Origin of the sequence: Nocardia sp. NPDC003269, assembly GCF_042888005.1 — a bacterium.
Classification (GTDB): Bacteria; Actinomycetota; Actinomycetes; order Mycobacteriales; family Mycobacteriaceae; genus Nocardia.
In genome coordinates this window covers 1,333,302-1,557,063 of the sequence record NZ_JBIAPA010000003.1, presented here as the reverse complement: position 1 = coordinate 1,557,063, position 223,762 = coordinate 1,333,302, and the positions used below count along the sequence as shown (strand labels likewise).

General features: G+C 68.8%; 210 protein-coding genes, 1 tRNA gene and 1 pseudogene (1 of these 212 running past the window's edge). 119 read left to right on the top strand and 93 right to left on the bottom strand.

The features are described 5' to 3' along the window. Positions 1 to 94: 94 nt before the first annotated feature. Both ACFYWJ_RS27215 and ACFYWJ_RS27210 read left to right on the top strand, forming a co-directional pair. Positions 95 to 991, top strand: a complete 897-nt coding sequence (locus ACFYWJ_RS27215; RefSeq protein WP_355282483.1) for a D-alanyl-D-alanine carboxypeptidase — start codon at positions 95 to 97, stop codon at positions 989 to 991. 44 nt (positions 992 to 1,035) lie between these two features. After that, on the top strand, positions 1,036 to 1,602 hold the full coding sequence (locus ACFYWJ_RS27210) for a hypothetical protein (RefSeq protein ID WP_355282486.1): 567 nt from the start codon (positions 1,036 to 1,038) through the stop codon (positions 1,600 to 1,602). Between the two features lie 13 nt (positions 1,603 to 1,615). On the opposite strand, the gene ACFYWJ_RS27205 is transcribed toward ACFYWJ_RS27210, so the two are convergent. After that, the gene (locus ACFYWJ_RS27205) at positions 1,616 to 2,380 is read right to left on the bottom strand and encodes a GTP pyrophosphokinase family protein (protein ID WP_355282489.1); all 765 of its coding nucleotides are present in this window, start codon (positions 2,378 to 2,380) and stop codon (positions 1,616 to 1,618) included. 63 nt (positions 2,381 to 2,443) lie between these two features. Here ACFYWJ_RS27205 and ACFYWJ_RS27200 point away from each other — a divergent pair, with 63 nt between their 5' ends. Together ACFYWJ_RS27200 and ACFYWJ_RS27195 are read left to right on the top strand one after the other, a co-directional pair. Continuing rightward, positions 2,444 to 3,025, top strand: a complete 582-nt coding sequence (locus ACFYWJ_RS27200; RefSeq protein ID WP_355282492.1) for a hypothetical protein — start codon at positions 2,444 to 2,446, stop codon at positions 3,023 to 3,025. A 15-nt stretch (positions 3,026 to 3,040) separates the two neighbouring features. Continuing rightward, positions 3,041 to 4,156: a metallophosphoesterase gene (locus ACFYWJ_RS27195; RefSeq protein WP_355282495.1), complete on the top strand. Its 1,116-nt coding sequence runs from the start codon at positions 3,041 to 3,043 to the stop codon at positions 4,154 to 4,156. A 7-nt stretch (positions 4,157 to 4,163) separates the two neighbouring features. Here the strand turns inward: ACFYWJ_RS27195 and ACFYWJ_RS27190 are convergent, their stop codons facing one another. After that, positions 4,164 to 5,549: a DUF1254 domain-containing protein gene (locus ACFYWJ_RS27190; RefSeq protein WP_355282497.1), complete on the bottom strand. Its 1,386-nt coding sequence runs from the start codon at positions 5,547 to 5,549 to the stop codon at positions 4,164 to 4,166. A gap of 118 nt (positions 5,550 to 5,667) precedes the next feature. Next, the gene (locus ACFYWJ_RS27185) at positions 5,668 to 6,669 is read right to left on the bottom strand and encodes a WYL domain-containing protein (RefSeq protein ID WP_355282500.1); all 1,002 of its coding nucleotides are present in this window, start codon (positions 6,667 to 6,669) and stop codon (positions 5,668 to 5,670) included. Between the two features lie 110 nt (positions 6,670 to 6,779). Here ACFYWJ_RS27185 and ACFYWJ_RS27180 point away from each other — a divergent pair, with 110 nt between their 5' ends. After that, complete coding sequence (locus ACFYWJ_RS27180; protein ID WP_355282674.1) at positions 6,780 to 7,175, top strand: RidA family protein; 396 nt, start codon at positions 6,780 to 6,782, stop codon at positions 7,173 to 7,175. Positions 7,176 to 7,250: 75 nt separating this feature from the next. On the opposite strand, the gene ACFYWJ_RS27175 is transcribed toward ACFYWJ_RS27180, so the two are convergent. From ACFYWJ_RS27175 to ACFYWJ_RS27165, 3 genes are all read right to left on the bottom strand, one after another. Further along, positions 7,251 to 8,237: an Acg family FMN-binding oxidoreductase gene (locus ACFYWJ_RS27175; RefSeq protein WP_355282502.1), complete on the bottom strand. Its 987-nt coding sequence runs from the start codon at positions 8,235 to 8,237 to the stop codon at positions 7,251 to 7,253. A gap of 243 nt (positions 8,238 to 8,480) precedes the next feature. After that, positions 8,481 to 9,176: a DUF2993 domain-containing protein gene (locus tag ACFYWJ_RS27170; RefSeq protein ID WP_355282505.1), complete on the bottom strand. Its 696-nt coding sequence runs from the start codon at positions 9,174 to 9,176 to the stop codon at positions 8,481 to 8,483. 83 nt (positions 9,177 to 9,259) lie between these two features. Then, positions 9,260 to 9,520, bottom strand: coding sequence for a hypothetical protein (locus ACFYWJ_RS27165; protein WP_355282507.1), 261 nt, complete (start codon positions 9,518 to 9,520; stop codon positions 9,260 to 9,262). A gap of 184 nt (positions 9,521 to 9,704) precedes the next feature. On the opposite strand from ACFYWJ_RS27165, the gene ACFYWJ_RS27160 reads away from it, so the two are divergent. Then, on the top strand, positions 9,705 to 10,595 hold the full coding sequence (locus ACFYWJ_RS27160) for an SDR family NAD(P)-dependent oxidoreductase (protein ID WP_355282510.1): 891 nt from the start codon (positions 9,705 to 9,707) through the stop codon (positions 10,593 to 10,595). Then, positions 10,595 to 11,356: a glucose 1-dehydrogenase gene (locus tag ACFYWJ_RS27155; protein ID WP_355282512.1), complete on the top strand. Its 762-nt coding sequence runs from the start codon at positions 10,595 to 10,597 to the stop codon at positions 11,354 to 11,356. The genes ACFYWJ_RS27160 and ACFYWJ_RS27155 overlap by 1 nt, the downstream gene beginning before the upstream one ends. A gap of 6 nt (positions 11,357 to 11,362) precedes the next feature. On the opposite strand, the gene ACFYWJ_RS27150 is transcribed toward ACFYWJ_RS27155, so the two are convergent. From ACFYWJ_RS27150 to ACFYWJ_RS27135, 4 genes are all read right to left on the bottom strand, one after another. Beyond that, positions 11,363 to 12,073, bottom strand: coding sequence for a hypothetical protein (locus ACFYWJ_RS27150; protein ID WP_355282515.1), 711 nt, complete (start codon positions 12,071 to 12,073; stop codon positions 11,363 to 11,365). A 191-nt stretch (positions 12,074 to 12,264) separates the two neighbouring features. Beyond that, positions 12,265 to 13,920, bottom strand: coding sequence for an AMP-binding protein (locus ACFYWJ_RS27145; protein ID WP_355282517.1), 1,656 nt, complete (start codon positions 13,918 to 13,920; stop codon positions 12,265 to 12,267). Then, positions 13,917 to 14,471 carry a nuclear transport factor 2 family protein gene (locus tag ACFYWJ_RS27140; protein ID WP_355282520.1) on the bottom strand — a complete coding sequence of 185 codons (555 nt, stop codon included), beginning with the start codon at positions 14,469 to 14,471 and terminating at the stop codon, positions 13,917 to 13,919. Before ACFYWJ_RS27140 ends, ACFYWJ_RS27145 begins: the two co-directional genes overlap by 4 nt. A gap of 82 nt (positions 14,472 to 14,553) precedes the next feature. Further along, complete coding sequence (locus ACFYWJ_RS27135) at positions 14,554 to 15,720, bottom strand: helix-turn-helix domain-containing protein (RefSeq protein WP_355282522.1); 1,167 nt, start codon at positions 15,718 to 15,720, stop codon at positions 14,554 to 14,556. A gap of 158 nt (positions 15,721 to 15,878) precedes the next feature. Between ACFYWJ_RS27135 and ACFYWJ_RS27130 the strand changes: the two genes are divergently transcribed. Together ACFYWJ_RS27130 and ACFYWJ_RS27125 are read left to right on the top strand one after the other, a co-directional pair. After that, positions 15,879 to 16,640 carry a class I SAM-dependent methyltransferase gene (locus ACFYWJ_RS27130; protein WP_355282525.1) on the top strand — a complete coding sequence of 254 codons (762 nt, stop codon included), beginning with the start codon at positions 15,879 to 15,881 and terminating at the stop codon, positions 16,638 to 16,640. Between the two features lie 218 nt (positions 16,641 to 16,858). After that, a complete protein-coding gene (locus tag ACFYWJ_RS27125; protein WP_355282528.1) occupies positions 16,859 to 18,919 on the top strand; it encodes an AMP-binding protein in 2,061 nt (686 codons plus the stop codon). A gap of 25 nt (positions 18,920 to 18,944) precedes the next feature. On the opposite strand, the gene ACFYWJ_RS27120 is transcribed toward ACFYWJ_RS27125, so the two are convergent. Next, positions 18,945 to 19,601 (bottom strand): TetR/AcrR family transcriptional regulator, encoded by a 657-nt coding sequence (locus ACFYWJ_RS27120; RefSeq protein ID WP_355282530.1) that lies wholly within the window; start codon positions 19,599 to 19,601, stop codon positions 18,945 to 18,947. 101 nt (positions 19,602 to 19,702) lie between these two features. On the opposite strand from ACFYWJ_RS27120, the gene ACFYWJ_RS27115 reads away from it, so the two are divergent. Next, positions 19,703 to 21,499 (top strand): FAD-dependent oxidoreductase, encoded by a 1,797-nt coding sequence (locus ACFYWJ_RS27115; protein ID WP_355282532.1) that lies wholly within the window; start codon positions 19,703 to 19,705, stop codon positions 21,497 to 21,499. A 24-nt stretch (positions 21,500 to 21,523) separates the two neighbouring features. Here the strand turns inward: ACFYWJ_RS27115 and ACFYWJ_RS27110 are convergent, their stop codons facing one another. Further along, positions 21,524 to 21,874 (bottom strand): Lsr2 family protein, encoded by a 351-nt coding sequence (locus tag ACFYWJ_RS27110; protein ID WP_355282535.1) that lies wholly within the window; start codon positions 21,872 to 21,874, stop codon positions 21,524 to 21,526. Between the two features lie 129 nt (positions 21,875 to 22,003). Continuing rightward, positions 22,004 to 23,185: an MFS transporter gene (locus ACFYWJ_RS27105; protein ID WP_355282538.1), complete on the bottom strand. Its 1,182-nt coding sequence runs from the start codon at positions 23,183 to 23,185 to the stop codon at positions 22,004 to 22,006. A gap of 167 nt (positions 23,186 to 23,352) precedes the next feature. On the opposite strand from ACFYWJ_RS27105, the gene ACFYWJ_RS27100 reads away from it, so the two are divergent. Both ACFYWJ_RS27100 and ACFYWJ_RS27095 read left to right on the top strand, forming a co-directional pair. Then, complete coding sequence (locus ACFYWJ_RS27100; RefSeq protein ID WP_355282541.1) at positions 23,353 to 23,694, top strand: hypothetical protein; 342 nt, start codon at positions 23,353 to 23,355, stop codon at positions 23,692 to 23,694. Between the two features lie 198 nt (positions 23,695 to 23,892). Continuing rightward, complete coding sequence (locus tag ACFYWJ_RS27095; protein WP_355282544.1) at positions 23,893 to 24,960, top strand: cytochrome P450; 1,068 nt, start codon at positions 23,893 to 23,895, stop codon at positions 24,958 to 24,960. A gap of 39 nt (positions 24,961 to 24,999) precedes the next feature. Here the strand turns inward: ACFYWJ_RS27095 and ACFYWJ_RS27090 are convergent, their stop codons facing one another. The 5 genes from ACFYWJ_RS27090 to ACFYWJ_RS27070 form a co-directional block, all read right to left on the bottom strand. Continuing rightward, positions 25,000 to 26,277, bottom strand: a complete 1,278-nt coding sequence (locus ACFYWJ_RS27090; RefSeq protein WP_355282546.1) for a hypothetical protein — start codon at positions 26,275 to 26,277, stop codon at positions 25,000 to 25,002. After that, positions 26,277 to 26,792 carry an AAA family ATPase gene (locus ACFYWJ_RS27085; RefSeq protein WP_355282549.1) on the bottom strand — a complete coding sequence of 172 codons (516 nt, stop codon included), beginning with the start codon at positions 26,790 to 26,792 and terminating at the stop codon, positions 26,277 to 26,279. Before ACFYWJ_RS27085 ends, ACFYWJ_RS27090 begins: the two co-directional genes overlap by 1 nt. Positions 26,793 to 26,821: 29 nt before the next feature. Next, positions 26,822 to 27,367 (bottom strand): dihydrofolate reductase family protein, encoded by a 546-nt coding sequence (locus tag ACFYWJ_RS27080; RefSeq protein WP_355282552.1) that lies wholly within the window; start codon positions 27,365 to 27,367, stop codon positions 26,822 to 26,824. A gap of 93 nt (positions 27,368 to 27,460) precedes the next feature. Beyond that, positions 27,461 to 28,138 carry a response regulator transcription factor gene (locus ACFYWJ_RS27075; protein ID WP_355282555.1) on the bottom strand — a complete coding sequence of 226 codons (678 nt, stop codon included), beginning with the start codon at positions 28,136 to 28,138 and terminating at the stop codon, positions 27,461 to 27,463. After that, on the bottom strand, positions 28,135 to 29,358 hold the full coding sequence (locus ACFYWJ_RS27070) for a histidine kinase (protein WP_355282558.1): 1,224 nt from the start codon (positions 29,356 to 29,358) through the stop codon (positions 28,135 to 28,137). Before ACFYWJ_RS27070 ends, ACFYWJ_RS27075 begins: the two co-directional genes overlap by 4 nt. 163 nt (positions 29,359 to 29,521) lie before the next feature. On the opposite strand from ACFYWJ_RS27070, the gene ACFYWJ_RS27065 reads away from it, so the two are divergent. Beyond that, complete coding sequence (locus ACFYWJ_RS27065) at positions 29,522 to 30,667, top strand: lipase family protein (RefSeq protein ID WP_355282561.1); 1,146 nt, start codon at positions 29,522 to 29,524, stop codon at positions 30,665 to 30,667. Positions 30,668 to 30,685: 18 nt separating this feature from the next. Here the strand turns inward: ACFYWJ_RS27065 and ACFYWJ_RS27060 are convergent, their stop codons facing one another. The 4 genes from ACFYWJ_RS27060 to ACFYWJ_RS27045 form a co-directional block, all read right to left on the bottom strand. Then, a complete protein-coding gene (locus ACFYWJ_RS27060; protein ID WP_355282564.1) occupies positions 30,686 to 31,726 on the bottom strand; it encodes an oxygenase MpaB family protein in 1,041 nt (346 codons plus the stop codon). 111 nt (positions 31,727 to 31,837) lie between these two features. Next, the gene (locus ACFYWJ_RS27055; RefSeq protein WP_355282567.1) at positions 31,838 to 32,377 is read right to left on the bottom strand and encodes a nitroreductase family protein; all 540 of its coding nucleotides are present in this window, start codon (positions 32,375 to 32,377) and stop codon (positions 31,838 to 31,840) included. Positions 32,378 to 32,418: 41 nt separating this feature from the next. Next, positions 32,419 to 32,850, bottom strand: a complete 432-nt coding sequence (locus tag ACFYWJ_RS27050; RefSeq protein WP_355282570.1) for a MarR family transcriptional regulator — start codon at positions 32,848 to 32,850, stop codon at positions 32,419 to 32,421. Positions 32,851 to 32,984: 134 nt separating this feature from the next. Continuing rightward, positions 32,985 to 33,590: a helix-turn-helix domain-containing protein gene (locus tag ACFYWJ_RS27045; RefSeq protein WP_355282573.1), complete on the bottom strand. Its 606-nt coding sequence runs from the start codon at positions 33,588 to 33,590 to the stop codon at positions 32,985 to 32,987. A 106-nt stretch (positions 33,591 to 33,696) separates the two neighbouring features. Here ACFYWJ_RS27045 and ACFYWJ_RS27040 point away from each other — a divergent pair, with 106 nt between their 5' ends. After that, complete coding sequence (locus ACFYWJ_RS27040) at positions 33,697 to 34,548, top strand: SDR family NAD(P)-dependent oxidoreductase (RefSeq protein WP_355282576.1); 852 nt, start codon at positions 33,697 to 33,699, stop codon at positions 34,546 to 34,548. Positions 34,549 to 34,747: 199 nt separating this feature from the next. Here the strand turns inward: ACFYWJ_RS27040 and ACFYWJ_RS27035 are convergent, their stop codons facing one another. The 3 genes from ACFYWJ_RS27035 to ACFYWJ_RS27025 are packed head-to-tail and all read right to left on the bottom strand — an operon-like array spanning position 34,748 to position 38,045. Further along, positions 34,748 to 35,596, bottom strand: coding sequence for an SDR family oxidoreductase (locus tag ACFYWJ_RS27035; protein WP_355282579.1), 849 nt, complete (start codon positions 35,594 to 35,596; stop codon positions 34,748 to 34,750). Continuing rightward, positions 35,593 to 36,522 (bottom strand): alpha/beta fold hydrolase, encoded by a 930-nt coding sequence (locus ACFYWJ_RS27030; RefSeq protein WP_355282582.1) that lies wholly within the window; start codon positions 36,520 to 36,522, stop codon positions 35,593 to 35,595. Before ACFYWJ_RS27030 ends, ACFYWJ_RS27035 begins: the two co-directional genes overlap by 4 nt. Beyond that, on the bottom strand, positions 36,519 to 38,045 hold the full coding sequence (locus ACFYWJ_RS27025) for an NAD(P)/FAD-dependent oxidoreductase (RefSeq protein WP_355282585.1): 1,527 nt from the start codon (positions 38,043 to 38,045) through the stop codon (positions 36,519 to 36,521). Before ACFYWJ_RS27025 ends, ACFYWJ_RS27030 begins: the two co-directional genes overlap by 4 nt. Before the next feature lie 160 nt (positions 38,046 to 38,205). On the opposite strand from ACFYWJ_RS27025, the gene ACFYWJ_RS27020 reads away from it, so the two are divergent. Beyond that, a complete protein-coding gene (locus tag ACFYWJ_RS27020) occupies positions 38,206 to 39,444 on the top strand; it encodes a helix-turn-helix domain-containing protein (protein WP_355282588.1) in 1,239 nt (412 codons plus the stop codon). Positions 39,445 to 39,667: 223 nt separating this feature from the next. Beyond that, positions 39,668 to 39,741: transfer RNA gene (locus ACFYWJ_RS27015), tRNA-Pro, on the top strand. 94 nt (positions 39,742 to 39,835) lie between these two features. On the opposite strand, the gene ACFYWJ_RS27010 is transcribed toward ACFYWJ_RS27015, so the two are convergent. The 5 genes from ACFYWJ_RS27010 to ACFYWJ_RS26990 all read right to left on the bottom strand — a co-directional run bounded on the left by ACFYWJ_RS27010 (position 39,836) and on the right by ACFYWJ_RS26990 (position 41,552). Next, positions 39,836 to 40,333, bottom strand: a complete 498-nt coding sequence (locus tag ACFYWJ_RS27010) for a tyrosine-type recombinase/integrase (RefSeq protein WP_355282591.1) — start codon at positions 40,331 to 40,333, stop codon at positions 39,836 to 39,838. 11 nt (positions 40,334 to 40,344) lie between these two features. Further along, on the bottom strand, positions 40,345 to 40,551 hold the full coding sequence (locus ACFYWJ_RS27005) for a hypothetical protein (RefSeq protein ID WP_355282594.1): 207 nt from the start codon (positions 40,549 to 40,551) through the stop codon (positions 40,345 to 40,347). 116 nt (positions 40,552 to 40,667) lie between these two features. Beyond that, positions 40,668 to 41,096, bottom strand: a complete 429-nt coding sequence (locus tag ACFYWJ_RS27000) for a hypothetical protein (protein WP_355282597.1) — start codon at positions 41,094 to 41,096, stop codon at positions 40,668 to 40,670. A 67-nt stretch (positions 41,097 to 41,163) separates the two neighbouring features. Then, a complete protein-coding gene (locus ACFYWJ_RS26995; protein WP_355282598.1) occupies positions 41,164 to 41,334 on the bottom strand; it encodes a hypothetical protein in 171 nt (56 codons plus the stop codon). Beyond that, positions 41,331 to 41,552 (bottom strand): hypothetical protein, encoded by a 222-nt coding sequence (locus ACFYWJ_RS26990; RefSeq protein WP_355282601.1) that lies wholly within the window; start codon positions 41,550 to 41,552, stop codon positions 41,331 to 41,333. The genes ACFYWJ_RS26995 and ACFYWJ_RS26990 overlap by 4 nt, the downstream gene beginning before the upstream one ends. Positions 41,553 to 41,855: 303 nt before the next feature. Between ACFYWJ_RS26990 and ACFYWJ_RS26985 the strand changes: the two genes are divergently transcribed. Genes ACFYWJ_RS26985 through ACFYWJ_RS26975 form a run of 3 tightly spaced genes read left to right on the top strand, consistent with a single transcriptional unit; the run spans position 41,856 to position 43,562 of the window. Beyond that, positions 41,856 to 42,236, top strand: a complete 381-nt coding sequence (locus ACFYWJ_RS26985) for a hypothetical protein (RefSeq protein ID WP_355282603.1) — start codon at positions 41,856 to 41,858, stop codon at positions 42,234 to 42,236. After that, positions 42,208 to 42,723, top strand: coding sequence for a DUF6879 family protein (locus ACFYWJ_RS26980; RefSeq protein ID WP_355282606.1), 516 nt, complete (start codon positions 42,208 to 42,210; stop codon positions 42,721 to 42,723). The genes ACFYWJ_RS26985 and ACFYWJ_RS26980 overlap by 29 nt, the downstream gene beginning before the upstream one ends. Further along, positions 42,720 to 43,562, top strand: a complete 843-nt coding sequence (locus ACFYWJ_RS26975) for a helix-turn-helix transcriptional regulator (RefSeq protein ID WP_355282609.1) — start codon at positions 42,720 to 42,722, stop codon at positions 43,560 to 43,562. The genes ACFYWJ_RS26980 and ACFYWJ_RS26975 overlap by 4 nt, the downstream gene beginning before the upstream one ends. Before the next feature lie 311 nt (positions 43,563 to 43,873). On the opposite strand, the gene ACFYWJ_RS26970 is transcribed toward ACFYWJ_RS26975, so the two are convergent. Continuing rightward, entirely contained in the window at positions 43,874 to 44,743 is an 870-nt protein-coding gene (locus ACFYWJ_RS26970) for a hypothetical protein (protein ID WP_355282611.1), read from the bottom strand. Between the two features lie 62 nt (positions 44,744 to 44,805). On the opposite strand from ACFYWJ_RS26970, the gene ACFYWJ_RS26965 reads away from it, so the two are divergent. The 3 genes from ACFYWJ_RS26965 (at position 44,806) to ACFYWJ_RS26955 (ending at position 47,039) form a co-directional block, all read left to right on the top strand. Next, the gene (locus ACFYWJ_RS26965) at positions 44,806 to 45,639 is read left to right on the top strand and encodes a hypothetical protein (RefSeq protein WP_355282614.1); all 834 of its coding nucleotides are present in this window, start codon (positions 44,806 to 44,808) and stop codon (positions 45,637 to 45,639) included. Positions 45,640 to 45,683: 44 nt separating this feature from the next. Further along, positions 45,684 to 45,914 (top strand): hypothetical protein, encoded by a 231-nt coding sequence (locus ACFYWJ_RS26960; RefSeq protein WP_355282617.1) that lies wholly within the window; start codon positions 45,684 to 45,686, stop codon positions 45,912 to 45,914. Between the two features lie 96 nt (positions 45,915 to 46,010). Further along, on the top strand, positions 46,011 to 47,039 hold the full coding sequence (locus ACFYWJ_RS26955; RefSeq protein ID WP_355282620.1) for a hypothetical protein: 1,029 nt from the start codon (positions 46,011 to 46,013) through the stop codon (positions 47,037 to 47,039). Between the two features lie 143 nt (positions 47,040 to 47,182). Here the strand turns inward: ACFYWJ_RS26955 and ACFYWJ_RS26950 are convergent, their stop codons facing one another. From ACFYWJ_RS26950 to ACFYWJ_RS26940, 3 genes are all read right to left on the bottom strand, one after another. Then, positions 47,183 to 48,013: a hypothetical protein gene (locus ACFYWJ_RS26950; RefSeq protein ID WP_355282623.1), complete on the bottom strand. Its 831-nt coding sequence runs from the start codon at positions 48,011 to 48,013 to the stop codon at positions 47,183 to 47,185. Positions 48,014 to 48,090: 77 nt separating this feature from the next. Continuing rightward, a complete protein-coding gene (locus tag ACFYWJ_RS26945) occupies positions 48,091 to 50,556 on the bottom strand; it encodes a hypothetical protein (protein ID WP_355282626.1) in 2,466 nt (821 codons plus the stop codon). Positions 50,557 to 50,614: 58 nt separating this feature from the next. Next, entirely contained in the window at positions 50,615 to 50,992 is a 378-nt protein-coding gene (locus ACFYWJ_RS26940) for a helix-turn-helix domain-containing protein (protein WP_355282629.1), read from the bottom strand. A 320-nt stretch (positions 50,993 to 51,312) separates the two neighbouring features. Here ACFYWJ_RS26940 and ACFYWJ_RS26935 point away from each other — a divergent pair, with 320 nt between their 5' ends. The 3 genes from ACFYWJ_RS26935 (at position 51,313) to ACFYWJ_RS26925 (ending at position 54,668) form a co-directional block, all read left to right on the top strand. Further along, positions 51,313 to 53,010: an aldehyde dehydrogenase family protein gene (locus ACFYWJ_RS26935; protein WP_355282632.1), complete on the top strand. Its 1,698-nt coding sequence runs from the start codon at positions 51,313 to 51,315 to the stop codon at positions 53,008 to 53,010. Between the two features lie 315 nt (positions 53,011 to 53,325). Beyond that, positions 53,326 to 54,087 carry an iron-containing redox enzyme family protein gene (locus ACFYWJ_RS26930; RefSeq protein ID WP_355282635.1) on the top strand — a complete coding sequence of 254 codons (762 nt, stop codon included), beginning with the start codon at positions 53,326 to 53,328 and terminating at the stop codon, positions 54,085 to 54,087. Beyond that, complete coding sequence (locus ACFYWJ_RS26925) at positions 54,084 to 54,668, top strand: hypothetical protein (RefSeq protein ID WP_355282637.1); 585 nt, start codon at positions 54,084 to 54,086, stop codon at positions 54,666 to 54,668. Before ACFYWJ_RS26930 ends, ACFYWJ_RS26925 begins: the two co-directional genes overlap by 4 nt. On the opposite strand, the gene ACFYWJ_RS26920 is transcribed toward ACFYWJ_RS26925, so the two are convergent. Further along, entirely contained in the window at positions 54,641 to 55,162 is a 522-nt protein-coding gene (locus tag ACFYWJ_RS26920) for a hypothetical protein (RefSeq protein ID WP_355282639.1), read from the bottom strand. The two genes, ACFYWJ_RS26925 and ACFYWJ_RS26920, sit on opposite strands and share 28 nt — an antisense overlap. Before the next feature lie 99 nt (positions 55,163 to 55,261). On the opposite strand from ACFYWJ_RS26920, the gene ACFYWJ_RS26915 reads away from it, so the two are divergent. Then, a complete protein-coding gene (locus tag ACFYWJ_RS26915) occupies positions 55,262 to 57,175 on the top strand; it encodes an MMPL family transporter (RefSeq protein ID WP_355282642.1) in 1,914 nt (637 codons plus the stop codon). After that, complete coding sequence (locus ACFYWJ_RS26910; protein WP_355282645.1) at positions 57,172 to 58,932, top strand: AMP-binding protein; 1,761 nt, start codon at positions 57,172 to 57,174, stop codon at positions 58,930 to 58,932. The genes ACFYWJ_RS26915 and ACFYWJ_RS26910 overlap by 4 nt, the downstream gene beginning before the upstream one ends. A gap of 25 nt (positions 58,933 to 58,957) precedes the next feature. Here the strand turns inward: ACFYWJ_RS26910 and ACFYWJ_RS26905 are convergent, their stop codons facing one another. Further along, complete coding sequence (locus ACFYWJ_RS26905; RefSeq protein WP_355282647.1) at positions 58,958 to 59,593, bottom strand: TetR/AcrR family transcriptional regulator; 636 nt, start codon at positions 59,591 to 59,593, stop codon at positions 58,958 to 58,960. A 115-nt stretch (positions 59,594 to 59,708) separates the two neighbouring features. Between ACFYWJ_RS26905 and ACFYWJ_RS26900 the strand changes: the two genes are divergently transcribed. Further along, on the top strand, positions 59,709 to 60,422 hold the full coding sequence (locus ACFYWJ_RS26900; RefSeq protein ID WP_387161595.1) for an alpha/beta fold hydrolase: 714 nt from the start codon (positions 59,709 to 59,711) through the stop codon (positions 60,420 to 60,422). Positions 60,423 to 60,479: 57 nt separating this feature from the next. Here the strand turns inward: ACFYWJ_RS26900 and ACFYWJ_RS26895 are convergent, their stop codons facing one another. Genes ACFYWJ_RS26895 through ACFYWJ_RS26865 form a run of 7 tightly spaced genes read right to left on the bottom strand, consistent with a single transcriptional unit; the run spans position 60,480 to position 66,904 of the window. Continuing rightward, entirely contained in the window at positions 60,480 to 62,564 is a 2,085-nt protein-coding gene (locus ACFYWJ_RS26895) for an MMPL family transporter (RefSeq protein ID WP_355282651.1), read from the bottom strand. Then, positions 62,561 to 63,484, bottom strand: a complete 924-nt coding sequence (locus ACFYWJ_RS26890; RefSeq protein WP_355282653.1) for a hypothetical protein — start codon at positions 63,482 to 63,484, stop codon at positions 62,561 to 62,563. Before ACFYWJ_RS26890 ends, ACFYWJ_RS26895 begins: the two co-directional genes overlap by 4 nt. Then, positions 63,481 to 63,963: an SRPBCC family protein gene (locus ACFYWJ_RS26885; RefSeq protein WP_355282656.1), complete on the bottom strand. Its 483-nt coding sequence runs from the start codon at positions 63,961 to 63,963 to the stop codon at positions 63,481 to 63,483. Before ACFYWJ_RS26885 ends, ACFYWJ_RS26890 begins: the two co-directional genes overlap by 4 nt. Beyond that, the gene (locus ACFYWJ_RS26880; RefSeq protein WP_355282658.1) at positions 63,956 to 64,990 is read right to left on the bottom strand and encodes an SDR family oxidoreductase; all 1,035 of its coding nucleotides are present in this window, start codon (positions 64,988 to 64,990) and stop codon (positions 63,956 to 63,958) included. Before ACFYWJ_RS26880 ends, ACFYWJ_RS26885 begins: the two co-directional genes overlap by 8 nt. Then, on the bottom strand, positions 64,987 to 65,802 hold the full coding sequence (locus tag ACFYWJ_RS26875) for a hypothetical protein (protein ID WP_355282661.1): 816 nt from the start codon (positions 65,800 to 65,802) through the stop codon (positions 64,987 to 64,989). The genes ACFYWJ_RS26880 and ACFYWJ_RS26875 overlap by 4 nt, the downstream gene beginning before the upstream one ends. After that, complete coding sequence (locus ACFYWJ_RS26870; RefSeq protein ID WP_355282664.1) at positions 65,799 to 66,044, bottom strand: acyl carrier protein; 246 nt, start codon at positions 66,042 to 66,044, stop codon at positions 65,799 to 65,801. The genes ACFYWJ_RS26875 and ACFYWJ_RS26870 overlap by 4 nt, the downstream gene beginning before the upstream one ends. Continuing rightward, positions 66,041 to 66,904: a diiron oxygenase gene (locus ACFYWJ_RS26865; protein ID WP_355282666.1), complete on the bottom strand. Its 864-nt coding sequence runs from the start codon at positions 66,902 to 66,904 to the stop codon at positions 66,041 to 66,043. Before ACFYWJ_RS26865 ends, ACFYWJ_RS26870 begins: the two co-directional genes overlap by 4 nt. Before the next feature lie 373 nt (positions 66,905 to 67,277). On the opposite strand from ACFYWJ_RS26865, the gene ACFYWJ_RS26860 reads away from it, so the two are divergent. Next, on the top strand, positions 67,278 to 67,847 hold the full coding sequence (locus tag ACFYWJ_RS26860; protein ID WP_355282669.1) for a TetR/AcrR family transcriptional regulator: 570 nt from the start codon (positions 67,278 to 67,280) through the stop codon (positions 67,845 to 67,847). A 77-nt stretch (positions 67,848 to 67,924) separates the two neighbouring features. Here ACFYWJ_RS26860 and ACFYWJ_RS26855 read toward each other — a convergent pair whose 3' ends face one another. The 5 genes from ACFYWJ_RS26855 to ACFYWJ_RS26835 form a co-directional block, all read right to left on the bottom strand. Then, positions 67,925 to 68,332, bottom strand: a complete 408-nt coding sequence (locus ACFYWJ_RS26855; RefSeq protein ID WP_355279773.1) for a hypothetical protein — start codon at positions 68,330 to 68,332, stop codon at positions 67,925 to 67,927. A gap of 6 nt (positions 68,333 to 68,338) precedes the next feature. Further along, positions 68,339 to 69,604 carry an aspartate kinase gene (locus tag ACFYWJ_RS26850; protein ID WP_355279771.1) on the bottom strand — a complete coding sequence of 422 codons (1,266 nt, stop codon included), beginning with the start codon at positions 69,602 to 69,604 and terminating at the stop codon, positions 68,339 to 68,341. After that, positions 69,601 to 72,387 (bottom strand): beta-ketoacyl synthase N-terminal-like domain-containing protein, encoded by a 2,787-nt coding sequence (locus ACFYWJ_RS26845; protein ID WP_355279769.1) that lies wholly within the window; start codon positions 72,385 to 72,387, stop codon positions 69,601 to 69,603. Before ACFYWJ_RS26845 ends, ACFYWJ_RS26850 begins: the two co-directional genes overlap by 4 nt. A 226-nt stretch (positions 72,388 to 72,613) precedes the next feature. Then, the gene (locus ACFYWJ_RS26840) at positions 72,614 to 72,811 is read right to left on the bottom strand and encodes a hypothetical protein (RefSeq protein ID WP_355279767.1); all 198 of its coding nucleotides are present in this window, start codon (positions 72,809 to 72,811) and stop codon (positions 72,614 to 72,616) included. 306 nt (positions 72,812 to 73,117) lie between these two features. Further along, positions 73,118 to 76,225 carry an amino acid adenylation domain-containing protein gene (locus ACFYWJ_RS26835; RefSeq protein WP_355279765.1) on the bottom strand — a complete coding sequence of 1,036 codons (3,108 nt, stop codon included), beginning with the start codon at positions 76,223 to 76,225 and terminating at the stop codon, positions 73,118 to 73,120. A 315-nt stretch (positions 76,226 to 76,540) separates the two neighbouring features. Here ACFYWJ_RS26835 and ACFYWJ_RS26830 point away from each other — a divergent pair, with 315 nt between their 5' ends. Genes ACFYWJ_RS26830 through thrB form a run of 4 tightly spaced genes read left to right on the top strand, consistent with a single transcriptional unit; the run spans position 76,541 to position 81,654 of the window. Further along, on the top strand, positions 76,541 to 78,250 hold the full coding sequence (locus tag ACFYWJ_RS26830; protein WP_355279762.1) for an MFS transporter: 1,710 nt from the start codon (positions 76,541 to 76,543) through the stop codon (positions 78,248 to 78,250). Beyond that, positions 78,250 to 79,593 carry a homoserine dehydrogenase gene (locus ACFYWJ_RS26825; RefSeq protein ID WP_355279759.1) on the top strand — a complete coding sequence of 448 codons (1,344 nt, stop codon included), beginning with the start codon at positions 78,250 to 78,252 and terminating at the stop codon, positions 79,591 to 79,593. The genes ACFYWJ_RS26830 and ACFYWJ_RS26825 overlap by 1 nt, the downstream gene beginning before the upstream one ends. After that, positions 79,593 to 80,663 (top strand): threonine synthase, encoded by a 1,071-nt coding sequence (thrC, locus tag ACFYWJ_RS26820; protein ID WP_355279756.1) that lies wholly within the window; start codon positions 79,593 to 79,595, stop codon positions 80,661 to 80,663. Before ACFYWJ_RS26825 ends, thrC begins: the two co-directional genes overlap by 1 nt. A 25-nt stretch (positions 80,664 to 80,688) precedes the next feature. Further along, positions 80,689 to 81,654, top strand: coding sequence for a homoserine kinase (thrB, locus tag ACFYWJ_RS26815; protein ID WP_355279754.1), 966 nt, complete (start codon positions 80,689 to 80,691; stop codon positions 81,652 to 81,654). Here the strand turns inward: thrB and ACFYWJ_RS26810 are convergent. Further along, complete coding sequence (locus tag ACFYWJ_RS26810; protein ID WP_355279752.1) at positions 81,641 to 82,096, bottom strand: hypothetical protein; 456 nt, start codon at positions 82,094 to 82,096, stop codon at positions 81,641 to 81,643. The genes thrB and ACFYWJ_RS26810 overlap by 14 nt on opposite strands. Before the next feature lie 248 nt (positions 82,097 to 82,344). Between ACFYWJ_RS26810 and ACFYWJ_RS26805 the strand changes: the two genes are divergently transcribed. Then, entirely contained in the window at positions 82,345 to 82,908 is a 564-nt protein-coding gene (locus tag ACFYWJ_RS26805) for a TetR/AcrR family transcriptional regulator (RefSeq protein ID WP_355279749.1), read from the top strand. Between the two features lie 305 nt (positions 82,909 to 83,213). Here ACFYWJ_RS26805 and ACFYWJ_RS26800 read toward each other — a convergent pair whose 3' ends face one another. Next, entirely contained in the window at positions 83,214 to 84,152 is a 939-nt protein-coding gene (locus ACFYWJ_RS26800) for an NAD-dependent epimerase/dehydratase family protein (RefSeq protein WP_355279748.1), read from the bottom strand. A gap of 132 nt (positions 84,153 to 84,284) precedes the next feature. Between ACFYWJ_RS26800 and ACFYWJ_RS26795 the strand changes: the two genes are divergently transcribed. Further along, positions 84,285 to 84,968: a TetR/AcrR family transcriptional regulator gene (locus ACFYWJ_RS26795; protein ID WP_355279745.1), complete on the top strand. Its 684-nt coding sequence runs from the start codon at positions 84,285 to 84,287 to the stop codon at positions 84,966 to 84,968. 66 nt (positions 84,969 to 85,034) lie between these two features. Continuing rightward, positions 85,035 to 85,487, top strand: a complete 453-nt coding sequence (locus tag ACFYWJ_RS26790; protein WP_355279743.1) for a flavodoxin domain-containing protein — start codon at positions 85,035 to 85,037, stop codon at positions 85,485 to 85,487. 104 nt (positions 85,488 to 85,591) lie between these two features. Here ACFYWJ_RS26790 and ACFYWJ_RS26785 read toward each other — a convergent pair whose 3' ends face one another. Then, positions 85,592 to 86,185: a TetR family transcriptional regulator gene (locus ACFYWJ_RS26785; protein WP_355279740.1), complete on the bottom strand. Its 594-nt coding sequence runs from the start codon at positions 86,183 to 86,185 to the stop codon at positions 85,592 to 85,594. Positions 86,186 to 86,338: 153 nt separating this feature from the next. Here ACFYWJ_RS26785 and ACFYWJ_RS26780 point away from each other — a divergent pair, with 153 nt between their 5' ends. Genes ACFYWJ_RS26780 through pntB form a run of 9 tightly spaced genes read left to right on the top strand, consistent with a single transcriptional unit; the run spans position 86,339 to position 95,812 of the window. Beyond that, positions 86,339 to 87,556 carry an acetyl-CoA C-acetyltransferase gene (locus ACFYWJ_RS26780; protein WP_355279738.1) on the top strand — a complete coding sequence of 406 codons (1,218 nt, stop codon included), beginning with the start codon at positions 86,339 to 86,341 and terminating at the stop codon, positions 87,554 to 87,556. Next, positions 87,553 to 88,308 carry an SDR family oxidoreductase gene (locus ACFYWJ_RS26775; protein ID WP_355279736.1) on the top strand — a complete coding sequence of 252 codons (756 nt, stop codon included), beginning with the start codon at positions 87,553 to 87,555 and terminating at the stop codon, positions 88,306 to 88,308. The genes ACFYWJ_RS26780 and ACFYWJ_RS26775 overlap by 4 nt, the downstream gene beginning before the upstream one ends. A 30-nt stretch (positions 88,309 to 88,338) precedes the next feature. Then, positions 88,339 to 89,097, top strand: coding sequence for an SDR family oxidoreductase (locus ACFYWJ_RS26770; RefSeq protein WP_355279733.1), 759 nt, complete (start codon positions 88,339 to 88,341; stop codon positions 89,095 to 89,097). Then, positions 89,094 to 89,546, top strand: a complete 453-nt coding sequence (locus tag ACFYWJ_RS26765) for a MaoC family dehydratase (protein WP_355279731.1) — start codon at positions 89,094 to 89,096, stop codon at positions 89,544 to 89,546. Before ACFYWJ_RS26770 ends, ACFYWJ_RS26765 begins: the two co-directional genes overlap by 4 nt. Next, complete coding sequence (locus tag ACFYWJ_RS26760; RefSeq protein WP_355279728.1) at positions 89,546 to 90,580, top strand: phosphotransferase family protein; 1,035 nt, start codon at positions 89,546 to 89,548, stop codon at positions 90,578 to 90,580. Before ACFYWJ_RS26765 ends, ACFYWJ_RS26760 begins: the two co-directional genes overlap by 1 nt. Next, positions 90,577 to 91,755, top strand: coding sequence for an acyl-CoA dehydrogenase family protein (locus ACFYWJ_RS26755; protein WP_355279725.1), 1,179 nt, complete (start codon positions 90,577 to 90,579; stop codon positions 91,753 to 91,755). The genes ACFYWJ_RS26760 and ACFYWJ_RS26755 overlap by 4 nt, the downstream gene beginning before the upstream one ends. Continuing rightward, entirely contained in the window at positions 91,752 to 92,843 is a 1,092-nt protein-coding gene (locus ACFYWJ_RS26750) for an acyl-CoA dehydrogenase family protein (protein ID WP_355279723.1), read from the top strand. The genes ACFYWJ_RS26755 and ACFYWJ_RS26750 overlap by 4 nt, the downstream gene beginning before the upstream one ends. Continuing rightward, positions 92,840 to 94,363, top strand: coding sequence for a Re/Si-specific NAD(P)(+) transhydrogenase subunit alpha (locus tag ACFYWJ_RS26745; protein WP_355279720.1), 1,524 nt, complete (start codon positions 92,840 to 92,842; stop codon positions 94,361 to 94,363). The genes ACFYWJ_RS26750 and ACFYWJ_RS26745 overlap by 4 nt, the downstream gene beginning before the upstream one ends. Before the next feature lie 27 nt (positions 94,364 to 94,390). After that, positions 94,391 to 95,812: a Re/Si-specific NAD(P)(+) transhydrogenase subunit beta gene (pntB, locus tag ACFYWJ_RS26740; RefSeq protein WP_355279718.1), complete on the top strand. Its 1,422-nt coding sequence runs from the start codon at positions 94,391 to 94,393 to the stop codon at positions 95,810 to 95,812. 63 nt (positions 95,813 to 95,875) lie between these two features. Here the strand turns inward: pntB and ACFYWJ_RS26735 are convergent, their stop codons facing one another. Next, complete coding sequence (locus ACFYWJ_RS26735; protein WP_355279716.1) at positions 95,876 to 96,835, bottom strand: alpha/beta hydrolase; 960 nt, start codon at positions 96,833 to 96,835, stop codon at positions 95,876 to 95,878. A gap of 154 nt (positions 96,836 to 96,989) precedes the next feature. Here ACFYWJ_RS26735 and ACFYWJ_RS26730 point away from each other — a divergent pair, with 154 nt between their 5' ends. Genes ACFYWJ_RS26730 through ACFYWJ_RS26720 form a run of 3 tightly spaced genes read left to right on the top strand, consistent with a single transcriptional unit; the run spans position 96,990 to position 99,755 of the window. Further along, positions 96,990 to 97,652 (top strand): hypothetical protein, encoded by a 663-nt coding sequence (locus tag ACFYWJ_RS26730; protein ID WP_355279715.1) that lies wholly within the window; start codon positions 96,990 to 96,992, stop codon positions 97,650 to 97,652. Next, positions 97,645 to 98,994, top strand: coding sequence for a glutamine synthetase family protein (locus ACFYWJ_RS26725; protein ID WP_355279712.1), 1,350 nt, complete (start codon positions 97,645 to 97,647; stop codon positions 98,992 to 98,994). The genes ACFYWJ_RS26730 and ACFYWJ_RS26725 overlap by 8 nt, the downstream gene beginning before the upstream one ends. Beyond that, entirely contained in the window at positions 98,991 to 99,755 is a 765-nt protein-coding gene (locus ACFYWJ_RS26720; protein WP_355279710.1) for a gamma-glutamyl-gamma-aminobutyrate hydrolase family protein, read from the top strand. Before ACFYWJ_RS26725 ends, ACFYWJ_RS26720 begins: the two co-directional genes overlap by 4 nt. Positions 99,756 to 99,824: 69 nt before the next feature. Here ACFYWJ_RS26720 and ACFYWJ_RS26715 read toward each other — a convergent pair whose 3' ends face one another. Then, positions 99,825 to 100,502, bottom strand: a complete 678-nt coding sequence (locus ACFYWJ_RS26715) for a TetR/AcrR family transcriptional regulator (protein WP_355279709.1) — start codon at positions 100,500 to 100,502, stop codon at positions 99,825 to 99,827. Between the two features lie 283 nt (positions 100,503 to 100,785). On the opposite strand from ACFYWJ_RS26715, the gene ACFYWJ_RS26710 reads away from it, so the two are divergent. From ACFYWJ_RS26710 to ACFYWJ_RS26640, 15 genes are all read left to right on the top strand, one after another. Beyond that, complete coding sequence (locus ACFYWJ_RS26710; protein ID WP_355279707.1) at positions 100,786 to 102,393, top strand: AMP-binding protein; 1,608 nt, start codon at positions 100,786 to 100,788, stop codon at positions 102,391 to 102,393. 10 nt (positions 102,394 to 102,403) lie between these two features. Continuing rightward, positions 102,404 to 103,168 (top strand): enoyl-CoA hydratase/isomerase family protein, encoded by a 765-nt coding sequence (locus ACFYWJ_RS26705; RefSeq protein ID WP_355279704.1) that lies wholly within the window; start codon positions 102,404 to 102,406, stop codon positions 103,166 to 103,168. After that, complete coding sequence (locus ACFYWJ_RS26700) at positions 103,165 to 104,259, top strand: Zn-dependent alcohol dehydrogenase (RefSeq protein WP_355279702.1); 1,095 nt, start codon at positions 103,165 to 103,167, stop codon at positions 104,257 to 104,259. Before ACFYWJ_RS26705 ends, ACFYWJ_RS26700 begins: the two co-directional genes overlap by 4 nt. Positions 104,260 to 104,291: 32 nt before the next feature. Next, positions 104,292 to 105,749 (top strand): aldehyde dehydrogenase family protein, encoded by a 1,458-nt coding sequence (locus ACFYWJ_RS26695; RefSeq protein ID WP_355279700.1) that lies wholly within the window; start codon positions 104,292 to 104,294, stop codon positions 105,747 to 105,749. 114 nt (positions 105,750 to 105,863) lie between these two features. Further along, positions 105,864 to 107,522, top strand: a complete 1,659-nt coding sequence (locus ACFYWJ_RS26690) for an NAD(P)/FAD-dependent oxidoreductase (protein ID WP_355279698.1) — start codon at positions 105,864 to 105,866, stop codon at positions 107,520 to 107,522. Then, complete coding sequence (locus ACFYWJ_RS26685; protein WP_355279696.1) at positions 107,519 to 107,893, top strand: hotdog domain-containing protein; 375 nt, start codon at positions 107,519 to 107,521, stop codon at positions 107,891 to 107,893. Before ACFYWJ_RS26690 ends, ACFYWJ_RS26685 begins: the two co-directional genes overlap by 4 nt. Positions 107,894 to 107,898: 5 nt before the next feature. Next, on the top strand, positions 107,899 to 109,197 hold the full coding sequence (locus ACFYWJ_RS26680) for an FAD-binding oxidoreductase (RefSeq protein WP_355279693.1): 1,299 nt from the start codon (positions 107,899 to 107,901) through the stop codon (positions 109,195 to 109,197). Positions 109,198 to 109,343: 146 nt separating this feature from the next. Then, positions 109,344 to 110,324, top strand: coding sequence for a nitronate monooxygenase (locus tag ACFYWJ_RS26675; protein ID WP_355279691.1), 981 nt, complete (start codon positions 109,344 to 109,346; stop codon positions 110,322 to 110,324). A gap of 215 nt (positions 110,325 to 110,539) precedes the next feature. Further along, positions 110,540 to 111,235, top strand: coding sequence for a transporter (locus tag ACFYWJ_RS26670; protein WP_355279785.1), 696 nt, complete (start codon positions 110,540 to 110,542; stop codon positions 111,233 to 111,235). 46 nt (positions 111,236 to 111,281) lie between these two features. Next, a complete protein-coding gene (locus tag ACFYWJ_RS26665) occupies positions 111,282 to 112,640 on the top strand; it encodes an NAD(P)/FAD-dependent oxidoreductase (RefSeq protein ID WP_355279690.1) in 1,359 nt (452 codons plus the stop codon). A gap of 136 nt (positions 112,641 to 112,776) precedes the next feature. Beyond that, positions 112,777 to 113,595 (top strand): SDR family oxidoreductase, encoded by an 819-nt coding sequence (locus tag ACFYWJ_RS26660; RefSeq protein ID WP_355279688.1) that lies wholly within the window; start codon positions 112,777 to 112,779, stop codon positions 113,593 to 113,595. Between the two features lie 209 nt (positions 113,596 to 113,804). Continuing rightward, the gene (locus ACFYWJ_RS26655; protein ID WP_355279685.1) at positions 113,805 to 114,560 is read left to right on the top strand and encodes a tyrosine-protein phosphatase; all 756 of its coding nucleotides are present in this window, start codon (positions 113,805 to 113,807) and stop codon (positions 114,558 to 114,560) included. 117 nt (positions 114,561 to 114,677) lie between these two features. Continuing rightward, positions 114,678 to 115,544 (top strand): alpha/beta hydrolase, encoded by an 867-nt coding sequence (locus ACFYWJ_RS26650; protein ID WP_355279682.1) that lies wholly within the window; start codon positions 114,678 to 114,680, stop codon positions 115,542 to 115,544. Positions 115,545 to 115,641: 97 nt separating this feature from the next. Next, positions 115,642 to 117,012, top strand: a complete 1,371-nt coding sequence (locus ACFYWJ_RS26645) for a 2-polyprenyl-6-methoxyphenol hydroxylase-like oxidoreductase (protein WP_355279680.1) — start codon at positions 115,642 to 115,644, stop codon at positions 117,010 to 117,012. Between the two features lie 55 nt (positions 117,013 to 117,067). Further along, the gene (locus tag ACFYWJ_RS26640; protein ID WP_355279678.1) at positions 117,068 to 119,137 is read left to right on the top strand and encodes an AAA family ATPase; all 2,070 of its coding nucleotides are present in this window, start codon (positions 117,068 to 117,070) and stop codon (positions 119,135 to 119,137) included. Here ACFYWJ_RS26640 and ACFYWJ_RS26635 read toward each other — a convergent pair. From ACFYWJ_RS26635 to ACFYWJ_RS26620, 4 genes are all read right to left on the bottom strand, one after another. Then, a complete protein-coding gene (locus tag ACFYWJ_RS26635; protein ID WP_355279675.1) occupies positions 119,110 to 119,508 on the bottom strand; it encodes an HNH endonuclease in 399 nt (132 codons plus the stop codon). The two genes, ACFYWJ_RS26640 and ACFYWJ_RS26635, sit on opposite strands and share 28 nt — an antisense overlap. Positions 119,509 to 119,557: 49 nt before the next feature. Continuing rightward, on the bottom strand, positions 119,558 to 120,931 hold the full coding sequence (locus ACFYWJ_RS26630) for a cutinase family protein (protein ID WP_355279672.1): 1,374 nt from the start codon (positions 120,929 to 120,931) through the stop codon (positions 119,558 to 119,560). Positions 120,932 to 121,144: 213 nt separating this feature from the next. Beyond that, positions 121,145 to 121,513: a VOC family protein gene (locus tag ACFYWJ_RS26625; RefSeq protein WP_355279670.1), complete on the bottom strand. Its 369-nt coding sequence runs from the start codon at positions 121,511 to 121,513 to the stop codon at positions 121,145 to 121,147. A gap of 10 nt (positions 121,514 to 121,523) precedes the next feature. Next, positions 121,524 to 122,573 (bottom strand): WYL domain-containing protein, encoded by a 1,050-nt coding sequence (locus ACFYWJ_RS26620; RefSeq protein ID WP_355279667.1) that lies wholly within the window; start codon positions 122,571 to 122,573, stop codon positions 121,524 to 121,526. A 93-nt stretch (positions 122,574 to 122,666) separates the two neighbouring features. Here ACFYWJ_RS26620 and ACFYWJ_RS26615 point away from each other — a divergent pair, with 93 nt between their 5' ends. The 3 genes from ACFYWJ_RS26615 to ACFYWJ_RS26605 all read left to right on the top strand — a co-directional run bounded on the left by ACFYWJ_RS26615 (position 122,667) and on the right by ACFYWJ_RS26605 (position 126,499). Beyond that, positions 122,667 to 123,911, top strand: a complete 1,245-nt coding sequence (locus ACFYWJ_RS26615; protein WP_355279665.1) for an FAD-dependent monooxygenase — start codon at positions 122,667 to 122,669, stop codon at positions 123,909 to 123,911. Between the two features lie 245 nt (positions 123,912 to 124,156). Then, entirely contained in the window at positions 124,157 to 124,990 is an 834-nt protein-coding gene (locus ACFYWJ_RS26610; RefSeq protein ID WP_355279662.1) for an ABC transporter substrate-binding protein, read from the top strand. A 297-nt stretch (positions 124,991 to 125,287) separates the two neighbouring features. Further along, the gene (locus ACFYWJ_RS26605; RefSeq protein WP_355279660.1) at positions 125,288 to 126,499 is read left to right on the top strand and encodes a competence protein CoiA family protein; all 1,212 of its coding nucleotides are present in this window, start codon (positions 125,288 to 125,290) and stop codon (positions 126,497 to 126,499) included. Between the two features lie 167 nt (positions 126,500 to 126,666). Here ACFYWJ_RS26605 and ACFYWJ_RS26600 read toward each other — a convergent pair whose 3' ends face one another. Further along, positions 126,667 to 127,317: a TetR/AcrR family transcriptional regulator gene (locus tag ACFYWJ_RS26600; RefSeq protein WP_355279657.1), complete on the bottom strand. Its 651-nt coding sequence runs from the start codon at positions 127,315 to 127,317 to the stop codon at positions 126,667 to 126,669. A gap of 81 nt (positions 127,318 to 127,398) precedes the next feature. On the opposite strand from ACFYWJ_RS26600, the gene ACFYWJ_RS26595 reads away from it, so the two are divergent. After that, on the top strand, positions 127,399 to 127,938 hold the full coding sequence (locus ACFYWJ_RS26595; protein ID WP_355279654.1) for an ester cyclase: 540 nt from the start codon (positions 127,399 to 127,401) through the stop codon (positions 127,936 to 127,938). Positions 127,939 to 128,195: 257 nt separating this feature from the next. After that, on the top strand, positions 128,196 to 128,507 hold the full coding sequence (locus ACFYWJ_RS26590; RefSeq protein WP_355279653.1) for a hypothetical protein: 312 nt from the start codon (positions 128,196 to 128,198) through the stop codon (positions 128,505 to 128,507). Between the two features lie 5 nt (positions 128,508 to 128,512). On the opposite strand, the gene ACFYWJ_RS26585 is transcribed toward ACFYWJ_RS26590, so the two are convergent. Beyond that, positions 128,513 to 128,983 (bottom strand): NUDIX domain-containing protein, encoded by a 471-nt coding sequence (locus ACFYWJ_RS26585; protein WP_355279651.1) that lies wholly within the window; start codon positions 128,981 to 128,983, stop codon positions 128,513 to 128,515. Positions 128,984 to 129,371: 388 nt separating this feature from the next. Then, on the bottom strand, positions 129,372 to 131,054 hold the full coding sequence (gene ilvD / locus ACFYWJ_RS26580; protein ID WP_355279649.1) for a dihydroxy-acid dehydratase: 1,683 nt from the start codon (positions 131,052 to 131,054) through the stop codon (positions 129,372 to 129,374). Between the two features lie 217 nt (positions 131,055 to 131,271). Between ilvD and ACFYWJ_RS26575 the strand changes: the two genes are divergently transcribed. From ACFYWJ_RS26575 to ACFYWJ_RS26565, 3 genes are all read left to right on the top strand, one after another. Continuing rightward, entirely contained in the window at positions 131,272 to 132,213 is a 942-nt protein-coding gene (locus ACFYWJ_RS26575; protein ID WP_355279646.1) for a methionyl-tRNA formyltransferase, read from the top strand. A 73-nt stretch (positions 132,214 to 132,286) separates the two neighbouring features. Continuing rightward, positions 132,287 to 138,214: an amino acid adenylation domain-containing protein gene (locus tag ACFYWJ_RS26570; RefSeq protein ID WP_355279644.1), complete on the top strand. Its 5,928-nt coding sequence runs from the start codon at positions 132,287 to 132,289 to the stop codon at positions 138,212 to 138,214. 139 nt (positions 138,215 to 138,353) lie between these two features. Further along, complete coding sequence (locus tag ACFYWJ_RS26565) at positions 138,354 to 138,755, top strand: hypothetical protein (RefSeq protein ID WP_355279641.1); 402 nt, start codon at positions 138,354 to 138,356, stop codon at positions 138,753 to 138,755. Between the two features lie 56 nt (positions 138,756 to 138,811). Here ACFYWJ_RS26565 and ACFYWJ_RS26560 read toward each other — a convergent pair whose 3' ends face one another. Further along, complete coding sequence (locus tag ACFYWJ_RS26560) at positions 138,812 to 139,435, bottom strand: hypothetical protein (RefSeq protein ID WP_355279639.1); 624 nt, start codon at positions 139,433 to 139,435, stop codon at positions 138,812 to 138,814. Continuing rightward, on the bottom strand, positions 139,425 to 139,994 hold the full coding sequence (locus tag ACFYWJ_RS26555) for a TetR/AcrR family transcriptional regulator (RefSeq protein WP_355279636.1): 570 nt from the start codon (positions 139,992 to 139,994) through the stop codon (positions 139,425 to 139,427). Before ACFYWJ_RS26555 ends, ACFYWJ_RS26560 begins: the two co-directional genes overlap by 11 nt. 116 nt (positions 139,995 to 140,110) lie before the next feature. On the opposite strand from ACFYWJ_RS26555, the gene ACFYWJ_RS26550 reads away from it, so the two are divergent. Then, complete coding sequence (locus ACFYWJ_RS26550; protein ID WP_355279634.1) at positions 140,111 to 141,553, top strand: MFS transporter; 1,443 nt, start codon at positions 140,111 to 140,113, stop codon at positions 141,551 to 141,553. A 49-nt stretch (positions 141,554 to 141,602) separates the two neighbouring features. Here ACFYWJ_RS26550 and ACFYWJ_RS26545 read toward each other — a convergent pair whose 3' ends face one another. Continuing rightward, entirely contained in the window at positions 141,603 to 143,408 is a 1,806-nt protein-coding gene (locus ACFYWJ_RS26545; RefSeq protein WP_355279782.1) for an ABC transporter ATP-binding protein, read from the bottom strand. Between the two features lie 95 nt (positions 143,409 to 143,503). Here ACFYWJ_RS26545 and ACFYWJ_RS26540 point away from each other — a divergent pair, with 95 nt between their 5' ends. Further along, entirely contained in the window at positions 143,504 to 143,953 is a 450-nt protein-coding gene (locus ACFYWJ_RS26540; protein ID WP_355279631.1) for a MarR family transcriptional regulator, read from the top strand. Here ACFYWJ_RS26540 and ACFYWJ_RS26535 read toward each other — a convergent pair. Continuing rightward, the gene (locus ACFYWJ_RS26535; protein WP_355279628.1) at positions 143,947 to 144,720 is read right to left on the bottom strand and encodes a GTP-binding protein; all 774 of its coding nucleotides are present in this window, start codon (positions 144,718 to 144,720) and stop codon (positions 143,947 to 143,949) included. The two genes, ACFYWJ_RS26540 and ACFYWJ_RS26535, sit on opposite strands and share 7 nt — an antisense overlap. Before the next feature lie 126 nt (positions 144,721 to 144,846). Between ACFYWJ_RS26535 and ACFYWJ_RS26530 the strand changes: the two genes are divergently transcribed. After that, positions 144,847 to 145,278: a Zn-ribbon domain-containing OB-fold protein gene (locus ACFYWJ_RS26530; RefSeq protein WP_378832081.1), complete on the top strand. Its 432-nt coding sequence runs from the start codon at positions 144,847 to 144,849 to the stop codon at positions 145,276 to 145,278. Continuing rightward, a complete protein-coding gene (locus tag ACFYWJ_RS26525) occupies positions 145,262 to 146,464 on the top strand; it encodes a lipid-transfer protein (protein WP_355279623.1) in 1,203 nt (400 codons plus the stop codon). Before ACFYWJ_RS26530 ends, ACFYWJ_RS26525 begins: the two co-directional genes overlap by 17 nt. 64 nt (positions 146,465 to 146,528) lie before the next feature. Here ACFYWJ_RS26525 and ACFYWJ_RS26520 read toward each other — a convergent pair whose 3' ends face one another. Together ACFYWJ_RS26520 and ACFYWJ_RS26515 are read right to left on the bottom strand one after the other, a co-directional pair. Continuing rightward, positions 146,529 to 148,040, bottom strand: coding sequence for an aldehyde dehydrogenase family protein (locus tag ACFYWJ_RS26520; RefSeq protein WP_355279622.1), 1,512 nt, complete (start codon positions 148,038 to 148,040; stop codon positions 146,529 to 146,531). 15 nt (positions 148,041 to 148,055) lie between these two features. Then, positions 148,056 to 149,171 carry an NDMA-dependent alcohol dehydrogenase gene (locus ACFYWJ_RS26515; RefSeq protein ID WP_355279619.1) on the bottom strand — a complete coding sequence of 372 codons (1,116 nt, stop codon included), beginning with the start codon at positions 149,169 to 149,171 and terminating at the stop codon, positions 148,056 to 148,058. Positions 149,172 to 149,302: 131 nt separating this feature from the next. Between ACFYWJ_RS26515 and ACFYWJ_RS26510 the strand changes: the two genes are divergently transcribed. Beyond that, complete coding sequence (locus tag ACFYWJ_RS26510) at positions 149,303 to 150,904, top strand: helix-turn-helix domain-containing protein (protein ID WP_355279616.1); 1,602 nt, start codon at positions 149,303 to 149,305, stop codon at positions 150,902 to 150,904. On the opposite strand, the gene ACFYWJ_RS26505 is transcribed toward ACFYWJ_RS26510, so the two are convergent. The 3 genes from ACFYWJ_RS26505 to ACFYWJ_RS26495 are packed head-to-tail and all read right to left on the bottom strand — an operon-like array spanning position 150,898 to position 153,958. Next, the gene (locus tag ACFYWJ_RS26505; RefSeq protein ID WP_355279613.1) at positions 150,898 to 152,463 is read right to left on the bottom strand and encodes a multicopper oxidase family protein; all 1,566 of its coding nucleotides are present in this window, start codon (positions 152,461 to 152,463) and stop codon (positions 150,898 to 150,900) included. The two genes, ACFYWJ_RS26510 and ACFYWJ_RS26505, sit on opposite strands and share 7 nt — an antisense overlap. Further along, positions 152,460 to 152,840: a hypothetical protein gene (locus ACFYWJ_RS26500; RefSeq protein ID WP_355279611.1), complete on the bottom strand. Its 381-nt coding sequence runs from the start codon at positions 152,838 to 152,840 to the stop codon at positions 152,460 to 152,462. Before ACFYWJ_RS26500 ends, ACFYWJ_RS26505 begins: the two co-directional genes overlap by 4 nt. Further along, entirely contained in the window at positions 152,837 to 153,958 is a 1,122-nt protein-coding gene (locus ACFYWJ_RS26495) for an amidohydrolase family protein (protein WP_355279608.1), read from the bottom strand. The genes ACFYWJ_RS26500 and ACFYWJ_RS26495 overlap by 4 nt, the downstream gene beginning before the upstream one ends. A gap of 183 nt (positions 153,959 to 154,141) precedes the next feature. On the opposite strand from ACFYWJ_RS26495, the gene ACFYWJ_RS26490 reads away from it, so the two are divergent. Then, on the top strand, positions 154,142 to 155,047 hold the full coding sequence (locus tag ACFYWJ_RS26490; RefSeq protein WP_355279605.1) for a sigma-70 family RNA polymerase sigma factor: 906 nt from the start codon (positions 154,142 to 154,144) through the stop codon (positions 155,045 to 155,047). 12 nt (positions 155,048 to 155,059) lie between these two features. Here the strand turns inward: ACFYWJ_RS26490 and ACFYWJ_RS26485 are convergent, their stop codons facing one another. From ACFYWJ_RS26485 to ACFYWJ_RS26470, 4 genes are all read right to left on the bottom strand, one after another. Beyond that, positions 155,060 to 156,490 carry an aldehyde dehydrogenase gene (locus ACFYWJ_RS26485; protein ID WP_355279602.1) on the bottom strand — a complete coding sequence of 477 codons (1,431 nt, stop codon included), beginning with the start codon at positions 156,488 to 156,490 and terminating at the stop codon, positions 155,060 to 155,062. Positions 156,491 to 156,560: 70 nt separating this feature from the next. Further along, the gene (locus ACFYWJ_RS26480) at positions 156,561 to 157,361 is read right to left on the bottom strand and encodes an SDR family NAD(P)-dependent oxidoreductase (RefSeq protein ID WP_355279599.1); all 801 of its coding nucleotides are present in this window, start codon (positions 157,359 to 157,361) and stop codon (positions 156,561 to 156,563) included. After that, positions 157,358 to 158,572 carry a CoA transferase gene (locus ACFYWJ_RS26475; protein ID WP_355279596.1) on the bottom strand — a complete coding sequence of 405 codons (1,215 nt, stop codon included), beginning with the start codon at positions 158,570 to 158,572 and terminating at the stop codon, positions 157,358 to 157,360. Before ACFYWJ_RS26475 ends, ACFYWJ_RS26480 begins: the two co-directional genes overlap by 4 nt. Positions 158,573 to 158,809: 237 nt before the next feature. Next, on the bottom strand, positions 158,810 to 159,709 hold the full coding sequence (locus ACFYWJ_RS26470) for a helix-turn-helix domain-containing protein (protein ID WP_355279593.1): 900 nt from the start codon (positions 159,707 to 159,709) through the stop codon (positions 158,810 to 158,812). Positions 159,710 to 159,872: 163 nt separating this feature from the next. On the opposite strand from ACFYWJ_RS26470, the gene ACFYWJ_RS26465 reads away from it, so the two are divergent. The 3 genes from ACFYWJ_RS26465 to ACFYWJ_RS26455 all read left to right on the top strand — a co-directional run bounded on the left by ACFYWJ_RS26465 (position 159,873) and on the right by ACFYWJ_RS26455 (position 161,844). After that, positions 159,873 to 160,805: an alpha/beta hydrolase gene (locus ACFYWJ_RS26465; RefSeq protein WP_355279590.1), complete on the top strand. Its 933-nt coding sequence runs from the start codon at positions 159,873 to 159,875 to the stop codon at positions 160,803 to 160,805. Positions 160,806 to 160,832: 27 nt separating this feature from the next. Continuing rightward, a complete protein-coding gene (locus ACFYWJ_RS26460) occupies positions 160,833 to 161,210 on the top strand; it encodes a DUF2255 family protein (RefSeq protein WP_355279588.1) in 378 nt (125 codons plus the stop codon). Positions 161,211 to 161,307: 97 nt separating this feature from the next. Then, positions 161,308 to 161,844, top strand: a complete 537-nt coding sequence (locus tag ACFYWJ_RS26455) for a DUF732 domain-containing protein (RefSeq protein ID WP_355279585.1) — start codon at positions 161,308 to 161,310, stop codon at positions 161,842 to 161,844. A 43-nt stretch (positions 161,845 to 161,887) separates the two neighbouring features. On the opposite strand, the gene ACFYWJ_RS26450 is transcribed toward ACFYWJ_RS26455, so the two are convergent. After that, the gene (locus ACFYWJ_RS26450) at positions 161,888 to 162,511 is read right to left on the bottom strand and encodes a carbonic anhydrase (protein WP_355279583.1); all 624 of its coding nucleotides are present in this window, start codon (positions 162,509 to 162,511) and stop codon (positions 161,888 to 161,890) included. A 179-nt stretch (positions 162,512 to 162,690) separates the two neighbouring features. Between ACFYWJ_RS26450 and ACFYWJ_RS26445 the strand changes: the two genes are divergently transcribed. The 5 genes from ACFYWJ_RS26445 to ACFYWJ_RS26425 all read left to right on the top strand — a co-directional run bounded on the left by ACFYWJ_RS26445 (position 162,691) and on the right by ACFYWJ_RS26425 (position 167,122). Next, a complete protein-coding gene (locus ACFYWJ_RS26445) occupies positions 162,691 to 163,335 on the top strand; it encodes a fasciclin domain-containing protein (RefSeq protein ID WP_355279580.1) in 645 nt (214 codons plus the stop codon). 122 nt (positions 163,336 to 163,457) lie between these two features. After that, positions 163,458 to 164,105 carry an ECF RNA polymerase sigma factor SigK gene (sigK, locus tag ACFYWJ_RS26440; RefSeq protein ID WP_355279578.1) on the top strand — a complete coding sequence of 216 codons (648 nt, stop codon included), beginning with the start codon at positions 163,458 to 163,460 and terminating at the stop codon, positions 164,103 to 164,105. Then, entirely contained in the window at positions 164,102 to 164,836 is a 735-nt protein-coding gene (locus tag ACFYWJ_RS26435; protein WP_355279576.1) for an anti-sigma factor, read from the top strand. The genes sigK and ACFYWJ_RS26435 overlap by 4 nt, the downstream gene beginning before the upstream one ends. 49 nt (positions 164,837 to 164,885) lie before the next feature. Further along, on the top strand, positions 164,886 to 166,427 hold the full coding sequence (locus ACFYWJ_RS26430) for a molybdopterin-dependent oxidoreductase (protein ID WP_355279574.1): 1,542 nt from the start codon (positions 164,886 to 164,888) through the stop codon (positions 166,425 to 166,427). A 119-nt stretch (positions 166,428 to 166,546) separates the two neighbouring features. Beyond that, positions 166,547 to 167,122: a hypothetical protein gene (locus ACFYWJ_RS26425; protein ID WP_355279572.1), complete on the top strand. Its 576-nt coding sequence runs from the start codon at positions 166,547 to 166,549 to the stop codon at positions 167,120 to 167,122. A 22-nt stretch (positions 167,123 to 167,144) separates the two neighbouring features. On the opposite strand, the gene ACFYWJ_RS26420 is transcribed toward ACFYWJ_RS26425, so the two are convergent. The 6 genes from ACFYWJ_RS26420 to ACFYWJ_RS26395 form a co-directional block, all read right to left on the bottom strand. After that, complete coding sequence (locus ACFYWJ_RS26420; RefSeq protein WP_355279569.1) at positions 167,145 to 168,440, bottom strand: cyclopropane-fatty-acyl-phospholipid synthase family protein; 1,296 nt, start codon at positions 168,438 to 168,440, stop codon at positions 167,145 to 167,147. Between the two features lie 54 nt (positions 168,441 to 168,494). Next, positions 168,495 to 169,808, bottom strand: coding sequence for a DUF1254 domain-containing protein (locus tag ACFYWJ_RS26415; RefSeq protein ID WP_355279566.1), 1,314 nt, complete (start codon positions 169,806 to 169,808; stop codon positions 168,495 to 168,497). A gap of 105 nt (positions 169,809 to 169,913) precedes the next feature. Beyond that, positions 169,914 to 170,651, bottom strand: a complete 738-nt coding sequence (locus tag ACFYWJ_RS26410) for a VOC family protein (protein WP_355279564.1) — start codon at positions 170,649 to 170,651, stop codon at positions 169,914 to 169,916. A gap of 34 nt (positions 170,652 to 170,685) precedes the next feature. Then, complete coding sequence (locus ACFYWJ_RS26405) at positions 170,686 to 173,730, bottom strand: protein kinase (RefSeq protein WP_355279561.1); 3,045 nt, start codon at positions 173,728 to 173,730, stop codon at positions 170,686 to 170,688. A 108-nt stretch (positions 173,731 to 173,838) separates the two neighbouring features. After that, positions 173,839 to 174,828 carry an alpha/beta hydrolase gene (locus ACFYWJ_RS26400; RefSeq protein ID WP_355279559.1) on the bottom strand — a complete coding sequence of 330 codons (990 nt, stop codon included), beginning with the start codon at positions 174,826 to 174,828 and terminating at the stop codon, positions 173,839 to 173,841. Between the two features lie 109 nt (positions 174,829 to 174,937). Then, the gene (locus ACFYWJ_RS26395; protein WP_355279558.1) at positions 174,938 to 175,525 is read right to left on the bottom strand and encodes a TetR-like C-terminal domain-containing protein; all 588 of its coding nucleotides are present in this window, start codon (positions 175,523 to 175,525) and stop codon (positions 174,938 to 174,940) included. Between the two features lie 73 nt (positions 175,526 to 175,598). Between ACFYWJ_RS26395 and ACFYWJ_RS26390 the strand changes: the two genes are divergently transcribed. Next, the gene (locus ACFYWJ_RS26390; RefSeq protein ID WP_355279553.1) at positions 175,599 to 176,135 is read left to right on the top strand and encodes a glutathione peroxidase; all 537 of its coding nucleotides are present in this window, start codon (positions 175,599 to 175,601) and stop codon (positions 176,133 to 176,135) included. A 52-nt stretch (positions 176,136 to 176,187) separates the two neighbouring features. On the opposite strand, the gene ACFYWJ_RS26385 is transcribed toward ACFYWJ_RS26390, so the two are convergent. After that, positions 176,188 to 177,093, bottom strand: a complete 906-nt coding sequence (locus ACFYWJ_RS26385) for an SDR family oxidoreductase (RefSeq protein ID WP_355279550.1) — start codon at positions 177,091 to 177,093, stop codon at positions 176,188 to 176,190. A 137-nt stretch (positions 177,094 to 177,230) separates the two neighbouring features. After that, positions 177,231 to 177,737, bottom strand: coding sequence for a hypothetical protein (locus ACFYWJ_RS26380; RefSeq protein WP_355279547.1), 507 nt, complete (start codon positions 177,735 to 177,737; stop codon positions 177,231 to 177,233). A 431-nt stretch (positions 177,738 to 178,168) separates the two neighbouring features. On the opposite strand from ACFYWJ_RS26380, the gene ACFYWJ_RS26375 reads away from it, so the two are divergent. The 6 genes from ACFYWJ_RS26375 (at position 178,169) to ACFYWJ_RS26350 (ending at position 184,522) form a co-directional block, all read left to right on the top strand. Next, on the top strand, positions 178,169 to 179,158 hold the full coding sequence (locus tag ACFYWJ_RS26375; RefSeq protein ID WP_355279545.1) for an alpha/beta hydrolase: 990 nt from the start codon (positions 178,169 to 178,171) through the stop codon (positions 179,156 to 179,158). Positions 179,159 to 179,188: 30 nt separating this feature from the next. Next, on the top strand, positions 179,189 to 181,156 hold the full coding sequence (gene acs, locus ACFYWJ_RS26370) for an acetate--CoA ligase (RefSeq protein ID WP_355279542.1): 1,968 nt from the start codon (positions 179,189 to 179,191) through the stop codon (positions 181,154 to 181,156). Between the two features lie 35 nt (positions 181,157 to 181,191). After that, complete coding sequence (locus tag ACFYWJ_RS26365) at positions 181,192 to 182,022, top strand: SDR family oxidoreductase (protein ID WP_355279539.1); 831 nt, start codon at positions 181,192 to 181,194, stop codon at positions 182,020 to 182,022. A gap of 102 nt (positions 182,023 to 182,124) precedes the next feature. Further along, on the top strand, positions 182,125 to 182,805 hold the full coding sequence (locus tag ACFYWJ_RS26360; protein ID WP_355279537.1) for a TetR family transcriptional regulator: 681 nt from the start codon (positions 182,125 to 182,127) through the stop codon (positions 182,803 to 182,805). Further along, positions 182,790 to 183,842, top strand: a complete 1,053-nt coding sequence (locus ACFYWJ_RS26355; RefSeq protein WP_355279535.1) for a helix-turn-helix domain-containing protein — start codon at positions 182,790 to 182,792, stop codon at positions 183,840 to 183,842. Before ACFYWJ_RS26360 ends, ACFYWJ_RS26355 begins: the two co-directional genes overlap by 16 nt. Continuing rightward, positions 183,839 to 184,522 (top strand): helix-turn-helix domain-containing protein, encoded by a 684-nt coding sequence (locus ACFYWJ_RS26350; protein ID WP_355279533.1) that lies wholly within the window; start codon positions 183,839 to 183,841, stop codon positions 184,520 to 184,522. The genes ACFYWJ_RS26355 and ACFYWJ_RS26350 overlap by 4 nt, the downstream gene beginning before the upstream one ends. A 136-nt stretch (positions 184,523 to 184,658) precedes the next feature. Here ACFYWJ_RS26350 and ACFYWJ_RS26345 read toward each other — a convergent pair whose 3' ends face one another. After that, complete coding sequence (locus ACFYWJ_RS26345) at positions 184,659 to 185,648, bottom strand: acryloyl-CoA reductase (protein ID WP_355279531.1); 990 nt, start codon at positions 185,646 to 185,648, stop codon at positions 184,659 to 184,661. Between the two features lie 132 nt (positions 185,649 to 185,780). Next, positions 185,781 to 186,128: an antibiotic biosynthesis monooxygenase gene (locus ACFYWJ_RS26340; protein WP_355279529.1), complete on the bottom strand. Its 348-nt coding sequence runs from the start codon at positions 186,126 to 186,128 to the stop codon at positions 185,781 to 185,783. A gap of 436 nt (positions 186,129 to 186,564) precedes the next feature. Here ACFYWJ_RS26340 and ACFYWJ_RS26335 point away from each other — a divergent pair, with 436 nt between their 5' ends. From ACFYWJ_RS26335 to ACFYWJ_RS26260, 16 genes and pseudogenes are all read left to right on the top strand, one after another. Next, positions 186,565 to 187,014: a VOC family protein gene (locus ACFYWJ_RS26335; RefSeq protein ID WP_355279526.1), complete on the top strand. Its 450-nt coding sequence runs from the start codon at positions 186,565 to 186,567 to the stop codon at positions 187,012 to 187,014. Positions 187,015 to 187,042: 28 nt separating this feature from the next. Next, positions 187,043 to 188,239, top strand: coding sequence for an amidohydrolase family protein (locus ACFYWJ_RS26330; RefSeq protein ID WP_355279524.1), 1,197 nt, complete (start codon positions 187,043 to 187,045; stop codon positions 188,237 to 188,239). Positions 188,240 to 188,344: 105 nt separating this feature from the next. Further along, the gene (locus ACFYWJ_RS26325; RefSeq protein WP_355279521.1) at positions 188,345 to 189,280 is read left to right on the top strand and encodes a TIGR03620 family F420-dependent LLM class oxidoreductase; all 936 of its coding nucleotides are present in this window, start codon (positions 188,345 to 188,347) and stop codon (positions 189,278 to 189,280) included. Between the two features lie 32 nt (positions 189,281 to 189,312). After that, a complete protein-coding gene (locus ACFYWJ_RS26320; protein WP_355279519.1) occupies positions 189,313 to 191,007 on the top strand; it encodes a thiamine pyrophosphate-requiring protein in 1,695 nt (564 codons plus the stop codon). A 36-nt stretch (positions 191,008 to 191,043) separates the two neighbouring features. Further along, on the top strand, positions 191,044 to 192,714 hold the full coding sequence (locus tag ACFYWJ_RS26315; protein ID WP_355279516.1) for an AMP-binding protein: 1,671 nt from the start codon (positions 191,044 to 191,046) through the stop codon (positions 192,712 to 192,714). Further along, positions 192,711 to 194,207, top strand: a complete 1,497-nt coding sequence (locus tag ACFYWJ_RS26310) for an aldehyde dehydrogenase family protein (RefSeq protein ID WP_355279514.1) — start codon at positions 192,711 to 192,713, stop codon at positions 194,205 to 194,207. The genes ACFYWJ_RS26315 and ACFYWJ_RS26310 overlap by 4 nt, the downstream gene beginning before the upstream one ends. 2 nt (positions 194,208 to 194,209) lie before the next feature. Then, positions 194,210 to 195,085, top strand: coding sequence for an enoyl-CoA hydratase (locus ACFYWJ_RS26305; RefSeq protein WP_355279511.1), 876 nt, complete (start codon positions 194,210 to 194,212; stop codon positions 195,083 to 195,085). Continuing rightward, complete coding sequence (locus tag ACFYWJ_RS26300; protein WP_355279508.1) at positions 195,085 to 196,176, top strand: hypothetical protein; 1,092 nt, start codon at positions 195,085 to 195,087, stop codon at positions 196,174 to 196,176. The genes ACFYWJ_RS26305 and ACFYWJ_RS26300 overlap by 1 nt, the downstream gene beginning before the upstream one ends. A gap of 55 nt (positions 196,177 to 196,231) precedes the next feature. Beyond that, a complete protein-coding gene (locus ACFYWJ_RS26295; protein WP_355279506.1) occupies positions 196,232 to 197,284 on the top strand; it encodes an alcohol dehydrogenase catalytic domain-containing protein in 1,053 nt (350 codons plus the stop codon). Between the two features lie 37 nt (positions 197,285 to 197,321). Next, complete coding sequence (locus tag ACFYWJ_RS26290) at positions 197,322 to 197,846, top strand: hypothetical protein (protein ID WP_355279504.1); 525 nt, start codon at positions 197,322 to 197,324, stop codon at positions 197,844 to 197,846. Between the two features lie 8 nt (positions 197,847 to 197,854). Further along, on the top strand, positions 197,855 to 199,672 hold the full coding sequence (locus tag ACFYWJ_RS26285; RefSeq protein WP_355279503.1) for an acyl-CoA dehydrogenase: 1,818 nt from the start codon (positions 197,855 to 197,857) through the stop codon (positions 199,670 to 199,672). A 233-nt stretch (positions 199,673 to 199,905) separates the two neighbouring features. Beyond that, positions 199,906 to 201,102, top strand: a complete 1,197-nt coding sequence (locus ACFYWJ_RS26280) for an amidohydrolase family protein (protein WP_355279501.1) — start codon at positions 199,906 to 199,908, stop codon at positions 201,100 to 201,102. A gap of 44 nt (positions 201,103 to 201,146) precedes the next feature. After that, positions 201,147 to 202,199 carry an alcohol dehydrogenase catalytic domain-containing protein gene (locus tag ACFYWJ_RS26275; RefSeq protein ID WP_355279498.1) on the top strand — a complete coding sequence of 351 codons (1,053 nt, stop codon included), beginning with the start codon at positions 201,147 to 201,149 and terminating at the stop codon, positions 202,197 to 202,199. 57 nt (positions 202,200 to 202,256) lie between these two features. Further along, positions 202,257 to 203,468, top strand: coding sequence for an acetyl-CoA C-acetyltransferase (locus ACFYWJ_RS26270; RefSeq protein ID WP_355279495.1), 1,212 nt, complete (start codon positions 202,257 to 202,259; stop codon positions 203,466 to 203,468). Positions 203,469 to 203,472: 4 nt separating this feature from the next. Next, positions 203,473 to 205,631, top strand: a pseudogene (locus ACFYWJ_RS26265) (3-hydroxyacyl-CoA dehydrogenase NAD-binding domain-containing protein). A gap of 91 nt (positions 205,632 to 205,722) precedes the next feature. After that, positions 205,723 to 205,977, top strand: a complete 255-nt coding sequence (locus ACFYWJ_RS26260; protein WP_355279493.1) for a hypothetical protein — start codon at positions 205,723 to 205,725, stop codon at positions 205,975 to 205,977. Between the two features lie 77 nt (positions 205,978 to 206,054). On the opposite strand, the gene ACFYWJ_RS26255 is transcribed toward ACFYWJ_RS26260, so the two are convergent. Together ACFYWJ_RS26255 and ACFYWJ_RS26250 are read right to left on the bottom strand one after the other, a co-directional pair. Continuing rightward, the gene (locus tag ACFYWJ_RS26255) at positions 206,055 to 207,236 is read right to left on the bottom strand and encodes an acyl-CoA dehydrogenase family protein (protein ID WP_355279491.1); all 1,182 of its coding nucleotides are present in this window, start codon (positions 207,234 to 207,236) and stop codon (positions 206,055 to 206,057) included. After that, a complete protein-coding gene (locus ACFYWJ_RS26250) occupies positions 207,229 to 208,422 on the bottom strand; it encodes an acyl-CoA dehydrogenase family protein (RefSeq protein WP_355279488.1) in 1,194 nt (397 codons plus the stop codon). Before ACFYWJ_RS26250 ends, ACFYWJ_RS26255 begins: the two co-directional genes overlap by 8 nt. A gap of 262 nt (positions 208,423 to 208,684) precedes the next feature. On the opposite strand from ACFYWJ_RS26250, the gene ACFYWJ_RS26245 reads away from it, so the two are divergent. Beyond that, positions 208,685 to 209,728, top strand: a complete 1,044-nt coding sequence (locus tag ACFYWJ_RS26245) for an NADP-dependent oxidoreductase (RefSeq protein WP_355279486.1) — start codon at positions 208,685 to 208,687, stop codon at positions 209,726 to 209,728. Positions 209,729 to 209,779: 51 nt separating this feature from the next. Here ACFYWJ_RS26245 and ACFYWJ_RS26240 read toward each other — a convergent pair whose 3' ends face one another. Continuing rightward, a complete protein-coding gene (locus ACFYWJ_RS26240) occupies positions 209,780 to 210,655 on the bottom strand; it encodes an SDR family oxidoreductase (RefSeq protein ID WP_355279484.1) in 876 nt (291 codons plus the stop codon). A 313-nt stretch (positions 210,656 to 210,968) separates the two neighbouring features. On the opposite strand from ACFYWJ_RS26240, the gene ACFYWJ_RS26235 reads away from it, so the two are divergent. Continuing rightward, complete coding sequence (locus tag ACFYWJ_RS26235) at positions 210,969 to 211,463, top strand: flavin reductase family protein (RefSeq protein ID WP_355279781.1); 495 nt, start codon at positions 210,969 to 210,971, stop codon at positions 211,461 to 211,463. Between the two features lie 95 nt (positions 211,464 to 211,558). Here the strand turns inward: ACFYWJ_RS26235 and ACFYWJ_RS26230 are convergent, their stop codons facing one another. Then, positions 211,559 to 212,326, bottom strand: a complete 768-nt coding sequence (locus ACFYWJ_RS26230; protein WP_355279481.1) for an SDR family NAD(P)-dependent oxidoreductase — start codon at positions 212,324 to 212,326, stop codon at positions 211,559 to 211,561. 1 nt (position 212,327) lies between these two features. After that, positions 212,328 to 212,666, bottom strand: coding sequence for an NIPSNAP family protein (locus ACFYWJ_RS26225; RefSeq protein ID WP_355279478.1), 339 nt, complete (start codon positions 212,664 to 212,666; stop codon positions 212,328 to 212,330). Between the two features lie 281 nt (positions 212,667 to 212,947). Between ACFYWJ_RS26225 and ACFYWJ_RS26220 the strand changes: the two genes are divergently transcribed. Continuing rightward, positions 212,948 to 213,535 (top strand): TetR/AcrR family transcriptional regulator, encoded by a 588-nt coding sequence (locus ACFYWJ_RS26220; protein WP_355279475.1) that lies wholly within the window; start codon positions 212,948 to 212,950, stop codon positions 213,533 to 213,535. Between the two features lie 154 nt (positions 213,536 to 213,689). Here the strand turns inward: ACFYWJ_RS26220 and ACFYWJ_RS26215 are convergent, their stop codons facing one another. Next, positions 213,690 to 214,298, bottom strand: coding sequence for a hypothetical protein (locus ACFYWJ_RS26215; RefSeq protein WP_355279472.1), 609 nt, complete (start codon positions 214,296 to 214,298; stop codon positions 213,690 to 213,692). 269 nt (positions 214,299 to 214,567) lie between these two features. Here ACFYWJ_RS26215 and ACFYWJ_RS26210 point away from each other — a divergent pair, with 269 nt between their 5' ends. Next, positions 214,568 to 215,206: a hypothetical protein gene (locus ACFYWJ_RS26210; RefSeq protein WP_355279469.1), complete on the top strand. Its 639-nt coding sequence runs from the start codon at positions 214,568 to 214,570 to the stop codon at positions 215,204 to 215,206. Here ACFYWJ_RS26210 and ACFYWJ_RS26205 read toward each other — a convergent pair. Continuing rightward, entirely contained in the window at positions 215,193 to 215,735 is a 543-nt protein-coding gene (locus ACFYWJ_RS26205; protein WP_355279468.1) for a GNAT family N-acetyltransferase, read from the bottom strand. The two genes, ACFYWJ_RS26210 and ACFYWJ_RS26205, sit on opposite strands and share 14 nt — an antisense overlap. A gap of 321 nt (positions 215,736 to 216,056) precedes the next feature. On the opposite strand from ACFYWJ_RS26205, the gene ACFYWJ_RS26200 reads away from it, so the two are divergent. The 6 genes from ACFYWJ_RS26200 to ACFYWJ_RS26175 all read left to right on the top strand — a co-directional run bounded on the left by ACFYWJ_RS26200 (position 216,057) and on the right by ACFYWJ_RS26175 (position 221,031). After that, on the top strand, positions 216,057 to 218,315 hold the full coding sequence (locus ACFYWJ_RS26200) for an ATP-binding protein (protein WP_355279465.1): 2,259 nt from the start codon (positions 216,057 to 216,059) through the stop codon (positions 218,313 to 218,315). An 18-nt stretch (positions 218,316 to 218,333) separates the two neighbouring features. Next, positions 218,334 to 218,771, top strand: coding sequence for a roadblock/LC7 domain-containing protein (locus ACFYWJ_RS26195; protein WP_355279462.1), 438 nt, complete (start codon positions 218,334 to 218,336; stop codon positions 218,769 to 218,771). Next, the gene (locus ACFYWJ_RS26190; RefSeq protein ID WP_355279459.1) at positions 218,768 to 219,148 is read left to right on the top strand and encodes a DUF742 domain-containing protein; all 381 of its coding nucleotides are present in this window, start codon (positions 218,768 to 218,770) and stop codon (positions 219,146 to 219,148) included. The genes ACFYWJ_RS26195 and ACFYWJ_RS26190 overlap by 4 nt, the downstream gene beginning before the upstream one ends. Further along, positions 219,129 to 219,710 (top strand): ATP/GTP-binding protein, encoded by a 582-nt coding sequence (locus ACFYWJ_RS26185; protein WP_355279457.1) that lies wholly within the window; start codon positions 219,129 to 219,131, stop codon positions 219,708 to 219,710. Before ACFYWJ_RS26190 ends, ACFYWJ_RS26185 begins: the two co-directional genes overlap by 20 nt. A gap of 143 nt (positions 219,711 to 219,853) precedes the next feature. Continuing rightward, positions 219,854 to 220,408, top strand: a complete 555-nt coding sequence (locus tag ACFYWJ_RS26180; RefSeq protein ID WP_355279454.1) for a hypothetical protein — start codon at positions 219,854 to 219,856, stop codon at positions 220,406 to 220,408. 110 nt (positions 220,409 to 220,518) lie between these two features. Next, complete coding sequence (locus ACFYWJ_RS26175; RefSeq protein ID WP_355279451.1) at positions 220,519 to 221,031, top strand: hypothetical protein; 513 nt, start codon at positions 220,519 to 220,521, stop codon at positions 221,029 to 221,031. 20 nt (positions 221,032 to 221,051) lie between these two features. Here ACFYWJ_RS26175 and ACFYWJ_RS26170 read toward each other — a convergent pair whose 3' ends face one another. Continuing rightward, positions 221,052 to 221,705 carry a TetR/AcrR family transcriptional regulator gene (locus tag ACFYWJ_RS26170; protein WP_355279448.1) on the bottom strand — a complete coding sequence of 218 codons (654 nt, stop codon included), beginning with the start codon at positions 221,703 to 221,705 and terminating at the stop codon, positions 221,052 to 221,054. Positions 221,706 to 221,811: 106 nt separating this feature from the next. Here ACFYWJ_RS26170 and ACFYWJ_RS26165 point away from each other — a divergent pair, with 106 nt between their 5' ends. Next, the gene (locus ACFYWJ_RS26165) at positions 221,812 to 223,260 is read left to right on the top strand and encodes a carboxylesterase family protein (protein ID WP_355279445.1); all 1,449 of its coding nucleotides are present in this window, start codon (positions 221,812 to 221,814) and stop codon (positions 223,258 to 223,260) included. A gap of 232 nt (positions 223,261 to 223,492) precedes the next feature. On the opposite strand, the gene ACFYWJ_RS26160 is transcribed toward ACFYWJ_RS26165, so the two are convergent. Further along, positions 223,493 to 223,762, bottom strand: partial view of an MFS transporter gene (locus ACFYWJ_RS26160; protein ID WP_355279442.1) — the 3' portion only. Its footprint extends 1,062 nt past the window's final position; the window shows 270 of its 1,332 coding nt (coding positions 1,063–1,332); its start codon lies beyond the right edge, outside the window — the gene reads right to left on this strand; its stop codon occupies positions 223,493 to 223,495.

Sequence of the window (223,762 nt, the reverse complement as noted above, 5' to 3'; positions counted from 1 at the left end):
CCGGTGGATCCGGCGGCCGCGGAAAAGTGGTGGTCAAATCCCACGACTCGGCACGGTTGTGGGACAGAATGTCGCCATGCGGACATTTGCCGGGATGTTGCACGCTGTTGTCGCCGGAGTTCTGGTCGTCGCCGCTGGTCACGGGGTCGCGGGCGCCGCGCCGTCGGGCAGCGCCGCGCTCGACCAGCTGCCCTGGACCGTCGGTCCGGAGGGAGTGCAGGCCACCGGGGCCGCGCTGGCCGACGGGCTCACCGGAACCGTGGTGTGGTCGCGCAACGCGCACACCCCGGTCCCGATCGCCAGCATCACCAAGGTGATGACGGCCATCGTCGTGATCGCGGGCAACGATCTCGAACGGCCCGTGACGGTGCCGAACGAGGCGTTCGCCTACTGTGCCAGGCACAACGGGAGCACCGCGGGCCTGGCACCCGGCGAGGTGCTCACCGCCCGCCAGCTCCTGTACGGGCTGATGCTGCCGTCGGGCTGCGACGCCGCGTACGCGGTCGCCGAGTCCTTCGGGCCGGGGCAGGACGCTTTCATCGCCAAGATGAACGACACCGCGCGCCTGTTGGGCTTGGCGGGAACACAATTCACCGATCCCAGCGGCCTGCCGAACCCCACCGACGACTCCACGCATTCGACCCCGGTGGACCTCGTCGCGATGGGCGTGCGCGCGATGAGCCTGCCGGTGTTCCGCGAGATCGTCGCCGCGCGAGACTATTTCGTGCCGGCCGGACCGGGGAACCGCGAGCATCGCTGGGAGACGACCAACCGGCTGCTGCGGGAATACCCCGGCACCATCGGCATCAAGACCGGCAACACCGACGCGGCGGGCCACTGCCTGCTGTTCGAGACGGTCCGGGCGGGCATCCCGGTGATCGGCGTGGTGCTGCACAGCTCGCCGCACAGCAGCGTCGCCGCGAAGGAAGACGCCGAGCGCCTGCTGAACTGGGCCTACGACCCGATCATGCGCGTGCTGCAACCGGCCTGACGACCAGCGCGCCGATGTCGGACGGTGTTCCTACACTGTCCGGCGTGACGCTCTCTCCCGCCGACCTCGTCGGCTACACCGAACGCGACCTCGACGCCGATCTCGCCCGCTGGTTCCCGGACGCCGAACCCGTCGTCGTCCCCGGCGGAACCCGTTCGGTCGCACCGTTTCTCGACCGGCTTGCGCCCGCCGACGCGGCTGCGCTGGCCGCCTTCGACCGCCGCGTCCGCTCCGGGCGGCTCCCGCAGTTCCTCGACATCTTCGACTGGTCCTACGCCTTCGATTTCGCCGCCAACGACTGCGCCATCCTCGACGCCGACTACACCACCGCGCTCACCGACGACGACGTGTTCTCCGTCGGCGCCGACGGCGGCGGCAATCTCTATGTCGTGCTCACCACCGGCCAGATCGCGGTGTGGTTCCACGAGGAGGAGGTGCTCGAGGGCGGCACCCGCTTCGACAACCTCGACGTGTTCCTCTGGTCGTACGTGCGCTACCGGGCGGTGCGCGCGGGCCGGCTCGCGCCCGCCGACGTCGAGGCCGACTTCACCGCGCTCGGCCAGGACGGCGCGCTCGCGCGGGATCTGGGTCTGCTGGCGATGATGTCCTAGCCATCCGGCTCGCTCAGGCGCGCGGTGCCCCCGCGGTGAAGGCGTTGTAGAGGACGCTGAGATCGAGGGACTCGATCGGGCTGGTCGGCGGGCGCGGCGTGCGGTCGATCTGCCGGTGCAGGGCCTCCATCTTCTCGTCCAGCTGGGTCGCCACCTCGGCGGCCTGCGCGAGGTCGCTGCGCAGGTTCGGCGGCACCTCGCCCCGGTACTTGTAGTAGATCTTGTGCTCGAGGCTGGCCCAGAAGTCCATCGCGATGGTGCGGATCTGGATCTCCACCGGCACCCGCTGGGTGCGGTCGGAGCGGAACACCGGGATCGAGACGATCAGGTGCAGGCTCTGGTAGCCGTTCGGCTTGCGGTTCGTGATGTAGTCGCGCTCCTCGAGGACGGTGATGTCCTCCTGACCGGCCAGCATGTCCCGGATCGTGCCGATATCGGAGATGAAGCTGCACACCACCCGCACCCCGGCGATATCGAGCACGTTCTCCCTGATCGCGGCCAGGTTCATCGCGTAGTTCTTGCGCTGCACCTTCTCCAGCACGCTCTCCGGTGACTTGAGCCGGGAGCCGACGTGCTCGATCGGGTTGTACTCGTGGGTGTTGTTGAAGTCCTCGCGCAGGATGTTGATCTTGGTGGTGATCTCGTCGATCGCGAACTTGTAGCCGAGCATGAAGTCGACGAACTGTTCGCGCAGATCGCGGATGTCCTCGACGGTGGCGTGCGCTCCGTTCCCGGGCGGGCCGTCGTCGGCGTTGGGGTCGAGCTGCCAGGTTTTCATCGCCCTCCATTGTGCCCGCATCGCCGGGGTGCTCCGGCGGGCGCGGGTAGGGTCGGTGCCACCATGATGCTCACCGATCGCGTCGCGCGCGGGATCGCGTCCGGCGACGTGACCCAGGTGTTCCGCCGCTGGGCCCGTCCCCGGGTTCGCGCCGGTGGCACGCTGCGCACCTCGGCGGGCACCGTCGAGATCACCGGGGTGGACCAGGTCGAAGCCGGTGCCATCACCGACGCGGACGCGCGGGCGGCGGGCGAGACGGACGCCGACGCCGTGCTGGCGGCCTTTCGCGGCGCGGCGCACTATCCCGTCTTCCGGATCGCGGTCCGCTTTCTCGGTCCCGACGACCGGATCGCGCTGAGCGGCCGTACCGATCCGGACGCGCACGAGGTGGCCGAGATCACGGCGGCACTGGCGCGGTTGGACCGGGCCAGTCGACGGGGGCCGTGGACGGCCGCGGTCCTCGACGTCATCGTGGCCCATCCGGGTCGGCGGGCCGGTGACCTCGCGGATCTGCTCGGCCGGGACCGGGAATCGCTGAAGCTCGATGTCCGCAAGCTGAAGAATCTCGGTCTCACCCGCAGCCTGGAGGTCGGCTACGAGATCTCGCCGCGGGGGCAGGCGTATCTCCGCGCGACCGGGCGGTGATGGGAAGATACGCCGATGTTCCAGATATTGCTGGTCGGTGCGCTCCTCGGGCTCGTGCACTGGCTGCTGTACCGGCGATTCGGCGTCGCCACCGGACTCGGGCGCGCCGCGCGCCGGGCGCTCGCGGTCCTGCTGGTGATCCTGTGGATTCCGCCGGTCGTCGCGGTCGGCGCGGGCAACGTCTACTCGCCGGAGCCGGTGCGGCCGATCGTGTGGTGGGGTGAGGTCTGGTTCGCGGTGATCTTCTACCTGCTGATCGGGCTGCTGGTGCTCGGCGTGGTGCTCGTGGTGGCCCGGCTGCTGAAGTTCCAGCACCGTCGTGGGCTGACCCAGGTGGCCTCGGCGGTGCTTGTCGTCGCTTCGCTCGGGACGGTCGCCTACGGCGTCACCGAGGCGAACGACCTGCGGGTGGTCGAGACCGAGCTGTCCTTCGCCGACCTGCCCCGCTCGGTCGACGGGCTGCGGGTGGCGGTCGTCGCCGACATCCACGTCGGCGCGGCCCGTGGCGCCGGCTTCACCCAGCGGGTGGTCGACCTGGTCAATGCCCAGCAGCCCGATGTGATCGTGCTGCCCGGCGACCTGCTCGACGGTTCGGTCGCGTATGTCGGCCCCGATATCGACCCGCTCGCGGGGCTGCGCGCGAAGTACGGGAAGTTCGTCGTCGCGGGCAATCACGAAGGGTACGTGGACCGTCCGGACAACTGGCTCGACTACTACGACACCCTCGGACTCACCACCCTGCGCAACAGCCACGTCCCGCTGACCGTCGGTGACGGCGCCATCGACATCGCCGGGGTCTACGACTTCGACGCCACCGATCCGGCGCCCGATGTCGACGCCGCCCTGGCCGGACAGCAGCCGGGCCGGTTCACGGTGCTGATCGCCCACCAGCCCCTGCAGGGCACCGGGGCGAGCGAACGCGGCGTCGACCTGCAGCTGTCGGGGCACACGCACGGCGGTCAGATGTGGCCGCTGAGGTTCCCGGTCGGCTGGATCAACGGCACCGTCGCCGGCGTGAGCCGCATCGGCGACATGCAGATGTACACCACCCGCGGTGTCGGCGCGTGGGGTCCGCCGGTGCGCGTCGGCGCGCCGCCGGACATCACCGTGGTGACGCTGCGGGCCCGCTGACGATCGGTCAGCCGTGGCGCCGGAAATCCGGCAGCTGCCAGGTGCCGTCGAATGCCGGGCCGTCGGGGCCGTAGATGCGGAAATAGGTGAACCAGCCGGTGCCCGGGGTGGTTTGGATCCACCGGTCGATCGGGGTGTTCGGCGGCGGCGTCGGCCCGAAGTACAGGGTCAGCGGCTCGGTGGTGTCGACGTCGGCCAGCTCGTACAGGGAGCGCAGCGCGGGCCGGTTCAGCGGCGAGCGCAGTTCGCTGCGGGTGCGCGCGTCGTAGGCGGTGATCGACCAGAACAGTGTCGCCGGAACCGGTTGCCCGACGGTGAGGCTGTAGTAGCCCGCGCCCTCGAGATAGGCCCCGGCGGAGTCGCGCAGCCCGAGCCAGTACAGCGAACCCGCGCCGGGCGTGCGCGCGAACATCGCCGGTGACTCGATCTGGGCCTGGTAGAACCACTTCTCGCGCGCGTACAGATCGGTGTAGCCCACGGCGTCGAAGGTGCCGTTCTCCGGGCGCAGCACGGCCCACTCCCAGCGGCTGTCCGGCCACACCTGCCGATCCGGCCTGCGATCGGCGAACGATTGCACGCACAGGTGCAGGTGTCCGCGCCGGGCCGCGTCGGTGAGAATGGCCGTCATCCGCCGATCGGGCACGAACGGGAGGTCGCGCGCGATCCCGAGCGTCGCGAGTTCGCCGTACTGGTAGCGATAGTCGGGGTTGGGCGGCTCGGAGTTCAGGATCTCGTGCAGGATTCGCCAGTAGTCGAGCGTCTCCTCCCACCGCACCGGGGTGAAGTCCAGCCCCTTCTGTTCCGAAAGATCCACCCACTCCAGCGGATTCGACTCGGCGTCGGCGCCCAGCGGATACACCCGCACCTGCTGGATGAGCGCGATCGCGGGGTCGACCTCGGCGCCGTGCGGCAGCGCGCGGACGAGGACGAGCACCCGGTTCGTCGTCGCGGTGCCGGTGAAATAGCCCTCCGGCACCGGCTCGTCGTAGCCGGGCGGCAGCAGCAGGTGCTTGCCGCCCTCGGCCCCCGCCGGTCCGGGCAGCCCCAGGTCGAGCACCCAGAGCTGGTTGAGGTCGTTCGCCGTGCCCATGAGCGTGCCGGGCGGCACCTCGATGACCATCGGCCCGGCCGACAGATCGATGGTGAGCCCGGCGTAGGGCGTGTCGGAATTGGCGGTGAAGACGTACTGATCGGGGCTGCCGACCAGCAGCACCATCACCCGATTCGGCACCGCTCCCGCCGCGAGATTCTCCCGCCACGTCGCCTCGAGCGAGACGGTGGGGAAGAAGAACCGGTACATCGCCAGCGCCCGCTGGTAATCGAGTTCGTCATAGGCGCGGCGGACAGCGTCCGGGCTGGGAAAACCGCCACGAATGTACTGCGGTGCAGTCATGCCCGACCTCTTCCGTCGACAGCATCGGCCCCTCGCCGCCGACGTTAGGCAGACGTGTACCGCCTCGCTTCACCCGAAACGGATGAACCACGCACCGTGTGCCGGGCTGCTATCGCCGTCACCCGGCATCCTTGTCGTCGGGTTCCGGAACCGGCGTCGGCGCGTATCGGGCGGCGACGGCGATCGCGCGATCCCGCAGGGACGCGCGCAGCGACGACGGAGCCAGCGCTTCCGCGTCGACGCCGAGCTGCCACAGCGCCCATTCGGCGTGCCGGGAATCCTGGAAGGTCACCGCCAGCCGGAGCCACTCGTCGTCGGGTTCCTCGGAATGGACGGCCAGTGCGGTGCGGACCAGCTCCTCACGCCGCGCCGGCCGGACCCGGACCAGCACGGCGAGCTGGTCACCGCCGGTGCGAAAGCGGGCACTGCGTTCCTGCCAGGCCCGGTCCAGATCGACCCGGTCGGGCCGCTGTGCCGGTTCGGGCAACTCCTCGGCCGCCAGCACCCGGGACAGCCGATAGGTGCGGTCCGCCCCGGATCTCGTGGCCAGCAGATAGCCGTGGTCGCGCACCATGACGATCCCGATCGGGTCCACCGTTCGCCAGCTCGGCGCCTGGCCGACCGCGGCGTAGTGGATGCGCAGCTTGTGCCCGGCGAACACCGCGCGGCGGATCGCGGCCGCGATGTCGCCGGGGACCTCGTCGTCGACCGCCGGACGCGAGAGCAGATCCGTCGCCGGGTCGATGAGCAGCCGTTCGGCGACATCGGCCGCGGTGGTGCGGTGGGTGTCGGGCAGCGCGTCGACCACCTTGAGCATGGCCGAGGACAGCGCCGAACCGAGACCGAAAGCCTGTGCGCCACGGCGTGATCCGGCGATCAGCAGGGCCAGCGCCTCGTCGTGGTTCACCCCGGTGAGCTCGGTCCGGAACCCGGGGAGCAGCGCGAAGCCGCCGTGTCTGCCGCGTTCGGCGTAGACCGGCACACCGGCCGCCGAGAGCGCCTCGATATCGCGCAGGACCGTGCGGGTGGACACCTCCAGCTCGGTGGCGAGCTCGGTCGCGGTCAGCCTGCCGCGCTGGCGCAGCAGCAACACCAGCGACACCAACCGGTCTGCGCGCATTCGAAAACTCTACCGAATACACGACAGAGGATGTCGTGATTGCTTGCGAGGGTTGTCCCACGGCGTCGCGGACGCCGGACTACGACGAATCGAATGGAGCTGAAGTGGGACTGGAACGAACCGCGGTCAACCCGGTGACCTGGTCGGTGGCGATGGGATTCAACCAGGGCGAACTCGTCACCGGGCACACGCGCACCCTGTACTGCTCCGGGCAGACCGCGATGAGCGGCGACGGGACGCCCCGGCACGAGGGGGACCTGGCCGCGCAGCTGGCCCTGAGCCTGGACAACCTGGAGGCCGTGCTCGCCGAGGCGGACATGTCGCTGGCCAATCTCGTCCGGCTCAACGTCTACACCACCGACGTGGACCTGCTGTTCCAGCACTACGGCGTGCTGGCGGCCCGGCTGGGCGCGGCGGCGGTGGCACCGGCGACCACCATGCTCGGCGTGAGCCGGCTGGCGATTCCCGGGCAGCTGGTCGAGCTCGAGGGGACCGCCGTCGACTGAGGCGTTCCGGCGCACCCGCGCGGCACGGTGGCGCGGGTGCGCCGCGGAAGATGAACCGGGAGTGGAACTTTCGCGTCAGGCGACGCGGCGCGTCGGGGGTTCGAGCACATCGGCGAGCGGACGGCGCGGGCTCGCGGAGACCGGGGGAGCGGTGTGGTGCAGGCGGCCGACGCGGACCACCACCTGGGGGTGCGCGCAGTCGTGCAGCAAGGAGTGCCGGATCGCGTCGCGGAGTTCGGGGATGCCCAGCGGTTCGGATTGGATGCAGGTCGCCAAGCCCAGGCTGGTGGCCCCGAGCAGCAAGGCGCTGGTCGCCTCGCCCGCGCGCAGGCGGGCGCGGCGGTCGTCGGCCGTGGTGCAGATCACGACCCAGCTGGCGTGGTCGGCGCCGTCGCCGGGATCGTCGAGACCGGGGTCGCGGAAGGCGCGGAGCGGGAGGGGGTCGTCGTGCCTCGGCAGCACCGTCGTGTGCGACGGCACGCCGTCCCCGTGATCGGCGCGCCCGCTCCAGGTCGCGAGTTCGCGCAGATACGCGGCGTCGGAGCGGTGCCGCGCCGCCGCGGCCCGCATCGGCTCGGCCAGCAGGGGCAACAGCTGTTCCGGGATATTCCGGGCGACCGCGCCGAATTCGACAACGGTCGAGGACAGGGCGCGCAAGGCGCCCGCGGGCAACGGCAACGGCGCGAATCGGCGCCGCTCGGATTTCCGGAGCAGAATCGCGGCGGCGAGCTGGATATCGGTATCCGACGGCGGCCTCGGCGAGACGGTGACGGTGGCCAGATGATTCGGGTCGTCCGGGTCGGGCAGGAATTCGGGAATCGCCGACCAACCGGTGACCGCGAGTGCCACGCGCAAATGATGGAGGGCGGCGCCGCAACTGACGACCATGGCCTGTCCATCGGGGTCTTCCACCGGCAATTGCCGCGTGGGATCGCTGTACAGCTCGACCCGTCCGTCGCCCACCTGCCAGCGCCACGGCTGCGTGTTGTGCACCGACGGCGCCTTCACCGCGAGTTCCAGCGCGGCGGTCATCGTATCCACGTCGAATAGCAACGGTGTCATTTCACGATCCCTCCTGACGGGATTGCGGCACGCGCTTCTCTTCCGGTCTTCCCACTGTGGAAGACGCGCCGCAATCGACCATAAGTCGGTCTCCCGAATTAAGCGAATTCATATCGTTTCAAATACCCCGGATATCGGTCCGGCGCGCCCGGCCGTCGATCGAGCTGACCGGGGGGACAGGGGCGCGAGCTATCGGTTCCGTAACGAAAACAATGCGCGGGGCTTTTTCGCCGATCGCATCGATCAGGGGAGGTCGGTGAAATGGACGTCGTGGGCGACGGCGGTGGCATGCAGGCCGTCGGGGGCGGGGCGGATGGCGGTGAGGCGAGCGCCGAGGGGTAGTTCCTGGAGGGGAACGACGAAGGTGAGGGGGCCGCGGAGCAGCGACAGCGGGACGGTAGGGCCGCCGAGGGCGGACTGGACCGAGACGGGGGTGACCTCGATGCCCGCGTCGGTGGGGGCGACGGTCACGAAGACGGTCGCGGGGACCGAGAGGCCGGCGACCGGGAAGGTGCCGGTGACGCGCAGTCCCTCGGGACTGTCGGAGATCGACTCCACGCCCGAGGGTGCGAAGGTCCGCACGACGTCGTAGGGGACGACGGCCGTCGCGGTCGCCGTGGCGGCGACGAGGTTCGCGGTGCGGTTACCGACGATGTCGGTGAGCGGCGCGGAGACGTCGGTGAGCACGACATCGAGATCGCGGACGGAGATGTTCTCGCCACTCCAGTCGCCGACCCGGATGTCGATGTCGCGGTAGATGCCGTCGATGGCCTGGGTCAGGAACGGGACGCCGCCGATCTCGACGTCCGGTGGCTGCGCGAGGTCGTATTCGGCGGCGATGGCCCGGCCGATCTCGTTCTGCGCCAACACGACTGCGACGCGATCGCCGACGACGAGTCCGATCACCCCGACGACGATCAGTATCAGCACTGCGCGCATACGCTCACCCTCTCGGCCATCCCACCATCATGCTGTGGATCGTGGCCGCGTGCGGGCAGGGCGACACCGAAAGGCGGGAACCGCTACGTCGCGCGGACGGTCACCACGGTCTCGGCGCTGGGGAATTCGATCACCCGGAGCCGCCCGTTGACGAGATCGATCGTGTCGGCGATCACCCGTCCGGCGTGCTGGGCGCCACCGGCGAAGCTCGTGCTGATCACCCGGAAGCTGCGTCGCGGGGTGAGGACCACATCGCCGGATTGCAGCAGTCCGGCCGAGGTGGCGGCACCCGGGCACCGCTCGATCGTGGTCCTGCGGCCCCGGCCGCCGAGCAAACCAAACACTGTGTTTCTCCCGTGGTGTCCGTCGCGGAAGCCGCGTCCCGTCGCGGGAATCGCGAGCGGGTATCGGAGACTTCTTACCCACCGGCCGCACCCAGGAAACCCCAGGCAATCGGACCCGACGCCGTTCCCGATGAGCGGGAAGGGACGCAGGCAGCCGCGCGGACCCGGTCCTACGGTGTGCGACATGACCGCGACACCCCACCCCGACGACCCGGCGAACACGCCGGGCGTGCCCGCGATCGCCCTGGTGACCGGCGCCAGCCGGGGCGTCGGCAAAGGAATCGCGCTGGCACTCGGTGCCGCGGGGTGGACCGTGTATCTGACCGGCCGGGGCAGCGCCGGTGACGGCGGGCCGCTGGAGGTGGCCGCCGCCGAGGTGAGCGCCCGCGGAGGCACCGGCATCGCCGTGCACTGCGATCACCGCGACGACGCGCAGATCGCCGCCGTCTTCGCCCGGATCGCGTCCGAACAGGACGGGCTCGACCTGCTGGTCAACAACGTCTGGGCCAATCCCGACGGCTTCGCCGGTTTCAGCGACCCGTTCTGGCGGCGACCGGTCGGCGACTGGGACTCGCTGATCGGCGTCGGCCTGCGCGCGCACTACGTCGCCTCGGTCGAGGCGGCGCGGCTCATGGTCGCGCGCGGACGCGGCGTCATCGCCAACATCTCCTCCTTCGGTACCCGCGGCTACCTGCACTCGGTGCTGTACGGGATGTCGAAGGCAGGACTGGACAAGATGGCCGCCGATATGGCGGTGGAACTGCGCGGTACCGGTGTCAGCACGCTGTCGCTGTGGCCGGGGATCGTGCGCACCGAGCAGGTACTGGCCCTGGGTGTCGAGGACATCGAGGGCTTCCCGATCGCGGGCGCGGAGACGCCCGAATTCGTCGGGCGGGTCGTGCTGGCGCTGGCCACCGACCCCGCGATCGGCGACCGCAGCGGCGCCACGGTGATCACCGCCGAGGCGGCGCTCGACTACGGCATCACCGACATCGATGGTGGACAGCCGGTCTCGCATCGCGCGGCCTTCGGCGGCGGCGCGGTCTTCGGCATCCGAGAAGAAAAGGAACTGTGATGGATCTTTCGGGCAAGGTAGTGCTGGTCACCGGTGGTGCGCGCGGTCTGGGCGCGGCCTTCGCACAGGGCATCGTCGCCGCGGGCGGCAGTGTCGTGATCGGCGACCTGCTGGACGACGACGGTGCCGCCGTCGCGGCGGAGCTGGGCGAGCGCGCCCGCTTCGTGCACCTCGACGTCACCGACCCGGCCGCGTGGCAGACCGCGGTCGACACCGCGATCGAGGCGTTCGGCTCGCTGACCGGCCTGGTCAACAACGCCGGGGTGACCGCCACGGGCGTCCCGCTGGTCGAGGAGCCGCTGGAGACCTTCCAGCGGGTGATCCAGGTGAACCTGGTGTCGGTCAACATGGGCATCCACGCGGTCGTGCCCGCACTGCGGGCGGCAGGCGGCGGTTCCATCGTCAACATCTCCTCGGCCGCCGGACTCGTCGGCCTGGCGCACACGGGCGCCTACGGCGCGGCCAAGTGGGGCGTGCGCGGGCTGACCAAGGTGGCCGCGATCGAGCTCGCGAGCGACCGGATCCGGGTGAACTCGGTGCACCCCGGCATGGTGCTCACCCCGATGACCGCGCCGACCGGCATCGTCCTCGCCGACGGCGCCTTCCCGAACGCGCCGCTGGGCCGGGTCGGTCGCCCCGAGGAACTGGCCGGTGCTGTCACCTACCTGCTCAGCGACGCCGCCTCGTACACGACCGGCGCCGAGCTGGCCGTCGACGGCGGCTGGACCGCCGGTCCGCCGGTCGTGCGTGTCGAGGCCTGAGCCGACTCAGGGCCGAGCAGGCTTGCGGCACACCAGCATCTGGTGGGCGCCCGCCTGGAACTCGTAGTCGACATCGACGATCCGCCCCTCGATCCCGTGCTCGCGCAGATCCGCGAGCAGCCGGTCGAGGTCGCGGTAGCGTTCGTCCGCTCCGATCGGGACCAGCGGGAAGATCCGCGCCTCGGTGCCCACCCGGAGCAGTTCGCGGACCGCGGCGAGATGGAACGCGTAGTCGAGGTCGGCGGCGTAGCTGAACAGCAGGTGCGAGCTGAGCACGAGGTCGAAGGCGTTGTCGCCGAACGGCAGACCGGGCAGCGTGCCCGCGACGTAGCGGTCCGGTTCGGTCCGGCTGTGCGCGGCGAACAGCTCGGCCGCGCGCTGCCGGACCGTCAGGTGTTCGCCCGGGTCGGCGAAGTACGTGAACCGGAACTGCTCCGGATGCGCGCGGACGTAGTCGTTGCCGCGCACGACCTCGCCCGCCGCGGTGGCGGCGACGTCGGCGGTGCCGCCGTTCGCGTAGGCGAGGTCGCAGGCCGTCACGTCGCCGCCGAGGCCCCGGACCGCGGCGGTGAACCCGGCCGCGCCGCCGGGACAGTCCAGCAGGCGGCGGCGCAGGTCCGCGTCGGTGAGGGCGAACATCGCCCGGTACTCACCCAGTGCGCGGGAGCTGACCAGGAAGCCGCCGAACGGCTGGTTGCTGGTGTGGTCGGAAGTCATTGCCGGTACCCCGTTCTCGTCGGGGCCGCCGACCGGCGCGGACCGCGAGTCCGACGCGAGGACGGGATGCGGCCGCTCCGGGGGCGGCCGCACGCACAGTCGATGATGGCCGCTACCGCGGCCACCACCCCTGCGCTGTCATCGTCACCTGGCCATTGAATCACAGCGGGCCAGTGAATTTACGCGGGCGATCACAGCATGCGCTGCCTGCCGTGGGCGGCGAATTCCGATTCCAGGTCACGTCGGTCCGCGTCGGTCATGCGGCGGTACCGCGGTCGGCCGCGGCCCGCCCACCGGTGCACCGGCTCCTCCGTCCGCCAGGCCTGCTCCTGGAGTTCGCGCTTGAGGACCTTGTTCGACCCGGTCACCGGTAGATTCGCCGAGACCCGCACGAATCGGGGCATGCCCTTGCTGCCGAGATCGTCCTGGGCGCAGAGGAACTCGGTGAACTCGTCGAGATCGAAGCCGTCCGGATCGGCGACTTCGACGGCGGCCATGACCTGATCGCCCGAGCGGGGATCGGGCACCCCGAACACCGCGGCGGCGATGACGGCGGGGTGCCTGCGCAGCACCTGCTCGATCAGCAGGGTCGAGGTGTTCTCGCCGTCGACCCGCAACCAATCACCCTTGCGGCCCGCGAAATACAGGAATCCGTCGGTGTCGAGGTAGCCGAGGTCGCCGGTCCAGTACCAGCCGTTGCGGATCCGGTCGGCGTCGGCGACCTCGTTCTTGTAGTAACCCTCGAAGACGAGCGCGCCCGCCTTGTCGATCATCTCCCCGATCGCCTCGTCGGGATTGCGGACCCGGCCGTACTCGTCGAGCTCGGCCCGCGCGCACTCGCGCAGGGTTTCCGGATCCACCACCGCGACACCGGGATGCGCGGGCCTGCCGAGCGCGGCGGGCGGTGCGGCCGGATCCAGTGCGGCCAGGCTCGGCCCCTCGCTGGAGCCGTAGCCCTCGTGCAGTGCCGCGCCGAAGCGGCGCCGGAACTCGTCCTGGTCGGCGACCGACGCCTCGGTCCCGAAACCGCGGACCAGCGGATTGTCCGCATCCTGCGCGGTTTCGGGGGTGGCGAGCAGGTAGCCGAGCGCCTTGCCGACATAGGTGAAGAAGGTCGCGCCGAAGTACCGCACGTCCGGAAGGAACTGCGAGGCTGAGAATTTCGGCGTCAGGCACACCGTCGCGCCGACCGACAGCGCGGGCGCCCACAGCGCCATGATGGCATTGCCGTGGAACAGCGGCATGCAGCAGTAGTCCACGTCGTCGCGGACGTGCCCGAACTTCGCCGCCGCCGCGGCGGCGATCACCGCGAGGCGGCGCTGGGTGCACCGCACCGCCTTGGAGGTCCCGGTGGTGCCGGAGGTGAACAGCAACAGCAGCAGATCCGCGGGCCCACCCACCGCTGTCGGCTCGACCCGGTGGGCATCGACGCGGGCGGCGTAGTCGGGGCTGTCGACCAGCAGGAATCGGTCCTCGGTCAGGTCCAGATCCAGCCGCCGCAGCCGCGCCATCCCCGCCGCGTCGGTGACGATCAGCTGGCAGTCGACATACCGGATGTCCTCGGCCAGTTGCGCGTCGCCGCGGGTCGGATTGAGCCCGGCCACCGTCGCGCCCGCCAGCGCCGCCGCGCCCAGCCAGAAGACGAAATCGGGCACATTGTCGAGCAGCACGCCGAGGTGGAACGGGCCGTCGCGACGCAGGCTCCGGGCCAGTTCCGCGCGGGCGGCCGACTCGTGGACGACCGCGTCCCAGGTCCAGTCGGTCTCGCGGGTGCGCAGCCCGAGGCGCTGATCGCCGAGCCGGTCGAGCAGCATGGTCGCGATGTCCGCGTGGTTCCCGTCCGTCATCGCACGCCCGGGTGGACGAGGTCGATGTACTCCTGCGGCAATTCGTCGAAGGTCAGTTTGCGGATCTCGGACGGGCCGGAGTGGTACGAGTCCTCGCCCTCGATGCGGCCCTCGGCATCGATCGGCCACAGCAGCAGCTGGCGGAACACGATCAGATAGTCGGCGTCGGGATCGTCGACAGGGATGCCGATCTGGAGGGCGTAGGAGCCCGGGTAGATCTGCTTCAGGAAGCCCTCGGTCACCACGCAGTCGTCGTCGACGACGAGCCGGTCCAGCTCGTACTCGAGGACATTGCTGCGGCTGGCGACGAAGTCGGAGTAGTAGGTGTGCACGGTCTCGCGCCCCTTCGGGCCGATATCGCGGCCCGCGTTCCAGAAGTGGTAGGCGGGTTCGGGCACCAGGGTCCGCATGAGCCCGTCCAGGTCGGGGGCGGCCTCGGCCTTCATGTGCTCGATGACGATGCCGAGCACCTGGCGATGCCGTTCGTTCGTGGTGACGGCCAGGCGCTGCTCCAGCGGCGCCCAGGTGCTGGTCGGATCGATGACCGCCATGGCGGGACTCCTTCTCGTTCACCGGGTTTCCCCGGTTGCCTCATCGGTGCCCGCCGATCATCGCTCGCCGGAGTGATCCAGATCACCCGACACCTGTCGCGGGATGGTCCGTCTCGGCCCGACGCGCGTCGGATCCGTCGGGCGACAGCTCGGCCGCGGACAGGGCGATCCGCCGCATCATCAGTGCCAGCGTGGCCATGAACCGGTCGAGCGATTCGCCGACGTCCCAGCCCATCGCCGCCTCGACCTGCGCGATCCGCGCGGCGACCGTGCTGTGGTGCAGATGCAGTTCGTCCGCGGTGCGCCGCAGCGAACCGAACAGGCAGAACGCCTCGAGCGTGTCGACGGCCAGCGCCCCGGCCTCGGTCGCGGCGAATTCGTCGAGCCGCATCACATCCGGTGCGCCGAGCAGCTTCGGCACCGGAAGTTCGCCGAGCAGGGCGAGTGAACCGAGCCGTTCGAAGGCGATCACCCGGCGGCCGTGCCACGTCGAGGACGCGAATCGCAGCGCCCGGCGCGCCTGCTCCCACGAGGTGGCCGCCGCCAGCGCGGGCAGCCGTTCGCCCATCCCCACCCAGGGCCCGTCGGCGCCCCGGCGCGAGGCTGGAAATGCTTGGACGACAGCGGCATTCAGCACATCGGACAGTTCCCGACAGCTGCTGCCGTCCTGGAGGAGGACGGCGGTGACGGTGCCGAGGATCGTCGAGCGGACCACCGGGACGCGCGCGCCGATGATGCGCACCGCGTCGGCCGCGCCCGGACCGGAGATCGCGAGCAGGCACAGTGGCCGCGCCGGGTCGACGCCGAGCAACCGCATCGCGCGCACCCGATCGGCCCGCCGCTGCTCCTCCGAGAGCACCACCTCGAGCAGGGCCGGATCGGCGAGCCCGGTCGGCCCGGCGGCGCCCCGGCGCGAGGTCACTCGCAGGCAGTGCCGCATCCGGGCCACCAGCACCGCGTCGAGCGGGCGGGCGTCCCCGGCCCGCTCCAGCCACACCACCGGATCGACACCGAACGCCGTAGGCGGCGGTGCGGCGGCGGCCAGCAGCCGCCCCGCCGCGTCGTACCGGATCGTGGTCCCCGACGGCCACCGCGCACCCGCCGGACACTCGGCCAGCACCGCGGCCGCCCGGATCACGGTGTCGGCATTGGCATCGGACTCGGCGAACCCGTCGAAGTACTCGACCACCCGCAGCAGATCGTCGGCGAACTCCGCCGCACCCGGCGGCGCGGGATCGGTCGCACCCATTCGGCACCTCCACTGGCGGGGACGTCTCGACCACAGTGTCAGCAGCATGCCGCCGCGCCGCGGAGTTTCCCCCGCGCCGTCCCGCTGGATGGCACGATCCGACCCTCCGCGGTTCGCCGCACCAATCGATCCACCGGCCGGTGGGGCAAGATCATGGTGTGCACCCGACCTTCGACGACTTGGTGACGGAGGCCGCGGCCGTGTCGGTGGACGGCTGGGACTTCACCTGGCTGGACGGGCGTGCCACCGAGGAGCGGCCGCCGTGGGGATACCAGCGGTTGATCGGGGAGCGGCTCGGGGCCGCCGCGGCGGGGCTGGACCTGCAGACCGGCGGCGGGGAGGTGCTGGCCGGAGTGCCGCGACTGCCTCCGGTCATGGCGGCGACGGAGGCGTGGCCACCGAATGTCGCCGTCGCGACCGCGTTGCTGCGTCCTCGGGGCGTGGTGGTCGTCGCCGACGACGGCGAGCCGCCGCTGCCGTTCGCGGACGGGGCCTTCGATCTGGTGGTCAGCCGTCATCCCGTCACCGTGCACTGGGCCGAGATCGCCCGGGTCCTCGAACCCGGCGGTGCCTATCTCGCTCAGCATGTCGGACCGGCCAGTGTGTTCGAGCTCTGCGAGTTCTTCCTCGGCCCGCAACCTCGGGACGTGCGCGAGCGCCGGCACCCGGACACCGCCCGCGCGCAGGCCGAAGCCGCGGGTCTGGAGGTGACCGACCTGCGGTCGGCGCGACTGCGGATGGAGTTCGGTGACATCGGCGCGGTGATCTACTTCCTGCGCAAGGTCATCTGGATCGTTCCCGGGTTCACCGTGGAGCGCTACCTGGATCGGCTGCGGGAACTCCACGAACAGATCCGCGCCGACGGCCCGTTCGTCGCCCATTCGACGCGCTTTCTCATCGAGGCCCGCAAGCCGCGCTGACCGGTCGGTCCGGCCGGAAAGTTTGGTTCGTTTCACGATGGCGACCGGTCTCGTTTCGTTCGGTCGCCAGAATCCGGAGATCTTTCGTTCGCCCACGGCGGGCCGCGCCACCATGGGTTCTGGTGCAGTGCCTGCCGACCGGGCACCGCCGTGGCACGGGGGCCGCGGTGACGAGGCACTTCCCGGCAGTGTGGCCGGGCCTGCGGAAGCGCGAACGAATGCCGAGTGACGTCGTCGATGTGGCCGTGGACTTCGCCGTCCCGCGCCGGCCGCTGTGGGATGTGCTGCTGGAACCGCAGAGCTACCCGCGCCTGTGGACCGGGATCGGCGGGTGCGAGCGGATACTGCACCCCGACGGCGGCACCGTCTGGCAGGTCCGGGTCGGCGACGCCGCCCTCGGTGTCCGGACGGTGGGCCTGGCGCTGACGATCGGGCGCTGGTACGAGAGCTTCGAACTGCACAATCCGGAGACCGGCAGCTTCGCCATGGTCCGGCTCACCGGCGCCGACGACCGCACCTCGGTGAGTGTCACCGTCTTCGCGGCGCCCCGCCTGCATCCGGCGCTGCGCGGCGCGACCAACGCCACGATCGTCAACTGGGTCAAGGACGGCCTGCGCCGGGCGGTCGACCTGGTCCGCGGGGCACGGACGTCGGTGGTGGCCAACGGTGACCGGGCCCCGATCCGGCGCCGCTCCGAAATCGCGCGGTGGTGGGTGAACTCGGGCCTGGTCGCACCGCCGCTGACCTCGGCCCGGCAGCTGCGCTCGCTGTACCGGTGGGGATTCAATCTGGCGGGCGGGTATGCCGCGGGCGCCGCGCACAGCCCCGACCAGCTCGCCCTGCTCGACGACGGCAGTACCGCGACGTTCGCCGAGACCGACAAGCGCACCACCGCGCTGGCCGGCGCGATGTACGAGGTCGGCCTGCGGGCGGGCGATGCGGTCGGCCTGCTGGCCGGAAACCATTGCGGCATGGTCGAAACCATGGTCGCCGCGGGCAAGCTCGGCGTCGACGTGGCACTGCTCAATGCCGGCCTGTCCGGCCGGCGCATCGAGGAGATCGTGCAGCGGCACCGCCTCTCGGCGCTGTTCGTCGACACCGACCTGGCGCACCTCGTGCAGTACCTGCACCGCGATCTGCCCCGCTTCTGCACCGACGACCGGCCGGTGCGCCCGGATCAGACCACCATCGAGGACCTGATCGCGTTGCGCCGCACCAAGTTCCCGGTGCCGACCGTGCCCGGCAGGCAGATCGTGCTCACCTCGGGCACCAGCGGCACCCCCAAGGGCGCCCGCCGGCCGCACGCGAAGGGCTTCGACACCCTCGTCGCGCTGCTGTCCCGGATTCCGATCCACGTCGGCAGCACGATGATGATCCCCGCGCCGCTGTTCCACACCTGGGGACTGTCCGCGCTGCAACTGAGCACCGCCGTGCGCGCCACCGTCGTGCTGTCCCAGGGTTTCGACGCCGAGGACTGCCTGCGCCGCATCGCCGAACACCGGGTCCAGACCCTCATCGCGGTGCCGACCATGGTGCAGCGCCTGGTCGACCTTCCCGAGACGGTGCGCACCCGCTACGACCTGAGCAGCCTGCGGCACGTGATCAGCTGCGGCGCTCCGCTGGCGGCGATCACGGTGGACCGCTTCCTGACCGACTACGGCGACGTGCTCTACAACCTCTACGGGTCGACCGAGGTCTCCTGGGCCAGCGTGGCCGGACCCGAGGAACTGCGGGCCGCCCCCACCACCGCGGGCCGCCCGCCGCTGGGCACCCGCATCGCCGTCCTCGACCCCGAGCGCGTGCCGGTGCCGGTCGGCATGATCGGGCGGATCTTCGTCGGCAACCACATGCTGTTCGACGGCTACGTCAGCGATGCGCCGCCGGAGGAGTCCGACGGCATGCTGGACACCGGTGACCTGGGCTATCTCGACGCCGAGGGCAGATTGTTCGTGGCCGGGCGCGACGACGAGATGATCATCTCCGGTGGCGAGAACGTCTTCCCCCGCCCGGTCGAGGAGGCGCTGTCGTATCTGCCGCAGGTCACCGATGTCGCGGTGGTGGGGGTGCCGGATCGCGAGTTCGGTCAGCGGCTGGCCGCCTTCCTGGTCAAACATGAGGGCTCGGGACTCGACTCGGACATGGTCCGCACCTATGTGCGCAATCGGCTGAGCCGCTTCTCCGTACCGCGCGATGTCACCTTCCTCAGCGCGCTGCCACGGGGCGAGACCGGCAAGGTGCTCAAGCGGCTGCTGGTCGATCCGGAGGGGCTGGCGGGCTGATCCCGGTCGCCGGAGCCGACCGCGCTCAGCCCGCGGTGCCGGGCACGGAGATCCGTCCGCTGTAGATCGCCCGCAGGGACGTGGCGGCGAACGCGGCGCAATAGTCGATCAGGTCGGCGATCGGCACATCCAGCCGTCCGCTGTGCTTCTCGACGATGACGCGCTCCAGCGTCCCGACCACCGAGAGCGCGAAGATGTCCATCACCTCCGCGGGCGGGTGTTCCTCGGGCCTGGCGCTGGTGCCGGTGGCCGCGACCAGCCGGGCGAATCGCCAGAGTGCCTCGCGCATGAGGTCTTCGGCGCCCGCGCCCGCCGGTTCGACGAAGACGATCCGGAGCTTGCGCGGATCGCGATCGAGGGCGGTGAGGTAGGTGCCGATGCCCGCGCGCAGCTTGTCGGTGCCCCGGGCAGGCGTCGCCTCGACGGCCGCCGCCACCGACCGGTACAGCTCGTCGATGACGCCGTCGAAGACCGCGGCGAACAATTCCCTGGTGCCGGTGAAGGATTCGTAGAAGTAGCGGTCGGTGAGCCCGGCCTCGCGGCAGAGGTCTTTGACGCCCGTGGCGGCGTAGCCGTCGGTGCCGAACAGCGTGAGCCCGGCATCGAGCAGCTTCGCCCGCCGGGCGGCGGCCCGTTCCTCGGCACCAAGGCCGCCGTAGGTGCGGCCGGGCCGGGTGCTCACCGCGTCACCGTGATCGTCATGTCGGCATTGTCTCCCATCCGCGCCGACTCTGTGTCAGCATGTGACGATCGCGATCGTCAGATTGAGAACGGGGTCGATCAATGGCAGCTCGACAGCAGGACCACCTGGTCAGCCGACGGACCGTGCTGCGCGGTGCGGCCGCGGTGGCCGCGAGCGCGGGGCTGGCCGCCGGGCCCGCACAGGGGAGTCCACGGAGGCGAAACAGTCCGGCGGGCACGACCGTCGCGATCTTCGGCGCGGGTATCGGCGGTTTGACCGCCGCCCACGAACTGGCCGAACGCGGCTTCGCGGTGACGGTCTTCGATCGCAAGGAACTCGGCGGGAAGTCGCGCACGATCCCGATGGCGGGCACCGGGGCGGGGGGACGGGCGGCACTGCCGGGCGAACACGGCGCGCGCGGGTTCACCTCGTTCTACCACCACGTGCACGACACCATGCGCCGGATCCCGGTGCCCGGCACGCGGAAGACCGTGTACGACAACCTGATCCCGTTCTCGGTCACCGACCCGCGCTACCCACGCGCCGGCAACCTGCCCGACGGCTTCCCGCTGATGTTCGGCTTCTACTTCGATCCGGCCGAAGCGCTCACCCCGATGGGGCTGCAACGGATCCTGACCGAGGTGTTCATGAAGAACAACCTCGTCCCGCTGCCCGAGGCCATCCACATGGCCGGTCGGGTGGTCACCTATCTGACCTCGAGCGAGGAACGGCGCTTCGGGCAGTGGGAGCACGTCAGCTGGTGGGACTTCATCGGCGCGGGCAGCCGATCCCCGCAATTCCAGGCGCTCGCCGCGACCGGCCTGACCCGGGCGCTGGTGGCGGCCAAGGAATACGTGGCCAGCACCCGCACGATGGGCAACATGATGGAGGGCTTCTTCCTCGCGCTGCTGCGGGAGCTCACCGGCGGGCCGAAGGTCTACGAGGTGCTCAACGGCCCGACCAACGAGGCCTGGCTGGACCCGTGGATCACGCTGCTCGAGGGCATGGGTGTGCGATTCCGGCCGGGGGAGGCGCTCGAGGAATTCGTGGTCGCGGACGGGCGAATCGAGGGTGCCCGGATCCGGGGTGCGCACGGCGGCGCCGCGCGGGTCGAGGCCGACTGGTACGTGTGCGCCGTGCCGACCGACCGGGCGCGCGCGCTCTGGACACCGGAACTGCGGGAGCTGGATCCGGCGCTGGGCCGGATGGACGCGCTGAATCTCGACTGGATGAACGGCCTGCAGATGTTCGTCAGCGAGCAGCTCGATCTCGGCCGGGGCTACAACATCTACCTCGACGCGCCGTGGCGGCTGACCTCCTACACCCAGCGCGCGTTCTGGGACGTCGACTATCCCGCCGTCTACGGTGACGGCTCCGTCGCCGACGGTCTCACCATCGACATCGCCGACTGGGACACCCCGGGCATCCTGTTCGGCAAGCCCGCGAAATACTGCACCCACCAGGAGATCTACCAGGAGACCTGGGCCCAGCTGACCGCCGCGCTCAACGACGACGGCCGGATCCAGCTGCCCGACGGCATCGTCCGCGAATGGATGATCGACCCCGGCATCGTCTGGAACGGCAGCGAGAACACCAACGACGAACCGCTGCTGGTGAACACGATCGGCTCCTGGGACAACCGGCCGACCGCGCGGACCCGCGTCCCCAACCTGTTCCTGGCCGCCGACTACGTGCAGACCAACTTCGACCTGGCCACCATGGAGGGTGCCAACGAAGCGGGTCGCACCGCCGCGAACGCCCTGCTCGCCGCCGCGGGCTCGGCGGCGACACCGGCGCAGCTGTTCACCCGGGAGTCGATTCCGGCGTTCGAGCCGTTGCGGGCGGCCGACGCCGCCCGTTTCCGCGCGGGTCAGCCGAACCTGTTCGACCTCGGGTGACCCGCGCGGCCGCGGGTCGTGTCGCTAGGCGGTCGCCTCTTCATACGCGGCGATGATGTCGGCCGCGATCCGGCCGCGCGCCGAGACCGGGTGACCGTTGTTGCTGGCCCAGGTCCTGATCGCGGTCAGATCGTTGCGTCGCGCCGGAGCGGCGGCCGAGGTGGTCGATTCGGACCGGCGACCGCTCGCCTTGATCCGTCCGGTGCGGCGAGCCGCCGGGATCCACTGTTCGAAGACATCGCGGAGTTTGGCCGCGTTCGTTTCCGACAGGTCGATCTCGTAGCTCGCACCGTCGATGCCGAACGATACGGTCTCGTCGGCGGCGGAGGCGCCGTCGAAATCGTCGACGAGGGTGACAACGACTTTGCGCGCCATGAGGATCCTGTTCGATGAGGGGCTGTTTCCTCAGTGATCGTAATGCGAGCCCGGTGATCGCTTCCGCCGCCCCACTCCCGGGGATATTTCGGGGTTACCCGTCGTTCGGTGGGAGCGCGGTGCGGTGGTCTACCGGCCGACGTCCTCGGGGCGAACCGCCAGCGCGACGGTGACGGCGAGCAGCCCGAGCACGGCCGCGGTCGGCGCCAGCGCGACCGCGCCGGCCAGGGCCAGCGCCCCGCCGCCGAGACCGGCGCCGAGCGCGACCGCGAGGTAGACCGCTGACCCGTTGAGGCCCATCGCGATCGGCGCGATCGCGGGGACGAGCGCGAAGAACCGGTGCTGCTGCGGCACGATCGAGATGCCGACACTGATGCCGAGGCCGATCATGGCGACGACCGCGCCCAGAGTGGTCGTACGGGCCGCCGTGAGCAGGACCGCGGCGACGGCGACCCCGGCCGCGCCGAGGGTGAGCGTGCACGGCGCGCCCCGCCGATGGATGAGTCGCGCGACGATCGTGGTGCCGATGACCTGCCCGCACCCGAAAGCCAGCATCGCCGCCACGATCAGCGTGCCGGAGACATCCAGGACCGTGGGCAGGTAGGCGATGAGGAGGAACGCGGGCACGATCACGGTCACGGTGCCGAGCAGGATGGCCCGCACCCGCGCGTCGGTCAGGATGCGCAGCCGGTCACCCAGCGACAGCCTCGGCGCGTGCGCGGGCGGGAGGAACGCCACCGCGCACCCCGCGATCACCGCGGGCACTACCAGGATCCACACCGCGGCGCGCCATCCCCAGGCGTGCCCGGCCAGGATGCCGAACGGGAGTCCCGCGACCAGCGCGAGGGACCCGCCACCCGCGACGACGGCCAGTGCGCGGGCCCGATGCGCGTCATCGCTCAGCAACCCCGCCGTGCTGAACGCGTTCGCCTGATACGCCGCCGCTCCGAGCGCCGCGACGACCCGCCCGGCCGCCACCGTCGCGAAGTTCGGCCCCGCGGCCTGCAACACCAGCCCGCCGACGAACACGACCATCCCGCCGGCCAGCAGCACCCGGCGATCCCAGCTCCCGGTCAGCGCGGCGATCACCGGCGACCCGACCGCGTAGACGATCGCGAACAGCGCGGTCAGCTGCCCCGCCGTACTGATCGAGACACGCAGATCGGCCGCGACCTCCGGAATCAGCCCGGCCAGCACATAGCCGTCCACTCCGAGGGTGAAGGTGCCGATGGCGAGGACGAGCAGGTGGACGACGGTCAGATTTCGCGGCCCCGCCACGAACGGCGCGTCGAGCTCGGCCCTCGTACTCATCGCGGTCCCCACGGCATGGTCCTCAGTCTCGGCGGTCGGCCCCGCGGCGGCGCCCCGACCCCACAGCTCCTATCGCTGCCAAGCTTTCGCCGATCCTCGTTCCGCACCGAGCGGCGCTCCCGATCCGTACCCGGTCGCCGCCCAGGCGGTTGGGGCATGATCGGCGGATGGAGTTCCAGCTCGCGATATCGGCCCGGCCCGACAGTCACCAGTTCGCCGTCTCGATCGAGCCGGAAGGGATGTACTACGAGTTCCCGAAGGAAGGCAAAGTCGTGCTGACGTTCCGCGGGCCCGACGCGATGCTGGCCGAACTGACCCACTACCCCGATGCCGTGGTCGTCTGGCGCCCGCCGGATACCGAGGTCTGGGCCACCACCACGGACGGAACCCACGAACTGATCGGCGGGTTCAGCGGCAACCCCGCACCCGGTTTCGACACGGGGGGAAAGCCGTTGGACCAACCCCTGCGCGGCCTGATCGAACGCGTCTTCCACCACCGGGAGCCATGACAGGAATTCCGCCGCGCCGAGGGTTGACTCGGCACGGTGGCGGGCGCACCATCGGTGGGGTCGATGCTCCGGGGTGGGAAGAGGTTTGCCGTGAATGCAAGCGGGCAAGGGTTTTTCGATCAGCTCGACTGGTTCGACGAAGGTCATTGCGCGCGGTTGGACGGGGAGCTCGCGTGGGCGCGCGAGCACTGTCCGGTCGTGCACACGGGGTTCGGTGGTGGCATGCATGTGGTGACGCGGTACGAGGATCTCGTGACCGTGGCCGCGCATCCGAAGATCTTCAGCTCGGCCATGCCCGGCTTGACGACGGTGCCGGTCGCGTTGCCGCCGATCGACGTGGATCCGCCACTGCACCACGACTTCCGGGCGTTCCTGAACGGACCGTTCGCCAAGCCCGCGCTGCAACGGTACGAGCCGGTGGTGCGGCAGCTCGCCGACGATCTGATCGATCGGTTCGCCGAGCGTGGCGAGGTCGAGTTCGTGAGCGAGTTCGCGATCCCGTTCACCGCGGGCGCGCTGGCCAAGATCGTGCTCGACGACGACAACGAGGAGCGCCTGGCCCGCGCGGTCGACGCCGTCACCCAGGTGTCGGTGCAGAACACCCCCGAAAGTTTCGCCGCGGTGGCGGGATTGGCCGCCGAGCTCATGGCAGAGCGGGCAGCGGCGCCGCGCGAGGACCTGCTCCAGTCCATCGTCGACGCCACCGTGGAGGGCGGCCGTCCGCTCACCATGGAGGAACGACTCGGGGTCGTCACCGTACTGCTGCTCGGCGGTCTCGACACCACCCGCGGCGCCCTGGCCTATATCGCCGAATACCTCACCGCGGTCCCCGGCCTGGAGGAGCGCCTGCGTGAACCCGACTGGGCGACCCGCGATCTCGACGAGATCCTGCGCTACACCTCGACCGTCAGCGTCATGGGACGGGTCGTCGCCGAGGACAACAACCTGCTCGGCGTCCCCCTGGTCAAAGGCGACCGGATCGCCGTGCACTGGCGCTCCGCCAACCGCGACACCGTCCGCTTCGACAACCCCGAACACCTCGACTTCGACCGTAACCACAACCCCCACTTGGCCTTCGGCATCGGCATCCACCGCTGCGTCGGCCGCCACTTCGCCCGCATGCAACTCGACATCGGTATCACCCGCCTCCTCGACCGCCTCACCGGCTTCCGCCTGGCCCCCGGCACCGAGATCGAGCGCTCGGTCGGCATCAGCGTCGGCGCACCCCGCGAACTCCACCTGACCTTCGACAGCGTGACGCGCTGACACCCGCGCTCCGCATCGAGACCGGAGGGCGTGCGGTCGCTAGCCCGGCGTTGTCAGGCAGAGGAGCAGCGCCTCGAACTCGGCGGCGTACCGGTCGGCGCGTTCCTCCGACAGCGAGGTCGAGAAGTCGACGCCGAGCCTGCCCGCCCGGGTGTGGATCATGTGCACCGAGGTGCGCAGTAGTGGATGGTCGGTGTGCCCGGCGGCTGTCATCATGGCGACGAGCGGTGCCCAGTCGAACCGCAACGCGTAACGCAGGTCGGTGATCGTCGTGTCCGGTGGCGTCGGAGTCGGTGCGAGGACACCCAGGTTCGTCGTGATCGTGCGCGGCACCAGGGGCCGCGGCCGGTCGACGGTATCGGCCATGTGCAGAAACGATTGGTGCACAACACCCGCCGCCAAGTCCGCGGCCAACTGTCCCGTCACGACGGCGCCCACGTCGGCGGGATCCGAACCGGGGTCTACCGCGACGACGGCGTTCGCCATCCCGAGGATGTTCGTGCCCGCCCAGACCGGCACCGGCGGGTCTAGCCTCGGCCGAATGTCCACGGGCGAAACGACATTGATGTCGATCGGCCGATCATCCTCGATCGGCAGGAACCGCCGGGTCATGACGCCCGCCACACCGGCGACCAAGCTGTGCACCGTCTGCCCTCGATGTCTGGCGGTGGCGAGCAGAGCCGTGGTGTCGGCCGCGCGCAGCCGGACCTGGCGCCAGCGCACGGGAGGTGCCGCCCGGCCACTCGGCAGATTCGTAGGAGTGGCGTGGCCCAACCGGTTCGGCGGGCCCGCGGCCCTGACGATGCCGCGTTCGCCGAGTAGTGCCTCGGGGGACCGGGGCACCGGATGCGGTCGGATCGCCGGTGTCCGCCCGGCGGCGAGTTCGGTGTAATACGACCACAACTCGTCGTGCCAGAACTGCACGAGCCTGCCGTCGGCGATCGCGTGATGGCACGCGAGAGCGACCCGAGCCGGGTCCGTGCCGACGGAGAGCCGCGCGACCGGACCGCCTGCGCCGAGCTTCGGGGACTCGTCATCGATCCGCCCGATCGGCGCAGCCGCCGGCCCGGCCGGGACCACAATCTCGAGACCGCGCAGTCCGGCGACGGATTCGTCGTCCCCGGCGGTGGGCACGAGCCGGGCGGTGAGCACGGGATGCGCCAGGCACACCAGGTCCCACGCCGCCCGCAACACGTCGAGATCGAGCGGCCCGACCACCTCATCGGTGACCCAGATCGTCGCCGAGGTGACGGCGAAATACGACTCGAACGACGACAGCGGGCGGGCGAAGGCACGGGTCGGGGACGTTTCCGGCATCACGACCCGAGACCACGCAACCAGCGACGGACGTCGCCGGCCGACGTCAGATGCACCACGGTCAGTTCGGGAAATCGGCCGATCAGTTCTTCGGTGCGGACCCGACGGTCCTCGTAGCGGCTCCAGGCCCATCGAATGGGGTGGTCGTGATCTGGCCAGTGCCGGAACGATTCCCGATTGCCGTTCCACAATTCCCGGCCGGTGACGGCCCGGGTGAACGAGCGCCGCACGACCCGCGTCATCACCGTCCGCTTCGGCAGGTCCAGCCAGACGACGGTGTCGGCCCGCGTCCACAGCAGATCGCCCAGCCACCGCCGATACTGGTCTTCGGTCACCCAGCGCGGCCCCGCCGTGAACTGCTCGACCTCGGCCTCGAATTCCGGCCGCTTCACCCATCCTGGCCCGTGATGCAGCGCATCCAATTCCCGCCTGGGCAGGGCGAGCCGGTCGGCCAGCGCGCCCGCCAATGTCGTTTTCCCCGCCCCCGAGATTCCGGAGATCAGAATCCTCTGCACCGACTCACTTTATCGGTGCCGCGGCCTCGTCAGCGGGGAGCCAGCCGGTGCACAACGATGCCCGAGTCGAACCGGGTGGTGCCGAGCAGCTTCAGGTGTGTGGTGTCGGCCTTGCCGTCGAAGAGACGGGTGCCCGCACCGGCGATGACGGGAAACACCCAGAAGTGGTACTCGTCGACGAGCGCGTTGTCGAGCAGGAGCTGGGAGAACGCGCCGGTGCCGAACTTCAGGAGCGCACCGTCGGTCCGGGCCTTCACCTCGCGAACGGATTCGACGGTGTCGCCGGCGAGCAACTCGGCGTTCCAGGTCAGCTCCGACGGCCGCAGGGTGGTCGAGGCGACGTACTTGGGCAGGGCGTTGATGCGGTCGGTGTAGGGGTCGCCTGCCGGGCGCGTCGGCCACACCTGGGCGAAACCCGCGTAGGTCTCGCGGCCGAGCAGCAGCCCGTCGGCGGCGGACAGCAACTCCGAGGCATAGGCGGCGTGCTCGTCGTCCCAGTACGGCGCGCTCCATTCGTGCGGTGCGTCGACGCTGCCGTCGAGAGTGACGAAGGTGGATTCGATCAGCTTGCCCATTGTCTTCTCCTACATAGTGGTTCGTGCGATGTGAACACTGTGCCCGTGCGGGTTTACGGTTTTCTTACGCACGCGACGACGACGTCTCGTCGTTCACTCGTCGGGGGTCGTCAGGCCGGTCCGGAAGGCGATCACGACGAGCTGGGCGCGGTCGCGGGCACCCAGCTTGGACATCGCGCGGCCGACATGGGTGCGGGCGGTCGCGGGACTGAGGAACAGCGCCGCGCCGATCTCGTCGTTGCTCATTCCCCGGCCGACCAGGGCGAGGACCTCGCGTTCCCGGTCGGTGAGCACCGACAGCCGGTCCGCGGCCGACGCGGCCAGCCGGCGTTGTGCGGCGAACTGCCCGATCAGGCGGCGGGTGACCCGCGGCGCCAGCAGGGCGTCCCCGGCCGCGATCACCCGGATGGCATGCAGCAGTTCGGCCGGGCCCGCGTCTTTGAGCAGGAACCCGCTGGCCCCGGCCTGCAGGGCATCGAAGACGTTCTCGTCGGTGTCGTAGGTCGTGAGGATCAGGACCTTGACGTGCTCGAGCCCGGGGGTGCCCGCGATGCGCGCAGTGGCCCGGATCCCGTCGAGAGTGGGCATGCGAATGTCCATCAGCACCACGTGGGGGTGGGCGGTCCTGGCGAGATCGCACGCTTCGATGCCGGTGGTGGCCTCGCCGACCACGTTGATGTCGTCCTCCAGGTCCAGCAGCACCTTGAACCCCGATCGGACGAGATGCTCGTCGTCGGCGAGGACGACCCTGATCGCGGGCGCCGGGCTCACCGGAGCGCTCCGACCCGAGCCAGCGGGAACTGGGCGAGGACCTCGAATCCGCCGTGCGGCAACGGATTCGCGGTGAGATCTCCGCCGAGCAGGCGGCAACGTTCCCGCATGCCGGTGATGCCGCGACCGTCGCCACCGCCGTCGGCGAGGTCCGGAGCGCGCGCCGCCTCGGCTGGTCCGGTGTCGGCCACCCGGACCCGGAGCCGGTCGGCGCTCGACTCCAGGACCACGGTCACCGAGGTGCGGCCGACGTGGCGGATCACATTGGTGATCGACTCCTGCACGATCCGGTAGGCCGCGCTCTCGACCGCGCTCGGCAGCGGCGTCCGGGCGTCGGACCGTTCGACGGTGAGTTCGAGTCCGGCCTCACGGGCCATGTCGAGAATGTCGTCGAGCTGCCCGAGCCCGGGGCTCGGTGCGCGGCGGTCGTCGCCGCGCAGCACGCCGAGGATCGCCCGCATCTCCCGCAGTGCTCGCGCGCTGGTCTGCTCGATGATCCGCAGCGTCTCGCGTGCCTGCTCCGGGCGCTTGTCGAGAATGTGCGCGGTGACACCGGACTGCACGTTGATGATCGCGATGGCGTGCGCGACGGTGTCGTGGACTTCCCGCGCGATCCGGAGCCGTTCGGCGTCGACTCGCGCTCTGGCCTCCTCCTCGCGATGTCGCTCGGCCAGCTCGGCGCGCTGCTGAGCGTCGGCGGCGATGATCCGGCGGGAGCGCACCGACATCCCCAGCGTCATGCTGATCACCGTCGCGCCGATCCGGAAGAACACCCAGCCGATGGCCACGCTCGGCTCGGTGTCGGCGGCCGCCGCCAGCCAGCCCAGCGACAGCACCGCGATGCCCGCGCCGGCGATCACCACCGAGTGGCGACGGTCGCTGTGTGCGGTGAGGGTATAGGTGGCGACGAACAGTGCGAGGCAGGACAGGCGGTCGGGAAAACCGAGACCGAAGTACACCAGGCTGAGCACGCCGGTGATGCCGAAGACCAGCACCGGATAGCGGCGCCGGACGACGAGCACGCCGCCGCCGAGGATCAGCAGCGCGTAAGCGGCATACCCGAAATCGGTGACGGGCCTGGCCACCGGCTCCGCCCCGAGCGCCGTCCCCGCGCTCTCCACCTGCATCCCGATGACGAACAACGCCAGCAGCAGATCCGTCAGCCACGGTGGCCTGCGGGCCGCCCACGCCCTCGCTCGCGGTACATCCCACCGTCGCATGCCGTGATCGTAGGGGACCGGTCGCCGCGTCCGCATGGGTGCGAGGGTGCGCTCGGCTACGCGGCTCGGCGTAGCCGACCGGGCCGGGGCTACGTCGATCGGCGTAGCGGCTCGATGCCGGCGTCGGACGCGAAAAGCCCAGGCCGGGAGTGGAATCGGAGGCATGAAACGTATCGTCTCCGTCGGGGCGGCAGTGCTCGCTCTCACCTCCATGACCGCCGCCGGTCGCGCGTCGGCCCAGCCACCGGAACCCGGCAGTGTCGTCACCGCACGCGAACTGACCGGCGGCGAACTGATTCCCGGCGCGGCGCGCGGCTACCGCCTGCTCTACCGGACGACCGGACAGCACGGCGAACCCCAGGTCAGCGGCGCCACCGTCCTGGTGCCCGCGGGCGACCCGCCCGCGGGCGGATGGCCCATGGTGTCCTGGGCGCACGGGACCAGCGGCATGACCTACGGGTGCGCCCCCAATCTCGACGGCGGGCAGGCCGACACGTTCGACGAGACACCGCAGATGTCCACCTACCTGGACCAGGGCTACGCCGTCGCGGCGACGGACTACATCGGGCTGGGCGGACCGGGGACCTACGAGTACCTCGCGTGGCGCGCGGCAGGCCACGCCGTCCTCGACGCCGTGCGCGCCGGCCACACCGTGGACCCGCGGCTGTCGCGGTCGTTCGTGGCTGCCGGACATTCCATCGGCGGCCAGGCCGCGCTCGCCGCGTCGCGGCTGTGGCCGGACTATGCCGTCGACCTGGACCTGCGTGGCACCGTCGCCTACGCGCCGACCAGCAATATCGGCGAGGCGATCGCGGCGCTCGCCCGTCCCGGCACACCGGCCCTGCCCGGCCTGGACGGGCTCCATGCCCGGCTGGTCATGATCCTGGCCGGGCTCGATCACGCCCGCCCGGACATCGGGGTGGCCGACTATCTGACTCCGCACGGCAGGCACCTGCTCGATGTCGCCCGGGCCGGCGAGGACTGCCTGGGCGTGCTGGAGGCCGCGGTCGCGGGCCGACCGGTCGGCGCGTTGTTCGCCGCGCCGCTGGCCGATCCGCCGCTCATGACGGCGTTGGCGGACTATCTCGACCCGCCCACCGACGGCTTCCGGCGGCCGGTGCTGCTCCTGCAAGGTGACGCGGACCGGGTTCAGCCGATGCCGACCACGGTGCTGCTGCAGGAGCAGCTCCGGTTCGCCGGGGCCGACAGCAGGCTCGTGCGCCATCCCTCGGCCGACCACTTCGCCATCCTGGTGGCCACGGCGGGCGACACGCGATCGTTCGTCGCCGGAGTGCTTCCGGCGAGCTGACCGCGAGATCGAAGACCGTTACGCCGCAGCCGATTCCGCCGTCTCGGTGGTCGGCTGCCGTCGGCAGCGGCGGCGGGCACGCAGGACGTGTTCGGGGTCGCCCGCCGCCCGGTCGTAGACGAAGAACACCACCCTGGTGATCAGCCGTGCCGGTGCGTCCAGCCATCGGCGCGGCGTGATGCCGAGCTCGGTCGCCGCCCAGCAGGGCAGCATCCCCACGATCACCCGCAGCAGGATATTGGCGCAGTACCAGATCGGAAACCGGGACAGGGCCGCCACCGTCGCGCCGACCGGCCTGCCGAAGCGGGCGAACAGCTCGCCCACCCGGCGGGCGCCGTCCCGGGCGACGGTGCCGTGCCACGACCCGACCTCGTGCAGGATCCACGCCGCTTCCGCCCGCGCGGCGGCGCGGTCGGCGGCGGACTCGGCGAGCTCTCCGCGCACGGTGTGCCAGTACGCGTCGACGGCCGCGCGATCGCGGGGAACGGCTGTGCCGCCGAGCTTCTCACCGATCGGGGCGATGTCGGCCCAGTACCGGTCGACGTCGTCGGGTGCCAGCGCCCGCCCACTGAGCTGCTGATAGCCGTCGAGGAACCCACCCCAGATGGTGACGTGCACCCAGGTGATCAGGTCCGGGTCGGCGGCGTTGTAGTCGCGTCCGTTGATCGTCCCCGAGACCGGCACGTGCATTCGGTTGACGACCTCGATCACCTGATCGGACACCGTACCGGCCGCATACGTGGTCGCGCGGACGAAGCCCGCGGTCCGGGCCAGGCGGCCGAGCGGATCGCGCTCCAGATCGGTGTGCTCGAGCGTGCCGCGCAGGACCACCGGATGCAGGGTGCCGATCAGCAGCCCGACCACCCCGCCCAGCAGCGCGGCGGGCTGGTGACCGAGCACCCGCCACGCCGGACTGTCCGGGCCGGTGTATCCCTGATCGCCCGCCGGTTCGTCGTAGGACTCCCACGGGAGATAGCCGGCGTCGAGAATGAGGACGGGCAATCCGTGGATCAGGGGGCGCGGGCTGTAGCGGCCCCAGACCGGCTCGATCGAACTCATCGTTCCCCCTTCCCGCGCCGACCCCGGGAGCGCTGAAGGGTCTGCGGGACAAGCTGTTCGGCAGTAGGGGACACCCTAGCGGCGGAAGCGATGCGCGACAACGCGAACGATTCACCGCCAGGGCGCCGCCCGCAGGTGGGCGATCTCGTGCCGGGTGCGCGCGGTCGCGGTGTCGGCGGCCCGGCCGACCGCGATCATCGACAGCACGGCCCAGCCCGGATTGGGGGCGAGATCGGCGGTGACCCCGTCCCGGTCGAAGGCGCGGAATTGGTGGCACGCCAGGCCGAGGGCTTGGGCTTGCACAGTGAGGTGGGCGACGGCCTGGCCCAGGTCGTAGTCCGCGAATTCCGAGTAGGGCAGGTCGGAGTCGTCGACGAAGCGCCGGGCCAGCGTGACGATCAACAGCCCCGCGTCGGGCGCCCAGCGCGCCGAACTCGGTGCCAGATACCGGAGGAGCCGCTTGTGCTCGACCTCGCCCGGCCGGGCCGGATAGAAGCTCCACGGCTGCGAGTTGCCCGCCGAGGGCGCCCACCGCGCCGCCTCGAGCAGCACGTCGAGGGTCTCGTCGTCGACGGTTCCCACCGGGTCGAACGCGCGCGGGCTGTAGCGGCCGGCCAGGAGCGGATGCAGGCGGATCGGTTCGGAAGACACGCTCACTGCCAACCCGGGTCCGCCCGTTCCTATGCCCGTCGTCACCGCGCGGCGATGCGGCCGATGATCTCGACGGCCCTGGCGAGCTGCGCGATCTCCTCGCCGGACAGCTCGGACAGCCGTTCGGTCATCCAGGATTCGGAGGCCCGGGATTCCTCGGCCAGCAGCGCCTGCCCGGTGGGGGACACCGACAGCAGCGTCTGCCTGCGATCGGTCGGGTGCGGTCGCCGATCGATCAGGTTGAGCTCGGTGAGCGACGCGATGGTCCGCGTCATCGAGGGATGGCGCACCTGTTCCCGGTCGGCCAGCGCACCGGCCGCCATCGCCCCTTCCCGGCCCAGGGTGGTCAGGGCCGAGAGCTGGGACAGCGAAATCTGCGGATCGGCGCGGTGGCCGCGCAGGCGGCGGGCGAGCCGCACGGTGGCCAGGGACAGGGCGCCGGCCAGATCAGGGGTTGTCGACAACGTGGACACGGATCCGAAACTACGAACCGGGCCCGGTGGTCAGCTGTCAGTGAGCTGAGAATTTCCCATGAACTCCCGAGCATGGGTCGGGTCGGTGCCGTCGAGATCGGTTGTCGCCCAGACCGGTCGATGGTGGCACCGGTTCAGGGGAGGAGGGTGTCGAGCATCCGCATGAGCAGTTCCCGTACCTGCGGCCAGGGCGGATGGACGTCACCGAGGCCGGGAATCGAGGCGAGGGTCGAGGAACCGCGCACGGTGGACACGGCCACCGAGATGGCATCGGGAAAACCCGCCGCCCGCGCGTAGGTGGGCAGCGCCGCGGCCGCGATCGCGTGGATGGCCGCGAGTCCGGCCCGCGTCGAGGGCACCACCTGGTCCGCGATCTCGGGATCGGTCCTGGCCGCGTTGAGCAATTCGAGCACCGCCGGGCCGATCGGCAGGTTGTGCAGGTCCCACAGCCGGTCGAGCAGTTCCTCGGCGCGGTCGCGTTCGGTCTCGGCGCGTAGCGGCGTGGCCACGGCCTCGGCGGCCAGTTCGTCGACCATCCGCTGCAACGCGGCGTCGACCAGGGCGTTCTTGGTCGGGAAGTAGTGCTGCTGGGCGCCCTGGCTCACGCCCGCCCGCTCGGCCACCCGGCGAGTGGTCAGCGCCGCGTACCCGCCGTCGGTCAGCACCTGGATCGTGGCGTCGAGCAGGGCGTCGACCGTCGCGGCCCGCCGCTGCGACTGGGTACGGGTCGGGTTCGGCACAGGCCGATCCTACCGATGCCGAGATTTGCCAGTCGAATGACTTGTAATGCAACTGACTGGTAACTACGGTTGCCGGGGACCGCACACCGCAATCGGGAGAGACACGATGAAGGATTTCAACGGCAAGGTCGCCGTGGTCACCGGCGCCGCCTCGGGTATCGGGCGCGCGCTGGCCGTCGAGCTGACCGCGCGCGGCGCCCGCCTGGCGATCAGCGACGTCGACGCCGCGGGCCTGGCCCGCACCGCCGAACTCTGCGGCGGCGCACCGCATCAGCAGATCCTCGACGTCGCCGATCGTGCGGCCGTGCACGCCTACGCCGACGCCGTGGCCGCCACCTTCGGCACGGTGAACCTGGTGATCAACAACGCGGGCATCACCAAGTTCGGCACCGTCGACGAGACGCCCTACGCCGATCTGGAAGCCGTCATGGACGTCGACTTCTGGGGCGTCGTGCACGGGACCAAAGCGTTCCTGCCACACCTGATCGCCTCCGGCGACGGGCACGTGGTCAATATCTCCAGCGTCTTCGGCCTGTTCGGCGTGCCCACCCAGAGTTCGTACAACGCTGCCAAGTTCGCGGTCCGTGGCTACACCGAGGCCCTGAGCCAGGAGATGCTGATCTCCGGCCACCCGGTGGCGGTGACCTGCGTGCACCCGGGTGGCGTGCGGACCGGCATCGTGGCGAGCGCGACCTCGAGCGTCGGCACCGACATGACCGCCCTGCGCACCCTGTTCACCGAGAAGCTCACCCCGACCAGCCCCGAGTCCGCCGCGCAGACCATCCTGCGCGGCGTCCTCGCGCGCAAGCCGCGCGTGCTGATCGGCTACGACGCCGTCGCCATGGACACCGCGGTGCGCCTGCTCGGACCGACCTACCAGCGGCTGTTCGCCTCCGTCGCGACACGGGTGCTCGGCGCGCTCGCGCCGCGGCCGGTCCGGGCGGGAGCGGGTCGATGACCGAAGCGATCGCGCAGCGCACCCTGTCCGACCACCTCGGATCCTCTGTGGCGCAACATCGTCCATCCGGCTGGTGAATCGGCGCTGAGCGAGACGCTGGCCGGGGTCGAATCCGCCGCGTCGGCGGACCGGGCCACCGCGTGACCGAAACCCGGCGGCTCAGGCGCGGGAGTTCGCCGGTGCCGCCGGGGGAACGGATTCACGCGCCGAGGACGCGGCGCTCGAACTGGGCGACGACCCTCGGATACAGCCGCGGGAACAGGCGAACGACGCGGTCGAGGAACGCGGCGTCACGCCCGACCCGGATCCGGGGCGAGCCGGCCGCGACACCGTCGAGGACGATGGCCGCCGCCTCGTCGGCCGGCATCCGCAGGAGCTTGTCGTTGTAGATGGCGGCCCGTTTACGCTGTGCGGCAGTCACTTCGGCACCGTCGGCAAGCGCCTGCGCCACACCGTTGGACGCGATGTCGGTCTTCACCCCGCCGGGGTGGACAGCGGTGACCCGCACCGGGTGCCCGGCCGCCAGCATCTCGGCGCGCAGCGCCTCGGTGAAGCCGCGGACGCCGAACTTGCTGGCGCAGTAGGCCGACAGTGACGGCTGGGCGAGATAGCCGTTGAGACTGGAGATGTTGACGACATGGCCGTCACCGGAGGCGATGAGGTGCGGGAGAAACGCCTTCGTGCCATGGATGACCCCGAAGAGATTGACCGCGATGACCCTGTCGTAGTTCGCCCAGTCGCTGTCGAGCACGGTCGCCGAGCGACCGGCGATCCCGGCGTTGTTGTACACTTGGTGGACGGCCCCGAAGTGCGCGATCACCTCCTCGGCATAGTCGATCACCGCCTCGCGATGAGCCATATCGACTGTCGCGGAGTGGATGTCGGCGCCGAGCGCGGCCACCCGCGCGCTGGTTTCGGCGAGGCCGTCGCGGTCGATGTCCGAGGCGGCGATCAGCGCGCCGCGGCGCGCGAGCCCGAGTGCCAGCGCACGGCCGATGCCCGAACCCGCGCCGGTGACGACGGCTACTCTGCCCTGGAAGGTGGTCATCCGAGCTCTCCTGCGGACTGCGTCGTGCGGGCGTGGTCGGTGATGACGCGGGCGAGCCGGTCGAGCACGCCGGGCGCGAGATGGTGCCGCATCCCGGGGATTTCGAGATAGCGGGCGCCGGGGACGGCGACCGCGGTGGCGCGACCACCGCTGGGATGCACCATCAGGTCGGTGTCGCCGTGGATCACCAGGGTCGGCGCGGCGATGGTGCGCAACTCCACGGTCCGGTCGCCGGACGCCTGGATCGCCCCGATCTGGCGGGCGATGCCTTCGTGCGCCCGCGGACCGGCGCCGCGGATCCACGCCCCGGCGGCCCATCGGCACTCGAGCGCCGGATCGGGCGGGAAGGTCGTCGACCCGATGTGGCGCAGCATGGCCAGATGGCGATCGACCGCCTGGTCCGTCGTGCGCGGCGGGCGCGCACCCAGCCGGGCCTTCGTCGACCACGCGGGCTGACCCACCTTCGGATTCCCCGTCGTCGAGAAGATCGACGTGAGCGTGACGACGCGTTCGGGATGCCGGGCGGCGAGGGTCTGGGCGATCATCCCGCCCATGGACATGCCGACCACATGCGCGGCCCCGATGTCGAGGTGGTCGAGCAGCCAATAGACGTCGTCGGCCATATCGGCGAGCGTGTACGCGTCGCGACGCGGACGCGAGAACAGCATCCGCGCGGTGCCGGGCGGTCGACCATGCCCGGCACTGGACCGGCCGACATCCCGGTTGTCGAACCGCACCACCCGGAACCCGGCCGCGGCGAGCTGGTCGACCAGGCGCGGCGGCCAGACCGTCAGATCGAGGCCGAGCCCGGCGACGAGCACCAGCGGGACACCGCCCGTCGGCCCGTCGATCCGGTAGCAGATGCGCGAGCCGGTCGGCAGCGGTGTCACCCGTTCCCGTGCCGCCCCACCGTCGGGAGCCGTCACGCGGGGACCGTCGCCGTGCGTCGGGCCGGCTGGTGCGCGGTCTCGAAGTGCAGCTCCGGGTCGAGGACGTCGGCCTGGCGCAACAGCTTCACATCGTCCTGGTAGTTCATCGAGGTCCGCCACGGCATCCGGTCGCCCTGACTGGGCAGCTGATCGACGACCCGCTGGATGTAGCCCGCGGCGAAGTCGAGGAACGGCCGGGTCGACATGGCGGTGTCGGCGATCTCGGCGCGGGCGATCCGGTAGCCGTTGTCGTCCATGTGGGCCAGCACGCGGCAGAAGTGCTCACACAGCAGGCCGATCTTCAACGTCCACGAGGAGTTCGTGTAGCCGATGGCATAGGCGAGATTCGGTACGCCCGAGAGCATCAGGCCCTTGTAGGCCACCGTGTCCGCCGTCGCGACCGTGCGGCCATCGATCGTCACCGGGACGCCGCCGAACGCCTGCACGTTCAGCCCGGTCGCGGTGACGATGATGTCCGCCTCGAGTTCGCGGCCGGAGGACAGCAGGATCCCGTTCTCGGTGAAGGTGTCGATGCGATCGGTGACCACCGAGGCCGTGCCGTTGCGGATGGACCTGAACAGGTCACCGTCGGGCACGGTGCACAGCCGCTGCTCCCACGGGTTGTACGGCGGATTGAAGTGCTCGTCGACCGGATAGCCCGCGGGCAGCTGCTTCGCGTTGGTCCACCGGATGATCCGGCGCATCCGGTCCGGGTACTTCTGCGACAGACTCCAGACCAGCTTCTGCTGGGCGATGTTCTTGCGGCGGGTCAAGGCGTAGCCGCGCTCGTCGCCGAACAGGCGCTTGAGCGCGTTCGCGATCGGGTCCTTCCTCGGCACCGGCAGGATGTAGGTCGGAGTGCGCTGCAGCATCGTCACGTGCGCTGCCGTCTCGGCCATCGCGGGAATCAGCGTGACCGCGGTCGCGCCGCTGCCGATCACCACGACGCGTTTGCCCGCGTAGTCGAGGTCCTCGGGCCAGTGCTGCGGGTGCACGACGGTGCCCTGGAACCGGTCGCGGCCGGGGAATTCGGGGGTGAACCCTTCGTCGTAGCGGTAGTAGCCCGCGGCGGAGAAGATCCAGTCGGCGGTGAGTTCGAGGTGTTCGCCGGTGTCGGTGCGTTCGACCTGCACGGTCCAGCGTGCTTCCGCCGACGACCACGAGCCGCCGACGACCCTGTGGTGGTAGCGGATGGTGTCGTCGAGGCCGTTCTCGGTGGCCGTTTCGCGCAGGTAGTCCAGGATGCGGGCGCCGTCGGCGATGGACTGCTCGTCGCGCCACGGTTTGAACTCGTAGCCGAAGGTGTGCAGGTCGGAATCGGAGCGGATGCCGGGGTAGCGGAACAGGTCCCAGGTCCCGCCGAGGCTGCCGCGGGCCTCGAGGATGGTGAAGCTCTTGTGCGGCAGCAGGGTTCGCAGGTAGCGCCCCGCGCCGATGCCGGAGATCCCGGCACCGATGATCAGGACGTCGACGTGGTCGGTGCCCGTCTGCGCCGGTTCGGCGGTCGGGGTGGATGTCATGGCGGCTCCTTGATCCGGCTCCGCGGTGCGTGTGCCGGTGCGGAGGCTGAGGGCGACGTGTTCGGCCCGGGCGGGACGGCGCCGGGGCGGGGTGTGCCTTCCAGAGTCCGCCGGATCGACGGCCTTGCGCTACGACATAAAGACGCATCATGATCGGCAGATGCGGCAAAATGATGCACGCGATCTGCACTGGCCCCAGCCCGGGCCGGAGATCGTCGCCCTGATCCGGACGGCGGCCGAATCGGCGCTCACCCCGTCGGGGGAATGGCTGGAAGACCTGCACGCGGCCTCGCTGGCGGGGGAGCGGATGCGCCGCATCGCCGAGGACCCGGTGCTCGCGGCGGCGGTGCGGCGCGCCAACCTCGCCAACATCACCCACTGGGCCTGGTCGAACGTGCAGCATCCCGGCCGCCGGGTCCCACCGCACCTCGGCCCCGAAGCCCTGACCGCGGCGCGGGACCTGGTCCGGCGCGGCCTGGACGAGTCCTCCCTCGACGCCTATCGCACCAGCTACAGCGTCGTCTGGAACCGCTGTATGGAGATCTGCTTCGGGCTGACCGACGACCCCGCGCAGCTCCGCGAGCTGCTGGAACTGGCGTCGCTGTCGATCTCGACCTATGTCGAGGACACCGTCGCCGCCATCACGGCCCAGATGAAAGCCGAACGCGAGGACCTGACCCGCGGCACCAACGCCGAACGGCGCGCGACCGTCTCGCTGCTGCTCGAGGGCGCGCCGATCCGCCGCGGCGAGGCCGAACGCCAGCTCGGCTACCGGCTGACCGGCCCGCACACCGCGGCCGCCCTCTGGGCGAGCTCGCCCGGCGCGAGCGACCAGCTCGAAATGGCCGCCGAACTGCTGCTGCGCGTCGGCGGCGCCGGGCACCGGCTCACCATCGTGGCCGGCGCCGCCGCGCTGTGGCTGTGGTTGCCGATCGACGCCGCGCCGGACCTGGACCCGGTGACCATCGGGCTCGCCGACGCCCCGGACGTGCGCGTCGCCATCGGCAGACCCGGCCTCGGCATCCCCGGCTTCCGCCGCAGCCACCTCGACGCCCTCGAAACCCAGCGCATGCTGACCCGCCTCACCTCCCACCGCCGCGTAGCCCGCCACGAGGACGTCCAACTGGTCGCCGTCCTGACCGCCGACCCACTCCGCGCCGACGAATTCGTCGCCGACACCCTCGGCGACCTCGCCACCGCCGACCCCGACGTCCTCGAAGCGATCACCACCTACCTCGAACACCAATGCAGCATCACCCGCACCGCCGACCACCTCTACACCCACCGCAGCACCATCGTCCGCCGCCTCTCCCGCGCCGACGAACTCCTACCCCGCCCCTTGTCGAGCAACACCATCGCGGTAGGCGCTGCCCTGGAAGTCCTCCGCTGGACCCGCTGACCCGAACCCACCCTCGCGGTCACGTCACCGTCGACGCGGTTGTCCGCAGAACGCAACCGAATTCACCTGCCATGGACAGCCTTTGCCACCACGACGCAAAGGCGGCTCCACGCGGGGCCTCCACCCACGCGCGAACGCCCAAAAACAGCCATCTACCAGCCGATTAGTTCCTACGCAGAGTAGTGCGGTAATCTTTTCGAGCACCCGGAGACGGGGGCAAGAACGGGCTGTGGCGCAGCTTGGTAGCGCACCTGACTGGGGGTCAGGTGGTCGCAGGTTCAAATCCTGTCAGCCCGACAGAGGTCAGCGGTGGTTTTCCACCGCTGGCCATTTTCTTTTTCAGGCCCCAGTGTGCCAACTGTGTGCCAAGCCGTGGGAAACCGGTCGATCCTCAACCGAACAACCTCGCCCCGGCGGCCCGCAGATCCTCGGGCTGAGCGTCGGAGTAGATCGAAAGCGAGACCGCCGGGTCGTGGCCGTGCCAGGCAGCGACGATGTGCACCGGGATGCCGAGCGCGAGCATGAGCGACACCGACGTGTTCCGAAGGCCCTTGAGCTGAATCCGCCGCAGTCCCGCGCGCTTGCTGATGCGCTGGAACTCATCCGAGTACCACTCGGGCCGAACAGGTGTCCCGTCCGCGTGCACGGCGATCAGTCGATCGTCCGACCACGGGATGCCCAACGCGAGACATTCGGCCTTCTGGGCGGTCTTGAGCGCCCTCAGAGCGTCGGCCAGATCGGCAGGGGGAGGAAGATCGCGGCGGCTGCGGCCCGACTTCGGGTTTCCCTCTTCGACTTCACGTCCGACAGCGACGCGGCCACGTCGGACCCGCAGTGCTTCGTCATCGAACCGCGTCCACCTCATCGCGAGCACCTCACTGCGGCGCATCCCATAGCAGCTCAGTCGCCGGGATCAGGCAGTTCTTCGAACTGCATGCTCCGCGCCGATCGGCCGCACAGTGTCGGCACGTCTCGCCAGTCGTCCTCACCCTTCGGGCCAGGCCATTCGATGGCGTGCGAATGGGCGACTTCGACCACGTTGTTGCCACCGCCGAAGTCACGTTTGGTCGGTGGTCTGGTTTCCAGAACCACGGCATAGGTCGTCATCCGTTGACGGTAGCCACCTGCGCGCCGAGCACAGGGAATGCTCATCAAAACGTGATCTGAGCTGCACGTATTGTGAAGATCGAACGGTTGGCGGTTCCGGTCGTCAGGCAGCCGCGTCACTCCTCGCGCAGGGCGGTGCGGGCCGCCTCCTGGAACCGACGATTCACCGGCAGAAGTTCGCCGGAGAAGCGCTCGTTCGACCACGGTTCCGAAGACCAGAACATCTCGTTGAGTCGGTCGGCAAGCTCGGTGGTCGCGGCCTGCAACTCGTCACCGGCGACGAAGGCCAACCGGCTGTGCGCGACCCACATCCGGCGAATCAGGGACCGGTCACGCTCGTCCTCGGACGCAAGATGCTCCTCAAGCTCTTGATAGATCTCGGCAAAGGCGTCCGCTGCCTCGCGCCGTTCTTTGCGTAGCTCCGCCTTTTGCGCCCGCAGGTCCTTACGTTCGGCGGCCTTGATTGTCGATCGAGACGTGAGGTTCGTACCCACTACGCCGAGCAGGGTTCCGAGAAGTGTTGCAAGCACCGGGTCTATCGTCACCGCGCGAGTTTCCCAGATCCCAAGTGCGCGTGTGACGTTGTTGCCCGCACTGGACCGGGCAACAGAGCTACCAGGGCGGCCGGGCAGTTCGGCGGCCGTTCGGGTGCTGTGCCTCCTGCTCGATCCGTGCCCGGATGGCGTCGACCGTCCGGTCTTTCGGAATCGGCTCGGGCCAGAGAACCACGCCGACCAAGACCGCGAGCGGGATCGCGACCGCGAGCACCAGGCCGCCGGTCATGAGTCCGCCTTGCATCCGGTCGGGAAGAACTGCCGGGGGCGGTGGTCGTAGCTTTCTGCCGCGCTCAGCCATGCGCCGATCGCATCCAGATCACCCAGAACGACCACGCGCCAAGGTGAGGCCAGTTGCCAGCCTTCAGGGGCGGGTGTGATGGACATCGACCGACGTGCAGCGCGTTCACGCAGGGCGTCCACCTGCTTCTGAAGCTCGCCGATCATGACGCCTGCTGTTTCGGTTCCGGTTCCCAGCGCTCGAGCGCTTCCAACAGTCGCCTGATTACGGTCGGTGGTGCGACCTCGATCGGGTACGGGCGTTTGGTCTTGGGTGTCCGCTGCGGGAGCATCGCGGCCTCCTGGGTGCTTGGGTTCCGCTCCCGGCGGGGACTCCGAGTTCAAACCCGCCGGGAGCGTTGAAGCTGACGGTATGAGGTTGTGCAACCGCTGGACCAGGAACTTGCTCGAACTTGCTCGAACTGGACTGAACAGGCAGCAACCTGTGTGGGACGGTGGGACCATGTGGGAGTGCGGGAAAACTCGCGCAAGTTCTCACCAGGGGGTAGCGACATGCGCCTAACGTTCCTTGGCAACGGCGGCAGCGATTCGGGCGGATGCCCGACACTGTTCGCCACCGACTCCGGTACCTACGCGGTGCAGGGATGGACCACGGACTCACCCGAGACCGTCGAAATCCCGCACCTGCTCCTAGGGTTCGCCGAAGCGGATACCTACGTCGGGGCACCGATGACCGACACCGGCCGGGGAACGTTCACCCTGACCGGCCGCCCTATCACCGACCCTGGAACGCTCGCACAGATGAACCTCGCCGCCGACGAATCGGCTGTCGAGGTCCCCAAGTTCGAAAGGACCTTCTACGGTGCGCTATCGGCCCAACGACGAGCCTGACCTGTGGCCCGGACTGTTCCGGGAAGCCCAGCGGTCAGCGTTCCATTTCGAGTGCCGAGACGCCTATTTCGTCGCCGACGAGGACGAACGTCTCCGGGCGTTCCTTGCTGGCGAGCCAGCGCCCTACACCGCGACGCCGTGGCAGGCGCTCATGCGTGAAACCACCGAACGCGGTGTGAGCGTCAGCCGGGTTCGGGTCGTCACGGTCCCGTTGAGCGACTATCAGCGCTGGTTGCTCTCGGTCACTGGCTACAACGTCGACGCGGGCGAAGACATCCGGTACGTGCCGCGCGGCAAGGCCGGAGAGATCCCGCCGGACGATGCTTGGCTGTTCGATGACGAACGGGTGGTCTACAACCTGACCGACGAACGCGGAGCCCCGGCCGGTCTGGCAGTCACCACCGATCCGGCCGTAGTCGATCATTTCGTCGCGACCCGTGACCGGCTGTGGAAGGTGGCCGTTCCGTTCGGAGAGTTTGCCGGGTGACCAATCCGGCAGACGCACGGGAAGCTCTCGGGGCCAGGCTCCGGGAGCTTCGCCGTACAGCAGGGATCACCGGCCGCGCTCTGGCAGACCAGGCCGGTTGGGGCGAATCGAAGGTCTCCAAGATCGAGAACGGTCGACAGACACCATCGTCTGATGACCTCCGCGCCTACTGCGCCCACACCGGCACCCCCGACCAGCTCGCCGACCTGCTGGCCACCCTGCACAACGTCGAAACCGCCGTCACCGAATGGCGCAAGGTGCTCGGCACCGGCACACAGCGCCAGCAGAAGGCGAACGTTCGCCTTGCCGAAGAGTCCGAGATGATCCGGATCTATCAACCGCAGATCATCCCGGGCATCCTGCAAACAGCGGAGTACGCGGCGGCGGTGCTGCGCCGCTACGTCGAGTTCTATCGGGCTCCCGACGACGTAGACCAGGGCGTTGCCGCCCGTATCGAACGCCAACAGCTCTTGTACTCAGGTCGGCGGAAGTTCCATATCCTCGTCGCCGAGCAGGCGCTACACACCACGGTCGGTGACGACGCGGTCATGGTCGGACAGTTGGATCGCCTGCTTGCCGTCGCGGGCCTGTCCCGGGTGCTGCTGGGCATCATCCCCGCGAAAGCCGAGATGCCGATCCAGGCCACGAACTTCGTCGTGTTCGATCAGCGGCTCGTCACGGTCGAAGCGATCACAGCCGAGCTGCGGGTGACCCAACCCCGCGAGATCGCGGTCTACCTCCGCGCGTTCGACGGGCTCGTCCGTCAGGCAGTCACCGGCGAGCGTGCACGGACATTGATCCGCCGGGCGATGGAAACGCGCCCGCCGGGCACGGCGTAGCTGCCACCTCCCGACCGACCGACCAGACGCAACGGCCCCGGAACCATGCGATTCCGGGGCCGTTCTGTGTCGGCAGGTGGGCTGCACGCTGCCCGAACCGCTGGCGCGAGTGTGCCGAGCAGGTTGCAAATAGGCAGGTCAACTGATGTTTCTAGTGTGCCTAGAGTGTGCCAAGACGACCCCATCTGGGTGTCTGCCGGTTGGATCGGCTGGACGCAACCCCCGCTCGACCTGGGGCGGAGCGCTCACCCGACCCCCGAAACCGGGATTCCAGTTCACTGGGGGTCAGGTGGTCGCAGGTTCAAATCCTGTCAGCCCGACCATAGCGCCCTTACTCGAACCAGTGACCGAAAAACACTGGCGAGAGTAAGGGTGTTCGCACCACCAGAAGCCTCCGCAGCGCGGGGGCTTTTCTGCTGTTTGGGCGGGGTGTGCCCACATCCAGCGCTCCGAACCTGTCGCCTTCGATGTGCCTGTTTGGCCTCGTGCAGCTCGGTGAAGATCGGGGTTTTGGTGTCATCAGCGACTTCGAGGTCATCGAGGTAGAAGCGGTCGTAGAAGGCTTGGTTGAGATGCCGCCGGACGTTGTCCGGTGCCAACCGGTAGAGGGTTTGCGGGTCTTCCAGCAGGTGGAGGGCATCTTTTAGCACTGCGGCCCCGACCGCCAGCTGATCGCTCACACTGCCCAGGCTGGCTTCGGCGCGTTCACGCTCGATCCGCAGCTCGTGCAGTCTGGCTCGGATCTTGGCCTGTGGCAGGGTGCCATCGGCGGCGAGGTCGACCAGGCGGGATTCGCGTTCGTCGATGGCTTGCAGGCGTCGGCTCAGGTTGGCGTGGTGCTCCCTTGTGCTGGCTTGTTCGTCGTGGAGCGTTTCCTTCATCAGGGTGCGAAGCTCGGCGGCGAAGTCGGCGGGCAGTTGCAGCGTGGCGTAGTGGTCGATGATCGCTTCCTCGACCAGTTCGGCGCGCAGGTGTGGCAGATCGCAGAGGCCATCCTGACGGCCACGGCACAGGAAGTAGGCGTAGCGGGTGCCGTTACATCCCACCGGTTCGGTGTAGATCAGGCGGGCGGTTCGTCCAGCGAGGTGGCAGCGCTGGCAGAACAGCGCGCCCTTGAGGTAGCACTGAAGAACTCGATCGCGTTGGCCGCGGGCACTGCGCGCGTTCAGGACGTCTTGCACCTGATCGAACAGTTCCTGGCGGCTGAACGATCCATCCTGTCCGCCCTTTCCGCAGAGAGGCCGTGATCAAGGGCTTCGCCTTCGAGAACGAGGATCTTCGGCGGGTGGCGACGCCGGAACTGCTGGACAACATCATCGGCAGCAGCCTGGCGATGCGGCTCGGCGACGACGAGTTTGCCCGCGAGCTGTATGCAGACATTCGCGACCAGGCAGTTCAGTCTGTCGAACGGTGGGACGACGCCACGATCTCGATTCGCTTAAGCATGCTTAAGCGGAACACCCGAGGTGTTCCGCTGTCGCCGTTACAGGAAGGCGGGTATGGCATCACCGTCACGCAGGAGTACACGACGGTGCCGGCGAGCACTGTTCGACACTTCGCTTCGGTCTCGGACATCGAGGACTACAGAACGCTGTCTCACGATCCGGCCACGACGTTCGTCTGGTACTACAGCCCAACCAGCGGCATCGACGCCAGCGCCAAGGACGCCTTCGAGTTGGTGCAGTTCACCGTCGATGGCGAGGAACGCCCGATCCGCCGCAGCAGCCGGAAGGATTCCCAAACCTACAGCGTGAACCTCGGCGTGGACGGAGATCCGAAGCGCCCGCGGACGATTGCCTTCACCTACCGCTTGCAGCAGGCACCGCAGAGTCGATGGATGCAGTTCTACGTCGACCAGCCGACGCGGGGCGTCGACATCGAGCTGGACTACAGCGACACCGACATCGCCTCCGTGAACATGATCGACTTCATCGCCAGTTCGCGCAGGAGCATCCGAAGCAAGACGCCCGATAGCCTGCCGGACAAGAAGGTTGGTCTTCGCTTCGACGGGTGGGTGATGCCGCATGGTGGGGTGGCTTTCGTTTGGGTGCCGGAGGGGGATGTGGCTAAAAGGTAGGTTGCTATTGTTCAACAATCGCAATAGCAATATACTATTTATATATGACAGAAGAAGAATTTAATAAGCAGTTTGCCAGATTATATGCCTATATGGACAAGCGATTTGATGCGGTCGACGCAGAACTAGCCAAGAAGGCCGACGAAGAAGAAATCGACGCCATCTACACTGAGCTGGATGGCATTGCTGAATCGATTGACGATATTCGTACTGACCAGGCAGCTATGAACGATCCAGCTCGATCGACGCGAACGATAGCATCGCAAGGTGACTGATCATGTTGTGTTGAGGTTGCAGCATGATGCGTGATGGCGAGTGCTCTTTACGGATCGCCAATCGCGGTCTGATGTCTTTGCATTAAGCTGCGGGCCATGAGTGATCAACAACATGGTAGCCGCGATACTGACTGGCTGCCAACGGAACTCGACCCTGTAGCGTTCCGCCTCGCCCGAGCCGACCAGGCTATCGAGCAGATCGCAGTGCTCTGTGCGGCTTGGTCAGAACACGGGATCACTCCAGTTCAGATTGAACGCAGTCGCGGAATCGTCGATGTTGAGATCGAGGCGATTCGCCCCATACCGCCGGCGATTGCAATGCTCTTCAGTGAGGCCATTAACCATATTCGATCCGCAATTGAGAACGTGCTGTTTTTTATGGTTGATAGTACCCACGAAGGTGCGCTCACCGAGAAGCAGGCCAAGTGTATACAGATGCCGATCAAGGACGATCAGGAGGCTATGGACAAATGGCATCAAGCGAACGGCAAGATTGTTGCCGCGTTCGCGGCAGGGGCGGTGATTGGCAAGCGAGTCGCCAGCTTGCAGCCGTTTAATGATCAAGCTCGAATTCCTTCGATCGAAGAAGGCCTTGCTGAACTCATGGGGGTAACGCCCCACTTTGAGCATCCACTCAAGCTGCTGCAAGAATACTCAAATACCGACAAACACCGAGGTATTCGGCTGTGTGCGACAGGATTGATGGTAGATCGCGAGGACAAGCCGTTCATAGGTCAGGATCATTCGATGCGACCGATCAGCGCGGGAGATCTTGTGATGACGATTCCGGTTGGAACACCGATTGTCGTCTCATTTACTGCAAGCGTCATCGTTGAACGTCCGAACGGCGCTGCATTTGTTTCACCAGCAGCTGAGTTGAACCGCCTGCTGCGGCATGTGTGCGACGTGGTAATTCCCATACTGGTCAAGGGCGTTGCTTTGACAAGATCGCTCCCGCCGCATATCGACCTCGGTGATACAGGCCAATCCAGTCGGGAGCGGCTCCAATCTGGCGGCTGGGAATATGCGCACGCACGCGAAGGCGCACGGATGTTGGAGAAATTTGTCGAGACGATGAGTGCGCCTCCGAAGTTTACGAAAATACTCGCCAAAGATGCGGAATAGCTGTTTGTGCGCAGATTCGCGCAGGCGAAGCTATTTTCGCACTTGATGAGTTTTCACGAACGATCAACAATAGAACTATATGCCGGACGTGAAGGCGGCCACACAGGCGGTACCCGCCTGATGGCCTGGCTTCACTTGGGAAATCAGCTGTCCCCAAAGGGGAAAGGGTGATCCGGCGAAGCCTCAAGAAATTGTCCGTAGCTCGCCCCTTGCTCAACTAGCGCCTCAATCGTTGAAGCCTCTACCGATATTGGATCCCACGGTTGTCTGTGGCGAAAAATGATTTGATTCTGGCACCCGTCTACGAAACATCCGAAAGCACCTGGGGTTTCACCGACTCCAACCGCGTAGCGAAGTTTGAAAAACATTCGACTGTCGAGCGGTGAATTCAGTGTAGCGGTCGGGTCAGGCACATAGCAGAATCCCTGAGGCCCAGTCGCGACGCGGATTGTGTGGCCTCCAACGGTGGCATGCTGCGCAAAGAATGGAGTCGTCAGTCGCTGCATGGACGACATCAAGCGAAAGTCGACGTCATCTTTGACTTCCTCGACTCCTTTCCAGTCGTCATACAGCTCCTGAAACTCTTCGTAGGCTGCTGGTTCCCCTTCCCATGCATCTCCCCGCGCAGTCCTCTGAAATGTGGTGCCATCAGCGATACGCCAGAGTCTCGCGGGATTTAGTGCGGCGATTACAAATCCAATATCTCGACCGGCTGTATACTTTCGTAGGGCATCGCACAATGTTTCGAGTGGGCCATCCCAGTGTTCAGCCGCGGTTCGCAGGGCTCCGACTGGATCCACTCCGGCAACTCCGATCGCCAGATCCCTACGGACAATAGCGAGCTTCAAGAGGGGGAATTCATACACTCGCAGCGTGCGGTGGTGCGCATCTTTCTTATCCTCGTGAATTGTAATCTTGGTATCGGATACGAGACTGATGCGCTCGCCATGCAGTTTGGCAACGACTAAGCTCAAGAGAATCTCCTTCTATCAGTCACGTAGTATGTGCTGGTGCTAACCTCGACGTTTGTCGCTTTGTTGGTAGTCAATGGTTACAATTCCTGCGATGAACTATTTTTTCGTGAACCATCGAGACCGGCGATCAGCCGAACGACTGGTCGACCTGTTGCTGGCCACTTGAAATCGCTGACCGCTTGCCGAATATCATCCACGGCGCGGGGCTTCCATGACGGTTCAGACGTGCCAAATACCAGCTCATCAGCTTCAAGCCAAATGGCTGCGAGGCACTTCTTTTGCACGTCCCGAACGCGTGCTTCCTTGTTCATTCTCCCCAGTTCGGCGGCACTTTTTGCTTCCCCAACGATCAGTGTGTTTGCATGGTAGGCAACTAGATCGAGTTCCACTTGCGATTTCGCATCACTAATAAGTTCAATCTCGGCTAAATCCTGGTATCTATTGTCAGCCGCAGTCCCGACTGTTGACAAGTATGCGGATAGGGCGGCAGGAACATCGCCGTTGCCCTCAAGTAGATTGCGACCAACCCTGTGGAGGTCGTATGTCCACAGTGGTTCGCGCTCGGGCCATTTCCATGCGGACATGCTGAGATCATTTATTGCATCGCATCGATCACAAGTCCAGGTTTTACCCAGTCGATCGATCGCTTGGAACTGTCTTTCGGTGCACACTGCGCAAATTAGACTTAGTCCGCAGCGAACAATCCCTGCGCGTATTGCCACGTCCAGTCGTTTCCGTATTTCTATTTCATCGTCGATATCATTGACAAGATCGCATATGCCCTGAAAATACAGGACGCCGTAGTTTGCCCTTATATGGACGCCTTCCCCGTTCCGGTACGAGCTCTTAGTGTCCCGTCCTGTCGCTCGCATTGCACGGAGCGCCGGCAACAAGGGGCCAGCGAACAGGTCAACAAATTCCTGCCTTCCACCTAGCATTCTTTCGAGTTGCGCCGTTTGGTTGCCCGCCCCGCTCAACCGCGTAGTCAAATCACGTTGGGCTAGCTTTGCATCAACCCAGTCCCTAAGGCTGAGGTCTCGAACTTTTGGCCGAGGCATTCTATTAACCGCCGGAATGCCCGCCATCACGAAATCAAATCTGCGCGACGGGTATGAAATGCCATGACGGCCACTGCGGATCAGAGTTGTCGGAAATCCTCCAGAGGGGACAAGAATTTCCCTTCCGGTCATTCGTCTTCCAATGATTGAATGTCTTTCGACCCATTCTATGTCGGCATGCCACGAAAGTCCGTCGATCGCGCTCAACTTCGGATCGTTGACTAGGGGCGGCGGCAACGGCGCTAACATGGTTGCGGTTCCGGTGGAATTGATTTCAGTTGGCATGCTCAAAATTTCGTCAAACTGCTCGCCGATACCTAGGTGGACAGTGTTGCTACGTGGCCATTTAAGTTCTTCTGCGTGCAAAGATTGAAGAATTTTTTCAAGGTCTTCGACATTGCTGAAAAGCCAGGGACGTACTGCCTCGCGAAATTGTTCCAGCGCGTCATTGATTGCGTCTACTGACTGAGTTATAGATGTCAGCGCTACTGTACAGGCACGACGACGACACTCTGTTACGAGTCCAGCGAGCGAAGTGCCAAACCAGGACTGTAGCGGGTTTTCGTCTATGCCGAATATCTTTGGAAGCCAAATCCCCCGACCGTAGGTGAGCTGCCAAAGTCGAGCGAGCGCGAAGTCCTCGGCGCTCTCTCCGATCACGACAAGTGCTGAACTGTCCGTGAATGAGCCACGTCGGACCTCGACTAAGCCCTCCATTGTGCGATCCCAGCCTCGTCTAAGTTCGCCAGAAGCTGCCCCATCGGTCGGCGGACGAAGGAGCCTGTCAGGGAGAGATCCCTGCGAATCGACTAGCCAGCGCACCAGGCGACGCAAGTTCTGCTCGTCAAGCTCAGGCTCCGCAGCATCGGGATCTGGCGGATCCATGATACCTGCTTGGGAGGCGACTGCGACCCCCAACAGCCCACCCCAATCCGAAGGACACTGAATGAAATTGCCGTCGGTTGTAGATGCTAGAACGGGTGCCGCAGGGAGATGATCTGACGGCCCGTCGAACCGCACAACCTGCTCATGCTTGGTTGTTGCGCTGACCACGTGATATGTGGAACAGACGGAAGAAATCTGTTCGCGCGCTTGGCGATCAGATTTGCCGATTCCTTCGGGAAGCATCATTCTGGCCTCTGTCAATGCGGCCAGTCGTTCCTGCCCTTGAAGCGGTTGTCCGTCGGTGCCGTTAACTTGAAGGAAGCCTGGTGCCAAGTGCTCGAAGTCCTCAAGTGTCCAAGGCACGGTCACTACATAGTCAGGATCGTACGTTTGACATGCCCGTAGTAGCGCCGGATCAACCTGACCGTCACGATGCGGAATTAGTGCGAATCCTGCACCACCCCAGGCTTGGTTCGCTAAGTGAAGCGCCCGACGTGCCCAGTATTGCCAATGCTCACCACCATCAATAACGATTGCCACGCGGGCAGGGCGGAGGCCCCTGCTGATCGTCGAATAGGTGGTAGTCGCTCCAATCGTCATCGCGATACCCAATCACACTACGCACTGGTGGCGGAAGGTATTCGAGCTGGCTATTTCGTCAGCGCGTTGCAGGTCTCAGCTGTACCCCTCGCTCGCGCAACGCCTTCCATACGCTGCCCTTCGACTTCCCAGTGGCACGAGCGATGGCGTTGAGCGACTTCCCCTCACCGTAAAGCCGCACAGCCCAGTTGATCTCGTCCTTGGTCATCGGCTGGCACCGCATCTCGACGCCATGTTCGGCCAGGATCTTCAGCAGGCCGCCCTTGGATAGGTGGTGGATCTTGCACAGCTTGCCGGTCGATGTGCCGCTGCGGTAGGCACGAACCAACTCGGCGACGGTGTTGGCGGACAGCCGCCGATCCAGCCGACGTGGTTGAACCACGCTGCTGGCTTTGGCCGGCTGCCGCGGCGGCGTGGCAGCCAGCAGCCTGAGCACTCGCCGAAGCTGCTCTGCCTGTCGGTATTTTGAGTAGCGTCCCAGTAGGTCGACAGCGAAAACCCTTCTGACCTCGGTCGGAGGGGTTTTCTTGTGTCTCGGCACTTGACGTGGTTTGGCCAGATCGCACAGAAACCCCACACTTTTGAATCTGATCGGTTGTCCAGCATGCGCATGATGCCCGCGCGAACCCACCGGCTTCGACAGACTGTGTCGGTGGATCGGAGAGGCGTCGACGGCTCGTCGCGATCAAAACGGCTGACGCGCGATCGTGTTACGTAACTCCTTGTAACCGAGTAAATCCCGGGGACAGTGAAGGAATGAAAAAGACAGTCGATAGCGCCGTGCTCGACCGGGCGCTGGCGGATCTGGGCAGCGGCGAGAAGGTCTGGTCGAAGACGACGCTGGCCGAGCGTCGAGTACTGCTGAGTCGTGTCCATGCCTTGACCGGTCGGTACGCGGCGGACTGGGTGCGCGCGGCTACCGAGATCAAGAGCCTGGACGAGGATTCGCCCCTGTTGGGCGAGGAGTGGATGTCGGGGCCGCTCGCTCTCCTGCAGGGGCTCGAGGCTCTGGGGGACACCCTGGCAGCGCTCGCCGATGGTCGCAGCCCGCTGGACGGTGTGAAGATCGACGCTGCGCCCGGCGGGCGCGTCGCGGTGCCGGTGCTGCCGTTCGACACGCTGGACAAGCTCATCCTCAACGGGTTTCGGGCCGATGTCTGGTTGCGCCCTGGTATCGACGCGGGAACCGCCCGGCGTCGCGCCGGCCTGGCGCAACTCGACCCGACCGCCACCGGGGGGATCGGCGTAGTCCTGGGTGCGGGCAACATCATGTCGATTCCGCCGCTGGACGTTCTGTACGAGTTGTTCGCGCACAACCGGGTGGTCGCGCTGAAACTGAACCCGATCACCGATCCGCTGTTGCCGGTATTCGAGAAGATCTTCGCGCCCTTCATCGACCTCGGGGCTTTGCGCATTCTGCGTGGTGGTGCCGCTGAAGGCGGCTACCTCGTCGAGCACCCCGCTGTCGCCCACGTTCACATGACCGGCGGTACGCAGACGCACGATGCGATCGTGTGGGGCCCGGGTGCCGAGGGGGACAAGCGACGGCGGTCCGGTAGGCCGCTGTTGGACAAGCCGATCACCAGCGAGCTCGGTGGCGTCTCGCCGACCATCGTGGTTCCCGGGCCGTGGAATGACGACGATGTGAAGTTCCAGGCCGAACACGTAGCCACCTCGCGGCTGCACAACGGCGGCTACAACTGCATCGCCGTACAGGTTGTCGTCGTGAGCCGGGACTGGGAGCACAAGGCGAAGTTCCTCGACGAACTGCGCGCGGCTCTGCGGCGGGCGCCCCAGCGCGACGCCTACTACCCGGGAAGCGCGGGACGGGTCGACGCGGCGTTGAAGTCCTATCCCGGCGCGACCGAGTTCGGAGGGCGGGTGTTGGTCGAGAATCTGCCGACCTCCGACAGTCCGTTGCTGCGCACCGAGTACTTCTCCCCGGTGCTCGGCGTCGTCGAACTCCCCGGCGACGGTGCGCGATTCCTCGCCGGCGCGGTGGAGTTCGCCAACAACGAATTGATGGGCACGCTCGGAGCCAACCTCCTGGCGCATCCGGATACGCTCGCGGAACTGGGACCGGCGTTCGATGACGCGATCGAGAATCTGCGGTACGGCACCATCGCGGTGAACGCATGGACCGGGCTCGCGTTCGGCATCGCGCGCGCGGCCTGGGGCGCCTACCCCGGCCACACCCTCGCCGATATCCAGAGCGGCACAGGCGTCGTCCACAACGCGCTGCTGCTCGACGATGTCGAACGGACTGTGGTGCGGGGACCGTTCCGGCCCGCACCGCGAGCACTGCTGTCGGGAATGTTCACGCTCAGCCCGAAACCACCGTGGTTCGTCACCAACCGAACCGCGGTGGCGACCGGACGTGACCTCGTCGAATTCTACGCGCGGCGCCGATACGCGAAGCTTCTCAAGATCTTCTACTCGGCGCTGTCGGGCTGACCGCCGCTATCGGAACACAGCTCGGGACGGTAATCGTGGAACGGTTGCCGTCCCGAGCTGTTCGTGTTGCTCCGAGGTGGTCGGACTTTCGTAACGAGAGCACTGTCGAATAGGTTGTTGCCGTTTCCGTAGGGTCGTAATCTTTTGTCTGGGAGTCGTCGACAACGTAGTCGGAAAATCCTGGAAGTTTCATGCTCGAGTATCCGGACAGTATTTGCGACTTTTGTCGAGATCGACGGAAATGCCGGGTGTCTATTCTCGTGGCCGACCGTCGAGAACGGTGTCGGTACACAGTTGTCTGGAGTGGAGTTCTCAATGACCACACACACGCAAACGGTCGAAGATTTCGTCGAAAGCGAACTCGCCGAACAGGCCGGGAAGCCTTCGAGTGCGCTGCACGAAGATCTGTTCGCCCAGCTCGATGCCGAGATCGACGCACTGTGGCAGCAGGCCCGCGAGGGCAGGATGTGGAAACACGTCACCACCCACGGCTTCGATCGCGGGTTGTACTTCCTGGTGATGAAGCAGGTGTTCCACTACACGAGCCACAACGCGACCAATCAGGCCGTCGCCGCGTTCCGGACCACTCCGGACCAGTTGGGTCTGCTCAAGTTCGTGTACGAGCACGCCCGCGAGGAACTCGGCCACGAGCGGATGGTGCTGCACGACCTGCGCGCCATCGGCCTGATCGAGAAGGGCGAGGTGATCGAGGACGCACCGCTGCCGGCCACCGACGCGCTGATCGGCTATCTGTACGGCGTGGCGCTGCGGGAAGGCCCGATTCCGCGCCTGGGCTACTCCTACTGGGCGGAATCGGTGTACACCCACATCGCGCCGCTGCTGGACGCCGCGCGCGCCACGCTCGGTCTGACCGATCGGGAAATGGCCTTCTTCGTCGCCCACGCCGAGATCGACAGCAAGCACGCCGACGAGGTACGTCACACGATCACCAGGGCGGTGACCACGCCCGAGCAGGCTCGCGATGTGCACCGGGTGGCGGTGACGACCCTGTCGTTGACGTTGTGGCTGCTCGAACAGTCCTACGAGAAGTGGGTCGAGCAGAAGTCCGCGGAGTGACAGTCGAGACGCAGGCACCAGCGCTGTCGGCGCTGGTCTGCACCACCCCGAGTGAGCTCGACCAGGCTCGTGCCTTTCGGTCCGGTGTGTTCCGTTCGCGTCGCAATATCGGCTTCGATGCCGGGGTCGAGCGGCGGCGAGACGCGGACGCGATCATGGTCATCGTGGTCAGGCACGGGGGCAGACCCGTCGCGACTCTGCGGACCACGGCATTTCCCTGCGCACGGTCGACGATCACGCCTCGACCGGAGCTCGACGACCTGGGCGTCGATTCCGAGGTCGGCCGGCTCGCTTCCGTCGCCGACCCGAGCCGTGCGCGTTTCGCGCTGAGCGCGATGGTGCTCGGCGCGTTGTGGATGCGGGATTTCTCGTCACACCGCACGTACGTCGCCCATGCCCACCCGTACCTGGTCGATTCCTACCGCGCCGTCGGTGCGGTCGACACCGGCCTACGTCAGGGTGTGCCGGGCCGGGACACCGACTATCGGCTGGTGGTCGGTTCCTACGCCGACTGCGCTCGATCCGGTCTGGAACTGCTCGGCCTGGCCGAGCATCAGGCCGGTGACTTGCTGAATCGGTGATCAGGTCGTACCCACGATTGCCCGGCCTCGCCGAACGGTGCGGCCGGGCAATCGGCAACTTCTGAAATTCTCGAGGGCAAGGAAAAGCAATGCGCCCCCACATCATCGGCGCCCGCGCCGCACGAACGATCTATGAAATTCTGTACACTTACCGGCGTGCGACGATCATCTTTCTGATCCTCGGTGTGGCAGTGGGATGCTTCGGTATCTTCACCATGCGCCTCGATATGTCTTTCCGGCCGACCTTCACCAACGATCCCGATCAGATCGAACGAACCGAGGGAGCCGAACGTGAATTCGGCCGAGCGGGATTCAACGAACTCGTCGTGATGATCGATATCGGCGATGCTCGCGACGCCGCGAAACTTCGCGCTGTGCACGAACTCGCCGAAGGAGTCGCGAAGTCGCCGCATGTCATCGCGGTGCGGGAACCGCTGAATTTCCCGTTCACCGACCGGTCGGGCGTCTTCCACCCCGCAGGTGTCGGCGCGCAACTCCCACATGCTGACCCGGCTACCATCGATCGACTCGTCACCGATGTCGCCGCCACCCCGTCGGCTCGCCGTCTCATCTTCGGCGACGGCAATCGCCGCGTGGCCGTGACCGCCACGTTCGACATCGCCAACCAGGACTTCGCCACCTGGCGCGAGGCCGACCGCGAATTCCGGAATCTGGTGTCGCGCTGGGCATCCGCATCGGGAGCTCAACCGCCCTTCGACCGCACCGTCGACACCCAGATCACCGGATATCCCGATGTGGAGCAGGTCTACGCGCACGAAGTGCTGTTCAGCACGCTGCGTGGAGTCGCCGTGTTGATCATGGTGATGATCGCGATCCTGTACGTGTACTTTCGGCGGGTCGTCGACGTCGTCATCTGTCTGATCGGGGTCACCCTCTCGGTGCCGCTGACGCTGGGCGCGATGAACCTGCTGGGCCAGCCCTTCTCGATCGTCAACAGTCAGGTGCTGACACTGGTACTCATCGTCGGTATCGCGGAGGCGCTCCAGCAGCATCAGGAGTACATCCGCCGTCGCGAAGCCGGGCGTGACCATCCGGTCGCCAACCGTGAAGCCTTCTCGCTGCTCGCCTGGGCCGCGTTCATGACCGGGCTGGCCACGGTACTCGGATTCGCCGCCCTGGTGGTGGCCGACATGAGCGCCATCTCGTCCTACGGCCTGTGCACCGCGGTCGGGGTCAGCATCGCTTACCTGGTCAACTGGCTGGTCGTGCCGCGCGCGATCGATGTGTTCTACCGAGGATCGGCCCAGCGACAGTTCGGAGTGCGCGCCAACAAGGCGAGCCTGGCGATGTTGCGCGTCGCCGACCGTATGGTCACCGGACGCCCCGGCGCGGTCGTGGCCACGTTCGTGGTCGTCGTGGCGGTCCTTGGCTGGCTCGGACTGTCCCAGATCTCGATTGATCAGAAGGTCAACGAAGAACTGCCCGCCGGCCATCCCGCACTGGTCGCCCAGCGCACCTTCGAACAGGAGTTCACCGGATTTCTCGGTCCCGAGCTGTGGATCCGACCGACGTCGGGCACGATCGGCGACCATCGTGAGCAACTCGTACAGTTGGTCGAGCAGCTGTGCGCGCAGCCGGAGGTTCGCTACGTCGGTTCGGTCCTCGATCTGATCCCGCAGCCGACGGCCCCGGGCGCAGCCGACGGCCCGAACTGCCGCCGCGAAGCCGCCGACCTGACACCCGCGGTCGCCGCGCGAGCCGGCGCTTACGGACCCGGGCTGCACCAGCTCTCGCGGTCTGTGCTCGATGCCGACGCCACCCAGGCGGCGGTGATCATTCGCGTCGCCGATATCGGCACCAAGGCATCGATCCCGTTCTCCGTCCGGGTCCAGGACATCGCCCGGCAGGCGATGCCGTCGGCAGACATCGACCTCGTCGGGCCGTGGTGGCTGGCCCAGCAGGGGATGCACTCCTTGTCCTTCGAGATGGGATTGTCCGCCATCGCCGCGCTCGCGCTGATCCTGCCGGTGATGTGGGTCGCCATCCGGGACCGTCGCCTGTTCCTGGCAGCGATCGTGCCCACCGTGCTGCCGATCATGGCGGTGCTCGGATTCATGGGGCTGGCCGGCATCACGGTTCGGATCGGCACCGCGATGATGCTGGCCATCGCGCTCGGTCTCGCCGCGAGCAACACGATTCATCTGTGCCTGCGAATCCGTGACCGGGTGCGCGCCGGAGTCGACGCCGAAAGTGCGGTGAGCGCAGTACTGCTGCGCACCGGAACCCCGGTGATGTTCGGTTCCTATGTCCTCATCGCCGGCTTCGTCTCCATGCTGGGCAGTTCGTTGCTCGCGTTGCAGGACATGGGCGCGGTCGGCACGTTCACCATGGCGTTCGCGATGGTCGCGGACCTGCTCGTCGGCCCTGCGGTCTACCTCCTGCTCGTCCGTATCGGAAAGCCCGGATCGGCGAACCGGCCCGCCGACACCGAACCCGTACAGATCACGCCGGTGCTCGAGACCGCCGCAACAGGAGCCCTACGATGACCCACACCCTCGCCGCTGCCCTGCGTGACACCCTCGCGCGACACCCCGAACGACCGGCCATCACCTATCGCGCAGTACACGGTTGGCATACCGTCACCTGGCACGAGCTGGGCAGTCTCGTGGCCGACACCTGCGATCGACTCGACTCCATCCATCTGGGCCAGGTGGTCGCGGTGATCGCCGAGACCGATGCCAGGTATCCGATTCTGGAGTTGGCGTTGGGACTGACCGGCCGGATCGTCATGCCGCTGTACACGACCAGCAGCCACGACGAACTGCGCGAACTGCTCGCCGCGGCGCCCGCCGACGCGGTCGTCGTCGGTGACGCCATGTCGATTCCGGGCAGCACATCAATCCCGGTACACCGCTTGGTCGACCTCGTTCCGCTGCCGGGTGTCGACAGGGGAGTGGAGGTGATCGGTGCCGATGTCGAGCCGTTCGACTCGAGCAATGTCCTGCAACGGATTTCGGTGTTCGATCCACCCGCGCGAGCGGCCGCGCTGTACTTGCAGAGCACGGGTACTACCGCACCAGCCGGGCTGATCGAGCTCTCCGGCGCCGCGATGGCCGCCGCCGCCGACGTGCTCGCCGAGTATCCGACTCAGAAGCACCCGCGATTTCTGTCCTTTCTGCCGACCGCGCACATCTCCGAACGGTTGTTGACGGTCTACCTGGCGGTGTGGGTGGCCGGACACACCTGGTATGGCGGGGGCCTCGCCGACCTGCAAGCCGATCTGCGGGATTGCCGACCCACGCTGTTGTTGGCGCCACCGCCGCTGCTGCGCACGATCCGGCAGGAAACCGAGACCGCCGCGGCGGGCTCCGCGCTCGGACGATCGCTCGTAGCGGCCGCCGAACGGACTGTGGCCCGAATTCTGCTCGCTGGTCGAACAGGGATCACCAGAAGAGGACTCGCGCCCCGGCTATTGGGGCGATCGGTGCGCGCCTCGCTGGGGCTCACCGCGGTCAGTGAGATCTTCGCTGGGACAAGCCCGCTGGACGCGTCGACCCAGGCGTGGTGGGAGGCAGTCGGGTTGCCTGTGCGCAACGTCTACGGGCAGACCCAGATTGCCGGCGCGGTGTCGTCGACCGCGCTGGTCGGTGCGCGGCTACCCGGGGTCGGTACCCCGGAAGGATCGGTCAGGGTGCGGATCGGCGACGATGACGAGCTGCTGATCGACAGCCCGGCGAACTTCACCCGCTATGTCGGTCCGGATGGGCCCGAGCGCACTGCGGCGGCGTTCACCGCCGACGGCTGGCTTCGTACCGGCGACCGAGCGCGGTTGACGGAGGACGGCGAGCTCGAAGTGATCGGCCGGACGCACGGTGTGTTCGGCCCGCCGGCGGCCGCGTTGTCCGCCGAGGTATTGGTCGGGCGGCTGGTCGAGCGCTTCGGTTCGGTCGACGCTGTTGTCGCCGCCCCCGAAACCCGTGACAGCGCGGTGCTCTACCTCGCGTTCCGCCCCGATCGGTGGACCGAGGCGGACCGGAGCGGCGAATCCTCGATAAACGCTCTCGCCGAGGACGACGCGCGCTTCGGTTCGGTCGCCGACGCCCTCGCGGTGGCGGACCCGCTGGGTGTCGTCACCGCGGTGTGTCTGCTCGACGGTGCGTTCGGCATGAGCACCGGGGAGGTCGGCCCGACCGGCAAACTCCGTGCATGGCGTATTCACCAGCTGCGGTCGAACAGCCTGGTCGCCCGCGAGCGGATGGGGGTCGACGCGCTCTCGGTCGAGTCGGCGGGGCTGAGCACGTAGGCACACCGCGAACGAGCGGGCCTGATCAACGGGCCTGCTCGTTCGCCGTTCGTTCGTCATCGGCGTCCCGTTCGGTAGCGCCAGTGTGGCAGTGTGTTCCATGCGCGACGATGTCGGCGATCGTGTCGATGTAGTCAGGGCTGAGCGTCAGCCCACGCAGCACCAGCCGCGCCCACAGCGAGCCTGCCAGTAGATCGATCACGGTGCCTGCATCGATATCGGCGGGGACCTCCCCGCGTGCGACAGCTCTGTCGAAGATGGCCTGCTCGCGCTCGAGTCGTTCGCTGAAGAACCGGTGACCGGCGGTGGCGAGCGCCGGTCGTGACGCCGATGCGGACAGGACCGCCGCCGCGATGGCCGCGGTGTCCTCGGCTGTCAGCAATCGGGCGATCTCGCGCGCGAGCGCGGCGAGATCACCGCGGAAGGTGCCGGTGTCGGGGATGGAAATCCGTAATGGCGCAGCAACAGTCAGCGCTGCGGCCAACAACGCGTCCTTGGATGGCCACCACCGATACAGCGTCGTCTTGTTGACCCCGGATCGATGGGCGACCGCCTCCATCGTCATGGCGTCGTACCCGGCGTCGGCGAGAAGCTCCAGTGCGGCGAGGTAGATGACCTCGGCTTTGCGTGGGCCTGCGGTGGGTGGTTCGGTTGTGGACACACCGTCACGATACAACGCAACGTTGCGTTGGATATCCGGCTGAGATACGCTCGAATGCAACGCAACGTTGCGTTGCTTTTCGCGAAGAGGGGTTGCGATGTCGGATCGTCTGCCGGTGGTTCTCGTTCATGGAATCAGGCTGAGCGGCGCGGCCTGGACCACGGTCGCCGATCGCGTCACCGACGATCATTCGGTGATCGCCGTCGATCTGCCGGGTCACGGACGTCGTCGTGGCGAGAAGTTCACGCTGGCCGCCGCCGCCGAAACGGTCAGCGCCGCCATCGATTCCGTCGGTGGTCGCGCTGTGGTCGTTGGGCACTCCCTGGGGGGATATGTCGGTATCGCGGCCGCCGCTGAGGCTCCTGGCGCAGTGGCCGGCCTGGTCGTCGCCGGCTCGACCTGCGTGCCGAGCCGGTCGCTGATGCTGCCGTTCTCCGTGATGCATCGGGTGCTGTCGCTGCAGTCCGATGGCGGTCAGCGGGCGAGTGCGCGACTGTTCGACGCGATGCTGCCGCGGCCGGTGGCAGTCGCCATCAACGGTGCGGGCATCGCTACCGAGGTGATCCCGGATGTGGTCGCCGAGCTCAGCCGGTTCGACGTGCTCGCGGCGCTGGCCTCGTACCAGGGTCCGGTGTGGCTGATCAACGGCCGACACGATCACCTGCGGATACACGAACGCCGCTTCGTCCGGGCCTGCCGCACCGGACAACTGAGCGTGGTCCCCCGAGCCGGGCACTACCTGCCACTGGCGGATCCAGTGCGTTTCGCCGACTTCGTTCTCGAAGCGGCGGCGTCGGCCGAGCACCGGCTGAGTACCGATCCGAACTGAATGTCCGAAGCCCGACGAGGATGGCCCGCAGGCGTGATGCCCGCGGGCCATCAACGGTCAGCGCTGCGACACCGTGACCGTCGCGTCGGTCGCGGGCAGATCGCTTCGGTGTAGCGCCGAAGGCCACCAGTTGTAGCGCCCGAGCAGACCCATCAAGGACGGCACGAGCAGAACCCTGACCAGGGTCGCGTCGAGCACGACAGCCAATGCCGCACCGGCACCGAGCATCTGCACCGGGGTGAGTCGTGAAGCCAGCAACGCGCCCAACGGAATGACCAGCAGCAGTGCCGCCGCGGTGACCACCGGCGCGGTACTCGCGAGACCGACATCGACCGACTCGCGAGGTGACGCCCCGGCCTGGCGGGCCTCGGTCATGCGGTGGAACAGGAACGAGGCGTAGTCGGTCGACAGGCCGTAGGCCAGCACCGCGACGATGACCAGCGCGGTCGCTTCCAGTGCGGGCGAACCACCGATCGCGGTGTGCTGGAACACGATAACGAGGATGCCGAGAGTGGCACCCAGTGACAGCACACCGATGACCGCGTTCTTGATCGGGATGACCACCGACCGGGTGAGGACGCCAAGGAACAGCCCGCTCAGCACGATGAGCAGGAGCGCGACGTACGGCAGCCGGTGCGCCAGGCTCTGCAACAACGATTCGAATCGCGCGACCTCGCCGAGAACCTGCGCATCGGGGACAGTGCCGCGCACCGACCGCAGAATTTCGCGACTGCGGGGCGAGGTGGCGGGGGAATCCACGGCAGCGTTGATCACACTGGATCCATCCGACAACGGGACGGGGGGCTGCACCCGGAGTATCCCGGGCAGGGCGCCGATCAGCTCGGCGGCTCGCTGTGGCGTCATGGGGGAGCTGGCGTCGACGAGCACGGCGATGCCGGTATCGGCATGGTCGAAGTCGTTGCGTAGCATCGTGGTTACCCGCGCGGCGGCGGAATCCGCAGGCAGTACGTCGGTGTCGTACCCTTGGATCCGGGTGCCCAGCGCCGGTGCCGCGAGTAGCGCCAGTGCCAGCGTTCCGGTCACCGCGACCACGGCCGCATGACGTTGGACCAAGCCACTCCACTGCCGCCACCGTCGGCCGGCATCGGCGGGACGTGCTCGCCGCAGGCTCAGTGCCTCGATCCGGTCGCCCAGCAACAACAGAATCGCGGGCAGCACCACGAGCGCGAAGATCAGGCACGCCCCCGTCAACGCGACGCCGGCGATCCCCATCGAATACAGGAAACGCTGCGGCAGCAGGCACAGCGTCGCGAGCGCCGACATCACGGTCAATCCGCTGAACGCGACAGTGCGCCCGGCGCTGCGCATCGCGACGTAGACCGCGTGCGGCACCGCCGAGGCGCGGCGCTCGGCGCGGTAGCGCGTAATGATCAACAGGCTGAAGTCGATCGCGAGACCCGTGCCCAGGGCAGTGATGAGATTGAGGGCAAAGGTCGACAACTGCAGGGCCTGTTGGGCGACGAGCAACGCGACGAATGTGGTCAGGACGCTGAACCCGGCGCCGATCAGCGGAATCGCGGCAGCGGCCGCAGTGCGGAACACCCACAGCAGCGCGATGACCAGCAGCGGAAACGCGACCAGTTCGGCGATGAACAGGTCCTCGGTGGAGATGGTCGCGGTGTCGTGGTTCGCCACGGTAGGACCGCCGACGATCGACCGCTGCGCGAGTCCGGGTACGGCCTCGATCGCACGCTGGACCTGGTCGAGGAAATGGGTGTCGCCGCCCGCGTCACGATCCAGGGCCACCAGCAGATAGGCGTGTTCGCCATCGTTCGAGATCATCCGGGGGTCGCCGGTGGTGTCGAAATCCGCCACCGCCACGATGTGGGCGACACCGAGCAGTGCGGGGCGGATCTCGGTGAGTTCGGGGCACGGGTGTGTGCTCCCACGGGTGCAGTCGACGATCACCTGCAACCCTTGCTCGGAATCGATTCCGGTGCGCTGGGTGTAGTCGGCCATCGCCGCGCTGAAGTCGGAGTTCGGGTCGTCGTAGTCCGCCAGCGAGGCAGTCATCTTCGGCGCGACGAGCACGGCCGCCAGCATGCCGAGTGCGGCGAGCGCCAGGGCCGCGGCGACGACAGTGCGCGGGCGCAGCAGTGCGAGGCCGATCAGAATTCTCATGCGAGCACCCCGGTCACGGTTGTGAGATCGATGCACGTCCAATAGTTGTGGCCGCTCGAGACCGCCATCACCCGGTCGCCCGCCGCCATGGTCGGCGCGTAGGTGTCGAGGTTGACCAGAACATCGGCCGCCAGGCAATGGCCGTGCGCGGCGGTCTGCCGCAGCATCCGCGCCGGGTCGAAGCCGCCGAGGCGGGCGAACATCTGGACCACGGTGTCACCGAGATTGCCACAGATCAGGTGTGGGAACGCCGTCGGCGCGATGTCGGCGAAGAAGCCGCGGTAGGCACGCTGGATTCCGGCGACGGTGCCGCGAACCATGTCCATGGTGTCGACCGCCGGATCCACATCGTGCATGCCGTGGTCGACCGAGGGGGTGATCTTGCCGATTGCCCACGAGGTCGAGTTCGGCGCCGGTGCGGCGGAGACGATGGCCGCAGCGGCGGCATCGCTCATCAAACAGGTGCCCGCGTCCACGAGCCGCGGACGGTCGTCCCAGATGTCGGTGGTGACAATGAGAACGGTGCGATGCTCGCCCGATCGCACGGCGTTGCGTGCCGTCGCGAGCGCCGCGCCGAAGTTCGCGCAGACATTGCCGGTGACGGCGATCAACGGTGTCGTCCTGCCGCCGAGCGCGTCGGCGAAACGGTTGGGGTCCCTGCTGATATCGGCACGGGTGTCGGTTGATTCGGTCGAGTACAAGATCAAATCGACCTGGGAGATATCGAGGTCGGCTCGTCGCAGTGTTGTTGTCGCGGCTTCGTGGGCGAGTTGCCATGGGGCGCAGTCGGCGCGGAAATAGTACTCGATGCCTTCGGCGCCGGTCCGTGCGCGCAGTGCCGGGTCGGCGTCGATTTCGTCCAGAAACGACTGCTTTTCGCCGTGCGCCCAGGTGATCGAATGCAGGTACGCGGTGGTCATGCGGGTACTCCCGGGCGTTGCGCCGCGCTCGAGGGCTGGATGAACGCGGTGTCCGGACCGAGCAGCGCGGTCAACAGCGCACGCATCGTGTCGTCGAAGGCGCGGTGGGCGATGGGTTCGAGTACGTCTGCGACAGCGGGCATCCCGAGGTCGAAGGTGGCGTTCAGGGTGACGCGGGTGGGTCGGTCGAGCTCGCCGGTCACCTGCCAGGCCCCCGCGAACTCGGCGAAGTCGCCGTCGATCTGGCGGAACTCGATGCGGTGGGCCGAGGTGTCGATGGTGTCGTGCTCGCGCCACTTCAGGATTCCGCCGTGAAACCGCACTGCCCACTCCGAACTCGGCGGGTCGCCTGCGTGGTCGACGGTCAGCGAAACGATGACCTCGGGCACCAGGGCGGGATAGCGGCGGAAATCGGAGACCAGAGTGAACGTGGCTTCCGGCGATGCCGTGGTGGTGGCGGTGATGGTGTATTCAGGCATGAACGATCGCCTCTTCCCTCGAACGCGGTGCTGCGCCGGCTCGAGCCCAGTGGTCGAGCGAGCGGTTCAGCTGAAGCAGTGGATCGGTGACGGCGGGCTGGTAGTCGCTGACGGTCGTGGCATCGGGAAACGGGTCGACGATCGACACGTAGGGAGCCACATGGGTGAACAGGTTGTCGATCCGCCGGGCCAGGCCCGGGTCGAGCTCGGACAAGAAGGCAGGGCGAATCAGCCGCTCGTATTGGTCACGGTCGATGAAGCGTGGGGCGAGGGGGCGTGGCTCTCCCGTCGATCGCGGGACGAGGAAGGCCTCGATCACCTCCCAGACGCGAGGGGCCGCCGCGCCGCAGGTGAGCCACACCAGATCGTGCCCGGTGTCGCCGCGCTCCAGCGCGACCCGGCTCAGATGCGCCAGTGCGGCAGCGACGACATCCTGGGTGATGATGTCGACGCGGGAATCGGCGCCGCACGGGAAGAAGGGCAACCGACCGCCCCGAACGAGTTCGGCAAGCCGGAACAGGCCCTGGTAGCCGGCGATGTGACCGTCGCTCGAATCGCCGATCACGATGGAAGGGCGCACGATGGTCCAGCGTCGGGCGTGGTCGGTGACGAGGCGTTCGCCGACGAGTTTGGATTCGGCGTAGTTCAAACGCGCGCCGCGGTTCTCGGCCCGGTCGATGGCCTCCACGAACGCGGTGCTGACGTGGATCAGCGGAGCATCGGCGTCGTTGGCCAGCTCGATCGCGTGCCGGGTGCCGCGGGCGTTGTCCTCGGCGAGCACGGCGGGATCGGCATTGAGGGAGGTGTTCGCGGCACAGTGCAGCACGCACCCGGTGCCATCGACCAGCTGGTTGTACGCGGTGTCGTCGAGGCCGAACCGTGGCGCGGTGATGTCGCCGGTGACAGTGTCGACGCCGGGGAGTGGCGTGCGATGGGTGAGGGCGGTGTAGGACCCGGTAGTGAGCCGCTCCCGCAACGCGGTGCCGACGACACCGGTGGCGCCGGTGAGCAGGATCGGGTTGCTCATTCGCCGCTCGCCGTCGTGTCGAAGGCGACGATGGCCGCGTGCGCGGCCGCCCAATCACCGTTGAACCTGCGGTCCAGTGCGTGCACCCAGCGTTCGAGGCCGAATGCCACACAACTGGTGTGCACCGGATCGCCCCGGAAGCTGATGCGGGCACGATCGCCGAAGAAGTTGCGATGGCTGTTGAACGAGGCGATGGCGACGCCGTCGTCGGTCACGATCTCTTCCTTCACCGGCAGCAATCGCTGCATCAGCGCTCGGGATCCGTTCGGGTCGAAGAACGGATCGGTGGCATGCTGCACCTGCACCGACAACCCGAGGTGTTCGGTCAACGACAGCACGCGGGGTTTGACATGGGTCAGGTGCGTGGTGGCATGGTCTGCCGGACCCAGGGCGACCAGCTCTCGCATCGTGAACTGGTGCAGTCGGCGTAAGCCGTGATACCGGGTTTCGTTGCGGCAGCACCGGCTCGCGACCGTCACGAGCAACGGTGCCTCGAGTACGGTGTCGGTCAGTGCGGCGTAGGCCCCGTAGCAGGCCGCCGAGGTGATGAACAGCTCCTCGTGTGATCCGTCGGCCTCGGCTGTCATGGTCGGAGTCGCGGCGACGGCGAGGTGTGGGAAGTTGTCGAAATAGTCGAAGGACGTCAGTTGCGAACGGGTGAGCAACGCGGGCAGATCCCACGGTTGCGCGTCGATCTCGGTGGCCCACTGCTGAAAGATCGCGTCGATGGCGTATTTCACACGAGTGACATCGGGGCCGAAAACGGCGAGGCCGTCGGTGACGCGGTATCCGGGTATGGTCGTCTCGATCATGGATTCCTCGGGGTGAAGTAGGTGTCACGGAGCCCTCGCAGGGTGCGAATCGAGTCGAGATCGAGTGTCTCCATGTCGATTTCGTCTCCCGTGAGTTCTTGGATCAGCAGCAGGAACTCCACCAGGCCCAACGAGTCCAGGGTGCGGCTCTCGACCAGGTCCAGATCGGGATCGTCGCCGGTGAAGTCGGGGTTGCGGGTGGCGAGAAAGCCGATGACCTCCTGCGGTAGGTGGTGGGTCACTCGTCCCACCCACCCGCGTAGAGACCGAGGCGCCGGTAGAAGCGGTCCAGGCGGCGCATGATCTCGGTGTGGACTTGTGCGCGGGCGGGATGGGTCAGCAGCCGGCGACGCATCGCCAACGGGTTGTCCACGCCGGCGTAGGCGTAGCAGCGGGGGTTGTACATACTGGCCACCGAATAGCGGATGTAGTTCTTGACGTAGTTCGCGACGTCGCCGTGTTCGGCTTCGCCGCCGTTGCTCATCGCCTCGGCGTAGAGCGACTCGACGAGCCGTTTGCCGAACGCGACGTGGCGGTTCTCGTCGTGGTGATGCACCGCATGTAATTCGGCGATGATCGGCGGGATGAGGGTGCTGCCACCCAGTCGCGCGTTGTAGTAGTCGAACAGCTCCTCGAAGACCAGGATCCTGCTGAACACCATGAAGTCGGTCCACGGGCCCTTGGCCACCGAACTCGCCAGTGGGCTGGGAGCCGCCGCGGGATACACCCCGTCCCAATAACGGTTGCAGAATTCGGCGAAGAACCACATGTGGTCGTTTTCTTCACCGATGAAATGGTGTAGATACTCCGATTCCGGACGGAATCGGGGAGTGTGGATTCGCGCGGCTACTTCGCCCATGAGTTCACGTATGCCGTGGACGTGCAGGCTGAAGAAGTTGATCGTCTCGGCGTGGGAGAGGCGTATCGCATCAGCGATATCCCAGTGCTGCTCGGTACCGTGACTGGTCAGGAAGGGTGGGTCCATCCACCACACTTCGCGGTCTACCTCGGCCGGCCAATCGAACCGTGTGTACGGGTTGTAGAAGTCTCGTCGAGACAGGTCCGTCAACCGTCCCAACGCCGCCTCGAGTTTCGCATTCATCGCATTCCTAGGTAGGACGGGGTCCCGCGCGGTTCCGGCGGACATGTCGGGTTGAGCATGCGTAATGCGAGGGTGTCGACTCAACGGGTTTCGTCACGGCCCCTCGACTCGATGCCGGGTCGATTCGATGCGCGTCGACGATCTCTGTGAGCAACCGCGCACTCGAGGTGGGACCGACCTCTTGCGTTCCGGCGGACCGTGGGTCACAGTGGTGTCTGACATATGTCTGTCACCGTGTATGACATGCCGTTATTGCCGGGCCTGCCGCTGAGCTCTCAGCTCGTGTCCGAGCCGGTGGAGGAGGTTCCGCGAGATGCTTACGAATCGGACGTCGTCTGCGAAAGCGCGCCGCAAGCAGGCCGCAGCGGATCTGATGGTTGCCTTGCGAGAGCTACTCGAGGAGGGAACGGCCTTCTCCGACATCACCATCCAGCAGATCACCGAGCGCGGCGGCGTGTCACGCCCCGCCTTCTACAGCCACTTCGTCGACAAGAACGAGTTGTTGTCCAGGCTGGTGGTCGATGCGCTGTCGCCGGTCACCGCGCGGATGAGTGAACAGATGGGGGAGTGGCCGTCGGGGCCGGCGCACATGCCGACGGCGCTACGCGCTGCGATCGAATATCTGGAGCCGCACCGCGTGGTGATCGCGGCCTTCCTCGAGGTGGCCAACTATGACGCCGATGTCGCCGCGGCACTACAGGCCTCCCTCACCGCGTTCCGCGGCGAGCTGACACAGCGGATCCAGCGACAGCAGGAGGCGGGTGTGGCGCTCGGCGGTGACGCGAGCACGATCGCCCTGGCGCTGTCCGCACTCGCGATCGAAATGGTTCGTGAGTTCGTCAACGGCGAGAACGGCGTCGACGCGCAACGGTGGGTGGAGATCATGTCGCTGGTGTGGGGTCGAGTCGTCTACGGCGACCAGGCCGACGCCGCGGCGGGCTGACCAAGCGCCCTGTCGACGGACGACAAGGGGTCGGCCGGTGATTCGAATCACCGGCCGACCCCTTGTCGATTGTCGGGTCAGTCCGAGGTGGAGGTGAAAGCCACTACCACCGAAGAAATCGACGCAGCCGCGATCACACCACAGACGATGTTTCCGCCAGCGGTCGTGATGCCCTGCCACTGCTGGATCGCGATCGGCATGAATGCGGCGGCGATCACGCAATCGACCGCGATCACGGCGACGATCGACCGTTCGTCGGTGAGCAGCCGCCGTAGCTGTGTGATCATGGTGGCGCCGCCGATCACGAAGGCGATTCCAGCGAAAGCGAGCAGTGCGGGTGTCAATCCATGGTGGACCGGCCATAGTCCGCTGACGATCGCCACGAGCGCGGTGCCGCCGAGGATTTTGACCGTCGCATCGAAGAGCAGGCCGATCCGTGCGGTGGATAGGGCGGAGGCGGGCAGCCGAGAATTCAGAACAGACACAGACGATCAGCGCCCCGTTCCCGCGTACACTACCGCGGTGGTGTCACCGGCCAGGTCGAAAGCCTTGTGCACGGTCTTGACCGCGGTGTCGAGATCGGTGTCGGAGACCAGGACCGAGATGCGGATCTCGGAGGTCGAGATCAGGTCGATATTGATCCCGGCCACGGCGAGCGACTCGAAGAACATCGCCGTCACGCCGGGGTGCGACTTCATCCCGGCGCCGACCAGGGACACCTTGCCGACCCGATTGTCGTAGGCGATCCGAGTGAATTCGATGTCGGCGCGGTGCTCGATGAGCAGGCCGACCACACGCTGACCGTCGGAGCTGGGTACGGTGAAGGTGATGTCGGTCCTGCCGCTCTCGATGACCGACACGTTCTGCACCACCATGTCGATATTGATGCCGGCGTCGGCGACGACGCGAAACACCTTCGCGGCATAGCCGGGCAGGTCGGGAATGCCGACAACGGTCACCTTGGCCTCGCTGCGGTCGTGTGCGACGCCACTGAGGATTGGTTGTTCCATGACAATCTGCTCCATCGATCCGGTGACGAGAGTTCCGGTGTTGTCTGTGTAGGAAGACCTGACATGGATCGGCACGTTGTATCTGCGGGCGTACTCCACGCACCGCAGCATCAGAACTTTCGCGCCACAAGCGGCCAGTTCCATCATCTCCTCGTAGGAGATCGTGTCGATCTTGGTGGCATCGGTGGCGAGGCGCGGATCAGCGGTGTACACGCCGTCGACATCGGTATAGATCTCGCAGACGTCGGCCCCGAGTGCGGCGGCGAGTGCCACCGCCGTGGTGTCCGATCCACCGCGCCCCAGGGTGGTCACATCATCGGTGTCCTGTGCGATCCCCTGGAAGCCGGCGACCAAGGCGACGCAGCCGTCGGCCAGTTCCGGTTTCAGCCGGCTCGGAACCATGTCGATGATCTTGGCGTTGCCGTGGGTTCCGGTGGTGATCACACCGGCCTGGGCGCCGGTGAACGACTTGGCCCGGACTCCGAGTGACTGGATAGCCATGGCCACCAACGCATTCGAGATCCGTTCGCCGGAGGTCAGCAACAGATCGAGCTCACGAGACTCGGGCTCGGCGCAGACCTGGCGGGCCAGATCGACGAGATCGTCGGTCGTGTCGCCCATCGCCGAACACACCACCACCACCTCATGCCCTTGCCTCTTGGTCGCGACGATCCGTTCGGCGACCCGACGGATCCGTTCGGGAGTGGCGACCGACGAACCACCGAACTTCTGGACGATCAGACTCATGCGACCACCTCGGCGTCGCCCACGGCCCCTGCTGCCACCGCGGCGGTGAAGGCGGCCGCCAGCGCGGGCACGAGGTCGGCGTCGGTGAACATCGTGTAGTGGTTGCCGGGGACCGAGATGATGTCGACCTCGCCGGCGAGGTGGGCGATCCACGCGTCCTTGGGGACGAGTCGAATCCGCAGCGAGGCGAGTTCGTCCTCGGGGTGTTCCTCGGCGGCGTCGAAGATCACGCAGCGGCCCCGGAACCGACTGTCCGGGTAATAGCCCTTGAGCGCGTTGTGGTTCTGGCGCCAGGTCTGGGCGAAGTCGACGATGTCCTCGTCGGAGATATTGAGCCACTCCGGGCGGGACTCGAGCAGGGTCGGCAGTTCCACCAGGGTGTCGGCGGTGCGGTCCGTGGCCAGGGTGAGACCGGGCACCGCGGCCGAGATCATCTGCGGCAGGGCCGTCAGGAACTCCGCTTCGGTGAGCTCGTCGCCGAGGTAGGCCAGCGGCGCGTGCGAGTCGAACAGGTAGAGCTCGGTCACTGTGTCACCGGCCGCCTGGAGCTGGAGCGCCATCTCGAGCGCCACATTGCCGCCGAAGGAGTAGCCACCGAGGCGGTACGGGCCGCTGGGCTGGATGGCGACGAGCTCGGCCACGTTGCGCCGGGCCAGCTCTCGGATGGAGGCGGATTCACCGTGGGTGGGCGCGGTGAAGGCCACGATCGGCCCGCTGTTGTCGAGGTGGCCGGCCAGCCGCGAGTAGCCGAAGTTGGTGCCACCTGCCGGTGGCACCAGGAACAGCGGCGCACCGTCTCCGGCGACGATGCTGACCGTCGTCGCGCGCTGCGCGGTTCCGTCGATGACGTCGGCGATGTGTGCCGCGATATCGGCGACGGTGCGCAGACCCTCGAACCCGTCGAAATCGAGCTGCACATCGAAGTGATCGCGGGCGGTGGTGACCAGGTCGACCATGGCGATCGACTCTCCGCCCGCGTCGTAGAAGTCCGAATCGAGTTCGATGGCCTCGTCCTCGAGGAGATCGCGGACGGTGTCGAGAACGAATTCCGCGATGACGGCCGGATCTTCCGCGCGGTAGCTCCTGGGGGTCGCCTGCGCCACGGCGCTGTCGGCGCCATCGGCGGCGGCCTGCGGCTCGATCCAGTACGACTCGGTGTCGAAGGCGTAGGTGGGAAGCGAGAGTTTCTGCGCAGCAACGGGTTCCGATGCCGAGCTCGGAGCAGGAACGCTGCCGGTGCGGGCGAACTGCGCCAAGACGGTCGCGGCCTGCGCGGCGGTCTGTGCGTCGAAGGTCAGCGTTTCCGGGAACTTCTTGCGGCCGGCGTGCAGTGTCCAGGCGACGTCGTCGATGCGGTGAGCCTCGGTCTGCAGAGCCGCGGCCAGGCGTGCGGCGTTCCGGCTCAACGACTCGGTGGTGTTGGCGCTGATCGTGATGCGATGTGCCCCTGCCGGTTCCGGACGAGCCGAGACCGGTCGGTGGTGGCGACGCAAGACCGCGTGGGTGTTCGTGCCGCCGAGGCCGAACGAGCTGACCGCCGCTGCTTCGATCGGACTGTCGGGGACGTGCGGCTTGATGTTGATGGCGTAGTTCGACTCCGTGAGCGGCACGTGGGGGTTGGCTTCGGTGAAGTTGATCTGGGGTGGGACCACCTGGTGGTGCAGTACCAGCGCGGTCTTGATCAGTCCGACCACACCCGCGGCGGCGTCGAGGTGGCCGACATTGGCTTTGATACTGCCCAGCAGGCACGATTCCGGCGCGCCGCCGTCGGCATCGCTGTGGGCCCGCGAGAGCGCGCGGAACTCGATCGGGTCGCCCAGTGCGGTACCGGTGCCGTGGGTTTCGACATATCCCACCGTCGCGGCCGCGACGTCGGCGTTCGACAGCGCCCGGCCGATGACTGCGGCCTGCCCGGTCACACTGGGTGCGGTGAACCCGATCTTGTTGGAGCCGTCGTTGTTGATGGCGGTGCCCGCGAGCACGGCGTACACGTGATCGTTGTCCGCGATCGCGTCGGCGAGTCGTTTCAGCACGACGACGCCGCAACCGTTGCCACTGACGGTGCCGCTGGCGTCGCGGTCGAACGGACGGCAATGTCCGTCACGCGCGCCGATGCCGCCTTCCTGGTAGAGGTATCCGGAGGTCTGCGGGTTCACGATCGAGACGCCACCGGCGAGGGCGATGTCGTTGTCGCCGGTTCGCAGCGAGGTCGCCGCCTGGTGAATGGCGACCATCGAACTCGAGCAGGCACTCTGCACGGTGGCGGCCGCGCCGCGAAGGCCGAGTTTGAACGCGACCCTGGTTGCCAGGAAGTCCTTGTCGTTGCCGATCAGGACGGGGTAGTTGAGATCGTCGACCCGGTAGCGGCTGTTGCGTTGGATGTTGTTGAGCAAGTACGTACTCAGCGTGGTCGAGGCGTAGATGCCGATGCGTCCCGCGGTCGACGCGGCGACGACACCGGCGTCCTCGAGCGCCTCCCAGGCTGTCTGCAGCAGGATTCGGTGCTGGGGGTCGGTGATCTTGGCTTCGTAGGTGGTGAATCCGAAGAATCCCGCGTCGAACTGATCGACATCGTCGAGCACGGTGCCCGCGGGCACGTACTGCGGGTTGTCGACGAGCTCGGCGGGAACACCGGCGGCCAGCAGTTCTGCTCGGTCGAACCGGCGTACCGATTCGACCCCGTCGAGCAGGTTCCGCCAGAGGCCGGTGTGGTGGGTGGCGTCGGGCAGGCGAGTGCCGATGCCGATGATCGCGATGGGCTCCTGCGCCCTGTTTTCGTGCATGGTTCTACTCCGTCGGAAAAGGTGGTGGGATCGACTGAATGATTCCGAATCGACGTGGAATTCGGGAAAGCGTTCGCTGAGATCGAATTTAGTCGATTTACGAGTTCGGTGGACCGGTGTGAGCTGTGATCGTTCAGCCAGTCCATCGCGTTATGAAAGTCGTCGACGCGCCGGAATCCGTTGATCTCGAATGGAAATCACTGGAATCGTGGTGTCCGACGCCGGATCACATCGAGTAATCCGGTGTCATGCGCCCCGACACCAGTTCGCTGATATGCGCCAGCAGATGTCGTATTTCGTCGACCTGTCGACTCATTGCTGTCTCCCACCCGGTGGGAACGGCGCCGCACATCATTTCCGGATCGTCTATTTCGCTGATAGCGAGCACGAGATCGGATGTTCTGTCGATCAGATGAGTGTTCATTTCGGTGACCAAATGCTCGATATCCCGACCGGCACGGTGTCGGCTGGTGAGCGATCGAGATGTGTTGTTCCCGGGTGCCATGGATTCCCCTGTCCGCAGCGAGTGGTGCCGGCAATTCCCGACACTGTGTCAGACTCCGTGTCTGACAATCGTCAGGAGCCTATCAGGACTCCATGGGGGCTGTGGAGTGTATGTGACTCGCGGTTTCATGTGTGATGAGTCACAAGGGATCTGGGATGTACGCGCACGGGGCGGGGAACTCATCGGTTCCCCGCCCCGAGCGGTGGTGTGCTGATCGGCGACTACTCAGGCTGCGACCAGAGTCTGCAGCTGAAGGCGCTCGAGGTGCTCGGACTGCTGCTGGGGCGTGGTGAATTCGAACATGTCCACCATCTCCAGTCGCTCAGGTCGTTCGCACGAACGGCGGAGCTCTTCGAGCACCCGGATGAGCTGTGTGGAGGTTCCGCCGGCGTCGAAGAAGGCATCGTCGTCGCCGAAATCGTCACGGCCAAGCGCCGTCACCCACGCGGCTCGCACGGTGGCGAGTGCGCTCACTGCCCGCGAGGGGGCAGGTGGCGTGATCTCCGGCGCTGGGGGCGCCGTGTCCTTGGTGTCGCCTGCCCGGCTCGGCCACGGCAGCGCGGCATCGGCGACCTTGCCGTTGACGGTCAACGGCAGTGCGGCCAACGTGACGAATCGGTTGGGTCGTACGGCGGCCGCGAGTCGGTTGCGCAGCGCGTGGCGGATCTGGGCGTCGGTGATCGGGTAGGCGGTCACCACGAACGCGACCAACTCCGGTTCCTCCGGTGATCGGTCGTCGACCCGGACCGCGCACTCGCGGATCCCGTCGATCGCCAGCAACGCCGCTTCGACCTCGCCGAGTTCGATCCGCACGCCGCGTAGCTGGACCTGCTGATCCATCCGGCCCAGATAGACCAGGTCACCCGATTCGTCGACGCGGGCCAGGTCGCCCGAGCGGTAGTGCACACCGTCGCGTCCCGGCAACCGGATGAAGCGATCGGCGGTCAGATCGGGTCGCCCGAGGTAGCCGGCGGAGACACCGGCGCCGTAGACGAGCATCTCGCCGGCCACCCCGGCCGGAACGGGTCGCAGCTGCGGGTCGACGACCACGACGCCCATGTCGGGCAGCGGCTTTCCGATGACGCTGGCCCGTTTCGCGGCCAGGTCCGCGGCGGTGATGTGGTGGTAGGTGACATGTACCGTCGTCTCGGTGATGCCGTACATGTTGATCAGCTCGGCGCGGTCGCCGTAGAGCTCGAACCATCTGTCCAAGCTCTCGAACCGCAGCATCTCGCCACCGAACACCACCGATCGCACGGCGAGGCGTTCGGCATGCTCGGTGGTCATCGCCTGGGTGAGCTGGCGGAAGGCGGTCGGCGTCTGGTTGAGGACGGTGACCTCCTCGTCGGCGAGGAATCGGGCGAAATCGGCCGGAGAACGGCGGGTCCACTCGGGCACGATCGCCAATCGTCCACCGTGCAGCAGCGCCCCGAACAGCTCCCACACCGCGAAATCGAAAGCGTAGGAATGGAACAGCGCCCAGGTGTCGTCCGCACCGAACTGCATGTGCTCGCGCGCCGCGGAGAACAGCCGCAACACATTGGCGTGGGTGACCGTGACGCCCTTGGGCACGCCAGTGGAGCCGGACGTGAAGATCACGTAGGCGGGGCGGTCGTGCAGGTCCTCGGCTGAGGTCTGGGTGAAGGGGGTCAACGCGGTCGTGTCCTGGAGCATCCGTCGGAGATCGATCCGCTCGGGACCACCGACATCGGGCAGTGCGCCGCGGCCGGCGATCACCGGCATGGCCTCGAATCGCGCGAGGATGTGCTCGACGCGTTGCTGCGGTGCGGCCGGATCGATGGGCACGTATGCCTTGCCGGCCTTGAGGATTGCCAGCAGTACGGTCGCCAGGTCGGCCGAGCGTTCCATCGAGACGCCGACGAAGTCGCCGTCGACGTTCTCGACGATCCAGCGGGCGAGTCGGCCCGCGCGCTGGTCGAGCTCGGCGTAGGTGTAGTAGCTGTCCTCGTACGAAACCGCGACGGCATCGGGCGTGCGGGCGACCTGGTGCTCGAACTGTGCGGCGAGCGAACCGAATTCCGGCTCGAAGACCGAACGCCGGCTGGTCGCGGCCTCGATCAGTGCCAGCTCCTGGCCGCTGACCCACGGAATCTCGCGCAGGCGTGCGCTCGGTCGGGTGGCCAGGAACGACAGCACGGTACTGATCACCTGCTCCGGTCGGCTCCGGGCCACCGTGTCACCCACCTGCAGGTAGTAGGTGTAGCCCGTGCCGTTCTCCTCGACATTGGCCATGAACGGGCACAACGCCTTGCCGCGTTCGAGGTGGATCGGGTCGATCTCGTAGCCCGGCAGGCTCAGCGACATCCGCTGGCGGTAGAACGTGAAGCTGCTCGACGGGCGCGATCGGCCGGCTTCCGCCGATCCGAAGACCGCGCTCGAATGTCCGGCGAGATCGAAGTCCTCGAATTCGATGAAGCGGCCCATCTGCTCCTCGACGTGCAGGCACAGACTCTCGAACGTGTCGAAATCGTCCAGATTCACCGTCAGCGGCAAGGTGTTGACATGGTAGCCATAGGCTTTCATCATGCGTTTGTCGCGGCGCCGGTTCGACAGCGGGACACCGGTGGTCACGGTCGACGTGCTGCTCAGGCAGCCGAGTACCAGCAGATGTGCGGCGAGGAAGAAGCTGAACTTGCGCACACCGAGCGACTCCACAGCGCCGTCGATGTCGGCACTGAGCTGCGGGCCCAGGTGGACGGTGTGGTGCAGGCCGGGTAGTGCGCCGTCGCGGGTACGGTCGGCCTCCCACTCCGGGACCGACAGCGTCTCGACGCCTGCCAGGCTCGAGCGGAAGAACTCCACCGCGGCCGTCGTTCGCGCGGTGTCGGCGTCGACGAGCTCGGGAAACAGCGTCCCGCCGGGGATGGTGGCGTCGGGCACGCTGTACATCAGCATCAGGTCGGCGATGACGTTGTAGAAGGTGTGGACGTCGGCGATCATGTGCGAAGCGACGATCTTGATATACACACTGATGTCGTCGCGGATGATCTCGGCGTCGAACAGCGGCCACCGGTCCATCGGGATCGGTGTGTCGAGCTGATCGGACACCTCGGCGCGCAGTTGTTCCCCGGCGTCGCCGTCGCGCGTGATCAGCGGTGTTCGGTACTGCTGTGCCGCGTCGTAGACGGCATGCACCTCGCCGTCCTCGACGACGAAATACTCGTTCAGCGGCTCGGCCTGCCGGGCGACAGCGTCGATCGCTGCCCGCACTCGATCGACATCGATCTCACCTCGGATGCGCAGCAGGAATCCGACGTTGAAGGCCGGGTCGTTCGGAAAGAGAATCTGTTGGGTGTGAAGTTTTCGCTGCATTGCCGAAATTGGGCGACGACGCACGGTCACGTGGTCCTCCTCAGGTGTTACGTCGCGATATCAGGAGATGCGTCGTTGCGATCAACCTGATGAAAAGGGTGCTGTTGCACCTGCGCCCACCGGGGGTGCGAAAGTCAGGATTGTTAGTTATGCACTTCGGGCGCAATCACTTTCGTCACGGGCGGGGCGACATCGCGCCCGGTGGGAGCGTGATGTCGCTGACACGAGCGGGCCGTGACGCAACTCGTTGCCGTGTGCGCAGCAGCTTGGAAAGGATCGGTCCATACCGCACTACGGCAGAAATGAGGATCCGCTGTGGGATCACCCGTAACAAATTCCAGACGCTGGGTCGTACTCGGTGTCCTGGTATTCAGTCTGCTCGTTGTCGTCATGGACAACACGATTCTCAATGTCGCACTTCGGACAATTCAGGCGGAGTTGCCTGCTTCGCAGGCGCAGATGCAGTGGGCGGTCGACAGCTACGCGCTGGTCTTCGCCGCGCTGCTGATCGTCTGTGGGGTCCTGGGGGACCGATGGGGTCGCCGACGCATGCTGCTCATCGGGTTGACGGTGTTCGCCGTCGCGTCGGTCTTGTGCGCCTTCGCCGACACGCCGCTCGAGTTGATCGTCTGTCGCGGTCTACTCGGGGCCGGCGCGGCCGCGGTACAACCTCAGACGCTGTCGATCATCCAGAACGTGTTTCCCGCCGACCAGCGGGCCAAGGCCATCGGCATCTGGGCCGGGGTCGCGGGTATGGCGATCGCGGTGGGCCCGATCGCCGGTGGCGTTCTGCTCGAGTATTTCTGGTGGGGCTCGGTGTTCCTGGTCAACGTCCCGGTGGTCGCGGTCGGACTCGTACTGACCTGGCTGTTGGTGCCGGAATCGAGTGACCCCAAGGAGGGCGGGTTCGATCCGATCGGCGTGGCGTTGTCCTCGGCGGCGATGTGTCTGGTGATTCACGGGATCATCGAGGGTGGCAACAGCGGTGCGTGGCTGCAGTGGGCCAGTACGGGCACGATCCTGCTCGGCGTGGCGTGTGGCGCGGCTTTCGTCTGGCACGAACGTCGAATCGAACACCCACTGATCGCGATGAATATGTTCGCCCACAAGCACTTCGCCGCCGGAGTAGGTGCCATCGCTGTCGCGTTCTTCACGCTGATGGGGGCGACGTTCTACCTGTCGTACTTCTTACAGGCGGTGCGCGGCTACTCGGCTCTCGCGACCGGAGTCGCGCTGATCGCGGTGGCCGCCTCGGTGATGGTGATGTCCACCCTGGCACCCCGATTGAGCGAACGATGGGGAGCGAACATCGTCGCCGGCAGCGGCATGACCGTTCTCGCCGTCGCGATGCTGTCGTTCGTCGAAGCCACCGCGACCATGCCGCAATGGGTGCTCGAGATCCAGATGGCACTGATCGGAATCGGGCTCGGCCTCACCATGACTCCGGCCACCGAGGCCATCATGAGTACCGTGCGGGCCGATGAGGCAGGCGCCGGCTCAGCGGTCAACAATACGATGCGACAGCTGGCTGGAGCACTCGGCGTCGCCGTACTCGGTTCGATCCTCACGGTCGGCTTCCATGACAGCTTCGGCGACGACCGGCCCGCCGAACTCGCCGCGCGACTGGATCAGCCGACCTCGTTGGTGGCCCTGCCGGACTCGGCGCTGGCGACACCACAGCTACACGCCAACAGCAGCGGATCGATCACCGAGGCACTGGATTTCGCCCAGCGGTCGGTCGATGCCCTCGAGCAGCGCGAGCGGTTGGTCGCGGGCGCGATGCCGGAATCGGCGATCGCCGGATTCCGGCAGTCCGCCGAAGCGGATCTGCGGGCCTACGTCGCCGACGCCGACGATGCCTTCGTCCACGGAATGCGGATCTGTGCCCTCGTCAGTGGCCTGAGCGCACTCCTCGGCGCCGGTATCGCCTTCGCGTACCTCCCTTCTCGGCGGCGAGCGCAGTCGGGTCCGCCCGATGAGCGTTCGATCGAGGCGCCCGCCGAATTCGCCATGGCAAAGGAATGATGATGGTCGAGAGCACACAGCAGCCGCGCGCGCTCGGGGTCGCGGTGATCGGTATGGGAAACGTGGGCTCGCAGGTTGTGCGGATGCTCCAGGTCCACGGCGACGAGCTGCGCCAGCGGATCGGTGCGCCGCTGGAATTGCGGGGTGTGGCGGTCCGAAACCCACACCACGACCGAGGTATCGGGCCGGAGTTGGTGACCACCGACGCCCAGTCGCTGATCGCTCGACCCGACATCGACCTTGTCGTCGAGGTCATGGGCGGAATCGAACCGGCCCGTGAGCTCATCGCGATGGCACTCACGGCAGGCAAATCGGTGGTGACGGCGAACAAGGCGCTGCTGGCCGACTACACCAGCGAGCTGGCGCAACTCGCTGATCGCCATGGCGCCGACCTGTGCTTCGAAGCGGCCGTCGCCGGGGCGATCCCGGTGGTGCGACCGCTGATTCAGTCGCTGTCGGGTGACCGGATCAATCGCGTCGTCGGCATCGTGAACGGCACGACGAACTACCTGCTGTCCGCGATGTCCGAACGTTCGGACCGCTACGAGGATTTGCTGGCCGCGGCCCAGGAGCTCGGCTATGCCGAAGCCGATCCGACAGCCGACGTCGAGGGACACGATGCCGCCGCGAAAGCGGCGATCCTCGCGTCGCTGGCGTTCCACACCCGCGTCACCACTGCTCAGGTGTATCGGCAGGGCATGACCCGTCTGACCGCCGAGGACTTCGCGGCGGCCGCGGCGGAGGACTGCACCATCAAGATGCTCGCCGTGTGCGAACGCGTGGATGCCGGCCCCGGCGAGCCTGCTATCGCCGACGGCGGCAAGGAGCGGATCGCGGTTCGTGTGTATCCGGCGCTGATCCCGCGCAAACACCCGCTGGCAGCCGTCGGCGGCGCGTTCAACGCGGTCGTGGTCGAGGCCGACAATGCCGGTCGGCTGATGTTCTACGGCCAGGGCGCGGGCGGCGCGCCTACCGCGTCAGCGGTGATGGGTGATCTCGTGATGGCGGCTCGCAACAAGGTGCACGGTGGTAGAGCCCCCGGAGAATCGGTCTACGCCGAGCTACCGGTCGCACCCATCGGAGACATCGTGACCCGCCACCACCTGCGACTGACCGTGTCCGACCGGGCCGGTGCGCTGGCGGCGGTCGCCGGCGAGTTCGCCCGGCGGGGCGTGAGTATCGCCTCGGTGCGCCAGCAGTTGGACGGCCCGCACGCGCAGTTGGTGGTCCTGACCCATCACGCCAGGGAATCCGTTCTCGACCAGATCGCGACATCGTTGGCCGCACTGGATTCGGTCACCTCGGTGACCAGCGTTCTCAGACTGGAAGGCACCGAAGAATGATGACGACTCCGCAGGCCGGTTGGCCGGGTCTGATCGCGGCCTACCGCGACCGGCTGGCCGGTGCGGCCGATTGGGAGCCGGTCACCCTGTTCGAGGGCGGGACCCCGCTGGTCCCCGCGACGCACCTGTCGGAGCTGACCGGGTGCGAGGTGTACCTCAAGGTCGAGGGTGCCAACCCGACCGGTTCGTTCAAGGACCGCGGCATGACGATGGCGATGACCGACGCGAAGTACCGCGGCCAGAAGGCCGTGCTGTGCGCGTCGACGGGCAACACCTCGGCCTCGGCCGCCGCCTACGCGACCCGCGCCGGCATGGAGTGCGCGGTGCTGATCCCGCAGGGCAAGATCGCGATGGGCAAGCTGGCCCAGGCCGTGATGCTCGGCGCGAAGATCATCCAGGTCGAGGGCAACTTCGACGACTGTCTCGAGCTGGCCCGCAAGGTCACCTCAGACTTCCCCGAGGTCGGCCTGGTGAACTCGGTGAACCCGGCCCGCATCGAGGGCCAGAAGACCGCCTCGTTCGAGATCTGCGATGTGCTGGGCAAGGCGCCCGATGTGCACGTGCTGCCGGTGGGCAACGCGGGCAACATCACCGCCTACTGGCGTGGATACCGCGAGTACCACGCCGACGGTGTCACCTCGGTGCTGCCGCGCATGCTGGGTGTGCAGGCCGCGGGTGCGGCGCCGCTGGTCAACGGCGCGCCGGTGAAGGACCCGGAGACCGTGGCCACCGCCATCCGGATCGGTGCTCCGGCGTCGTGGAACGGGGCGATGGAGGCCAAGGAGCAGTCCGGTGGCGCGTTCCGCGCGGCCACCGACGAGGAGATCCTGGCCGCGTACCGCCTGGTCGCCGCGACCGAGGGCGTGTTCGTCGAGCCGGCGTCGGCCGCGAGTGTGGCGGGTCTGCTGGCCGCTCGCGCGGAGGGCTGGCTGGATTCGGGTCTGACGGTGGTCTGCACGGTGACCGGTAACGGTCTGAAGGACCCCGACAACGCGTTGGCGGGTATGCCCGAGGTCAAGCCGATCGCTGTCGACCCGGTGGCGATCGCCCACGAACTCGAGCTGGCCTGAGTTGAGCGCACGCGAGAGCAGGCTGATGACGGCCACCCCGCCCGCCGGGACTCAGCAGGTGAGGACGCTGCCCGTCGGTCTCGAAGTGACCGTGCGGGTTCCCGCGTCGAGCGCCAACCTGGGTCCCGGATTCGATGCGCTGGCGATTGCGCTGGCGATCGAAGACCGAATCCGAGTGCGCACCATCGAATCCGGGCTCCGGATCGAGGTCAGCGGCGAAGGCTCGGAAGATGTGCCGGGGGATGAGACGCATCTGGTGGTCCGTGCCGTCCGCCGTGTGTTCGACACCATCGGAGTACGGGCGCCAGGTCTGCATGTGCACTGCCACAACGAGATTCCGCATGCGCGGGGTCTCGGCTCGTCGGCGGCTGCCGTTGTCGGTGGTTCGGCGGTCGCCGGTGCGCTTGCCGCCGCGTTCGATCCCGCGCTCGCGCTGGACGCCGATCGGCTCCTGCACCTGTCGGCAGAGGTCGAGGGCCATCCGGACAATGTGGCAGCGTGTGTACTCGGCGGTGTGGTGGCGGCCTGGGCGGATGCCGAGTCCGCACGCCCGGGAGCGCCGCTGCGCTACAGAGCCGCCAGGTTCGAGCCGCATCCTGGCCTTCGGCCGTTCGTCTTCGTGCCGAAGGAGCGGTCCTCGACGCATCACACCCGGGGCTTGCTGCCGAAGTCGGTGCCACACCGGGACGCCGCGTTCACCGCCGGACGGGCGGCATTGACCCTGGCCGCGTTGACGACGAACCCTGAGCTCTTACTGCCCGCCACCGAAGACCGTCTGCACCAGAACTATCGAGCCTCGGCCTGGCCGCTTACCGCGACCTGGGTGGCCAGGTTGCGCGCGAGCGGAATCGCCGCGACGGTCTCAGGCGCCGGCCCCAGCGTTCTCGCCCTGTGTGATCGAGACCTGCCGCGGCGGCTGTCCGAAGACGCCGCGGCGGCCGGCCTGGCCGTGCTGGAGCCGGGTATCAGCGCCGGGGTCAGGATCGAGTGAGCTCGTTGCCGGTCCGCAGGACGCGTCCTGCGGACCGGTACCGGTAGGCGATCTGGGAATGGTCGTTGACGGCCTCGTGGATACGGTCGGCGAGGTAACGGAGTTGCCGTGTCGACATCGCCACCTCGGTCTCCCAGCCACTGCTGTGATCGTGTCCAGGCGTGTCCGGCGCGGTGGAATCTCGCACCGCCAGGGTCGCGGCGAGGTGTCGGGATGCCGCGTCGAACTCGAGGCGAATCGCAGAGAGGCTGTCACGGAGCCGAGACGATTCCGCCATGGCGTGTTTGACGGTCTGTCGCGCGCGGTAGGCGGCTTGGCGGCATGCCCGCGAGCAATACACCTGAGGCCGTCCGGTGGCCGGTTGGCTGAAACGAGTCGAGCACACCCCACACTGTGGATCGATCGAGGCGTTGAGCGTCGAGCTCGGCACGGTCCGGTTCATCTCTGAAATCTCCGTTCCCCAAACGGTTTACGAACGCCGCACGCACCTGCTCATCGTCGGCGTTCTGTTGTTCTCCACCAACCTAACAGGCGTCTGACACTGTGTCGAACGCTTGTATTTCATTGTGTTCGTATGTAGGCTGTTCGACTACTGAGGCGCAGCAGTCAGTAGCAATCCGCAACGAAGGGGTGCCCGTCATCATTGCCAGAGGTGCCTCGGGTCGAGGCAAAGCTCCGCAGGTAGAACGCTTGCTCATCGGTGCGCTGTCGCAGTTGCTCGGCGACGGAATCTCGTTCTCCGACATCACCATCGAGCAGTTGGCAGGTCGGGCGGGCATCTCGCGCCCGATGTTCTATTACTACTTCGAGGACAAGGTGGCGCTGCTGGCCCACGCGTTCGAAGCCGCGGTGCCGTTGGATCTGCACGCGCGGCAGCAGGTGGATACCTGGACGTCGGGAAAGCTCACCGTGTCGACAGTGCTCGAGGCCACGGCGGATCTCATCGACCGCGACCGTGATCTGTTCGCCGCAGCCATGCAGGTCTCCAGCAGCGATGAAGCGATCTCCGCGCTCCTGCACCGCACCTGTGACACGGTGCGGCTCATGCTCACCGAGCACCTGCGTTCGCCGCAGGCGTCGCCGACGGCGGTCTCGGCACAGGCGGACTCGATAGCCTTCGGGCTCACCATTCTTGTGCGGGCGATGGTGCGCCAGTTGGTGGCGGAGAACGATTTCGGTGGCCCCCGCGACATCGTCGAGGCGACGACCGCGGTATGGGAACGCATGCTGTCCACGTCCCAGCCTGTTCATTGAAATGGTCGGTTCAGGCCTGCCGCACACCCTGAAGCGCCCGATGTCTGGACACAAACCACGACATTCACAACTGGTTCAGCGGAGAGCTTCACGATCGCGGCATTGCCTATCGAAACGAGCAATTCGGCCAGCGTGCCGCGGCGCCTCAGAAGAACTTGCGAAATCCAGCCCTTTGGACTTGCGAACGGGTGATGATCCGAACTGCGTCGAGTTATGAGGGGCGGCCGACACCTGGCTGCGCCGACCCCACCGAACCTGAATTGCTCGAGCGCCACTGGGCGGCCCGGGCGCACCCGTGGAGGGCATCATGCCGATGCGGTCGTGTGTTCCCGGGCGGCCGTGATCATCTCGTGCAGCGCCACATCGGTGGGGGTCGGTGTGAGGCCGAACGCGGACATAGCGGCGGAGGAGTCCATGACGAACGGGCGGTCTGTCTGGTAGCGCATCTCGATCATCGCGCGGGCGGCGGGATCGAACAGGCCCGCCAGCCGCAGGGCGGCGACCGGCAGTGGGCTCACCCGGGCGGGTGCGGTGTCTGCCAGTTCGGCCAGGCGCTCGGCGAGTGCGCGCACCGACAACGGCGGTGGCGTCGGGACGTGCCAGGGCCTGCCCCAAGCGGATTCGTCGGACGCGACGGCCACCAGCGTGCGGGCGACGTCGCCGACGTAGGTCCAGCTGTGCGGGGCGTCGAGATCCGCGGTGATCGAGGCCCGGCGCCCGGCCAGGATCCGGGGCAGGACCAGCACGGTGAACGACGACACCACGGCCGCGCCCAGGTAGTCCGACCCACGGGCTTCGACGGTGCGCAGTCGCCCGGCCTCGTGGTCGGCGAGCGCGTCCAGCCAGATCTGTGCTCGGACACGGCCTTTCACGGTGTTGGGGCGGAGCGGGGTCTGCTCGGTCATCGGTCCGTCGACGAGGCCGTAGCCGTAGAGGTTTCCGGTGGTCGCCAGGACCGCGCCGGTCCGCTGGGCGGTGGTGCGCAGTGCGGCGCTCAGCGGCGGCCATTCCTGCGGCCAGCGGTGGTAGGCCGGGCCCGCGCAGCTGTACAGCGCCACAGCGCCTTCGGTGAGGCGGGTCAGGGCGGCGGCATCGTTGGCGTCGGCGGCGATCAGCTCGATCGACGAGTGCGCCGGGCCGCCGCCACGGCGGGTGACCACCCGGACGTCGTGTCCCGCGTCGGCCAGCAGGCGCGCGGTCGCGGTGCCGACCGGACCTGCGCCGACGACGACATGCAACGACATGGCTGCTCCTTCTCGGAGAGGTGAGAGAACAGTGTTTCTGTTCCAGTTCACCGTACTCGGGAGGAGCGAAACGCGTCAAGAACGGTGTTCTCGAATCGACTCGGTGTTCTCGAAGTGTGCGACACTGATTCCATGACGGCCAGATCACTGCGCTCGCGCGTGCGCGAGGAAATGACCGAGGAGATCAAGCGGGTCGCGCGTCGCCACCTCGCCACCCAGGGCGCCGACCTGTCGTTGCGGGCGGTCGCCCGAGATCTGGACATCGTGGCGTCCGCGCTGTATCGGTACTTTCCGAACCGTGACGCGCTGCTGACCGCGCTGATCCTGGAGGCCTACGAGTCGCTGGCGCAGGCGGCGGTGACCGCGGACGCCGCGGTGGATCGGGCCGACAGTCGCGGGCGCTGGTACGCGGTCTGGCGCGGTGTGCGTGCGTGGGCGCTGGCGCATCCCGCCGAGTACGGATTGCTCTACGGCACACCGGTTCCGGGGTACAGCGCGCCGGCGGACACCGTCACCCCGGCGGCCGCGGTCGTGTTGTCGCTGGTGCGCGTCGTCGTCGACGCCGATCTCGGGCCGGCTCCGGTGTCCACTCCGATGACCGAGCCGCTGCGCGCCGATCTGCGCCGTCTGATCGACGAGCAGCCGGGAGACCTCGACGAGCGCCGCCTCGCGCTGGTGTTCGCCGGGTGGACGCAGTTGTTCGGCCTCGTCGGTTTCGAGGTGTTCGGCCGGCTGGATCAGACCGTCACGGCGGTCTCCGACTACTTCGACCACCAGGCGGCGCTGATGGCCGACCTCGTCGGCCTGCCTGGTTGACCCCACGCACTGTTATGAGATGTTAGGTTAGGCATAGATAACCTGATGAGAGAGTGAGGTCTCCCCGTGCGCGTGGTCATCCTCTTCGGATCGGAGCTGGGCACGTCCGAGTCGGTGGCGGACTGCCTGGCCGACGAGCTGGCGAGCCAGGAGGTCTCGGTCTACGACATGACCGATTTCGACCCCGGCGATCTGGACGCGGCGGACTTCCACATCGTCGTCTGCTCGACCTACGGCGACGGCGATCTGCCCACCGGCGCCGAGCCGTTCTTCGACACTCTCGACGCCACCCGCCCCGATCTGACCGGTCTGCGCTTCGCGGTCTTCGGTCTCGGCGACAGCGTCTACGGTGACACCTTCAACCGGGGTGGTGAGATCGCCGCCGAGAAGCTGACCGAGCGCGGCGCTGTGCAGGTCGGCGAACACGCCCGCCACGATGCCTCGTCCGAGATCAAGCCCAAGGACCTGGCCAGGCAGTGGGCGGCGACGCTCCCGCTGCACAGCTACGCGGCCGTCTGATTCCCGGCGCCCGGCCCTGTACCACCGACCGCGCCATGGACCGGCTGCCCGGGACCTCGGGAACATCGACGTAGAGACGAGTCTGGACTCCTCGGTCGGGCCGATCAGTCGGCGCCGACGATGCGCAATGCCATGTCGGCGTAGGCGGTGGCGATGTCTTCCGGCGACCAGTCGCCCCCGTCGCGATACCAGCGGGAGATGTCGATGCCGAGCGACAGCAGGGCGGTGGCCGCGATCCGCGCGTCGGGGGTGTCGAAGGCGCCTGTCTGGATGCCGCGCTGGACCAGATCCCGAATGGTCTGCTCGATCCGGTGGCGGATGCCGCGAATCTCGGTGCGGTGTTCGGGGCTCAGGGAGTTCAGTTCGTAATTCACGATCCGGGCGCCGGTGTGCCCGCGGGCGTGGTGCACGGCGAAATCGTGAATGACCGCGCGCAGCGCGGTGGCCGGATCGTCGGACGACGCGGCCGCCTTCTGGATCAGCTCGAGCGTTTCGTCGTGGCCCGATCGCGAGATCAGGTACAGCAGTTCTTCTTTGGATTTGTGATGCACGTAGACCGCGGCCGGGCTCACGCCCGCGGCTGCGGCGATATCGCGCGTCGTCGTCCCGTTGAAGCCCTTCTCGGCGAACGCTGCGATCGCGGCTTCCAGGAGGCGGGCGCGGGTCGCGTCGCTGCGGGATTCGGTGGTGTCGGTCATGGGAACGCCATTATCTCGCCTCGGTGGATCGGCACTCGCCAGGGGCGGTGTGATGTGGATAACAGGAGGTGGGGGTCGGTTGTCTATTGACGTGGATCCGGGGTCACCTGCACCATCTTGCTAAGCAAGCGCTCATTCATCAAGGAGATTGTGATGCCGGAAGCTGTGATCGTCGCCGCAGCCCGTTCCCCGATCGGCCGGGCGGGCAAGGGTTCGCTCAAGGACATGCGCCCCGACGACCTGACCGTTCAAATGGTGCAGGCCGCCCTGGCTCAGGTACCGAACCTCGATCCGACCGAGATCGAGGACCTCGTCCTCGGCTGCGGGCAGCCTGCGGGTGAGTCGGGCTTCAACATCGCCAGGGCGGTCTCCGTGCTGGCCGGGCTGGACACCGTTCCCGGGACCACCGTCAACCGGTACTGTTCGTCGAGCCTGCAGACCACCCGGATGGCGCTGCACGCCATCAAGGCAGGCGAGGGCGACGTCTTCATCTCGGCGGGCGTCGAGACGGTGAGCCGCTTCGTCAAAGGCAACGCCGACGGCCTGCCCGACACCCAGAACCCGATCTTCGCCGACGCGGTCGCCCGCACCACCGAGCGTGCTGCCGGGGCCGCCTCCTGGGCCGACCCGCGCGGCACCGGCGCACTGCCGGATGTCTACATCGCCATGGGACAGACCGCGGAGAATGTCGCCCAGCTCACCGGGATCACCCGCGCCGAGCAGGACGCGTTCGGTGTGCGGTCGCAGAATCTGGCCGAAAAGGCCATCGCCAACGGCTTCTGGGCCACCGACATCACCCCGGTCACGCTGCCCGACGGCACCGTGGTCAGCGCCGACGACGGCCCGCGCGCCGGTGTCACGCTGGAGGCGGTGAGCCAGCTGAAGCCGGTGTTCCGCCCCGACGGCACCGTCACCGCGGGCAACTGCTGCGCGCTCAACGACGGCGCGGCCGCCCTGATCATCATGTCCGACACCAAGGCGAAGGAACTCGGCCTGACCCCGCTCGCACGCGTCGTCAGCACCGGGGTCTCCGGCCTCTCGCCGGAAATCATGGGCCTCGGCCCGATCGAGGCGTCCCGGCAGGCCCTGCGCCGCGCCGGTCTCGGCATCGACGACATCGACCTGGTCGAGATCAACGAGGCGTTCGCCGTGCAGGTGCTCGGCTCCGCCCGGGAACTCGGCATCCCCGAGGACAAGCTCAACATCAACGGTGGCGCGATCGCGGTGGGTCACCCGTTCGGCATGACCGGCGCCCGCATCACCAGCACCCTGATCAACTCGCTGCGCTTCCACGACAAGCAGTTCGGGCTCGAGACGATGTGCGTCGGCGGTGGCCAGGGCATGGCGATGGTGCTGGAACGGCTGTCGTGACCGGTCGATTCGCGGGCAAGGTCGCGATCGTCACCGGTGCGAGCCGTGGCATCGGCCTGAGCATCGCGCAGCGGCTGGTCGACGAGGGCGCGAAGGTCGTCGTCACCGCCCGGAAGAAGGACGCGCTCGACGAGGCGGTGCTGCAGCTCGGTGGCGCCGAACACGCACTGGGTGTCGCCGGCCGCGCCGACGATCTCGACCATCAGCGTGACACGGTCGAGCGCGCCATCGCCACCTTCGGCGGTGCCGACCTACTGGTCAACAACACCGGTATCAACCCGGTCTACGGCCCGATGATCGAGATGGATCTCGACGCGGCCCGCAAGATCATCGAGGTCAACTGCCTGGCCGCGCTGTCGTGGACGCAGCAGGTGCACAAGGCGTGGATGGCGGAACACGGTGGCGCGGTGGTCAACGTGTCGTCGGTGGCCGGGGTCAAGCCGGCGCCGGGAATCGGCTTCTACGGCGCCAGCAAGGCCATGCTGACCTACCTCACCCAGGAACTGGCCGTGGAACTCGGCCCGCGGCTGCGCGTGAACGCGGTCGCGCCCGCGGTGGTGAAGACCAGATTCGCCACGGCCCTCTACGAGGGCAAGGAGAAGGAACTCGCCGAAACCTACCCGCTCAAGCGCCTCGGTGAGCCCGAGGACATCGCCGGCGCGGTGGCGTTCCTGCTCTCCGACGACGCGTCCTGGGTCACCGGCCAGCTACTGGTCCTCGACGGCGGCGTCACGCTGACCGGCGGCGTCTGACCACCACATCGAACTTTTCAGGAGACAATGATGACTACCCCCACCAAGACCGCCATCGTCACCGGGGCGGCCCGCGGCATCGGCGCGGGCGTCGCCCGCAGGCTCGCCGCCGACGGCATGGCCGTGGCCGTGATCGACCTCGACGAGGTCGCCTGTAAGCCGGTGGTCGAGGCGATCGAAGCCGCGGGCGGCCGCGCGATCGCCGTCGGCGCCGATGTGTCCGACGAGGCCGCGGTCACCGCCGCCGTGGATCGGGTCACCGCCGAGCTCGGCGCCCCGACCGTGCTGGTCAACAACGCGGGCGTCCTCCGCGACAACCTGCTGTTCCGGATGACCACCGACGACTGGGACACCGTGATGAACGTGCATCTGCGCGGGTCGTTCCTGATGACCCGCGCGGCGCAGAAGTCCATGATCGACGCCGGCTTCGGCCGCATCGTCAACCTGTCGAGCACCTCGGCGCTCGGTAATCGCGGCCAGGCCAACTACGCCGCCGCCAAGGCCGGTCTGCAGGGCTTCACCAAGACGCTCGCCCTCGAGCTCGGCAAGTTCGGCGTCACCGCCAATGCCATCGCCCCCGGGTTCATCGAGACCGAGATGACCGCCGCCACCGCGGCGCGCGTCGGCATCCCGTTCGAGGACTTGAAAGCCGGTGTCGCCAAGGAGATTCCGGTCGCCCGGACCGGTCTGCCCGAGGACATCGCGCACGCTGTGTCGTTCTTCGCCAGCGAGGGCGCGGGTTTCGTGTCCGGTCAGGTGCTCTACGTCGCGGGAGGGCCGAAGGCATGAGGACTTTCCACGGCATCGCCGAGCTCGAGGCGGCGGTCGGTTCCCATGTGGGCTACTCCGAGTGGCACACCATCACCCAGGCGCAGATCAATGCCTTCGCCGAGGCGACCGGTGACCACCAGTGGATCCACATCGACACCGAGAAGGCGGCGACCGGACCGTTCGGCACCACCATCGCGCACGGCTACCTGACCCTGTCGCTGGTCCCGTTGCTGGTCGCGCAGGTGTATCGGGTCGAGGGCGTGCGGATGGCGGTCAACTACGGCGCCAACAAATTGCGCTTCCCGGCACCGGTGCCGGTGGATTCGAAGGTGCGCGCCGGGATCGAGCTGGTCTCGGTCGCCGCGGGTGCCGCGGGCCACCTGGTCACCACCAAGATCGTGATCGAGACCGAGGGCGGCGACAAGCCGGCCTGCGTCGTCGAGTCGCTCACCCTCGTGGTGGCTTGATGAACACCCGGACCGACCTTCCGGGACTGGATCTCGACCGGTTGTCGACCTGGCTGCGCGATCGGGTTCCCGTGCCGGGCTCCGCCCTGAGCGGCACACTGATCGCCGGCGGCAAGTCGAACCTGACCTACGAGGTCAGCGACGGCGGCACCCGCTGGATCGTGCGACGCCCGCCGCTGGGGCACGTGCTCGCCACCGCCCACGACATGGCGCGCGAGTACCGGGTGATGGCCGCGTTGCGGCCCACCGATGTCCCGGTGCCGACGATGCTCGCGATGTGCCAGGACGACGCCGTCCTCGGCGCGCCCTTCTACGTGATGGAACACGTGGAGGGGACGCCGTATCGAACCGCCGCGGAGCTGCGCGCGCTGGGACCCGAACGGACACGGGCGATCTCGACCGATCTGGTCGATACCCTCGCCGTTCTGCACGCGGTCGATCCGGCCGCGATCGGGCTGGCCGACTTCGGCCGTCCCGAGGGGTTCCTGGAGCGTCAGGTGCGCCGGTGGAAGAAGCAGCTCGACGCGTCGCACTCGCGCGAGCTGCCGCTGGCGGACGAACTGCACGCACGACTCGCCGCCGCCGTGCCCACCGAGTCGGCGGTGGGCATCGTGCACGGCGACTACCGGCTCGACAACGTCCTGACCGATCGCGACGATCGGCTCGCGGCCGTCATCGACTGGGAGATGGCCACTCTCGGTGACCCGCTCACCGATCTGGCCTTGATGCTCCTCTACGGCCGCCTCGCCGCGGACCCGTCCAGCGGTGCGACGGTGGCCGACGCCTCGACCGCTCCGGGCTACCTGTCCGAGAGCGAGATCATCGCGCGCTATACCGCCCGCAGCGATCGCGACATGTCCCGGTTCGGTTTCTACCTGGGGCTCGCCGCGTTCAAGCTGGCCGCGATCCTCGAGGGCATCCACTACCGCCATCTGCACGGGCAGACCGTCGGCGAGGGCTTCGACACCGTCGGCGCGGTGATCGAGCCGCTGCTCGAAACCGGTCTCGCCGCGGTGCGGGAGGACCGAGGATGACCATCGACGAATTGCGTACCAGGATCGGGGAATTCCTCGCCGCCACCGACCCCGCGGGCACCGAGCGCCTCGAGTTCCTGCGTGCTCGCTTCGACGCGGGCCTGGCGTGGGTGTACTTCCCCGAGGGGCACGGCGGACTTGGGCTGCCCCACGCCTGGCAGGCCGAGGTGGACGAGCTCTTCGCGCGGGCCGGCGCCCCGGACAACAATCCGGGCGCCAATGTCATCGGGCTCGGCATGGCCGGTCCGACGATCCTGGCCTGCGGCACCGAGGAGCAGAAGCGGCGCTTCCTGCGTCCGCTGTGGACCGGCGAGGAGATCTGGTGCCAGCTCTTCAGTGAGCCCGGCGCCGGTTCCGACCTGGCGAACGTCAGCACCAGGGCGGTGCGGGACGGCGACGAGTGGGTGGTGAACGGGCAGAAGGTGTGGACCTCGAGCGCGCATCTGGCGCAGTTCGCGATCCTGCTGGCCCGCACCGACGCGGGCATCCCCAAACACCGTGGCATGACGTACTTCCTGATCGACATGACCCAGCCGGGCATCGACGTGCGGCCGCTGCGGCAGATCACCGGTGAGGCCGAGTTCAACGAAGTCTTCATCACCGACGCCCGGGTGCCCGACGCCCAGCGCCTCGGCGCGGAGGGCGACGGCTGGCGGGTGGCCAACGCGACGCTCAACACCGAGCGCGTCGCGATCGGCGGCAAGGCGAGTACCCGTGAGTCCGGCATCGTCGGCGTGGTGGCCGACACCTGGCGCGACAACCCGCAGCGGCGGACCCCGGAACTGCACGACCGGCTGCTGAAGCTGTGGGTCGACGCCGAGGTCGCCCGGCTCACCGGTCTGCGCCTGCGCCAGAAGCTGGCCAAGGGACACCCCGGGCCGGAAGGCTCGGCGCTGAAGCTGTCCTTCGCCCGCATCGCCCAGCAGCTGTCCGGCCTCGAGCTCGAACTGCTCGGCGAGGACGGCCTGCGCTACTCCGACTGGACCCTGGTCCGCCCGGAACGGGTCGACCTGAACGGCCGCGACGCGGGCTATCGCTACCTGCGCGCCAAGGGCAACTCGATCGAGGGTGGCACCTCCGAGATCCTGCGGAACATCGTGTCCGAACGGGTTCTCGGCCTGCCCGCCGAGCCGCGCACCGACAAGGACCGTCCCTGGAAGGAGATCGCGCGATGACCGACCTGAACCTGGTCTACACCGAGATCGAGGACGACCTGCGCGGCGTCGTGCGCTCGGTGCTGACCGCCGAGTGCCGGCCCGGCGCGGTGACCGCCCTCTACGACGGCGACCGCGCCCTGGTCGACAGCCTGTGGAAGAACATCGCCGTCGACCTCGGCCTGGCCGGGCTGCTCGTGCCCGAAGCCGAGGGCGGCGCGGGTGCCTCGGCCAGGGAGGCCGCGGTCGTCCTCGAGGAACTCGGCCGCTTCGTCGCGCCCGTGCCATTCCTGACCAGCGCCGTCGTGGCCACCACCGCACTGCTCGGCTCCGGCTCTGCCCTGCTGGGGCAGCTCGCGGCGGGGGAGCGCACCGCCGCGCTCGCGGTGCCGCTGTCCACCGCCGCCCACGCGGTGCTGCCGTCCGTCGCGGTCGACGCCGACGACCGGTTGACCGGTACCGTCACCAGCGTGGCCGGCGCGCTCGAGGCCGACGTGCTGCTGGTCCTGGCCCCGGGCCCCGAAGGTCTTGCGCTGTACGCGGTGTCGGCCGTCGAGGCCCGGCTCGCCCCGGTCGTCTCCTTCGACATGACCCGCCAGCTCGCCGACATCGTGTTCGACGGTGTCGCCGGTGAGCGCGTCGTGGCCGACGGCGAGACGGCGGTACGTCGCGCGCTCACCGCGGGCACGGCCCTGCTCGCGTCGGAGCAGTACGGCATCGCTCGGTGGTGCCTCGACGAGACGGTGGCGTACCTGAAGGAGCGACGTCAGTTCGGTCGGGTGGTCGGCGGTTTCCAGGCGATCAAGCACCGGCTGGCCGATCTCTACACCGCCGTCGAATCGGGCAACGCCGCCGCCCGCTACGCCGCGGCCACCCTCGCCGCCGACGACGACGTGCCCGTCGCCGCGGCGGTCGCCCAGGCGTTCTGCAGCGACCTCGCCGTGCACGCGGGCGAGGAGGCCGTGCAGCTGCACGGCGGCATGGGCATGACGTGGGAGCATCCGGCCCACCTGTATCTCAAACGCGCCAAGGCCGATCAGATCGCCTTCGGTACCGCCGGCGCGCATCGGGCGCGACTGGCCGAGCTGGTGGAGGTTCCGCAATCATGATCATCGGAGTGCTGCGGGAAGCACGCCCGCGCGAGACCCGGGTGGCCGCCACCCCGGCGACGGTCACCCGGCTGGTCCGGCTCGGCTACGACGTGGTGGTCGACACCGGCGCGGGTACCCTCTCCTCGTTCGCCGACGAGGCGTACCTCGCGGCGGGCGCCACCATCGGCAACGCGCGCACCGCCGACGTGGTGCTCGGTGTCAACGCGCCCGCCGACTATCAGCTCGACGACCTGAATCCCGGCGCCACCGTGATCGGCCTGCTCGGGGTGGCCAATGATCCCGATCTGCTCGCCGACCTCGGCTCGCGGCCGATCACCGCGCTGGCCATGGACGCGGTGCCGCGCATCTCGCGCGCCCAGTCGCTGGACGTGCTGTCCTCGATGGCCAATATCGCGGGCTACCGCGCGGTGGTGGAGGCGGCGCACGCCTTCGGCCGGTTCTTCACCGGACAGGTCACCGCGGCGGGCAAGGTGCCGCCGGCCAAGGTGCTCGTCGTCGGGGCCGGGGTGGCCGGGCTGGCCGCCATCGGCGCCGCGGGCAGTCTCGGCGCCGTCGTGCGGGCGACCGATCCGCGTCCGGAAGTCGCCGATCAGGTGAAATCCCTCGGCGGGGAATACCTGTCGATCGAATCCGCGGAGACCGAGGTGTCGGCCACCGGCTACGCCAAGGAGATGAGCGGGGACTACAAGGCGCGCGAGGCGAGGCTGTACGCCGAGCAGTGCGCCGACGTCGACATCATCATCACCACCGCGCTGATTCCCGGTCGGCCGGCGCCCCGGATCATCACCGCCGAGATGGTGGCCTCGATGCGGCCCGGCAGCGTCATCGTCGACATGGCCGCGCAGAACGGTGGCAATGTCGAAGGCACCGTCACCGACCGCGCGATCGTCACCGACAACGGTGTCACCATCATCGGTTACACGGATCTGGCCGGTCGCCTGCCCGCGCAGGCCTCACAGCTGTACGGCACGAATGTGGTGAACCTGCTGGAGCTGCTGACGCCGGGCAAGGACGGGCGGGTGGTCCTCGACTTCGACGATGTGGTCCAGCGCGCGGTCACCGTCGTGCGGGGCGGCGAGATCACTTGGCCGCCACCTCCGGTCGCCGTCTCGGCGGCACCGGCGCCCGAAGCGGTCGCCGCGGCCGAACCCGCGCCGGCGAAGGAACCGATGTCCGCCCGACGCCGTTTCGGGCTGGTGCTGGCCGCGGCGGCCGCGGTCTTCGGGCTGATCGCGATCTCACCGCCCGCGCTGCAGGGGCACCTGACGGTGTTCGCGCTGGCGATCGTCATCGGTTACTACGTGATCGGCCACGTGCACCACGCACTGCACACCCCGCTCATGTCGGTCACCAACGCGATCTCCGGGATCATCGTGGTCGGCGCGCTGCTGCAGATCGGGCACGGCGACCCGTGGATCACGGGACTGTCCTTCGCGGCGATCCTGCTGGCGAGTATCAACATCTTCGGTGGCTTCGCGGTGACCCGCCGCATGCTCGCCATGTTCTCCCGCAGCTGAGCTGCGCCGACCTCGGAGTGACCTCTCATGATTTCCGTTGAGACCGTGGCCAATTCGGCCTATATCGTGGCGGCGCTGCTGTTCATCCTCGCGCTGGGCGGGCTGGCCAGGCACGACACCGCCAAGCTGGGCAACTCCCTCGGCGTCACCGGGATGGCGGTGGCCCTCGGCGCCACCGTCGCGCTGGCGATCGATCGCGACATCGAGCCGCTCGGCCTGGCGTTGCTGGTCGGCGCGACCGCGCTGGGTGCCGCGATCGGCCTGTGGCGGGCCCGCATCGTCGAGATGACCGGGATGCCCGAACTGATCGCGCTGCTGCATTCGTTCGTCGGTCTGGCGGCGGTGCTGGTCGGCTGGAACGGCTACCTGCACGTCGAACGGCATCCCGGCGGCGGCGATGCCGAACTGCTCCGCGCCGCGGGCCTGCTGGGCATCCACGGGGCCGAGGTCGCGATCGGGGTGTTCATCGGCGCGGTGACCTTCACCGGTTCGATCGTGGCCTACCTCAAGCTCTCGGCGCGGATCGCCTCGGCGCCGATGATGTTGCCGGGCAAGAACATTCTCAATCTCGGAGCGCTGGTGGTGTTCGCCGCGCTGACCGGGTGGTTCGTCGTCGACCCGAATCTGTGGACGCTGGTGGCGATCACCGTGGTCGCGCTGCTGCTCGGCTGGCACCTCGTCGCCTCCATCGGCGGCGGTGACATGCCGGTCGTGGTGTCGATGCTCAACAGCTACTCCGGGTGGGCCGCGGCGGCGTCGGGCTTCCTGCTCGGCAACGATCTGCTGATCATCACCGGCGCGCTGGTCGGCTCCTCGGGCGCGTACCTGTCCTACGTCATGTGCGCGGCGATGAACCGCTCGTTCCTGTCGGTGATCGCGGGCGGCTTCGGCATCACCGCGGGCCCGGCAGGCGACACCGATCTGGGCGAGCATCGCGAGATCACCGCCGACGGGGTCGCCGAACTGCTCGCCGGGGCGGCGTCGGTGATCATCACCCCCGGTTACGGCATGGCCGTGGCCCAGGCCCAGCACGGCGTCGCCGAGCTCACCCGCAAGCTGCGCGAGCGAGGGGTGACCGTGCGGTTCGGTGTGCACCCCGTCGCGGGCAGGCTGCCCGGCCACATGAACGTGCTGCTGGCCGAGGCGAAGGTGCCCTACGACATCGTGCTCGAGATGGACGAGATCAACGACGATTTCACCGGAACCGACGTGGTGCTGGTGATCGGCGCCAACGACACCGTCAACCCCGCGGCCGCCGAAGACCCGGCCAGCCCCATCGCGGGCATGCCGGTGCTGACGGTGTGGGAGGCCGACAACGTCGTCGTGTTCAAACGATCCATGGCCTCCGGCTACGCCGGCGTGCAGAACCCCCTGTTCTTCCGGGAGAACTCCGCGATGCTGTTCGGCGACGCGAGGGACCGGGTGGAAGACATCGTCAAGGCGCTCTGATCGAGCCTGAAGCGAGAAGAGGGCGGCAGTGCCACAAGCACTGCCGCCCTTTGTCGGCTTCGTCTACGCGAGCGCGCGCAGGTAGACGCACACCTCGTCGATCGCTGCCTTCGTCTGCGCGAAAACCCCGACCTCGGTGAAGAATCCGTGGAAGACGCCGGTGTATCTGGTCGACGACACCGCGACACCCTCGGCGCGCAGCCGCTGCGCGTAGGCCTCGGCGTCGTCGCGGATCGGGTCGACCTCCGCGGTGACGACGAGCGCGGGGGGCAGACCACGCAGTGACCGCGCCCGCATCGGCGCCGCGAGTGGGTCGCCGCCGGGATGCCCGGCACCGACGTATTGCTCCCAGAACCACTGTGCGTCCGCGGCGCCGAGCAGTGGCGCGTCGGCGAAGTCCGACCACGACGCCCCGGTGAACCTGTCGTCCACGGCCGGGTAGGCGAGCACCTGCGCCACGGGCAGGGTGCTGCCCTCCTCGCGTCGGTGCAGGCACAGGGCGGCCGCGAGATTGCCGCCGGCGGAGTCGCCGCCGACGGCGACGCGATCGGGGTCGATGCCCAGTTCGGGCGCCGATCGAATCAGCCACGCGTAGGCATCGAGGCAATCTTCCAGCGCCGCCGGGTACGGGTTCTCCGGGGCCAGGCGGTAGTCGAGGGACACGACCGTCCAGCCGGATCCGGCGGCGATCGCGCGGCACAACTCGTCGGCGCCGTCCAGGGTGCCGAGCACGAAGCCGCCGCCGTGCAGGTAGACGAGGGCGGGCGCGGCGCTGTCGGGCGACGTACCGTCGGCGCGGTACAGACGGGCCGCGATCGTGCCGGAACGCGTCGGCACGGTCAGTTGACCAACATGGTCCAGCGGCGTGATCGGGTCGGTGGACGGGGCCGAGTCCACCAGCGCGCGGGCCTGCTCGGGTCCCAGCTCACGCAGGGGTTTCTGCAGGATCTGGCCGATCATCCCGGCCACGGTCGCGGCCTGGTCGTCGAGCAGATCCCACCAGGCGGGGGTGGCGTCGTTCATGGGAATCCTCGCTGGTCGTTGACAAGAAGTGATCTGTGCCTCACCATCATAGTCACATGACCCAGACATTTGACTGTGAGTTCATGTTTCATTTGGGATCCGCTGTCGACGCTGTACCGCGCACACGATCTCGTCGAGTCGAAAGGACAACATGATGACCGAAACGACGATCGGTCCCGCGACACGCGGGGCCGACGCGGTCGGCGGAGTCGACATCCGGATCGAGGACGACGCCAGTCCGATCGTCCGGCTGATCGCCCGGACCATCACCGATTCCCTCCGCGCCGACAGCTCCCTGCTGTCCGCCGGTCCGGCAGGCGCGATCGCGATCCGCTCCCATGACACCCCGCAGGCCGCGACGATCACCATCGCCGAGGGCACCGTCACGGTGTCGAGCGGCGTGTTCGTCGAGCCCGACCTCGACGTGACCGTCGACCTGAACCAGTTCTTCGCCCCGGTCGGCGAGCCCATCGGCGCGCCCGAGTTCGTTGCCGTGGCCGTCGCCCTGCTGTCGCCGCCGCTGCCGGACTGGAAGACCGCGGCCGCGAGCTTCTGGGAGGCGACCAGGTCGGTTCCCGGCATCCCGGACATGCTGATCGCGGTCATCGAGGGCCCCGAAGGCCTGGATCAGGTCGTCGCGGGCGAGGGGGAGACCCACTACGTCATCGCGGGCCCGCCGGAACTGCTGGCCGCCATCTTCACCGGCGCGGTCGATCTGCTCGCCGCGCTGTCCACCGGCCTCATCGGCGTGCGCGGCACGCTCGCGCAGCTGTCCGTGCTGGTCGCCGCATCCTGGAAGGTTCGTTACGATGTCTGAAATCGCCACCACCGCAACGGCTCTCGATCCCGATGTGCACACGGTCCGGATCGAGTCGACCAATCACGACGGCTCGTTCCACGGCAAGAACATCGCACCGAAGAAGTTCGCCACGACCGCGGAGTTCGGGATAGCCGACCTGCTGTTCGGGCTCGACCTGGGCAACGCTCCGACCATGGGCTTCGCCTACCCGTCCTGGCGTGGGCACCTCGCCGACCTGCAGTTGCGGCCCGACCTGTCGACATCGGTGCAGTGGGAGCCCGGCGTGCAGTCCGTGATCGGTGACTACTGGCAGGCCGACGGCACTCCGGTCGGCATCTGTCCGCGCAATCTGGCTCGCACGCTGGTCGATCGGCTCGCCACCCGGGGATTCACCGCGACCATCGCGGTCGAGATCGAGGCCACGCTGTTCCAGGAGCCCGTCCACGAGGCCAGGGCGAAGGGATACCGCGACCTCACCCCGCTCGGTGGCTCCGCGGGCACCGCCCTGAACCTCGCGAAGTCCAAGGACTGGGTCGACTACATGTCGGCGGTCGTGCGGCGGCTCGAGCAGATCGGCATCGAGTGGGAGGCCTGGAGCGACGAGGACGCGGCCGGTCAGGTCGAGCTCAATCTGGTTCCCGGTGACCCGATCTCGGTGTGCGACAACTGGGCTCGCGCCCGGCAGGTGATGCGCGAGGTGGCCTTCGAACGCGGGCACACGGTCACCTTCATGGCCAAGCCGACCGCGGGCTACGGCCAGGCCTCGCACGTGAACCTGTCGCTGCAGCGCGACGGTGTCAACGCGTTCTACGCTCCCGACGGGCCGTCGGCGACGATGCGGCACGCGGTCGCCGGGCTGCTCGCGACGATGCGTGGGGCGACCTCGGTCATGCTCCCGCAGATCACCTCCTTCCGGCGCCTGGTCGACCTGAGTGGTCCGCCGACGACGGTGACCTGGGGCATCGCGAACAAGACCACCGCGGTGCGTGCGGTGGTCGGGCACCCCGCCTACTCCCGCCTCGAGTACCGCGTACCCGGCGCCGACGCCAACCTCTACCTCGCGGTCGCGACGATCCTGGCCGGCGTGATCGCCGGACTCGACGGCGATCTCGAGCCCGCGGACCCGGTGAGCGACATGGCGTGGTGCGCACCCGATCTGGAGCGGCTGCCCGAGACCATCACCAAGGCGGCCGACGCGCTCGAAGCCGATCTGATCCTGCGCGAGCAGCTCGGTGACGAGTTCGTCGACTACTGGGTCGGCACGCGGCGCTGGGAGTGGATGCAGTTCCACACCGGCGGCGGCGACCCCTTCTCGGAGCTCTCCGAGTGGGAGTCGACCCGCTACTTCGAGTTCCCGTGACGGCCCGCTCGGCGCGGGTGAAACCGCTGATCGGCCTGACCGGGCGACGGTTCCGGATCGAGCTGATCAGCGGCTCCCACCCGGGCTACGGTCAGCGCCTCACCGACAGCTTCTTCACCGATTTCGCGGACCGGATCACCCGCGCCGGCGGTGTGCCGGTGATGCTGCCCTACGACGCGGACCCGGAAGCGTTGGGCGACTGGCTCTCCGGTGTGCTGATCACCGGTGGCCAGGATGTGCATCCGGCCTGCTGGGGCGGGGACGAGTCGGTGGTCGGCGACGTCGATTCGCTCGCCGACCCCTCGGTCCACGACCGCAGCCGCGACGAGTACGAGATCGCGCTGACCCGGGTCGCGCTGGCACGGCGGATCCCGCTGCTCGGTGTCTGCCGCGGCATGCAGGTGCTCAATGTGACCCTGGGCGGCACGCTGATTCCGGACCTGCCGGACGGGCCGATCCGGCATCTCCTGCCGGTGGGTCCGCTGTCGGACGGCGACGCCGAGCACGTGATCTCCTTCGACGCGGGGACGACCGCCCAGAAGGTGTTCGGTGATCGTCTGGTGACCAACTCGTGGCACCACCAGGCCATCGATGTGTGCGGTGAGGGACTGGTGGTCACCGGCCGCACCGACGACGGTGTCGCCGAGTCGGTCGAGCTCCCCGGTGCCGCCGTGCTCGGGGTGCAGTGGCATCCCGAGTGGATGGCCAGCGACGACGGCGCGCTGTGCTGGCTCGTCGACGCGGCCGCCGAGCGGCGCTGAGCGACACGGAAACGACTGTGGCCGCCACCTTGTGCGGTGGCGGCCACAGCGTTCATGGTGCCGGTGCGCTCACTCCACGCGCACCCAGGACACCAGCGACCGCATGTCCGGCTCCGGCGCGACCTCCACGGGTCGGGGCCCCGGCGCGGCGGCGTCACCCAGGTTGGCCGCCATCCACGCGTCGAGCACGCCGACGGTGAGTTCCACCTGGGCCCGCGCCGCGGCGGCATCGGTGAACACCAGCCAGTTGAGCGCGAAGCCGTCGGACAGCGTGGACACCACGTAGATCAGTTGATCGATCGTGTTCGAGTCGACGGGTCGGCCCGCGGCGGTCGTCGTGCTCTCGATGATGGTGCGCATGGTCGCGAAGGCCGCCGAATACACGACCTCGGCCTTCTTGCCCTCACGCTGGCCCCAGCTGATCAGCTCGAGGATGGTCGCGCCGAAGTCCGGATTCTCCAGGTACCAATGCAGCACGCCGCGGAGCAGTCCCCGCGCGGTGCTCTGGGTGTCGCTGTGCACGTCGCTGCGGTTCAGCACGTCGCGGTACTCGCCCGCGAGGAACTCGAACACCGCCCCGAACAGCACCTCTTTGGTGGCGAAGCAGTAGTGCAGGGTCGCCAGCGGAGCGTTCGCTTCCTCGGCGATGCGGCGGGTGGTGGCACCGTCGACTCCGTGGGTGGCGATCACGCGCACGGCCGCGGCGACCAGGTCGGCGCGGCGTTCGGCGGCGGGAATGCGAGCCATGCGGTGCTCCTTCGCATCAAATCTGAACGATTGATCAAGTCAACCACGACATTACCAGTCCGACCAGCGCGTCGGGTCATCAACGGGGGAGCGTCGCGGCAAGAAGTTAGTCATACGCCTTGATCAAATGACCCACAACGGTTACCGTTATGGCAGGCCTCACATTCCCAGGCGCTCCGGGCGTCGCGAGAACCCACCGTGACGGCGAGCGTGCCGGCCTTTCCAGCCCGGCGACTGCAGGTCGATCGACGACCTACCACCTGCTACCCGCGAAGAGGACGACATGACCCACGTCGAATCGGTCCACCCCGAGCGCGCGATGGCGCTCGAACGGCTGACCGTGGACCCGCCGATCGACACCCTCGTCGGTATCTTGGCCGAGCAGGCCGTCCGCGCCTCCGGCCGGGAATTCCTCCGGTTCGCGGACGGGTCCTGGACCTTCGCCGAGATCGACGACTGGACCTCGCGGCTGGCCCGGCGGCTGGTCGCCGAGGACGGTGTCCGTCCGGGGGACCGGGTCGCGATCATGCTGCCCAACGTGGTGCAGTGGCCGATCGCCTGGCTGGCGATCCTCAAGGCGGGCGCGGTGACGGTGCCGGTGAACTCGGCATATCAGCGGGCCGATCTGGAATTCGTCCTCCGGGATTCCGGCGCCAAGGTGTTGTTCACCGACGCCGAGCACACGCCGCTGGTCGACGAGGTGCGCGCGGCGAACCGTGAGCTTGCCGACGTTCGCATCGTCGAAGCGACCGCGGCCGACGACCTCGCGGCCTACCCGGCGGACCCGCCCGCGCTCGCCATCACGGGCGAGACCCTCGCGAATCTCCAATACACCTCGGGGACAACCGGATTCCCCAAGGCGTGCATGCTCACCCACGACTACTGGACCCGGATCGGCTGGGTCGCCGCGACGGTGGCCGGTCTCGGTGCCGACGACGTGGCCCTCACCTCGCAGCCGTTCTCCTACATGGACCCGCAGTGGAACACCGCGCTGTGCCTGACGATCGGCGCGCCGCTGGTGGTACTTCCCCGGTTCTCCGCCTCCGGCTTCATGGCCGACGTCCGCAAGCACCGGGCCACCTTCTGCTACGTGCTCGGGTCGATGCCGACGCTCCTGTTCAAGCAGCCGCCCGCCCCGTCCGACCGCGACAACGACCTGCGCATCGTGCTGTGCTCGGCGGTCCCCGTTGCGCTGCACGCGGAACTCGAGCAGCGGTGGGGCGCGCCGTGGCGGGAGATCTTCGGCATGACCGAGACCGGCGTCGACGTGGTCAGCCTGCCGGAGAGCGCCGGTGATGTCGGCAGCGGACGGCTGGGGCAGCCGGTTCCCACCAAGCGGATCCGCGTGGTGGACCCCCAGGGCCGCGAGGTGGCCGAGGGCGAGTCCGGCGAGCTGATCACCTCCGGCAAGCCGATGATGCTCGGTTACTGGAACCGGCCCGAGGACACCGCGCAGGTCCTGCGCGACGGCTGGCTGCACACCGGTGACGTCGCCGTGCGCGAGGCGGGCAGCTACCGCCTGGTCGGCCGGATCAAGGACATGGTCCGCCGCGGCGGGGAGAACATCGCCAGCGCCGAGGTCGAACGCGTGCTGGAACGCGACGACATCGTGGTCGCGACGGCGGTCGTCGGTGTGCCCGACGAGCTGTTCGGTGAGGAGGTCAAGGCCTTCGTGCAGCTGGCCCCCGAAGTGGAAGCGAGTCGCGAGACCGCCGAGCGCATCCTCGACAACGCGCGAAACCAGCTGGCGCGCTTCAAGCTTCCGCGCTACGTGGAGTTCGTCGCCGACTTCCCGCGCACCCCGTCCGAACGGGTATCCAAGCCCGCGCTGAAAGCGCGCGCGGCCCAGCATCCCGGCACCACCTACGACCTGCAACCCCCGCGCGACTGAGGAGCCGGCCATGACCGACAACTACCTGGACATCCGCATCGACGAAGACGTCGCGGTGCTCACCCTGAACCGCCCGGCGAAGCTGAACGTGCTCGACGTGGCCACCCGGGTGCGGCTCGCACAGACCATCCGCCAGTTCGGTACCGGTGATCTCGTCCGCGGCATCGTCCTCACCGGCACCGGCCGGGCCTTCTCCGCCGGGGAGGACCTGCAGTCGGTGCCCAGCACCTACGACGAGATCCGCGAGGCCTTCGCGACCTTCCACGACATCACCCGCGCGATCCTCGAGACGAAGATCCCGGTGATCGCGGCCGTGAACGGTATCGCGGTCGGCGGCGCCTCGGAGATCACCCTGTGCTGTGACGCGCGGATCGGCGGCCCGGCCGCCGAGTACTTCCAGCCGGAGAACCACCGCGGGATCATCATCTCCAACGCCTCGAGCTTCCTGCTCGGCCGCCTGGTGCGCAACCACGCGATGCGGATCGTTCTCGGTTCCGAGCGCGTCGGGGCCGAGGAGGCACTGCGCATCGGCCTGCTCGACGAGATCGTCGCCGAGGACCACCTGGTGGCTCGCGCGGTCGACACGGCCCGCCGGTGGAATTCCGATCCCCGCACCACCGCACTGCATCTGGGCCTGTTGCGGCCACGCGCCGACGAGATCGAGGCCGCGTTCGCCCGCGAAGACGACGCGGCCCGCCAGTCCTGGGAGTCCGGTGCCCTGTCCGAGGGCATCGACGGCTTCTGGGCATCGAAGAACGAACGGAGACAAGGATGATCACCACCGAAGCAGCAGTTCTCACCGCGGTGAACGAACCGCTGGAGTTCACCGAGATCCTGGTCGACGACCCGGAGCCCGACGAGGTCCGGCTGGCCGTCACCAATGTCGGTCTGTGCCACAGCGACCTGCACTACATGACCGGCACGGTCGGCGCCGACCTGCCCGTGGTGGTCGGTCACGAGGTGGCGGGCGTGGTCGAATCGGTCGGCTCCGCGGTGACCTCGCTGCGTCCCGGCGACCGGGTCGTCGGCGCGCTTACGCCCTCGTGCGGGCAGTGCCGCAACTGCCAGGTCGGGCACTCGACCCAGTGTCAGCGCGTCGCGCAGATCCGGCAGCGACCCCGGCCCGCCTTCCAATTGCCCAGCGGCCAGGTCGTGCACCGGCTCGGCGACATCGGCGCGTTCTCCCGGCACACCCTGATGCGGGAGAACGCCCTGGTGAAGGTGTCCGACGAGGTCGGGCTGCACGTGGGCTGCCTGCTCTCGTGCTGTGTCATCACCGGCATCGGCGCCGTGTTCCGCGCGGCCCAGGTACGTCCGGGCGCCACCGTCGCCGTCATCGGTTGCGGCGGTGTGGGTTCGGCCATCATCCAGGGCGCGCGCCTGGCGGGTGCCTCGGCGATCGTCGCCGTGGATCTGGACGACGCGCGGCTCGCCGCGGCCCGCACCTACGGTGCCACCCACGTCGTCAACGGCGCCGCCGACGTCCCCGCCGAGATCCAGCACCTGCTCGGTGACGGCGTGGACTACGCGTTCGAGGCCGTCGGCAGCGCGCGGACCGCGGCCACCGCGCTCGCGGTCCTGCGCGCCACGGGCACCGCGTGCATGGTCGGGATCGCCCCCGACGGAACCGATCTGGTCCTGCCCGCGTGGAACTTCTTCTTCAGCGAGAAGCGCCTCATCGGTTCGTACATGGGTTCGGGCCAGGCGCAGGAGGACATCGCCCAGTTCGCCCGGCTGTACCTGCAGGGCCGCCTGCTCCTGGACGAGATGGTCAGCGACGTCATCCCGTTCCACGACGTCGGCAAGGGCTTCGAGGCGATGAAGTCCGGCGAGGTCACCCGCATCGTCGCCGATCTCACCGTCTGACCCACCCCATTCGAGCATCGAAGGAGTCCCGGATGTCGAATCCACAACTGCCCCAACCGATCAACTACATCGCCGACGAGTGGTCCGAGTGCGCGACGATCCCGGACGCCTGGAATCTCGACCCCAACACCGGCCTGCCGGTGCACCGCGCCGTCACCACCACCCCCGCCGACGTGGAGCGCGCCCTGCGCCACGCGGAGCGGTCCTACGGTTTCGAGCGCTGGGACGACGCGGCGAGCGAGGAACGCGCCGCCGTCATCGAGCGCGCGGCCGACATCGTCGAGTCCCGGATCGAGGACATCGCCCGCACCGACGCCCTCACCAGCGGTGTCCCGATCGCCAAGGCGCGGATGGTCGCGCAGTTCCTGCCGCACCGGATCCGGGCCTCGGCCGCGGATCTGCGCACCACCCCCCGTCGCACCGCGCTCGCGGCCGGTGGGCGCGACGTGCGGCTCTACAAGGTCCCGTGGGGCCCGGCCGCCATCCTCACTCCGTGGAACGGCCCGAGTTTCATTCCGGCCGCGAAGATGGTGAGCGCGCTGGCCGCCGGCTGCCCGGTCATCCTCAAGCCGTCGGAGCACGCGCCGAGCAGTGCGCAGATCATCGTCGAGAGCTTCGTGAAGGCCGGTCTGCCCGCCGGTGCGTTGCAGCTGCTCCACGGTGCGGGCGATGTGGGCGCGGCCGTCACCGGCGACCCGCGCGTGAAGATCGTCTCCTTCACCGGCGGTCCGAACGCGGGCCGGGCGATCGCCCGCGCGGCGGCCGAGGACTTCAAGGTGCTCCAGCTCGAGCTCGGCGGCAACAACCCGGCCTTGGTGCTGGACGATGCCGACATCGACGTGGCGGCCGACGGCATCCTCGACGGGATGACCAAACTCAACGGGCAGTGGTGCGAAGGCCCCGGCAAGGTGCTGGCGCACCGGAGCCTGGTCGAACCGCTGCTCGAGGCGCTGCTCGATCGCATCGCCCGCATCGAGATCGGGAACTCGCTCGACGAGCGCACCGAACTCGGCCCCATCTCGAACGCCCCGCACTTCGCGACGCTGCGGAGCCGCATCGACGGGTTGCGGGCCAACGGCGCGACCATCCATCAGCCCGCGAAGCTCCCCGGTTCGGACGGCTTCTTCCTGTCGCCCACGATCGCTACGGATGTCGACGCGTCGCTGGCGACCGCCGAACTGTTCGGTCCGCTCGTCAGTCTGCACGCCGTGGAGTCCGACGAGGACGCGCTGCGCGTGGCCAACGCCAACCCCTCGGGTCTGGACGCCTACGTGTTCGGCGGGGACCTGGACCGGGCCGTCGAGGTCGGCTCGCGGGTGCTGTCGGGCGAGGTGCGGGTGAACGGCGCCAAGGTCGCCGACCTGGCCGACGGCTCGGCCCAAAGCTTCTGGGGCGCTTCGGGAATCGGCGGCCACGGCCCCGGTGAATCCGTCCGGGTGTTCTGCGGCGACCGGGTGGTCGGCGTCGATTCTCCCGACCTGCCGATGTAGCGATCGCGGACCTTCTTCCGCCCCACCCCTTGACTGTGACCGGGACCACTGGTGTACTTCAACTAGGTCAATTGATCCAGTCGGTCGACCATACTAAGGAAAGCGGCTTCTGCCATGAACTCCACTCCCCACTCAGAGATCGTCGACGTCATCGGTGTCGGTGCCGGCTTCACCGGCGTCTACCTCGCACATCGGCTGACGACCGCAGGCTGGACCTTCGCGGGTTTCGAGGCCGGACCCGGCGTCGGCGGCACCTGGTTCTGGAACACCTATCCCGGCGCCCGCTGTGACGTCGAGAGCATCTACTACTCGTACTCCTTCGACGAGGCACTCCAGCAGGAGTGGACGTGGAGCCAGCGGTTCGCCCCGCAGGCCGAGATCCTCGGCTACATCGAGCACGTCGCCGATCGGTTCGACCTGCGCAAGCACTTCACCTTCAACACCCGCGTGGTCGGTTCGACCTGGAACGCGGACGACAACCTGTGGGAGGTGCGGCTCGACAGCGGGGAGATCCGGCGCGCCCGCTACCTGATCTCGGGCGCCGGTGGCCTGTCCACCCCGAAGGACTTCGACGTGCCGGGGCTGTCGAACTTCGCCGGCCTGCGGGTGTCGACGAGCCGGTGGAACATTTCCCTCGACGATCTCGCGGGCAAGCGCGTCGCGGTGATCGGCACGGGATCCTCGGGCGTGCAGGCGATTCCGCTGATCGCCGAGGTCGCCGAGCACCTGACGGTGTTCCAGCGCACTCCGAACTACGTGATGCCCGCGCGCAACGCCGAACTCTCCCCGGAGCAGGTCGCCGCCGTCAAGGACGACTACGTGGCCATCCGCGAGGAGTGCAGGCACTCGCCCGGTGGCATCCCCGATCGCCCCGTCACCGACCGGGCCTTCGACGTCTCGGACGAGGAACGCCGGCGGCGTTACGAGGAGGCCTACGAGCGCAGCGGATTCCAAGGTGTCGGCGGCGAGTTCGTCGACCTGCTCTTCGATGTGGCGGCGAACCGGACCGCGTCGGAGTTCATCCACGACAAGATCCGCGAGATCGTCGAGGATCCGGCCACGGCGGAACTGCTGGTGCCCAAGTACCACCCGCTGGGTGCCAAGCGCAGCGTGTTCGGCACCGACTACTACGAGACCTACAACCGGCCGAACGTGTCGCTGGTGTCGCTGCGTGACGAGCCGATCGAGACCATGACCGAGAACGCGATCGTCACTCCGAACGGCACCTACGAGGTGGACGCGATCGTGCTCGCGATCGGTTTCGACGCCTTCACCGGGCCGCTGTACGGCCTGAATCTCACCGGGGCGTCCGGTGCGAAGCTGCAGGAGGCCTGGAGTGACGGCATCCGCTCCTACCTCGGGTTCATGGCCTCGGACTTCCCGAATTTCTTCATGGTCGGTGGACCGCTGAGCCCCGCGCTGGCCAGCAATGTGGTGGTGACGATCGAGCAGGCTGTCGACTGGATCGCCGACCTCATCGAACACGCCCGCGACACCGGTGCCACGGTGGTCGAGGCCACCCCCGAAGCGCAGCGGGAGTGGGTCGACGTCACCGAGTGGACCGTCGCCCAGACGCTGTACGCCACAACGGACTCCTGGTACCGGGGCTCCAACGTCGCAGGAAAGCCGAACACTTTCATGGGTTACCTCGGTGGTGTCGGCAAGTACCGTCGCATGTGCACCGAGATCGCCAAGCGGGGCTACCCCGGCGTCGCGCTCGACGGCGAAGCGCAGTCGCGCACCCTCGGCCCGATCCACGAGGAGATCGCATGAGCACGGCGGTCCACCGGCGCTATGTCGCCTTCTCCGACGCCCACTACGCCGGGAACCTCGTCGACGGTGCCTACGCCTTGAAGCTCTTCGGCGACGTCGGCACCCATCTGGCGATCGAAATGGACGGCCACGAAAGCCTGTTCGCCGGCTACTCGTCGGTGGAGTTCCTCGCCCCGGTCCGTGGCGGCGATGTCGTCGAGGCCGAGGCCACCCTGGTGAAGAAGGGAAAGCGAAGCCGCACAGTCGCTTTCGAGCTGCGGGTGATCTGTCGTGGCTCCGACGACACCGGCCGCGCGGAGGTGCTTGATCCGCCTCTGCTCGCGGTGCGCGCGGTCGGCACCGCGGTCATCCCCGCCGACGGAACGGAGTAGGTGCCATGGAATTGATCCAGGACACCGGGTGGGCCGGACAGCCGACGACGGTCGAGCCGTCCCTGACCGCGGATATCGACTGCGATGTCGTGGTGATCGGCGGCGGTGGCGGCGGCATGTCGGCCGCTGTGCGCCTCGCCGAGAAGGGCGTCGACGTGGTGCTGCTCGAGGCGCGCACGCTGGGCTGGGGCGCCACCTCGCGCAACGCCGGATACATCACGAACTCGGTGGCCGCCGATCCGGAGATGCTGGGATTTCTGCTGAAGCGCGAGCGGTTGCGCGAGTTGTACCGCTACGCGGAGAACGCGGTGCACTTCGCCGAGGACGCGATCGAACGGCACGCGATCGACTGCGATTACCGGCAGGAGGGCATCGTGATGGCCGCGGTGTCGAAAGGGCAGCTGCGGCATGTCCGTCGCAACGCGAAGGTGCTGGCCGAGGCCGGGTCGTCGGGTGAATTCGTCGAGGGCCCCGAGGCGGGTCTGCCGGAGGGTTTCCTCGGTGGTCTCCGTGAGGGTGTCGGCGGCACCGTCAACCCGGGCAAGTTCGCGCTCGGCCTGCGCGCGGCGACGATCGCCGCGGGCGTGCGTGTCTACGAGCACACTCCCGCGCGCGATATCGCCGACGTCGGCGGCGGGGTCGTCGTCGACACTCCGCACGGCAAGGTCAGGGCCCGCAAGGCGCTGCTGACCACGAACGCCGCGAGCAACAGCCTGTCCATCGCGCCCAAGCACCTCGCCACCCCGGTGTGGACCTCGCTGATCGAAACCGAACCCATCGCGCCCGAGCGGCTCGACGAGATCGGCTGGACCAGTCGGGCTCCCATGGTCACGCTGCACATGATCCTGGAGAGCTACCGCGTCACCCCGCGCGGAACCATCGTGTTCGGTACACGCCGCATCCAGGCGGGCCGCAACCCGCTGCCGGATCGCACCCCCTCGCCGACCGTCGCCGACGACCTCGTCCGTGGATTCCACGACCGGTTCCCCGGACTGCGTGACATCAAGCCGGTGAAGGCCTGGGGCGGCTGGATCGGCATGAGCTCCACCTGGCTGCCCGTCGCGGGCGCGGCCTCCGACAACGTGCTCTACTCGGCGGCCTGCAACGGTCACGGCTTCGCTCAAGCGCAGTACGTGGGCCACCTGCTGGCCGACCACGTCACCGGTGCGCCGCGGCACGCGGACCTGGAGGCGATCTGGCACGGCAGCAAGCGGTTCTGGCCCAGCTTCGTCAGCAACCCCGCGCTGTATCTGGGCTGGCTCGCCGACCGCGCGACCGATCGGATGGCCGCGCTCGGGAGGTGAGCGCCGCCTCGTTCGCGCCGGTCGTCGGCGGAAGGGCGTCCGCCCTCGACGGCCGGCGCTGCCGAACGCCTCTCCAGCAGGTCTGTGGCCGATCCCATCGACTTGGTCGTATGACTTGGACGTAACGACATCTACTCAGGACTCACATGTTCACCAACACCTTCACCAAGACTTTCGGCATCGAGCACCCCATCGTCTGCGGTGGGATGACCGCCGTCGGCACGGCGGATCTGATCGGTGCCGTGGCAAATGCCGGGGCTCTCGGGTTCCTCACCGCGCTCACCCAGCCCACTCCCGAGGCGCTGGTCAAGGAGATCGGCCGGTGCCGCGATCGCACCGACAAGCCGTTCGGGGTGAACCTCACGATCCTGCCCACCATCAAGCCGGTGCCCTACGACGAATACCGCGACGCCATCGTCGAGAGCGGCATCACCATCGTCGAAACCGCGGGCGGCAACCCGCGACCGCATCTGCCCACCTTCAAGGCCGCCGGCGTGAAGGTCATCCACAAGGCGGTCACGGTCCGGCACGCGCTCAAGGCCGAACAGCTCGGTGTCGACGCGGTCAGCATCGACGGATTCGAATGCGCGGGGCACCCCGGTGAGGACGATGTCCCCGGCCTCGTGCTGATCCCCGCCGCCGCAAGGGCGCTGTCGATTCCGATCATCGCCAGCGGCGGAATCGCCACCGGCGCAGGCCTTGTCGCCGCTCTCGCGCTCGGCGCGTCCGCGGTCAACATGGGCACCCGGTTCATGGCGACCACCGAGGCGCCCATCCATCACAACGTCAAGCAGCAGATCGTGGACAACTCCGAACGCGACACCGTCATCGTGTTCCGCGAGTTCCACAATTCCGCCCGGGTCGCCCGCAACACGGTCTCGGAGGAGATCGCCGCGGTGTCCCGCGAACCCGGCGTGACCTTCGACGACATCGCGCATCTGGCCAGTGGCGCCCGCGCCCGTGAACAGGTCTACGGCAACGGCGATGTCGAAGGCGGCATGTGGTGGGCCAGTCAGGCCCAGGGGTTGATCAACGACATCGGCAGCTGCGCCGACGTGGTCGACGCGATCCTCGCCGAGGCGCGGAAGATCATCACCCGGACCCTGCCCGGACAGCTCGGGGGCTGATAGTGGGTCAAATGGCTTGATCATATGACCCACTCTCGGTAGTGTTATGACTGGCATCACATTCGGACCCGCGCCGGGGTGGTAGCACCCGCTCGGCGGCCAGATGCCTCCGGATTGCCGAAGCGAGATGGCTCCCCTCCGCCTTCGCTCGGCAGCGCTGACAAACGACCCAATTGCCGCTGGTCGGCGGGCGTCACCATGCAAGGAGAAAGATCATGTCCATCAAGGAACTGCTTTTCGCGGCCGCGGACATCTGGATGATCGCCGTCGGTTTCACCTACGGCATCAAGTTCATCCGGAATTACCGGAACTATCTGCTCGGCATCGAGTGGATCATCGTCGCGACATCGGGCACGAATTTCCTGCTGTTCGGTCTGCTGAAAGCCGGCCACGACAGCCCGATGTATACCGCCGCGGCCTTTTTGGACGCCTTCTCTCGTTCGGTCGGCATCACGCTGATTCTGGTTCTGGGTCTGATGCAGGTCACCCACCGGTACAAGCCGTCGGTGGCGGTGGATATCGGGGCGTTCGCGCTGGCGGGTGTGGCCGGTCTGCTGCTGGTCGCCTTCCATGAGGAGATCGGCCTGCCGGGCAAGCTCTACCTGGTCGCGGCCAACGTCGTCACGACGATCTTCCTGATCTATTTCAGCAAGCGCCTGTGGGACATCGGTGAACGCGGGCACGCTGTCTCGGCGGCCGTCGCCACTGCGTGCGGATTCGTCATCGCGGCGACCTACGACTTCGTGCGAATTCCGGGCGACGATGCCGAACACACGATCTTCTACATTTTCGCGCTGTCCACCTGGGGCCTGCAGATGTTCGCGTATTACCGCGCGTACCGGGCATTCGACGCCCACAACAAGCGCGTCGACGCTCCCGTGATGACCGATGGCGCCCCGGTCGTCGCGTAAGCCATCGGACCCTCTTTTCGAACGATCAATACAGTCAGGAGCCGAGATGGCAACGCACGATGCGCAGGAAGAAACCACCGAGGTCGTCGTCATCGGCGCCGGAATGGCGGGGTTGATGGCAGCGACCACCCTCGCGCCTCAGGCGCAGGTGGTGGTGCTCGAGTCGACCGATCGCACTGGTGGCCGCGTCGACACCGTTCGGCAGGGCGACTACTGGATCAACCTGGGCACCCAGTTCACCGAGGGCACCGGCACGCTGATAGAGGCCCTCGACCGGCACGGCATCGAGATGGGTTCGCTCGCGGGGAAAAGTGTCGCGTTGCACCTGAACGGGTCGACCGTCGACACGTCGAATCCTTTCGCGCTCATGTTCCGCACCCGGATGACCATGCGGGACCGGCTCGGCCTGGCCATGGTGGGCACCCGCATCCTCACGGCCGCACCGTTTCTCGAATCGCAGAGCCGATTCGCGCAGCGGGTCCGCGCTCGGCTCGACTCCAAACTCGCGTCGTATCTACTGAACGGCGTCCGTTCGGAGCTGGCCGCCACCATCGTCCGATCGTGGTCGGCGCAGTGGATGGGATGTGATCCGGACGAGACGGCCGCCGCCCAGTTCGTCTACTCGGTCGGCATCGCGCTGACCGATCCGGCGAAGGTCCCGAACTTCTCGCTGCCCGTGGGCGGCAACCAGACACTGACCGATGTGCTGGCCGAGGATCTCGGCACCCGCGTCCGCCTGAACTCGGTGGTGCGATCGGTGCGCCGCGACGGTGACGGCGTGGTCGTCGACTATCTCGACGGCGACCGCCCCCAGCGGTTGCGCGCCGAGCGGGTTGTCGTCACCACGCCCGCCGATGTCACCGAGCGGATCGTTCCCGACCTTCCGCAGCGGTATCGGAACGCGTTCAACGACATCACCTACGGCCGCTATGCGGTGGTCGGCTTCTTCACCGACGAAGACGGGCCGCAGCCGTGGGACGAGTACTTCGCGATCTCCTCGCCGCAGCTGTCGTTCCAGGCGATGTTCAATCACGCTGCGGCACTGCGCACCGGCAGCGATCGCAAGCCGGGCGGTGCCCTCGCCTGTTTCGCGGGCGGTGGCAAGGCCGATGCCCTGCTGGACCTGCCCGACGAGGAGATCGTGTCGCGCTTCCGGAACGACCTGCTCACCCTGCTGCCCGAGCTGGAAGGAAAACTGGGGGAGGGCATCCTGCGGCGGCACCGCCGGGTCGTCCCCTTCTGGGCGCCCGGTCGGCGCAAGACGCTCCCGACCTTGCGCGACCCGCTCGGCCCCATCCATCTCGCCGGCGACTATCAGCTCGACGTGCCGTCACTCGCCGACGCGGCCGCCTCCGGTGAGCGTTCGGCGCAGGCGGTGCTGGCCAGTCTGGGCCGCTCACGATAGGCGGGCGAGCGGCGCTTGCCGCGGTGGTCGGTGATTGACAGCGCGACCTCGTTGACGCAAGCTAAGCAAGCGCTCACTTATTCGGGTGGCGCTGGCTCCGGTGTCGACCGGGCGGATCCGCGGAGGAGTAGCGCCGATGAATATCGCTGGGAAGGTGGCCGTCGTCACCGGTGGTGGGGCGGGCATCGGGGCCGCGACGGCGGCGGCGCTGGCCGCTGCCGGTGCGCGGGTCGTGGTGTCGGATCTGCACGAGGCGACGGCGCTGGCGACCTCGGAACGGATCAATCTCGAGCACCCGGGCGCGACCGTGGGTGCCGGTGCCGACGCGACCGACCGTGCCGCGATCGAGGGCCTGGTCGCGCTGGCGGAGAGCCGCTTCGGGCCGGTGGATCTGTATTTCGCGAACGCGGGGATTCTCGAAGCGTCCGGCCTCGGTGACGACGCCGAGTGGGACAGGGCATTGGAGGTCAACCTGCGCGCGCACGTCCGGGCCGCGCAGGTGCTGGTCCCGGGGTGGCTCGAGCGCGGTGCGGGCTATTTCATCAGCACCGCGTCGGCCGCCGGCCTGCTCACCCAGATCGGCTCGGCGACCTACTCGGTGAGCAAACACGCCGCGGTCGGATTCGCCGAATGGCTCAGTGTGACCTACGGCGACAGCGGAATTCGCGTGAGCTGCCTGTGCCCGATGGGCGTCAACACCACGCTCCTGCACGGACGGGAAGCGGAGCCGCAGGTCGCCGCCGCGACCAGGGCGGTGACCACGGCGGGAGCGGTGCTCGAACCCGAGCAGGTGGCCACCGCGGTCCTGGCCGCGATCGCCGCCGAACAGTTCCTCGTCCTGCCCCATCCGGACGTGCTGGAAATGTACCGCCGTAAGGGTTCCGACTACGACCGCTGGCTGCGCGGAATGCGCCGCTTCCAATCCTTCCTGCTCGCCGCCGAGGGGCAGCGATGAAGCGTGACACGGAGTTTCGATTCGGGAGCTGGGATCATCGGCGTGCCGACTCGCATTCGAATTCGCGATGAGTTCATTGCTTTTCGCCATCGAACAGCCATCAGAAGCCGTTCTACCTGCGGAAACAGTGCGATGTGTGGTCCAGCGGCGTAGTCGGGATCGAGTAGCTTTCGATCGCAAGTGTGCCGGCGGTGTGATGGGGAGTTGCGATGAGAACTGGTGAGAACACGGTGTTCGAGCGGGAATTGCCGCTGCGGTGCGCGGTCAACGCCCGCGATCTGGGTGGTCTGCGGACCGAGGACGGCCGCCGGGTGCGGCCCCGCCTGGTGCTGCGCTCGGATCTGGTCACCGAGCTGGGGGCCGACGACCGGGCGTTCCTGGTGGACGACTGCGCCCTGCGCACCGTGATCGATCTGCGCGGCGCCGACGAGATCGGGACGGACGGGCGCGGCGCGCTGGCCGACGTCGTCTCGGGGTACCACAACGCCCACGTCTACGGTGCGAGCCGTACTCGCCTGGACCTCACCGAGGTCGCCCCCGGGGACACCATGTTCGGCCGGTACCTCGAATACCTCGAGCACAGTGCGCACAACATCGTCGCCGCGCTCGACCTGCTGACGACGCCCGCCCACCTGCCCGCGCTGATCCATTGCGCCGCGGGCAAAGACCGGACCGGTGTCGTGGTGGCCGTCCTGCTGGCCCTGCTCGACGTCCGTGCCGACGACATCGTCGCCGACTACGCCGCCACGGCACCGAACGTCCCCGCCCTGCGCGCCCGCCGCGACTCCACCGCGCCGCTGCCCGACTGGATCTTCGCCGCCGACGCCGACACCATGCGCCGATTCCTGTCCCACCTCACCACCGAACACGGCGGCGCCCACGCCTGGGCCACCCGCGCCGGTCTCGACGAATCGGCCCAGCGTCAACTCGCGACGATCCTCCTCGAGGACGCGGAAAGCCACTGACCTGGAATATCCGTGGCGGTGCGGCCGGTCGTGGGTTGTCGCCGCGGGCGCCGGGGTAGGTTTCGGGCCGGAGACGGGTCGGGTGTCCCCGATCCGGTGCGTGGAAGGAACAGTGCGATGGCGCGGGCGCTGGACGAATGGCTGGCAGGCGGAACGAGGTCGACGGTGCTGGGGCACACCGTCTTCCACCGCCAGGACGGTCCCGCGGAGGGGCCGCCGGTGACCCTGATGCACGGCTTTCCGACCTCGTCCTACGACTGGGCGGGGATCGTGCCGCGTCTGGTCGAGGCGGGGTATCGCGTGACGACCTTCGACTTCCTCGGTCTGGGCGCCAGTGCCAAACCCCGCGGATACGACTATCGTCTCACCGAACAGGCCGATATCACCCAGGAGCTGTGGCGCCGGCTCGGGATCGACCGGACCGCACTGGTCGCCCACGACTACGGGGTGAGCGTCGCCCAGGAACTGCTGGCCCGAGACGCCGACCGGATCGTCGCCATGACGTGGCTCAACGGCGGTCTCTACCCCGACCTGCACCGTCCTGTGCTGATGCAGCGACTGCTGCACGGACGCCTGGGCCCGCTGCTGGGCCGACTCGCCAGCGAACGCAGCTTCCGCGCGGTCATGGGCCAGATCATGGGCCGTGCGGTCGGTGACGAGGAACTGTCGGCGATGTGGGCCACGATCACCCTCGACGACGGCAAGCTGGTTCAGCATCGGCTGCTGCGCTACATCGACGAACGCCGGATGCACGCGCGGCGCTGGCAGGACGCCCTCGAAACCTATCCCGGCCCCAGCCAGTTCATCTGGGGCCCCGCCGACCCGATCAGCGGCGCCCACGTCCTGGTTCGGCTGCGCGACCGCCTGCCGGGCGCGGCCTTCACCGTCCTCGACACTCCACCGGCCGTGGGCCACTACCCGCAGGTGGAAGCCCCCGACGACGTCGGTGCGGCACTGGTCGCCTTCCTGACGGGCGCACAGTAGAACCGTCAGGGCGGGCACATGAGCAGTGAAGTGGACTGGTAACCGAGCAATCGTGTGCCGCAGGCTCGCGCCATCGCCGAAACTCAGGAGGTGCGCGATGGTTCGCAGAGGTGAACATGCGGTGGTGCTCGGCGCGAGCATGGCGGGGTTGCTCGCGGCACGAGTGCTGGCCGATTCCTACGACCGCGTGACGGTGGTGGAACGGGATCGGCTCGGCGCGGGAGCCGAGCCGCGCCGGGGAGTACCGCAGGGCAAGCATGTACACGCCTTGCTGCCGAGTGGATCCGCGGCGCTGGAGGTGTTGTTTCCCGGTGTGCTCGCCGACCTGGTCTCGGGTGGCACCAAGGTGGTCGAGGACTATACGGAGTTCTACTTCTCGGTCGGGGGCAACCGGCTCTCGTCCGAGGTACAGCCGCGCGTCCTGACCTACCTGCCGACCAGGCCGCGTCTGGAAGGGTCTGTGCGGGAACGTGTTCGGGCGCTGCCGACGGTGAGGTTCGCCGACGGCAACGACGTGGTCGGTCTGGTCTCGGACGAAACCCGCGGGCGGGTGCTCGGTGTCCGGATCATGGCGCGGGCGGCGGGGAGCGCGGAGGAAGTCCTGGCCGCCGATCTCGTCGTGGACGCGATGGGCCGTGGTACGCGGACCCCGACGTGGCTGCGCGGACTCGGCTACGAGATGCCTGCCGAGGAATCGGTGTCGGTCCACATGGGCTACTCCAGCCTGTCCGTGCGACTGCGGCCCGGCACCGAGCCGGAGAAACTGGTCCTGATCGGTCCGGCGCCGGACCGGCCGAGAGGGATGGCGTTGTTCGCGACCGAGGACGACACCTGGTTGTTCACCGCGACGGGCTACCGGGGCCACCATCCGAGCACGGGTTTCGCGGAAATGGTCGACGGCGTCGCGGGATTCGCCCCGCCGCGGGTGGTCGACGCGCTGCGTCACGCGGAGCCCCTGTCGGAGGTGGTGACCTACCGGTACGACGCCAACCGTCGGCGCCGTTACGACCGGGTGCGTCGATTCCCGCGGGGGCTGATCGTGCTCGGGGACGCGCTGTGTGGCTTCAATCCCATCTACGCCCAGGGGATGTCGGTCGCCGCGCTGGAGGCCGTCGCGCTGCGCGATTGTCTGCGTGACAGCGGTGACGATCTGGAACGACGCTTCTTCCGCGCCGCCGCCGGGCCGGTGGGTGTCGCGTGGCGGCTGGCTGTCGGCGCGGATCTGACGCAGCCGCGCGTCGAAGGTCCGCGGCCACTTTCGATCCGGCTGGTCAACCGCTACGTCCGCCACCTGCTCGACGTGGGTCGACACGATCCGGTGGTGGCCACGCAGTTCCTGCTGGTCTCGGCGTTGCTCGACCATCCGGTGCGGCTGCTGCGACCCGGGATCATCGCGCGGGTACTGCGCGGGACGGCTCGACCGGAGCGGGTCGAGGGCGTGTCGGCACAGCGAGTTCCGGTCCACTGAGCACCGGTGTCGGCAAAGACGAACAGAGCGGATGCGGAGCTGATACACATGGCCGGTGAGTAGCGCCTCAGCACAGCCGAGAACCGTCGCCGACCGGCTCCGGCTGGCCCGCCGGCGCCGGTTCGTCGGCCGCGTCGGCGAGATCGAGTTGTTCCTGGCGGCGCTCGACGCGGACGAGCCGCCCTTCTCGGTGCTGTTCGTCCACGGGCCGGGCGGTGTCGGCAAGACGACCCTGCTCGCCGAACTGCTGGAGGCGGCCGCGCACGCCGGACGCGGCACGGTGCGGGTCGACGGACGCTCCATCGAGCCGTCGCCCGCGGCGTTCGACGCGGCCGTGTCGGAGCTCGCGGAGCGTGGGGACCAGCCTCTTTCGGTGTTGGTGATCGACGGCTTCGAACGCCTTGCGCCGTTGGAGGATTGGCTCCGGGAGACCTTCCTGCCCGGCTTGGCGACCGACGTCCTGGTCGTGATCGCCGGTCGGCATCCGCCCGCCCGGGAGTGGTCGAACGACCCCGGCTGGCGGGAACTGCTGCGCGTGGTCTCGCTGCGGAACCTGGCACCCGATGACGCCCGTACCTACCTTCGCGTCGCGCAGGTCCCCGAGGACAAGCACGACCGGATGCTGGCGCTGACCCACGGCCATCCGCTGGCCCTGTCGCTCCTCGTCGATCTGCTGGCCCAGACCGCGGGCGAGCTGCCCGCCACGCTCGTCGACGCGCCGGACGCGGTGCGCGCCCTGCTCGCGCGGTTCGTCGAATCCGTGCCGAGCAGACGTCATCGGGCGGCGCTCGAGGTGTGCGCCCACGTCCGGTTCACCACCGAGGCGCTGCTGCGGGCCGCGCTCGACGAACCCGACTGCGCGGAGGAATTCGGATGGTTGTGCGAGCTCGCGATCATCGAGCGCGGACCGCTCGGGCTCGCTCCGCACGACATCGCTCGCGACGTCCTCGACGCGGATCTGCGCTGGCGTGATCCGGAGTCCTATCTCGAGGTGCATCGCCGCGTGCGCGGGCACCTCCTCGAGGTGCTCGACACCACCGCCGAACACGGTCGATGGCCCGTCGCGGACCTGGTTTTCCTGCATCGGCACAACCCGACGATCTCCGGGTACTGGGATTGGTCGAGCTTCGGCCGGGCTTTCCCCGACCGATACCGCCCGGCGCATCGCGAATCGATCCTGGCGATGACGAAACGACACCAGGGGCCCGAACAGGCCGAGCTGGTCGACTTCTGGCTCGTCCGCCAGCCCGAGCACTTCGTCGTCGTCCAGGGCTCGGGCGCCGAGCCGATCGGCTTCTTCTGCCGGCTTGCCCTGCACGAGGCGACCGAGGCGGACCTGGCCGCCGACCCGGGCACCCGCGCGATGTGGGACTACGCGACCCGCTACGGCCGACCCCGACCGGGGGAGCCGGTGTTCGCGGGCCGGTTCCTCGTCGACGGGGAAATGAACCAGCTCCCGTCACCGACGATCAATGTGGTCACCGCTCGATCGACCAAGAACTGGCTGTCACAACCGGATCTGACCTGGGAATTCATCGGCGCCTTCGCGGATTCCGACGCATGGGAGCCGTTCATGCGCCACATCGATTTCCATCGTGCGAGCGAGGCCGGATACGAGGTCGGTGGACAGCGCTACGCGGTCTACGCCCACGATTGGCGGCGTGGAGGCATCGCCGAATGGCTCGACTCGACCAATGACCGGGTCGTCGGCACGGAGATCGCGCGACCCGCGCCACCGGTACCCGAACTCGTGCTGTCCCAGCCCGAGTTCGCCGACGCCGTCCGTGCGGCGTTGCGTGAGCTCGGTCGCGGCGGGCGACTCGAGCGAAACCCGCTGCTGCGCTCCAAGGTCGTGCGGGGACGGCCGGGCTCGGCCACGGGTGGCACGCTCCGGGAACTGCTCACCACGATCGTCGAATCGCTGCGCGAGGAGACCCGTGGCGAGAAGCTCTACCGGGCGCTCGACCGCACCTATCTGCGACCGGCACCCACCCAGGAACGCGCCGCCGAGGTGCTCGGATTGCCGTTCTCCACCTACCGCCGTCACCTCACCCGGGCGGTGCAGCGGGTGATCGAGAAGATGTGGGAGATCGAGCTCTACGGGGCCGACTCACCCGAGCGCTGATCGATGACATCCGCCGGATCCTCCGCGAACCGGGTGGTGAGGTCCGTCGCGATCTCGTAGTGGCGCAGGAGGAACGAGCGTTCGTCGAGCTTCTTGCGCCGAAGCCAGCCGGTCACCTCGGCATTGCACTTGCTGGAATTGCACGACCCGCAGGCGGGGACGACATTGCCGAGGGTATAGCGGCCGCCGCGCGAGATGGCCTGCACGCAATCCTTCTGCAGCGCGGTGGCGGGGGAGCCGCAGTAGGCGCAGCCGCCCCACGACGTCTTGAGCGCGTCCCACTGTGCGTCGGTGAGGTCGTGGGTGACGCGCGCCATCCGCTTCTTGCGCTTGCGCGCGGCACGAACCTGTCTGCTACCGCCAGTGGGCACGACGGTGAGCGTACGCGGCGCGGGGGCCGACCGGTCGGAGGCCGCGCGGCTAGGAACCGACCTGGGAGCTCAGGTAGCTCAGGAGGATCTGCGCGTCGTCGCCGTAGTCGACGTGGGCTTCGGAGGCGTAGAAGTTGGCCATGTCCACGCCTTGGCGGCCCAGCTGGACGAGCTCGTCGACGGTGGCGGGGTCGGTGATGCTGAGCAGGCTTCGGGTGGTCGATCGGAGGTCGGCGCGAATGCCCGCGGCGACGGGGCCGAGCACGGCGCCGGTGAGGTCGGCGCCGGTGGCGGCCACCGTCGCCAGGTCGACGGCTGCCGCGATGGGGTCGTTGCGGTCGAGGGATTCGACGGCGCGCCACAGGATCTCCTGGATCTGACCGACGCTGTCGGCGATGCTCAGGAAATCGATGTGCAGGAGGGCGTCGGCGATGACGCTGACCCCCGCGGTCCGACCGGACGGGTCGACGGCGGCGGCCGCACGGATGACCTGGGCGACCAGTGTTCGGTCCACCCCCGCGGCGGCCTGGACCAGCGGGGCCAAGGCAACATTCAGGGCCTGCGCGGTGTCGTGCGCGCCGCGGATGTCACCGGCCGCGAGCAGTTCCGGGAGGCGGGTGAGGTCGTCGAGAATGGTCGGCAGGTTCGCCGCGGTGGCGGTCCAGCCCGCGCCCATGGTGACGGCCTGAGCGATCAGGCTGCGGGGATCGGCCGTGGCGGGAAGGTAATTCGCGATGGGCGTGGGATCACCGCTGAGGACCCGGCCGACGACGGCGAGGAACGGGGAGGTGGCGACATCGAGGGAGCAGTACAGGTCGCCGTCGGCGCACAGGGTGCGGACCCGATCGGTCAGCGCACCGAAATCCCGGTCCCGGCTTCCTGCGATGCCGTAGCCGGGCTGCGGATTGCCCAGGGAGAGCGTGGTATCCGGATCGCGATGCGGATCGGCCAGGAGCCCGACACCGACCACGCGATCGGCCTCGATGGGACCGTCGCCGTTGCCGATCTCGGTGGCGAGATCGCCGATGCCGTCCGCGCCCTGGCTGTAGCCGGCCAGGACGACCCGCGTCGACCCGCACAGGCCACGCAGCATCTGGCGCAGCCGCGATTCCAGGGTGCCCAGCGACTCCGCGTAGGTCAGGCCCTGGTCGAAAGCGCTTGCCGCGTACGGGGCGTAGAGCACGGTGATGTCGTCGCCGAACTGCCGTCGCAGGCCGTCGCCGACGGGCCGGAGCATGCCGACGGGCACCTCGGGATCGGCGCCCGGGGTGGTCTCCCAGGTCCCCGGCCCGAAGATCGCGGTGTACGGGGTGCAGGTCTGCGCGCCGGGCGCGTCCGCCCGCGCGACGCCGACCGACGCGGTCCCGGCCGCGACGACGGCGGCAACCAACGTCGTCGCGGCGGATCTCGACAGCCTGTTCATCGTCCAATTCCTCTGTTGCCGAAGGGGAGTCGCGACAGCGCGGCTATGCTGAATCGCACCGAACCGTCGTGACCAATTCTCGCCACTCGCCGCCGGTTCCATCGGCACTTTCAGACACATTTTCATTTCAGATTTGATGCCGAGAGGGTGTGCCTCGTCGGGTGCTGCGTGCGGCGGACGCCGCCTTCTGATCGGCGGGTTCCGGTCGAACGGTCAGGTGGTCGGTGACACGACGCAGAACTCGTTGCCCTGCGGGTCGTGCAGGACGGTCCAGCCGAAGCCGGGGAGTGCGTGTTCGTCGAGGACGGTGGCGCCGAGCGCCGTCAACCGGTCGACTTCGCTCTGCCGGGTGGTCGTCTGGAAGTCGATGTGCATCCGGTTCTTGGTGGATTTCGGTTCCGGGACCAGTTGGAACGCGAGGTAGCGGCCCTCCCCGAAACCCACTCCCGGCGGGGCGATCATGATGAAGTCCCCGGCGTCCGCCAGGACCGTGTAGCCGAGGGCCGCGGTCCAGAACTCGGCGAGCTCGGCGGGGTTGTTGCTGTCGATGGTTACGCCACCGAAGGCGATGGTGTCGGACACGGTGCAGACCCTAGACCAAGGAGCCGACACCTTCGGCCGGGGCGTCGGGACCGCCATGGGGAGACGAACCCGGTGTCGCCGACGGTGCCCATCGGTGTGCGAGCCGGTGGAATGTGTGGACGAGCTCCGGCGGGCTCAGCTCGGTGAGTTCGGTGTCGAAGGTGGCGAGGATGCCCGCGACGCCGGCCCAGGACCAGGCGCCGAGGGTGAGCCGGCAGTGCCCGGCATCGAGGTGTTCCACCACGGAACCGCCTGGGGCCCAGCGGGCCACGACCGCGGCGGGCAGGTCGAGCCGGGCGCTGCCGGTGCAGGGCCAGGCGGCGGGGGTGTCGCCGCGGTCGTGGGTGCTCATCACGAAATGGGCGAGGTCGTCGCCGGGGAGAGCGCGGGCCGCGAACGGCTGGGTGGTGGGGCGCGCGTGGAGGCGATCGACGCGACGCACGCGCCACTCGTGGTCGGTGCGGTCGTAGGCGACCACGTACCAGCGGGCGGCCCAGACGACCAGGTGGTGCGGCTCGATCCGGCGGGCGGGCAGGAAGTCCGGATCTCCGGGCGCGGACCGGGCGCCGTCGGGTCGCAGGGTCTCGGTGACCAGGAGGTGGCGGTGGCGGACCGCGGCGCCGACCGTGGTGAGCGCGGCCGGGTCGATGGGCGGCGCGGGGAACTCCCAGTAGTTCCGCAGCCGGGTCAGTCGCAGGGATTCCATCGATGCCCGCAGCGCAGGGGGCATGACCTGGTGGAGGGTGGTCAGTGCCCGCGCCGCGTCGTCGCCGAAGCCGAGCATCGTGCTGGGTGCTGTCTGCAGTGCCACCGCGACAGCGAGGGCCTGGTCGTGGTCGAACAGCAGTGGCGGCAGGGTGTGCGCGGCGCCGAGCCGGTAGCCGCCGTCGGGACCGTGGACGGTGGTGATCGGGTAGTCGAGCTCCCGCAGCGTCTCGATATCGCGGCGGACAGTGCGTTCGCTGACGCCGAGCCGGGTGGCCAGCGCGCGCAGCGGCCACTGCCGTCCCGATCCGAGCAGGGACAGCAGCCGCAGGGCCCGGTGTGAGGTGTTCGCCATCGATCCACCATGCCACCGGTGGTGGCCACTCGGTGTCCACCACCGGTGCCATGGTGGCCGTGTTCGGCGAGGAGCGACGAAAGGTGTTCGGAGATGCGGATAGTCGTGGTGGGTGGCGGAATCGGCGGGCTGGCACTGGGTGCGGGTCTGCGTCGCAGGGGATTCGAGGTCGTGGTGTTCGACCGCGACACCGAGGTGGCGGCGACGGGCGGTTACCACATCACCCTGGACGAGCGGGCGCTGTCGGCGCTGCGGACCCTGGTGGAACCGGCGATCATGCGGCGGTTGCTGGCCTCGGGCTCGGCACTGCGACTGCGTGAGCGAGATGCGTTGTGGGACAGGAGAGGCAGACTGCTCGGCTACGGGCCGGAGCTGAGCGGTAGCGGCAGTGTCGATGTCGACCGGATCACCCTGCGGATGCTCTTGGCCGAGGCCGTCGGTGACGGTCTGCGCTTGGGCCACAACGTCTCCGGCGTCGGATATGACGACTCCGGCGCGCCCGTGGTCTCGTTCGCCGATCGGGAGCCGATGTCGGCGGATCTGGTGGTGGGTGCGGACGGCACCCACTCGGTCGTGGCCCGCTGTCTCGCGGGCGGCCCGACCAACCGCCCGGCGGGCATCATGGGGTACTCCGGTCGCACCTCGCTGCGTGATCTCGGCCCCGCCGAGCAGCGGCGACTGCGGCCACGATCGGGGATGGCGATCGGCCCGCGCGGGGCAGCGCTCTACATCGGTTTCCTCGACCCGGTCGGCAATGCCGCGCTCGACGCTCCCGAACTCCGGATGGCGATCACCACCGGACCCACCTACATCTGGGGCGCGATGTTCACCGAATCCGCAGGCACCGACGCGCTGCGCCACCTGCGCGGCGAGGAACTCCAGACCGCGTTGCTGAGGCGGTTTCACCAGCGGGGCTGGGCCGAGCACACGCTGGAGGTGATCGCCAGGGCCGATCCGCACAGCGTGGCCGGGTTCCGGTTCAACGCCGCCTCCACCAGCGCCGAGGATCTCGCGCCCTGGCCCGCGGGCCGGATCACCGCGCTCGGCGACGCCGTGCACGCCACCCCACCCACCGCCGGGATGGGCGCGGGCGCGGCCATTCGCGACGCCGCCGACCTGCTCGCGCGGCTGAGTGAGGCCGCCGCCGGTTCGGCGACTCTCACCGACGCCGTGGGGCGATTCGAGGTCGACATGCGTCAGCGTGGCAGCGAGGTGCTGACCTCGGCGATGACGACCGTCCGGTGGATCCTGGCCACCGACACCGGACTCGGCGCCGCGGCCACCGCCGTGAGCACTCCGATTCTGGCCGCGGCTGCCCGCCTGCGCTCGCGAGAGTGAGGTTTGCCTTGCCTTACTTCGTGTGATCTAGTGGCAGCGAACCAGTTAGGCACGTGCGGAGGAGGATCGTCATCGCGAACGAGAAACGACACGACCGTGCGCTCAGCCGTCGGCGATTGTTCGCGGTGGCGGGCATGCTCGGTGTGAGTGCGGGCCTGGCGGCATGCGGTACGGACGACGCGCGGGACGGAGCGGGGAGCTGGGAGTTTCCCGATGATCGCGGCGGCACTGTCCGAACCGGTGAGATGCCACGCCGGGTGGTCGCGTTCACCGGTTCGGCGGGCGCGCTGGCCGACTACGGAGTGCGCGAGCGCATCGTGGGGATCTTCGGTGAAGCGCACGCGCCGGATCTCCTCGGCGACCTCGATGCGGGGTCGGTGGCCGTCATCGGTGACGCGTGGGGCGAGTTCGACATCGAGAAATACGCGACACTGGAGCCGGACCTGCTCGTCACCGATTCCTATGTGCCGGGTCGTCTCTGGTACGTGCCCGACGACAATCTGGGCAAGATCGAGTCCGCGAACCCGAATGTCGTCGCCATGGAGGTCTCGGGCCGGAGCCTCGTCGAGATCCTCGCGCGGTACCGCGCGCTGGCCGGTGCGCTCGGCGCCGATACCGCCGCCCCCACGGTGGTCGCTGCGGAACAGCGCTTCGCGGCCGCGTCCCAGGCGGTACGGGACGCGGTGGCGTCGCGTCCCGGGTTGCGGGTGCTCGCCGCCTCGGCGTCGCCGGAGCTCTTCTACGTCTCCGATCCGCGTTCCTCGGCCGATCTGCGATATTTCGCCGAACTCGGCGTCGACTTCGTCGTCCCCGACCGGGTGGACGCCGGCGGCTACTTCCAGTCGCTGAGCTGGGAGACGGCCGATCGGTATCCGGCGGACCTGATCCTGCTCGACGACCGATCCGCTGGACTGCAGCCGACCGCCCTCGTCGACCGGCCGGTGTGGCGGAGCCTCCCCGCGGTGACAGCCGGCCAGGTCGCGCCCTGGTCGCCGATCTTCCGCTTCTCCCACGCCGCGACCGCGCCACTGCTGGAACGACTGGCAGCCACGATCCGGGACGCGCGAAAAGTGCTCTGACGGCTCGACCCGAGTTCCTGGAGCGTCAACGGTGAGGCACCGCTGGAAACTGGCGTGTACCAGCAGATCTCGACAGCAGGCAAGTCGGTGTCTACTCTGGGGCACGGGCCGCACCCCACTACAACGACCTTTATGCATTCGGCGATTCGCATTCTGAACTGATTTCTTCAGCCGATTCAGGCTCCCCTGTTCCACATCAGCCGATCCCCAGCTCCTTCATTCGAATAGCGCGGCCCCGCAGTGACCTTCCCGCAACCGCGAGAAGGTCCAACCGTCTATTCGACAGGGGTATCCAGAGTGGCCTTCTCCAGCCGACTCTCCGTGGCGCTCGATGTCACGCGCGGACAGTACGTGTTCGCACCAACCGATTCCGCCGACCCACGCGCCCGCGAGCTCAAAGCCAAGAGCGTGGTCGGCGACCGCACATTGATCTGTGCGGTGTGCTACTCCGGCCACGGCGTTGTCGTGCCTGTTGTCGTCCGATCTCGACGGGGCGGCCGCCGCCGCCCGCACTTCGCCCATCCACCGGGTTGCTCGCCGACTGGGAGCGAACATCGGCCCGAGACGGTGTGGCATGTGACCGGAAAGGCGGTGCTTGCCGAATGGGCTCGGATGCAGCCGGGTGTGGTCGATGTCGGCACCGAAGTCTGGCTCCCCGGTGGTGAACGCCGTTCCGATGTTCGTGTCGAGTTCGCAGATGGCCGTCAAGTCGCGATCGAGGTCCAGAACGGCCCGCTGACCGATGACGTCTGGATCCACCGCCATGACGATTACCGTAGAAACAATGTGGTCGATATCTGGCTGTGGCGCAGCGACTCCCGCACGCACTGGGTCGTGGTCGGCGATCCCGGCGGCGGTCAGCAACTGTGGACCCTCGACCCCGACGAACGATCGGTAGCCCTTTTGGTCGGCGCATCACACCAGGCGCGCCGACCTGGAGTCGCGGTTGAGGGTGGCACCGGCCATCGCATTCCGCACTTGCCGCCATGTGTCGATGACACACTGATCGAACACCGGGTGCGGCTCGACGACCTCGAACTGACACCGCTGGGCATTACGATCCCTGCGGTCGTGCATCAATCGCTCGCAATCGCTCGCGAGCGGTACGAAGCTCGCCGGCGCTGTCATGTTCCGGCGCTGCAGTCCGCGCCGGTTGCCGAGCCGGAGTTCGTTCAGCTCACACGAACGGTTTCCCGAAGCGCGAACGAGACTCCTTCCCGCTCGCTGCCCAATGACGACCCTGCTGTCCGAGCTCACCTGGATTGGATCCGACTGGAAACCGCGTTCTTGGCTGCCGGTCACGTTCCCGACTATCAGGATTCCCCACAGCTCCGTCGCCCGACATGGCCCCAGCATGTGCAGTGTCGGCAATGCCGGATGGTTCTCACATCCGACCTCGGATCGTCCGGGCTGCCTGCCTGTCGGCACGAAGGAACTCGAGAATCCACGGGAACCGACCCGGACCAACTCATGCTCTTCGCGATGCCAAATGGTGGTCGGCCTAGCTGAAGAACCTCCGGCCGATCACGTCGACAGCTCTCGGTTCGGGAGAACCGAGAGCTGCTAAGACAGGTCATGGAAGTATCGGTATGTGCCTTTCGAGGCATGCGGCAATGCCTGATTGCGTAGGAATTGACGTGCCGGATTTGTCGACGCCGGTTCCGCGGATCGACGGTTCAGAGATCGCGGGTGCTGAGGAGGGATTCGGTTGTCGCGGTGTAGAGCCAGTTCTGGTATTTGTCCCAGGTCCAGCCGCGGCGGTTGACCAGGCGGTCGGCTAGTTCGGGGGCGGTGAGGGCCCAGAGGGTGTCCGCGGCGTCGGCGGGGGAGAGTCCGGGGCGCAGGCCGAATCGGCGGTGCAGGTGGTTCGCTAGGTTGGTGGCGCCGAAATTTCGTTCGTTCTCGGTGGTGTCGGTGAAATCGCGGAGGTCGGGGTCGCCGGTCGCGGACTGGGCCAGGGCCATCGACACCAGGGGGAGTACGCGGTGGGCGATGGTGCGGGCGATGGCGGTGTAGTGCGCGAGGCATTCGGTGGCGGTCTCGGCTGCGAGCATCGCTTGGAACTGGGGTCGATCGATCATCGGAATCGGGTCGTCGTCACCGGCCAGCATCGTGTCGTACACGGCCTTGAACACCGCCGGCTTGGTGCCGACGGTGTTGTAGATCGTCTGCACGCTGACCTGCGCGGCCTGGGAGATCCCGGTGATCGTGGTGCCGAGGTAGCCGTGTTCCAGGAACAGCGCGCGGGCGGACTCCAGGACGCGGGCGCGCGTGAGCGCGGTCTGCTGGGTGCGCAGGGCCGTCGAGTATCGCCGCTTCCCTGTCACAGATCTCCTTGAACCATTTTCGATGGATGAACGTTCTAACCAATAGAGCTAGGTTCATTCTAATCTCGGGAGGCCACGATCATGGCGAACGAACACAGCGCGATCGCAGACCTGGCGGTGCGGTCGATTCAGATCATGGGGGCGGGAGAGCTCGCCGACTTCGAGGAGGTGGTCCATCCGGAGGCGTACAACCGGGAAGGGGTGCAGGAACCGCCCGCCTGTCGTGGCAACGGTCCCGCGGCCTTTTACGCCACCGCTCTGTGGCTGCGACAGGCGTTCGCCGACCTGAGCTGGCAGGTGCACACCGTGGTGACCGAGGGCGACGTGGTCGCGGTGCATGTGACAATGGCCGGACTGCAGATCGGCCCGTTCGTCGCCTACGACGTCAATGGTGATGTCGCGCAAGCTTTTCCCGCCACCGGCGAGTCGTTCGCGATCACGCAGACGCATTGGATCCGGGTTGTCGACGGCAAGGTTGTCGAACACTGGGCCAACCGGGACGATCTCGGAATGTCGATGCAACTTGGCTGGAATCCGCCGACGCCGCGATATCTGCTGCGAATGCGCCGCGCGACGAAGCGGGCCCGACGGGAGCAGTCGGCCACGTCGGCTCGACAGTAGCTGACACGCCATGCTGACCGAATGGATTTCGGGGGTGGTGTCCGGTGTGAGTCGAAACCGCGCGGAATATTCGCTCGGCAAAGCTTTTTCTCGCGACTATGTGCCCAGCTGGAAGGGACTTAATACCCTATTTGCTTGAAGTTTGCGGTGGTGGGATCGGTGCCCAGGAAATGCTTCGCAGACCACGATGGAGGGTGTTCTCGGGTGACCATTTCACACTATCCGGTTTGTTTCAATGGCGGTAGCCGAGGCGGGCGGTGACCGCGCGGGTCGACCTGTATGTCATCGCCCGCCTCGATGACGGCGATGCCGCAGTCGATATCGATTGCAGCGAGGTCTCTTTCGGCCATGCATCTGACGGCGCGGTGTGCGGTCACACCACCGCGAATTTGTCGAGGACACTGCTATTGGCACCGGACACTTCACCGGATCTCGACGGACTCGACCGGACGATAGCCGCTGCCGGGTATTGCCGTATCGGCGATTGGCGTGAATGCGTCACGGCCGCAGGCGTCGTGCGTTATTTCGCCGACGCGACGACCGGTCTTCATGCGGTGATGGACGGCTGACTCTTTCAGCCCAGATACGGCGTTCGGCGCCCTTCCAGGTAGTGACTCAGTCTGAGTCGCTGTGTGTGGTGCATGTCGAGGCTGTCCAGTTCGGTGGCGGCGACGAACCGTAATTCGGTGGACTCGTCGGAGATCACGAGTTCGCCACCGATGACACGGGCCAGGAAGCACACGTTGAACTGGCGTCGAACCTCGCCATCGCTGTAGGCGATGATGTGGCGCGGATCGGTGTAGGTACCGACGAGACCGGTGATCTCGATATCGAGGCCGGTTTCTTCCTTGACTTCTCGCACCGCGCAGCCTGGAAGGCTGTCGGTCATTTCCATGCCGCCGCCGGGCAGTGCCCATAGGCTGCTGTCGGCCCGCCGTTGAAGCAGGATTCGGCCTTGCTCGTCGCACACGACGGCAGATGCTGCGACGACAAGGCTGTTCGGTTGTGGTGCGGTGGGGTCGTCGTAGAACTCGGTGCGCGCCATCGGCTCAGCCTTTCACCGGTCTGCCGGTGTGCCAGACCGCGTCGAAACTATCGGTGTAGGTGTCGAACAGGCCGCCGTCGACAGTACGGCGCAGGTGCCAGACCGGCGCAGCGTAGGCATTCACGCCCGCACTGCAGCGCCTTCTCGCGGTCGCCGAGCGGGTCGCTCGCGACGGGAGTGCCGTAGCTGTCGATGTCGCTCACGTCGAGATCGCGCTCGACCGCCGTCGAACCGAGAAGGACGGCTGAATGATGGATTTGGTTCGACAGGGTGCGCAGGCTGGTGCCGCAGAAAGAGCCGGTCGGAACAATGAGTGTCGACGTAGCGATTCTGTTGCTTGTGAGGTCGAGGGACGAGCAGCGGGTGCGGTCGGGAGGAGTGCGGGTGGTCAGCCGGTGACGGCGCCGTGGGCGGCGGAGCTGACGAGTTTGCGGTATTTGGCCAGGACGCCGGAGGTGTATTTGGGCGGGAGTGGTTCCCAGCCGATCTTGCGGGCGGCGAGGTCGTCGGGGGCGATCTCGACGTCGAGGATGCGGTTGGCGACGTCGAGGGTGATCGGGTCGCCGTCGCGGACGAAGGCGATCGGGCCGCCGTCGACGGCTTCGGGGGCGACGTGGCCTACGCAGAGGCCGGTGGTGCCGCCGGAGAAGCGGCCGTCGGTGAGGAGCAGGACGTCCTTGCCGAGGCCGGCGCCCTTGATGGCGCCGGTGATGGCGAGCATCTCGCGCATGCCGGGGCCGCCCTTGGGCCCCTCGTAGCGGATGACGACGACGTCGCCCGCCACGATCGTGCCGTTCTCGAGCGCGTCCATCGCGGCGCGTTCCCCGTCGAAAACCCGTGCCGTGCCGCGGAAGACGTCGGAGTCGAAGCCGGCGCTCTTCACGACGGCGCCCTCGGGGGCGAGGGAGCCGTGCAGGATGGTGAGGCCGCCGGACCGGTGGATCGGCCGGTCGAGTGGGCGGATGACGTCACCGTCGAGGCCGAGTTCGATCGGGGCCAGGTTCTCGGCCATGGTCTTGCCGGTGACCGTCATGACGTCGCCGTGCAGCAGGCCCGCGTCCAGCAGCGCCTTCAGCACGACCGGGATGCCGCCGACCTTGTCGACATCGTTCATGACATAGCGGCCGAACGGCTTGAGATCGCCCAGGTGCGGCACCTTCTCGCCGACGCGGTTGAAGTCGGCGAGGGTGAGCCCGACGCCGGCTTCGCGGGCGATGGCCAGCAGGTGCAGCACGGCATTGGTCGATCCGCCGAGTGCCATGACGATGGTGATGGCGTTCTCGAACGCCTCCATCGTCATGATGTCGCGGGCGGTGATGCCCCGGCGCAGCAGCTCGACGACGGCCTCGCCGGACTTGCGGGCGTAGTCGTCGCGACGACGGTCGGGGGCGGGCGGGGCGGCCGAGCCGGGCAGGCTCATCCCCAGCGCCTCGGCGACCGAGGCCATGGTGTTGGCCGTGTACATGCCGCCGCACGCGCCTTCGCCCGGGCAGATCGCGCGCTCGATGCGATCGACTTCCTCGCGCGTGATCAGTCCCTTGATGCAGGCGCCGACGGCTTCGAACGCGTCGATGATGGTGACATCGCGGCCGTCGACATTGCCCGGCATGATCGACCCGGCGTAGAGGAAGACGCTGGCCAGGTCCAGCCGCGCCGCCGCCATCAGCATGCCCGGCAGGCTCTTGTCGCACCCGGCGAGCAGGACCGAGCCGTCGAGGCGCTCGGCCATCATCACGGTCTCGACCGAGTCGGCGATGATCTCGCGGCTGACCAGGGAGAAATGCATGCCCTCGTGGCCCATCGAGATGCCGTCGGACACCGAGATGGTGCCGAACTCGAGCGGGTAGCCGCCGCCGGCGTGCACGCCCTCCTTGACGGCCTTGGCCAGCCGGTCGAGGGAGAGGTTGCAGGGGGTGATCTCGTTCCAGCTGGAGGCGACGCCGATCTGCGGTTTGGCCCAGTCGTCGTCGCCCATCCCGACGGCGCGGAGCATGCCGCGGGCGGCGGTCTTCTCCAGTCCGTCGGTGACATCGCGGGAGCGGGGCTTGATGTCGATCGGCCGACTGGTCATGCGGATCGCCTTTCCTCGACGGTGCGGCTGCCGTCGATGGCGACGCGATGGTCGCACCGGGGCAGGTCGCCAGTGATCGGGCCACGCCTGGTAACGACAGTGTAGGGCGCGCGCGGCGCGCCGTTGGTCAGCCGACGGTCGACACGGGTCCGGGCCACACGCATAGGTCCACCTATGTAAGGTAAGCCTACACATAGACGAAAGTAGGGGCAGATTTATGCGTATCGTGTCGTTCGGTTTCCAAACTTGGGGTCGCAAGACTCTGCAGGCTCTGATCGACTCGGAGCACGAGGTGGTCCTCGCGGTCACCCACCCCGCCGCGGAGTCCGCCTACAAGGCGATCTGGAACGATTCGGTCGAGGAACTGGCCAACGAGCACGGTATTCCGGTGCACCTCACCGAGCGTGCCGACGCCGAGACCATCGCGCTGGTCAAGAGCGTCGAACCCGATGTGATCGTGGTCAACAGCTGGTACACCTGGATGCCCGCCGAGCTCTACGACATGCCGCCGCACGGCACGCTGAACCTGCACGACTCGCTGCTGCCGAAGTTCACCGGATTCTCGCCGGTGCTGTGGGCGCTGATCAGTGGCGCCGAGGAGTTCGGCCTCACGGTGCACCGGATGGACGAGCAGCTCGACACCGGCGACATCCTGGTCCAGAAGCGCCTGCCCATCCCGGCCGGCGCCACCGGCACCGAACTCGTCCTCGCCGGCATGGAACTGATCCCGGGCGCGGTGCACGAGGCGCTCGCGGCCCTCGGGAACGGCACCGCGGTGTGGACGCCGCAGAACAAGGCCGAGCGCACCTACTTCCACAAGCGGTCCGATCGGGACAGCCGGGTCGACTGGTCCCTGGACGCGGTCGAGCTGGAGCGTTTCGTGCGGGCGCTGTCCGCGCCGTATCCGCGCGCCTTCTCCTACTACCGCGGTGAGCGTATCGAGATCCTCGACGCGGTGATCTCCGAGGCCCGCTACGGCGGCACCGCGGGCCGGGTCATCGTGCAGGAAGGGGGCGGCGCCGTCGTGTGTGGCGCGCAGCCGCACCGGGGTGGCAACCACGCGCTGGTGATCACCCGCGTCCGCACCGCGGCGGGCACCGAACACGACGGCGCCGAATTCTTCGCTCGCGGTGGCTATCTCACCGACGACCCGGCCTGATTTCCCGGTCCAGCAGCGCCCGGCCGCGGGTCGGGCGCTGCCAACCACCTATTCCCCCAGCTTTCGAGGCACCATGATTCCCCACGGTTCGACCCCTGCTGTCCGCCCGCTCACCGCGGCACAACGCGAGGTGTGGTTCGCTCAGCAACTGCTCGGACCGGTGCCGCTCACCATCGCCCAGTACGTCGACCTGCGCGGACCGTTCGACCTCGCGATCTATCGTCGCGCGGCGCAGCTGGCCGCGCGCGAGCTGGGTGCCTACGTGCGCTTCACGGTCGTGGACGGGCAGCCGGGCCAGGTCCACGACGACGGCCTCGACGACCGGATCGCCGTCGTCGACCGGAGCGCGGAGCCCGACCCGGAGGCCGCCGCCCTGGCCTGGATGCGGGCCGACCAGCGCACGCCGTTCGACCTGGTCACCGATCCGCCCATCGTCACCACGGTGCTGCGGCTGAGCTCGGATCGTCACCTGCTCTACACCCGCGCCCACCACTTGGCGCTCGACGGCATGGGTGCCATCCGCCTACAGCACCTGCTGAGCAAGCATTACACGGCGCTCCTCGACGGCGTCGAATTGCCCACGGCCGCAGTCGATTCGACGGCTGTGCTGACCGCGGCGGAGGAGAGCTACCTGAGCTCGCGGCGGTATGGGACCGACCGCGACTACTGGCGCGAGCGGCTCGCCGGGCTGCCCGACCCGGTCACGCTCGCGACCCGGCCGGGTGCGCCCGATCCGCTCCCGATCCACGCGCGCGCCGAGCTGCCCGACGCGCTGGTCGAACAGTTGCGGACGCGTGCCGGTTTCCCCGGTCACGCGCCCGTGCTGGTGGCCGCGTTCGCCGCGTTCCTCGGCAGGCTGACCGATACCGAGTCGGTGGCGCTGAGCCTGCCCGTCACCGCTCGCACCGTCGCCGCGCTGCGCGAATGCGGCGGCATGACCTCGAATATCGTGCCGCTGAGCTGCTCGGGCGATACCGTCGGCGCCGCCATCGCCACCGCGCGGGCCGAGCTGGGCGGGGCGCTGCGCCACCAGCGGTATCGCGGTGCCGAGATGGTCCGCGACAGTGGGCGTCGCGCCGAGTCGCTGGGGTTCGGGCCCGCGGTCAACATCATGAACTTCCACACCGAGGTGATGCTCGGCGCGGCGCGCGGCACCATCGAACTGCTGTCCACCGGGCCGGTCGAGGATCTCGCGCTCAATGTGTATCCGGTGGGCGGTTCCGGGCTGCGGGTCGAATTCGAAGCCAACCGGAATCGTTACGCCGAGGCCGAGGTCAGCGCGCAGCTGGATCGGTTCGTCAGCCTGCTGACGGCGTTCGCCGCGGCGGCCGACGACATGCCGATCGCCGAGTTGCCGATCCTCACCGCCGCCGAGGCTGACCTGCTCGTCCCGTGGCGCGGCCCGGCGGCGGGGACACCGGCCACCCTGAGCGAGCTGATCGCCGCCGCCGTCGCGGCGAACCCGGACGGCATCGCCGTCGTCTACGGCGAGAAGCGCTGGACCTACCGCGAATTCGACGCCTGGACCGACCGCCTCGCCGGTGCGCTGCAGGCCGCGGGCGCGGGGCCGGAGACCTTGGTCGCGATGGTCATGGAACGGTCCGCCGCCTCGGTCGGCGCGGTCTGGGCGATCGCCAAGACCGGGGCCGGTTTCGTGCCGATCGACGTGGGCTACCCGGCCGAGCGCATCGCGCACATCCTCGGCGACTGCGGTGCCGTCCTGGGCGTCACCGGTGTCGAGCACCCGGCGGATCTGCCCGGATCGGTCCGATGGACGATCGTCGACCCCGACGCCGTGCCCGCGGCGGAGCCGCGCCTGCCGGTCGTCGCGCGGCCCGAGCACCCCGCCTACCTCATCTACACCTCCGGGTCCACCGGTGTGCCCAAGGGCGTGCTGGTGACCCACGGCGGACTCGCGAACCTGGCGGCCGAGCGTCGTGACCGCTACGCGTTGCGCCCCGGCGCCCGCACCCTGCACCACGCCTCCCCGGGTTTCGACATGGCCGTCGGCGAGATGCTGTGCGGCCTGGCCGGTGCGGCGACGCTGGTGGTGGCCCCGCGCTACGTCATGGCCGGACCCGACCTGGCCGAACTCATGCGGCGCGAGCGGGTGACCAACGCGATCATCACCCCGGCCGTGCTGGCCACCCTCGACCCCGAGACCCTGCCCGATCTGCGGGTCCTCGGCGTCGGCGGGGAGGCGATCCGCGCCGATCTGGTGTCGGCCTGGTCGCGAACCCGGTTGATGCGCAATGGATACGGCCCCACCGAGGCCACCGACATCGCGACCATCGCGGAGCTGACGCCGGACCGGCCGGTGACCATCGGCGCGCCCCTGCGCGGATTCCACGCACTGGTCCTGGACGCCCGGTTGCGGCCGGTGCCGCCCGGCGTCATCGGCGAGCTGTACATCGGTGGCCCGGCCCTGGCACGCGGCTACCACGGACGGCACGCGCTGACCGCGGCCAGATTCGTCGCCGACCCGTTCGGCCCGCCCGGCGGCCGCGTGTATCGCACCGGTGACCTGGTCACCCTCACCGCCGGTCCGGAGCCCGAGCTGATCTACCACGGCCGCAGCGACTTCCAAATCAAGGTGCGCGGTCACCGCATCGAGCCGGGCGAGATCGAGACCACGCTCACCGGTCTCGCCGGTGTCGGCCGGGCCGCCGTCACCGCGCATCAGGACGCCAGGGGCACCCATCTGGTGGCCTATCTGGTGCCGGACGGTCCCCTCGACGTGGAGCGCGTGCGACTCCAGATCGCCGAGCAGCTGCCCGCGTATCTGCGGCCGAGCGCCTACCTCGTCCTCGACACCCTGCCGCTGACTCCCAACGGCAAGCTCAACGCCCGCCGACTGCCCGCGCCGGTGTTCGGCCAGACCGGGTCCCGGCCGATCTCGACGGATGCCGAGCGCGCGGTGGCGGCGGCCTTCGCCGAGGTCCTCGCGATCGAGGTGGACGGCGCCGAGAGCGACTTCTTCGACCTCGGCGGCACCTCGCTCACCGCGACCGCGCTCGCGGCGCGGCTCGGTATCGGGGTCCGCGTCGTCTTCGACGCGCCGACCGTCGCGGCGCTGGCGCTGCGGCTCGCCGATGCCGACGACCCGGCCACGGACGCCCCGAGGGCGGAAACCCGGCCCGACCAGCTGGCGCCCGCCCCGGCCCAGCTGCGGATGTGGCTGCTCAACCAGCTCTACCGGGATTCGTCGGCCTATCACCTGCCGATCGCGTTGCGCCTCACGGGATCTCTCGATGTGGCCGCTCTCGATGCCGCGCTGCGGGATGTGGTGGACCGGCACGAGGTGCTGCGCACCGTGTATCCCGCCGGCGGCGCGGGGCCGCTGGTGCGCATCCTGACCGTCGACGCCGCGCTGGGTGAAGCGCCGCTGACCGCGCGCGCACTCGACCCCGAAGGGCTGGACGCCGAACTCGCGGTGGCGGTCGCCGCGCCGTTCGACGTCACCACCGACGCGCCGATCCGGCTGGCACTGTGGCGCCTCGGCCCCGACGAGCACGTGCTCGCGCTCGTCGCCCATCACATCGCCGCCGACGGCTGGTCGCACGGTCCGCTCGTGGCCGATCTGTCCGCGGCCTACACCGCGCGGGTGGCCCGGCAGCAGCCGCAGTGGGAACCGCTGCCGCTGCAATACGCCGACTACACGCTGTGGCAGCACCGACGGCTCGGCGATCGCCACGATCCGCGTTCCACCGCCGCGCGGCAGCTCGCGCACTGGGTGGACGCCCTGGCCGGTGCTCCCGACCGGCTGCCGCTGCCGACCGATCGCGTCCGCACTCCCGGCTCCGGCAGGCCGGGCGGCACCGGCGCGGTGGTCGAGTTCGAAATCGGCGCCGACATCGGGACAGCGCTGACCGAGCTGGCTCGCCGGCACAACGCCACGCCCTTCATGGCCGGGTACGCGGCGTTCGCCGTGCTGCTCGGTGATCTGGCCGGGATCGCGGACGTGACGGTCGGGACCCCGGTCGCGGGCCGTGGCCACCCCGCCCTCGACCGCCTGGTCGGCATGTTCGTCAACACGCTGCCCCTGCGCCTGACTCTCGATCCGCAGGAACACTTCACGACGCTGCTGGCGCGGGCCAGGGAGGTCGCCCTCGCCGCGCTCGGCAATGCCGATGTCCCCTTCGACCACATCGTCGAAGCGGTGAACCCGGCCAGGGACACCACCAGGCACCCGCTGTTCGAGGCCGTGTTCTCCTACGAGAACCTGCCCGTGTCGCCCTCGCTCGACCTCGGTGGCCTGACCGTCTCGACCCTGGATATTCCGTGGGAGACAACCCATTTCGATCTGAGCCTGACGCTGCGTGAGCAGCCGGGCACCGGCGGGATGACGGGCAGCCTGCGCTACGCCACCGACCTCTTCGACGCGGCGACGGTCGCCGGGTTCGCGGCGCGGTTCCACGACCTGCTGACCGCGATCGCCACCCGTCCCGAGGCGACGATCGGGCAGCTGTCCGGCTCCGTCGTAAGCGCTCTGCCCGAACGCGCGGCAGCGGCCAGTACCGACACCGTCGCCGCCGCGGCCGGTGACGGCGAGCCCGCGACCGTGCGCGAGCTCGCGGTCGCGCGGGTGTTCGCCGATGTGCTGGAACGGGATTCGGTCGGGATCGACGACAGCTTCTTCGATCTCGGCGGTACCTCGCTGCTGGTCTTCACGCTCCGCTCGGAGCTGCGGACCCGGCTGGGCATCGACGCCGACCCCCGCATGCTGTTCGAAGCGCCGACACCGCGCGGCGTGACGGCGGCGGTGACGGCCGAGTCCGGCGCGTCGGCGGCCGAACACTGGACCGACATGCTGATCGCCGACGCGCGCCTGGACCCCGCGATCACGGTGCCGGAGTCCTTCCCGGTGCCGCCGCTCGCGGCCGACGAGGTGCTGCTGACCGGTGCCACCGGCTTCGTCGGCATCCATCTGCTGCGCGAGCTGCTCGACCGCACCACCGCGCGCGTGTGGTGCCTGGTCCGCGCCGAGGACGCCGACGGTGTGCGCCGCCGCCTCGAAACGACGCTCCAGCGCTACGGACTCGGGACCGAGGGGCTCGCGGACCGGGTCGTGCCGGTTCCGGGCGACCTCGCCGCACCGCGCTTCGGGCTGACCGAGGACACCTGGGCCGAGCTGGCCGCGCGGATCGAGGTGATCTACCACAACGGCGCCCGCGTGAACCATCTGGAATCGTATGCCGCCCTGCGCCCGGCCAATATCGCCGGAACCGTCGAGATCCTGCGGCTGGCGGTCGAGACCAGGGTGAAGACCCTGCATTTCGTGTCCACCGTGTCGGCGGCGGTGGGCGCCGGGCACACCGGCGTCGTCACCGAGCGGACGGCGATCACCGCCGCCGAGGTGCCCCGCAACGGCTATCTGGCCACCAAGTGGGTGGCCGAGCAGCTGGTCCTCGCGGCCGCCGACCGCGGGCTGCCGGTCGCCGTGCACCGGCCCGGCCTGGTCGCCGGATCGATCAGCAGCGGCGCGAACAGCGCCGACGACGCGTTCTGGACGCTCATCCGGTCGGCGGCCCACCTCGGGGTCGCACCCGATATCGAATCCGCCGACGTCACCCTGGCGCCGGTGGACTACGTGGCCCGCGCGCTGGTCGCGCTCGCGACCGGGCGGCAGCCGAACACCGAGATCTACCACCTGGTCAACAGCGCGCCTACCAATGTCGGCGATATCCTGAACACGCTGCGCCGCAGTGGTTTCCCGGTCGAGACGGTGTCGGTGGCCGATGCCGCCGAGCGGCTGGCCGGGCAGATCGCCCAGCACGCCGACCTCATGCGCGCCGCCCTCGTCGCCGACAACTACCTGAACGGCGGTGGCGACGCCCTGATCGTCGACGACACCGGCACCCGCGCGGTCCTGGCCGAATACGGCGTGCGATGCCCGGCGATCGATGCCGCTGTCCTGCAACGCTATGTCGACGGCTTCATCACCGCGGGCCTGCTGCCGACGCCGCTCGAATCGCCGGAGGCCGCGACGACGCCGCGGTGAGACGGCGCGCGCTGACGGAGGAACAAGCAAGCGCCGGAGTGTGATTCAATGTCCGGTTCGCTCGAAGCAGGACATCGTGCGGACTGTTGCCGACGGGAGTGTTTCGCCGGCACATCGTTTCGCGAAAGGACAGCTTGAAATGACACGGTCTGCCATCCGGCACATTGTCGCGATGATCGGAGCGGGCGGCGCCGTCGCCGGGGCCGCTGTGGTGGGGGCCGGTGTCGCCGCCGCCGCGGAAGTGCCTGCCTACGGCAATGTCCGCTACGTGTTCTGCTCCGACGTGCAGGCGGGCAACGAGATCACCTACTACGACTCGCTGGGTAAGCGCGACGAGGTGGTGACGCTGACCGAATCCATGGAGGGCGACCGGTGGTGCCGCACCGTCGACGTGCGGTTCCCCAAGGAAACCTATGTCTGGTCGGCGATCTCGCACCCCGAAGCTCACTACGCCTACGCCGCGGTCTACGTGAACGGCAAGCTGGTGGCCCGCGACGAGGACCGCTCGAGCTTCGGCTACGCGTCGGCGCAGGCCATGTGATCGGGCGTCGCTGAGTGCGTGCACCGGTTCCGCGCGGAGCCGGTGCACGGGGGTCCCTACCCGGGTTCACCCTGCCGGGCGGGACGTGTCCCGGTGGCGACGGGGATCTCCGGGATCAGGTGGCAGATCAGGAGTTTGAGCGAGAACAGCGGGATGAACCACACCAGCGCCGCCGGTACCGGGAAGATGATCAGATTGATCGAGAACACGACCATGAAGGCGGCCATGGCGACAGGTCGGCGCAGATAGGCCGGGACGGATTCGATCAGCAGCGCGGACCCCATCAGCAGCACGGTATTGCCGAGGAACCACCTCGGATCGCCGAGCAGCCACAGGCCGACGACGGCGAGATGCAGGGTGTGGACCGCGACGAAGGACAACCGGCCCCGCGACGATCGGGTGCGGTGGTACCAGCGTTTGGCGGAGTTGGTGGCATTGGTGAGCACGCCCCCGACGAGGTCGAGGACGATGACCACGAGCACCACGCGTTCGGCAAGGCTCCACCCGTCGAGTTCCGGCCAGCAGTAGGCCAGGAGCAGCAGGACGCAGACGGCGCCGCCGAGGTATTCGACCGCCGACTCCGCCCGGGTCTTGCCGGGGCCCATGAACTGTTCGATGCGCCCGGCCCAGCCGGGGGACGTCGGGGGAATCGTCCAATCGGGGTGCAGATCAGTGCGCATGGCGGGGCTCCCACAAGCCGGCGAGCAGGTCGAAGATCTGGTCGGGATCGGCGCCGCCCGCCAGGGCCCAGTGGTCGCCGACGCGCAGGACCGCGGCCGTGGCCGCGGTGAGGAGGTCGCGGTCGATGTCGGTGCGGACGATGCCGAGGTCGATCCCGTTGGCGAGCACCTCGGTCAGCCAGGCGTTGTCCTCGTCGGCCGGGACCCGGGCCAGTGCGGCGTCGGCGAGCGCGCGGTCGAGCGGATTGTCCTCGAGGAACTGCGTCAGTCCGGCCGAATCCCGGCGGAGACCGGTCCAGAACTCGGACGCGGTGGTGACCGGTTTCCATGTTCCCAGCTGGTGTCGCAGGCGGTCCACGACGTCGGACAGGACCAGTCCGAGCAGGTCGTCCTTGCCGTCGAAGTATTGGTAGGCAGAGGTTTTCGAGATCCCCGCGGTCGCGATGATCGTGTTGTACGACGCGGCGTCCGGGCCGTGACCGGCGAACTCGGCCTTCGCGACGTCGATGATGGCGCGCTGCCGGTCGGGTGGGAGGCGGTGAAAACGGGGGAGCGGCATGTACCAATGGTACGCACTACTGGTGTGTACCACTAGTGCATGTTTTGCATCGGGCTACCTGTTCGAGGTCGTGACCCCCTACCATGTCGACGACCTGGCGAAGCGGAGGACGGACGATGACGGCCACCGCGACGGTTGTCGGCGGCAGCTGGCGAGAACTGCTCGGCCCCCGCCATCTCGCGGTGGCTACGGTGCTGGCCGGGGGCGTGGGACTGTACGCCACCAACGAATTCCTGACGATCAGCCTGCTGCCGAGCGCGGTCGCCGAGATCGGCGGCCACCGGCTCTACGCCTGGGTGACCACCGTGTACCTGATCGCATCCGTCACGGCCGCCACCACCGTGAGCGCGACGCTGGCCCGGCTCGGGGCGCGCCGGTCGTATCTGCTCGGGCTGACCGCCTTCGGTCTGGCCGGCGCGCTGTGCGCCCTGGCACCGACGATGGAGATTCTGCTGGCGGGCCGGACGCTCCAGGGCGCGGCGGGCGGGCTGCTCGCCGGTCTGGGCTACTCGGTGATCAATACCGCTCTCCCGCAGCGCCTGTGGACGAAGGCCTCGGCGCTCGTCTCGGCCATGTGGGGAGTCGGCACGGTGCTGGGGCCCGCGGCGGGCGGACTGTTCGCGCAATACGGTTCGTGGCGTTGGGCTTTCGGTGCCCTGTTGATCGCGACCGGAATCATCGCGGCGCTGGTCCCGCTCGCGTTGCCTGCCCGGCCGTTCACGCTGCCTGCCCGGCCGGGCGCGTTGCCTGCCCGGCCGGGCGAGGTTCGGCGAAGCCGGGATGGGATTCCGGTCCGGTCGCTGCTCCTTCTCGCCGTGGCGGCATCGGCGGTCAGCGTGGCGGCGATCGCGGGCGGCCCCAGCGCGCGGACGGCGTTGCTCGTCCTCGCGGCGGGCTCGGTCGGGGCATTCCTCGTCGTCGATCGCCGGGCAGCCTCGGCTGTCCTGCCGCCCAGTGCGTTTCGGCCCGGTCCACTGAGATGGATCTACCTGACCCTCGGCATTCTCATGGCCATCACCATGGTCGATATGTACGTGCCCTACTTCGGCCAGCGGCTCGCGCATCTTCCGCCGGTGGCGGCGGGTTTCCTCGGTGTCGCCCTGGCCATCGGGTGGACGACGAGCGAGATCGTCAGCGCCTCGGTGACGCGTCGGCGGGTGATCGCGGGTGCGGTCGCCGCGGCACCTCTGGTCATGGCGGTCGGCTTGCTGACGGCAGCGCTGAGCCAGGTCACCGACGCCACGGCGGGAACCATCGCCCTCTGGACCACCGCGCTGCTGCTCACCGGCGTCGGCATCGGCATGGCCTGGCCACACCTGACCGCATCGGCGATGAGCAGTGTCACCGACCCCGCCGAAGGAGCCCGCGCCGGCGCGGCGATCAACACGGTTCAGCTGGTCTGCGGGGCCTTCGGCGCCGGCCTGGCGGGCATCGTCGTGAACGCGACCGACACCGGCGGCGCCGCACCGGCGCGGTGGCTGTTCGCGATGTTCGCTGTTGTCGCAGTCCTAGGACTCGGGGCGTCCGCGCGCAGCGTTCGCCCGGTCCCGTCGAGCTGATCGGTTGGGGGACAACGGTACTCGGCGATGACCGGCAGGGCCTGGCCGATCAGGCCGCCGCGATCTCGGTGGCGCCGTTGAGCCGGGCATAGCGTCCCGCGTCGTCGAGCAGTGTCGTGTGGTCGCCGAGTTCGACGACGCGGCCGTGGTGCAGGACGGCGATCTGGTCGGCGTCGCGGATGGTGCTGAGCCGGTGCGCGATGGTGATGACCGTGCGGCCGCGCGCGACCACGTCGATGGCGGCCTGCACCGCTCGCTCGGTCTCGTTGTCGAGGGCGCTGGTGGCCTCGTCGAGCACCAGGACGCGCGGGTCGCGCAGGAGCGTGCGGGCCAGGGCGATGCGCTGTTTCTCGCCGCCGGAGAACCGATGACCGCGCGACCCGACCACGGTGTCGTAGCCCTGGGGGAGCGAGACGATCAGGTCGTGGATCTGGGCGGCGCGGGCCGCGCGCTCGATCTCGGCGTCGGTAGCGGCGGGCTCGGCGTAGCGCAGATTCTCGCGGACGGTGGTGTGCAGCAGGTAGGACTCCTGCGAGACGACACCGACGATGCGGGCGAGAGTGCCCAGTTCCAGGTCGCGGATGTCGACGCCGTCGATGGTCACCCGGCCGCCGGTGGCGTCGTGCAGGCGGGCGACGAGCGAGGCGAGGGTGGTCTTGCCGGAGCCGGTCTCGCCGACGAGGGCGAGCGTCGACCCGGGCGGCACCACGAGCGAGACGCCGTCGAGAACATCGGGTCCCGCGGCGTCGTAGCGGAAGCTGACGTCGTCGAACCGGACCTCGCCCACGACATCGCGGGGGTCGACGTCGACCGGCCGGGTGGGCTCGTCGATCTCCACGGGGAGGTCGAGGTAGCCGAAGATCCGGCTGAACAACGCCATCGAACTGGTGACCTCGACGCCCACGTTGAGCAGGCTCATCAGCGGCCGGAAGAGCGCGGCCTGCAAGGTGGTGAAGGCGACCAGGGTGCCGATCGTCATGCCGCCGCTGGTCGCGGGGAATCCGGCGGCGAGGTAGAGCACGGCGGGAATCGCCGCGAAGACGATGTTCATCGTGGCCATCCGCCACCGGCCTGCCAGCTGGGAGCGCACCTCGAGATCGACCAGATCGTGCGAGGTCTGCTCGAAATGCGCGGAGGCCACCGGACCGGTGCCGAGCGTCTTGCCCAGCAGCACACCGCTCACCGAGAGTCCCTCCTCGACCTGACCGTGCAGGTCGGCGAGGTGGCGTTGGCGCCGGGCGGTGATGTCGCGGCGGAGCAGGGCCACCCGCCGTGTCAGCCAGATCGCCGGCGGCAGCACCACCAGCGACAGCAGCGACAGCCGCCACGACAGCACCGCCATCGCGATCGACGTGCCGACCACGGTGGTGACATTGCTGGCGATGGCGGTCGCGGTGCTGGTGACCACGGACTGCATCCCGCCGACATCGTTGATCAGCCGGGACTGGACCTCGCCGCCGCGGGTGCGGGTGAAGAACGCCAGCGACTGCCGCTGCAGGTGGCGGAACACGTCGGTGCGCAGGGCATGCATGACCTGCTGTCCGACGGTGGTGGAGATGAGCGTCTGGCCGACGCCGAGCACGGCGGTGAGCACGGTGACGGCGAGCATGCCGCCCACCGCCCAGAGCAGCAGCGCGATGTCCTGGTGCGGCAGCGCGTCGTCGATCACCGCGCGCAGCAGGAACGGCGAGGCGAGGCTGATCGTCGACGCCGCCACGATCAGGCCGGTCAGCAGGGCGAGCCGAAGCCGGTACGGCGCGAAGAGCGCGGCGATCCGGCGCGGCGAAACAGGCGACTCGCGCAGTTGGGCGCGGTCGGTGGGGTCGGGGCGACGGGTGCGGCCGCCGCGGGACATGTCTTGGTCTTGCACAGGCAACCCCCTCGGGTTGTGCGGTTATGCTGAGGTTCCCTCACTATCTGGCAGTGTAAACACTTCGAGAGGCCGGTTTTATGCCCGACAACGAGAGCGAGCTCCTGATGCAGGTGGCCAGGACGCTGCGCCGACGCTGGGCCGCGGCGTACGCGCCGATCGGGCTGACCCCGCATCAGGCCCGCGCGCTGCGCGTGGCGGGCGAGCACGACGGTCTCCGGTTGTCGGCCGTCGCCGAGGCGTTGCGGATCAGCCCGCGCTCGGCCACGGAGGTCGTCGACGTGCTCGAGCGGGCCGACTTGGTCACCCGCAGGCCGGACCCGACCGACCGCCGGGCGACGCTCGTGGTGGTGACCGCGCTGGGCGTCCGGACACTCGACACCCTGTCCGCGGCCCGGACGAAGGAGGCCGACGACTTCTTCGCCCGGCTCACCGAGGACGAGCGCACCGCGCTGCGGGGCATCCTCGGCAAGCTCGTCGACGAGGACGCGGTCCCGGCGTCGCGATCGAACGCGGTCGGCCCTCAGTAGTCGAGGGCGTGTTCGGGCTGGCAGACATGCAGGGGTGACGGCAGGTACCGGACGATGGCGTCCAGCAGCGGGCCGACATCACTCCACGGGGCCGCGTCGCACAGGACGGGTGCGGCGTCGCCGATATGGGTGAGATCGCGGACGCGGTCGTACAGCTGCCCGGGAGCGACCACCCCCGCGCCGAGTTCGCTGTCCTGCTCCCGCACCGCGCGGACGAGACGGCGATACCACTGTTCGGCGACGTGCCAATGGCCGCCGTAGAATTCGGCGGCCATCGGTTCGAGCGCCCACATCGGGACCAGGTCGACGACGCCTTCGAACGCCGTGCCGATGCCATGTGGGATCTGCACCGTCAACGGCACCGCCCCGTGCGTCCCGGCGATGGTGCGGACGCAGCGGTCGAAGTCCGCGGCCGGATGATCGAGTCCGGTCACCAGGCACAGCCGGGCGACCTGGTGGTCGTCGGCGACCCGCAGCAATGTCTCGAGCCGGGGCGCGCGCCGCGCCGCCGCGGTCATCACCGCGATCACGCCGTCGGCCATCCGGACGGCGCGCTCCAGGGTCGCGATGGGCGCGTGGCTCGACAGCGGGGTGAGGCGGATCGTGTGCTCGACGCGGTCGGTCGTCCACCGGACCGTGGCCGCCGTGCCGGACCCGCATTCGGCGACACGGCCGGTCAGCCGGTGGACGACCCGTTTCGTCTCCTCGGGGTCCCCGATGATGGTGACGTTGCGGATCGTCTGCGGTTCAATGCCTTCGGTGCCCATCGCGTCGCGGTACTCCCATCCGGTCTCACCGTACCTCCGCGCGGACGCCGGTGAAGCGGATTTCCGCCCCAAAGTAGAACGTGTTCCTATACCGTCGGGCTCGTGCAGAAAGAACAACGCCCTGCCGTGGCCGACTGGTTCACCGCGGACGACGGCACCGTGCGTCTGCGGGGGAGTCGCTGTACCGCCTGCGGCACACCGTATTTCCCGCGCAACGCACTGGCCTGCCGGAACCCGCAGTGCACGGGTCCCCGCAACGGCTCCGAGCTGGAGGATTACCTGTTCTCCACCCGGGGCCGGATCTGGTCGTACGCGGACGCCCGCTACAAACCGCCACCGCCCTATGTCTCGCCCGATCCGTTCGAGCCGTATGTCGTCGCGGCCGTGGAGCTCGAGGTCGAGCAGATGGTGATTCTCGGACAGGTGGTCCGTGGCCTGACGGTGGACGACCTGGCGGTCGGCATGCCGGTCGAGCTGACCCTCGGCGTGCTGTACGAGGACGAGGAAGCGGAGCACACGGTGTGGATGTGGAGGCCGGTCGATGACCGAGACCAGTGATCGCGATATCGCAGTCCTCGGTGCGGGCATGCACCAGTGGGGCAAGTGGGGCCGCAATTTCGTCGAGTACGGGCTGGTGGCCGCCCGCGCCGCGCTGGCCGACGCCGGCGTGGACCACCGCGACGTCGGCTACATCGCCGGCGCCGACACGATCCGCAACGGCTACCCCGGCTTCGTCTCCGGCGCGACCTTCGCCCAGGCGCTCGGCTGGACCGGAGCCCGGATCTCGAGCAGCTACGCCGCCTGCGCCTCCGGTGCCCAGGCCATCGCCAACGCGCGGGCCCAGATCCTGGCCGGGCTGTGCGACGTCGCGCTGGTGGTCGGCGCCGACACCACCCCGAAGGGGTTCTTCCAGCCGGTCGGCGGCGAGCGCCGCGACGATCCGGACTGGTTGCGTTTCCACCTGCTCGGCGCGACGAACCCCATCTATTTCGCGCTCTACGCCCGGCGGCGGATGGCGTTGCACGGCGCCACGCTCGACGATTTCGCCGCGGTCAAGGTCAAGAACGCCCGGCACGGCCTGAACAACCCGTACGCCCGCTATCGCAAGGAGGTGTCGGCCGAGGAGGTCGCCGCCTCGGCGATCGTCTCGGACCCGCTGCGGCTGCTCGACATCTGCGCCACCAGTGACGGCGGTGCCGCGCTGGTGCTGACCTCGATGGACTACGCGCGGCGCCACGGCGTCACCGATCCGGTCCGGATCAGCGCGCTGTCGACGGTCACGCCGACATTCCCGAAGACGGTGCTCGATCTGCCCGATTTCGCGACGGACTCCGCCGTGGCCGTCGAGGTCCCGCCGCGCGAGTTCCGTTCCGCCGTCGCCTACGCGGCCTACGAGGAGGCCGGGCTCGGCCCGGACGACCTGTCCCTCGCCGAGGTCTACGACCTGTCCACCGCGCTGGAGCTGGACTGGTACGAGGACATCGGGCTCTGCGAGAAGGGCGGCGCGGAGAACCTGTTGCGCGGTGGCGCGACGACGCTGGGCGGCCGGGTACCGGTGAACCCCAGTGGTGGGCTGGCCTGCTTCGGTGAGGCGATTCCCGCGCAGGCGATCGCTCAGGTCTGCGAGCTGACCTGGCAGTTGCGCGGCCAGGCCGAGGGCCGCCAGGTCGAGGACGCGCGCGCGGGCATCGCGGTGAATCAGGGCCTGTTCGGCCACGGTTCGGCGATCATCGCCACGCGCTGACCGTTCTTCCGGTCGACGGCACGGCTCCGGCACCGATCGCGACGATCGGTGCCGGAGCGCGGGCTCAGCCGAGGAAGGTGTTGATCGTCTTCTGCTCGGTGTAGGCATCGATCGCCGCGGCGCCCAGCTCGCGGCCCCAGCCGGACTGCTTGTAGCCGCCGAAGGGCAGTGCGGCGTCGAAGGCGTTGTGCGCGTTGATCCATACCGTGCCCGCCTTGATCTGGCGGGCGGTGCGATGCGCCTTGGACACATCGGTGGTCCACACCGAGGCGGCCAGTCCGTACGGGGTGTCGTTGGCCGCCGCGGCCACGCCCTCCTCCGCGTTGAACGGGGTCGCCACCACGACCGGGCCGAAGATCTCCTCGCGGTACACGCTGAACGAGGCGTCGACATCGACGAACACCGTCGGTTCGACGAAATAGCCGCTCTCGCCGTGGCGGCGCCCGCCGGTCAGCGCCCTGGCCCCGGCGCGTACTCCGGCGTAGAGATAGCCGAGGACCCGGTCGAGCTGGGTCTGTGAGACCAGCGGGCCGACGTCGGTGGCCGGGTCGAGGCCCGAGCCGATCCGGCTCGCCGCGGCGGCGTCGGCGACGCCCTGGGTGAATTCGTCGAAGATCTTGTCCTCCACCAGGAGCCGGGTGCCACTGGTGCAGGTCTGGCCCTGGTTGAACAGGAACCCCGACGCGGTGCCCGGAATCGCCAGGTCCAGATCGGCGTCGGCGAAGACGACCTGCGGGCTCTTGCCGCCGAGCTCGAGGCTGACCTTCTTCAGATTGCCCTTGGCGGCGTCGACGATGAGCTTGCCCACCTCGGTCGAGCCGGTGAAGGCGATCTTGTCGACGTCGTCGTGGGCGGCCAGCGCGGCACCGGCGTCGCCGTAGCCGGTGACGACATTGAGCACGCCGTCGGGCAGCCCGACCTCGGCGAGGATCTCGGCCAGGCGCAGGGCGGTGAGCGGGGTGTCCTCGGCGGGCTTGAGGACGACGGTGTTGCCGGTCGCCAGGGCGACGGGAATCTTGAACGCGGCCATCAGCAGCGGGAAGTTCCACGGGACGATCGCCCCGCACACGCCGATCGGCTCGCGCAGGGTGTAGGCGTGCCACTGCGTACCGGGCGCCCAGGGCACCGAGATCGGGATGGTGCGGCCTTCGATCTTGGTGGCCCAGCCCGCGTAGTACTGGAAGAGCTCGGCGACCCAGGTGATGTCGACCGCCTGGGCGACCCCGGCGGACTTGCCGTTGTCCAGCGATTCCAGCTGGGCCAGTTCCTCGGCGTGGGCGTAGATCGCCTCACCGGCGCGGAACAGCAATCGCTGGCGCTGGGCCGGCGTCCACAGCGACCACTCGCCCTCGAACGCGGTCCTGGCCGCGCGCACGGCACGGTCGACGTCGACGGCCTCGGCGTGGGCGACCTCGGTCAGTACCTGTCCGGTGGCCGGGTCGCGGGTCTGGAAGGTGCGGCCCGCGGCCGCGTCGACCCAGCGGCCACCGATGAACAGCTGCTTCGGCGTCGAGAGCCACGCGCGGACCTGCGGCAGCACCGGGGTGAGGGTGGTGGGCTCGAGTACTTCGGTCATCGTGTTGCCTCCCTGTCAGGAGTGGTCGTGCACGAGCACGCCACGGATGTTCTGGCCGTTGAGCAGGTCGTCGTAGCCCTGGTTGACCTGGTCGAGGGTGTAGGTGCGGGTGATGAGCTCGTCGAGTTTCAGGTCGCCGCTCTGGTAGAGACCGAGGATCTTGGGGATGTCGACGGTCGGGTTGCAGTCGCCGAAGAGGCTGCCGCGCAATTCCTTCCGGAACAGCGTCATGATCGATCCGGGGAGCTGGATGTTGATCTCGTCGAGCTTGTTGAGCCCGGTCAGCACGACCTTGCCGCCCTTGCCGACGGCGTCGAAGCCGGCGCGCACGATCTCGGCGGTCAGCAGATCCGGGATCAGGATCGCGGCGTCGGCGCCTTGGCCGCGGGTCAGGTCGTTGATCGTGGCGAGCGCGTCACCGGCGTCGGCGAAGGCGTGCGTGGCGCCGAGTTCGAGCGCCCGTTCGCGCTTGTTGTGCAGCGGGTCGACCGCGACGACGTAGCGCGCGCCGGCGAAGCGGGCGCCCTGCACCGCGTTGATCCCGAGCCCGCCGATGCCGAAGACGACCACCACATCACCGGGTTTCACCTCGGCCGTGTTGACCGCCGAGCCCCACCCGCTTGGCACGCCGCAGCCGACCAGCACCGCCTTGTCCAGCGGCAGGTTCTCGTCGACCGTGACGCAGGAGTTCTGGTGGATCACCCCGTACTGGCTGAAGGTGCCGAGCATGCACATCGCGCCGTACTCACCGGCCGGTCCCCGCAGCGGGAAGCGACCACCGGGCAGATAGCCCTCCAGGATCGTGGCGCCCATGTCGCAGATGGACTGCTGACCGTTGGAGCAGTAGCGACAGGTGCCGCAGTTCGGAATGAACGAGCACACCACGTGATCGCCGGGCTTGACCCGGGTCACGCCCGGCCCGACCTCTTCGATGATGCCCGCGCCCTCGTGCCCGAGCACCATCGGCAGCCGCGCTTCGAGGTCACCGTGCGCGATATGGACATCGGAATGGCACAGCCCGCCATAGAGATACCGGATGAGTACCTCTCCCTCGCGCGGCTTGTCGAGTTCGAGCTCCTCGATCTCGATCGGCTTGCCGGGTTGGTAGACGACCGCGGCCTTGGTCTTCATGGCGGGTTCTCCTGATCCTCGTCGATGCGCCCCGTCTGGAGTGACGGGAACCACGGTCGCAACGTGCGGACCTCGCGACTGTTCAGAAATTGGACAATCGTGACCCCGGTCACGATTGCTACCGTGGACGCATGGACACCGAGGTGCAGCGGGAACCGATCGCCGCGTCCTGGCATCGTGCGACGATGGCCGGACTGGAGCCGGGTTCGGTGCTGGACACCATCAGCTATGTCGACATCGACGCGGCCAGTCCGCTGATGGCCGCGGCCGCGGTCGTGCTCGACGACCTCGAGCATCGGCTCGACGGCACCGACTTCACCACGATCGTCGTCGACCGGGAAGGCCGGATCGCGCACCAGTGGTGCGGGAACCGCGGCGCCCGCCAGGTCTTCGACGATCTCGGTGTCGATGTCGGCGCGTCCCTGCTGGAAGAGGTGGTCGGCACCACCGCACCGGGCGTCGCCCTCGAAACCCGCACCAGCATCGCCGTCAACGGCGCCGAGCACTTCGCCGTTCCGCTGCGGCGCATGAGCTGCTACGGGCACCCCATCTTCCACCCCACCACCCGCCGGATCGAGGGCGTGCTCGACCTGTCCACGGTGGCCAGGGCGGCCAGCCCGCTGCTGCCACCCCTGGTCGCCCGCGCCGTCGCCGACATCGAGCAGCGGCTGCTCGACGGTTCCCGCGTCTCGGACAAGGAACTGCTCGCCGCGTTCCAGGCCGCGGGCACGCGCCGCCGCGCGGTGCTGGCCATCGGGCGTGACCTGCTCATGTCCAACCAGGCCGCCGCGGATCTGCTCGGTGCCACCGACGTCGCGCTGCTGCGCATGATGGCACCGGATGTGCGCCGCAGTTCCGTCTTCGACCTGACCCTGGAGTCCGGGCTGGCGGTGCGGGTCGAAGCGACCCGCGTCGGCGGGCCGGCCGGGGGCACACTGCTCAATGTCGAACCGCGGGAACGGGCGAGTATCGCCTACTCCCGCCGAGCGCTCGACCCCGGCGATCCGCTGCTGGTCGCGGGCCCGCCGGGGTCCGGACGCTCGCGCACCGCGCGCGAACACGCCACCGAGCAACCGGTCACCGTCCTGACCGCCGCCAACGCCCTGCTCGACGGCAGCGACGTGTTCGCCCGCGACTTCGCCGCACTGGTCCGGGCCCGGCAGGGCACCGTCTGCGTCGACGGGCTCGACCTGCTGCCCGACGATCTGATCGACCTCGTCGCCACCCACGTCGCCGACCGGCAGGTACCGCGCGTCGTGCTGGTCACCGGAGCGGTGGACACGCTCACCGGCCGCGCCGCCGCGCTGGCCGCGGAATGCACCGATCGCGTCGAACTCGGTCCGCTGCGCAACCGGCGCGGCGAGATCCCGGCGCTGGTCGCGGCGATGCTGCGCGAAGCGGGCGCGGACGGCTCGCTGTATTTCACGCCCGGTGCGCTCTCGGCGCTGTCGGCCCACGACTGGCCCGGCAATCTGCGTGAACTGCGCGCGGTCGTCACCGAGGTCGTCCGGCACCGGCGCACCGGCGCGGTCGTCCTCGCCGACCTCCCCGAGGCCTACCGCGCCCAGCAGCCGCTGCGGCCGCTGATGCCCATCGACCGTGCCGAGCGTGACGTCATCGTCGAGGCGCTGCGCAAGTTCGACGGCAACAAGGTCAAAACGGCTCAGGCCCTGGGTATTTCGCGCACCACGCTCTACGCGAAGATGCGCGCCCTGCGGATCACCGTCTACTGACCCACCACGAAGTCGGCCATCATCGCCATGTCCTCGTGTTCGAGATTGTGGCAGTGCAGCATGAACGGGCCGGGGTAGTCGGTGAAACGGACCGCCACCTCGACGGCTTCGGTGGGGCGGACGTCGACGGTGTCCTTCCAGCCCGCGTCGAAGGGCCCGGGTGGGCGATTGTTCCGGGAGACGACCTGGAACGGATCGAGGTGCACATGGACCGGGTGGTGGAAATCGGTGATGAAGCGCCAGATCTCGACGGTGCCCAGGCGGGGGTTCGCCAGCGCGCGACCGGGTTCGTAGGCAGCGCCGTTGATCGACCAGCCGGCCGGGCCCAGCTGGAACAGGAAGGTGCGTTCGGCGACGGCGGTGGCGGGATCCAGGCGCTCCACGGGCGCGAGCCGATCGGGGACGGTGGTGTCGTCGCGTCGCGGCGGACCCGTGACGTCGAAACGCAGGACGTCGGCGGTCGGTCCGGTGCCGAGGGCGTTGCGTAGCCGAACCGAGGTGCCGGGCGGGTAGGCGGCGAAATCGATGATCACGTCGAATCGTTCGGCCGGGGAGATGTCGATGTGGTCATGCCGGAGCGGCCGCTCCAGCAGGCCGCCGTCGCTGCCGATCTGCACGAAACCGCCTCCCGGGGGAGAAGATTCGAGGGTCAGCCGGTAGCGGCGGGCGTTGGAGGCATTGAGAAGCCGGAAGCGGTAGCGCACCGGCGAGACCTCCAGCCGCGGCCACGGCGCGCCGTTGACCAGCACCACGTCGCCGAGGACTCCGTTCATGTATCGATCGGTGACTCCGGGCGTGCGCAGCTCCGGATCGGCCAGCGGATAGGCGAACGAGCCGTCGGCGGCGAAGGAGCGGTCGCTGATGAGCAGGGGAATGTCCCGGTCGCCGCGGGGGAGCGGCAGCGCGTCCTCGATCTCGTCGCCGATCAGGTGGAACCCGGCCAGCCCGCGCCAGACCGCCGGGCCGGTGAAGCTGTGCCGGTGGTCGTGGTACCAGAGCGACGCGGCACGTTGACGATTCGGATACCGGTAGGTGCGTTCGCCGTGGGCGAGCGCACCGGTCGACGTGGCGACTCCGTGACCGTGGTTCGGCGGGGGCGCGGTGCTCGTGCCGACCGGGAGGACCAGATCCATCGGGTAGCCGTCACTGTCGGCGGGGGTGTGCCCGCCGTGCAGGTGCACCACCGTCGGGTGCGGCAGTTCGTTGCGATGGCGCACCGAGGTCGCCCGACCGGATCTCGCCCGGATGGTCGGCCCGGGAAAGCTGCCGTGGTAGGTCCACGCCTCGGTGCGCAGCCCCGGCAGGATGTCGAGATGCGCTGTGCGCTGGGTGATCTCGTAGTAGTCGGTGGACAGATCGGACCGGACGGGCGTCAGCTCCGGGGGAATCGGCAGCCGCGCCTGGAACGGTCGCGGCAGCGGCGCGGCGCTGGGCAGCAGCCGACCCGGCTCACCGGGTCGCCCGATGTTCGGCACCGCCGCCCAGCCCGCGCCGCCGAGCGCGACGGCCGCTCCCACACCGACGCCGGCGCGCAGGAATCCACGTCTGCCGATGCTCATCGCCGCCACCGCCACGCCCAGCTCACCAGCAGCGCCGTGCCGATGGCCAACCCGACCGCGAGCGGAATATGCACCGCCAGTACACGTTCCTCGCCGAGCGGGATCAGTGCCGCCGCGATGGACAACTGGAGCACCGCGGTCCGGGCGGGCCAGGCGGGTCCGCCGCCCTTGCGCCACAGCAGAATCGCGCAGCCGAGCTGGCCGAGAAACACCAGCGCCACGATGCCGCCGTTGCGGCTGTGCAGCGCGAGTGCTTCGAAGTGTCCGGCGAGGAAACCGCCCGCGAGGGCGGCCTGCGCGAACACCAGGACCGCCGCCGTCGTCACCGTCGCCCGGAACAGCGGCAGCGGCCACCGGGCGACGACCGCCGCGGTCATCGGCGGGCCTGGCGCACGCCGCGCCGCCACACCTCGGCGATCGCGGAGGTGGCGGTGATATCGGTGGTCGGATCGCCCTCCACGAGAAGGAGATCCGCGCGCAGGCCCGGTGCGACGCGTCCCCGATCGGACAGCCCGAAGCGATCGGCCGTCCGGCTGGTCGCGGCCGTGAGCACGTCCAACGGGGGCAACCCCGCCGCGGTCAGCAGCTCCAGCTCCCGATGCAGGCCACTGCCGTGGGCGGGCACGTACGGGGTCGCGTCGGTGCCCGCCAGCAGGGACGCGCCGGCCCGATGCAGTGCCCGGGTCACGCGCATCGCGTCGTCGAACGAGCCGGGCACCGCGCAGTCGGCGGTGCGCTCGCGCTGCCCGGTGATGGCCTCGAAGTACACCAGGGTGCTCACCACGAACACGTTCTGCGCGGCGATCCGGTCGGCCAGCTCATCGGTGCCGCCCGTGACATCGGTCCACACGTGGGCGAGCCCGTCGACACCGGCCGCGAGCGCGATCAGCACTTCGGACTCGGTGATCGCGTGCGCGATGACCTGCAATCCGGCGTCGTGGGCGTGGGCGGTCAGCGCTCGCGCGGTCTGCTCCGACAGCACCGGCAGGCTCGTGCCGTGCACGCTGCCGTCGTCGATGACGATCTTGAGGTAGTCGGCACCCTCCGCCAGCCTGGCCCGCACGAAATCAGCCGCCTGCTCGGGGCCGGCGATGGTATCGAACGGTGCGAGGCCGAGCGCGGCGATCTCCGGTGCGGCCAGCAGCTGACTCGGATGGCCGCCCGGCGCCGTGGCCAGGGTGCCCGCGCTGCGGATGTCGGCGATATCGTCACGTCGCCGCGCGGCCGCCCGCTGTGCGGTCAGCACGTCGGGGAGACAGAACATGTCGAGTTCGGTGGTGACACCGAACGCGAGTGCTCGGGCCAGGTCGCCGTCGAAGACGTGGGTGTGGGCATCGATGAGCCCCGGCAACAGGGTGCGGCCGGACCCGTCGATCTCCATCTCGGCGGGCGCGTCGTCGGTGGCGACGATCCGGTCGTCGTCGAGCAGCACCGTCGTTCGATCGATGCGCCGCTCGCCGTCGAAGACACGGACATTGCTGATGCGGGTTCGCATGGGAGCTCCTGGTCGGGGATGGTGGAAGAGATTTCGCCGACGAGGAGGGCGCGTTGCGGGCAGAACGTGACGCCGAAGGGGCGATCCTGTGGGGTGGATCACAGATTCCGGTGCGCTTGTCACACTCGGCGGTGCCGCGCGCCTCTTCGTAGAAAGACCATCCCGCCGGACCGGAGGACCGCCATGACCGATGCCGTCGACACCGCCACCGAGACCTTCCTCGGCTACCGCGAGCTGCTGTTCTCGGTGGTCTACAACATGCTCGGCAGCGTCGCCGACACCGAGGACGTCCTGCAGGAGGCGTGGCTGGCGTGGCAGGCCCGCGTTCGCGGTGGCGAGCCGATCGACAATGTCCGCGCCTATCTCACCCGGATCGCGGTGAACCAGGCGCTGGCCCGGCGGTCCGTGCTGGCCCGGCGCCGCGAAGACTATGTGGGGCAGTGGCTTCCGGAGCCGCTGCTCGACGCCGACACCGCCGTGGGCGACGGCGCGGCGAGCGTGGTGCGCGCCGAATCGTCGTCGATGGCGATGCTGGTGGTCCTGGAGTCGCTGACGCCGCTCGAGCGGGCGGTGTTCGTGCTCAACGAGGTCTTCGCCTATCCGCACACCGAGATCGCCGACATGGTCGACCGCTCACCCGCCGCCGTCCGCCAGATCGCCCATCGCGCCCGCGCCCACGTCCAGGCGCGCAGACCACGCACCCAGGTGGACCCGCGGATCCGCCGCGAGGTGACCGAACGTTTCGTCGACGCCGCGATGGGCGGCGACCTCGAGAAACTCCTCGCAGTCCTGGCCCCGGAGGTCACCCTCTGGACCGACGGCGGCGGTACCGGACCCGCCACCTCCTTGCGGCCGGTCCACGGGCGAACCGCTGTCGCCGAGGTGTTCCTCGCCGTCGCCGCCGGTGGCCTCGACGGCTACCGGGTGGGCTGGCGCACGGTCAGCGGTGATCCGTGCGCGGTGATCTTCGACGGCGACGCGCCGCTCGCGGTCGTCGTCCTCGAGGTGGATCCCGACGACGCCGTCCTCGGGATCTACTCGGTCACCAACCCCGCCAAGCTCACCCGGGTGACCGATCCGACGCGCTGAGCACTCGTGCGCTCAGGCGCCGCGGAAGATCGTCTTCGATTCCAGATAGGGATCGAGGCTGCCCGGACCGAGTTCGCGCCCGATCCCGCTGTTCTTCACCCCGCCGAACGGCGCTTCCATCGGGAACGACGCGCTGTTGACGCCGATGGTTCCGGTCTCGACCCGCCGGGCCACCTCGGTGGCCCGGGACCGGTCGGTCGAGAAGACACCGCCGCCGAGGCCGTAGTCGGAGTCGTTGGCGATCGCGATCGCCTCGTCCTCCCCGTCGTAGGCGATCACGACCACCACCGGGCCGAAGATCTCCTCCCGCGCGATCCGCATGTCGTTGGTGACATCGCCGAACACCGTCGGCTCGACATAGAACCCGCGGTCGAATCCGGCGGGTCGCCCGCCGCCGACCACGATCCGGGCGCCCTCCGCGCGACCGAGGTCGAGATAGGACTCCACCCGCTCCCGCTGGCGGGCCGAGACCAGCGGCCCGAAGAAGTTCCCCGGATCGGTGGGGTCACCGAGCGGGAGTGCGGTCAGCGCCGCGCTCACCGCGTCGACCACCTCGTCGTAGCGCGATCGCGGAGCGAGCACGCGGGTCAGCGCCCGGCACGTCTGCCCGGTGTTCGGCGCGCACGCCGAGGCGACGAAGGGCGCGAAAGCCTCCAGATCCACATCGTCGAGCAGGATCGCCGCCGACTTGCCACCGAGCTCGAGGGTGACCCGTTTGAGGTCGCGGCCGCAGCTCGCGGCGATGGCCTTGCCCGCCGCGGTCGATCCGGTGAACGAAATCTTGCGCACGAGTGCGTGTTCCACCAGCGCCGCCCCGGTCTCCCGGCCACCGGCGACCACATTGACGACACCGGCGGGCGCCCCCGCCTGTTCCGCGAGTTCGGCGAGCAGGAAGGCGTCGAGGCTGGTCTCCGGAGCCGGTTTGATCACCACGGCGCAGCCCGCCGCCAGGGCGGGGCCGATCTTCCACGCGGTCAGCGGCTGCGGGCCGTTCCACGGCACGATCGCGCCGACGACGCCGACCGGTTCGCGGCGCACCAGGGCATCGCCGACCGAGGTGGACACCGGCGTCTCCGTGCGCAGCGTGTCGGCGAGCGAGGCGAAGTACCGGTAGTTGCGTGGCACCATCTGCTGCATCGCCCTGGACACGCTGATCGGCGTCCCGTTCTGCCGCGTCACCAGCTGGGCGATCTCCTCGCTGCGGTCCTCGAACGCGTCGGCCAGGCCCCGCAGGAAGTCGGCCCGTTCGCCGGGAGTCGTGGCCGCCCAGGCGCGCTGCGCCGTCGCGGCGGCGCGCACCGCTCGGTCGACATCGTCGGCATCGCCGTCGGGAATCGCGGCGAAGGCTTCCTCGGTAGCCGGGTCGACGACCGGAAGGCGGTCCGTCGCATGGGCGGTCCGGAATCCGCCGTCGATGTAGTGGGAATCGTGTTCGGTGACCACGTGCGGTCCTCTCGTTCGCCCCGGTGTGCCGGTCGGGGCATCGCTGAATTGTGTTGGGCCGGTGCGCCGCTCAGTGGAGGGTCAACCCGCCGGTGGGGCTGATCGTGGCGCCGGTGAGGTAGTGCGCGTCCGCGGAGGCCAGGAAGCCCACCACGGCCCCGATATCGGGCGGAGCGGCGATGCCGAACGGGGCGCGCTCCACGATCGCCGCGTACTGCTTGCGGTGCTGGAGCGAGACGCCGTCCTCGGACTCGAACGCGGCGTTCCACGACGGCGAGTCGCGCACGACCGTCACGCACACGCAGTTCACCCGAATCCGCCAGCGCGCCAGTTCCTTCGACAGCAGCTTGCTCGCCTGGACGAGTCCGCCGGAGAAGGTGGCGATCGCCGTCTGCCCCGGCGTCGGCACCCGCCCGCCCTCCGACGTCACGAACACCACGCTGCCGCCGCCCCGCTCCCGCAGGTACGGCACGGCCGCCTGCACCACCAGCAGTTTCGCCGCCACCGCCTGACCGATGAACGCGGTCACCCGTGCCAGGTCGATCTCGGCGAACGGGCCGCGGACCTCGGGGCTGCGCGCTTCGTCGTCGTTGCCGCCCGCCGCCGCGACGACGATATCGATCCCGCCGAAGCGGGCGGCGGCCTCGGCCGCGAGCGCGTCCATCTCGGCCTTGGACCGCACGTCACCGGCGACGAAATGCCCCGTGCCCCCGGCCTCGGCGATCGCGGCGAGGACCGCCGCGGCTTTGGTCGCGTCGCGCCCGTTGAGCACGACGGTCGCGCCCCGGGCCGCGAGGTCGAGGGCGACCCCGCGCCCGATCCCGCCGGTGCCGCCGGTGACGACAGCGACCTTCCCCGCGAGCCCGCTCATCGCACCGCGCCGTCGTCGGCGGGGGCGTGCGCCGCGCCCGCGTCGAACAGCTCCCGGATCTCGCCGGCGCCGAAGCCGTACTCGGTCAGCACCTCGATCGAGTGCTCCCCGAGACACGGTGCGGGATAACGCAATGCGGGGGAGCTCTCGCTCCACTGCTGCGGAATGCCCATCGACCGCAACAGGCCTTCGGTCGGATGCTGTTCCTCGCGGAAGAAGCCGACCTCCTTCATGTGGGGATCGTCGAGCAGGGTCTCCGGGGTGTTCATGGCGATGGCCGGGATGTCGGCCTCGGTGAGGATCTCCAGCCACTCCGCGGTGGACTTCGTGGCCAGCACCTGGGCGAGGTAGTCGTAGAGCAGCGCGATGTTCTCGGTCCGGCCGTGGATATCGGCGAAGCGGGGATCCCGCGCCATGTCGGGGCGTCCGGAGATCTCGAAGAACCGCTGCCAGTGCTTGTCGATGTAGACATTGACGCCCAGGTACCCGTCCAGCGTCCGGTAGGGGCGCCGATCCGGGTTCATCATGCGCGCGTATCCCGAGGTGCCGATCGAGGGAATGAAGGTGTGCCCGTACAGGTGATCGCCCATCGCGAACTGGGCGAAGGTCTCGAACATCGGCACCTGGACCTCCTGGCCCCGGCCGGTCCGCTCGCGCCGGAACAGCGCCATCGCGACCGCGTTGGCCGCCGCCATGCCGACCACCCGATCGGCGATCGCGGTGGCCACATAGCTCGGCGGGCCCTGTTTGCGGCTCTGCAGCACCGGCATCCCGACCGCGGCCTGGATGAGGTCGTCGTAGGCGGGCCGGTCGGCGTAGGGGCCGTTCTGCCCGAATCCGAAAGTGCCGCAGTAGATGACGCGTGGATTGAGGGCATGGACGTCGGCGAAGGACAGGCCGAGCTTCGCCATCGCCTTGGGGCGCAGGCTGTAGAGCAGCACATCGGCCGAGCCGACCATCCGCTTCAGCGCGGCGTTCCCGGCGGGCTTCTTGAGATCGAGGACGACGCTGCGCTTGTTGCGGTTGAGGTGCAGGAAGATCGCGCTCATCCCGGGGTTGCGGCAGGGCCCGACGCCGCGTGTCGTGTCCCCGGCGGGGGATTCGATCTTCACCACATCGGCACCCATGTCCGCGAGCAGCAAGGAGCCGAACGGGCCCATGAAATTCGAGGTCAGGTCGAGAATGCGCACGCCGTCGAGTGGTCCGGTCATTGTTGTGCTCCCTACTGGGCAGGCTCCGAAAGCTGAACTCGCGCAAGCGGTCCGCGCTGGATCGGGTGGAGCCGTGATGTGTTCGAATTCGGCTGGACAAAATGTGTCCGCCCGGTCCTCGAATATTAAGTCACCGTTTCGGCGGGGCCAAGTGGCTATTCATGAAGCGCGGATTCGAAATTGTCGAATTCGGTCGGCGTATTTCCGGCACCGATATGTGATTTCCGCCGGGCGCGGTCAGTGTCGTCGGTGTTCGGCCGTGTCGCCGGTGTCCGCGGTCGATGGACCGTCCGGTGCGTGGGCGCTCGCCCAGGAGGCGAGGAAGGAGAGACCCTCGTGCGCCGGGGTGCCGGGTTCGGCCGTCCAGACGACGAGCTGCAGGTCGGGATCGGCCGCGAAGCCGAGCGTCTCCCAGTCGAGCACGAGGTCGCCGACGAGCGGATGTCGCAGCGTCTTGGTTCCCGAGGTCTGCCGGGCGACCTGGTGGTCGGCCCACCACCGGCTGAAGTGGGGGTCCTTGATCGAGAGGTCGCCGACGAGTTCGCTCAGCCGCGGATCGTCCGGATCGCGGGCCGCTTCCATGCGCAGGAACGCGACACAGTCGGTCGCCGTCGACTCCCAGTCCACGTAGCGCTGCCGGAGCTCGGAACCGGAAAAGACCAGGCGGGCGTAGTTTCGCTGCTTGTCCGGCAGCTGGGCGAAGTCGGTGAGGAGCGCGGCGGCGAGGGGATTCCACGCGAGAATGTCCATCCGGCGGCCGAGCAGGATGGCCGGTGCGCCGATCGTGTCGAGCAGCCGCCGGGCCGACGGCCGCACCGTCGTGCCGGACGGCCGGCGCTGCGTCGGTGGGCTCTTGCCGGCCAGTCCGAGCAGGTATCCGCGCTGGTCGTTGTCGAGGCGCAGGGCATCGGCGAGGATCGACAGGACCGGAGCGGACGCCTGGATGCGGCCCTGCTCGACCCTGGTGTAGTACTGGGCGCTGATCGAGGCGAGCTGGGCGACCTCTTCGCGGCGCAGGCCGGGTACCCGGCGCTGCCGTCCGTCGTCGGGCAGGCCGACGTCGGCCGGTGTCAGCTCGGCGCGCCGGGCCCGGAGGAACGCCCCGAGTTCGGATCGGCTGCTGTCGGTCGTGCTCATCGAGTGATCCTCCTGGCCACCTCGGGATACCTGGTTCCACGCTACGTCCACGCGTACCCGCCGGACCGCCGTGTGCGGGGTAGGAATCCCTACCCTGCACATTCGCGGCGTGATTCGGAATCGTGAAGGCATCAGCAAACGATTCTTCGCAAGGAGCCGAGCCGTGGAAACCGTGACTTTCAAGAACAAGCATGTGGACATCGCCGCCGATATCCATTTCCCGCCCGATTTCGATCCGGCGCGGAAGTATCCGGCGATCGTCAGCGCGCACCCGGTGGGCAGTTGTAAGGAACAGACGTCCGGCTCGGTGTACGGCAAGGCCCTGGCCGCGGCCGGGTTCGTCGTCCTGGCCTTCGACGCGGGGTTCCAAGCTGCCAGCGGCGGCGAGCCGCGCCAGCTCGAGGACGCGACCTGGCGGGTGGAGGACTTCCGCTGCGCCGCCGACTTCCTGGTCACCCTCGACTATGTCGACGAGGACCGCATCGGCGTGTTCGGAATGTGCGCCGGCGGCGGATACACCTGGTCCGCGGCGATGACCGAGCGCCGGTTCAAGGCGGTGGCGACGGTCACCGGCGTCAATCTGGGCCGGCTGTTCCGGCAGGGCGACATGTCGCCGGACGCCGCGATCACGATGCTGGAGGCGGTGGCGAAGCAGCGCACCGCCGAGGCTCGGGGCGGCGAACCCCGGCTGGACAGCTCGCTGCCGCCGTCGGTCGACGCCGCGCGCGAACTCGGGCTCGTGCCGCCGCTGCACATCGATGTCGCCGAAGCCACGGAGTACTACAAGACCCCGCGTGGCGCCCACCCGCACGGCACGAACCTGTGGTTGTTCTCGTCGCTGGCGCCGACCGTCGGCTTCGACGCCTACCACCTCGCCGACAAACTGCTGACCCAGCCGCTGCTGCTGATCGTCGGCAACAAGCCCGGGGAGTTCGGCGCCTACCGCGACGCGCACACGGTGTTCGACCTCGCCGCGTCGAGGGACAAGGAGCTGCTCATCATCCCGGACGTCTCGCACTACGATCTCTACGACAAGCCCGAAGCCGTCGAGCCGGCCCTCGGCGCGCTGATCCCGTTCTTCACGAAACACCTCTGATCGGTTGCCGACGGCAGGAGTAGCACGATGACCTGGAACGAAGATCAGCTCGACCGGCTCGGGCGAGCACACGAACTCGAGATCACCACCCGGCGCACCGACGACACACTGCGCCGCTGGATCCCGATCTGGGCGGTGCGGGTCGGCCCCGATCTCTACATCCGGTCGGCGTTCGGCACCCGAGGCGGCTGGTACCGCCATGCCGTGGCCGCGCACGCCGCTCGCATCCGGGCCGGTGGCATCGAGACCGACGTGCGTCCGGTCCCGGTGACCGATCAGGGGGTCGAGGCCGCTGTCTCGGCCGCCTACCGGGACAAGTACCGGGGCCAGGGCAGTGCTCTGGACACCATGGTGGCCGCGGACGCCACGGGCACCACCCTGCGCCTGGAGCCCGGCGGAGAGTAGGACCCGGTGATCGAGAGGCGCTGTGTGAGTCGTTGATAACGCCGGTGCGGTGGATGGCGATCTTGAACCGCTGTTCGTCTCGCACCGAAGGAGATTCGTGACTCAGCCTCCGATACCACCGCAGTATCCGTCCGCGCCCTACCCGGCCTATCCACCGCAGCCGCCGCGCCGCACCAACACGACCCTGTGGGTGGTGCTCGCGGTGCTGGGTGTCCTGCTCCTGGTCTGTGGTGGGTGTGCCACCTCGGTGTTGCTCGCCGCGGGCGACGTCTCCGACGTCGGCCGGTCGACGGTGAGCACTCCGCCCGCCGGGGGACCCGCCGAGCCGCCACCGGCGTCGGGCGCGCCCCGCTCGAGCGCGCCTCGCACGGCGCCCTCGACACCGAACGCGTTGAGCAACAGCAAGATCCCGGAGAAGCAGGACGAGTTCATCGCGACTCTGGATCGCGAAGGGATCTACTACTCGTCTCGCCAGGCCGCGCTCGACATGGGGGTGGCGATCTGCGAGGAACGGGCCGCGGGCGCGACCGATGTCGAGATGGCCACCGCGCTCACCGAGAAGGGGTATTCCAGCCGGGACGCCGCCTATCTCGTCGTCGCGGCGCAGATGCAGTTCTGTCCCGAATACGCCTGACGCGGCCGTGCCGGTCCCCGGGGGAGGGGACCGGCACGCGCCGTCAGGCGATCTCGCCGATATCGCCGATGACGCTGCGCAGCTGGGCGCGCCCGTCGGCGAGGTTGTAGGTCACACAGGCGATGGCCAGCGCGCCGGCCTCGACGCGCTCGGAGATCGTCGACGACCGCTGCATGAGCAGGCGCGCGGTCTCCTCGACGTGGCGGGCTTCCAGCTCGTCGACGTTGGTCAGGCCCTCCCGGCGCCCGAGCAGGATCGACGGCGTGACACGCTCGACGACGCTGCGGATGAACCCACCGGGCACCGTCCCGTTGTCGAGGGCGTCGATGGTGGCGGCCACCGCGCCGCAGGAGTCGTGGCCGAGGACGACGATCAGCGGCACCTGCAGCACGCCGACGCCGTACTCGATCGAACCGAGCACCGAGCTGTCCACCACGTGACCGGCGGTGCGCACGACGAACATGTCCCCGAGCCCGCGGTCGAAGATGATCTCGGCGGCGACCCGGGAGTCACCACACCCGAACAGGATCGCCGAGGGCTGCTGGCCACCGGCCAGCTTGGCGCGATCGGCGGCACCCTGGCTGGGATGCTGCAGGGTATCGGTGACGAAACGGTCGTTTCCATCACGCAGGGACTTCCACGCGGCTACAGGATTCGAATGGGGCATAAGACCCATACTGCACGAATCGCGGCCCGCGGGGGGATGGGCCCCGCCCACCTCGGCACCCGCCGCGAGTCCGGATCCGGATTCCGGCCGGAGCCATCCGGCCGGGTGGGCTGGCCGAACTCCGTTGCACCACTCCAGCGCGGCAGCTCGCCGCCCTCCCGGAAGCGACGGAAACGACCATGCGATCCCTGCGCAGCACACTCCTGGCGGCAGCACTTCTCGGCTCGGTGCTGGGCGCCGCCGCCTGTTCCGACGATGATTCGACCACCTCGTCGGCGACCTCGTCCGCACCGATGACCACCACCTCCGCCGCGAACGGCGCCGACGCGTCGGGCCTGGTCGGCCCCGGCTGCGCCGAGTACGCCGCGCAGGTCCCCACCGGCCCTGGCTCGGTGAGCGGCATGGCCCAGGATCCGGTGGCCGTCGCCGCGTCCAACAACCCGATGCTCACCACCCTCGTCGCGGCGGTGTCGGGGAAGCTCAACCCGCAGGTCAACCTGGTCGACACCCTCAACGGCGGCCAGTTCACCGTCTTCGCGCCCGTCGACTCCGCCTTCGCGAAGGTCGATCCGGCCACCGTCGAAGCGCTGAAGACCGATTCGGCCACGCTCACCCAGATCCTGACCTACCACGTGGTGCCGGGTCAGCTGTCGCCGTCGCAGGTCACGGGCACCCACAAGACCGTCGAGGGCGCCGACGTCACGGTGACCGGTTCCGGTGACAACCTGCAGGTCGACGGCGCGTCCGTGATCTGCGGCGGGGTGCGCACGGCGAACGCGACGGTCTACCTGATCGACAGCGTGCTCCTGCCACCCGCGGCGTGAGGTCGACGATGGTCACGCCGCCGAGGGCCGTAGAGTCACGAGAGAAAGTCTTCGGTGGCGCCCATCCGTACCGCGGGGCTGGCCGAAGTCCCTCTCATGCTGACGCACGCAGGGACCACACGATGACGAACCGTCCGGGCTCCTCGCCGATCCGGCTGCGCGTGGTCGCCGACCCGGCGCCCGCCTGCCCGGCGCCGACCCGGACCGACCACGCGGTGCAAGCGCGCCTGGTGACGCTGCTCGGCGAGATCGCCTCCGGGGACCGGACGGCCTTCGCCGAGTTCTACCGGGCCACCAGCCCGCGGGTGTTCGGGCTCGCGCTGCGGGTGGTGCGCAACCACGGCGCCGCCGAGGACATCGCGCAGGAGGTGTTCCTGCAGGCCTGGTCGCTGGCGGGCGAGTACGACGCGGGCAAGGCCAGCCCGATCGGCTGGTTGATGATGCTGACCCACCGCCGCGCGGTCGACCGGGTCCGCGCCGAACAGTCCGCGACCAGCCGTGACCTGGTGTTCGGGCACACCCACCTCGGCCGTGACCACGACATCGTGGCCGAGGAGGTGACCCAGCGGCTCGACGAGCAGTCGGTCCAGGACTGTCTCGCGACGATGACCGACCTGCAGCGTGAGGCGGTGGCGCTGGCCTACTACAGCGGGCGCACCTACGCCGAGGTCTCCGAGACCCTGGACGTGCCGTTGCCGACGGTGAAGAGCCGGATCAGGGACGGCTTGAAACGACTCGAAAACTGTTTGACCGGAGGGAATTCCCGATGAGCGAGACAGATCGGCGGACCCCTCGGCCGTGGCTCGACGACCCCTATCCCTACGCCCTCGACGCGCTCGATGTCCGACAGCGGCGCGCCGTCGACGACGAACTCGCCGCGGCGGATCCCGAGCGCGCGGCGGCGTTCCTCGACGCCGTGCACCGCATCCGGGAGACCATGGCCGCGTTGACCGTGTCCGACTCGGTGCCGCCGCCCGCCCGGCTGGAATCCGCGCTGCTGCGGGCACTGGACCAACTCGATCCGCAGGTGCGTCCGCTCGCCCGGCGGGACCCGCTCGCCAATCGCCGGCGGTGGCGCCGGCTGGCCGCCGCCGCGGCCGCGGTCGTCGCGGTCGGCGTCGGCGCCGGGGTGGCGGTCGTGCTCGACCGCGCGAACGACGACACCGGCGCGATCACCGCGCAGCAGGTCCTCGACGAGCCCGACAGCCGGGAGTCGTCGGTCGCGATCACCGGCGGCGGCGAGATGACGGTGCATCAATCCACGGCACTGGGCGCCGCGGCGGTGTCGTTCCACGACATGCCCGCACTGCCCGCCGACCGCGCCTACCAGCTGTGGCGGGTGCCCGCGGGCGGCGCGCCCCGCTCGGTCGCGGTCATGGACGGGCCCGCCGCGGTGGTGACCGCCGTCGACACCGCCGACACCCTCGCGGTGACGGTCGAACCCGCCGGTGGATCGGCCGGTCCGACCACCCCGGCGATCGTCAGCATGACCGTCGGCTGACCCGCTCACGGCGGGCCGCGCCGGCACTCGACCCCTCAGGAGTGACAGCATGGTCCGCCGTATCGCGCCCTCCCCACGGCCACCGGGGCGCATCGTCGCCGCGGTGGCGGCGACGGCCGCCGCCGCGACGGTGGTCGGGGTCGGGCATCTCGTCGCGGTGTTCGTCGATCCGGCCGCCTCCCCGTTCTTCGTCCTCGGGGACACCGTCGTCGACCACACGCCGAAGTGGTTGAAAGACAGTGCTATCCGCTGGTTCGGCACGAACGACAAACTGGCGCTGGCGATCACGATGGTCGCGGTGATGGCGGCCGCCGCCGCGCTGATCGGGCTGCTCGCCCGTCGCAGCCCGGCGGCCGGTGCCGCGGTCCTGGGGGCGCTGGGGGTGACTGTCGCCGTGCTCGCGGTGCGCCGGCCGGGCGCGGGCCCGGACTTCGCGATTCCCGCGCTGGCGGGAACCGGCGCGGGAGTCGCCGCGCTCTGCGTGCTGTTCGTCGTTCCGGCCGCTCGGCGGCCCGGCGACGGGCTCACCCGGCGTGGCTTCCTGCTGGCCGTCGGTGGGGTGACCGCCGGGGCGATCGCGGCGGGTGCCGCCGGACGGGTCATCGGCGCCCGGTTGCGCGATATCGGCGCCGACCGTGCGGCTTTCGTGCCGCCGCGCGTCGCCGATCCGGCACCGCCGGTCCTGCCCGAGATGGACCTTCCGGTGCCCGGTCTGACCCGGTTCGTCACGCCGACCGCGGAGTTCTATCGCATCGATACGGCGTTGCAGCTGCCGTCGCTGACCCGCGCGCAGTGGCGGCTGCGCGTCCACGGGATGGTGGACCGGGAGATCGTGCTGGACTTCGACACCCTGAGCGCTCGCCGCGCCGTCGAGTCCCTGATCACGCTGACCTGTGTGTCGAACGAAGTCGGCGGCACGCTCGCCGGGACCGCCACCTGGACGGGCTATCGCCTCGCCGACCTGCTGGCGGAGGCGGGGCCCGCGCCCGGCGCCGACATGATCCTGTCGCGCAGCGTGGACGGTTTCACCGCCGGAACCCCGCTGGCCGCGGTCCTCGGCAACCCGGACGCCCTGCTGGCGGTGGCCATGAACGGCGCGGCGCTGCCCGTCGAGCACGGCTATCCGGTGCGGATGATCGTGCCCGGTCTCTACGGGTACGTCTCGGCCACCAAATGGGTCGTCGACCTGGAACTCACCCGGTTCGACCTGGCCCGCGCGTATTGGACCGAGCGCGGCTGGTCGGAACGCGCACCCATCAAGACCGCGTCGCGGATCGACGTCCCCGCCGCGTTCGCGACCCTCGCCACCGGGCCGGTGACGGTGGCCGGAGTCGCCTGGGCGCAAGGACGCGGGATCACCGCCGTCGACGTGCAGGTGGACGACGGGCCGTGGCAGCCCGCCACCCTCGCCACGGCCTATTCCCTCGACACCTGGCGCCAGTGGACCTGGACGTGGGCGGCCACGCCGGGAACCCACACGCTGCGGGTCCGCGCCGTCGACGGCGCCGGCGTCGTCCAGACCGAGGCCCGCACCACCCCGTTCCCCGACGGCGCCACCGGCAGGCACACCCGGGTGGTGACCGTGCGCTGAGGGCGCGAGTCCACGATCTCCACCCATCTCCCGACGGGCGCGGCGCGAACTCCCTCCGCACCGCGGGCACATCCGGTCCGAGGGTATGTCGTCGGATCACGGACCCATCAGGAGGAACTGTGAACAGTGAGCTGGGCGAAGTAGTCGTGGCGAGCACCGTCCGGGACGGCGACAACGAGATCGGCGTGGAGATCGCCGATCCGCGGCAGGACACCATGACGCAGGACTGGCACTGCACCTATCGCGTCGCGGGCACGCGCACCCATCGCGTCCGCGGCCCGGACCGGTTGGCGGCCGTCTACGCGGCGCTGATCGATATCCCCGGTGCGACAGCCCGATTCGGCTCCACCGACCTCGTGGCCGACCCGCATCGGCGGCGTGACCCCGTGGCAGGCCGCCCGCGCGGCGGCACCTCCGGGGCGACCGCCCGCGAGTTCGGCCCGCCGCTGGGGGCGCGCGCCGTCGACACCGCCGCCGGACCGGTGGTGATCGTGCTCGGTCGCCCCCGCCGGGACCCGTCCAGCCCGCACACCTGCCTGTGCCCGTTCCGCATCGACGATCGCACCGAGGTCTTCGGACAGGGATTCGACGACCTGCACGCCGTGCTGGCCGCGATCCGTGGGGCGAGCGCCATCCTGGGCATTCCGCGTGACTGGCCCGCGGGCGCGCAGGCCCGGACGACCCGGAGCGGATGAAGCGCGGCAGCGGGATGCGGGATCACCCCGTCTCCTGTTCCCAGAGCCGTCGGGTCGGGGGCATGGCGGCCTCGCCCCTCGCTTCCGGGACGACGCCGAGGACCTGGTGGATGCCGAGTCCGCCGTCCTCGAAGCCCAGCGCGGAGGCGGCCATGTAGAGCCGCCAGACGCGTGCTCGTCCCTCGCCGACGAGGGAAACCGCCTGCTCCCAACCATTTTCGAGATTCGCGACCCACTGGCGCAGGGTGCGGGCGTAGTGCTCGCGCAAGGACTCGACGTCGCGAACCTCGAATCCGGCGCGCTCCATGGCCAGGACGACCTCGCCCACGTCGAGGAGTTCGCCGTCCGGGAAGACATAGCGCCCGATGAAGGAGCGGTTCCGCATGGTGGAGCCGCCCGGCGAGGAGATGGCGTGGTTGAGCAACCGGCCGCGCGGGTGCAGCAGGGCGCGCAGGGTGTCGAAGTACTCGGCGGCGCGCCGGGAGCCGACGTGTTCGAACATGCCGATCGAGGAGATGGCGTCGAATTCCTCGCCGCGCAGGTCCCGATAGTCGGCGAGGCGGATCTCGACACTGCCGGACAGTCCCGCCTCGGCGACTCGCCTGCGGGCGAGGTCGACCTGAGCGCCGCTGATCGTGACGCCCACGACCCGCGCCCCGTAGGTGGAGGCCGCGTGCATCGCCATCGATCCCCACCCGCATCCCACGTCGAGCAGGCGCATCCCCTGCTGCTCGGCCAACCCCAGCTTGCGGCAGACCAGGTCGTGTTTGGCGCGCTGGGCCTGCGCCAGCGAGCCGTCCTCGCCCGGGACGAACCGCGCGCACGAGTAGGTCATGCTCGGACCGAGCACCAGGCGGTAGAAGTCGTTGCCGACGTCGTAGTGATGGCTGATCGCCGCCGCGTCGCGCCGTTGGGTGTGCAACGCTCCGCGCCGCGGCCGCGCTTCTTCCGGCGGCGGGGGCGGGCGGCGGCCGAGCGCGCCGAGCCGCCGCGCCGCCCCGAACGCCTGCCAGGCCGCGCCGATGCCGAGGCGGGCGTCGTTCGGTGCGGTGGACTGGAGGGCGCGCAACATCGTGAAGATGTCGCCGTCGAGATCCACTGTGCCGGAGACGAAAGCGCGCGCCAGGCCGAGTTCGCCGGGCGCCCAGATCAGGTGCCGCAGCGCCACCGCGGAGCGCACGCGCAGGGTGCCGGGGCTCACGCCGTCGGGCTGGATCGCGCTGCCGTCCCAGAACGCGAGTCCCACCGCGGGGTGTGGACCCAGGGTGGCGTGCAGCAGGGGTTCGAACGCGGCGGCGACCGTGGTCTGGTTACCCATTCGACCACTATGGCCCGCGTCGCCCCGCGGGGACGGCAGCGACGCGGGCGGTGGTCAGTCCCGGCGCCGGTGCACCGGTGGTGGCGCCCACGTCCCGTCGAGAGCTTCGGCGCGCGGCGCGTAGAGGCGCATGGTGATGCCCAGTGGCCCGCTCGGCGCGGGCAGCCAGTTCGCTTCCCGGTCTGGTCCCGGGTTCTTCCGGGAGACGTGGATGTCGAGTGAGCCATCCGGGTTGTACTGCAGGGGATCTCGGTCGCCGATGGCGAAGCGATCGAGTTCGTTGGGGATCTGGAAACCTTCGGCGTCGTACATGGTGATCGACCAGAACGCCGCCGCGGGCGGCAGTTTCCCCGCGTCGAAGTGGATCAGGTAGTCGTTGTCGCCGACGAGCGGATCGCCGTCGGCGTCGGCGGCCAGCAGTGGATAGATCGCGTCTTCGGGCGGGTTGGCGCCCAGGCCCGCCAGCGTGATGGCGGACCGGGTGAAGTAGTTGTTGCCGTAGACGCCGATGGTGCCCAGCACACTGACCCACCCGTTGACGGGCTGGGCGAGTTCCATCGGCGCCGCCAGCACCGCGGCGCGCGCGGCGGTGACGCCCGCATCGATCGCGGCGCGGTCCGCGGCGGAGAAGCGGGACGCGTCGAAGTCCCGGCCGGGCACGATGCCCAGCAGCGCGATGCGCGCGAGCTGGGAGAAATCGGTGCTGTGCGGCGGGTCGACCTTCAATGCCGTGGCGGCCCGCTCGAAGAACTCCGTGGCCGACATCGCGTTGACCTGCCGCAGCGGCTCGATCTCGGTGACCAGGGCGGGGTCCGGCTGAAACGGTGCCGGGTCGCCCAGCTCGGTGATCCGCAGTCCGTCCTGGAACTCGCGCACCGACGCGTAGTCGGCGGGACCGTTGGTCTGGGTGCGACCGATCATCCAGGCGTGCGGGGTCGGGGAGTGGATCACCGGGACACCGGCGGGCAGTTCCCCGCCGTACCCGGGCCCCACGACGACGAAGTCCTGTTCGGCGGTGCCGGTGGTCCGCTTGCCCGGGTTGGCGAAGACATCGGTCCAGGCGTCCAGGATCGGGAGCATGTAGAACCGGTCGCCGCTGTCGGGAACGTGGACGCGGACCGGGCCGCGGGTCAGATCCAGCCAGGCCGAGGAGTACAGCGTGTCGAAATTCGGCCGCACGACCGCGCGAAAATCGACATCCGGGAAGGAGCGCATGTGGTGGAACCGGTTCGGCGGTCCGAAACCCGGGGTGGAGTCCGCCGGGGCGTTCGTCTGCTGCTGACGGGTGACGTCCATCGTCACCAGCGAGTACAGGTAGACATACGCTTCGTAGCTCAGTGTTTGCAGGTCACTGGACAACACGCTCATGACGCCTCCATCGTGGATCGCGATCCAGCCGGGACGAGCCTCTTTTCGAACGTAACAGGGGGGAGTCACGACCCCATCACAGGGCGTTTGCCGGATCGTGGGACGTCACGCCGGGGTGAGCACGCAGAACTCGTTGCCCTCCGGATCGGCCAGAACGGCCCACGGCACGTCGCCCTGGCCGATGTCGAGGTCGGTGGCGCCCAGCGTCCGCAGGCGGTCCACCTCCGCGGCGTGGTCGTCGCCGGGATAGGGCCGCAGGTCGAGGTGGAGACGGTTGCGGACGGTCTTCGGCTCCGGCTTGCGGAGGAACTCCAGGTAGGGGCCGATGCCCGCGGCGGACCGCAGCGTCGCGAAGTTGTCGGACACCTCGTGCACGGTCCAGTCCATCGCCTCGCCCCAGAATCGGGCCATGGCCCGGGGATCGCCGCAGTCGACGACCACCGCGGCGATCGGCCCGGTGTCGCGGTACACCGGCCGAGGCTCCAGCACGCAGAACTCGTTGCCCTCGGGGTCGGCGAGGACCGTCCAGGGAACGTCGCCCTGGCCCACGTCCGCGGGCGACGCACCGAGCGCGCGCAACCGCGCGACCAGCTCCGCCTGCTCGGTGCCGGAGCCGGTGGCGAGGTCGATGTGCACGCGGTTCCGCGTCGTCTTGGGTGCCGGATCGATCACGATGTCGAGACAGACCGCGGCGGGATCGGGATAGGAGAAGCCGACGGGCTCGAGATTGGCCACCCCGGGTGCCTCGCTGTCCATCCGCCAGCCGAGCGCCGCCGCCCAGAATCCGCCGAGCGCGACGTCATCGCGAGCCTTCAGATGGATCTGGACCAGCCGCGTCGCCATGGGGCCCGAGTCTAGGGTCGGCGCCACGCCGCGGCTATTCGTGTCGTCGCGATGTCGGAGCGGTGGCGCGCTCGCCGAGCGCGTACTCGACCGCGGCGTCGAAGGTCATCGCCGCGCCACGGCGCAGGCTCGTCTCGAATACCCGCGAGCTCAGCGCGTCCCGGCAGGCGAGCTCGCAGTCCGTGCGGTGGCGCAGGAGCGCGGGGAAGACGAACGGGGAGCTGCCGGTGACACCGGCCAGCGAGTCCGCCGCTCCCATCAGCACTGTCGCGCGCCGGTGCCGGTCGCGCTCGGCAGTGATCCACGCCAGCTCTTCCACGCAGGCGGCGGCGACCAAAGGGTCCGGCACCTGCCGGGCCGCTCGAATCCCCTTCTCCAACAGGTCAACCGCGCGGTAGGTCGCCGCTCCGCGCCAGGCGACATACCCCGCCGCCGCCAATGCCCACGACAGGAGCATCGTTTCGCCCGCGGCCTCGGTGGTGGTGAGCACCTGGTCGAAACAGTCGGTCGCTCTGGCCGCGTCACCGAGCAGAACACACGACCACCCCAGGGAGATCAGCACGTCCAATCGCATGCTGAGTTCGCCCAGCGCGGTGTAGGTCGCGAGGGCGCCGGTCAGCAGCTCGTCGGCGCGCGCCGGATCGGCGTCGGCGGTCATGAGCACGGCGCTGCCCTCGGCGTGCGCGTGCAAGGCGCCGACCAGCGGGTCGGTGGACTGCTCGGCCAGCTGCCGGAGCTGGGCGAGTCTGTCGGTGGCTTCGGTGAAGTCGCGTTGCAACACCGCCATCGCCACGGCGGCGTGCAGCGCCTTGGCCTGTTCGACGAGCGGCGTACCGGTCGACGGAGTGGCCAGCGACCGGGCAGACCAGCGGCGGCCTTCGCTGAGGCGCCCCCGCATCATCCAGAAGGGATAGAGGGCGTTGGTCATCCGCACCGCGGTCTCGTTCGCCTCGGCGACGGCGGATTCCAGCGCGGTGCGCACATTGGGCAGTTCGCGCTCGAGCCGGGCGACCCACGTGAGCTGGTCCGGGCCGATCCACTCCGTCTCCGCGCGCAGCACCAGGTCGAGAGCCCACTCACGGTGTCGCCGTGACCATTCCGCGTACTCACCGCTGTCCTGGGCCCGCTGCCTGCCGTACTCCCCGACGGTCTCCAGCATCCGGAACCGCACCGTGGCACCGAGGTCTTCGCGGATCACGATCGACTTGTCGACCAACCCGGAGACCGCGTCGAGCATGTCCGCGGCGGCCGGATCGTCGCCACAGAGCCGGGCCGCGGCGTCGAGCTCGAAGCCGCCGGCGAACACCGACAACCGGCGCCACCAGCGCTGCTCGTCCGGCGTGCACAGGTCGTAGCTCCAGCCGATGCACCAGCGCAGTGTCTGCTGCCGCAGCGGGGCACCACGGCGGCCGCGCGTCAACAGGCCGTAGCGATCGTCGAGCCGGGACAAGATCTGCTCCGGCGACAGGGTCCGGAGCCGAGCCGCGGCGAGTTCGATCGCCAGCGGGAGCCCGTCGAGGCGGGCACAGATCCGGGTCACGCAGGCCCGGTTGCTCTCGGCGATGCCGAAACCGGGCACCGCCGCGGCGGCTCGTTCGGCGAACAACGCCAGGGCGCTGTCCCCGGCGGTGCTCGGTGTCGGCGCGAGCGCCGGGTCGGGAATCGTGAGTGGTGGCACCGCGAGCACCGCTTCGCCGCCGATGTCGAGCGCTTCGCGGCTGGTCGCCAGGATCCGCAGGTGCGGGCAGGCGCCGAGCAGGGTTTCGGTCAGCGACGTGACGGCGTCGATCACCTGCTCGCAGTTGTCCAGCACCAGCAGCAGACGACGGGCGGACAGATAGCCCGCCAGCACGTCGACGGTCGGTCCGGCCCCTCTGCCCCGCAGCCCGAGAGCGCCGGCGACCACGTCGACCAGCAGGGCCGGATCGCGCACCTCACCCAGCTCCACCAGCCACACGCCGTCGGCGAAATCTCCCATCACCTCATGCGCGACATGGAGGGCGAGCCGTGACTTCCCGACTCCGCCGATCCCGGTGAGCGTCACCAGGGACGACCGCGCCAGCAACTGCGTGACCTCGGCCAGCTCGGTCCGGCGCCCGACGAAACTGGTCAACTCGATCGGCAGGTTCCCGCCGTCGTGATCCGCGGGGGTTTCGGGTGGCGCGGCCGGCGCGGATCCGGGTTCGGACCGCACCGGCATCCGGTCGACCGGGAAACCGTGGCTGCGCTGCGCCTCGCGAAGCCGCTCGCCCATCGTCGCGGCGTCGGGCCGATCGGCGGGATCCCGTGCCATCGCGTCCTCGATGACGGCGCACACGTCGTCGGGAAAACCGCTGCCGCGCAGCGGGGGAGCGGGTTGCTCGGTGATCCGCAGGAATTGCGCGACCAGCTGTTCCCCGCTGCGCCGCTCGAAGGCCGCGTGCCCGGTCAGCACGCAGAACAGGGTGGCCCCCAGGCTGTAGACATCGGCGGCCCGGCTGGGCGCGTCCCCGGTGAGGACCTCGGGAGCGGTGAAGGCCGGGGAACCGGTGATGACTCCGGTCGTCGTCTCGAATCCGCCGGTCATGTGGGCGATGCCGAAATCGGTCAGCGCGGGTTCGTCGTAGTCGGTCAGCAGGATGTTCGCCGGTTTGATGTCGCGGTGCAGAATGCCGGTGCGATGGGCGGTCTCGAGCGCGCCCGCGAGTTTCACGCCGAGGTGGAGCACGTCCCGGAGCGGGAGCGGGCCGTCACGGTGCAGGCACTGCTGGATCGAGCCGCGTTCGTAGTAGGGCATGACCAAATACGGGTGACCGTGCTCGGTGGTGCCGACCACCAGCAGGGACACGATGTTCGGATGTCCGGTCAGCTGTCCCATCGCCTGCTGTTCGCGCAGGAACCGGTCGTGATTGTCGTCGAGTTCCTCGGTGATCACCTTCACCGCGACCGTGCGCTCGACACCGACCTGCCTGCACCGGTAGACCGCGCCGAACCCGCCCCGCCCGATCTCCTCGGCGTCCTCGAAACCGGCAGTGCTCAGCTCCGTGATGACATCGAACCCGGCATCACGCTGTGTTCGGGACGGATCGCTGTCGGCCATCGGCTACTCGGATCTACCAGGGACAGAGTCAGGATATCCCGGCTGGTGGACTGTGCCGTCGGCGAACCTCAGCCGACGGCACAGTCGATCATGGCGGCGCCGCTGTCGTCAGCGCGCCAGCGCGCGGCGGATGAATTGCGTCCGGGCCGAGGACGCGGCCTGCGCCACGGCCGCGGTCGGGACGTTGTCGAAGCCGTGGAAGCCGCCGCCCCACATGTGCAGGTCGACACTCACCCCGGCCTGGCTCAGGTTCGTCGCGTAGTCGACCGCCTCGTCGCGGAAGCCTTCCGCAGAGCCGACGTCGATGAACGTGCGGGGCAGGCCGGACAGGTCTTTCGCGCGCGCGGGCGCCGCGTAGTACGAGACGTCCTCGGTGCCGCGCCGCTCGCCGAGCAGGGCGGTCCAGCCGTACAGATTGCCGTTGCGGTCCCAGGTCCCGTCGTCGTCGAGCATGGTCGAGCTGTGGGTCTCGAACCGGTCGTCGAGCATCGGGCAGACCAGCACCTGGTGGGTCACCCGGGGGTAGCCCTTGTCACGGGCCATCAGCGTGGCGCCGGCGGCCAGCCCGCCACCGGCGCTGGTGCCGGTCACGACGATGTGCGACGGGTCGATGCGCAAGCGCTCGGCGTTGTCGGCACACCAGCGCAGGCCGTCGTAGCAGTCGGTGACCGGCACGGGATCGGGGAATTCGGGCGCCAGCCGGTATTCGATCGAGGCCAGGACGGCGCGGCCCTCCGCCACATGCTCGAGGTGGTCGCCCAGGCTCAGATGACGCCCGCCGGCGACCATCCCGCCGCCGTGCACGTAATAGATCAGCGGCCACGGGCCCTGTCCCTCGGTGGGACTGAGCACGGTCACGGCGAGTTCGGTCTCGCCGGTCGTGATCGTCAGCTCCTCCACCCGGACCCGGCCACCCGCGGTGAGATCGACGGGATCTTGCCCCGGTATCGCCCCCTTGGTGATCGACCGCATCAGCTCGAGGGTGTCGTCGCTGAGCGCCGGGGTGGCGGATCGGATCGCGGTGAGGCCGGGGATCAATTCGGGATCGTAGGGCGGCCGCACCGTGGTAGGTCCGAACGAGAATGGGTTCTGAGTCATGAACGCCTCCTTCGGCATTCAGTGAACCGGTTCTGTGTGGTACGCCACAGCCGCCAAGGCGGCGCAGCTCCCGTCCCGATCACCGACAAACGGCGGTCCGCGTCGCGGTTCAGCGGTCGCGTGGCCGCGCGCCGTCGAGGACGAGACGGACGAGGTCCTGGCGCCGCTCGGCAGGCAGGCCGCTGGGCGGGTGGGCGGCTCGCAGCATCAGCGCGCCGGTGATGGTCTCGGCGACGACGGTGGCATCGATGTCGCCCCGGACCTCACCGCGGGTGACGGCGTCGCGCAGCGCGTCCTCGATCGCCGCGAGACAGCGATCGATCGAGTCCCGTTTGAAAGCGGCGTACATGTCCGGGTACTCGGCGATCTCCGCCGTACAGCGCTGCAGGATGGTCAGTCGCGGCTCGACGAACACGGCCGCGATCTGGTCGAGCAGGACCGTCAGGTCGCCGCTGATCGTTCCGGTGTGCGGCGGCACCAGCCCGGCCGCCAGCGTCGACATCGCCGCCAGGATGAGGTCCTCGCGCTGGGGCCAGCGCGCGTAGATGCTGCGCTTGGCGGCGCGGGCGCGGGCGGCCACCGCCGTGATGCTGAACTCCGCGATGCCCTTGTCGGCCAGTTCCTCGACCGCGGCGTCGAGTACGCGCTCGTCGACGGTGGTGTCGCGAGGACGGCCGCGCGGCCGGGGCGATGTCATCACGGCAGTATAGGCAGCAAATATGTCACGGGGGGCGTTGCATAAATACGGGCCCTGAAATACCCTTGGCCGTATGACAATTCACAAATTCTCGGTCGCCACCGCGGACGGGGAACAGCGTTCGCTCGACGACTACAACGGCCGCGTGGTGCTCATCGTCAATGTGGCAAGCAAGTGTGGCTTCACGCCGCAATACGAAGGATTGGAAGCGCTGTACAAGGACAGCCGGGAGCGCGGGCTGGAGATCCTCGGATTCCCGTGCAACCAATTCGGTGGCCAGGAACCGGGGGCCGACGCCGAGATCCAGGAATTCTGCTCCACGAGTTACGGCGTCACCTTCCCGGTGTTCGGCAAGGTCGACGTGAACGGTCCCGAGGCGGACCCGCTGTTCACCTATCTCCGCGCGGAAGCACCGGGCGATTTCGGCCCCTCCGCCGGTCCGCTGTACACGCATATCGAGGCCACCCGCCCGGAAGCGCTCGGCACCGATGAAGTGAAATGGAACTTCACGAAATTCCTCGTCGGTCGCGACGGCGCGGTGATCCGCCGATACGAATCGACCGTGACGCCGGAACAGATCAAATCCGATATCGCGGGACTCCTGAACTGACAGCGCGGGTCGAGGCCCATCGTGTGCGCCTCGACCCGCACCGCGTTTCGCGTCAGGCCGTGACGGGATTGTTCCCCGCGGCCGCCATCTGTCCCGCCGGGTCGGCCCCGTGGCGGCCGTCGAATTCCGTGAACGCCTGCTCGACCTCGCGATGTACCTCCGCCACGACCGCGCCCCATTCGCGATGGGTCACGATCATGAACTGCCTGGCTTGCATCGCCTCGACGACCTGCGCGCCGACTCGGTCGGGATCGGCGCCCCGGGCGATCATCGCGCCGCTGTGCGCGAGCACGGCGGGGTCGGGCTCGTGACCGAGCCCGGTTTCGGCCGCCGCGGCGGTTTCGACCAGGTTGGTGGCCACCGTGCCGGGACACAGCACCGAGACATCGACGTCGGTGTCGCGCAGTTCCTCGCGCAACACCATCGAGAAACCGACACTGGCGAATTTCGAGGTGGTATAGGCCCCGACATTCGCCATCGGCATCAGGCCCGCCATGGACGCGGTATTGACGATATGCGCGCGCCCACCGCGTCCGGTGAAACGCGGAAGAAAGGTCGTGACGCCGATGAACTGTGCCTCGACATTGATCCGCTGGATCCAGCGGAAGATGTCGAGCGGAGTTCGTGCGATCGTGCCGAAAGCGTTGACGCCGGCGTTGTTGCACAGGATCGAGATCGGTCCGAGTGTTTCCTCCGCGGCATCCACGGCAGCTTGCCACGCCTCGGCGTCGCCGATATCGAGCTGCACCGTGGTGACCACGCCGCCGGCGCTGGTCAGCTCCTCGGCGGCGTGGGCGAGTCGCGCTGCGTCGATATCGGCGAGCGCGACTTTCGCACCCGCCGCGACGAGGGCTCGGGCGATGCCGAGCCCTATCCCGGACGCACCACCCGTGATGAAAGCCGCTGCGCCTGCGGGCCATACCGTCCCGTGTTCCTGATTCGGCAGAATCTGAGTCATGGGATTCAGTCAATCCGCCGGCGAGAACGGCTCGTAGCCACCGAACGTCGCGATTGTCGCGGGAATATCCGCCAGATGGCGGTGCCGGCTTTCCCGTCTCGGTTGTTGCACAGGGGAGACGGGAAAGCCGGGTGCGATCAGTGGTTGGGGTTGGCGGCGTGGACGGCCGCGCGGTCCAGGCGCGGCACGGGCGGCGGGCTCATGTCCTCGAGCCGGGAGACGCCGGGCACGTCGCCGAAGTCGGGGCCGAGGATTTCGGTCATCGCCTTGGCGAAGGTGCTGTCCATGAACATCCGTTCGCCGAGGATGCGATTGCCCGAGAAGACGATCACCGCAATGTACCGGCCGGTTTTGCGTCCCTCGTCGGTGTCGAAATACACGTACGCCTCACGACACAGCGTGTTCTCGCTGATCGCGTGGACCCGCTTGTCGGCCCAGATGTTTCGCTTCTCGCCGCCGGGCAGCATGCGCTGATACGTTTCGCGGACCGCCGCCCGGCCTTCGATATGCCAGCCGAGCGTCGGCAGCTCGTAGATGGGGTTCTCCACCAGGGTCTCCATGGTGGCATCGAGATCGAGCTCGAACTCGGCCGCCTCGTGCACGGCGAGCAGCGCTTCCATCTCCGGCAGCGTGAACTTTTCCATCGTGTGTTTCCTTTCCACTGAACTCGCCACCGAACGGGAACCCCGGTCGGTCCGCGAGGATTGCGTCACCGACTGCGGCCGCCGGCTCGGCGGCGTGTTCAGTAGGTACGCATGTGCTGGCCGTCCGCGATGCGTCGGCACGTCAAGTCTAGATTGATCTATCTAATCTCGAGGGTGATTCGCGCTTTCTCGCTTCGTCAACGGTGCGACGGCGAGAAGACGCGGTCTGGTAGTGCCTGTCCTTCGATCCTGCGCCGCGGGACGCCGGGCTCGGTCCCGCCGATGACCCGGAGTTCCGGATCGATTCGCCGCCGACTGGCGGGTTGCCGCCGCCGATCGCCCGCCGGCCCGCCAACTGGCGGATGTTTCGGGCGGTGTTCACGTCGTTTGGTGGCTACGACCGTGCTCGACCCGGGGATTGAATGGTCGGCATGACCTACACCACCCCGTTCACCGGCACCCCCGTCCGGCCTCCGTTCGACGCCGAGCTGGTCGCTCCGCTGCAGGCCTTTCGCTCCCTGGTGCCCTGGCTGAGCACCGACACGCTGGACGCGGTCCGCGAACTGTCGACCACCGGCCTGCCCGGTCAGCCCATGCCCGACTTCACCGCGGGCGGCGCGGTCCGGGTCGACGAGCACACGGTTCCCGGACCCGACGGCGAGCTGGAGCTGGCCGTGCTCACGCCGACCACCGGGACCGGTCCGTGGCCGGTGCTCTACTACATCCACGGCGGCGGTGTCGTCGCGGGCAACCGGTACAGCGCGCTCGCCGAGATGCTGCCCTACGTCGCCGAGGGCAAAGCGGTCGTGGCGTCGATCGAATACCGGCTGGCCCCCGAGCATCCCTACCCGGTACCGGTCGAGGACTGCTATGCGGGCCTACGCTGGGTCGCCCAGCACGCGGAGGAGCTGGACGTCGATGCCGAGCACATGATCGCGATCGGGTTCAGCGGTGGCGGCAACCTCGCCGCGGGTGTCGCCTTGCTGGCCCGCGATCGCGGTTTTCCCGCGCTGTCGCACCAGATCCTGGGGTGCCCGATGCTCGACGACCGATTGCAGACCCACAGCGCGCAGATGCTCGACGGCGAAGGCGCGTGGGATCGCAACGAGAACCTGTGGGCCTGGACCGCGCTGCTCGGCGACCGCCGCGGCACCGACGATGTCAGTCCCTACGCGGCACCAGCGCGCGCCACGGATCTGGCCGGTCTGCCCCGCACGTTCATCGATGTCGGCTCGGCCGAGGGCTTCCGCGACGAGGCCGTCGACTACGCCCAGCGGCTGTCCCAGGCCGGTGTCAGCGTCGACCTGCATGTCTGGGGCGGTGGATTCCACGGATTCGACATCGGGATACGCCAGCCCGCGCTGTCGCAGGCCTCGCTCGCCGCGCGCGACGAATTCATCCGTCGTGCGCTGGAACGCTGAGCGGGCCGGATCGTGGGACCACATTCATCGATGACCGACGACGCGACACCGGCGGTGTACGCACCGTCCGAAGCCTTTGCCGCGCAAGCGAATGCCGACGCGACGCTCTACGACCGGGCGGCGGCTGATCGGCTCGGCTTCTGGGCCGAGCAGGCCCGGCGCCTGGACTGGGCGACCGAGTTCACCGACGTCCTGGACTGGTCGGGCGCGCCGTTCGCGCGGTGGTTCGCCGACGGGACCCTGAACGTGTCGGTCAACTGCCTCGACCGGCACGTCGCCGCCGGGAAGGGCGAGCGGGTGGCGATCCACTGGGTCGGCGAACCCGGCGACTCCCGTGACCTGACCTATCGGCAGTTGCTCGCCGAGGTGAGCCGGGCCGCCAACTACTTCACCTCGATCGGCCTGACCGCCGGTGACCGGGTGGCGATCTACCTGCCGATGGTGCCCGAGGCGATCGTCTCGATGCTGGCCTGCGCCCGGCTCGGGCTGACCCACTCGGTGGTGTTCGCCGGTTTCTCGGCCGGGGCGTTGCGCTCCCGGATCGACGATGCCGGGGCCAAACTCGTCATCACCACCGACGGGCAACACCGACGTGGCCACCCGGTCGCGTTGAAAGCCAACGTCGATACCGCTCTCGGCAGCGGATCCGACGCGGCTCCCTCGGTCGAGCGGGTGCTCGTCGTGCGGCGGACCGGACACGATCCGGCGCTGCCCTGGGTCGAGGGCCGTGATGTCTGGTGGGACGAGACCGTCGGGATCGCGGACGACATCCACGAGCCCGCGGCGTTCGCCGCCGAGCACCCGCTGTTCCTGCTCTACACCTCGGGAACGACCGGGCAGCCCAAGGGCATCGTGCATTCCTCCGGCGGCTATCTGACCCAGGCCGCCTACACCTTCCACTACGTGTTCGACCACAAAGCGGGCAGCGATGTCTTCTGGTGCGGGGCGGACATCGGCTGGATCACCGGGCACTCCTATCTCGTGTACGGGCCGCTGGCCAACGGCGCCACCACGGTGCTCTACGAGGGCACGCCCAACACCCCGGACGAGCACCGGCACTTCGAGATCATCGAAAAGTACGGTGTCACCACCTATTACATCGCGCCGACCTTGATCCGCACCTTCATGAAGTGGGGCCGCGAGATCCCGGACGGGCACGATCTGGGTTCGCTGCGGCTGCTCGGCTCGGTCGGCGAACCGATCAATCCCGAAGCCTGGCGGTGGTTCCACGAGGTCATCGGCGGAGGCCGCTGCCCGATCGTCGACACCTGGTGGCAGACCGAGACAGGGGCCGTGATGATCTCGCCGCTGCCGGGTGTCACGACGGCCATACCGGGCGCGGCCATGGCGGCCCTGCCCGGTATCGGCGCCGCGGTGGTCGACGACAACGGCGACCCGGTGGCCCCCGGCGAGGCCGGCTATCTGGTCCTCGACCAGCCGTGGCCGTCGATGCTGCGCGGCATCTGGGGTGACGACGAGCGGTATCGCGACACCTACTGGTCACGGTTCGCCGATCGGGGTTGGTACTTCGCCGGTGACGGTGCGCGCTACGACGACGCGGGCGCCCTGCACGTGCTGGGCCGCATCGACGACGTCATGAACGTCTCCGGACACCGGATCTCCACCGCCGAGGTCGAATCCGCGCTGGTGAGTCACCCGGCGGTCGCCGAGGCCGCGGTCGTCGGGACCGCCGACGACACCACCGGGCAGGCGATCGTGGCCTTCGTCGTTGTGCGCACCGGCTTCGAGGACGCCGGGGAACGCCTGGTCAGCGAACTGCGTACGCAAGTGGCACTGGAGATCTCACCGATCGCCAAGCCGCGCGAGATCACCGTCGTGCCGGAGTTGCCCAAGACCCGATCCGGCAAGATCATGCGCCGTCTGCTCCGGGACGTCGCCGAAGGCAGGGAACTCGGCGATACGTCCACCCTGGTCGACCCGGCGGTCTTCGACGCCATCCAGCGCGCTTCCGCGTCCGGGGTGTCGCCGGTGCGGTAATCGGTTTCCGGACACGGTGCGGAGAGGAGAACACCATGGTGTGGCCCGCAGGAGAAACGGCGTTCGTCACCGGCGCGGCATCCGGCGTCGGTCTCGGCGTCGCCAAGGCGCTCGTCGCCCTGGGCGCCCGAGTCGCGCTCGCCGACGACCCCGGCTCGTCGCTCGCCGATGCCGCCGGCCGGCTGGCCGCCGGCGGGGGTGCGGTCACCGCCGTCGACCTCGACGTGACCGATCCACGGCAGTGGGCCGCCGCCGTGGATCGGGCCGAAGCGGCGCTCGGTCCGATCTCGATCCTGTGCAACGCCGCCGGGGTCAGCGCGGGCGGACCGGTCGATCGAACCTCGCTGGCGAGGTGGCAGCGGGTGCACCGGGTCACTATCGATGCCCAGTTCATCGGTGTCTCGACCCTGCTGCCGCGGTTCAAGCGCCGCGGTGGCCGTGCGCACATCACCACCATCGCCTCCATGGCCGGGCTCGTGCCGATGAGCCGGGTCGGCGCGGACGCCTCCGCCCATTTCGCCAGCGTCGGATTCTCCATGGTGTTGCGCGACGAACTGCGTGGCACCGATATCGGGGTGTCCCTGTTGTGCGCGAGCCCGCCGACGGCGCCGGGCGACGAGCCGGGGGAGTGGATCGGTGCGCGGCGCGTGCCGGTGATCGATCCCGATCGCGTCGGTGAGCTGGTGGTCGAGGCGATGCGGGACCGGCGGTTCCTGATCGTCACGCGCCGGGAGTGGGCGCCGCTGGTCGCCCGTGTCCACGACGAGGTCGAGCGCGCGTTCGCGTTCAGTGAGTTCGACGGCAGGCACGGGCCGGATCCGGCGCCGTGGATGCTGCGCGAAGGGACGTACCCGGCCTCCGCTTAGTGACGGTCTCGTCATCGTCGCTGGTCCACGCGATGAACCGAGCGATAGCAGACTGTTGCCGATGCCCAAACCAAACTGTTTGGTGCGGTGTATACTGTGACCGTGGCCACTACTTCCGCAACCCTCGACACCACCCGCGATCGCATCGTCACCGCGGCGACCGACGAGTTCGCCGAGTACGGCGTGGCGGGTGCTCGCATCGAGCGGATCGCGCGCCGGGCACAGACCAGCAAGGAGCGCCTGTACGCCTACTTCCGGAGCAAGCAGGAGCTCTACCGGTTCGTCGCGGAGCGCGAGCTGGCCACGATGACGCGTGCCGCCGCCCTGGACGCGACCGACCTGCCCGGCTACGCCGGTCAGCTGCACGACTACTTCACCGAGCATCCCCAACGGCTGCGGCTGATGCACTGGGGTCGCCTCGACGTCACGGGCGACGGCGTGTCCGGTGAGCTGTTCCAGGGCGTGGTGCGGCGCGATGTGGAGGAACTGCGACGAGCGCAAGCCGCCGGGCAGCTGGATCCCGCGTGGGATCCGATCGACATCCTGGTGCTCGTCAACGAGATCGCCATCGCCTGGGCGTGGCAACCGAACCTCGCCGGCTTGGCCGGCCTGGGTCCCGGGCACGTCCGGGACGCGTCGCCGGCGGCACGCCGCGCGGCGATAGTCGCCGCGGTGGCGCGGCTGTTTCCCGCGACGCACGGCGCGTCGACGGGGGACGGGGCGGCCGACGGCGTCAACCCGGGGGGCACTCAACGAGGAGATTGTTCGTGCGGGAATGGATAGTCAAGCTCAGCGCCATCGATGGTGGCGCGGCCGCGGCGCTGCGGGTGATCGAGCATTTCGACACGCTGGTCGATCAGCGGTCCTCGGCGCTGGCCATGGTGCGGGCCGCCGCGGCACTGGCCGACTGCCCGGTGGGGCTCGCCGACCCTGAGCGCGGCGTGCGCGTCGGCGTCGACGCGACCGGTCGCGCCCTGCCGGATCTCGACATCGCGCCCGCCACCCGGCAGGTCGCCCAATTCGAAGGCACCACCGTCTGGCTGGACCGCGACGGCCCGCCGCGGCCACTGGACGATCTGATCCTGGAACGGTTCGGCCGCAGCCTGCACGCGGTCAAGAAGAGCCGCGATACCGCCCCGGCGGTGACCGCGACGCGCCTCGCCTGCGATCCCGGTGTCGCGCCCGCCACCCGCGAGAGCTCCGTGCGCCGGCTGGGCCTCGGGTCGACCGTGACCGTCGTGGCCACCCACGTGGCCGACGCGCAGTCCATGCCACCGGGTCTGGTCGTCGACGACTACCAGATCCATCTGTTCCCCGCGCCTTTGCCCGCGAACGCCCTCCCCGCCGGAATCGCCGCCGGGACCGTCACCTGCGCGGCGGCCGAGGTCTGCGCGCGGTGGCAGCACGCCTGCACCGCGCTGCGCATCGCGGTCGACATCGCCACCGGCGAGCCCACCCACGTGCGCTACGAGTCGCTGGGCAGCATCGCCACCATCGTGGAGATCGTCGACGCCGATACCGCCGCCCGCGCGCCCGACGTCCAGCGGGTGGGGGAGTTGCAGGCCCAACGGCCGTGGGTCGTCTCGACGCTGGAGACGGTGCTCGCGCACAGCAGTATTCGCGAGGCCGCGCGCAGGCAGAACCTGCACCACTCGACCATGCGTCAGCGGATCGACTGGCTGGAGCGGCAACTGGGCTACACCCTGCTCAGCCACGACGGCTACGCGCGCGCGAGCACCACCCTGACGCTGTGGCGGATCACGATGGCGGTCGAGCAGTCTCGGGTGGTGACGCGGTCCGTGGTCGGTGCCGTTCGGTGAAACCCGCCGACACCGCGTCCGGGCGGCGGTCCCTGCGCGCCGATGCCGCCCGCAACCTGGCGCGGATCCTCCAGGCCGCCCGCGTCCTGTTCGCCGCGCGCGGCCTCACGGTGACCCTCGACGAAGTGGCCGAGGCCGCCGGGGTCGGTGTCGGCACCGTCTACCGGCGCTTCGCGAACAAGCAGGAGCTGATGGGCGCGGTGCTCACCCGGGCTGTCACCGAGATGGCCGAGGCGACCGAGGCCGCCGCGGCCGATCCCGACACCTGGCGTGGCCTGTCCGGCCTCTTCGAGTGGTACTGCGAGCAGCTGGCGACCGATCGCGGCCTCGGCGAAGTGATGCTCGAATTTCCGGATGTCACAGAGCGTTTCGTCGCGGTGCGCGAGCGGATCGAGCCGGTGGTGCTGCGATTGATCGACAGGGCCGTCGCCGAGGGCGTGGTGCGGCCCGGATTCGCCGCCTCCGATCTCTTCGCCATGGTCACCATGGTCGCTGCGGTGGCGAGATTCGCCGCGCCGGTGAATCCCGAACTCTGGCGGCGCTATTCGGGCATCCTCCTGGACGGCGTGCGCGCCGACGGCGCCGCCCGGCCGCCGCTGGCCGTCGCGCCCATGGACGTCGACGACGTGTACAGCGCGAAGTCCGCGGTGTTCACCGGCCACCGGTCGCGGCCCTGCTGAACGTCCCCGGGGCGGGAAGTCGCCGTCGGGGGACACCGCGGCATCGATGCCGCCGACCTGGCGAAACGGCTCGGGGCCCACCATCGAGCGATGGTGGGCCCCGAGCCGTGGGTGGTGCCGGTGGGCGATCCGGCGATCACAGTCGCACGATCGTCCGGCCTCTGATCTTGCCGGCGAGAATGTCGGCGGTGAGCGCGGGGATGTCGTCCAGGCCGACTTCGTGCGCGATGCTCTCCGACAGGTTCTTGGGCTTGAGGTCGGTGCCGAGGCGCAGCCACACCGCGGCGCGCACGTCCTCCGGGCACTGGACGGAGTCGATCCCGAGCAGGTTGACCCCGCGCAGAATGAACGGCGCGACAGTGGAACTCAGCGCGATGCCGCCGGTCATCCCGCAGTTCGCCACCGAACCGCCGTAGCTGGTGGTGCGCAGCAGATACGCGAGGGTGTCGCCGCCCACCGGATCGATGCCGGCGGCCCAGAGTTCGGCGTCCAGCGGCGCGCCCGCGGCGGAGACCTCGTCGCGACCGAGGATCTGCGTGGCGCCGAGGTCGCGCAGATAGTCGTGTTCCTCGGTCTTGCCCGTGCTGGCCGACACGTCGTACCCGAGGCCGGCGAGCATGTTCACCGCGGTGCTGCCGACGCCGCCGGTGGCACCCGTCACCAGCACCCGGCCCTTCGCCGGGGTCAGCCCGTTGTCCTCGAGCCGCTGAATCGCCAGGCCCGCCGTGAAACCCGCCGTGCCCAGCGCCATCGCCTCCTTCACCGTGAGGCCGGGCGGCAGCGGCTCCACCCAATCGCCGGACACCCGCGCGTATTCCGCGAACCCGCCGAAATGCGACATGCCCAGGGCGCGGCCGATGGCGAGGACTTCCTGACCGGCGGTGAATCGCGGGTCGCTCGATTCGACCACGGTGCCGGCGAGGTCGATGCCCGGCACCATCGGGTACGAGCCGACCACCGGACTCTCCGGGAGGCAGGCCAGACCGTCCTTGTAGTTGATGCTCGAATACCGCACGCGGATGGTGACATCGCCCGCGGGCAGGTCGTCGAGGGCCAGGTGCTGCACCCCGGCGCTGAACCCGGCGGCGTTCTTTTCGACGACAAAGGCTTGGAAGGACTCAGACATGACGTTCTCCTGGTGTGCGCAAGGCGCTGTCTCCTGACTGGCTCGGCCACGGTAAGCCGGTGGCCCGATGCACTAGATAGATTGATCTAGAACGAGCTTAGGTGGCGGGTGGTTGTGCGTCAACACGACCGGCTACCTGCCGGTGAGGTGCGAGTAGAAGGTGCGTACCGACGGGGCAAGCACCTTGCGGACATCCGGCGACAGCTCGCCGAAGACCTCGACGACGAGGCCCCCGCCGAGTTCGGCCAGCGAGCCGACCGTGGCACCGACATTCCCCAGGTGGACCAGGACGGCGGCGGAGTTCGTGTACTTCTCCTCGACCACGCATCTGGTTCCGTCCTCGCTCAGGAACCAGTCGTACCGAAGGGTCCCCGCTTCGTCCCGGGCCGCCGCCGCGGCTTCCTCGGCGCGTTTCGTGAACTCGTCCAGGTTCGCCGCGGCGATCTCGGGAAAGGTGGCAACGATCTGGATCTCACCCATGGTGGGCACCCTCTTCTCTCTCTGTGAATAAACCGATCTATTCGGAGCGTAGGCAACCCGCTCCGGTGGCGTCAATGTCGGTCGATCGCCCTTCTACCTGCGCAGGTGGCCTGCCTCCACCGCCGTTTGTCGGCGATGACGACCACAGCGGACACGCAATGGCGGGTGTGGCGCACGTCGCGGGGCGGATTCACTGGGGTCAGGTGGATGATGCCGCGGCCCCGGGGTTGCGGTGTCATGCCATCGGCGCTGGGCTCCGTTGTCCGAGCTCGGGTTTCGTCGGTTGTCGAGGGTTGACGAGGTGTGAGAAGGGACATACGCTGAGGCGACTAGATCAATCTATCGCCTACTGATCAGCGCGGCGCCCGCGGCTACACCCGGTGCCCCTGGCGTTCCGGATGTGAAATCGGTGGGCTCGACGTCGCTGGAGGCGAATATGGGAATCAATCGTGTCGGCCATGTGGTGCTGAAGATGCGCGACCTGGACGTGGCCAAGGAGTTCTATGCCGGGATTCTCGGCATGAAGATCTCGTCGGAATCGCCGATCGCGGTCTTCTTCCGCTTCTCCGATTACCACCACGACATCGGGGTGTTCAAGGTGAGCGACGAGGCCGAGCTGCCGAAGGAAGACCAGGCCGGACTGCTGCATTTCGCGCTCGTCGTGGACAGCCAGGAGGAACTGGTGCGGATGCACCGGTACCTGCAGGACAAGGGCGTCACCATCGAGGCCACCTTCGATCACGGCATGACGCGGAGTCTCTACATCTACGACCCCGATCACAACGCCATCGAAATCTATTGCGAGGTGCCGGAATACGACTGGCGCACGAACGACGACTTCGTCGGCTACCTGAAGCCGCTCGAGATCGAGACCCTCACTTCCTAGCTCACTTCCGACGAACCCAGAGGTTGCAATGAAGCTTCTCGCACACGACGTCGACAGCCACGAGATGATCCCGGGCCACCTGCTCAGCGATGTGCTGGGCCAGCCCGGCCGGATCATGGGCAAGATTCTCGAGGTCACCGACCAGTTGCGTCCGGACCCGACCCCGACCAATATGCACCAGCCGAGCATCCAGGGCGATGTCCGGCCGATCGATCCCGACGACATCTGGCAGATCAAGGGCCCCTCGGCGCCGAGCGCGGTCGATCTCGGCCGACGGGTCGAGGTGCTGGACGTGATGGGAATCGAACGCCAGCTGGTGTTTCCGACTCTCGCGATCGCGGCCATGATGGTCGGCGGCATGGACGACCTCGGATTCGAGCAGCGATTCGGTGGGGACGTCTCGATGCTCGAGGGGCTGACGCGGCCGGAATTCGCCAGCAGCTACCTGCGCGCCTACAACGACTGGGTGATGAGCGATCCGGTCCAGGCGGGTGGCCGGATCCGGATGGTCGGGATCGTCCCCACCAGCCGTGACCTGAACGAAATGCTCGACACGGCGAAGAAATTGATCGAGTCCGGGGTCCGCGCGGTCTACGTGCAGGCCGACGAGCCGCCGGGCGGGGTCTCGCCCGCGCACTCCTCGCTCGACCCGTTCTGGGGATTGTTCGAGGCGGCCGATATTCCGGTGACGCTCCACATCGGGACCGAGTTCGCGTTCCTGGACCCGCGGTGGGCACTCGCCGAGACCTTCCAGGATCTGTTCCAGTCGCCGGAGATCCCGAACAACACCATCCAGATGTTCTCGACGATCCACATGGCGATCGACAACTACCTGTCCACCATGGTGCTGGGCGGGGTGTTCGAACGGTTCCCCCGGCTGCGCGTCGGTCTGCTCGAAGTCGGTGCGCACTGGGTCGCCCCGGCCGCGCGGCGGATGGACATGTACGTGGACGTGTTCCCCGGCGCGGCCGCCGCGAAATTCTCGCTGAAGCCGTCGGAGTACATCGCCAGGAACGTGCGGGTCTCGCCCTTCAATTTCGAGCCCGTCGACCGGTATTTCCAGGACGACCCGTTCTTCGCCGACGTCTATTGCTATTCGACCGACTATCCGCATGTCGAAGGCACCAAGGACTCGATGAACCGGATGCTCGCCAAGCTCGAGCCGCTGGGCGAGGAGATCACGACGAAGTTCTTCCGGACCAACGCCGAGTGGCTGCTGCCCTGACCTCGGCGCACCGGCGGCACCCGGTCGGGTGCCGCCGGTGAACCCTCTCGAAATCGCTGTACCGCCACCCGGTCTCGTACCGGCCGAACACATCCAGAGGTCGCGATGAAGCACCGTGCGCACGAGACGTCCCCACTCCCTCTCGGGCCCCTCGGCATCTGGTCCTATCAGCTCGACGTGCAGCCGATGGCCCGTGCCGGGGAGGCGGTCGCCGAACTCGAGGAACTGGGCATCGGCGCGCTGTGGGTGCCCGAAGCGGTGGCGCGTGAGCCGTTCGCCAATGCCGCGCTGCTCCTGTCGGCGGCCACCCGGATGACCGTGGCCACCGGTGTCGCGAGCCTGCACGCCCGGACCGCGATGACGATGAACGCGGGCTGGCGGACGCTGAGCGAGGCCTTTCCCGGCCGGTTCCTGCTGGGCATCGGGGTGAGTCATCAGCCGATGGTGGACGGCGCTCATCGAGGCAGCTACGGCAGCAAGCCGTACAGCACGATGGTCGACTACCTCGACCGGATGGACGAGGGCGCCTTCTGGGGCGCGGCCGCACCGGTCGCGCCCCGGCGGGTGCTGGCCGCGCTCGGACCGCGCATGCTGCGCCTGGCCGCCGAGCGTGGGATGGGCGCGCACACCTACTTCGTCCCCGTCGAGCACACCGCCGCCGCCCGCGAGACGCTCGGGCCCGCCGCGCTGCTCGCACCGGCCCAGACCGTCGTGTTCGAGACCGACCCCGCCGTGGCGCGGCACGCCGCGCGCGGCTTCATGAGCCGGTACCTGGCCTTGCCCAACTACACCAACAACCTCCGGCGGCTGGGCTGGGGCGATGACGACCTGGGCGGCGGCGGAAGCGACCGGCTCGTCGACGCGATCGTCGCCTGGGGCTCGCTCGACCGGATCGCGGCACGGATGCAGGCCCACCTCGACGCCGGCGCCGACCACGTCTGCGTGCAGGTCCACACCCCCGATGTGCGGGTCCTGCCCGTCGACCGGTGGCGCGACCTGGCCTCGATCGTTCCCGCGCTCCGCACCCGCTCCGTTCCCTGACTTCCCTTGCCGCACCGAACAGAAAGCACTCCATGCCGCACACCGCAGCTACCCGCTACCTCACCGCACTCGCCGAGCAAGGCATCGAGTGGTTCTTCGTCAACGCGGGAACCGATTTCGCGCCGATCGTCGAGGCCTACGCCGACAACAAGCAGGAAGACGGTCCCGCACTGCCGATTCCGGTCCTGTGCGCCCACGAGAACCTCGCCGGCGGGATGGCCCACGGCGCCGCGTTGGTGACCGGCCGTCCGCAGGCGCTGATGCTGCACGTCAACGTCGGCACGGGGAACGCGGTGTGCTCGGTCGCCAACGCCGCGCGCGATCGGGTGCCGCTGCTGGTCACCGCAGGCCGGTCGCCGATCCTCGAGTTCGGCGCCACCGGCGCGCGTGACCTGCCGATCCACTGGTCCCAGGAGATGTTCGACCAGGCGAGCATGGTGCGCGAGTTCGTCAAGTGGGACTACGAATTGCGTGATCCGCGCCAGGTCGAGGCCGTCGTCGACCGTGCCGTGAGCGTGGCGGCCGCGCATCCGCGTGGTCCCGTGTACCTGTCGCTGCCGCGCGAGGTGCTCGCCGAGGCGGCGGACGCGCCGACCGCGGTGCAGGCGCCGACACCGGTCCCGACGGCCGTGCAGCCCGACCCGGCCGCCATCGAGGCGCTCGCCGACAAGCTCGTCGCGGCCGAGTTCCCGGTCATCGTGGCGGCGGCGGCCGGCGCGGAGCCCGCATCCGTCGGGCTGCTCGCCGACTGCGCCACCCGGTTCTCGATCGGTGTCGCGGACCCGTGGGCCAGGTACCTGAACATTCCGTCCGATCATCCGCATCGCCTCGGCTCCGACGTCACGCCCGTGCTCGAGCGGGCCGATGTCGTCGTGTTCGTGGAGTGCGACGTCCCGTGGATCCAGGCGCGCACGGCGCCGTCCGCGGAGTGCTTCATCGCCCAGGTCGGTGTCGACCCCCTGTTCACCACCTATCCGATGCGGTCGCATCGGTCCGACCTCAACGTCACCGCCACCCCGGTCGCGTTCCTGACCCGGCTGATCGAGGCGCTCGAGACCCGGGTGTCGGGCATCGATCCGGCGCGCGCCGAACAGATCCGGGCTGTCGCCGCGGCGAATCGCGCGGCCGTCGACACCCTGCGCGACACCGAACTCGCCCAGGGGGACGAGGAGATCATCACCACGGCGGTGATCTCCGCGGTCCTGGGTGGACTGCTCGACGACGACGACATCGTGTTCAACGAATACGTGTCCTACCCCGAGCTGCTCGGCCGGACCGAGCCGGGGACGTACTACTTCCTGCCCGCGTCGGGTGGCCTGGGCTGGGGCCTGCCCGCCGCCCTCGGCGCCAAGTACGCCGCACGGGACCGCACCGTCGTCGCCACCCTCGGCGACGGCGCCTACATGTTCGCCAACCCGGCGGCCTGCCATCACGCGGCCGCCAAGCACGAGCTGCCGGTGCTGACCATCGTGGCCAACAACAGCAACTGGACCGCCGTCGACATGGCGACCTACCTCGTCTATCCCGACGGCACCGCGGCCACCACCGGCGAGGACCGCTTCTCCAATCTCGCCCCCTCGCCGGATCTGGCGGCCTACTGCCGGGCCTCGGGTGGCCACGGCGTGACGGTCCATCGCCGCAGCGAACTCGAGGGCGCGATCAAAGAGGCGCTGCGGGTCGTGCGCGACGAAGGACGTCAGGCCCTGCTCGACATCCGCTGCAAGTGACGACCGACCGTCACAGCTCACCCTGATGGAGATCTGATGCGTTACAACCATGCCGCGCTGTTCGCGGGTGTCGCCGCGGCGACACCGGACCGCGACTGCCTCGTGTTCCGGGACCGACGGCTCACCTACCGCGAGGTGGCCGGGCGGGTCGACCGGCTCGCGAACATCCTGCTGTCGCACGGGATCACCGCGCACCGCGAGCGGGCCGACCTGCGGGAGTGGGAGTCCGGCCAGGACCACGTCGCGCTGTACCTGTACAACGGCAACGAGTACGTCGAGGGGATGCTGGGCGCCGCGGCGGCGCGCGCGACGGCGTTGAACGTCAACTACCGCTACGTCGAAGCCGAGCTCACCTATCTGCTCGACGACGCGTCCGCGCGCGCGATCATCTACCACGCCCGGTTCGCGCCGACCCTCGCCGCGGTGCTCGGCGCGCTGCGTGAGCCGCCGATCCTGCTGCTCCAGGTGGCCGACGAATCGGGCAACGCGCTGCTGCCCGGCGCGCTCGACTACGAGGAGGCCCTCGCGGCCGCCAGCGCCGATCCGCCGCGGACCGAGCCGGACCCCGACGACCTCTACCTGGTCTACACCGGCGGCACCACCGGAATGCCCAAGGGCACCCTGTGGACTCAAGCCGACATCCTCGAGAGCGCACTGGCGGCGTTCATGCCCGCGGGCGCGTTCGAGGTGGACTCGCTCGCCGAGGGCGTGGCCCTGATGGCCGCCGCCGAACCCCGGGTGGTGCTGCCGCTGCCGCCGCTCATGCACGCGGCCGCGCAATGGATCGCCCTGGCGGGGTTCCTGACCGGTGGCACGGTCGTGTTCCCCGACGTGGTCGACCGGCTGGACCCGGCCTCGGTCTGGGAGGTGATCGACCGCGAGGGCGTGCAGCTGATGAACCTGGTGGGCAACGCGTTCGCGACGCCGCTGTGCGACGAGTTCGATCGCGGCGGGTACCACGGGCGCTCCCTGCAACTGGTCGGCGTCGGCGGTGCCGTCACCAGCGCCTCGGTCAAGGACCGCATCCTGCGGCTGCTGCCGCACGTCGCCATCGCCGATGTCGCCGGCTCGTCGGAGACCGGATCGCAGCTGACCAACGTGAGCACCAGCGCGGCCCCGGCGACCTCGGGTGTCTTCACCGCGGCACCGGGAACCTGCGTGGTGGACGAGGATCAGCGCCGGATCCTGGCGCCCGGTGACCCGGCGACCGGCTGGCTGGCCCGGCACGGCGCCATCCCGCTCGGCTACCTCGGCGACCGGGCCAAGACCGAGCGCACCTTCCCCACCATCGAGGGCTATCGCATGGCCCTGCCCGGCGACCGGGCCAAGCACCGGGCCGACGGTGGGATCGAACTGCTCGGCCGCGACTCGGTGACGATCAACTCCGGCGGCGAGAAGGTCTTCGCCGAGGAGGTCGAGGACGCCCTGATCGCCCACCCCGCGATTCGCGATGTCGTCGTCGCCGGGCGGCCGAGCGAGCGCTGGGGCACCGAGATCGTCGCCGTCGTACAACTCGTCCCCGGCCACGACCCGACCGACCAGGAACTGCTGGTCGGCGCCGAACAACGGCTCGCCAGATACAAGCTGCCCAAAGCCATCGTCCGCGTGGACCAGGTCCTGCGCAGTCCGGCGGGCAAGGCCGACTACCGGTGGGCCGGACAGATCGCCGCGCAGTACGCGCCCGCACAGAAGGAACCCAGCAAATGACCATGACCACCGCACCGATCGTCGACGTCACGCCCGCGGAATTGCAGCGCCTGCTCGACGCGCAGCGCGCCGCGCACGCCCTGGACCCGATCCCCGACGCCGCGACCCGGCGCGATCGGATCGATCGCCTGGTCGCCGCCGTCCTGGAACACCGGCAGGAACTCGCCGAGGCGCTGGACGCCGACTTCGGCAGTCGTCCGGTGACCACCTCGATGGAGGTCGACATCCTCGGCGCCCTGCCGGGAATCGCCGACACCCGTGCGCACCTCGAGGCGTGGATGGCCCCCACCGAGGTTCCGGCCGCGATGGGTGGTGTGATCCCGGCCTTCGTGCAGAACCGGCCCAAGGGCGTGGTCGGCGTGATCGGACCGTGGAACTTCCCGCTCGTGCTCGTGTTCGCCCCCGCGGTGGAAGCGCTCGCGGCCGGCAATCGGGTGATGATCAAGTTCTCCGACTTGACGCCGCGCACCGGCGCGGTGTTCGCCCGCGCGGTGGCGTCCCGGCTGAGCCCCGAGGAGGTCGTGGTCGTCAACGGCGGGCTGGCGACCGCCGCCGCCTTCTCCGATCTGCGGTTCGACCACCTCTTCTTCACCGGCTCGCCGAAGGTGGGGCGCCTCGTCGCCACCGCCGCGGGCCGGAACCTGGTGCCGGTGACGCTCGAGCTCGGCGGCAAGAATCCCGTGGTCGTCGCTCCCGATGCCGACGTCGCCGAGGCCGCCGCCCGCATCGCCCCCGCTCGCCTGTTCAACAACGGCCAGGTGTGCCTGGCCCCGGACTACGTCTTCGTGCCCGAATCGAGCCGGGACGCCTTCGTCGCGGCCTACCGCGCGGCGGTCCACACGCATTTCCCGACCTTCGCCGACAATCCCGACGTCGTCTCGGTGGTGAACGACGCGAACTACACCCGCGTCACCGGACTCGTCGCGGAGGCGAAGGCCAAGGGTGCGGTGGAGGTCGTCCTCGTGCCGGACGCGGAGCAGGACCGGGTACCCGACCCGACCACGCGCCGCATCCCGCCGACGCTGCTGCTCGACACCCCGGCCGACGCGCAGATCAACACCGAGGAGATCTTCGGCCCGGTGCTGGTGGTGCACACCTACACCGAGGTCGACGAGGCCATCGCCCACATCCGCGCGGGCGAGCATCCGCTGGCGGCCTACTGGTACGGCGCCGACACCGCCGACTTCCAGCGCTTCCTGGTCCAGACCACGTCGGGCGGGGTGTCGCGCAACGACTTCGGGCTGGCCTACAGCAACCACGCCGTGCCGTTCGGTGGTGTCGGCATGAGCGGGTCGGGCGCCTACCACGGCAAAGCCGGCTTCGACACGTTCTCCCACCAGCGGGCCGTCGCCCAGCACGATCTGCCCACCGGTCTGGCCGGCGCGCTCGTGCCGCCGCTGACGCCCGAGCGCGTCGCGGGCGTCGCGGCCGCTGCCGCCGCGGCCACCGCCGACACGGTCGCCCGGCTGGGGCGTCCCGACGGGCAGGAGTGACCTTGCCCGAGTTCGAGACCATTCGGTACGAGCGCCCGGCCGACAAGGTCGCCCGCATCGTGCTCGACCGCGCGCAGGCACGCAACGCGCAGAGCATGCAGCTGCTCTACGAGCTCAACGACGCGTTCGACCTCGCCGCGCAGGATGATTCGATCAGCGTGATCATCCTCGCGGCGAACGGCCCGCACTTCTCGGCAGGCCACGATCTGCGCGACGGGGACGGGTTGCGGGTGGTGTCCGAGCACCGGCGGATCGGCACCTGGTGCGGCTTCGGTTGCGCCGGGGCCGAATCGCGGATGGCGATCGAGAAGGAGATGTACCTCGGCCTGTCCGAACGGTGGCGCAACCTCCCGAAACCGACCATCGCGGCCGTGCAGGGCAAGGTCATCGCCGGTGGTCTCATGCTCGTGTGGCCCTGCGATCTGATCGTGGCCGCCGAGGGCGCGCTGTTCCAGGACAACACCGTCGCGATGGGGGTGTCCGGCGCGGAGTTCTTCCAGCACCCCTACGAGGTCGGCGTGCGGAAGGCGAAGGAGATGCTGTTCACCTCCGACTTCCTCACCGCCGCCGAGGTCCACCGGCTGGGCATGGTCAATCATGTGGTGCCGCTCGACGAGCTGTCGTCGTTCACACTGCGGCTCGCGGAGCGCATCGCCGAAAAGCCGCTCTTCGCACTGAAATTGGCGAAGGAGTCGGTCAATGTCGCGCAGGACAACCAGGGCCGGGCCACCGCGATGCAGACCTCGTTCGCCTACCACCAGCTCTGTCACAGCCACAACCAGCAGCTGCACGGACTGCCGATCGATCCGGCCTTCCTGGAGCGGGCGTTCGCGGCCGAGACCGGGGTGGGGTCCGGCCCGGCGCCGAAGAGGCCGTGATGACCGGCGTCGTGCTCGTCGACGCGGGCAGGTCCGGTGTCGTCCCGGACCTGCCGGACCTGCCGGAGACTCCCGGCAGGCTCACCGAGGACGTGATCGAGGCGCTGCTGCGCAGAACCTGTCTGCAGCGCTCGGAGCTCACCCGGCTGTTCCTCGCCGATCCTCGCTGCCTGTCCACGGGATCACCGGTCGGCGAGGCGGGCTGGATCTTCGAACCACCGCCGCTCGGGCTGCGGACCACGGTGAGCATGAGCAGCGCGGTGAGCATGACGCAAGCGGTCAGAGCGATCGAGCAGGATCCCGATGTCATCGCGGTCGTCGCGGCGACCGACTTCGGCACGGGCACTTCCTATCACGGTGACAGCGCCGCCGCGGTGCACCGGCAACAGCACATGGCGCGGGTGGTCGCGGCCTGGTGGGACCTCGTCCCCGACGAGCTGGCCGACTGGGCCCGCTCGTCCTGTACGCGATCCGCCGAATGCTCGGCCGCGGGGGACTTCGCGGGTGAGATCGTCGCCACCACAGGCAGTTACGGGACCGATCGCTTCCGTGCACCCGAATCCGCCGACGGCGACGGGGCGGATCGGACACCGAAGCGCCGCCTCGTCGACGACGGCGCGGCGTTCACCGCGCACCCGGCCCGCGGCGCGAGCGCGATCATCCTCGCCGGCGAAGCGAACGCGATCCGGCTGGGACTGCGGATCCGCGCCCGGCTGTCCGCGGTCTGCGCGACCCGCGCCCGCGCCGAGTTCGGCATCGCCCCACTGAGCGCGCGTGCCCTCGACGAGCTGCTGGCCCCCAGCGGATTCGGGCTCGGCGCGCTCGATCAGCTCGAGGTCCCCGAACAGTACGCCGTGACGCCGGTCGCCTGGATCAAGGAGACCGGGATCAGCGAGTACCTGGTGAACCCGCGCGGCGGTGATCTCGCGTTCGGTCACCTGCCCCGGTCCGGCCATCTGAGATCGCTGGTCACCATGGCGAATTCGCTGGAAGCCACCGGCGGCTGGGCAGGTGCCCTGGTGGCCTCCGAGATCCATCGCACCACCGCCTTCGTCCTCGCCACCACGGACTCGACCACCTCGAGAGGGTGACCGGAGGCGTACGTCGGTGACCGAAAGCCCGGTCACCCAGGAAGGAACATCACTGATGAAGGCCGCTCTGTTCTACGGCAAGGAGGACCTCCGCATCGAGGAGGTACCCGAAACCAGTCCCGGCCGCGGCCAGGTGAAGCTACGCAACGCCTACTCGGGCATCTGCGGCTCCGACCTGCATTTCTATTTCTTCCCCGAAGCGATCCCCTGGGACATGCACACACCGCATCCACTGACCGGCGCGGCGCTGCCCCAGATCCTGGGCCACGAGTTCGCCGGCACGGTCGTCGAGGTCGGCGCGGACGTGACCGGGGTGCGGGTCGGCGATCGCGCCGCGGTGTACCCGCTGGTGGCATCCTGCGGTGACTGCTCGGCGTGCCGCCGTGGTCTGCGCTTCTCCTGCAAGCTGATGGGCTCGCTCGGCGCGAACGCTCCCGGCGGCGGTCTGTCGGAGTTCACCACCGTCGACGCGTCGGCGCTGCATGTGCTGCCCGAGAACGTGGACCTGCGGATGGGTGCGCTCGTCGAGCCGATGGCGGTCGGCTGGCACGCGGTCGCGCGCAGCGGGGTCGAGGCGGGCGGCACCGCGCTCGTCGCGGGCGCCGGGCCGATCGGTATCGGGACCTGGTTCGCGTTCAAGGCACACGGTGTGGACAAGGTTCTCGTCTCCGAGCCGAGCGCGGAGCGCCGCGCGATCATGGCCGCGCTGGGTGCCACGGTCGTCGATCCGGTGCACGACGACCTCGTCGCCACCGTCGGCGAATTCACCGACGGCGCCGGCGTGGACGTCGCGGTGGACGCGGCCGGCGCCGGTGCCGCGATCACCTCCGCCCTGGCAAGCCTCGTCGCCGGCGGGCGTGTGGTGGTCGCCGCGCTCCACGAACACCCGATGCAATTCCAGCCCACGCAGCTTCTGATGGGGGAGACCGAGATCGTGGCCGCCGTCGGCTACGCGCCGGAGGAATTCGACGCTGTCATCGCCGCCATGGCGAACGGCATCTACGACACCACCGGCTGGGTCGAGGAGATACCGCTGACCGGGGTCGCCGACGCGCTGCACGCGCTGCGCGCCGGCACCGGCGCCAAGATCCTCATCCGGACCACCTGATTCACCACTGTCGCCTGTTCACGAGAGGACCGGTCCCATGTCGGAACTGACCAAGAAGCAGATGGAAGAAATCCTGCTCGCGCACGAGATCGCCGAGCTGGAAATGGACGTCGAAGCCACCCTGGCGACCCTGGCGCCCAACCCGCACTACGAAATCGCCTCCCTCGGCTGGGCCATCGACGGCACGGACGCGGTGCGCGAAACGTATCACCGCATCCTGCGGCAGCAGGGGCGCGGCGTCGCCGCCGAGAAACGGGTGCACGCCGTCGCCGAGAACACCCTGCTGCGTGAGGCTTTCATGACGTTCAACACCCTCGACGGCGAGCGGGTCACCGGTCTGTATCTGGTGGTGATGGCCTTCGACCCCGATCTGAAGCTGATCTCGGGCGAACGGATGTACACCGACCCCAACTTCGGGCAGATGATGGCCGAGCTGCTCGGGCCCGACTTCGGCAGCCTGCCCGGCGTCTCGCGAATCAGCGACACGGCGCCCGTGATCGACAAGCACGACGCCTACAAGTACGCCGCGGCCCGCGGGCTGACCATCACGCCGCCCGAGTAGCCGTCCTGATGGGTCATTACAAGAGCAATATCCGCGACCTCGAGTTCAATCTGTTCGAAGTGCTCGGCATCGATCGAGTCCTGGACACCGGCGCGTTCGGTGACCTGGACACCGCCACGGTCCGTGCGATGCTGGGGGAAGCGGCGCGCCTGGCCGAAGGTCCGGTGGCGGCGTCGTTCGCCGAGGCCGACCGCAGTCCGCCGACCTTCGACCCCGCGAGGCACGCGGTCGAGCTGCCCGCGCCCTTCGTCACCTCCACGCTCGCCTGGCAGCGGGCGGGGTGGCACAAGATCGGGCTGGCGGCGGCGGTCGGCGGGACGCCCGCGCCGTCGGTCGTCACCTGGGCGATCCGCGAGCTGGTCCTCGGTGCGCAGCCCGCGGCGTTCGTCTACACGAGCGGACCGCAGAATGCCGAGATCCTGCACACTCTGGGCAACGACACCCAGCGGCGGTGGGCCCAGATCGCGGCCGAACGCGAGTGGAGCGGGACCATGGTGCTGACCGAGGCCGACGCCGGTTCCGATGTCGGCGCGGTCCGGACGAAGGCGATTCCGCAGGCCGACGGCAGCTGGCACATCGAGGGCGTCAAACGGTTCATCACCGGCGGTGACTCGAACATCGCCGAGAACATCGTGCATCTCGTCCTGGCCCGGCCGCAGGGGGCCGGACCGGGGACGAAGGGGCTGTCGTTGTTCGTGGTGCCGAAGTTCCATTTCGATTCCGGCACCGGCGAACTCGGCGCGCGCAACGGCGTCGTCGTCACCGCCCTGGAGAGCAAGATGGGGCTCAAGGCCTCGGCCACGTGCGAGCTCGCGTTCGGCCTGCACGGTGCTCCCGCCGTCGGCTGGCTCGTCGGAGATTCCCACGCCGGCATCGCGCAGATGTTCGAGGTGATCGAGTACGCGCGAATGATGGTCGGCACCAAGGCGATCGCCGCGCTGTCCACCGGCTACCTCAACGCCCTCGAATACGCGAAGACCCGCGTGCAGGGGCGCGATCCGACGAAGCGGGCCGACCGCGGCGCGCACCGGGTGACGATCACCCACCACCCCGACGTGCGTCGCAGCCTGATGCTGCAGAAGGCCTACGCCGAGGGCCTGCGCGCGCTGTACCTGTACGTCGCCGCGCACCAGGACCCCGGCACCGCCTTGGCCGTGTCCGGCGCCGACGCCGACACGGCCTTCCGGATCAACCATCTGCTGCTACCCGTCGTCAAAGGCGTCGGATCCGAACGCGGGTACCAGTACCTGGGCGAATCGCTGCAGATCCTCGGGGGATCCGGGTACCTGCAGGACTATCCGATCGAGCAGTACCTCCGCGATACCAAGATCGACTCGATCTACGAGGGGACGACCGCCATCCAGGCGCAGGACTTCTTCTTCCGCAAGATCGCTCGCGACGACGGCGCTGCCCTCGGCCGCGTGACCGGCGAGATCGCGACGTTTCTCACGACGGGCGACGGCCGGCTCCACGCGGAGCGCACCCTGCTCGGCAGCGCGCTCGACGACGTCGAGTCGATGGTCGCGACCCTGCGGAACTACCTGTCCGCCGCGCGCGACGACCCCGCCGGGGTGCACCGAATCGGGCTGGTATCGGTGCGATTCCTGCTCGCCGTCGGCGACCTGCTGATCGGCTGGTTGCTCCTGCGCCAGGCCGAGGTCGCGCTCGCCGCCATCGATACCGGCGGCGGCACCCCGTTCTACGAGGGAAAAGTCGCCGTCGCCTCGTTCTTCGCACGCACTGTGCTCCCGGAACTCGGGGCGGTGCGGCGGATCGTCACCGATGTCGACCCGCACATCATGGATCTCGACGAAGCGGCATTCTGACGCGCTCCGGACCCGGCATGTGGCGGGTAGTGGGGCGCGATCGCGCGACGGTCGGCGGGTGCCCGGGTTCCGGGATTCCGAACAGACTCGTCCTGTGCCAGGAGAACGCGATGTCCCGAGGAGCTCGCCGAGGGTTGACGGAGCGGGAAAAGCGCGTTTACGCTGGAGTAGTAGATCAATCTATCTAGATGCGGACCGTCTTCGATGGCGGGCCGGACAATTCGGAGGTTGCGATGAAGCTGCTTGCGCATGATGTCGACAGTCATGAAATGATCCCCAGCCACCTGCTCGAAGGAATTCTCGGCCAGCCGGGCCGCATCATGGGCCGGGTCTTCGAATCCGCCGATCGGCTCCGCCCGGATCCGACGGCCACCAATATGCACCAGCTGGATGTGCTGGGTGACACGAAGGAGATCGACCCCCAGGGCATCTGGGAGATCAAAGGCCCGTCGGCGCCGAGCGCGATCGATCTCGGCAGGCGCGCCGAGGTGCTCGATGTGATGGGCATCGACCGGCAGCTGGTCTTTCCGACCACGGCGATCGCCGCGATGATCATCGGCGAGATGGCGGATGTCGCCTACGAAATGCGCTTCGGCGGTGACCTTTCGGTATTCGAGGGTATCTCCCGGCCGGACTTCGCCAAGAGCTACGTGCACGCCTACAACCAGTGGGTCATGGACAACGCGGTGCTGGCAGGCGGCCGGATCCGGCTCGTCGGGATTCTCCCGACCAGTCCCGATGTCGGCGAGATGATCGCCACCGCAAGGCGATTGATCGAGGCCGGTGTCCGCGCGGTCTATCTGCAGGCCGACGTGCCGCCGGGCGGGGTATCGCCCGCGCATTCGGCGCTCGACCCCCTGTGGGCGATGCTCGAGGCCGAGAACATCGCGGTGACGCTGCACATCGGCACCGAATTCGCGTTCCTCGATCCGGGCTGGATGATGGCCGAGACCTTCGCGGATCTGTTCCAGTCGCCGGAAATCCCGAACACCAATATCCAGCTGTTCTCGACGGTCCACATGGCCATCGACAACTACCTGTCGACCATGGTGCTCGGCGGCGTCTTCGAACGATTCCCGCGACTGCGCGTCGGTCTCTTCGAAGTCGGCGCGCACTGGGTCGGCAACGCGGCGCGACGGATGGACATGTACGTCCAGGTGTTCCCCGGCGCGGCCGCGGCGAAATTCCCGCTGAAGCCCTCGGAATACATCGCCCGCAACGTGCGGGTCTCGCCCTTCAATTTCGAGCCCGTCGATCGCTACTTCCGGGACGACCCGGCCCTGGCCGACGTCTTCTGCTATTCGACCGACTATCCGCATGTCGAAGGCACGAAGGACTCGATGAAGAACATGCTCGCGAAAGTCGAGCCGCTGGGCGAGGAGATCACCACGAAGTTCTTCCGGACGAATGCCGAGTGGCTCCTGCCCTGACCGGCACGCACGACATCTCCCTCCCCAGGAAAGGAACACCACCCATGAAGGCCGCTCTGTTCTACGGCAAAGAAGACATCCGCGTCGAGGAGGTACCGGATTCCGGTCGTCCAGGTCCCGGACAGGTGAAGCTGCGCAACGCCTACTCCGGGATCTGCGGCTCCGATCTGCACTTCTACTTCTTCCCGGAATCGCTGCCGATGGATCTGTCGCACCCGCATCCGCTCACCGGTGCGACGCTGCCTCGAATCCTGGGCCACGAATTCGCGGGCACCGTCGTCGAAGTAGGGGAGGGGGTGACCGAGGTCCGGGTCGGCGACCGGGCCGCGGTGTATCCGATGGCGGTCTCCTGTGGTGAGTGCGCGGCGTGCCGCAAGGGCCTGCCGTTCTCCTGCGCCATGTCGGGTTCCCTGGGTTCGGCCGCCGACGGCGGCCTGTCCGAGTTCACCACGCTGAACGCGTCCGCTCTGCACGTGCTGCCCGAATCCGTGGACCTGCGGATGGGCGCGCTCGTCGAGCCGATGGCGGTGGGCTGGCACGCGGTCGCGCGCAGCGGTGTCGAAGCCGGCGGCTCCGCGCTCGTCGCCGGTGCCGGGCCGATCGGCATCGGAACCTGGTTCGCGCTCAAGGCACACGGCGTGGACAAGATCCTGGTCTCCGAGCCGAGCGCGGAGCGCCGCGCGATCATCGCGGCGCTGGGCGCGACCGTGGTGGATCCGGTGAACGGGGATCTCGCCGCCGCGGTCGCGGCGCTGACCGACGACAGCGGCGTCGACGTCGTGGTAGACGCGGCCGGCGCCGGTCCCGCGATCACCTCCGGCCTGGCGAGCCTGGTGCCCGGCGGCCGCCTGGTCGTCGCGGGTTTCCACGAGCACCCGATGCAGTTGCAGCCCACCCAGATCATGTGGACCGAGACCGAGATCGTCGGCGCGGTCGGCTATCTGCCCGAGGACTTCGACGCCGTCATCGCGGCCATGGCGCGGGGCGTCTACGACACCACCGGCTGGGTGCACGAGATCCCGATCGACAAGATCGTCGACGCCATCCACACGCTGCGCGCCGGTTCCGGGGCGAAGATCCTCATCCGCACGCACTGACCGTCTCCGCCGACCGGATTCCGGTGGCGCAGTAGTGATTTCGTCGAAAGCGAGTTCATGACCAACGAGGCATACATCTACGAGGCGATCCGCACGCCGCGTGGCAAGAACAGAGGCGGGGCACTGCACGGGACCAAGCCGATCGACCTGGTCGTCGGCCTGCTCGACGAGCTGCGGGCGCGCCACCCCGGGCTCGACCCCGCCGCCATCGCCGACATCGTGCTCGGCGTGGTCACGCCGATCGGCGATCAGGGCGGCGACATCGCCCGCGCCGCCGCGATGAGCGCGGGCCTGCCGGACACCGTCGCCGGCGTGCAGCTCAACCGGTTCTGCTCGTCCGGGCTCGAGGCGGTCAACCAGGCCGCGGCGCGCGTGCGTTCGGGCTGGGAGAACCTGATCATCGCCGGTGGCGTCGAGTCGATGTCGCGGGTGCCGATGGGCTCCGACGGCGGTGCGATGTTCACCGACGTCGCCCTGACCTATGACCACTCGATCGTGCCGCAGGGCATCGGTGCCGACCTGATCGCGACCATCGAGGGCTTCTCGCGGACCGATGTCGACGAGTTCGCGGTGCGGTCGCAGGACCGCGCCGCGGCGGCGTGGGCGGGCGGCTACTTCGCGAAATCCGTAGTGCCGGTGCGGGACAGCAACGGGGTGACGATCCTCGATCACGACGAGCATCGCCGCCCCGGCAGCACCGTCGAATCGCTCGGAAAGCTCCGGCCCGCCTTCGCCGGCATCGGCGAGGTGAGCGGATTCGACGCGGTGGCGCTGCAGAAGTACCACTGGGTGGAGCGGATCGACCACGTGCACACCGGCGGGAACTCCTCCGGCATCGTCGACGGCGCCGCCCTGGTGCTGATCGGGAACGAGCAGGCGGGCCGCGATCTCGGTCTCACCCCCCGCGCCCGGATCACCGCCGCGGCGATCACCGGGTCGGACCCGACGATCATGCTGACCGGTCCCACACCGGCCACCCGCAAGGTGCTCGACCTGGCCGGGCTGACCGTCGACGACATCGACCTGTTCGAGCTGAACGAGGCGTTCGCCTCGGTCGTCCTGAAATGGATGAAGGACCTGAAGCTCCCGGACGAGAAGGTCAACGTCAACGGTGGCGCGATCGCGATGGGGCACCCGCTGGGCGCCACCGGCGCGATGATCCTGGGCACCATGGTCGACGAGCTGGAACGGCGACAGGCCCGGCGCGCGCTGGTGTCGCTGTGCGTCGGCGGCGGCATGGGTATCGCGACGATCATCGAGCGGGTGTGAGGACATGACCGAAACGATTCGCTGGGAGCGGGATTCCGACGGCATCGTCGTGCTGACCCTGGACGACCCGAACCAGTCCGCGAACACGATGAACGCCGACTTCCAGGCGTCGCTGGGGCAGATCGTGGATCGGCTGGTGGCCGAGCGGGATTCGATCACCGGGGTGGTGCTCACGTCGGCGAAGCGGACGTTCTTCGCGGGCGGTGACCTGCGGGACCTGATCGAGGCGACGCCGAAGCAGGCCGAGGAGCTGACCGCCACGACGAACAAGCTCAAGGCCCGGCTGCGCGCGCTCGAGACCTTGGGCAAGCCGGTGGTGGCGGCCCTCAACGGGTCCGCGCTCGGCGGCGGCTTCGAACTCGCCCTGGCGGCCCATCATCGGATCGCCGCCGAGGTACCGGGCAGCACGATCGGGCTGCCCGAAGTCACCTTCGGGCTGCTGCCGGGCGGGGGCGGCGTCGTGCGGACGACGCGGTTGCTCGGCATCCAGCGGGCCGTCCGCGACGTCCTGGTGCAGGGGCAGCGGTACCCGGTGGCGCGGGCCAGGGACCTCGGCCTGATCGACGACCTGGTGGCCACGGTGGACCAGCTCGTACCGAAGGCCAAGGAATGGATCAGGGCCAACCCGGACGCGGTGCAGCCGTGGGACGCCGAGGGCTACCGGATCCCCGGTGGCTCCCCGTCGGATCCGGCTGTCGCGGTGCAGCTTTCCGTGCTGTCCGCGCTGCTGCGCAAGCAGACCAGGGGTGCGCCGCTGCCCGCGCCGCGCGGATCCTGGCCGCCGCGATGGAGGGCGCGCAGGTGGACTTCGACACCGCGGCCCGCATCGAGACCCGCTACTTCGTCGGCGTCGTCACCGGTCAGGTGGCCAAGAACATGACGAAGGCGTTCTTCTTCGACCTGCGGCGGATCACCGCCGGAGGTTCGCGGCCCGACGGCCTGGAGAAGTACACCGCGCGCAAGGTCGGGGTGCTCGGGGCCGGGATGATGGGCGCCGCCATCGCCTATGTGAGCGCGAAGGCGGGTATCGATGTCGTGCTGAAGGACGTGTCGCTCGAGAACGCGGAGCAGGGCAAGGGTTACGCGGTCGGGCTGGAGCGGAAGGCGGTGGCGCGCGGCGCGACCACGCAGGAGGCCGCCGACGCCCTGCTCGCGCGAATCACGCCGACGGCCGATCCCGCGGACTTCGCCGGCGTGGATTTCGTGATCGAGGCCGTGTTCGAGAGCCCCGAACTCAAGCACAGGGTGTTCGGCGAGATCGAGGACATCGTCGAGGCGGACGCGGTGCTGGGTTCCAACACCTCCACCCTGCCGATCTCCGAGCTCGCCCGGGGCGTACGCAGGCAGGAGGACTTCATCGGGATCCATTTCTTCTCCCCGGTGGACAAGATGCCGCTCGTGGAGATCATTCGCGGCGCGAAGACCTCCGAGGCGACGCTGGCCAAGGTCTTCGACTACGTCCTGCAGATCGGGAAGACGCCCATCGTCGTCAACGACAGCCGCGGCTTCTTCACCTCGCGCGTGATCAGCACCTTCCTCAACGAAGCCGTCGCCGCCGTCGGCGAGGGCGTCGAACCGGCGACGGTCGAGCGCGCCGGTGCGCAGGCGGGATATCCGGCGCCGCCGCTGCAACTGTGGGATGAGCTGACCCTGACACTGCCGCGCAAGGTCAGGGAGGAAACGCGGGCCGCGGTCGAAGCGGCCGGTGAACCATGGACGGCGCACAGCTCGGACGCCGTGATCGACCGCATGATCGACGAATTCGACCGCACGGGGCGTTCCGCAGGCGCCGGGTTCTACGACTACGTCGACGGGAAACGCACCCGCCTGTGGCCGGGGCTGCGCACGGCCTTCGGCAGTGGCGGCAAGCAGATCCCGATGGCGGATCTGCGCGACCGCATGCTGTTCGCCGAGGCGCTCGAGACCGTCAAATGCCTCGACGAGGGCGTGCTGAACTCGGTGGCGGATGCCGACGTCGGCTCGCTGCTCGGCATCGGCTACCCCGCCTGGACCGGGGGCGTCCTCCAGTTCATCAACCAATATGACGGCGGCACAGCGGGTTTCGTCGCCCGCGCGCGGGAGCTTGCCCACCGCTACGGTGACCATTTCCTGCCGCCGCAGTCCCTCGTGGCGAAGGCGGCCACGGGCGGACGCTACGAGTAGGACACGCCCGGCGCACTCCTCTCATCCCGAGCCGGCGGCAGCCGTCGGCTCGGGGTGGGAGAAGGGTTCCGGCGCAGAAGGAAACGCAACGATGACAGAGCGCTCACCACAGCGACCGAACGAACCGATCGCCTCGTCGACCGTCGTGGAACAGCGCACCAGGGAAGTGCTCGACCACTTCGGCACCTGCCCGCGGTGCGGCTACGCCGAGCACGCGTTCCTGAAGAAGACCGCCTACGCGGACGGCCGGGTCGTCGTCTCCACGGTGGGCCTGTGCGGGCTGCCCTGCGGCTGGTCGGGTCCGACGACGATCACGAAGATGAACGCCCGCGACCACCTTCCGTGAAAGTCCGTGCGCTGTCGCGGAATCCGGTGACCGGAGCGTGGTCGCGGGGTGGGTATCGGCCCACCCCGCAACCGTTCTTACCCAGTCGCGATCGCGAGTTCGGCACCGGCCGTGGCGGTGTCGAGGATCAGTTCGGCGATCTGGACCCGGTATTCCTCGGCGCTGCCGAGGAGCGCGGCGTCGGTGTAGGCCCGCTTGAAATACAGGTGCGCCTGGTGTTCCCAGGTGAAGCCGATGCCGCCGTGGACCTGGACCGTGTCGGCGGCGATGCGGGTGTAGGCGGCCGAGCAGGTCGCCTGCGCGATGGCGGCCGCGAGCGCCGGGTCGTCGGTACCGTCGGCCAGCGCCCAGGCGCCGTGCTGGGCCGCGGAGCGGGCATGTTCCAGCTCGACGAGCATGTCGGCCAGGCGGTGCTTGACCGCCTGGAACGACCCGATGGGCCTGCCGAACTGCCAGCGCTGCTTGGCGTAGGCGACGCTCAGATCGAGAAGATGCTGGGCACCGCCGACCTGCTCGGCGGCCAGCAGGACGGCGCCGACCCGCAGCGCGTGCGCACACACCCGAGCCGTTTCCGCCGGGCCCGCGAGCAGTCTTGCCGGGGCGTCGGCGAATCGCACCGTGGCCTGCGGCCGGGTCAGGTCCATCGTCGTCAGGTCGGTGCGCACCACCCGCGGATCGATGGCGTCGACGACGAACAGCGCGGGTCCGTCCTGGCCCGCCGCGACGACGAGGAGGTCGTCCGCAGCGCCCGTGTCGACCACGCGCTCGACTGTTCCGGCGAGGGTCCACGTCTCGTCCGAGCCGGTCGCCTGCACCGTCACCGCGTCGGCGGCGTACCGCCCTGCCCGGACCGGAACCGCGAACGCGGCGGTCCGGATGCCCGCGACCAGCGGGACGAGCGTCTCGGTGCGGGCCGCCGAGTCCGGCGCCGCGACGAGCGCGGGGATCGACAGGGCGACGGTGCCGACCACGGGCCCGCAGAACAGGGACGCCCCCATCTCCTCGACGGCGATCGCGGCGTCGACGACGCTGCCGCCCGACCCGTGCAGCTCCTCCGGCACGCCGAGTCCGAGGACGCCGAGCTCGGATCCGAGGCGGGCCCAGGCGCGGTGGTCGACCGCGGGGGCGGTTTCCATCAGCCGTCGCACGGTCGCCTCGTCGGATTGGTCCGCGCAGAATCGGCGCACCGCCGCACGCAGCTCCTGCTGCTCGGGCGTGTAGACGAACTGTCGGTTCGGGGTCGAATTCGGGTCAGCCACGGGGCACCTCACGCCAGGATCGTGCGGAGTCGGCGCGCAGGTCGCCGGGCAGGCCCAGGATCCGCTCACCGAGAATGTTGCGCAGCACCTCGGAGGTGCCGCCTTCGATGGTGTTGGCGCGCGAGCGCAGGAAGCGCTGCTGCACCGGCCCGCCGTCGTCCTCGTCGGGGCCGAGGTCGCGCATCGTGTAGTCCCCGTAGAGCAGCGCCTCCGGTCCGAGCAGGTCCATGCAGAACTCGTAGATCCGCTGGTTCAGCTCGGCGCCGACGAGCTTGCCGATCGAGCCCTCCGGCCCCGGTCCGCTGACGGTCGCGGCCGCGCGGGAACGCTCCGCGGTGAGCCGCTGGGCCTCCGAGCGCAGCCAGAGCTGGGTGAGGCGGTCGCGCAGCACCGGGGTGTGCCGGTCCGGTCGCCGCGCCCACAGCGTCACGGCGTCGGCGATCGTGCCGTCGCCCCGCCGGGTGCCACTCGCGCCGATCGAGCTGCGCTCGTTCATCAGCGTGGTCATCGCGACCTGCCAGCCCGCGCCGACCGCACCAAGCCGATGCTCGTCCGGGATCCGGACGTCGGTCAGGTAGACCTCGTTGAACTCGGCCTGGCCGGTCATCTGGCGCAGCGGCCGGGTCTCGACACCGGGGGCGCGCATGTCGACGACGAAGTAGGTGAGTCCCTTGTGCTTGGGGGAGTCCGGGTCGGTGCGCGCCAGCAGCAGCGCCCAGCTGGCGCGATGGGCCAGGGTGGTCCACACCTTCTGCCCGTTCACCACCCAGTCCGCGCCGTCGCGCACGGCCGAGGTGGCGAGCCCGGCCAGGTCGGAGCCGGAGCCCGGCTCGGAGAACAGCTGGCACCAGATGTCCTCGGTGCTGGCGAGCGGCCGCAGCCACCGGCGCACGAGCTGCTCGGACTGCGCGTGCTCGCGGACCGTCGGCGCGGCCATGCCGTGGCCGATCGGGTTCACCCCGAACGGTGCGGGCGCACCGGCCTCCTGGAAGATCGCGTCCGCGACGCCTTGCAGACCACGCGAGACACCGAGCCCGCCCAGGCCCTCGGGGAAGTGCACCCAGGACAGGCCCGCGTCGTAGCAGGCCCCGAGGAACTGTGTGGCGGGCACCGACCGGGGGTCGTGCTCCCGCACGACCCGGCGCGCGGCGTCGGCCACCCGGACCGCGTCGATATCGGTACTCACTGTCCCACCGACCTGTGCCATCGCGCGGGCGCCTCCGGTGATCGAGGCGTGGGGACCGGGAATCGCATTGTGCTCCTTCGTTGTTCGGCGACACGTGGCCCGTCGCCGCCGCGCTCCGCCGCGATCGCGTGCCGCGCGGCGCGGGGGGAGCCCGGTGGACGGGCACGATGCCAAGGTGTTAGATAGAACGATCTAATAGCCGACACTAAAGGCCGTCTATCCCGGTGTCAACGTCGCGGGATCGGTCCGAAGGAGAACCCAGATGAGTGGCAAGACCACCCAGATCCGGCTGGCCGCGCGCCCGGCCGGTGAGCCGCAGGACAACGACTACGAGGTCGTCGTCGCCGAGCTGCCCGACCTCGCCGACGGGCAGCTGCTGCTGCGCACCGTCTATCTGTCGCTCGATCCGTACATGCGCGGCCGGATGAACGCGACCAACTCCTACGCCGAACCGCTCGCGCTCGGCGACGTCATGATCGGCGGCACCGTCTGTGAGGTGCTGGAGTCCCGCTCCCCGCACCGATCGGCGGGCGAGCTGGTGCTGGCCTTCACCGGCTGGCAGACCTACGCCGTCGTGGACGCCAGGCAGACCCGGCGCCTCGACCCCGCGCAGGCGCCCGTCTCGACGGCGCTCGGCGTACTGGGCATGCCGGGATTCACCGCGTACGCGGGTCTGCTCGAGATCGGCAAGCCGCGAGCGGGGGAGACCGTGGTGGTCGCCGCCGCCACCGGACCGGTGGGTTCGGCGGTCGGTCAGATCGCGAAGATCAAGCAGGCGCGCGCGGTCGGCATCGCGGGCGGGCCGGAGAAATGCCGGGCGCTGATCGAGGAATTCGGCTTCGACGCCGCGGTCGACCATCGCTCGCCGACCTTCCGGGCCGACCTCGCGGCGGCGACTCCGGCGGGCATCGATGTGTACTTCGAGAATGTCGGTGGCGCGGTCACCGATGCCGTCCTGGGCCGGCTGAACAAGTTCGCCCGAATTCCCGTGTGCGGGGTGGTGTCCACCTACAACACCCTGCTGTCCCCGTCCGGGCGGGACCGGCTGGACCTGTCCGCCTTCCTCTTCCAGACGCTCTCGCTGAGCCTGTCCGTGCGCGGCTTCATCCAGGACGAGTTCATCCCGACCCATCACGCGGACTTCCTGCGGGAGATGACCGGCTGGGTCGCCGACGGAACGGTCCGCTATCGCGAGGACATCGTCGACGGCCTCGACCGCGCGCCGGAGGCCTTCCGCGGCCTGCTGACCGGACGGAATTTCGGCAAGCTGCTCGTTCGGGTCGGCGAGGACCCGACCCTGAGCTGAGGCGCCCGACCGCGACTCCCTCGCCGCGCACGGCGGGGGAGTCGCTTCCCCTCACGAGGCGATCGGTCCGGTGCCGTCGATCAGCAGCTGGGCCGTCGCGTCGGGGCCGTGCCTGCCGTCGAATTCGGTGAAGGCGCGCTCGACCTCGTTGTGTACCCGGGCGACCAGCGGACTCCATTCCCGATGGGTGATGATCAGGAATTGCCTGTCCTGCATGGCCTCGACGACCTGCGCGCCGACCCGGTCCGGATCGGCGCCCTGGGCGAGCAGCGCGCCGTTCTGCGCGGCGGCCTCGGCGTCGACCTCCTGGCCGAGCAGTTTCGCCTGCGCCTCTTCGGCGGTGGTGCTCAGCCGGGTCGCCACGGTGCCGGGGCACAACAGCGATACATCGATATCGGTGCCCCGGAGCTCGTCGCGCAGCACCATCGAGAAGCCGACCGCGGCGAACTTGGACGAGACGTAGGCGCCCACGGAGACCATCGGCACGATCCCGGCCATGGAGGCGGTGTTCATGATGTGCGCGCGTCCGCCCCGGCGTTTGAACCGCGGCAGGAACGTCGAGACGCCGATGAACTGGGCGTCGATATTGATCCGGTGGACCCACCGCCACACCTCGAGCGGAATCCGATCGATCGGCCCGCCGCCGCTGACCCCGGCGTTGTTGCACAGGATCGAGATCGGACCCAGCGCGGCCTCGGCTCGATCCGCGGCCGCTTCCCACTGCTCGGCGTCGCTGACGTCGAGTTCCACCGCCGTCACCTCGCCACCGGCGGCGGTCAGTTCCGTGACGATGTCGGCCAGGCGCGCGCCATCGATATCGGCGAGCGCGACCTTCGCGCCTGCCGCGACGAGTGCCCGCGTGATACCGAGACCGATACCCGACGCCGCACCGGTGACGAAGGCGGTTTCTCCTGTCGGCCAACTCATGATCTGTGTCCTTTCCCGAGGAAACGCGCTGGTCTGCCGCGCTGAGACGAAGTCTCTCGGCTGGTCCGCGCGCCCGGTACCCGCCATCCAGTGCGCGGTGGTGACCGATTGCCCGCCAACCGCCGGGTCGTGATGGCGACCCGAAACGGCACTGTTGACGGGGTGCGAGCCCGGCACCTACGCTGAATTAGATCAATCTATCAACTCGATCCGCGGCATGGTCGGCGCGCCGCGGGAGAACGATCGCCGCCGCGTTCGCGACGGCCAGAAGTTGGGAGACCCCGTGAACCAGTCCGTCCCCGTCGTCACCGAGATGGCGTTCGAACCGATCACCGCCGACCCCGCGCCGTTGCGGCGGGCGTTCGGGTGCTTCCCGTCCGGGGTGACGGCGGTGTGCGCGATGGTCGACGGGAAGCCGGTGGGGATGGCCGCCAGCTCGTTCACCTCGGTCTCGCTCGCGCCGCCGCTGGTGTCGGTCTGTATCCAGGAGTCCTCGTCCACCTGGACGCGGCTGCGTGACCTGCGTCGGCTGGGGATCAGCGTGCTGGCCGAGGGACACGACGACATCTGCCTGCGGCTCGCCCGCAAATCGGCCGACCGGTTCGCCGATGTCGCCTGGGATCAGACGTCGGGCGGTTCGGTGTTCGTGCACGGCGCCACCGCCTGGCTGGACTGTTCCCTGCATTCGGAGATCCTGGCCGGCGATCACACCGTCGCCCTGCTCGAGATCCACGGGCTCCGCGCCGATCCCGACGCCGCTCCACTCGTCTTCCACGGCAGCCGGTTCCGTCGGCTCGCCGATCTCTGACCGACGCGGCGACGGGGTGGTGACGTTGCCGTAACCACCCCGTCGCCGTTTCGATGATGTTCTGCCGCAGATGAATTCGCGCGGCGGGTCGATCCTCAGAAGATCGAGTATCCGCCGTCGATCACGATCTCGTCGCCGGTGTGGAATCCGCCGACGCCGCCCGCCAGGTACGCCGCGATCCGGGCGAAATCGTCCGGCTCGCCCCAGCGGCGGTGCGGCATCCGCTTGATGACGTTCTGTCCGAACGTCGGGTTGTCCAGCTCCCGGGACAGCAGTGGCGTCTCGGTCCAGCCGACGATGAGCGAGTGCGCGTTGATCCCGTAGCGCGCCAGTTCCACCGCGCAGCTCCTGATCATCGCGGACAGGCCCGCCTTGCTTGCCGCGTAGGACTGACCGCGCGGGGCGCCGTGCAACGCCGACACACTCGATGTCCCGACGAGCACGCCCCCGCCTCCGCGTTCCACCATGTGCCTGGCCGCGGCCCGCAGGGTGAGGAACGCCCCGTCGAGATTGACCCGGGCCACCGCGCGGAAGTCCGCGAGGCTGGTCTCGAGGAAGGGGGTGTCGGAGGCGCGGGCGCCCGCGTTGGCGAAGCAGGAGTCGACCCGCCCGAAATGGTCGAGGGTCTGCGCGAAACTGGTGGTCACGGCGTCTTCGTCGCCGACGTCGCAGCGGATCGCCTTGACCCGGGTGCCGTGCGCGGCCAGCTCGGTGGCCGCCTTCTCGTTGCGCTCGGCGTTGGTGCCCCAGAGGCAGACGTCGGCGCCGCAGCGGGCGAGCCCGTGCGCCATGCCGAGCCCGATGCCGGAGTTGCCCCCGGTGATCAGCGCGACATGTCCGGTGAGGTCGAACAGCGAGGTCATATCAGCGCAGCGCCGAGAAGTCGGTGGAGTCGAGGAACTTCGACGTCGCGCTGGCGGTGACCTGTTCACCGTCCGCGCGGGCAGCGGTCCATTCGGGATCCGCCCAGAACGCCTCCCACGACTTCTGCGCGGCCTCCCGGCTGGCGTGGGCGACCAGGTACACCAGCGTCTCGGTGGGTTTGCCCTCGTCGTCGGCCGCCACCCAGAAGCCGATGTTGGTCATGCCGTGTTTTTCGAACAGGGCGGTGGCGTGATCGCGGAAACGAGCCAGGAGCTGGTCGAACTTGCCTGGCACCGCGTCGTAGGTACGGAGCTCGAAAGTGCGGGTATCGGTAGTCACTAGATCAATCTATCACAGCGATTTCCGCCGGTAGTGCCGGTTTCGGGGATGCGGATCGGGGCAGCGTCGCGTCGACTGAGGGGTAATGAAGGCGGGAGGAACGGCCGAGGCCGGATCGGCACGGTCGGGCGGGCCGGGAAGCGGGCGTCGTTTCGGCGCTACGATCGGGGCTCGACTGGGGCCGACGTCACATGTGACAGATTGATCTAGTGGGGTACCCTAGGGGCATGTCACCCTCTTCGTCAACCGTTGGAAAGCGGCCCGAAACGCGCACCCGTCTGGTGGAATCCGCGACGGAGCTGTTCAGCCGGCAGGGCTTCGGGGGCACCGGCATCAAGGCGGTGCTCGCCGCGGCCGAGGCTCCGTACGGATCGTTGTACCACTTCTTCCCCGGTGGAAAGCAAGAACTCGGCGCCGCGGCACTGACCCACGGCGGGGCTCGCTATCGCGAACTGCTCGAGTCGATCTACCCGCCGGGCGCCGATGTCGTCGAGGCGACGGCGGCTTCGTTCGTCCAGGCCGCCGAGCTGCTCGAGAGCACCGAGTACGGCTACGCCTGCCCGATCGCGACGATCGCCCTGGAGGTCGCCAACAACGACGAGGTGATGCGGACCGCCGCGGCCGAGGCGTTCGAGTCGTGGCTGGAGGTGCTCACCGAGCGCTTCACCACGGCCGGGATGGCCGCCGATCGCGCGCGTGAGGTCGCGGTGGAGATCTTCTGCTTGATCGAGGGCGCTGTCCTGCTCGCGCGCACCACCCGATCCTCGGCGCCACTGGACACCGCCGGTCGGGCCGCGACGAACGCCGTCGCCGCCGGGCTCGCCGCCGGCCGTTTCGACCGCAGGGAGCGGGGATCCGGCGGGGAGTGAGCTGTCATCGCGGCTCCGGCCGGGGTCACGCCGTCGACGGTGGTCGCCGAGGGTTCCTCGGTGCGCTCGGGGCCGGATCGAATCGATGCGGGGGAGGCGGGGACGCGCGCCGCTCGGGAGGGTGGATCCGCGAGCGGCGCGACATCGGCGTCGGTCAGGGCTGGCCGCTGACGACGGCGGTGACGGCGTCGAGGAAGGGCTGGCCGCCCATCGCGTAGCCGCCGGCGATCGCGCCGAGGACCAGGCCGACCGGGCCGGTGATGATGCTCAGGAAGCCGAAACCGAGGACCGTGCCGATGAGGCCGCCGAGCAGGCCGCCGACGACCACGCCGACCACATTGCGGTTGATCTCGTTCGTCAGCTGGGACATGGGGCTGATGGTCTGCATCTCGCCGATCTCGGTGGCGGTCGCCTGCGGGGTGAGCACGAGGTGGCGGCCGTTGTCGGAGATCGTCTGCGCCACCCGCATCTTCGCGCCGGAGATCTCGTAGGTGAGCGGGATGTGGGTGACGACCTCGCCCGCGTCGGAGGTGAGGGTGACCGCGGTGTTGTCTTCGGTGGTGGTGAAGGTGCCGCCGGTGACGGTGGTGGTCAGCACGCGGGAGAACTCGGTGAGGGTGGCCTCGTAGCGCACGGACCGGTCGACCCCGGACGTGGTGGCCTGGGGCGTCGGCGCGGCCGGCTCCGCGGCGGCGGCACCGGAGGTGATCCAGACGGCGGTGCCGACCAGGAGCGCGGTAGCAGGGAAAAGACCGAGTTTCATCAGGGATTTCCTTTACGCATGACGAAGACAGCCCGGCCGACCGGCGTGCCGAGGGGCACGAACCGTGGTGTCCGCCAGTGAGATCGGGCAGACCCTAGCACCCTTTTTCGCCGGATAGTTATCCGTGCTCATTTGGGCGCCGGACCAGCTTTCCGCTGTAAAACTGCGCAGATTCACAATTCGACACGTTCGTGTGCGGCCGTGTATGAACTGTCAAGCAGTGGGGCGTCGGTCGGGAGGCGTCCAGCGGACGAGTAGGAACAACACAGATGGCGCGTCGAAAGAACTTGGCCGTGGCTGGCGTGTCGGTGGTGGCGGTGTTTGCCCTGGCAGGGACGTTCTACGGGGCGCTGTCGGTGATCGCGGGGCTGGGCGCGCGGATGTCCGGACCGGCCGAGGACGATTCTGCCGCAACAACTTCCTTTACCGAGGTTTCGGGAACTCAGCCGCTGGGTACTATTCTTGAGCTGTCCGGTGGAGTCGCGTCCACACTGAGTAAATCCGCGTCCCGGATTCCCCGTGTGGATCTGAGTGTCGGCGATTGTGTGGATTTGGGCGCGGCCGATATTCAGCAAGCCGCGTGCGGCAGCGCGAATTCTCACTACAAGGTCACGGAATTGGCGGCGGCGGGTGCCCACTGCCCCGGCGACGTCGACCGTTCCCAACCCCGCACCCTCCCCGGCGGCCTCCAGGAGACCCTCTGCCTGGACATCGACTGGACGGTCGGCGGCTGCGTCGACCTGTCCGGCGGCGCGGTCCGGCACGTGGAATGCGCCGCCGACGTACCCGGTCGGGTCCGCGTCCTCGAAATCCGCCACGACACCACCGACGTGAACGTCTGCACGGCGGGCGACCGCGGCGTCGTCTACGGCCAGCGCCGCTACGTCGTCTGCGTCAGCTCCCGCTGAGCGCCGACGGATCGACGCACCTACCGGTGCCCCGAACAGCCGACTCTGTCAACGTCTTCGCGTACGCACGATTGAAGTCCGGTCTGCCCGGCACATAGGGCGGGATCGGGTCGTACCCCGCTGACGGGTAGAGGTGTGTGGCCGCTCGGTTGTAGGAGCCGGTTTCCAGCAACACCCGCTGCACGCCCTGTGCCGCGCCGAAGGATTCGAGGTGCGCGAGCACGCGCCGCGCCAGCCCCTGATTGCGGTGATGCGGAACCACGAACATCTTCCGGACCTCGGCGACCCGATCAGCCTTCGCGTAGGTACCGATTCCGCCGCAGGCCACCGGCTCGCCGAGCGCGGTGTACGCGACGACGAAAAGCCCGACGGGTGGGTCGTACTCCACCTTCCTGTCCAGGTCCGGCGGATCGTCGAATCCCACCATCGCCCGTCGCTCGACGGCATAGTCGTGCAAGAGCTGCGCGGAGTCCGGATGGTCGAGCGCTCGCGCGGTCAGCGACAGATCCGGCGAACGGTCATGCGGCATGACTCATCATCCCTCACTTCGGGGGTCGGGCTGGTCGGCCGTGATCGGGCGCGGCACGGTGGTACCGCCATCCGGCGGAGTTTCCCGGAATGATCGCGCCATTCGGCGGCTACAAGCGCACTCCCGCAATGGATTTACTGATCTCGCTACGAACATCCGTACGAGACAGGAGCGCGCAATGGTCGACGTCAGCGACGCGGACAGCTGGTCCGGTGTTGCCGATGCCGCCGGGGTGGGCCCGGGGGAGAACATCCGGCTGTGACAGAGACGAGGGTCCGGGGGTCGTGGGTTCGACGGCAGGGTACGAGTATCCGGATACGGGTGCTGGCGATCGCGCTCGTTCCCTGTGCGGCGCTCTTTCTCACCGGGACGGTCACTGTCGCCGTGCTCGTGGACGAGGCGCGCGCGGCTTCCCAGTGGTCGAAACATCTGAACGACGCGGTCGATCCGCTCGTCGTGTTCATCGTCGAAGTGCAGAACGAGCGATCGCTGAGTCTTGCCGCGCTGAACGGTGACTCGACATCGGCGGCCGGATTGCCGGCACAGCGAGCCAGGACCGACGCCGCGCTCGCCGAGATCGGCCGCCGTACACCGGAGCTGGAGAGGCTGGCGCCGGACGGGGTGGACAGGTCCTCGACGGTCTACGTCGATCTCGTCGCCGCCGCGCCCGGGGTTCGGCAGGCCGTGGATCTGGGGCACACCGACATCGGCTCGGTCGACGACTTCTACCGTCGACTCGCCGGTGTCATCGCCACCGGCCTCGAAGGCCTCGCGATCGCCGTCCCGGACCCACGGACCGCCGCGGCGGAGATGACCGCGGCGGATCTGATCCAGATGGCGGAGTTGCATTCCCGCGCGTTCGCCATCGGTGCCGCGCGGGCGGCCCGCGAGGAATCGCTCTCGGTCCAGGAACGCCGTGTCTTCGCGCAACTCGTCGGCGGATATCGGCACCAGCTCGAGAATCTCACCGGACGGCTCACCGACGGTGGCAGGCAACGCGTCGCCCGGCTCGTCGAGACCGCCGCATGGCGAACCGCGACCGGATCACAGGAGCTGCTCGCCGAGCGCGGCACTATCGAGATCCCCTTCACCGAATGGCAAGCGGCCGAGCGAGTCGTGGCCGCCGAACTCATCGGTGTGTTCCGGGATCACGTGTATCACGCGAACGCGCAGGCCTCGGCGGCAGCCGATCGGTCGATCCAGCGATCGCTCGCCGTGGCCGCTCTCATCACGGTGATCTCGATCGGCGCCTTCGTCATGGCGCTGCGGTTGGCCAACCGCCTGATCCGCCGGTTGCGTTCGCTGCGTTCGCGAAGCTTGGAGCTGGCCAACGAGACACTCCCGTCGATCGTGCGCCGGATCCATGACGGCGAGCAGGTCGATGTCGTCGCCGAGACGACGATGCTCGATACCGGGCAGGACGAAATAGGTCAGGTGGCTCTGGCATTCGGCGCGGCGCAACGCACCGCGATGGTCGCGGCCGCGGCCGAGGCGCGGACGCGGGACGGGTTCAACAAGGTCTTCCTGGACATCGCCCACCGCAGCCAGGTGCTGGTGCGCCGCCAATTGGATGTGCTCGACATCGCCGAGTCCGAACAGCACGATCCGGAGCATCTCGAATTGCTCTTCCAGCTCGATCATCTGGCGACCCGGGCCCGGCGCAATGCCGAGAACCTGCTCATCCTCGGCGGCGAACAGCCGGGGCGGCGCTGGCGGCAACCCGTCGCGCTCGAGCAGATCGTGCGCAGCGCGGTCTCGGAGACCAACGACCTCACCCGGGTCAGCGCGATTCGGCTGCCGCAGGTCCATGTGCTCGGTGGGGTGGTCGCCGACCTCATCCATCTGCTCGCGGAGCTGATCGACAACGCCACCCTCTTCTCCCCGCCGCAGTCGCTGGTGTCGGTGCAGGGGAACCGGGTGGGTCGCGGTGTGGTGGTCGAGGTGGAGGACCAGGGTCTCGGCATCCGGTTCGAGGAGCGCGAACGGCTCAACGAACTGCTGCGTGAGCCACCGGACTTCCAGGAGATCGCGCTGGCCGGGCACCGCCCACTCGGTCTCTTCGTCGTCAGCAGGCTGGCCGAGCGCCACTCCATCACCGTCAGTCTGCAGGATTCGGCCTACGGCGGGGTCAAGGCGATCGTGCTGATTCCGGCCGAGCTGCTCGCGGCCGAGCCCGAAGACCACGTCGACGAGCCCGTGCCGATGCCGCGCGCACGGGCCCGCCATGCGGCGGAGACGGTGCCGCGCGGCCACGATCTCCCGCAGCTGCCACCCTGGCCGGGCGAGGTATTCGACGAACCGGCCGGAGTGCGCACCGCGCCGACGGAGCAGGCGCCGCCCGATCGGGTCACCCCGTCGGTGCTCCCGACGGCGAGCGCCGGCACTCGGCGCGCCCCGCTTCCGAAACGGCGCAAGCAGACCCACCTCGCACCGCAGCTCCAGGTGACCGACGAGCCGCCCGCCGCGGCACGCCCGCCGTCGCCGGACAGCGGGCGCCCGGCGACGGAAATCCGCCGCTCGATGTCGGCTTTCCAGCAGGGCACCTTCCAGGCGCGCAACTCCGCCGCGCCCGACCGATAACAACGGATGGTCAGAAACATGAACAACGACGCGACGATGCAGGGGCGTCAGACCCTGGATTGGGTCCTCGACGGGCTGATCGACCGCACCCCGGGATCCGAGCACGCCTTGGTGCTCTCCGCGGACGGCTTGCCGCTCGCCCGATCGAGTGCGCTGACCCGCGAGGACGCCGAGCACCTGGCCGCGATGGCCTCGGCACTGCACAGTCTGGCCCGCGGCGTAGGCAGCCGTTTCGGCAAGGGCGCGCTGCAGCAGACCGTCGTCGAACTCGACGCGGGCTACCTCATCGTGACCGAGGCCGGACACGGGGCGTGCCTGGCCCTGCTGGCCGCGATCGAGGCCGATCTCGGCCTGATCGCCTACGAGATGAACGTCATCGTCGGGCAGGTTCGCGATCAGCTGAGCGCCGCACCGCGCCTGGCGTCGCACACCCTGCGCGTGCCCCCGATGCCGTGAACCGACACGAAGGCCAGGGCTGGGACTTCACCGACGACCCGGGCATGCTGGTGCGGCCGTTCGCCGTGACGCGGGGCCGGGCAGGCCGGGACCTGCACGCGCTCGACATGCTCACGCTCGTGGTCGCGGTGCGCTCCGAGACCGATCTGACCGGGCTCGATCGGGAGTACGCCGAGATCGTCCGGCTCTGCCGGGGCAGACCGCTGTCGCTCGCCGAGCTGGCGGCCCACCTCGATCTCCTGCTCGCCGCGGTGAAGGTCCTCGTCAGCGACCTGATCCAATCCGGGCACGTCATCTTCCGATCGCCGGCACCGCCCTCGAGCGGGCCGGACCCGAAACTTCTCCAGGCGGTGCTCGATGGTATTCGCAGAATCTGACCTCGCGGGCCGGACCGAACTCGGCGCGATCGATGCCGTCAAGATCCTGATCGCGGGCGGCTTCGGCGTCGGCAAGACCACGCTCGTCACGACGATCAGCGAGATCGCGCCACTGCGCACCGAGGAGCGGCTGTCCGCCCTCGGCGCCGAGGTCGACGATCTGACCGGCGTGGAGACCAAGACCACGACGACCGTCGCGTTGGACTTCGGCCGGGTCACGCTGAGTCCGCAGCTGGTGCTCTACCTCTTCGGCACGCCGGGTCAGGACCGATTCTGGTTCATGTGGAAGGAGCTGTCGGTCGGCGCGCTGGGCGCGGTCGTGCTCGCCGACACCCGCCGGCTCGAGGACTCCTTCGGCGCGATCGACTACTTCGAGTCCCGGCGGATCCCGTTCCTCATCGCGGTCAACTGTTTCGACGGCGCCGACGTCTACGACGAGCACGAAATCCGTGCCGCGCTGGATGTTTCGGGCGATGTCGCCATCACGCTGTGCGACGTGCGCGATCGGGAATCCGCCAAGGAGGTCCTGATCCGTCTGATCGAACACCTCATGGCGGGGTGATCGTTGGACGGTGTCTACCCCGCGCGTGGCCGTACCCTGTTGAGGGCCTGCATGTTTGGTGGCCGTAGCCCGTAGGATGGAGCCTGATGGACCACACGGACCCTTTCCCTCGACCTGTTCCGTTCACCGTGCCGAAGCTGCTTGTGGGCCTAGGGCTGTTACTTGTCGTCGCCGCGGCGATCGCCTCCTTCACTTTCACCTCCACCCTCGCGCGGATCGCCGGCGTCCCCGAGGACCTGACCTGGCTGTGGCCGGTCGTCGCCGGGCTCACCGTCGCGCTGGTGGCCTGTACCTTCATCACCCTCGTGGGTATCCGTGACGAGAAGGCCACCTCGCTGGTGCGGGTCTACGAGCTGCTGCTCGTGGCCGCCGTGCTGGCGAGTGTCTTCGGGAACGTGATCGCCATCGCCAGGGAGCCGATCGAGCTCGGCACCCTCGGGATCGCGACCGTCGTCGCCATCCCGCCGGTCTGCCTGATGATCTGCGTGGGCAACTACCTGCTGCTCACGGCCGTCGTCCCCGTCCGCATCGTCGCCGCGATCCCCGAGGACGACTGGCGGCTGCGGGCCCTCGGCATCCCGAGCCCGTCGGCGCCGCCGAAGGAGCCGAGCGCCGCGCCGAACGAGAGCGCCTCCTGGTGGGACCAGTACCGCAGCGAGGCCAGGACCCCACCGACGACCCCGAAGACCCGCACCTAGCCGGCCCGAGCCGGGTCGAAGACGAGTCATGGGTGTCTTGATGCAGAATGTGAAGGTGAAGGAAAGACCTGAGAGGAAGTTCGGAGTGTCCGCCGCTGTGGGATCGATGGGTGTCGCGACGCCTGTTCGCGGTTAGTTCGATGTCGGACCAGGAAGCCGGGTCGGGGCCTGGTGGAAATCGATTCGACGCGGTGGAGCAGCTGCGTCGGAAGTGGGAAGAGTCGAAGGCCGCCGACGGTGGATCCGGTGCGGCCGAGGCCGGGGCGTCGAATGTCGTCCGGCTGCCGCGGCGGCCGCGGCGAGGTCGTGAGGACGCCGGCGAGGCCCGGCGCCTGCCCTGGTATCCGGAGGCCGTGTACGACCCGGCGCCGACCCGCCCGGTGACGCGCGCGGAGTTGCAGGGGGAGACCGGCTCGTGGTCGGCCGACGCGCAGGGGCGGCCGGTGCCGCCGGGCGGCGGGAGCGTCGAGCACGAACGCAATGTCATCGACTTCGGTGCGTCGCGCCGGAAACGCGCCGGGACGGAGTCGTCGCCCGCGGGACAACGGCCGACCATGAAGCCACGCAGGGTCGGGCCGGTCGACCGGAAAACGGGCGGCGAACCGGGCTCCTCGGAGCACTGACGCGCGATTCCCGGCCGGTGTCACCCGGCGCGGACGATGTCGCGCGCGAACCCGGCGTAGCGGGCGGTGACCTGGTCGGGGCGGTAGTTCAGGTTCGGGTCGTACCAGTTGGCTACCCGCATGTTCATACTGGCGATCGCGATGGCCGCCAGGTATGGATCGTCGACCGTGAACTCGCCGGCGGCCGCGCCGTCCCGGATCGTGTCGACGAGCAGCTGAAAGCACTTGTCGCGCATCGTGAGCGCCGGTTCCGCCCGCTCGGGGGCCAGGGCGTGGAGTTCGTTGTTGACGACGACCGCCAGCGGGGCGTAGTCGATGTGTAGCCGGACGTGGGCTTCGACCAGGGCCGTCAGCCGCGCGGTCGGTCCGGCGACGTCGGCCGACGCCGCGCTGAGCCGGTGCCACATCTCCTCGTGCCCGATCCGGACCAGTTCGACGAGCACGTCGTCCTTGGACGGGTAGTGCGCGTACAGGGTGGCGGTGGTGATGCCGACGGCCGCGGCGAGTTGCCGGATGGAACTGCCGTGGAAGCCGTGCTCGGCGAACAGGGCCAGCCCGGCTCGCAGGATCGCGCCCCGGGTCCCGGGCGGGGTCGCCGCCTCGGGCAGCGTCGGCGCCTCGGCGGCCAGCCTGCGCTGCCGGAGGGCGATCTCCCGCACGTCGGGTCCTGACATGCCCACTCCTTGTCTCCCTGACGATCGATCGGTTGACAGTGTACCGGCCCATCTGTGACCCTGATCACGAAGCCGATCGATCGATCGGTAGGGAGAGTGGGTCAGGATGACGAAGACCGTGGCGGAACCGATCGTGTCCACCGGTGGCGGACGGATACGGGGCCGCACCAGCGCCCACGGTGTGACGAGCTTTCTCGGCATTCCGTACGCCGCCCCGCCGGTGGGTCCGGCGCGATTCCGGCTGCCCGAACCGGCGACTCCCTGGGTTGGCGTGCGGGACGCGCACGAGTTCGGGCCGACCTGCCCCCAGCTGCCCTATCCGGGACCGATGCAGGCCCTCATCGGCGGCCCGGCGATCGCGGGCGAGGAGTGCCTGAACCTCAATGTCTGGACGCCGGACCCGGCAGGCGCCGGCCTGCCGGTGCTGGTCTGGATCCATGGGGGCGCGTTCACCCGCGGCGGGAACTCGCATCCGCTCTACGACGGTGCCGCGTTCGCCCGCGACGGTGTGGTGCTGGTGTCGATCAACTACCGGCTCGGCATTCCGGGCTTCGCCGTGCTTCCCGGCGCCCCGCTCAATCGCGGCCTCCACGACCAGGTGCTGGCACTGCGCTGGGTGTCGGAGAACATCGCCGCGTTCGGCGGCGATCCCGGCAATGTCACCGTGTTCGGCGAGTCCGCGGGCGCGATCAGCGTGGCGTGTCTGCTGACCGCCGCGCCTGCCGTCGGCCTGTTCCACCGCGCCGTCCTGCAGAGCGGCAACGCCTCGGCGGTGGCCACCACGACGGATGCCGCCCGCGTGACCGCCGAAGTCGCGCAGCTGCTGGCCACCTCCGCGACCGCGACGGACTTCGGCGAGCTGTCGCCGGAGCGCCTGCTGCAGGCTCAGGCCGACGTGGGAACGGCGTTGGCGCTCGACCCCGATCCGACGCGCTGGGGTGCCTCGGTGATCGCGGGCGGAGCTGGTCTGATGAGCATGTTCCCGGTCATCGACGACGATCTCGTGTCCGGTGCGCCGCTGGACCAGGTGCGTGCGGGCGCGCGTCGCGGCGTTCCGCTCCTCGTCGGCACCAATGCCGAGGAGTTCCGCTTCTTCGCGGTGCCACTGGGACTCGTGGCCGGGATCGACGAGCAGACGCTGCCCGTGATGCTGGCCCGCGCGGGCATCGGCCCGGCGGCCGTCGCCGCGTGGACGTCGCGCCGATCCAATCCCACGCCCGGCGATGCCTTCTGCGAGATCGTGACCGACCGGATCTTCGGTGAACCCGCCCGGAAGCTGGCCGAGGCCGCCGGGGGTTCCGGCTATCTCTACGAATTCGGCTGGTCCACCGAGGTACTGGGGCTCGGCGCGTGCCACGCGCTGGAACTGCCGTTCGTCTTCGACACCCTCGACCGGGCACACGCGCTGACCGGCGACAACCCGCCGCAGCGGCTGGCCGACGAGATGCACCGCGCGTGGGTTGATTTCGCCACCGACGGCGATCCGGGATGGCCTGCCTACCACGCCGACGCGCCCTTCACACAGACCTTCGATTCGCCGGAGGGACACCGATGACATCCGCACCGCCGGTATCCACCTGGTGCTGGCGACCCAGCGCCCCTCCGTGGCGATGGCGTCGTCTCACCACCCGATTCGCCCACGGGTCAGCGGCGGTGCCGGTGGCCGCCCTCGGCATGGTCCGGGCGATCACCGGCCGATGAGCATGGGGCGCAACGGATTCGCCCGGGGCACCGCGTCACAGGCGCGGCGTTCCCGAGCGAAGCGTCGGCTCAGCCGGTCGATCGGGTCAGCGCTCGTGGCCGTCCTGGGTGTGCATCCCGGCGAGCAGCCGGATGCACACCACCGCCAGCAGCGACAGCCCGATCAGCATGAGCGACAGCGCGGTCGTGGAGCCGGTGCGGTCGAGCAGCTCGACGGCGATCAGTGGCGTCGCGGCGCCGCCGATCACCGACCCCAGCTGGTAGCCCAGCGATGCTCCGCTGTAGCGGACCTCGGGCGGGAACAGCTCGCCGAAGAACGCCGCCAGCGGGCCGTACATCATCGTCAGGAACGTCAT

Coding starts and splice junctions, on each gene's coding strand:
- ACFYWJ_RS26650 (WP_355279682.1), top strand. CDS start 114,678: ATGGCGCGGGCGCTGGACGAATGGCTGGCAGGCGGAACGAGGTCGACG.
- ACFYWJ_RS26385 (WP_355279550.1), bottom strand. CDS start 177,093: ATGACTCAGATTCTGCCGAATCAGGAACACGGGACGGTATGGCCCGCA.
- ACFYWJ_RS26510 (WP_355279616.1), top strand. CDS start 149,303: ATGGACACCGAGGTGCAGCGGGAACCGATCGCCGCGTCCTGGCATCGT.
- ACFYWJ_RS27175 (WP_355282502.1), bottom strand. CDS start 8,237: ATGACACCGTTGCTATTCGACGTGGATACGATGACCGCCGCGCTGGAA.
- ACFYWJ_RS26480 (WP_355279599.1), bottom strand. CDS start 157,361: ATGAGCGGGCTCGCGGGGAAGGTCGCTGTCGTCACCGGCGGCACCGGC.
- ACFYWJ_RS26390 (WP_355279553.1), top strand. CDS start 175,599: ATGACAATTCACAAATTCTCGGTCGCCACCGCGGACGGGGAACAGCGT.
- ACFYWJ_RS26760 (WP_355279728.1), top strand. CDS start 89,546: ATGAACACCCGGACCGACCTTCCGGGACTGGATCTCGACCGGTTGTCG.
- ACFYWJ_RS26655 (WP_355279685.1), top strand. CDS start 113,805: ATGAGAACTGGTGAGAACACGGTGTTCGAGCGGGAATTGCCGCTGCGG.
- ACFYWJ_RS26460 (WP_355279588.1), top strand. CDS start 160,833: ATGACCTGGAACGAAGATCAGCTCGACCGGCTCGGGCGAGCACACGAA.
- ACFYWJ_RS26375 (WP_355279545.1), top strand. CDS start 178,169: ATGACCTACACCACCCCGTTCACCGGCACCCCCGTCCGGCCTCCGTTC.
- ACFYWJ_RS27150 (WP_355282515.1), bottom strand. CDS start 12,073: ATGACTTCCGACCACACCAGCAACCAGCCGTTCGGCGGCTTCCTGGTC.
- ACFYWJ_RS26335 (WP_355279526.1), top strand. CDS start 186,565: ATGGGAATCAATCGTGTCGGCCATGTGGTGCTGAAGATGCGCGACCTG.
- ACFYWJ_RS26690 (WP_355279698.1), top strand. CDS start 105,864: ATGAACTCCACTCCCCACTCAGAGATCGTCGACGTCATCGGTGTCGGT.
- ACFYWJ_RS26850 (WP_355279771.1), bottom strand. CDS start 69,604: ATGAGTCTGATCGTCCAGAAGTTCGGTGGTTCGTCGGTCGCCACTCCC.
- ACFYWJ_RS26710 (WP_355279707.1), top strand. CDS start 100,786: ATGACCCACGTCGAATCGGTCCACCCCGAGCGCGCGATGGCGCTCGAA.
- ACFYWJ_RS26170 (WP_355279448.1), bottom strand. CDS start 221,705: ATGTCAGGACCCGACGTGCGGGAGATCGCCCTCCGGCAGCGCAGGCTG.
- ACFYWJ_RS27145 (WP_355282517.1), bottom strand. CDS start 13,920: ATGACGGACGGGAACCACGCGGACATCGCGACCATGCTGCTCGACCGG.
- ACFYWJ_RS26845 (WP_355279769.1), bottom strand. CDS start 72,387: ATGCACGAAAACAGGGCGCAGGAGCCCATCGCGATCATCGGCATCGGC.
- ACFYWJ_RS26205 (WP_355279468.1), bottom strand. CDS start 215,735: ATGCCGCATGACCGTTCGCCGGATCTGTCGCTGACCGCGCGAGCGCTC.
- ACFYWJ_RS26415 (WP_355279566.1), bottom strand. CDS start 169,808: ATGAGCGTGTTGTCCAGTGACCTGCAAACACTGAGCTACGAAGCGTAT.
- thrB (WP_355279754.1), top strand. CDS start 80,689: ATGACGGCCACCCCGCCCGCCGGGACTCAGCAGGTGAGGACGCTGCCC.
- ACFYWJ_RS26695 (WP_355279700.1), top strand. CDS start 104,292: ATGTCGAATCCACAACTGCCCCAACCGATCAACTACATCGCCGACGAG.
- ACFYWJ_RS26755 (WP_355279725.1), top strand. CDS start 90,577: ATGACCATCGACGAATTGCGTACCAGGATCGGGGAATTCCTCGCCGCC.
- ACFYWJ_RS26890 (WP_355282653.1), bottom strand. CDS start 63,484: ATGACCACCGCGTACCTGCATTCGATCACCTGGGCGCACGGCGAAAAG.
- ACFYWJ_RS26770 (WP_355279733.1), top strand. CDS start 88,339: ATGACTACCCCCACCAAGACCGCCATCGTCACCGGGGCGGCCCGCGGC.
- ACFYWJ_RS26525 (WP_355279623.1), top strand. CDS start 145,262: ATGACCGAGACCAGTGATCGCGATATCGCAGTCCTCGGTGCGGGCATG.
- ACFYWJ_RS27105 (WP_355282538.1), bottom strand. CDS start 23,185: ATGAGTACGAGGGCCGAGCTCGACGCGCCGTTCGTGGCGGGGCCGCGA.
- ACFYWJ_RS27110 (WP_355282535.1), bottom strand. CDS start 21,874: ATGGCGCGCAAAGTCGTTGTCACCCTCGTCGACGATTTCGACGGCGCC.
- ACFYWJ_RS26595 (WP_355279654.1), top strand. CDS start 127,399: ATGGCGAACGAACACAGCGCGATCGCAGACCTGGCGGTGCGGTCGATT.
- ACFYWJ_RS26620 (WP_355279667.1), bottom strand. CDS start 122,573: ATGGCGAACACCTCACACCGGGCCCTGCGGCTGCTGTCCCTGCTCGGA.
- ACFYWJ_RS26565 (WP_355279641.1), top strand. CDS start 138,354: ATGACACGGTCTGCCATCCGGCACATTGTCGCGATGATCGGAGCGGGC.
- ACFYWJ_RS26685 (WP_355279696.1), top strand. CDS start 107,519: ATGAGCACGGCGGTCCACCGGCGCTATGTCGCCTTCTCCGACGCCCAC.
- ACFYWJ_RS26765 (WP_355279731.1), top strand. CDS start 89,094: ATGAGGACTTTCCACGGCATCGCCGAGCTCGAGGCGGCGGTCGGTTCC.
- ACFYWJ_RS27020 (WP_355282588.1), top strand. CDS start 38,206: ATGCGGCAAAATGATGCACGCGATCTGCACTGGCCCCAGCCCGGGCCG.
- ACFYWJ_RS26400 (WP_355279559.1), bottom strand. CDS start 174,828: ATGACTCAGAACCCATTCTCGTTCGGACCTACCACGGTGCGGCCGCCC.
- ACFYWJ_RS27140 (WP_355282520.1), bottom strand. CDS start 14,471: ATGGCGGTCATCGATCCGACCAGCACCTGGGCGCCGCTGGAGCAGCGC.
- ACFYWJ_RS27160 (WP_355282510.1), top strand. CDS start 9,705: ATGACCGCGACACCCCACCCCGACGACCCGGCGAACACGCCGGGCGTG.
- ACFYWJ_RS26240 (WP_355279484.1), bottom strand. CDS start 210,655: ATGAGTTGGCCGACAGGAGAAACCGCCTTCGTCACCGGTGCGGCGTCG.
- ACFYWJ_RS26860 (WP_355282669.1), top strand. CDS start 67,278: ATGGTTGCCTTGCGAGAGCTACTCGAGGAGGGAACGGCCTTCTCCGAC.
- ACFYWJ_RS26445 (WP_355279580.1), top strand. CDS start 162,691: ATGCGATCCCTGCGCAGCACACTCCTGGCGGCAGCACTTCTCGGCTCG.
- ACFYWJ_RS27080 (WP_355282552.1), bottom strand. CDS start 27,367: ATGGGCAAGCTGATCGAATCCACCTTCGTCACTCTCGACGGCAGCGTC.
- ACFYWJ_RS26955 (WP_355282620.1), top strand. CDS start 46,011: ATGAGTGATCAACAACATGGTAGCCGCGATACTGACTGGCTGCCAACG.
- ACFYWJ_RS26895 (WP_355282651.1), bottom strand. CDS start 62,564: ATGAGAATTCTGATCGGCCTCGCACTGCTGCGCCCGCGCACTGTCGTC.
- ACFYWJ_RS26420 (WP_355279569.1), bottom strand. CDS start 168,440: ATGGGTAACCAGACCACGGTCGCCGCCGCGTTCGAACCCCTGCTGCAC.
- ACFYWJ_RS26715 (WP_355279709.1), bottom strand. CDS start 100,502: ATGGCTCGCATTCCCGCCGCCGAACGCCGCGCCGACCTGGTCGCCGCG.
- ACFYWJ_RS26165 (WP_355279445.1), top strand. CDS start 221,812: ATGACGAAGACCGTGGCGGAACCGATCGTGTCCACCGGTGGCGGACGG.
- ACFYWJ_RS27170 (WP_355282505.1), bottom strand. CDS start 9,176: ATGCGCGCAGTGCTGATACTGATCGTCGTCGGGGTGATCGGACTCGTC.
- ACFYWJ_RS26780 (WP_355279738.1), top strand. CDS start 86,339: ATGCCGGAAGCTGTGATCGTCGCCGCAGCCCGTTCCCCGATCGGCCGG.
- ACFYWJ_RS26275 (WP_355279498.1), top strand. CDS start 201,147: ATGAAGGCCGCTCTGTTCTACGGCAAAGAAGACATCCGCGTCGAGGAG.
- ACFYWJ_RS26835 (WP_355279765.1), bottom strand. CDS start 76,225: ATGCAGCGAAAACTTCACACCCAACAGATTCTCTTTCCGAACGACCCG.
- ACFYWJ_RS26450 (WP_355279583.1), bottom strand. CDS start 162,511: ATGCCCCATTCGAATCCTGTAGCCGCGTGGAAGTCCCTGCGTGATGGA.
- ACFYWJ_RS26550 (WP_355279634.1), top strand. CDS start 140,111: ATGACGGCCACCGCGACGGTTGTCGGCGGCAGCTGGCGAGAACTGCTC.
- ACFYWJ_RS26680 (WP_355279693.1), top strand. CDS start 107,899: ATGGAATTGATCCAGGACACCGGGTGGGCCGGACAGCCGACGACGGTC.
- ACFYWJ_RS26935 (WP_355282632.1), top strand. CDS start 51,313: ATGAAAAAGACAGTCGATAGCGCCGTGCTCGACCGGGCGCTGGCGGAT.
- ACFYWJ_RS26475 (WP_355279596.1), bottom strand. CDS start 158,572: ATGACCGGACCACTCGACGGCGTGCGCATTCTCGACCTGACCTCGAAT.
- ACFYWJ_RS27215 (WP_355282483.1), top strand. CDS start 95: ATGTTGCACGCTGTTGTCGCCGGAGTTCTGGTCGTCGCCGCTGGTCAC.
- ACFYWJ_RS26910 (WP_355282645.1), top strand. CDS start 57,172: ATGACCCACACCCTCGCCGCTGCCCTGCGTGACACCCTCGCGCGACAC.
- ACFYWJ_RS26750 (WP_355279723.1), top strand. CDS start 91,752: ATGACCGACCTGAACCTGGTCTACACCGAGATCGAGGACGACCTGCGC.
- ACFYWJ_RS27205 (WP_355282489.1), bottom strand. CDS start 2,380: ATGAAAACCTGGCAGCTCGACCCCAACGCCGACGACGGCCCGCCCGGG.
- ACFYWJ_RS26325 (WP_355279521.1), top strand. CDS start 188,345: ATGAAGCACCGTGCGCACGAGACGTCCCCACTCCCTCTCGGGCCCCTC.
- ACFYWJ_RS26410 (WP_355279564.1), bottom strand. CDS start 170,651: ATGGCGACGCGGCTGGTCCAGATCCATCTGAAGGCTCGCGATGACGTC.
- ACFYWJ_RS27125 (WP_355282528.1), top strand. CDS start 16,859: ATGCCGAGTGACGTCGTCGATGTGGCCGTGGACTTCGCCGTCCCGCGC.
- ACFYWJ_RS26610 (WP_355279662.1), top strand. CDS start 124,157: ATGCCACGCCGGGTGGTCGCGTTCACCGGTTCGGCGGGCGCGCTGGCC.
- ACFYWJ_RS26990 (WP_355282601.1), bottom strand. CDS start 41,552: ATGATCGGCGAGCTTCAGAAGCAGGTGGACGCCCTGCGTGAACGCGCT.
- ACFYWJ_RS26995 (WP_355282598.1), bottom strand. CDS start 41,334: ATGACCGGCGGCCTGGTGCTCGCGGTCGCGATCCCGCTCGCGGTCTTG.
- ACFYWJ_RS26435 (WP_355279576.1), top strand. CDS start 164,102: ATGAGCGAGACAGATCGGCGGACCCCTCGGCCGTGGCTCGACGACCCC.
- ACFYWJ_RS26330 (WP_355279524.1), top strand. CDS start 187,043: ATGAAGCTTCTCGCACACGACGTCGACAGCCACGAGATGATCCCGGGC.
- ACFYWJ_RS26825 (WP_355279759.1), top strand. CDS start 78,250: ATGATGGTCGAGAGCACACAGCAGCCGCGCGCGCTCGGGGTCGCGGTG.
- ACFYWJ_RS26800 (WP_355279748.1), bottom strand. CDS start 84,152: ATGTCGTTGCATGTCGTCGTCGGCGCAGGTCCGGTCGGCACCGCGACC.
- ACFYWJ_RS26215 (WP_355279472.1), bottom strand. CDS start 214,298: ATGAAACTCGGTCTTTTCCCTGCTACCGCGCTCCTGGTCGGCACCGCC.
- ACFYWJ_RS26540 (WP_355279631.1), top strand. CDS start 143,504: ATGCCCGACAACGAGAGCGAGCTCCTGATGCAGGTGGCCAGGACGCTG.
- ACFYWJ_RS26340 (WP_355279529.1), bottom strand. CDS start 186,128: ATGGGTGAGATCCAGATCGTTGCCACCTTTCCCGAGATCGCCGCGGCG.
- ACFYWJ_RS26260 (WP_355279493.1), top strand. CDS start 205,723: ATGACAGAGCGCTCACCACAGCGACCGAACGAACCGATCGCCTCGTCG.
- ACFYWJ_RS26495 (WP_355279608.1), bottom strand. CDS start 153,958: ATGCGAACCCGCATCAGCAATGTCCGTGTCTTCGACGGCGAGCGGCGC.
- ACFYWJ_RS26315 (WP_355279516.1), top strand. CDS start 191,044: ATGCGTTACAACCATGCCGCGCTGTTCGCGGGTGTCGCCGCGGCGACA.
- ACFYWJ_RS26535 (WP_355279628.1), bottom strand. CDS start 144,720: ATGGGCACCGAAGGCATTGAACCGCAGACGATCCGCAACGTCACCATC.
- ACFYWJ_RS26945 (WP_355282626.1), bottom strand. CDS start 50,556: ATGACGATTGGAGCGACTACCACCTATTCGACGATCAGCAGGGGCCTC.
- ACFYWJ_RS26585 (WP_355279651.1), bottom strand. CDS start 128,983: ATGGCGCGCACCGAGTTCTACGACGACCCCACCGCACCACAACCGAAC.
- ACFYWJ_RS27060 (WP_355282564.1), bottom strand. CDS start 31,726: ATGAGTTCGATCGAGCCGGTCTGGGGCCGCTACAGCCCGCGCCCCCTG.
- ACFYWJ_RS27135 (WP_355282522.1), bottom strand. CDS start 15,720: ATGGGTGCGACCGATCCCGCGCCGCCGGGTGCGGCGGAGTTCGCCGAC.
- ACFYWJ_RS26210 (WP_355279469.1), top strand. CDS start 214,568: ATGGCGCGTCGAAAGAACTTGGCCGTGGCTGGCGTGTCGGTGGTGGCG.
- ACFYWJ_RS26320 (WP_355279519.1), top strand. CDS start 189,313: ATGCCGCACACCGCAGCTACCCGCTACCTCACCGCACTCGCCGAGCAA.
- ACFYWJ_RS26555 (WP_355279636.1), bottom strand. CDS start 139,994: ATGCCGCTCCCCCGTTTTCACCGCCTCCCACCCGACCGGCAGCGCGCC.
- ACFYWJ_RS27185 (WP_355282500.1), bottom strand. CDS start 6,669: ATGCGCGCAGACCGGTTGGTGTCGCTGGTGTTGCTGCTGCGCCAGCGC.
- ACFYWJ_RS26310 (WP_355279514.1), top strand. CDS start 192,711: ATGACCATGACCACCGCACCGATCGTCGACGTCACGCCCGCGGAATTG.
- ACFYWJ_RS27070 (WP_355282558.1), bottom strand. CDS start 29,358: ATGCGACGGTGGGATGTACCGCGAGCGAGGGCGTGGGCGGCCCGCAGG.
- ACFYWJ_RS26810 (WP_355279752.1), bottom strand. CDS start 82,096: ATGAACCGGACCGTGCCGAGCTCGACGCTCAACGCCTCGATCGATCCA.
- ACFYWJ_RS27200 (WP_355282492.1), top strand. CDS start 2,444: ATGATGCTCACCGATCGCGTCGCGCGCGGGATCGCGTCCGGCGACGTG.
- sigK (WP_355279578.1), top strand. CDS start 163,458: ATGACGAACCGTCCGGGCTCCTCGCCGATCCGGCTGCGCGTGGTCGCC.
- ACFYWJ_RS27195 (WP_355282495.1), top strand. CDS start 3,041: ATGTTCCAGATATTGCTGGTCGGTGCGCTCCTCGGGCTCGTGCACTGG.
- ACFYWJ_RS26235 (WP_355279781.1), top strand. CDS start 210,969: ATGGCGTTCGAACCGATCACCGCCGACCCCGCGCCGTTGCGGCGGGCG.
- ACFYWJ_RS26570 (WP_355279644.1), top strand. CDS start 132,287: ATGATTCCCCACGGTTCGACCCCTGCTGTCCGCCCGCTCACCGCGGCA.
- ACFYWJ_RS26545 (WP_355279782.1), bottom strand. CDS start 143,408: ATGTCCCGCGGCGGCCGCACCCGTCGCCCCGACCCCACCGACCGCGCC.
- ACFYWJ_RS26675 (WP_355279691.1), top strand. CDS start 109,344: ATGTTCACCAACACCTTCACCAAGACTTTCGGCATCGAGCACCCCATC.
- ACFYWJ_RS26505 (WP_355279613.1), bottom strand. CDS start 152,463: ATGAGCATCGGCAGACGTGGATTCCTGCGCGCCGGCGTCGGTGTGGGA.
- ACFYWJ_RS26660 (WP_355279688.1), top strand. CDS start 112,777: ATGAATATCGCTGGGAAGGTGGCCGTCGTCACCGGTGGTGGGGCGGGC.
- ACFYWJ_RS26875 (WP_355282661.1), bottom strand. CDS start 65,802: ATGATCGAGACGACCATACCCGGATACCGCGTCACCGACGGCCTCGCC.
- ACFYWJ_RS26520 (WP_355279622.1), bottom strand. CDS start 148,040: ATGACCGAAGTACTCGAGCCCACCACCCTCACCCCGGTGCTGCCGCAG.
- ACFYWJ_RS27190 (WP_355282497.1), bottom strand. CDS start 5,549: ATGACTGCACCGCAGTACATTCGTGGCGGTTTTCCCAGCCCGGACGCT.
- ACFYWJ_RS26960 (WP_355282617.1), top strand. CDS start 45,684: ATGACAGAAGAAGAATTTAATAAGCAGTTTGCCAGATTATATGCCTAT.
- ACFYWJ_RS26670 (WP_355279785.1), top strand. CDS start 110,540: ATGTCCATCAAGGAACTGCTTTTCGCGGCCGCGGACATCTGGATGATC.
- ACFYWJ_RS26185 (WP_355279457.1), top strand. CDS start 219,129: ATGGTATTCGCAGAATCTGACCTCGCGGGCCGGACCGAACTCGGCGCG.
- ACFYWJ_RS26345 (WP_355279531.1), bottom strand. CDS start 185,648: ATGTCTGAGTCCTTCCAAGCCTTTGTCGTCGAAAAGAACGCCGCCGGG.
- ACFYWJ_RS26745 (WP_355279720.1), top strand. CDS start 92,840: ATGATCATCGGAGTGCTGCGGGAAGCACGCCCGCGCGAGACCCGGGTG.
- ACFYWJ_RS26665 (WP_355279690.1), top strand. CDS start 111,282: ATGGCAACGCACGATGCGCAGGAAGAAACCACCGAGGTCGTCGTCATC.
- ACFYWJ_RS27065 (WP_355282561.1), top strand. CDS start 29,522: ATGAAACGTATCGTCTCCGTCGGGGCGGCAGTGCTCGCTCTCACCTCC.
- ACFYWJ_RS26270 (WP_355279495.1), top strand. CDS start 202,257: ATGACCAACGAGGCATACATCTACGAGGCGATCCGCACGCCGCGTGGC.
- ACFYWJ_RS26575 (WP_355279646.1), top strand. CDS start 131,272: ATGCGTATCGTGTCGTTCGGTTTCCAAACTTGGGGTCGCAAGACTCTG.
- ACFYWJ_RS26880 (WP_355282658.1), bottom strand. CDS start 64,990: ATGAGCAACCCGATCCTGCTCACCGGCGCCACCGGTGTCGTCGGCACC.
- ACFYWJ_RS27010 (WP_355282591.1), bottom strand. CDS start 40,333: ATGCGCCGCAGTGAGGTGCTCGCGATGAGGTGGACGCGGTTCGATGAC.
- ACFYWJ_RS26700 (WP_355279702.1), top strand. CDS start 103,165: ATGATCACCACCGAAGCAGCAGTTCTCACCGCGGTGAACGAACCGCTG.
- ACFYWJ_RS26245 (WP_355279486.1), top strand. CDS start 208,685: ATGAGTGGCAAGACCACCCAGATCCGGCTGGCCGCGCGCCCGGCCGGT.
- thrC (WP_355279756.1), top strand. CDS start 79,593: ATGACGACTCCGCAGGCCGGTTGGCCGGGTCTGATCGCGGCCTACCGC.
- ACFYWJ_RS26490 (WP_355279605.1), top strand. CDS start 154,142: ATGACCGATGCCGTCGACACCGCCACCGAGACCTTCCTCGGCTACCGC.
- ilvD (WP_355279649.1), bottom strand. CDS start 131,054: ATGACCAGTCGGCCGATCGACATCAAGCCCCGCTCCCGCGATGTCACC.
- ACFYWJ_RS26615 (WP_355279665.1), top strand. CDS start 122,667: ATGCGGATAGTCGTGGTGGGTGGCGGAATCGGCGGGCTGGCACTGGGT.
- ACFYWJ_RS27035 (WP_355282579.1), bottom strand. CDS start 35,596: ATGACCACCTTCCAGGGCAGAGTAGCCGTCGTCACCGGCGCGGGTTCG.
- ACFYWJ_RS27005 (WP_355282594.1), bottom strand. CDS start 40,551: ATGACGACCTATGCCGTGGTTCTGGAAACCAGACCACCGACCAAACGT.
- ACFYWJ_RS27115 (WP_355282532.1), top strand. CDS start 19,703: ATGGCAGCTCGACAGCAGGACCACCTGGTCAGCCGACGGACCGTGCTG.
- ACFYWJ_RS26230 (WP_355279481.1), bottom strand. CDS start 212,326: ATGACCTCGCTGTTCGACCTCACCGGACATGTCGCGCTGATCACCGGG.
- ACFYWJ_RS26735 (WP_355279716.1), bottom strand. CDS start 96,835: ATGAACGACGCCACCCCCGCCTGGTGGGATCTGCTCGACGACCAGGCC.
- ACFYWJ_RS26785 (WP_355279740.1), bottom strand. CDS start 86,185: ATGACCGACACCACCGAATCCCGCAGCGACGCGACCCGCGCCCGCCTC.
- ACFYWJ_RS26380 (WP_355279547.1), bottom strand. CDS start 177,737: ATGGAAAAGTTCACGCTGCCGGAGATGGAAGCGCTGCTCGCCGTGCAC.
- ACFYWJ_RS26290 (WP_355279504.1), top strand. CDS start 197,322: ATGTCGGAACTGACCAAGAAGCAGATGGAAGAAATCCTGCTCGCGCAC.
- ACFYWJ_RS26560 (WP_355279639.1), bottom strand. CDS start 139,435: ATGCGCACTGATCTGCACCCCGATTGGACGATTCCCCCGACGTCCCCC.
- ACFYWJ_RS26395 (WP_355279558.1), bottom strand. CDS start 175,525: ATGACATCGCCCCGGCCGCGCGGCCGTCCTCGCGACACCACCGTCGAC.
- ACFYWJ_RS26430 (WP_355279574.1), top strand. CDS start 164,886: ATGGTCCGCCGTATCGCGCCCTCCCCACGGCCACCGGGGCGCATCGTC.
- ACFYWJ_RS26725 (WP_355279712.1), top strand. CDS start 97,645: ATGTCTGAAATCGCCACCACCGCAACGGCTCTCGATCCCGATGTGCAC.
- ACFYWJ_RS26865 (WP_355282666.1), bottom strand. CDS start 66,904: ATGAATGCGAAACTCGAGGCGGCGTTGGGACGGTTGACGGACCTGTCT.
- acs (WP_355279542.1), top strand. CDS start 179,189: ATGACCGACGACGCGACACCGGCGGTGTACGCACCGTCCGAAGCCTTT.
- ACFYWJ_RS26840 (WP_355279767.1), bottom strand. CDS start 72,811: ATGAACACTCATCTGATCGACAGAACATCCGATCTCGTGCTCGCTATC.
- ACFYWJ_RS26365 (WP_355279539.1), top strand. CDS start 181,192: ATGGTGTGGCCCGCAGGAGAAACGGCGTTCGTCACCGGCGCGGCATCC.
- ACFYWJ_RS26705 (WP_355279704.1), top strand. CDS start 102,404: ATGACCGACAACTACCTGGACATCCGCATCGACGAAGACGTCGCGGTG.
- ACFYWJ_RS27040 (WP_355282576.1), top strand. CDS start 33,697: ATGAAGGATTTCAACGGCAAGGTCGCCGTGGTCACCGGCGCCGCCTCG.
- ACFYWJ_RS27090 (WP_355282546.1), bottom strand. CDS start 26,277: ATGCCGGAAACGTCCCCGACCCGTGCCTTCGCCCGCCCGCTGTCGTCG.
- ACFYWJ_RS27155 (WP_355282512.1), top strand. CDS start 10,595: ATGGATCTTTCGGGCAAGGTAGTGCTGGTCACCGGTGGTGCGCGCGGT.
- ACFYWJ_RS26285 (WP_355279503.1), top strand. CDS start 197,855: ATGGGTCATTACAAGAGCAATATCCGCGACCTCGAGTTCAATCTGTTC.
- ACFYWJ_RS26295 (WP_355279506.1), top strand. CDS start 196,232: ATGAAGGCCGCTCTGTTCTACGGCAAGGAGGACCTCCGCATCGAGGAG.
- ACFYWJ_RS26885 (WP_355282656.1), bottom strand. CDS start 63,963: ATGCCTGAATACACCATCACCGCCACCACCACGGCATCGCCGGAAGCC.
- ACFYWJ_RS26515 (WP_355279619.1), bottom strand. CDS start 149,171: ATGAAGACCAAGGCCGCGGTCGTCTACCAACCCGGCAAGCCGATCGAG.
- ACFYWJ_RS26300 (WP_355279508.1), top strand. CDS start 195,085: ATGACCGGCGTCGTGCTCGTCGACGCGGGCAGGTCCGGTGTCGTCCCG.
- pntB (WP_355279718.1), top strand. CDS start 94,391: ATGATTTCCGTTGAGACCGTGGCCAATTCGGCCTATATCGTGGCGGCG.
- ACFYWJ_RS26195 (WP_355279462.1), top strand. CDS start 218,334: ATGAACAACGACGCGACGATGCAGGGGCGTCAGACCCTGGATTGGGTC.
- ACFYWJ_RS26730 (WP_355279715.1), top strand. CDS start 96,990: ATGACCGAAACGACGATCGGTCCCGCGACACGCGGGGCCGACGCGGTC.
- ACFYWJ_RS26405 (WP_355279561.1), bottom strand. CDS start 173,730: ATGGCCGACAGCGATCCGTCCCGAACACAGCGTGATGCCGGGTTCGAT.
- ACFYWJ_RS26470 (WP_355279593.1), bottom strand. CDS start 159,709: ATGAGCACGACCGACAGCAGCCGATCCGAACTCGGGGCGTTCCTCCGG.
- ACFYWJ_RS26280 (WP_355279501.1), top strand. CDS start 199,906: ATGAAGCTGCTTGCGCATGATGTCGACAGTCATGAAATGATCCCCAGC.
- ACFYWJ_RS26500 (WP_355279611.1), bottom strand. CDS start 152,840: ATGACCGCGGCGGTCGTCGCCCGGTGGCCGCTGCCGCTGTTCCGGGCG.
- ACFYWJ_RS26930 (WP_355282635.1), top strand. CDS start 53,326: ATGACCACACACACGCAAACGGTCGAAGATTTCGTCGAAAGCGAACTC.
- ACFYWJ_RS26630 (WP_355279672.1), bottom strand. CDS start 120,931: ATGAACAGGCTGTCGAGATCCGCCGCGACGACGTTGGTTGCCGCCGTC.
- ACFYWJ_RS26795 (WP_355279745.1), top strand. CDS start 84,285: ATGACGGCCAGATCACTGCGCTCGCGCGTGCGCGAGGAAATGACCGAG.
- ACFYWJ_RS27025 (WP_355282585.1), bottom strand. CDS start 38,045: ATGACATCCACCCCGACCGCCGAACCGGCGCAGACGGGCACCGACCAC.
- ACFYWJ_RS26645 (WP_355279680.1), top strand. CDS start 115,642: ATGGTTCGCAGAGGTGAACATGCGGTGGTGCTCGGCGCGAGCATGGCG.
- ACFYWJ_RS27100 (WP_355282541.1), top strand. CDS start 23,353: ATGGAGTTCCAGCTCGCGATATCGGCCCGGCCCGACAGTCACCAGTTC.